The following is a 230686-nucleotide window of genomic DNA, read 5'->3' on the forward strand; positions in this document are numbered from 1 at the left end:
TCTTCTATTAATTTTTTTGGCTTTTCCATAGCATATTACGGTATTGCCATCGCCATCGGCATGGTGGTTGGTTATCTTGTGGCAGAGTGGCAGGCGAAAAGAACCGGACAAAATAAAGATTTATATCTGGATTTTGCCTTGTATGCAATTATACTGTCTGTAATAGGCGCAAGAGTCTATTATGTAATATTCAACTGGAATGAGTACAAAGATTCTCCTCTTCAGATATTTAATATACGAAATGGCGGTCTTGCAATCTATGGTGGTATCATAACGGCTGTTATTACTGCATTTGTCTATACAAAAATCAAGAAAATATCCTTTGGGCTTCTGGCTGATACAGCTGTTCTGGGACTTATAGCAGGACAGATTATAGGCAGATGGGGAAACTTTTTTAACAGGGAGGCTTTTGGCGAGTATTCGGATGGATTATTTGCTATGCAGCTTAACATAAAAGATGTCAGCAGTGACTACACTATGCCTGTTGCACAACTGGCGCAGAAATTTGCCGGTAAGGAACAGGCGTACCAAAAGATATTGGAAATCAGAAACAATGCTGTTAGTATTGAAGGAATTCCTTACATTCAGGTTCAGCCTACCTTTTTGTACGAATCTGTATGGAATTTGATTCTGCTGGTATTACTTATCCTTTACTCAAAACATAAGAAGTTTGATGGGGAAGTATTCCTGCTCTATTTGTTTGGCTACGGACTGGGTCGGTTATGGATAGAAGGTTATCGTACAGATCAGTTATTTCTTTTTAACACACCTCTGGCTGTATCGCAGTTGTTGTCCGGAATCCTGGTTATAGCTGCTGCAATTGTTATTGTGGCAATGAGACGTCGAAAAACAAAGAAAACTGTATAAAAATGCAAAATATGATTTGAGAAGAGATATAAGAGAATAGGACAATTTTCCTATTCTCTTTTTTTACCCTTTTTAAGAGCAAATCATGATACCTGCAATACTGGTTACACTAGATATTGTAGGTGAAAAATAACATTACACAAATTTTCCAAAAAAAGTAAAATATGGAAGGTAAAAATATTCAGAAATGCTTGCCATATGAAGTAAAGTGGTATAAAATAGCCTTATAAGTGGTGCAAAGTGGTGGAAAGTGGTACTAAGTGGTGGACAGGTGGTGAGATTCATGTTCATGGGAGAGTATAACCATACGATCGATACAAAAGGACGAATTATAATGCCCTCCAAATTCAGAGATGAATTAGGAGATAATTTTGTAGTTACCCAGGGATTAGATGGGTGTCTTTTTGTATATCCTAATGAAGAATGGATGAATTTCGTCAACCAGCTGAAGAATCTTCCGGGTACTAAAGATGCCAGACAATTACAGCGATATTTTATGGCTGGAGCAGCTGATTGCGAAGTGGACAAGCAGGGAAGAGTTTTGATACCTGCTAAATTAAGAGAAACAGCGGCTCTTGAAAAAGATATTGTATTTGTTGGTGTGCTAAGTAAGATTGAAATCTGGTCCAAAGAAAGATGGGATAGTAACAACAATTATGAAAATATGGATCAGGTAGCTGAGCATATGGCAGATTTCGGGCTAAGTTTTTAATATGGGAGATTTTAAAATGGATATGGAAAAAAAAGAAATTGAATTTAAGCATATATCAGTACTGCTGCAAGAGACCATTGACATGTTAAATATCCGTGGAAACGGAATATATGTAGATGGAACTTTAGGCGGGGGTGGCCACTCCTATGAAATATGCAAAAGGCTTGAGAGCGGAGGCAGACTGATTGGTATTGACCAGGATGAAGCTGCGATACAAGCTGCCAGTTTGCGCCTTGAGAATTTTAAAGACAAGGTTACTATAATAAGAAGTAATTACGTCAACATGAAGAAGGTATTGGAGGAACAGGGGATTCATAAGGTAGACGGAATTATGCTGGATTTAGGTGTGTCCTCGCATCAGCTGGATACTACCGCCAGAGGTTTCTCCTATAAGGAAGATGCACCTTTGGACATGCGTATGGATACCAGAATGGATATCTCAGCAAAAGATATTGTTAACGGCTACAGTGAATTCGATTTATATCGTATTATCAGAGACTACGGTGAGGATAAGTTTGCAAAAAATATTGCAAAACATATTGTTCGAATAAGAGAAGAGCAGCCCATTGAAACAACTGGTCAGCTGACAGAAGCCATCAAAGCTGCAATTCCTGCCAAACTCCGTATGAACGGGCATCCCGGCAAAAAGACCTTTCAGGCAATCAGGATTGAGCTGAATAAAGAGCTGGAAGTATTAAGCAGTACTCTTGAGGATATGATAAATCTGCTAAATGATAATGGAAGGCTTTGTATCATTACTTTTCACTCTCTTGAGGATAGAATCGTCAAATCATTTTTTAGGAACAAAGAAAACCCATGTACCTGCCCGCCCAGCTTTCCGGTATGTGTATGCGGTAATAAAAGCCTTGGAAAGGTAATAACACGAAAAGCATTATTACCATCAGAAGAAGAAATAGTAAATAACAAAAGATCAAAAAGCGCTAAACTCAGAGTGTTTGAGCGCCACATATAAAAGACAGAAGCGAAAGACATAAAAGGGGGAGAATATAATGGAGGAGAATAAGCGTAAGTATACCCGGCAAGACAGTTACTATGACGGCAATGCAGTCAGAAAACTGCAATACGCCACAGAGCCGGATGACGACAGAGAAGAAATAAGAAATGTTCCTAAGGTAAAGCCAAAGCCGGCTGTTAGAAGAAGAGCTAAGGGCAGACCGGTTATGAATTTGTTTTCTGTATTTTTTCTTACAGCTGCCATCGGAATAACAGTTTATACTTGTATAGGTTACCTGAATGTGCAAACACAAATAACGCAAAAGCAGAATGAAATTGCGTTACTTGAACGCGATCTGGCGAAATTAAAGAATGATAACGATGCTAATCTGGCTAAAATCGATACTTCCATTAATTTGAAGTATATATATGAATATGCTACCGGTAAATTGGGGATGGTCTATCCCGATGACAGCCAGGTAATACTGTATGAGAGCAATGTCAGTGACTATGTAAAACAATACAAAGACATACCGAAGGCAGAAGACGATTCCTTATTTGGCAAACTGAAGAAGTAAATTGAGACACAGTGTGACAGTATACATATTTCACACTTCTTATCGGAAGTATTATATACTTACGTGGTACAACAGGAGTAGATTATGGCTAATCAAGGAATGAAACAAAGAAGAACAAAAAAGATTAAGAAGTTTACAAATCGTATGAGCAGCAGATTACTTTTCGTATTTTCTGTGATACTGATATTTATGACGGTACTTATAGGACGAATCGTGTGGTTAAATCATACGGATGGGGTTCGGTACGAAAAAAAAGTCCTTTCACAGCAGACTTACACAAGTACTACGATACCTTACCAAAGAGGAAGCATACTTGACCGAAATGGTACGGTATTAGCTTATAGTGAAAAGGTATACAATGTTATCTTAGATGTTTATTACGCCTTATCTGAGAAAGAATATGCGGAGCCGACAAAAAAAGCACTTATTAATTCTTTTGAAGGTGTAACGGAAGAAAAAATCAATAAGCTTTATGAAGAGAAGAAAACCAGCAGGTACAGCATTATATTAAAGAGCATATCCTACGAGGATATGGAGAAATTCAAAGAGCTTGCAAAAGCAGATAAAAATATTCAGGGCGTATGGTTTGAAGAGGATTATAAACGCAGATACCCTTATGAAACTTTAGCATCGAGTGTCCTGGGCTTCACGACAAATGATAATAATGGAAACTGGGGTATTGAGCAATTTTATAATGATACTTTAAATGGCACAAACGGTATTGAATTCGGGTATATGGATTCAGAATTGAAATTGGAAAAAAATGTGAAGTCCTCCATTAACGGAAATACAGTAGTATCAACCATAGATGCAAATGTACAGAGAATTATACAAGATCATATAAAAGCATACATAAAAGAGTATGACCCGGATAATATGGGTGTCATTGTTATGAATCCGAACAATGGTGAGATTTTAGCAATGGCTTCTAATCAAGAATATGATTTAAACAAACCGACAGATCTTACACCTTTCTTTACAAAAGATGAAATAAAAGGTATGACAGAAGAAGAAAAAATGAATTTCTTGAATAATCTGTGGAGAAATTATACCATTAGTAATTCCATAGAGCCTGGTTCAACTTTTAAACCTTTTACTATAGCTGCTGCATTGGAAGAAAATCTGATAAAACCCAGCGATACTTTTTATTGTGATGGCGGCGAGGTTATATTGGGGACTCCTGTTGGGTGTTCTAAGAGAACAGGGCATGGTGAGATTACATTAACACAGGCACTGATGGTTTCCTGTAATGATGCATTAATGCAGATCGTAGAAAAAGAAGGCGCAAAATTATTTACAAGCTATCAGAAATATTTTGGATTTGGTGGAAAAACAGGAATTGATCTTCCGGGTGAAGAATCAGGAATTCTTTTTGCAAACGATAAATTATCCAAGCTAGACCTTGCAATCAGCAGCTTCGGACAGACTTTTAATGTAACTATGATACAGATGGCAGCAGGTTACTCCTCTTTGGTGAATGGCGGATATTACTACGAACCCCATATTGTAAAAGAAGTATTGAACTCTGGTGGAAGTGTAGTATCCACCAATGACAAGAAGCTTGTAAAGTTATCTGTTTCCAGTACTACCTCTGACTTCTTAAAAGAAGCCTTATTAAAGACAGTGGCTGAAGGAACGGCTCATGGAGCGCAGGTAACTGGTTATGAAATCGGAGGTAAAACTGGAACGGCACAGACGTATCCCAGAGCTGCCGAAGAAAAGCTTTTGTCATTTATCGGAAGTGTTCCTGCAAAGGACCCACAGTTAGTTGTTTATGTGGTCATACATAATCCTAAAAAAGTAGAAAAGAAAAAGCAGAGCAGTGCATTGGCAACAGAAGAAGCCGGTGCGATAATGGCAGAGATTCTACCCTTGTTGGAGATTTATCCAGCTGCTGATAGTGATGGAGCAGTAACGAACACTGGAAAAGGTACTGATAACGCAAACAAGGAAAGCACAGGGAATAAAGAAAACGCTGGGAATACCGAAAATTCTGAGAACAGCTCTAATCAGGAAAACGGACAGGCAACCAATACTCAGGATAATGAAACACAGAGCAGTAACCAGGATACAGAACAACAGACTGAAGATGGATTTCCTGTTGAAGGCAGTATCGATCCTCTTCCAGATGCAATAGGTGATAACGCAGGAGATAATGCAACTGCTGATGATACGGAATCACAAGATAATAATTCAGAGTACAATTCTTCTGGAGGCAATGATTAAGGAAATAAACTGAACTGTAGAATATCTTCATTATTATATACATAGACAACTTTCATCACATTGCTATTATTATACATAACCTATAAAGGTTTGTCATAAAATGAAACAATCAGATAAATGGGGCATCCTTTATGGCAAGAAATAAAACCTTTAACCGCAGGAATGTTTTTATCGTAGTTGCGGTGATTGTAATTGCTGCTACTCTCCTTACAGTCAGGCTGGCATATTTAATGATTGCCAAATCAGCGGATTATGCTGAAAGAGCTCAGAAGCTTCATGAGAGGGAAAGAGCTATCAAAGCAGAAAGAGGAATAATTTATGACAGGAACGGAATTATTTTAGCAGATAATAAGCCTGTCAGTACCATATCCGTAATACATAGCCAGATTAAAGAACCTGAAAAGGTAATCAAGTTCCTCTCTGAAACCTTAGGCCTTAGCGAAGCTTATGTTCGTAAGAGAGTGGAGAAGAATTCTTCTATTGAAAGAATAAAATCCAATGTAGATAAAACATTAGCCGATAAAATCAGAGAATTTGATTTGGATGGCGTTATGGTTGACGAAGATTACAAAAGATATTACCCTTATGGTGATTTAGCCTCCAAAGTAATAGGTTTTACAGGCGGAGATAATCAGGGTATTATTGGGCTGGAAGTTGAGTATGACGATTATTTGAAAGGTATTGATGGTACCATATTAACTCTTACTACAGCATACGGAGTTGAGATTGATAATGCAGCGGAGGACAGAATTGAACCTGTTGCTGGAAAAGATCTGTATACCAGTATTGATGTGAATATACAAAAGTACGCTGAACAGGCCGCCATGAAAGTATTGGAAGCCAAAAATGCAAACAATGTAAAGATGATTCTGATGAATCCGCAAAATGGTGAAATCTATGCATGCGTTAATGTACCGGAGTTTGATCTTAATGATCCGTACACTTTAACAGAATCTGCATTAAATGGCCTGGATGTTTCAACTTTAACAGATAAACAGAAAAATGACCTACTTAATAACATGTGGAGAAATGCAAGTATCAGTGACACCTATGAACCCGGTTCAACTTTTAAGGTTGTTACTGCAACAGCCGCTTTGGAAGAGAAGGTTGTAAAACTTACAGATAGATTTCACTGCCCGGGTTTTAAAATAGTGGAAGACCGCAGAATCCGCTGCCACAAGGCCGGCGGACATGGCAGTGAAGATTTTATAGATGGTATTAAGAACTCCTGTAACCCTGTCTTTATGGAAATTGGGGCAAGGGTGGGAGTAACTAATATGTATAAGTACTTTGACAGATTAGGACTATTTCGTAAAACAGGTGTGGACCTTCCCGGTGAAGCTAAGTCTATTATGCATAAACCGGATAACGTAGGTGCGGTTGAACTGGCTACCATTTCCTTTGGACAGTCATTTCAGATAACTCCCCTGCAGCTATTAGTAGCTGCCAGCGCTATCGTGAATGGAGGGAAAATCGTAACTCCTCATTTTGGCGTTGAAGTAAAAGGGAAAGATGGTACCATAGTAAAGACTCTGAACTATGAGGAGCAGGAAAATGCCGTCTCGAAAGAAACCTCGGATTTAATGAAACAGCTTCTTGAAACAGTTGTATCTGATGGTACTGGAAACCGTGCTTACCTGGCAGGTTATCATATTGGCGGAAAAACTGCAACTTCTGAGAAATTACCAAGAAGCAGCAACAAATACATATCCTCATTTCTTGGCTTTGCTCCTGCCGATAATCCGCAGATCATTGGCATTGTTTTGATAGATGAACCGGAAGGCATATATTACGGTGGAACGATTGCAGCTCCTGTTATTGCTGAAGTATATGAAAATGCACTTCCTTACCTTGGTATCGAACCCGTATACACTGAGGAGGAAATCAAGGAAAATAATATCGGAACAATGATAATGCCTGATTTAGCAGGATTATCAAAAGCAGAGGTGAAGAAGCTCTTAAAAGACTATACTTTTAAGGAAGTATATTATGATGGTGAGGGCGAAAAGGTAAAAAGCCAATTTCCATTAAAAGGTGAAGAGATTAATAACAACAGTAACTTGATTCTGTATATGGAATAGCTTATAATAATCCGTGGTCGTACAAAGGAAAAATTGCAGAAGTTGAATGAAAACTGCTTCGAAAGAGTTTTTATTCAATTTATGTATAGGAATAGGAGTAATAGGCCATTGTACGGAGGAAACAAGAAATGGATTCTAGGCAATTAATGCCCGTTGTAATAGCTTTTGTTATTAGCTTAACTTTATGCCCAATCATTATTCCATTTCTAAAAAGGCTTAAATGGGGGCAATATGTTAGAAACAACGGTCCCAAAAGCCATCTGCGCAAAACAGGTACACCCACAATGGGCGGTATTGTTATCTTGCTTGGGATTGTTTTAACATCAATCCTATACCTGAAGGATAATAGAGATATTATACCGGTTCTGTTTGCTACAGTGGGCTTTGGCTTAATCGGATTTCTGGATGATTATCTGAAGATTGTTATGAAAAGATCAATGGGACTTAAGGTCTGGCAGAAACTGTTAGGACAGATACTGGTAACAATAATTTTTGTGATTTATTTCACAAAACATACGGAGGTGGGAACTTCTGTATTAATGCCCTTTTCAGGAGGATTCGACGAAGGTTACTATCTTGAAATCGGTATATGGTTTATTCCAATGATGATCTTTATTATGCTTGGAACTGTTAATGGGGCTAATTTTACTGACGGACTGGATGGTCTGGCTGCCAGTGTTACTTTGCAGATAACTACTTTTTTCTCTGTTGCGGCGATTGTGGTGGGCAGCAGCATATCACCGATAACCAATGCAGCAGCAGGCAGTCTGTTAGGGTTCCTGGTATTTAACATATATCCGGCAAGGGTATTTATGGGGGATACCGGTTCATTAGCATTAGGTGGTTTTGTAGCTGCTTCAGCTTTTATGCTGAAGATGCCGTTATTTCTGATAATTGTAGGTTTAATATATCTCATTGAGGTGATTTCGGTAATATTACAAATAGCATACTTTAGGATAACAGGGGGAAAGCGAATATTTCGTATGGCCCCTATTCACCATCATTTTGAATTATGCGGTTGGTCAGAAATGAAAGTAGTATCAGTATTTTCCATAGTAACTGCCCTTTGTTGTATTATTGCATTACTTGGAATCTGATACAGCCAAAGAAAAAATAAGGTGATAACCGGATTACTACAGCAAGAAAGAAGGATTATATCAAGATGAAACTGGATAATAAAACTGTATTGGTATTTGGTACCGGATTAAGTGGTATTTCAGCCGTTCATTTCCTGGAGGATATAACAGATAAGATAATCGTATATGATACCAATGCCAGTCTGGATATAGAGGCAATCAGAGAAAAGCTTACGGATTCCTTTACGGGAGAAATAGTATTGGGCGAACTGAAGGAGGAATGTCTGGAGACTGTCAATTTAGCTGTTTTAAGCCCTGGAGTTCCAACAGATTTGCCCGTTGTAAACAGAATCAGGGAGAAAAATATACCGATTTGGGGCGAAGTAGAACTGGCTTACTATAAAGCCAGAGGTAAAATCGCTGCCATAACCGGAACAAATGGTAAAACTACTACTACCTCTTTGGTAGGTGATATTATGAGAGCGTATTTTGAAGAGGTATTTGTTGTCGGTAATATCGGCATACCATATACAGATATAGCCTGTAAGACTTCTGAGGCTTCTGTAACTGTAATTGAAATGAGCAGTTTTCAATTGGAGACGATTGTAGATTTCAGACCACAGGTAAGTGCAATCCTTAATATAACTCCGGATCATCTTAACCGTCATCATACCATGGAAAACTACATTGCTGCAAAGTTGAATATCGCGAAAAATCAAGGTGCAGATGATGTGTGCATACTAAATTATGAAGATGAAGTTTTGAGGGAAGCCGGCAAAGGAATCAAGACAAACGTATTGTATTTTAGCAGTCTTAGAAAGTTAGAGAAGGGAATATATCTGGAGGGTGACAATATAATATACAGTGATGGAAGTAACAGAGTGACTGTGGTTGATGTTACCCAGATGAATATATTCGGCAGACATAATTATGAAAATACTATGGCAGCCATAGGAATCGCACTTTCTCTGAAAGTTCCTGTAGAGGCTATCAATAAAGCAGTCAGAAACTTTATTGCTGTGGAGCACCGTATTGAATTTGTCACAACAAAAAACGGTGTAAAATATTACAACGATTCAAAAGGAACCAATCCGGATGCTTCCATAAAAGCCATTGAATCTATGCCTGCACCCACCTGCCTTATTGCCGGAGGATATGACAAGGGATCCGAATATGATGAGTGGATGGAAGCCTTTAAGGGTAAGATAAAAGCGCTGGTACTGATTGGCCAGACAAAAGATAAAATTGCAGAAACAGCCAGAAATCATGGTTTTCATGACATCTATATGACAGACAGTTTACAGGAAGCAGTGGAAATCTGTCACAGATTATCACAGGAAGGGGATTGTGTACTACTGTCTCCTGCCTGCGCAAGTTGGGATATGTTCCCTAATTATGAAGAAAGAGGCCGTCTCTTTAAGGAATACGTAAGAAATTTATAAGACAAGAATCAAAGTGAGGTCTGCATGACAAGGGAAGAAAGAGATAAAGGAAAATCCAGAAAACTTCATAGCTACTATGATTACAATCTGTTGTTTCTTACGATTTTTCTGGTGTGCTTTGGACTGGTTATGGTTTACAGCACCAGCTCCTATAATGCAGCCAGGAAATATTTAAATCCAGCGTACTATCTGGAAAAACAAGGTGCCTTTGCAATTCTTGGAATCGTTGTAATGCTGATTGTTTCAAAGATTGATTATCGAATATACAAAATAAAATTTCCGGTGATAAAGCTAAGGCCGGTTGTAGCATTGTACTTTTTATGTATCATTCTGCAAATTTGTGTTTTATTATTTGCCAAAGAGATAAACGGTTCAAAAAGGTGGCTTTCCTTAGGGCCCCTTGGAACCTTTCAGCCTTCTGAGCTTTCCAAAGTTGCCATAATCCTGTTTACAGCTTATATTGTCTGTCTTTCACCGAAACGGCTGGATAAGTTTACGGGCTTTTTGCGAATAGCGGCATATGTTGTGCCTCTCATAGGACTTGTATTGTCTCAGAATTTCAGTACTGCTCTTGTAATGGGCCTTATTATGGTGGCGATATGTTTTGTTGCCAGCAGGAAGAAACTTTACTTTATTGTTTCTGGCGGTTTAATGGCTGCCATTGGTGCCATATTCATCTTTTTTGTTAGTTATCGAAGTGAAAGAATTACAGTCTGGTTGAATGTTGAGACTCACGAGAAAGGGTACCAGATACTTCAGGGGCTCTATGCCATTGCCTCGGGCCGGATCTTCGGTAAAGGCCTGGGAGAGAGTATGCAAAAGCTTGGTTTTATTCCGGAATCTCATAACGATATGATATTTGCGGTTATTTGTGAAGAACTGGGACTCTTTGGAGCAATTGCAGTAATTCTGCTTTTTGTCCTGGTTATCTGGAGACTATTTATTATTGCGGTAAATGCACCGGATCTTTTTGGAGGGTTAATAGCCACCGGTGTATTAACACATATAGCAGCACAGGTCCTCATTAACATAGCGGTAGTTACCAATACAATTCCTTCTACCGGAATACCATTACCCTTTATATCATACGGAGGAACATCACTTCTTGTGTTGCTGACGGAAATGGGAATTGTGTTAAGTGTATCCAATCAGATTAAGTATGAAAAATAGGTATTTGCTTCCCCATTTGGCTGCAAGCACAAATATAATTAAATTACATATAGTAATACTATATTAGGTTTGAGGTGTACCATGGCATATATTGAAATTGTTGGTGGTAAACAGCTAAGTGGTGAAGTTAACATACAAGGTTCTAAAAATACCGTATTACCAATTTTAGCAGCTACATTATTAATAAACGGTGTTACAAAGCTGAATCATTGTCCGAGAATTCTGGATGTGGAGCATATGATAGAGATTCTCATTGATATCGGATGTACCGTTACCTGGGAAGGCTCCTCTATCATAGTTGATGCAAGAGGTTTATCAACAGATATCGTCCCAACGGATCTTGTCAAGAAGATGCGCTCTTCCATTATATTAATGGGAGCTCTTTTAGGAAGAACCCACAGCGCTGTCATATCTTATCCGGGTGGCTGTACCATTGGTGCAAGACCTATCAATTTTCATTTGGAGGCTTTTAAACAGATGAATGTTGTTCTGGAAGAAGAGGACGGGCTGATTAAATGCTTGACTTCTGGGATTAAGGGAGCGGATATATATTTTCCCTCACCCAGTGTGGGAGCAACAGAAAATGTTATTCTCGCGGCAGTTTTAGGCAGTGGAAAGACCAGAATCTTTAATGCGGCAAGAGAGCCGGAAATTCTTGAATTATGCAAATTCTTGATTTCAGCAGGTGCCAGGATATATGGTTCGGGTACCGGAAGAATTGAAATTGAGGGAGTTGCAGCCCTGCATCAGACGGAATATACAGCACCATCTGATCGAATTGTAGCAGGTACTTACCTGGCAGCAGCTGCCGGTGCGGGAGGAGATGTTGTATTAAGAGGGATAGGCTGCGGTAGTCTTTACGTAGTTATTCAGACCTTAAAACGGATGGGAAGCCGTATAAAATGCAAGGAGGATTCCATCTCTCTTCATTCCGATGGAACAGTAAGGGCAGTGCCAGAGATTATAACAGAACCATATCCGGGATTTCCTACGGATATGCAGTCACAGATCATGTCGGTGCTTATGAAAGCATCCGGAAACAGCAAAATAGTGGAAGAAATATTTGAAGGCAGATATCAGAATGTACCGGAACAAGCCAGATTTGGTGCGCAGATATGTTTACAGGACAGAGTGGCGCATATAACAGGTGTTCCTGCTTTAAAAGCTTCTGAAGTATCCGCAGGTGAGTTAAGGGGGGGAGCAGCACTTGTGATAGCCGGTTTAATGGCAGAGGGTAAAACAATTGTTAACAATCCATATCATATCCAGAGGGGATATGAGGATATATGCAGAGACTTAAGGGCTTTGGGGGCACAGATTGAATATAAAAATGAGTAACTGATGAGAACGTTTAAGGAGTGAATAATTGCCAGGAAGGATAAGGTGCTTTGAGAATGCGACAGGATAAAAACAGCAAAACGATAATAAGCCCTTCGGGGAAACTGTTGCTGTTTGGCCTTCTTGTTTTTCTTGCGGTAATCCTGCTTTATATGACCTGTAATCTGAGGTCGGTTACGATAATCGGCAGCACCCATTACAGTGATGATGAGTTAAAGCAGGAATTACTGACAAGTAAAAGCGATAGCAATACCATACTTTTTTACCTGAGACTGATGTATGGCAAAAAAGAATCAATTCCCTTTGTTGAAAAGATTACAGCAACGATGGTGGACAGGCATACCATTAAACTGCATGTCTATGAAAAATCAGTAATCGGCTGTATTCAGTATATGGGAAGTTATATGTATTTTGATAAAGATGGTATAGTCGTGGAAACTTCTCAGGAAAAACTTGAGGGAGTACCATTTATAACAGGGCTGAATTTTAACAGTTTTATACTGCACGATAAGATAGAGACAGAGAACCCGGAGCTTTTCCCGGTCATACTTAAGATCACTCAATTAATCCAGAAATTTGAACTGGATATCAATACGATTCAGTTTAACGAGGACTATGAGGTAACATTAAAAAACAAACAAAGTATAGTGCTTTTGGGAAAAAGAGATTCCTATGATGAACAGATTGCAAATCTGAAGGGACTATTACCGACGGTACCTCAGAAAAACGGTAAGATTCTTTCCATAGACCTGAAGAATTATATGGAAGGTCAGGAAAAAATTGTTGCGAAGCCTGTCAAATAAAACGTTAAAAAAAGGTTGATTATTTAGTGGATAAAAGATATGATATTTATTAGAATAACCAGTCTTATATTACTAGAAGCTCAATGTTGAATAAGAAAATGGAATCGTATATAATTAATATAATTTTAGGTGTATAGTGAAGGAGGAAGTACCTTGCTTGAAATAAGAACGAGTGAAACAGAATCTACTGCAAAAATACTAGTTGTCGGAGTAGGCGGAGCAGGAAATAATGCTGTAAATAGAATGGTTGAGCAGAATATCAAAGGTGTTGAATTTGTTTGTATCAATACGGACAAGCAGCATTTAAAGAATTGTAAGGCTCCTCAATGTGTACAAATTGGTGAGAAACTTACGAAAGGTCTTGGTGCAGGAGCTCAGCCGGAAATTGGAGCACAGGCGGCAGAAGAGAGCAAGGAAGAACTGCTAGAGATAATCAAAGGTTCCGATATGGTGTTTGTAACCTGCGGTATGGGCGGTGGAACCGGTACGGGAGCAGCACCAGTAGTTGCACAGTTAGCAAAGGATATGGGAATCCTTACAGTAGGCATCGTAACGAAACCCTTTAAATTTGAAGCAAAAGCGCGAATGAATAATGCTCTTGGCGGCATTGAGCGGTTAAAAGAACATGTGGACACATTGATAGTGATTCCTAATGATAAATTAATGGAAATTGTTGACAGACGAACTACCATACCTGATGCGCTTAAAAAGGCCGATGAGGTCCTTCAGCAAGGTGTTCAGGGTATCACGGATCTGATTAATGTACCTGGCCTTATTAATCTGGATTTCGCCGATGTTCAGACTGTCATGAAAGACAAAGGTGTTGCTCATATCGGTATTGGTATTGGCAAAGGAGATGATAAATGTATTAGTGCTGTTAATCAGGCTATTACCAGTCCTCTTCTTGAGACTACCATATCAGGAGCTTCCCATGTTATAATCAATATTTCCGGTGATATCAGTTTGATCGAAGTAAACGAGGCAGCAACTATGGTACAGGAGCTTGCTGGTGAAAATGCCAATATTATCTTTGGCGCCATGTATGATGATGCTACTACAGACTATGTTACCATTACTGTAATAGCTACAGGACTTGACGGAGAGGCAGGCAACAAAGGGGAAGCAAAAGGTCCCAGTTTCCTGAAACAACCAGTGGCCAGACCTGAGTATAAGTTTAATAATCAGCAGTCTCCATTTGAAAAAGCACAGTCTCAGGTGGCGGCTACACAATCTACACCCACTTCTCCTTATTCTGGAACCACTTCTCATTATCCAGGCAGAGAGGCCAATGAGGTGGGAAGTATTAAAATACCAGAGTTCTTACAGAAAAACAAAAACCATAAATAAATAACTTAAGGAAATAACAGCGTAAAATAGCCTGTATTCGAGAAATCGGATACAGGCTATTTTTAATGCAATTGAAAATTCAGGCGCATTGTCCTTCATTTCCCCAGAAGCTTTGTGGAATTAACATATATTTACAAAAGTATAAATATTGTAACAGGATTATATATTATGTCGTTGAAATGGAGGGGATATTGTAAGTGAGAGTAAATGAAAACAGGTTCAACTATTCCAGTATTTGACAAATTAAACGGGCTTTAACAGCTATAATAGGATTTATTATAAATGAAATGAGGGGGTGGCTTTGTATTTAGACGTTTATGTTGATGTTATTTTCATCATAAATTTCATCATGGATTTTATTCTGTTAACAGTAGTAAAAAAAATACTAAGGTATACAGGCTCATCCTTAAGGTGCTGCCTGGGAGCTGCAGCAGGAGCTTTGGGAGCTTGTGTGTTTGCGGTAATTCCGTATTTGAATCATTTCATTCAATTTTTAGCTGCTTACATTTTGTTAAGCTGCCTGTTGGTTAAGATATCCTATGGCAAAAGGAATCGAAAGGAATTTTTAAAAGCAGTAGGGCTCCTTTACATAACCACCTTTTTTCTGGGAGGATTATTGAACAGCCTGTATTATTATACTGGTTTTGGATATTATTTCAGAGAACTGATGCAGGGGAGATTGCTTTCAAAGCAGGGATATCAGAATTTTTATTTGGCAGTTTTGGCAGGGACTATCGGTTTGATTGTTTTTATCAGCCTTTTAAAACGGCTTCGGTATAAGGAAACAGATTATTATAAGACAGAACTTTGTTTTAATGAAAGAACTGTCAAAGCTGTAGGATTTATGGATACCGGAAATTGCTTAAAAGACCCGTATTTCGGGAAACCGGTAATTGTAGCGGAATATACGGTGATTGAACCCTTATTGACGGATTCTCAGAATAATATGCTGTGTAATCTGTTCGACGATTTTAGTAATGGTACTTCTTTACCCGGTAAGAACCAGGAGGAAGTACAACCGGACGAATATCTACCTCTTCGGATGATTCCTTTTCAATCAGTTGGTAAAAAAGGAATATTACCGGCAATTGTACTTGATAAAGTCATCCTCTGGGAAGGGAAAGAAGAGACGGTCAGGGAAAAAGTTCTAACTGCCATTAGCAGGGAGGATGTATCCGTACGTAAGGATTATCAGATCATTTTACATAGGGAGGTTATGTGATGGAAAGGGAGGAAAGAGATTAATGCTGTTAAAAATAACAATCCCGAATAAGTTTACATTTCGGTTGATACCTGATTTCAGAAGTATTCTGTTTAACGGTCGCGGTGAGATACATTATATCGGTGGGGCTGAGGTTCTTCCTGCACCCCTTGATGCGGTCAGGGAAGCAGAAGAAATTGCACGGCTTGGTACGGAAGATGATACCCAGGCTAAATCCATACTGGTAGAGCATAATCTCCGATTGGTTGTGTACATAGCTAAAAAATTTGACAATACAGGAGTAGGTGTTGAAGATTTGATTTCTATTGGGACGATAGGGCTTATCAAAGCAATTAATACCTATAATCCGGATAAGAATATTAAGCTTGCTACCTATGCCTCCAGGTGTATTGAAAATGAAATTCTCATGTATCTGAGAAGAAATAATAAGACGAAACTGGAGGTGTCCATTGACGAACCCCTTAATGTGGATTGGGATGGTAACGAACTTCTGTTATCCGATATACTTGGTACGGAAGAGGATGTTATTTATAGAAATATTGAAGAAGAAGTAGACAGAAAGCTTCTGGGGAAAGCTCTTTCCAAACTAAGTGAAAGAGAAAGGATTATAGTACAGCTGCGTTTCGGAATCAATACCGAAGACGGCAACGAAAGGACACAAAAGGAGGTTGCAGACCTTCTGGGTATATCCCAATCCTATATATCCAGATTAGAAAAAAAGATTATAAAGCGATTAAAAAAAGAAATGCTGCGTTTGGAATAAAGATATATTAAGATATAACAAAAAAGGAAATTATTACATTCTGTTTAACCGTATAAAGATGCCTTTAATAGTGAATCATTTACTTATGCAAAGAGTAGAAATGGATAGAGAAAACTTCTATAATAATTGAAGTTATCTCTATGTATTTGAAGAATTTCAACATAGCACTTTCGTGATATGGGAAATTTTTTCTGCTCTGTATACATGTACTGTACACATGGATTTGTACAGGAAGAAAAAATGATTTGGAGGTTTTCATATGGCTCTTTATAAGGTAGAAATTTGCGGTGTCAATACATCTAAGTTGCCATTACTGAACAATAGTGAAAAGGAAGAATTATTTAAACGTATCCTAGAGGGAGATAAAGAGGCAAGAGAATTGTATATCAAAGGTAATCTGCGTCTTGTACTTAGTATAATTCAAAGATTTTCTGGCAGTAATGAAAATGTTGATGATTTATTTCAGATCGGCTGCATTGGTCTTATGAAAGCAATTGATAATTTCGATATAACACAAAATGTGAAATTCTCCACCTATGCCGTTCCTATGATAATCGGTGAAATCAGAAGATATCTTAGAGATAATAACAGCATAAGGGTTAGCAGATCTTTACGTGATACTGCGTATAAAGCAATTTACACGAAGGAAGCATTACTTAAGAAAAATGACAAAGAACCCACAGTTATGGAAATTGCTTCGGAAATCGGTATTTCAAAGGAAGATGTGGTTTATGCACTGGATGCCATTCAAAGTCCGGTATCCCTTTATGAGCCTGTTTACTCAGAAGGCGGAGATACCCTGTATATTATGGACCAGGTCAGTGACAAAAAGAATAAAGAGGAAAACTGGATTGAAGAGATTGCATTAAAGGAAGCTCTCTCAAAACTTACCGACAGGGAAAGAGGAATAATAGAGCTTCGTTTTTATGAAGGCAAAACCCAGATGGAAGTGGCAAAAGAAATATGTATATCTCAAGCGCAGGTTTCCAGACTGGAAAAATCAGCACTGAAAAATATGAAAAATTATCTGAGTCAATAAATTAAGTTATGCACCTTAACAAGAGTATTGTTAGGGTGTATTTTTTATGCATCCCCATCATTTATTAATGGAACCTTTTTTCATTTGATATTGATTTTTGTGGAAACCTCTAGTAAGCTAATAGAGCATTTTACTGAGGAGGAAAAAGGAGAGTATGAAGAATAAAATATTTCAAGGCTTTGTACATATTTTAAGGATATCGCTGGTATTGTCTTTCGTTCTAATATTATCAGGCTGTGCAGTTGAGGTAAGCAAGAATGATTCCAACAATGATTTAAAGGTTATGTACCTGGATGTGGGACAGGGTGATGCCATACTGATACAGTCACAGGGAGAAGCTATGCTTATTGACGCCGGTGAGAAGGAGCAGGGAAGCACAGTAACCGGTTATCTGGAGCAGGAAAATATAAAATCTCTAAAATATATTATCTGTACACATCCTCATAGTGACCATATCGGCGGGATGGCAGAGGTTATAAAAGAGTTTAGTGCAGACGTAATATTTCTTGGTAATCAAAAGTATGATACAGAAACCTACAATAATTTAATCCATCTGGTGGACAAAAGGAAAATAACCAAGGTCTATCCCAAAGCAGGTGACTCCTATCACCTTGGTGGCTCTTTGTTTGAGTTTCTAACACCTTTCGGAAAGGATTATGGTGAAAATATCAATAATTACTCTTTGGTAATTAAACTGACCAATGGTAAGAATTCTTTTCTGTTTACCGGTGACATGGAAGAAGAAGCAGAGGAGGATCTGTTATCGAAAGGCCGCGATCTGGAGACAGATGTTTTAAAAGTCGGACATCATGGCTCTTTAACCAGCAGCAGTCTTGCATTCCTTAGAGCGGTAGATCCTGTTTATGCTGTAATTTCTGTTGGGAAAGATAATTCCTATGGTCATCCTTCCGGTATTACACTGGCCAATCTCGAGGATGAGGATGTGCAGGTGTATCGAACGGACATAATGGGTACCGTTGTAATAAATAGTGATGGTGAAAATCTTTCAGTTAAGACAGAAGGTACTAACCCAAAGCAAACCACTGAATCATCGTTTGAAGAGAGCATTGACAATTTAACAGGCAATCTGGAAAATTCATCTGATAAGAAATCTGAGAAATACGTATATGTAACGAATAAAGGAACGAAATATCATAAAAAAGGCTGCCAGTACATAAAGGATAACGGTAAAGCTATATTAATGGAAGAAGCAAAAGCGGAGGGTTATGAAGCCTGCAGTATCTGCAAGCCTTAAGAAGCCTCTAAATATAAGCTGATTTTATCAGTACTTTTTCGGCATCAATATCAACAAGAATAACATCGGTACCAATCTGCTTGATACAGTTATAATTTATTACATATTCCTGGTCTCTTCCTAAGAAACCCCAGATTTTACAGGGACCCGGTACGATAATATGCGTGATAATGCCGGTATTGACATCGAATTCCAAGTCGCAGACAAATCCCAGTCTTTCTCCGTCTCTGCAGTTGATTACTTCTTTCTGTTTTAAATCACACAGTCTCATAGGGCCTCCTTTTTCAATAGTCAGTACATTTAGGTGGAATAGTTATAGCGGGTTACAGACAGGCATCAGAAAAACTATCTATCTTAATATATGAAAAAAGTAGCATTAAAATATCTTGACCGATTGAATATCTTTCAATATAATCAACTTAAAGATGTTAGAGGGAAGGATAAGGTACAAATTATGAGATGTCCATTTTGCGGAGATGAGAATACAAGAGTTATTGACTCAAGACCGGCAGACGATGGAAGTTCCATTCGAAGAAGACGTCAATGTGATGAATGCTCAAAGCGTTTTACTACTTACGAAAAAGTAGAGACTATTCCTTTGGTAGTCATAAAGAAGGACAATAATCGTGAGCCTTATGACAGGTCGAAAATTGAAGCAGGTGTTTTTCGTTCCTGCCATAAAAGACCCATTTCTGTTGACCAGATGAAAGCACTGGTAGATGAAGTGGAGAATACCATATTTAATATGGAAGAAAAAGAAATTAAGAGCTCTGTTATCGGTGAAATTCTTATGGACAAGCTTAAGGACCTTGATGCAGTGGCTTATGTCAGATTTGCTTCCGTTTATCGTGAATTTAAGGATGTAAATACTTTTGTGGATGAACTTAAGAAGATATTAGATGCGAAACAAGGGTAAACTCCATCGAATGCACAGATTCTGATAAAGGAAGCGTATAACAGCAGATAGCGCCTGTAATATACTCATATGCTATCTGCTGTTTTTAATGTGAGGTAATGATTGCCAGAATTCTGCTTTTTTGCTATAATCATCATGGATGATGCTTCTGCCCCCGGAGAGAAAGGGAAAGGAGCAATATGTTTAGTAAAGTATACAGCGGAACGGTTTTGGGTATTGATAGCAGAAGAATTACCGTAGAAGCTGATATCAGTGATGGACTGCCGGTTTTCGACCTTGTAGGATATCTTGGTTCCGAGGTCAGAGAAGCCAGGGAAAGGGTTCGCATTTCATTAAAAAATTCAGGTTACCGTTTGCCGGCGAAACGAATAACCATTAATCTGTCACCGGCTGATATGCGCAAGGAGGGGACGGCATTTGACCTGCCCATTGCCATATCCGTTCTTGCAGCCCTTGGACTGCTTCTGGAAGAAAGTCTTAAAGATACCCTGTTTATAGGTGAACTAAGTTTGAATGGTGAAGTAAAAAAGGTAAACGGAGTCCTGCCGATAGTGTATATGGCATACGAGCAGGGTTTTAAAAGATGTATTGTACCCTCCTGTAATGTAAGAGAAGGTGCGGTAGTTAAGGGAATTGAAGTATATGGTGTGGATTCCTTGACGCAGGTTGCAGAATTCCTAAGCGGAAACCTGCATCTTGCTCCGTGTTGCTTACAGGCAGAGGATTTAAAACCTAGCAGGGAAGATACGCAAATTGACTTTTCTGATATCGTTGGACAGGAGCTGGCAAAAAGGGCAATTGAAATTGCTGCCTGTGGTATGCACAATATTCTTTTAATCGGACCACCTGGTTCCGGTAAGACAATGCTTGCCAGAAGAATTCCCTCCATTCTTCCTGAACTTTCCTTCGAAGAAAGTCTTGAAATTTCTAAAATATATAGTGTCTCAGGATTATTAGATAATAATCAGTCTTTGATTCTTAACCGCCCTTTTCGTTCTCCTCATCATACAATTACCACCACTGCATTAACCGGAGGAGGAAGATTCCCGATGCCAGGAGAGATAAGTCTGGCTCATATGGGGGTTCTGTTTTTAGATGAATTCCCTGAATTTAACCGAAAGACCATCGAAATTCTCAGACAGCCCCTGGAGGAAAATGAAATAACAATTACTCGACTAAACGGTACCTTTCGTTATCCGGCTAATCTCATGCTTTGTACAGCTATGAATCCGTGCAATTGCGGTTATTACCCTGACAGGAATAAATGCCATTGCTCCTTGTCACAGGTAAGAAATTATCTGGGCAAAATAAGCCGCCCGCTTTTGGACCGAATCGATATTAGCATAGAAGTACCCCAGTCAGATTATAAGGATTTGAATAAGAAGGGAGGAAGAGAAACCTCTGCTGCGATTAGGGAGAGAGTTATGAAAGGGAGACTGGCCCAGACGGAGCGGTACAAAAAGGATCGGATTCATTTTAATTCCCAGCTTACCACCAGAATGCTGCAGGAATACTGCGCATTGGGTAAGAAGGAAGAAAAATTGATGGAGGAAGCTTATGCCAGATTAAACCTTAGTGCCAGAACCTATCACAGGGTATTAAAGGTAGCCAGGACTATTGCGGATCTGGATGGAAGTGAAAGCATACAAGAAAAGCATTTAAGTGAAGCTATTTGTTATCGCAGCATGGATAAGAAGTATTGGGATTAAAGCTAATGGCAGACTCACTAAGAAAATGTCTTTTAGGAAATCATTTCAGGAGGTCAAATGACAAAAAAAGAATGCTGGTTCTGGTTATGCGGTATAGAAATGAGCATAAAAAAGAAGAATTTAATATTATCTTATTTTTCTTCCATTGAAGAGATATTTGAGGTAGACTTCGAGGAATTTAAGAAGATACCGGAATTAAATGAAAAAGATCTGGAACGTATCAGTGGAACCAGACAGAGGAGCAAGGTGCAGGAAAGCTATGCTAAACTAAAAGAGAAAGGCATATATTTTGTATCAATAGAGGACGAAGTGTACCCTGGAAAATTAAGAAATATCTATGAGGCACCACTGGGGTTATTCTATAAAGGAAAGCTTCCGGAGGAAGGTAAAGTCCACATTGCAGTCGTCGGTGCAAGAAACTGCTCGGATTACGGAAGGGAAACAGCCGTATCTTTTTCAAAAGCTTTCGCAAGAGCGGGAATTGGAACCATCAGCGGACTTGCAGCAGGCATTGATGGTGCTGCCCATTGGGGGAGTTTGGCGGCAGAAGGAACGACTTATGCAGTACTAGGGTGCGGAGCCGATATTTGTTATCCCAAAGAAAATTTTAACATTTATCTGAATACTGCTGCCAAGGGAGGAATTATCTCAGAGTATGTACAGGGGACAGGGCCAAGAGCATATCATTTTCCTATGAGGAATCGGATTATCAGCGGATTGGCAGACGGGATACTTGTAGTGGAAGCCAGAGACAAAAGCGGTTCCTTGATAACCGTTGATTATGGTTTGGAGCAAGGCAGGAATATCTATGCAGTACCGGGAAGACCAGGAGATATACTCAGTAATGGATGCAATAACCTGCTTAAGATGGGGGCTAAATTATGCACGGAACCAGAGGATATACTAGAGGATTACATGGATTTCTGTAAAAATATACCTAAACTCATGAAAAAAAATGATAAATTACTTGAAGACAGGGAAAAAATAGTGTATGCTTGTTTAAGCCGTATCCCAAAACACCTGAATGAAATAGCCGAAGAGACAGATATGGCTATCGGAGAATTGGCTCAAATACTTTTTCAGTTGGAATGGAAGAATTTTATTAAGCAAACAAGAGCAAATTATTATATAACAGATATCTGACGAAGGGAGCTTTACAGCCTGCTCTCCTTTGAAGAAAATAGAAATAGTTTACCAGATAGGGGAGTGCACATGAATCTAGTTATTGTTGAATCACCAGCAAAAGCTAAAACAATCAAAAAATTTTTAGGTGCTAACTACGAAGTGGTGGCTTCAAACGGACATGTTAGAGACTTACCAAAAAGTCAGCTGGGTATTGATACTACGAATGATTATGAACCGAAATATATTACCATAAGAGGCAAAGGAGATCTTCTGGCAAAGCTCAGAAAAGAAGTGAAAAAAGCAGATAAAATTTATCTTGCAACTGACCCTGACCGTGAGGGTGAGGCGATTTCCTGGCATCTTACGAAGACTTTGAAACTTGAAGATAGTACCTGCAGCAGGATTACTTTTAACGAAATAACCAAAAATGCAGTGAAAGCTTCCATAAAACAGGCCAGAGATATCGATATGAATCTTGTGGATTCTCAGCAGACCAGAAGAATACTAGACCGTATGGTAGGTTATAGTATAAGCCCGCTCCTTTGGGCAAAGGTAAAAAGAGGGCTGAGTGCCGGACGTGTTCAATCCGTCGCACTTCGTATAATCTGCGATCGGGAAGATGAAATCAATGCTTTTTTACCGGAAGAATACTGGTCACTGGAAGGCAGCTTTCAGGTTGAAGGTGAGAAAAAACCTTTAACAGCCAAGCTGATTACTTCCTCTCTGGAAAAGAAGAGTATCTCATCAGAACAGGAATTAAACGAGATATTAAAAGATCTTGACAAAGCGGATTATAAGATTTCTGAAATTAAGAGAGGCGAAAGACAGAAAAAACCGCCGTTGCCCTTTACTACCAGTACTTTGCAGCAGGAAGCCGCCAAGACCTTGAATTTCTCAACGTCAAAGACCATGCGACTGGCGCAGCAGCTTTATGAAGGTATTGATATCAAAGGCCATGGAACCATTGGTTTAATAACCTACTTAAGAACAGATTCCGTTCGTATATCCGAAGAAGCGGAGAACTTTGCCCGTGAATTCATTGAGAAGAACTATGGCAGCAGCTATAATACCGAGGCAGAAGAAAAAAAGAATACTGGAAAGAAGATACAGGATGCCCATGAGGCAATCAGACCCACCTATACAGATCTGACACCGGTAATCGTGAAGGAATCCCTAAGCAGAGATTTATTCAGGTTATACCAGCTTATATGGAAACGATTTGTAGGCAGCAGAATGGCGCCGGCCAGATATGAGACCATTAATGTTAAAATAGATGCAAAGGGATATAAATTCAGTACATCTGCATCTAAAATGATTTTTGACGGATATCTCAGCGTTTATGCGGAAGAAGAAGAAAATGAAAGCCATGCAATGTTAAAGGATATTTCGGAAGAATCCAAAGTGAAGTTTCTGGAGTTCAATCCCGCCCAGCATTTTACCCAGGCACCACCTCACTATACAGAGGCGTCTCTTGTCAAGACACTGGAGGAACTGGGTATTGGAAGACCCAGTACGTATTCCCCTACGATATCTACAATTTTAGCAAGAAGGTATATCGTGAAGGAGAATAAGAATCTCTATGTGACAGAACTTGGTGAAGTTGTTAACAATATTATGAAGGAAGCATTTTCAACAATTGTTGATGTTAACTTTACAGCAAACCTGGAATCACTTCTGGATAAAGTGGAAGACGGCAGTGTTTATTGGAAAACTGTTGTAAGAAATTTCTACCCCGATCTGGATGAAGCTGTCAATAAAGCAAAAGACAGTTTGGAAGAAGTCAAGATAGAAGATGAGAAGACTGATATTATCTGTGAGGAATGCGGAAGGAACATGGTAATCAAATATGGACCCCACGGAAAATTTTTAGCATGTCCAGGTTTTCCTGAATGCAGGAATACAAAACCTTATCTTGAAAAAATCGGTGTAGCCTGCCCGTTATGCGGGAAGGATGTGGTTATTCGTAAGACAAAGAAAGGGCGTAAGTACTACGGATGTGAGAATAATCCGGAATGTGAATTTATGTCCTGGCAGAAACCTACGGATCAAAAATGCCCTAAATGTGGAAATGTGCTTATTGAAAAAGGTAATTCTTTGGTATGCCTCGATGATAAATGTGGCGGTATTGTTGTGAATAAATAAGAAATATACGAAAAACAGATATATTATATTAAAATGTGCGTCAAAAAGAAGAAATAACTATTGTTTTTATGAAAAAGGTATGATACTATTTATCTAATGTTAATACAACTTATCAGAAATAGTTCTTCTGGTTTCTGATAAAGGCAGTTTTGTTGCTGTCGTATCCAAGATTTAAATGACCGGTATCTTATATTGCGAATTAATTACTGGTTATTTAGAAGAATCAGATAAACAAGCGGGGGTACTGGGAGGTTATTTCATGAGTGTACAGTTGCTCGATAAGACGAGAAAGATTAATAAGCTATTACACAATAACAATTCTCACAAGGTAGTTTTTAATGATATCTGTGAAGTGTTAAGCGAGATTCTGGAATCCAATATTCTGGTAATCAGCAAAAAAGGTAAGGTTCTGGGTATTAAGAACAGAGAAGATATCGTAGAAATCAAGGAATTAATCAAAGATGCCGTAGGTGGTTATATTGACCAGATGTTAAATGAGCGTCTGCTTAATATTCTTTCTACCAAAGAGAATGTTAATCTATTGACACTTGGCTTTGAGCTTGATACAGATATTAGCTATCAAGCAATTATTATTCCTATCGATATTGCAGGGGAGAGGCTTGGGACATTGTTTTTATATAAGAGCATAAAGCCTTACGACCTGGACGATATTATTCTCAGTGAATACGGTACCACAGTTGTTGGACTTGAAATGATGCGTTCTGTAAATGAAGAGAATGCGGAAGAGAGCCGGAAGGTTCAGATTGTTAAATCGGCAATCAGTACTTTGTCCTTTTCTGAATTGGAAGCAATTATTCATATCTTTGAGGAACTGGAAGGAAATGAAGGTATTCTGGTAGCCAGCAAGATTGCTGACAGGGTCGGTATAACCAGATCGGTGATTGTGAATGCTCTTCGTAAATTTGAAAGTGCCGGAGTTATTGAATCACGTTCCTCCGGTATGAAAGGTACTTATATAAAAGTACTTAATGATGTTGTTTTCGATGAGCTTAAAAAACTGAACAAGTAAATTATAGAAATATTACATTATTTTAACAAAATAGTGAGAAAGATTAAGAGAATGGATTTATAAATTGTATACAATTTATAAATCCATTTTTTATGCAATTTATTCATTATATATACGAAAATGTCGAAAATTAGGAGCACTAATTAACCGTATTCATAGGTTTTAGACAAAAAGATTTTCCGCATAAATAGTGCATTTGAGCTATATTTCGAATAATTTACAATATATGATATAATAGTACTAATTTATAAAAATTAGCTTGTTTTTTTGTCGTAATATATTTATAATTGAAGCTAGTTACGAGAGATGTGTGAGTTTGTTGAAGCTATTCCACTAAGTTTTCACACAATGCCCTTACAAATCGCAAGCTGGCTTGCGGTATTGCTTGATAAAATACGTGAAATGTACTTTTATTTCATAGGTTATCAAGTAGAAGAATTGATAAGCGGGAAAGAGGTAAGTATGATTAATTCAGATTTATTCAATTATGTAAACGTACTGAATAAGGCGGCCGATGCAATGTGGACAAGGGGTCAGTTGTTAGCCAATAATCTTGCCAATGTCAGTACACCAGGATATAAACGACAGGATATCGAATTCCAGACTTATTTAGCCAATGCACTCAAGGGACCTGGCAATCTCGACCAGAAAGTTGCTGGTATAGACTTGAAATCAATAGCATCAACTGTCTATACGGATAATTCGTCCTTAAGCTACAGGCTGGACGGTAATAATGTTGATATAGATACGGAATCTGCTAAAGTAGCAGAGAATCAAATTAACCATAGTGCTATGCTTGAAGCTATGTCACACGAATTTAGCAGAATAAGAACAGCATTGTCTAATAATTAGGAGGAAGTTAGATGTCAGTTATTGATGCAATGAATATAAGTGCCAGCGGTATGTCAGCACAAAGACTTCGTATGGATGTCATATCGCAAAATATTGCTAATGTCAATACTACAAGAGATGAAAATGGAAATGTGGTAAGGCGTAAGATCGTAGTATTTGAGGAACGTAACCAGAGTCCCTTTTCTAAAATTCTTGGGGGAAAGATAAATGAAGCTATGGGAAATGGTGTGAAGGTTACAGAGGTGAAAGAGGATACTACCACACCGATGAATGTTGTTTATGATCCATCACATCCAGATGCTGATGAAGAAGGTTATGTAACTTATCCAAACATTAATACGGTAACGGAAATGGCCAATTTAATTGATGCTTCCAGAGCATATGATGCCAATGTTACTGCATTTAATTCAATAAAAAGTATGGCGTTAAAGGGATTGGAAGTAGGAAAATAACAGGGGGATTAATTGATGGATATTACACTGCTTAATGGAATATCGGGTATAAATGCATATAGTGCTAATAATACAGGGGTGGAGAAAGCCACAAGGAATGATGCGTTTGATAGTGTATTCCAATCTGCTCTTTCTATGTTAAAAGAAACAAATGATTTATCGAATGCTGCAAAAGAAGCTGAGGTTTCCTTTGCGTTAGGGCTGTCTAATAACACTTATGACCTTCAGGTTGCTCAGGAAAAAGCTAACCTGTCACTACAGTACACTGTTCAGGTAAGAAATAAGGTAATAGAAGCTTATAAAGAGATTATGAATCTCCAATTCTAATGATGGAACTGAAGGAGCTGTAATATGATTGACAGACTAAAGCAAGTACCGGTTCAGTTGCTTAACCAATGGAATAAATACACCAGCAAACAGAAAACGATTATTATCGGAGTTGTTGCTACGATTTTTCTGGCGCTTGTCATATTGGTTACCGTATTGAACAGGACTGAATATAAAGAGTTATTTACGGGCGAGAATAAAAAAGACGTTAGCACTATCGCAGGTCTGTTAAAGGATGAAGCAATCGCCTATCAATTAAGCAGTGATGGTATGACTATCGATGTGGATAAGGACAAATTCTCTGATGCGCTATTGCTTGTTTACGGGAGTGGTGTTCCCACATCAGGATTAACCTTGGACCAGTTGGTGAAAAATGATTTAAGTACCACCAACAGTGATCGTAATTTAAAGAATCATTTATATGTGCAGACTGAAATCAGAAATTACCTGATTAAAATGAAAGGTATCAAAGAGGCTCAGGTTACTTATGTGCCATCTGAAACCACATACAGCGTTTTGACCGAAAAGAAGGATTTACCGGCCAGTGTGGCCTTGACCATAACAGATGAATTTGACGTTGCTAATGCAGCTGCTGTTGCAGAATATGTAGCTGCGGCTATTGGAAATGAATCTACTGATAAAATAAAGATTATAGATCAGAACGGAGCACTCTTGTTTGGAGGCAAAGATGACCTTTACACGGGAAGTGCGAATTCTGTACTGGAATATAAAGAAAAGCTTCAAAACACCTACAATAACAATATTTACATGTTGATGTTAAAACTTGGGTACACAGACGTACAGCCAATGTTTAATTGGAAACTAAATATGGATAAAGTTACTCAATTATATAATGAAAAGATTCCAGCTGATGGCCAGGATCAGGGGTTATATAGTGAGTATTATTCTTATGACACCAAGAACACCAACGATACCGGCGGTGGGACCCCTGGAACAGATTCCAATGACGAAACAACTTATGAAGTTGATAACGGGACAGGCAGTGATTCTTCGTCCTCCACTGTACAAATTAAGTACCTGCCCAGTGAAAGGGTAACGAATACGGAGTATGAAGTGGGTGCTGTAATACCAGAAGACTCTTCCGGAAGTATTGTTATGACAAAAGTTGTTAACGTTACCGAAGAAGAGTTAAGGCTCAGAGGTGATCTTGATAACATGACCTTTGAACAGTATGTATTGGCAAACAAGGAGCCTGTGAAAATAACGGTAGATGAAGAGGTTTATAAAGCGGTTTCACTGGCAACAGGTATATCTACTGATAAACTTTCAATTATAGCATATCAGCAGTCAGTCTTTGTTCCGACACAAACGACTCCAAGAGACTGGTCCTTCTATCTGCAGATTCTTCTTGCGGTAGGTATAGTTGGTCTGTTGATATTTGTAGTATTTAAAGGAACAGCACCTGCGGATGTTACAGAGCTTGAACCTGAACTTTCAGTAGAACAGCTGCTGGCCACAACGAAGGAAAATCAATCATTAGAAGATATCGAGTTCAGCGAAAAATCAGAAGCAAAGAAGATGATCGAGAAATTTGTGGACGAGAACCCGGATGCGGTAGCTCAGTTGCTGCGTAATTGGCTAAACGATGAATGGGGTTGATGGAGGGGAATATGTCAAAGAATTTAGAAATATCAGGCGTACAAAAAGCTGCAGTTCTCCTTATATCCTTAGGACCTGAGAAATCAGCAAGTATCTTTAAGCATTTAAAAGAAGATGAAATAGAGCAGTTAACACTGGAAATTGCAAATACCAGAAGTGTAAACCCTTCAACCAAGGAACAGGTGCTTGATGAATTTTATGAAATCTGTTTAGCACAGCAATATATTGCAGAAGGCGGTATTGCTTATGCAAAAGAACTGCTGGAAAAAGCACTTGGAGAAGACAAAGCAAAGGATGTTATTGGCAAGCTGACAGCCTCCTTGCAGGTTAGACCTTTTGAATTTGTCAGAAAAGCAGATGCAAGTCAGATGCTTAACTTTATTCAGGATGAGCATCCTCAGACCATAGCATTAATCCTTTCTTATCTATCCTCCAGTCAGGCTTCGGCTATTATTTCGGCACTTGCACCTGATAAGCAGGCCGATGTGGCAAAACGTATAGCGCAGATGGATCGTACCTCACCTGATGTAATCAAGGAAGTGGAAAGAGTACTGGAACGTAAATTATCCTCACTTGTCAATCAGGATTACACCATTGTCGGTGGTGTTGATTCTATCGTATCAATCTTAAATACTGTTGACAGAGGAACAGAGAAACACATTATGGAAACTCTGGAAATTGAAGAGCCTGAATTAGCGGATGAAATCAGAAGAAAGATGTTTGTATTTGAAGATATTCTTACGCTGGATGATCGTTCCATTCAGAGAGTTCTCCGTGAGGTTGATAATAATGAATTGGCAGTTGCCTTAAAAGCTTCCAATGAAGAAGTGCAGAATGTTGTATTTAATAACCTGTCAAAACGTCTTGCTGCAATGATCAGAGAGGATATGGAATTCATGGGTCCTGTACGTCTGAAAGATGTTGAAGAAGCGCAGCAGAAGATTGTTAATATTATTAGAAAGTTGGAGGACTCCGCTGAGATTATCATTTCCAGGGGTGGAGGTGATGAGATAGTTGTCTAATCTTATAAAATCCAGATATGTAGCATTAACCGGAGAAAATAAGTTTGTTGTGGATTCCAATGAAAGAAGTGAAGAATTCCGCATTATCAATTTTGCAAACAGACCGCAGGTACAGATTGTTAAGAAAGAAGAAACTGCTGCCACTGCTGAAGGTTTCGTACTTGGAATAGATGCACCCGTAATTGAAGAGGAAGAACCCAGGTTAAGTGAAGAAGAGCTTAGAATCCGGTTGGAGGATATGATCGCCAAGGCAGAAGAAGAAGCAGCCCTGATTCGTAGGACCGCAGAAGAAGAAAGCAGAGCCTATAGTAAAAAACTATTTGAGGAAGCTGAAAAAAACGGCTATGAAGCAGGACTTCAAAGAGGAATGCAGGAAGCTTTCATAAAGCAGAAGGAATACGAAGAGCAAAAGAGAAAACTTCTTGTTGAATATGAAGAAAAGGCTGCTTCTCTGGAGCCGGAATTTGCCGGTATTATGGCAAGGTTAATCGAAAAAGTAACCGGTGTATCTGTTGAAGATAAAACAGGAGTGATAACACATTTACTGCACCGGGCAATATTACATGGAGATAACAGTAAGTTCTATCATATAAAGGTATCAAAAGAGGATTATGAAGAGGTTTTGGCCTTTAAACCAAAATTGCTTGAAATTGTCAGCGAAAGCATTGAACTGGATATCGCGGTTGACAAGAACCTCTTAAAGAACCAGTGTATCATAGATATGGAAACCGGTATTGTGGATTGCAGTCTTGATACACAGTTAGAGAATCTGAGAAAAGATATTATATTACTTTCAAATGACAATCTATAATATTTATGAAAGCTCCACAGATTACTGGGAAGTGTGAAGGACTTCATAAGCAAAAATGATATGCGGGAAAGAGGTTATATGAGTTTAGCTGCTTTAAATAAATATGATATTTTGTTGGATAGAACTTATGAGAAGCAACTGGGTAAAGTCGTTAAAGTGGTAGGTCTTACCATTGAATCCATCGGACCGAAAGCGAATTTAAATGACCTTTGTATCATCGTTTCCTCCGATAAATCTCAGACCATTATGGCGGAGGTGGTAGGGTTTCGTGAAAACCGTATTCTGCTTATGCCTTATGACAGCATCGAAGGGGTAGGTGTCGGCAGCACGGTTGAGTCTACGGGCAGACCGTTAAATGTAGCAGTCGGCGATGACCTGCTTGGTAAGACACTGGATGGTTTGGGGAGAACCATTGATAAGTCGGAACTGAAAGCAACGGCAGAGTATTCGGTTGAAGCCCAGCCTCCGGACCCGTTAATGCGTAAGATCATAGATGAGGTATTGCCCTTAGGGGTAAAGGCAGTAGATGGTATGATAACTGTCGGAAAAGGACAAAGAATAGGAATCTTTGCCGGTAGCGGTGTTGGTAAGAGTACGCTTATGGGTATGTTTGCCAGAAATACAAAGGCGGATATTAATGTAATAGCCCTTATCGGTGAGCGAGGCAGGGAAGTAAGAGAGTTTTTGGAGAGAGATTTGGGAGAAGAAGGTATGCGGCGCTCGGTAGTTGTGGTAGCTACTTCCGATAAACCGGCTCTTATCAGAAACAAAGCAGCGAAAACAGCAACAGCTATTGCAGAATATTTCAGAGACCAGGGGAAAGATGTTCTCTTTATGATGGATAACCTTACAAGGTTTTCCATGGCTCAGCGTGAAATTGGTCTTGCCTCCGGTGAACCGCCTGTATCAAGAGGGTATCCACCAAGTGTTTACTCGGAAATGCCTAAATTATTAGAACGGGCAGGGAACTCGGACAAGGGTTCTATTACAGGCTTATATGCAGTTTTGGTAGATGGTGACGATTTCAACGAACCTATCACTGATACTGCCAGAGGTATACTTGATGGTCATATTATGCTGACCAGAAAAATGGCCAACAAGAATCATTATCCGGCCATAGATGTCCTGCAGAGTATTTCCCGTGTTATGTCAGCAGTAGCAACTTCAGAGCATAAAGAAGCGGCAGGTAAGTTGAAGAATGTTCTGGCTACCTATACAGAAGCAGAAGATCTCATAAATATAGGTGCTTATAAAAACGGCTCAAATAAAAATATAGATTATGCAATTACAAAGATAGAAGCGGTAAATAACTTTCTAAGACAGGGTGTTCATGAGAAATTTGATTTTGGCACGATAACAGAGGAGCTTCTAAGCTTATTTGAAGATTAGTGTACTCAGTGTGTCTTGCTGGGAAAGGTTGTTTAATGGCAAAGTTTATTTATAAGATGGAAAATATCCTGGGCATAAAATATAAAATGGAAGATCAGGCGAAAACAGCATATGGGCACGCCAGAAGAAAACTAATGAAAGAGGAAGAAAAGCTACTTCATTTGAGAAATTTATTAGAGGAATATATAAACAGAAATAAAGAGTCAAGAATGAAGAAGCTTGATATAAAGAAGTTAAGAGAATATACAGAGGCTGCAGAAGCCGTAAAGAAAGACATAAAGCTGCAGGAGCTGGCGGTAAAAAAAGCAGAACAGCAGGTTGAACTTGCAAGGCAAAAATTAAATCTTGCAATGCTGGAAAGAAAAACCCATGAAAAACTGAAGGAAAATGCAAAAGAAGTATTTTTTATGGAACTTGCTTCCGCTGAAAGAAAAGAAGTAGATGAGCTGGTAAGCTTTAAATATAATAATCCTACCAATTAGGAGGAATGGAAATGGCAAAGAAAAACGAAGGGGCAGAAGGCTCCGAGAAGGAAAGAAGTATCGGTAGCAGAATAATCGTTGCCTTAATAGTATTTTCTGTAATTTTAATATGGCTGGTTGTATTTGCTCTTTTGGTTAAATTAGATGTTAATGGGCTTGGTTCCTCTGTCCTCAGACCGTTAATCAAAGATATACCTGTTGTTAACAAGATTCTTCCTGAGGTTACAGAAGAGCAGATGGCATATGAAAATGATTACCCATATACCTCTTTAGAAGAGGCAATCGACAGAATCAAAGAATTAGAGGGTGAGGTCGAAGAGCTGACTGGAAGCAAAGAAGCATCTGATAAGACGATAACCGACCAGCAGGCTGAAATTGAAAAACTCAAAGTCTATGAAGCAGACCAAGAGGCCTTTGAAGCCAGGGTGAAGGAATTTGATGAAAAAGTAGTATTTGCCGATCAGGCACCCAGTATAGAAGAGTATAAAGCTTATTATGAAAGCATAGATCCCGCCAATGCGGAAGAAATCTACAGACAGGTTGTAGAGCAGCTGCAGTATTCAGAAGCGATTAAAGAAAAGGCTGAGATATACAGAAAAATGAAACCAGATGCAGCAGCGAAGATCTTAGAAACTATGACAGCAGATATTGATACAGTGGCACAAATGTTATTAAGTATGAGAGCTTCAGAAAGCTCGTCCATACTAGCTGCTATGGACACAACAGCTGCAGCAAAGATTACCAAGAAAATGATAGATATGGATGCGCAGCTGGCAGGTGATAATTAGGCTTAAGGTTTGTGCGGTCTCTTCAAGAAAAGGGCTGCACCTGCTTAAGTATAAATAATAAGAAGGAAAGGAGGAACTAAGTATGATGCAAAATGTGAAAGCAAGCCTAACACAAATATTTGCAGGTACAAGCAGCGGAAGTTCGGTTAATAATATTTCAAAAACCAGTCAGAAATCCTTTGATGATATAATTACAGGAAGCTTGAAGAACAATAAGGATAAGCTGGTGAGTAATGGACCGAATGAAAGGTCTGCTGCTGTAAAAGAATCGTCAGCTTCGTTGTCAGATAGTAAACAACCTAAAAAAGTATTGAATCAGGCGAATAAAGTATCGGGTAATGAAGCATCCAATAATACCATTACCCCAAATACGGAAGATGCAGCTCAAAGTGTAAATCAGCCTGAAGATGCTGTGGAAGCTGACAATGGAAATACAGATGCAGCAAATTTATTAAATCTTCAAAATTTAGGACTGACAAGTATTGAAGATATTTTGAATGCAATAAAAAGCAGCATCCAGAAAAAGTTGGGTATTTCAGAAGAAGATATGAACAAAGCGCTGGAAGCCCTGGGATTTACTCCGTTAAATCTGCTGGATGTAAATAATCTGAAGCAATTTCTCTTACAGGTAAGCAACAATGATGATAGTATGGCTTTTTTGACCAATGAAGATTTGGGTAATAACTTAAAAGAGCTGTTAAAGGTTTGCGATACCATCAAAGAACAATTTTCTATCTCGAAAGAGCAGATTCCCCTCTTAACACAACAAGCAGCGGAGATGAATACGGTTAATAGTACTATGAAAACGAACACTGCTGAAGTAAATTCTACAGGCCAGGAAGCGTTTGATATTACAGTCGTTAAGTCAATGAATTCAGAAGCTGCTGTGAGTTCAGAGGGCAGTAAAAAATCCGGTGATGGGAAAGCGGAGCATAATCTGTCGGCTTCAGAACTTATGATTCAAAATCTTGCTGTTAATACTGCTACACAAGATGTCGCTTTCAATGATCAGCTTGCCAGAACGCAGCAAATCAGAGAAATAACCAGTCAGATCTTAGAAGCTATCCGGATTAATATTAAACCTGAACAGACTTCTATGGAACTTCAATTAAATCCTGAAAATCTTGGACGAATCAACCTTACGGTAGTGGCAAAAGACGGAATTCTTACGGCTAAGTTTGTAACTGGAACGGAAACCGCAAAAGAAGCAATTGAGAGCCAGTTGCAGGTATTTAAAGAAAATTTAAATAACCAGGGTCTGAAAGTGGAAAATGTAGAAGTTACGGTATCTTATTCTGCCCTTGACCGTAAGAGTCAGGAATTTAGTGAGGGCGGCGGCAAAGAAGACCAGAACAAGCAAAAGAATAAGTTGTTCAAAGATATCAATCAGCTAAATGATACATTTTCTGATATTGATGAGACAGAAACCGCAGGAATTAATGATCTGGATGAAAATACAAGCAGCATTAATTATACCGTATAAGAAAAAGAAGGAGGAAGCATGAGCGTTCTCGGAGTATCAAATGGTAAAGTTGTTGATTCAAGTGCATCGACAACAACGAATACAACAGGAACTTCATCACTGGACAAAAATGCATTTTTACAGCTTTTAGTTACCCAGATGAAGTATCAGGATCCTTTGAATCCAAGTACGGATACGCAGTTTGTTCAACAGCTGGCTACTTTCTCACAGTTGGAGCAGATGCAGAATCTTAACCTTACGACTACCAACAATCAGGCTTTTGGTCTGGTGGGTATGGAAGTTGAGGTCAGTACAAAAGATTCCGCCGGAAAAGTTACCACAAAAACCGGTACAGTGGATTATGTAGTCATGAGCAATGGAACTGCAAAACTTGCGATTGATGGAAATTTATATACTCTTGATCAGGTTACAACAGTTCTTGACAGTAATTATGTGTTTGAAAAAGGGCTTCCCTATGTTACGAAAAATGTTGATACAACTTTTGATAAAGAGAAACCGGAAGATGTAACCTTTACAGTAAATTTAGGCTCCGGTAAAACTGTTGCAACAGATGTTGCGGTAATCATTAATAATACAGTTGTTGATTCTAAATATGTAAAGTTAGACGGAACGAAAGTAATAATCAGCAAGGAAGCATTAGAAAAGCTGGAAAACGGTACTTATAAACCTACCATTATGTTTAATGATGCGAACTACACAGTAGTGTCAAATCAGATTTCGATAACGGTTAAAGGAACTGTAGCAGAAGAGCCTGATAAAACCGAGGATGGAGATGGTTCCGGAGATGAAGGAGATGGCTCTGAGGATACAGGAAAGACCGGTACAGAAGATTAAAATGGATGAAGGAATGGATTCCGGAGCCAATATAACATAAGACTCAATAACTATTTACTGAATGCCCACATGGAGGTAGGCATAGAAAGAGGCTTATATGAATCAAATATCACAAACGAAATACTCTTCCATCGAGCAAATGACAGGACAACTGCTGAAAGGCAGACCGGTTAAGCAATCAAATCAACAAGATACGAAGGTTTCTTTTCAAAAGATTCTGGAAAGCCAGTATGTTGAACAAAATGCCGGTTTAAAATTTTCCAAGCATGCAAATGAAAGACTGCAGAGCAGAAATATTGATTTGTCCGAGGAGCAGCTTGAAAAACTGACAGCTGGTACAAAGAAAGCACAAGAAAAAGGAATCTCAGAATCCCTGGTAGTAGTTGATAATATCGCTTTCATTGTTAACGTAAAGAACAGTACTGTCATAACCGCACTTGATGAAGGAGAGGATAAGATATTTACTAATATAGACGGTGCCGTAATTATGTAAATGCCGGACCTTAGGGAGGCATTAAGGTCCTTGACTGACAGAGAGGACAGGCACATTAATAAGGAGGTCATTTCATTATGATGAGATCATTGTATTCCGGTATTTCCGGATTAAGTGTTCACCAGACGAAGATGGATGTTATCGGTAATAATATTGCCAACGTAAATACCGTTGGTTTTAAGGGCAGCAAAGTATCTTTTTCTGATGTATTCTATCAGACGATTCAAAGTGCTACAGGCCCTAATGAGACAACAGGTGCTGCCGGACAGAACGCCATGCAGATCGGTTTAGGCAGTACCGTTTCTTCTATTGTTTCATCGCCTAGTAAAACAGGTGGTGCACAAAGAACAGACAATCCCTTTGATATTATGATAAACGGAGATTCTTTCTTTGTTGTAAATCAAGGTGGTACAAATTATTTTACAAAAGCTGGTAACTTCAAGATTGATGGTAGTGGTACACTCGCTACCACAAGTGGTGGTACGGTAATGGGCTGGCAGGTTGATCCCAACGATCCGACAAAAACAGTAGCAGATGTAGTTTCACCTCTGAGAATTATGTCCCCTGAGAACTTGTATTCACCACCAGTTGCAACTACAGCGGTGACTATAAGCGGTAATATTGATAGTAAAGATACACAGCTTGCTATTGGTGGCAGTGGAAAGACAGTAAATATATCTTTTTACGATAGTTTGGGACAGGAATATAATGCAACAGTAAAATTGATGCACAATACTACTGGTACAGCACCAAATTTGACAGATGTTGATAATCAATATACAGTACAGCTTATGGATGTGTTGGATTCAAATGGAAAGAGTATCTACAAAACTGGATCTGGCACTGCTGCAGATCCCTATAAAGAGACATCAGTAAAACCTATAAGTTTTGGCGGTATCGATTACACACTGGATACAGCAACCGGAAAGCTTACTACAACCGGTGCCTTGCCGGTAATTACATTTAATGCCAATACCGGTAAATTTGTCAGTGCCATAGGTGCAGGAACAGATAATGGTACTGGAACTGACAGCAATAAGAGTCTGAATTTTTCTATTACTGATACATCCGCAGCAGGAAGCCCCTTCCATAATATAACGGTAGACTTGTCATCGATTACCACGTTTGGAGGAACTGGAAAGACTGCTCTTGACTTTACACCTGGTGACCTTGACAATAAAGGAGGTGGACGTAAAGCTGGTAATATGTCTGGACTCAGCGTTGACACTTCCGGTAAGATCTATGGTTCTTATGATAATGGTGATAGCAGGCTGTTAGGTCAAATAGCTGTTGCATCCTTTTCAAATCCGGCTGGTCTTGAAGCGGTTGGAGGAAATTTATTTGCACAAACACAGAACTCAGGTAAGTTTGATGGAATCGGTAAGGATGTATCAAGTGACGGCGGCAGCTTTACCACCGGTGTTCTTGAAATGTCCAATGTAGACCTGGCATCTGAGTTTACGGAAATGATAACAACTCAGAGAGGTTTCCAGGCAAATTCAAGAGTTATTACAACTTCAGATACTTTATTAGAGGAATTGATTAATCTCAAGCGTTAAAAGTAAATGAACAAATGGCAGTGGTTTGTGGCTGCTGCCATTTGTACTTAAGACATCGATGGCATACAAACTCATTGAAAATTAAGATATTTATCCCGATAATATATGCTTTACCGGAATGAAGGAGAAAAAAATATGATTAATGTTACCAAATTAAGCGGTGTCGAAATCACACTGAACTGCGACTTAATCGAGACAATTGAAGAAGTACCGGAAACGGTTATTACACTTAACAATGGGAAAAAAATACTGGTAAAAGAGAGTAGACAAGATGTGACGAATCTTATAAAATATTACAAGAAAGAACTTTTTTCCCAATATATTTCCCTGGATGAGGCGAAAAAAGACTAATAAGGTAGGTGAAAGATTTGAATTTATCATCCATTATAGGTTTGATGACAGGTATATTTTTGGTAGTTTTTGGTATTGCTTTTAATCAAACTACAATGAGTGTGCAATTTGGAACATTAGGTAATTTCTTTGATATTCCATCGATTATCATTACAATAGGTGGTACATTTACAACATTGCTGACAATGGAGAAAAGCCTGCAAAATTATTGGGGTAAATTGAAATCTATTGGTTTGATATTTAAAAACCCTTCGAATAATGTAAATGAAACAATTGCTCGTATTATTGAATTATCAAACACGGCAAGAAAAGAAGGATTATTATCACTGGAAGAATCAACTGCAAATTTAGGTGATGAATTCTTGAAAAGAGGAATCATGTTGATTGTAGATGGAACGGATCCTGAACTTGTTCGTAAAATACTAGATACTGAATTAAGCTATATAGAATCACGGCACAATGAAACAATTACCTTTTGGAAAAGAGTTGCTTCTATGGGTCCAGCTTGGGGTATGATTGGTACATTAATTGGACTCGTTAATATGTTAAAAAACATGTCAGATGCATCGAGTATAGGTGGTGATATGGCAGTGGCATTAATTACAACTTTTTATGGTTCAGTAATAGCAAATTTATTAGGTATCCCAATTGCCAATAAGTTAAAACTACTTCATGATGCTGAAATACAGGAAAAAGAGTTGATGGTAGAAGGAATACTGAGTATTCAAGCAGGAGAAAATCCATCTATTATAGAAGAAAAACTAAAATCCTTTATTAGACCCTCATTGCGTAAGGCAGGGGAAAATGATGTGAGGGGTGAAGTGATTGAGTAGAAGAAAAATGGATGATAACGAGGAAAATGATGCACCATGGTTAAATACCTTCGCTGATTTAATGAATCTATTACTTTGTTTTTTTGTATTGCTTTTTGCAGCCTCTAATGTTGACTCGGATAAGTATCAAGCTATTTCTGATTCAATGTCAAAGGGAATAGGTTTTTTTTCTGGTATTAATACGCCTATAATAAATGATGATAATGGTAATAAAATATCTCATGGAGAAAATGACGGAGGATATAATGATTCTTTGATACCTAAGAAAGAAAGCTCATCGGAAGTTGGTTCAGAATCAAAATCAAACGATCAGCAACTAACGGATGTAGAAGAAAAATTACAGCAAAGAAATAAAGAACAGACGATGGAAATGTATGAGAATATAAGCAATTTAGCGGAAGAATATGATATTGACAATGACGTTGTGATTATAACGGACTCTAATTATCGCTATGTGCAGATTTCAATAAGTGGATCGATTCTATTCGATTCAGGAAAAGCAGAAATAAAAAAAGAAGCTATTCCACTTTTTAATAAATTAGGTGATGTTTTACAAAGCTATAAAAACTATCACATAGAATTAGAAGGACATACCGATAATAGACCTATGAGAAGTAATGCATATCCGGATAATAATTGGTTGTCTTCTGCCAGAGCTTTAAATGCCGCAACTTATCTTATAAATGAAAAAGGCATGAGTCCTGATACCTTAAGCTGGTCAGGAAGAGGAGAGTATGATCCGGTTGCCAGTAATTCCTCGGAAGAAGGAAGGGCAAAAAACAGGCGTGTTGAAATAAAAATTTATAATAAATATAATTAATACGTAAGGTAAATGCCCTTAGGGCAGATGGGAGACATTATGAAAAAGAACTTCTTAACGGTCATTATCCTAAGTTTGGGAATACTTAACATGATTCTTACTGCAGTCATTGTGTTTGCTGTAGTGCCAACAACAATGAGGACCAATGAGCTGATATCAAAGGTAGCAACTACGATTGATTTGGAGATCAATGGATCACCGGATAGCAAATCAATCAGTATTGAAGATATCGAGAACTATAAATTGAGCAAAGATCTTACCATAAATCTAAAAAGGGGAACTGATAATATATCACATTATGCATTGGTCACTGCTTCCTTATCACTGAATAAAACCTCAGAAGATTATGAAAGATTGCAGCCTTTGGTTTCAACAAATGAAACAAAGATAAATGAGTTTTTTCAAAATGAATTTTCAAAGTATACAATGGATCAGGTCGGGGAGAAAAAAGAAGAAATCAAAAATAGTGTCTTGGCCGAATTACAGCAATATTTCGAGTCAGAAGATTTTATAATCGGAGTCTCGATTGAATATGTTACACAATAAACAATTTGATGATTTTAGTAGAAGTTTGTGATATTATGGTATTGAGTAATCACCCCGGGAGGTAGTGGCAATGGGCGACGTCTTGTCTCAAAATGAGATTGACAACCTGCTTAAAGCATTAAGCAGTGGGGAATTGGATGCAGAAGAGTTTAAAGGCAGTGGCGAGAAAGTAGTTAAAAATTATGATTTTGCCAGACCCTCCAAGTTTTCAAAGGAACATCTTAGGACATTGGAAATTATATTTGAACATTATGGGAGATTGCTTTCTACACATTTACCGGCCTATTTTCGTAAAAATGTCCAGATCGAAGTTGTAAGTTCAGAGGCAGTTGCTTATTCTGAATTCAGCAACGCCCTTTCAAACCCTGTATTATTGGGAATAGTGGATTTTTCACCATTAGAGGGAAATATTATTATAGAAATTGCGGACAATCTAGGTTATGCAATGGTAGATCGTATGTTGGGCGGCACAGGGGTACCACTGGAGAAAGCAAGAGATTTCACAGAGATTGAATTGATTATTATGGAAAGAATATTTAATCTGTGTACCAATCTCCTGAGTGAACCATGGGATACAGTTGTGCATCTGGAACCGAGACTGACAAGAATAGAAACAAATTCACAGTTTGCTCAGATAATCGCACCCAGTGAAATGACTTCCATCATTACTATGAACATTAAGATAGGTAATGTAGAAGGAATGATGAATGTATGCCTGCCTTATGCATGTCTGGAAAGTGTTATAGATAAATTGAATACAAAATATTGGTTCTCAACAATGCAGGTTAAAGATGATGAATCCTATAAAGATCTTATTGAGCTGGCAATTGCCAAGGCAAAAATTCCAATTAAAGCGATACTTGGAAAAAGTACAATTTCAGTAAATGATTTTCTTGGCCTGCAGGTAGGAGATATTATTAAGTTAAACACCAAAGTAGAAGATGAATTAGAAATCTATGTTGGTAATTTGGATAAATTCAAAGCATTGCCAGGTGCGTCTTCGGATGCTTATGCAGTGAGAATTTCATCAATAATCAGGGAGGAGTAATAATATGGATGGTATGTTATCTCAAGAAGAGATAAATGCACTTCTCAGTGGTATGAGTACGGACACTGGAAGCGCTGGTTCTGATGATGGTTCAAATGTGCTGTCAGACGCAGAAAAAGATGCAATTGGTGAAATTTCCAATATAAGTATGGGAACAGCAGCAACCACCCTTTCATCATTAGTTAATCAGAAGGTTGTAATAACTACTCCGGTTGTTTCTTATGCAACCTGGAATGATTTAACGGAATCCTATGACAGACCATGTGTCTTTATTCAGATTTATTATAAAGATGGGCTGGATGGAAACAATATTCTTATATTAAAAGAATCTGATGTGAAAATAATCACAGATTTGATGATGGGCGGTGACGGCACCAATATCACCGGAGAACTATCGGAATTGCATCTTAGTGCTATCAGTGAGGCAATGAATCAGATGATGGGCTCCGCGTCTACGTCAATTTCAGCAATGCTGGAGAAAAGAGTGGATATAACCCCTCCCATTTCAACATTAGTTGATCTGAATGAATCCATAGACGGATCCGATATAGCACCTTTTCTAAAAGACACCTTTGTTAAAGTATCTTTTAAAATGGAGATAGGGGATTTAGTTGACAGCGAGCTTATGCAGTTATATCCTTTTCATCTGGCAAGAGAACTTTACAGTAATTTTACAAAAGGGGAGCAGAAACCTGAGCCTGAACCGCAGCCTGTAAAACAAGCACAACCCGAAGCTATGCCGGTTAACAATCAGGCTGTACCGACACAGCAGGTACAGATACCTTATCCGCAGATGCAGACGCCGATGTACCAGGTGCCATATCCTGCACCGGATGTTAATGTAGCACCGGCTCAATTCCAGACCTTTACGGTACCTCAACAGGTTACAAATCAGCCTGAGAATATAAATTTAATTATGGATGTTCCACTGGAAGTAACAGTTGAGCTAGGAAGAACAAATAAATCAATTAAGGAAATCTTAGACTTTACACCCGGAACTATCATCGAACTTAACAGGCTGGCAGGTGAACCGATTGATGTTCTTGTAAATGGTAAATTCGTAGCAAAGGGTGAGGTTGTAGTAATAGAAGAATCCTTCGGAATTAGAGTGACAGAGATTATAAAATAATAAAAACAATTTGAAAAGCTGTTTATATCCTGTTAATATTGTATTTATTGTATGAGGGATTTTGTTATCGGGTTATTAGTGATATTATCTATTATTTAAAACACACATGATAGGAGAATAAAAATGGGCAAGAGTATTTTAATATGTGACGATGCTGCTTTTATGAGAATGATGATTAAGGATATTTTAAGCAAGAATGGTTATACAATCGTAGGTGAAGCGGAAAATGGAGCAAAAGCGGTTGAAAAATATAATGAAACGAAACCGGACCTGGTGATGATGGATATCACGATGCCTGAGATGGATGGAATCCAGGCACTCAAAAAAATCAAAGCACAAGATCCGTCTGCCAATATTATTATGTGCTCCGCAATGGGACAGCAGGCAATGGTTATTGAATCAATACAGTCAGGGGCAAAGGATTTTATCGTAAAACCTTTTCAGGCAGACAGAGTACTGGAAGCCGTTAAGAAGGCCGTGGGCTAATGAATATATTTCTGGCTAAGATGTCGGATTTAAATAACGTCTTTCAGCTTATAGGTGTTACTTTTCTTTTCCTGTTTGTCTTGGTGATTACTTATGTAACCACCAAACTTATAGGAGGAATCAAAGCGGGTACTTTAACAGAAAGCAATTTTAAAGTAATAGATACTTATAAAGTTACACAAAATAAGTATATGCAGATTATAAAGATAGGATCTAAATACTTTGTAATTGCTGTCTGTAAAGATACGATACAGATGATTACCGAACTAAAAGAAGAAGAAATTGTTCTCAAAGAGAAAAACAATAAAACCAATATTAGTTTTCAGGAAATCCTGAAAACAATTAAGAAACAAAATGAGAAAGTAGAAAATACAGGTGATACAGCAACAGACTTGTCGAAGTCCCAGGAATCTCTGGAGACATCAGATGAGAATCATCACCAATAAGGTTGGTATGCATGGAGACAAGGAATAGAAGGATATTGAAAAGACTGGTATGTATTATCTTTATTTTATTCATTACCGGTATATTAACCACTAAAATGGCTGTTCCTGTGCTTGCAGCACAGACTGATGGAACGACAGATACCAATACAACCAATAATACGGGTACCGGAACGGGAACCGATAATAATTTAAACGGCCAGATAGGGCCGTTTCAATTTAATCTGGATACAGGATCCGATAATGGAGGTCTGACCTCCACACTTCAGATTATGCTGGTGATTACACTGATTTCACTGGCACCGTCCATTTTGATTATGGTCACATCATTTACCAGAATAATTATTGTATTGCACTTCGTAAGATCTGCACTGGGTACACAGACCACTCCACCGAATCAGGTGCTTATAGGACTCGCGTTATTTCTGACCTTCTTTATCATGTCGCCAGTTTTTACAACTATCAATGACAATGCCATCAAACCGTTGACGGCAGGGGATATAACCCAGGAAGAAGCTTTTGAGGCAGGAATAAAACCTCTAAGAGATTTTATGATGGAAGAAGGCAATACCAGGCCACAGGATTTAAGACTATTTATGGATATTGCGCAAATCGGTACAGTTGATAATTTAGATGAGATTCCTATGACAGTTGTTATACCTGCTTTTATTATAAGTGAATTAAGAGCTGCATTTATTATTGGATTCTTAATCTATATACCCTTTATTATCATTGATATGGTAGTGGCCTCAACATTGATGTCTATGGGTATGATGATGCTTCCTCCCACGACCATATCTATGCCCTTTAAGATATTACTGTTTATCTTAGCAGATGGATGGAATCTGGTTATTGGAACACTTGTAAAGACCTTTTATTAGTAGAAAGCTGGTGGTTTTATGAATGAAAATATAGTAATTGATATTATCAGAGATGCGCTTTGGACCATTATAAAAGTATCTGCCCCCATGCTTTTGGTATCCCTGGTTGTAGGTCTTGTAGTAAGTATATTACAGACTATCACCTCTATACAGGAACAGACCCTCACATTTGTTCCTAAGTTTGTGGCAATTTTCCTGGTAATCATGCTTTTTGGAAGTTGGATTATGACAGAAACAAGGGACTTCTTTATAGATTTAATGAATAATATGCAGTATTTTATCAGAAGTGTATGACATTTTCGATTAATGGATTTGATGCATTTTTATTAATTCTTGTGAGGATATCGGCATTTATTATCGTTGCCCCTTTTTTCAGTGTAACTAATGTCCCTAGAAGAGTAAAAGCAGGATTTTCCTTTCTGTTGGCAATTATCATTTTCCAGGTAATTGATGTTGATATCGAATACAGTACCGTATTTGGTTTTGCGGCTTTAATAGTGAAGGAAGCTCTTACTGGTTTGATTATTGGATTTTTTGCAAACTTAAGCTATTATATTATTAACTTTGCCGGGCAGTTAATGGATATGGAAATCGGTTTTTCTATGGTAAATATATTTGATCCAATAGCAAATGTACAGACCACTATAACCAGTAATCTGTATTCCTATTCGATCATGCTCATGCTTTTTGTCACGGATATGCATCTATATATTATCAAAGCTTTTTCGGATACGTATAGTATTATTGCTGTTGGACAATCCGATATAAATCCTAATCTATATCTTTTAATGGTAGATTTTATGAAAAATTATTTTATCATAGGTTTTCGAATTGTTCTTCCTGTTTTTGCTGCGATGCTCATCGTAAACACTATCCTTGCAATTTTAGCAAAAGTTGCTCCGCAGATGAACATGTTCGTTATTGGTTTCCAATTGAAAATAATGACAGGTTTGCTGATACTTTTTCTGCTGACAAAGTTTTTACCAACAGTTTCAGGATTCATTTTTAATGAAATGATTGATATGATGAAGGCAGCAATTTATGCATTGAAATAATGATTTTTTCTGGGTTAAGGGAGGCATTGCATTGAATAGATTATTGGCCTATAATCTGCAGTTTTTTGCTGAAGGACCAGGTGAGAAAACCGAAGATCCCACCCCCAAAAAGCTAGGTGATGCCAGAGAAGAAGGTCAGGTAGCCAGAAGTACCGATCTAATAACAGCTTCTGCCTTGATTGCCTTATTTCTGACATTGAAAATTTTTGTTGGAAGAATAGGAAACCAGTTTATTGAAGCTTTTTATGAATTCTATGGTAATATTGTTAAAGTAACGGATGATGATTTCCACATAGTAACAGCGAATGCTCTATTAAGAGAAAGTATCTATCGGATATTACTCATTTTGTTACCCATTTTTGTAATCGCAGTTATGGTAGTTATTGTTGTAAATGTTTTTCAGGTTAAATGGAAAGTAACTACGAAACCTTTAAAGCCAAAACCGGATAAATTTAACCCCATCAAGGGGTTTAAGAAAATATTTTCCAAAGACAAATTAGTAGATACCTTTAAAGAAGTATTAAAAATATTAGCTATCATGTATATAGCATATAACACCCTGATAGACTACAGCGGGGATTTGCAAAAGCTTTACGACATGGAATTAATCCAGGCTGTTGAGTTTATCGGAGATATCGTAATAAAATTAGGTTTGAATATAAGTATAGTCTTTCTTATAATAGGAATGGCTGATTATATATATCAAAAGTTCAAGTTTAAAAAAGAAATGAGAATGTCCAAGCAAGAAGTGAAGGATGAGTATAAGCAATCAGAAGGTGACCCTCATATCAAAGGAAAGATCAAAAATAAAATGAGGGAGATATCACAAAGGAGAATGATGCAGATGCTTCCGGAAGCAGATGTTGTCATTACGAATCCAACGCATTTTGCAACAGCTATAAAGTATGATAAGGATACTGGCGAAGCACCGGTTCTCGTGGCAAAAGGAGCTGATTTCCTGGCACAGAAAATAAAAGAGGTCGCGAGAGAAAATCATATTGAGATTGTTGAAAACAAACCTTTGGCAAGAATGCTTTATTATAATGTTGAAATCGGTAATGAGATTCCGCCGGAATTATACCAGATGACAGCAGAAGTACTTGCTTATGTTTATAATCTTAAAAATAATAATTAATTGGATAGAAGCAAAGAACATGTTTCTATCATCGGATGTACGGCAGTACAACGCTGCCTTTTATCAGAAATGAGAAAAGTGTTTTCTGATAAGCCATACTATATAAATTCAGGGGGCAATATCCATGAGAAAGACAGACATGGCTGTAGGTATTTACTTGCTGGCAGCAATTATATTCTTGATTATACCTATTCCTCATTTATTACTGGATATATTACTGGCACTTAATATATCGGTATCAATGATTGTTCTTTTTAATGCCTTATTTTCGAAAGAGGTATTAAATATGTCTGCATTTCCGACTATTCTGTTATTCACAACTATTTTCAGGGTTTCCTTAAATGTATCCGCCATGAGATTAATACTAAAAGATGGTGAGGCCGGTGGAGTTATACAGACTTTTGGTAACTTCGTAGGTGGTGGTGACGCTATTATTGGTATTATTGTATTTGTTATACTGATTCTGGTTCAGTTTATCGTTATCAATAAAGGATCTGAACGTGTTGCCGAAGTAACGGCAAGATTTACCCTGGATGCGATGCCTGGTAAGCAGATGGCTATTGACGCAGATTTAAATACAGGTGCAATCAATGATGTACAGGCGAAAGAAAGACGTGAGAAAATACAACAGGAATCAAGCTTTTTCGGAGCAATGGATGGTGCTACCAAGTACGTTAAAGGTGATGCCATTGTTGGTCTTATCATTGTATTGATAAATTTTGTAGGCGGTTTAGCCATCGGCTCCTTTAGAGGCGGTATGGATATAGCAGAGGCCTTTGATAAATATACAATTCTTACCATTGGTGAAGGACTTGTAAGTCAGATACCTTCCCTTCTTATTTCACTTTCAACCGGTATTATTGTTACGAAAGCTACAAAAGATGCAGATATTGGAGATATCCTGGTTAAACAGTTATTCTCTATCCCCAAGGTTCTTTATATTGTAGGCGGTGCGTTAATCTTCTTAGGTATTATGACACCTTTAAATGATCTGGTTTTCTGCGCTTACGGTGTGGTGTTCATTATTTGTGGAAGGACCATGGCTGGCAGAATGGAAGTAGAGGATATTGAAAGTGCTGCTGCGATGGAAGAGGAAAGCGGAGATGAGATCAGAAGACCTGAAAATGTTGTCAACCTCTTACAGGTTGATCCCATTGAACTGGAATTTGGTTATGGTATCATTCCTTTAGCAGATGTTAACCAGGGCGGTGATCTTCTTGACAGAGTAGTTTTGATACGTAGACAGATTGCCTTAGAGTTAGGCTGTGTTGTTCCAATCATTCGTTTAAGAGATAATATTCAGTTGAATCCCAATCAATATCTTGTTAAAATTAAAGGAATCCCCCTCAGTGAAGGTGAAATACTTTTTGACCATTATATGGCAATGAATCCCGGTTATGTAGAAGAAGAGATCACAGGAATTCCTACCTTTGAGCCATCCTTCCATTTACCGGCCATCTGGATAACTGAAAATCAGAGGGAGCGTGCAGAATCTTTAGGTTATACCGTTGTAGATCCTCCGTCGATCATTGCTACTCATCTTACGGAAGTTATCAGAAGCCATATATTCGAATTACTGACCAGGCAGGATGTACAAAATCTTATCAACAATATTCAGGAAGCAAATGGTACTCTTGTTCAGGAACTTGTTCCAAAGCTTCTTAGTGTAGGTGAGATACAAAAAGTTCTGCAGAATCTGTTAAAAGAAGGCATATCTATCAGAGATCTTATAACGATTTTTGAAACCCTGGCGGATTATGCACCAACTACGAGAGATACAGATGTCCTTACGGAATATGTTCGTCAGAGTCTGAAGAGAGCAATAAGCAATAAATACTTCCCGTCCTCTGAAGTTACCAGCGTAGTTACACTGGATCCAAAGGTAGAACAGGACATTATGGGAAGTGTAAAACAAACAGAACAGGGTGCTTATCTCACCTTGGATCCCGAAAGAACAAGAGATATCATGAGTTCTGTGGAAGAGGAAATTCAAAAGCTGGAGAACATAGGAAAGAATCCGATTATTATTACTTCTCCTATTGTAAGAATGTATTTTAAAAAGCTGACACAGGATTATTTTAAAGATCTTATCGTAATATCCTATAATGAAATAGAATCAAATGTTGAATTACAATCGGTAGGGATGGTGACTGTATAGTGATTATTAAAAAATATCAGGCAGAAACAGAGACGGAAGCGATTCTTCTGGCAAAGAATGAGCTGGGTAAAGATGCCATCGTAATGAATATTAAGACCATTTCGCCCAAGGGGGTATACAGACTTTTTCGTAAACCATCTGTTGAGATAACAGCGGCAGTGGATGATACCGGTATATTATCAGGCGGAAAGAAAGAAGCTGAAAATAATCCCCCTAATATAAAGTCGTCTTTTTTTACAAATACTTCATTAGAAAGTAGCCTTGTTGACAAGAATTCAGCAATGAAAAGCAGTTCCTTTACGGAGGATGCTTCAGCCATTGAAAAAAAACTCAACAGTCTTCAGGAATTGCTGGAGAAACAATTGCTGGAACGACAGAGCGAGAAAAAAGAACCGGAAGAAAACAAGCAAAAAGATCCGGAAGAGCAAAAAAGAGAAGCTTGTATACAGCTTGTATATGACCAATTGTTAAGAAATGAAGTAGATGAAAAGTTTGTAACCCAACTGGTAGCGGAAATAGAAAATAAGATTACAAAAGATATTACAATAGATAATATTTTATCTCATGTATATCAGAAAATCATATTAAAACTTGGTCAGCCAAAAACTATTGAAGTACAAGAAAATAAGTGTAAATTCATATTTTTTATCGGACCGACTGGAGTCGGTAAAACAACGACCATTGCAAAGATAGCATCAGATCTTAAGCTAAACAGAAAGTTAAAGGTTGCTATGTTGACCTCTGATACCTATCGTATCGCAGCTGTTGATCAGTTAAGAACCTATGCGAATATCCTTGGGATACCTATGAAAGTAATCTATACGGAAGAAGAAATGATAAGTGCCAGAGAAGAGCTTCTTGATTATGATATCGTACTTGTGGATACAGCAGGACGTTCACATAAGAATAGACAACAAAGAGATGATGTCGAAAGACTGCTTGGTACGGTAACAGAGGATGAAAAAGAAATATATCTGGTATTAAGTGCTACTACGAAATACAAAGATTTGATTCGTATTACAGAGAATTACTCTGAGATTACCAACTATCGCTTAATCTTTACGAAATTGGATGAAACAATTTCAGTAGGAAATATTTTGAATATCAGGATGCTGACGAATGCTGAGCTTTCCTATGCCACTTGCGGACAGAATGTTCCCGATGACATCGGCAAGATTGACACACAAGAAACTGCGAAGAAACTTTTAGGAGGTTTTGAGTAATGGATCAGGCAGAGCAGCTTCGAAATATTGTTAAAAAACAGAGTTTGCCTGATAAACTAGCCAGGGTAATAACAGTTACAAGCGGAAAAGGCGGTGTAGGCAAATCTAATTTAGCTGTTAATTTAGGTATTCAATTAACCCGATTAGGTAAACGGGTTGTAATACTGGATGCTGATTTTGGACTTGCAAATGTTGAGGTTATGCTTGGCATAAGGCCAAAACACAGTCTTGCAGATTTAATTTACGGAAATAAGACACTTCAGGAAATCATAACAAAAGGACCGGAAGATCTGATGTTCATATCAGGGGGATCTGGAATACAGGAAATGTCTGATATTACGAAAGGCCAATTGGACTTTCTTAACCGTAAACTATATGAATTAGATGAAATCGCCGATATCATTATAATTGATACAGGTGCAGGTATAACCGGCAGTGTATTGGAATTTGTTATTGCCAGTGAAGAAGTTCTGTTGGTGATAACGCCTGAGCCTACATCAATAACAGATGCGTATGCCTTATTAAAGGTATTGAATAAGAAACCTGAATTTAATTCAGAACAGACATCCATAAAGATGATTTCAAATCGAATCAATACACTGGAAGAAGGCCGCAGTTTATATAATAAGATGAATCTGGTGGTCGAAAAATTTTTAACAGTTAAGCTGGAGTATCTGGGAGGAATACCACAGGATGCCAATGTTTCGAAAGCGGTCATGCAGCAGAAGCCTTATTCCATCTTGTATCCTAATTCACCCTCTGCCAAAGCAGTATCGGCATTGGCCGCCTCACTCTGTAATGGAGTTCCGGTTAATAAACAGGAACGGAGAGGTTTTGCCAATTTATTTACAAGTCTGATTCATCGCAGGACAAACAAATAGTGGAGGTTAAAGCTATGGTACGTGATGTTGTATCCATTGGAGATAAGGTCGAACTAAAAATATTAGACAGGGATGAAGAAAACGAAAAAGCCTGTTATAAAAGCAAGGTATTGGATTTTCCGGATTATAAATCTGCTATTATAACTATGCCCATTGTTAAAGGCAGAATAGTACCTCTATCGGTAGGTGACAGATACAGTGTACGTTTTTTTGCAAATAATGGTTTATATGAATGTAAAGGGATAGTTACGGACCGATCAAATGATGATAATGTGTACATACTAACCATAGAATTTACATCTGCGCTGGAAAAGCACCAAAGAAGAAAATATTTTCGCCTTTCTTGTGTGTTAGATACAGAGTATTATATCGTAACAGAAACCGAGCAGACTCTCCGGTATAAATTAAAGAAAGATGAGTTTAAGAGCCCGGAGGAGAAAGAAGCTTGTTTTGAAGCACTGAAGCAATGTAAGAGAGACTGGCAGAATGGTATTATCGTGGATCTAAGTGGTGGAGGAGTAAGACTGACTTCGGAGAATTTACATGAAATCGGCAGTTTTGTGCAAATGAAGATTCAATTTGGAGTACCGGTAAAACTGAAGGCTGAATATGTCTCAGGAGCCATAATTTCTTCCGAAAAAATGACGAACCGCGTTGGATTCTTCGAATATCGGCTGCAATTTAAAGAGGTTCTGAAGGAAGATAGAGAAGCAATTATAAAATATATCTTTGAAGAAGAAGTTCGGCAAAGGGCAAAAGACAAGAAACCTGGCAGGTAGCAGCAGAGTTTATATATAAATACAGATAAGCTGAATTACGTTATATAGACAAAAGATATTTAAATTTATCTTGATTTGTAAGTGCTCTAAGTGCACAGATGGGAGTTGGGTTAGAAATAACGACTATTCTTTCCACTACGGATTCAGGAATATTGAATCAAAGATTTGATGTTCACGAAAGGGGTTAATATGCAGAAAAAAGTTTTAATAGTTGATGACTCTGCACTCATGAGAAGGGTACTCTCTGATATAATAAATTCAGATCCTAGGTTTCACGTTTCAAAAGTTGCTGTTAATGGACTGGAGGCATTTATGTTATTAACACAGCATAAAGAAGTTTATGATGCTGTGATTCTGGATATTAACATGCCTCAGATGAGCGGAATCGAATTGCTAGAGCAGCTTGAGCAGAAGAAGATCAAAGCAACGATTATTATTGTCAGCACTTTGGCAAAAGAAGGTGCAAAGGAGACAATCAGAGCTTTGGAATTAGGTGCTTTTGATTTTGTTACCAAACCGGAAAGCTTCTTTGAGGTAAAAAGTGATAAGTTTAAAAATAAAATTGTAGCATGCCTCGAAGTTGCAACTAAACTGAATGGAATACGCGAAATACAAAAAGAAGACAGTTCTCCGAAGATGAACAGTCTTTACAAAACGGCTGCAAGTAACAATATTTCTGTAAAGAATGAATCAATCAGTTCTTCTTCCTCAGCAATTCTTCCTAAGGTTTCCACCTTAAACAGAACTGGCAGAAAGCTAATAGCAATTGCTTGTTCTACCGGTGGTCCAAAAGCTTTACAGCAGGTTATTCCTAAACTCAGTGCCGCATTAGGCTGCAGTGTACTTATTGTACAGCATATGCCTGAAGGCTTCACAGCTTCTTTGGCGAATAGATTAAATGAAATCAGCAATATAAGAGTGAAAGAAGCAGAACATTTGGAAGCACTTTCGGAAAATACCGCCTATATCGCAAAAGGCGGATATCAGATGAGGCTGACTCGGGCAGACCTGAACAAAGAGGTGTTAACTGTTACACAGGAACCAGCAAAGAATGGCTTAAAGCCCTGTGCGGATTATATGTATGAATCCATTGCAGATTCTGCATATACAGACATCATATGTGTGGTATTAACCGGAATGGGCAGCGACGGAACCTATGGTATAAAAAAACTAAAAGAAAAAAAGAACGTTTATGTAATTGCACAGGATGAAGCTACCAGTACTGTATATGGCATGCCAAAGGTCGTCAGAGACAATGGACTTGTCAATGAGGTAGTTCCATTGGAAAAAATAGCAGATGCAATACAAAAAAGTCTGGGGGTACAATAGTATGGATGTGAGTCAATATCTTGAGATATTTATTGATGAAACAAAAGAACATTTGCAGAGTTTAAACCAACAGTTATTAATATTAGAAACAGAACCGGAAAATAGTGAGACCATAAATGAAATATTCAGGGCGGCTCATTCTCTTAAAGGAATGGCTGGAACCATGGGCTTTAAGAGAATGCAGAGATTGACCCATGATATGGAAAATGTTTTCTCTGAGATCAGAAATGGCAAGATGGGTGTGACAGCAGAGCTGGTTGATGTATTGTTTAAGGGCCTTGATGCGTTGGAAGGATATTTAAGTAATATACAGGCAAGTGCGGATGAAGGAACAGAAGATTATGAAGAGATTATACAACAGCTTAACAGTATTTTGAATGCTGGTTTAGGCAAAGCTGCAGAAGATGTTAAGGAACAGGTACAGGTAACTCAGACTGTCAGTGCAGCAGCAGTAGATACTGTTTCAGCTTCTACCGGAAAATACAAGGAATTACCCCTTGCTGAATATGAGAAAAACGCTATTGCAAAAGCGGACAAAGTTGGAGTGCGTGCATACGGTATAACGGTTTTTGTACAGGAATACTGTATATTAAAAGCCGCAAGAGCTTTCCTTGTATTCAAAGCTTTAGAAAGTCTCGGTGATGTTATTAAATCAAAGCCCGAGGTACAGGATATTGAAGACGAGAAATTTGATCTTGATTTCAGCGTTGTTCTTTTAACGAAAGAAGATATTGAGAAAGTCAGAAAAACAGTTCTAAGTGTTTCTGAAATTAAAGAAGTTTTTATAGAGCCGATTTATGTCTCATCATCGGAAGTAGCGGAGGAAAAAGAAGCTGCACAGACGGAAGAAAAAGAATTAAGAAATAATAACCAGAATAAAACAGCAGCTCAAAGTACCGTTAAGCAGCAGAGCTCCAAACCTGTCGTTAACCGTTCGGTTCGCGTGGATATCGAAAAACTGGACGTACTTATGAATCTGGTAAGTGAGCTGATTATAGCAAAGAACGGTCTGGTTTCCATGAATACCGGAGAGAGAATCTCAAAGACGGATTCCGGTTTCAATGAACAGATTGAATACCTTGAAAGAGTTACTACAAATCTTCATGAATCTGTAATGAAGGTTCGAATGGTTCCAATTGAAAGTGTATTAAACCGTTTCCCTCGAATGATAAGAGATTTATCCAAATCCTTAAATAAGAAGATGGAACTTTACATGACAGGAGAAGAAACAGAATTAGACAGAACCGTTATAGATGAAATCGGTGATCCGCTGATGCACTTACTTCGTAATGCGGCAGACCATGGACTTGAAAGCAATGAAGAACGTGTGGCGAAAGGCAAACCTGCTGCAGGCTCTATTTATCTGGACGCTTATCAGGATGGAAATAACGTTGTAATTGAAGTCAGAGATGATGGTGCAGGCATCAATGTTGAAAAAGTCAAGAGAAAAGCAGTTGAAAAAGGGACCATTACCAACGAACAGGCTGATGTAATGTCTGATAAAGAAATTATAGATTTGCTGTTCAAACCTAGCTTCTCAACGGCAGAGGTCATTACAGATGTATCAGGCAGAGGCGTTGGTCTTGATGTTGTAAAGACAAAAATCGAAGCACTGGGAGGAGATATTGAAGCGAAAACGAAACTTGGAGCAGGAAGTAACTTCATTATCAGATTACCCCTTACTCTGGCCATTATACAGGCGTTAATGGTAGAACTTGGATCTGAGAAGTATGCAATTCCTCTTGGTAGCATTCAGACCATTGAAGACGTAGCTGCTTCTGATATAAAATATGTTCACTCCAAGGAAGTTATTAATCTTCGCGGCAATGTTATACCTTTACTTCGTCTAAATCAGATTCTGGATGTACCGGGTGACAAAGAAAACCAGGAGAACATGATTGTTGTTATTATATCAAAAGGAGACAGGCTGGCAGGTCTTGTAGTAGATAATCTAATTGGTCAGCAGGAAATTGTTATTAAGTCAATTGGAAAGTTTATTAATAATAATAAGATCATAGGCGGAGCTACCATACTTGGTGACGGTGAGGTTGCCCTGATTCTCGATGTTAATACGCTGGTCTAGAAGGAGGGGGTTTTCATATGGAAAATACAGTTAATGACGGAAAGCAGTATATCGTAGTAAAAATAGGAATTGAGCAATATGGTATTGATATTAAATATATTGATAATATAGTTCGTATGCAAAGCATAACGAGAGTACCAAAAGCACAGCATTATTTCAAAGGTGTTATCAATTTAAGGGGTGAGATCATTCCTGTAATGAGCCTTCGCTTAAAATTCGGACTGGAAGAGGATAAGATTACAGGTGCTTCCAGGATCATCATAATTAAATTTGATTCTCAATCTGCTGTGGGCATTATTGTGGATGAAGTAAAAGAAGTGGTTACATTAGATGACAGTATGGTGGAGAAGGTTACCAACAGTGCAGTGGAAGACAAGAATGGATACCTCTCAGGGATAGGTAAACATAATGACAGCCTGATTTCTTTGCTCAATATCAATGGGGTTATTGTGGAGAAAGAAACAGTATAAGGAGAGATAGCATTGCCAAATATTAATTTAGATAACATAGACAACATGCAATATGACGTTTTAAAGGAAATCGGAAATATTGGTGCAGGTAATGCTACAACTGCTTTATCCACTATGATAAACAGTAAGGTTGATATGAATGTACCAAAGGTGGATCTGCTCAATATAAAAGAGCTGCCGGATATGCTCGGAGGTGCGGAGGAAATCGTTGTAGGTATCCTCATTACCCTGGAAGGCGAAATTAATGGAATGATGATGTTCATGATGGAACAGATGTCGGCCTGCCGTATTGTAGATATTCTTATGGGTAAATCCTCAAAACTTGAGGATTTTACGGAAATGGAGTACTCAGCTCTCAGAGAAATAGGTAATATCATTGCCGGAGCATATCTCTCCTCACTGTCAACCCTCACTGGCATTAAGATTAATGCCAGTATACCCTATATGTCCATTGACATGGCCGGTGCTATTTTAAGTGTACCAGCAATTGAATTTGGTAAGGTTGGTGATAAAGCACTTATTATTGAAACACAGTTTGTCAAAGATGATTCGGATGTCAATGGTTACTTTATCTTAATACCTACTTTGGAATCATACGATGTTATATTAAAATCCTTGGGATTATAGGTGATTATATGGGCGTAATGGTTAAAGTAGGAATGGCAGATATGAATGTATGCAGCTCACCAGATGCACTGACAACCTTAGGACTAGGTTCATGTGTTGGAATTACCCTTTATGACTCTGTGAAAAAGACAGCGGGAATGGTTCATATTATGCTGCCTGATAGTACAAAGATTAAGAATAATGAAAACACAGCTAAATTCGCAGACACTGGAATAGATGTACTGATTGAGAAAATGGTTTCCATAGGAGCAAATAAGAACCGGCTGACAGCGAAAATTGCAGGCGGAGCTCAAATGTTTGCTTTTAACTCTAATAACGATATGTTACGTATCGGGGAACGAAATATTGAAGCTAGTAAACAAAAATTGGCATCCCTTGGAATCAGGATTATAGCAGAAGATACCGGGTTGAATTATGGTAGAACAATTGAATTTTATCCGGAGACCGGTGAGCTGTATGTAAAATCTGTAGGTAAACCGGTAAAGATTATCTGATTCTTTGGTACTTACAGAAAGAAGCTGGTTCTTATGTACGTGTGCTAAAGCACGCAGATGGGAGTTTATATGAAAGACAGATATATAGCACCTGCAGTGATGCTTTTAGCAGGTGCAGTTATGAGTATCGTAAACATCATAAATCATGAAACACTTTTGGTAAGTCTCTTAAGAGTGTTTCTGGTGCTGATTGGATTCTTTATTCTGGGGAAGATAGCAGCAGCAATCATCCGTAAAGCAACCAATGAAAAACAGGCAGAAGATAAGGGTATAGAGGATACAGAGGAAAATACAGCAACAATTGATTTAGCGGAAGAAGTGCTCAAAGAAGAGGTTGAACAAGTATAATTGGTGGCTTTTTTATTATACTAGATAAAAAGAGGCGAAGTATTCAGTTGTCTTTAATAATACGCAGAATTTCGAGTTAATCAGCTTTATATAAGAATAAAAATTGGCTGAGATATTCAGAATTTGGGGGATAATAGATGAACGCAGAGTACAAAATCAAGCTTTGGGAGGATTACAGTAAGAACAAGTCTTCTGAAGTGCGTGAAAGACTCATAACTGAATATGCTGGATTAGTAAAAGTTGTAGCCGGAAGGCTCAGTATGTATTTGGGTTACAATGTGGAATACGAAGATTTAGTTGGTTATGGAATATTTGGACTCATAGATGCGGTGGATAAATTTGATTACACCAAAGGTGTTAAATTTGAAACCTATGCCAGTTTCAGAATTAGGGGAGCAATACTGGATGAGATAAGGAAGATGGACTGGATACCAAGAACCTTGAGACAAAAACAGCGTAAGATGGATACAGCATATCAGAAACTGGAGAGTGTTCTTGGAAGAGCCGCTACCGATGAAGAGATGGCAAATGAATTAGAACTATCTATGAAAGATTATGAGTTGTGGCAAAACCAGACGAATATATCCAATTTATTTTCACTGGATGAGTTTCTGGAGCAGGGCAGCGAAAGTAATGTAGAGTCTAACTTAAGCTCTAATTATGAAACTCCGGAACAGATAACAGAAAGAAATGAATTAAAGACAATTCTGACCGATGCATTGGAAGTGCTGACTGAAAAAGAAAAAAAAGTAATTATTTTATATTATTACGAAGAGCTTACTTTAAAAGAAATCAGTATTGTACTTGAAGTATCGGAATCCAGAATATCACAGCTGCATACCAAAGCACTGCAAAAGATGAGGCGAAAGCTTGGTTGTAACATAGAGTTATTGTTTATGACATAGCGTAGGGAGAAGAGTATGGTTAATAGGAACGGTTACTTTCAGCTTGTTATTAAGGCGGATGGAACATACATCAGGTTAATACCGGGAAGATCTGACGGTAAGGCACTGGAATTCAATGATATAGTAAATTATTTTAGTAAAATCCAATTGTATGATTATGATGTAAGTGCTCTTGCAAGAGCAATCAATGCGTCAAAAGATAAAATGGTCGAAATTAAACTGACACCAGCCATCTTCTCGCAAGTGAATGAACTTTTGGATGTCAGTATATCACCAGACAGAATGTATGTGGAAGGATATTTTTATCCGCCTGTAGTAGGTGGGAAAATGCTGAGCAAGAATGACATACTTGATATTCTTAGACGTGCAGGTGTTAAATATGGTGTTATTGAAGAGATTATAGATGCTTATCTGATTAATCCAATATACAATGAAATGATAACACTTGCCAGAGGGTTGAAGCCAATTGAAGGTAAAGATGCAGAAATAATTTATTATTTTAACACCGATAAAACATTAAAACCAAAAGAAAAAGAAGATGGTACGGTAGATTTTCACCAGCTGGATATGATCAGCTCCATTAATAAAGGAGATTTACTCGCCGTTTTAGAACCTGAGGTTTATGGAAAACCTGGTATTGATGTTACCGGTAATGCAATTCCGCCCAGAAAAGTAATAAAAAAAGTTCTTAAACACAGCAGAGATATTCATTTATCCGAAGACGGCCTTAAAATGTATTCCGATGTAAGTGGACACGTGGATTTGGTCAATGGAAAAGTATTTGTATCAAATACTTATGAGGTATTGGCTGACGTGGATTCCTCTACAGGAGATATTGAATACGAAGGGAATGTTACGGTAAAAGGGAATGTTCGCGCTGGATATTCCATCAAAGCAAAAGGTGACATTATCGTAGATGGTGTTGTAGAAGGTGCAAGACTCTATGCTACAGGGCAGATTGTCTTGAAACGGGGAATGCAGGGCATGAACAAAGGAATCATGGAGGCGGAAGGGAATATCCTTTCTAAATTTTTTGAAAATGCTGTTGTTAAATCCGGTGGCTATGTATCAACAGAAGCAATTTTGCACAGCAAAGTATCTGCAAGAGGAGATATTATAGTTGGTGGTAAAAAAGGTTTTATCACTGGTGGAGAGATAACTTCGGGAACCTCTATTACCGTAAAAACAGCCGGTTCCACAATGGGAACCTTTACTCAATTAGAAGTTGGCATCAATCCCCAAAAAGTGGAACAATATAGGGAGGTTCAGAAAAGAATAGCTGCTATTGATGCAGATCTGGACAAGCTGCTTCCTATTATTGAAACATATAAAAGAAAAATAGGTCAAGGCGAGAAGCTATCCCCTGAAAAACTTGAATACATCAGATTAGCTACAAATAACTGTATTCAACTGCGAACGGAATACAAAGAGTGTCAGAATAAATTTGATATGCTTCGGGTAGAAATCGGAAACAGTGACGGTGGTTGGATCAAAGTTGAAAATGTTGCTTATCCAGGTGTTAAAATCGTAATATCCAATGTAAACTATCATGTAAAGACGGAAACTCATTACTCAAAATTTATCAGAGATAGAGCTGATATTAAGGTAGTTGGATTGTAAAGGAGGTTGTCTTATGCCAATAACACCAATAGAAGTAGTTACAATGGCTCCTAAATCCCAGGAGGTATCTGGTTATAAGCATCAGGAAAGTCAGAAGCCTATAAATGATCAGATCGTTATACATAATAAAATTAATAGTGAAATAAAACACAACAGCCAACAACCTGTTAAAGCATCAAAAGGTGAGAACAAAGAATACCGATATGATGCGAAAGAAAAGGGAAATAACAGTTTTTTTGGTTCCAAATCAAAAAAACAGAAAAAAGAAGAGTCAAAGGAAGAAACTAAGAAAACCAGATCCGGCTCTATCGATATCAGAATTTAATGGCTGGCAATAAACAGATATCATAATAAACCGGAGGACATAAAATGGGAATAGCAATCGTCCTTATAATCATAGGAATTGCAATAATAATTATTAGTTGTTTTATGGTGGATAAAACAGATAAGAAGAACCAGGATTTTGTACTGAATACAGTGCTTGATGAAAAAGCGATGGATATAAGCGAACTGAAACACCAAGTGGAGGAGATATGTCAGGAGACCACGGAAGGATATCTTTACAAAACAGAGAATCAGCTCAGTCAATTATCCAATGAAAAAATAATTGCCGTAAATGATTTTTCAGAACAGATTTTAGAAAAAATCAAGCTTAATCATGAAGAAGTTGTGTTTTTGTATAATATGCTTGGTGAAAAAGAAGAAGAATTGAAAACACTAATGAGAAATGCTGACAAGCAGAAAAAAGTCATGGAAGAAACCTCAGCTCGTTCTCTAACTGCAAAAGAATCGAATGCTCCCAAAAATAAAAAAAATGTTTCTCAAGTAAAAGTGGAGCAAAAACAAGCTTTCATTCCAGAAGAGTCAGAGGGAAGCAGTAATTCTAATCAGAAGATACTGGAGCTTTATTCACAGGGCTTTTCCATTGTGGATATTTCGAAAGCGCTGGAGCTAGGACAGGGTGAAGTCCGGTTGGTAGTTGATCTGTATAAAGAAAATGAAAAGCAGCAGTAAGAATTTTACAAGATAAGAGGAATGTATGAATCTAAAATATTATGTAAGAGGAATTGGTGTCGGCATACTTTTTTCAGCTGTTGTAATGTCTGTAGCATTTCATGGCTCATCCAGAAATAAACTTTCTGATGAGCAGATAATCGCAAGAGCAAAAGAACTGGGTATGGTTGAGAGCAATGCGGTAAATTCTTTCGATGATTTACTGACAACTCCGACCCCCACTGAAATACCGCAGGAAAATAGTACAGAAGAATCAGACGAAACGGAAGAAGTTCCAGTCACCGATAACAAAAAAAATGATGTAGATGAAGCACCGGAAAATTCTGATGGAAGTAAGACTGACGATAAAAATGGAACCGATGCTATAACGGGAGATAATAATAACACGACAGAGGAAACAAGTACGAAGAATACTACATCAAAGGATAATACTACGTCAGAGGAGAATACTACTTCTGAGGAGAACGAAACCTCAAAGAATGATTCTGATACGTTGGAAGAAAAGAAAGAGGATATTACAAAAGAGATTATTATTACAGAAGGTATGTCCTCTGAAAAGGTAACTCGTATATTGAAAGAAAATGGTGTTATTGAAGATGCAGGTGCTTTTAATCAGTATCTAATAATAAATAATTATTCCAGAAAGATAAGGGTTGGTACCTATCATATCAAACCTTATGCGACTTATAAAGATATAACTGATATGATAATCCATTAAGTGATAAGTTCTTGCTCATGACGCAATTCCAATGATATGCACATGAGTTTTTTTGTAAAAAATCATATTTTTAGTTTCAATGGAGACTATCTCAAACAAAATATGTCTAAGAATGACAAAATTAGCGAAAAAAGCTTGCTTATTAATCAAATTAGTATATAATAAGAGTAGGTAATTATTCCTATTATCGGTCAAAAATTAATATCATATTGTAAGATAAAGGCAAACCTGCCAAAAGGCAGAGACGCAAAGCCACGGGCCTAAGGCGAAAGCTATGGCAGCCGAGTTACCATGATTAGACTAGCCATGGCATTTTTTCGGCTAGCTTTTCTTTTTATATAACTTGATTGAGTTTTAATTTCAAATAATAAAATAAAGCTTATTTGTTTTTATATCTGAAAGCGGTTTAAAATTTATATTAATTTATATTGCCTTTACTGTTATTTTAAAATAAATATAAGATAGAGGAACACTATGGTACACATAAAAATTGCAGATATATCAGTTAGTCGAGGACAGGTAGTTTCCAGTCAAACGAAAAGTGTAATGCACACAGCAGAAAAAGAGTACAGAAGTATAAGCACGGCTCTGTCGGAGAACAAGTGTAAGAAACAGGGAAGCAAGCATAACTGGCACAATACCATTCTATTATCTCTGGACGCTATTCAGGATTTATTCCTTAAAACAGGTTTATCAGGAGCAGACATAGATATGATTGTACTTTCCAGTCAATTACCGGAGTATGTTTCACCTGCGACTTCTGCCAAAATTCATAATGTAATTGGCGGAAAGAAAGAATGCATCTGTTATGATGTGAATTCCAATGGTTGTGGTATGACCTTGGCTTTTGATCAGATTTCCAAATACATGACGATGAGTCCTCATATAAAACGTGCTCTTCTGATTGGCTGTGATTATATGAGTATCGATACCCATAATATGGGAGATGCTGCATGCGCCGTTCTGTTAGAAAAAACGGAAGAAGAAAGCGGTGTATGTGACACGCTAAGTATAGTAAGTCCAGATGATACAGATTCACCATTATTTCCACACTGTGGTTTTTCAAATATGTTTCTGATAAAAGATGGAAATGATATGGAGTTTTCCATCTACAAAAAGAAAATAATTAATGTTGAAGCGTTGGAAGAGTCTATATCAACAATACTTTTAAGAAATTCTCTCAGAATAGAAAAGATAAATATGTTTTGTTTCTCCCAAAACAGCAAAGAGGGGCTTGAAATCATAAGAGAACGGATGGTAATAGACAAATCTGCCAGCCCTTATATCGGTGATGTTTACGGAGATACAGGTACGAGCAGTCCATTTATTGCCCTATATGAAGCAATGGAAAAGCAGCTGATCAGAAGAGGGGATTATTTTATGATTTGTGCTTTTGGATGCAGTGCCCAGAATATAACTCTTCTTTGTAAATTTTAGTCTGGTATATAGAAGTAACCGCGTTAAAATGCGTCTATCCAATCCAGAGCATGGAAGGTTCTTGCGATACAGCTATAAATATAATAAAAACATAATGTGAATTATATTATAAACTATGCACCTTGTATACAGTTGGCTGCCAGCTTACTGCGATATGGAGAGTGCATTTTTTGTACTTACAATTTCTTGATTTGATCTGCAAATTGTGATACCATAAATTCGCATGATTATGTTAAAGAACACGAAGGAGATGGCAGTATGGGATTAAATGAAACACCCTCCGCAGACCGTTTGCATATAGGTTTTTTTGGGAAACGAAATGCCGGTAAATCAAGCTTGGTTAATAAAATTACAGGACAAGAGCTATCTGTGGTTTCAGAAGTAAAAGGAACAACAACAGATCCTGTTTATAAAGCAATGGAGTTACTGCCATTAGGTCCGGTGATGATTATAGACACTCCTGGAATTGATGACGAAGGAGCTTTAGGGGAATTAAGAGTAAGAAGAACAAAACAGGTACTGAATAAGACCGATATTGCTATCCTGATAATTGATGCACTGGCAGGGAAGTCGGCTACTGATATTGAATTGATTAAGCTCTTTGAAGAGAAGAAGATTCCTTACCTATTGGTATATAATAAGGCTGATTTGCTTACAAAAGCAGAGGCAGAGCAAAATGATAATGAAATTTATGTAAGTGCTGTTACCGGCATGAATATTGAAACTCTGAAAAATATTATTTCCAGGATAGTACCGGCCGAAGATAGTAAGCTTCGAATCGTTGGTGATGTTATACATCCATCGGATTTTGTTATATTAGTAGTACCTATAGACAAAGCGGCTCCTAAAGGAAGGCTTATTCTTCCTCAGCAGCAGACCATAAGGGACATCCTGGAGGCTGACGGAACGGCAATTGTAGTAAAAGAGTATGAACTGAAGGAAACTCTTGAGAGCTTAGGGAAAAAGCCCAGTCTTGTTATAACTGACAGCCAGGTGTTTGCAAAGGTATCTGCTGATACACCAAAAGATATACCACTTACCTCCTTTTCCATTTTATTTGCCAGGTATAAAGGCTTACTGCAGGAAGCCGTTAAGGGAGTGGCAATTTTGGAGCAGCTGAAAGAGGGAGATACAATACTTATCTGTGAAGGCTGTACTCATCACAGGCAATGTGATGATATTGGAACAGTGAAGCTTCCGCGTTGGATTAAGAACTATACCGGCAAAGAATTTCAGTTTGAATTTACTTCGGGAGGACAGTTTCCGGAAGACCTGAGTCCCTATCAGCTGATTGTTCATTGCGGTGGCTGCATGTTGACGGAAAGAGAAGTGAAATATCGCCAAAAATGTAGCGTTGATCAAGGGATACCCATAACCAATTATGGAATTTTGATTGCATATATGCAGGGAATCTTAAGGCGAAGTCTTGAAATATTCCCGTCAATTCTTCAGGAAATACCGGACGAGTTTTAGTTTTAACCCTATAAAGGTGGGTTCCATAGGATGAAGATCCTGAAATAGTGTGCAGAAACCTGCATTTAATAATGGAGTCCAAGAGAAGAGGAACATGAAAGAGAACATTCAAGAGAAGAAGGATATTAATACAACTGCAAATATACTCTATGGAACAGAAACAAACAAAGCCGTCGGAAACTTTGCTCTGGAGCATAAGAAAACCAGTCACAGGCTTATTCTTGCCCTGGTTAAAGTTAAGAAAGCAGCAGCAAGCAGTTACCTGAAGCTAGGAATGGGGAAGCCAGGAGTATATGAGGCAATCATAAAAGCCTGTGACAGAATCCTTTCGGGAGAATATCAGGATCAGTTTCCAGTGGAGGCTTTACAGGGGGGTGCTGGAACCTCCACAAATATGAATGTCAATGAAGTATTGGCTAATCTTGCAGAGAAGCTTGCGGGAGAGAGGGATGAAGGGGAGCTGATAACGATACACCCACTTGATGATGTAAACAGAGGTCAATCTACCAATGATGTCTATCCCACAGCACTCCGAATTGCCTCCATTGACTTGTTACGGGAACTAAGTGATGGATGTGCCAGACTACAGGAGGCTCTTCAAATGAAGGAACGAGAGCTGGAAGGAATCAAAAAGCTTGGAAGAACAGAGCTTATGGATGCGATTCCTATTACCCTGGGAGGAGAATTCGGTGCATATGCTCAGGCGATTGCCAGAGACAGGTGGAGGCTTTATAAAGTAGAAGAACGACTAAGACAGATAAATCTAGGTGGTACAGCTGTAGGGACTTCAGGAAATGCTGAAAGAAAGTATCGTTTTCTGGTTATTGAAAATCTGCGTGAATTAACTGGTATGGGACTGGCAGCAGCAGAATATCCAATGGATATTACGCAGAATAATGACGTATTTGTTGAAGTGTCAGGACTCTTAAAGGCTTTGGCCGTAAATCTGATGAAAATATCAGGGGATTTAAGGCTTATGAATTCCGGTCCATACGGAGGGATAGGAGAAATCAGGCTAAAAGCCCTTCAGGCAGGCAGCACCATTATGCCCGGTAAAGTAAATCCTGTTATACCCGAAATGGTAACGCAGATTTCTATGAAGGTAATGGCAAATGACTATGCAATCACTATGGCTGCTGCCCACGGAGAATTTGAATTAAATGCCTTCCTTCCTTTAATAGCTGACAGTTTGCTGGAAAGTCTGGAACTTCTGATAAAAGCAGTAGAAATATTTCGATGTAATTGCATAGAAACTCTTCAGGCGAACAAGGACAGATGTGAAGAACTATTGGAGAAGTCTTATGCATTTGCTACAGCCTATACAGGAATACTGGGGTATGATAAAGTAAGTGAAGTGGTGAAAGAACATGAGGGAAATTCTGAATTAATAAGAAATACCTTAGAAATGCTGTTAAAAGAAAAAAATTCTGAAGTACGATAAATATAAAAACCCACAGAGTTGAACTATGTGGGTTTTTGTAATCACATAGATGGAATCCAAGTTCCCCATTGATGCTCTGTTAAAAAAATTATATATTTCCAAACTTTATGTTAAGCTGCTAATTGAAGCAGCCAAAATCAGCTGCTTAACAGCTGTTTAAAGATGCAGTAAAAAAGCTCATTTTTTGTAATGTTTGCTTAATTTAGATACAGCCCCAAAAAAAATAACATGTCAGGTTCGAATCCTGCCATGTTATTTTTTCGCTTATACTGCCGGTGGTGGGACTCGAACCCACACGCCCTCACGGACAACGGATTTTGAGTCCGTCTCGTCTGCCAATTCCAACACACCGGCTGATTTTCTTCACTGATGTCAAAATGGTTGTCTTGAATCAGCGAAGATTATTCTACCATAATATGAAAATAAAAGCAAGACATATTTCTATAAAAAAATTGTTTCTTTTTATTTAAGTCATAATAAACACGTACCCTTATAATTTCTTTCAGTGTTTGTCCTGCTGTTTTTGAAAGTATAGTTGAAACATTATCAAAAAAAGGGTAAAATAAATAATTAAACAAATCTATTTGTAATTCAAAAAGAGTGCAACACCCGAAAGGTATGGTAGAAAATGAACTGCATTGAAGTCCAAAGGCTTATGATGCCCTTTATTGATAACAAGTTAAGTATGGAGCAATTGGAAGCGTTTATGCAGCATATCAGGTCCTGCCCGGATTGTATGGAGGAACTTGAGGTTCATTATATTTTGCTGACAGGTATGAGAAGACTGGATGCGGATAAGGAATTGTCAGATAACTTCCATGAAGACTTCATTGAGTTATTGGGCGAATATGAAGAGAAAATCGTACACTATAAATTTGCCCACATAAGAAAGCGAATCATTCTGATATTGGTAATAGCCGCTGCAGCAATTGCATCCAGCCTTCACCTTGGTGAAGTGGTGGAGGAGGTCTTAAAGGACGAACCAAAGACCAGTACCTTTTATTCAGAAGATTTGTTTTTTCCGGACTTTGAAGGTAACAGGAGCAACGAGCTGACATTTGTGCCAAGTGGTGTATTTGATGAGAAGATAATGTATAGACTGGATGATATTTATGCTTATCTTGTAATAGAAGATGAAGAAGGAGCCAAACTATTACAGGAGAAGTTCCCTGTGCATTTTCACAGTTCCAACCCTTACAGAAAGCAGTGAAGCCTCATTTAGCAGAAAACCCTTGCTGGCAAAGCTAAACAACAGGCATAATAGTATATTAGAAAGGATATCGGTATGAGATATCCGGAAATGAGGATTTTCCATGAGTAAGAAAATTGTATTAATCGATGGGCACAGTATACTAAACAGAGCCTTTTATGCACTTCCGGTGTTATCCAATTCAGAAGGGCTGTATACAAACGGAGTATTGGGATTTTTAAATATTCTTTTTAAGATTCTGGACGAGGAGAAACCAGATTATCTTACCATCGCATTTGACGTGCATCAGCCGACCTTTCGTCATGAGATGTTTGCGGAGTATAAAGGTACCAGGAAATCCATGCCCGATGAATTAAGAGCGCAGGTCCCGCTGTTAAAAGAGCTGCTTAAAGCTATGAAGATTTCTATTTTGGAAAAAGGCGGATATGAAGCGGATGACATATTAGGAACACTTGCTGTTAATGCAGAAAAGGATGGCTATCAGGTATCTCTGGTTTCTGGTGACAGGGATTTATTACAGCTGGCATCAGAAAATATTAAAATTCGTATCCCTAAGACCAAGAAGGGCGGTACAGAAATCGAAAATTATAACACGCAGGATGTAGTAGCGGCCTACGGTGTTACCCCCACAGAATTTATTGACTTAAAAGCACTGATGGGAGATGCATCGGATAATATACCCGGTGTTCCGGGAATTGGGGAAAAAACAGCCTCAAAGATTATCTCTGCTTTTGGCTCCATAGAAAATGCTTATGAGCATATAACAGAAGTAATGCCCAATAAAGCAAGAGAATCCATGATAAACAACAAGGAACAGGCTTTCTTAAGCAAAACTCTTGCAACTATAAAAACCGATTGTGAACTGGATTACCAGATTGAACAAGCGGATTACTCGGAAATTTACAATCAGGAGGCCTATAGTTATTTTAAAAGGCTGGAGTTAAAGAGTCATTTAAACCGGTTCTCTGGTATAAGCATGTCAAATACTGCAGGCTCACAAACAAAATCTGAGTCTAAGGTCGTAACAAATACAGAAGAATTAGAGATAATCATTCAAATGGCTGGCAGGATTTCAAAGGGAGCATATATCGGTTTTTATCTCATTGCGGAAGCCGGGGAAGTATTGGGACTGTCACTTAGCCTTGGAGAAAATGAGAATTACTTTATTCCAACAGGAACGGAACTTACAGCGGATAAAATATTAGCAGGTTTGAATCAGCTGCTGTTATCAGAGAAAGAAACAGCTACCTTCCATTTAAAGGAACAGCTTTTCTATCTGAATGCCGGTATCAGAACCGGAATAGCGGATTTATCAATAGCGGCATATTTGCTGAATCCGCTTCAATCCACTTATGAATATGATGATGTGGCAAGGGATTTCTTGAAACTTACCATGGCATCAAGCAGTGAAGCCATAGGAAAAAGCTCATGGAAGGATTTTATAATAAAGAAAGCAGAAGAGAGTACTGCGTATTTTTCAAATCTTGCTTATACAGCTGCCAAAGCTGCTCCGGTTATCGTAAAGGAATTGCAGAATAAAGGGATGGATAAGCTGTTTGCTACGATTGAAATGCCCCTTGTCTATGCGTTGTTTGATATGGAACAGCGGGGAGTAAAGGTTAACAGAGAGGAATTAAAGGAATACGGAGATAAGCTAACCATTGGGATAGACCGACTGGAAGCGGAGATTTACAGTTTGGCAGGAGAAGAATTTAATATCAATTCACCGAAGCAGTTAGGCGTCATTCTTTTTGATAAGCTTCATCTGCCTTTTGGGAAGAAGACAAAGACCGGATACTCCACTTCAGCTGAGGTGCTTGACAAGCTTCGAATCGAACATCCCGTAGTTGAAAAGATTCTTGAATACCGCCAGCTGACGAAATTGAAATCCACCTACGCGGACGGGCTTGCCGGTTATATCAGTGCGGATGGCAGAATACATGGAAAATTTCATCAGACAATAGCTGCAACCGGCCGACTCAGCAGTACGGAGCCAAATCTTCAGAACATTCCCATTCGAATGGAGTTAGGCAGGGAAATCAGAAAGGTATTTATACCAGAAGAAGGTTTTATATTCCTGGATGCTGATTATTCTCAGATAGAACTCAGAGTATTGGCTCATATGTCAGGAGATGAGAGACTTATTGATGCCTATAAGGAAGATCAGGATATACACCGTATTACCGCCTCTTTGGTATTCCATACCCCTTTTGAGGAGGTAAGCTCCGAACAGAGAAGAAATGCCAAAGCCGTTAATTTTGGTATTGTATATGGAATCAGCTCCTTTGGACTGGGACAGGATTTAAATATAGCAAGAAAAGAAGCAGAGGGCTATATCAACCGGTACTTTGATACCTATCCCGGGGTTAAGTCCTTCCTGGACAAGCTGGTAAGGGAGGGGAAAGACGATGGATATGTTACTACTCTTTTTGGTAGAATCAGACCAATACCAGAACTTAGTTCCTCCAATTTCATGACACGTTCTTTCGGAGAAAGGGTTGCGATGAACTCACCCATTCAGGGAACTGCTGCAGATATTATAAAAATAGCTATGTTACGGGTTAATGACAGATTAAAGGAATTAAATTTACGTTCAAGATTAATCCTGCAAATTCATGACGAGCTTCTTATTGAGACCCACAAGGATGAAATAGAGGCAGTAAGAGTCCTGTTGAAAGAAGAGATGCAGTCAGCAGCCAATTTATCCGTGCCTCTTGAGGTAGATGTTAATGAAGGAAGCAACTGGTATGAAGCAAAATAACGGTATTAAGGTAATCGGGCTTACCGGCGGTATCGGAAGCGGTAAATCCGAAGCAGCAAAGATTTTAACCGGGTCTTATGGAGCCCTTCTTTTAAATACCGACCGGATCGCTCATGATTATATGGAAGTAGGCGGGATATCCTATCAGCTGGTCAAAGAGTATTTCGGGGAAGGTATCTTAAATGAGAAGAGGCAGATAGACAGAGAGAAGCTTGGCAAAGAAGTTTACCAGAATGCAGAAAAACTTAAGATTCTTAACTCCTTCTCTCATCCCTATGTTATGGACTATGTCAGAAATCTCATAAAGGCAGAGAAGGAAAGAACGGAAAAATTATATTCTGTTATCTGTGTGGAAACGGCGTTGCCAAGAGAAGCCGGACTAAAAGATTTTTGTGATTACATTTGGTATGTTACAGCGGATAAAAGCATCAGACAGGAGCGGTTGATTCATTCCAGAAATTTTACACCGGAAAAATTTGAGAAAATATTAGCCAATCAGTTTTCTGAGGATGAATATATAGAAAACAGTACCCATGTGCTTTATAACAATGGCAGTATTGAGGAATTAAAACTTCAGATAGAGAAGTTACTGAAAGAAGAAAATTTGGCATATCTACCTTACGGAGGACACTAAGAATGGTAAACAAAAGATACCCGGAGCATTTGGTGTTTGGATTGGATATCGGAACCAGAAGTATTGTGGGAACGGTGGGCTATAAGGATGCAGAGCAATTTATAGTTGTAGCTCAGTGTGTCAAAGAGCACGAAACCAGAGCCATGCTAGATGGGCAGATTCATGATATAACGAAAGTTGCAGAAACCATCGAAGGAGTGAAACAGGAACTTGAAGGGCAGATAGGCAGACGTCTTACGGATGTCTGTATCGCTGCAGCTGGTCGTGTGCTAAAGACTCTGACTGTTTCAGCAGAATATGAATTCTCTGCGGAAACCATTGTGAAGGAAGAACACATTCACTCTCTGGATCTGATAGGTGTGGAGAAGGCTTATGATACCTTGCGCCAGGAAATGAAAGAGGAAAAAATCCATTTCTACTGTGTCGGTTATTCCGTGATTCAATATTATTTAAACGGTTATACAATTGGAAAGCTGGAGGGGCATAAAGCAAACCGTATTGGTACAAATCTGATTGCAACCTTTCTCCCCGATGAAGTAATAGACAGCTTGTATGCGGCAGTGGAAAAGGCCGGTTTATATGTTGCAAACTTAACCTTAGAGCCTATAGCTGCTATTAATGTTGCCATTCCGGAAAAATTCCGATTATTAAACATAGCAATGATAGACATTGGAGCGGGGACTTCTGATATTTCCATAACACGAGATGGAAGTATCATAGCCTATGGCATGATTCCAAGAGCAGGAGATGAGATTACGGAGGCAGTTGTCAAAGAATATCTTGTGGATTTTAAAACTGCTGAAGCCATAAAGCTTTCCTGTCTGAAGAAGAAAAAGGTTACATATAAGGATATCATGGGTATTTCCCATAAGTTAACCACCGAAGAGGTAATAGAATCTTTAAAACCGGTTATAGACAGCATGGCCGGCTGCATTGCAGAGAAGATTGTAGAACTAAATGGAGGAAAGCCGGTCAGTGCAGTCTTTGTGGTAGGCGGAGGCGGAAAAGTTCCGGGATTTACCCAGACGCTGGCAGAAAAGTTGGGGCTTAACAAGGACAGAGTGGCACTTCGAGGAGAAGAGGTACTGGGGGATGTAACGTTTCTGCAGGAAAATATCAAGAAAGACCCGCTGCTGGTTACGCCAGTGGGTATATGCCTTAATTTTTATGATCAGAGAAACAATTTTATATTTGTTCAGGTTAACGGCGACAGAGTCAAGCTCTACGATAACAGCAAACTGACCGTTGCAGATGCAGCAATACAGATAGGATTGCCAAATGAGAATCTCTTTCCCAGAAGGGGGAGAGCAGTTGGTTACACCTTAAATGGCAATAAGCGTATGGCCAGAGGAGAACTGGGGGAAGCAGCTCAGATTAAGCTTAACGGAGAAATTGCAGGTTTAAGCAATAGTATAGAACAGAATGATCTGATAGAAATCACTGAATCTACCGTTGGCGAAGATGCCAAAGTTATCGTCGGTGAATTACCTGAGTATAAAAGCAGTATTACATTTACTTTTAATGATACCAGGATTAAATGCCCGAAATTTGCAGAGGTTAATAAAGAACTTGTTACGGAGTTCTATGAGATAAAAGAAGGGGATGCGGTTGAAATCCTTAATTATTATACCTTGAATCAGGTGCTTAAGTTTATGGATATCGAGTATACCGGAACCATCTATATAAATAATATGCCTGCGGCTGAAGAGGAAAAGATATATGAGAATTTTTCTATCAGGTGTGAGATTTACGATTCCCTGGAAGCGAAAAGAGCAGCAGACAGGTTGAATGCAGAGTTTTTTAACAAAGATACCGGAAGTAGTGATATGGATGAAGAGTTTGAGGAGCCGGAGGAAAGCAGCTTAAAAACAGATGTCGGACTGGACACAGCCGCAAGCCTGATAACCGTTGCCAGACTGGAAACAGCCCCAAGCCTTGAAGGACTCGGAAGCCCTGAAGGACCCGGAAGTCTGGAAACAGCCGGAAGCCTGGAAACAGCCCCAGGCTTAAAAGCCGCCACAAACCAGGAAACCGCCGTAAGCCAAAAAACATCCGCAAGCATAGAAATATCTGACCGTAAAGTTAGTACAACTGCAGACAAAGAAGAAGAACTTTTAAAGGTTGACCCAAACAGTAAGGTCAATACTTCAGAAGAAGAGATCTATATCATTGTTAATAAAGAACCACTTAAGCTCTCCGGCAAAAAGCAATACATCTTTGTTGATATTTTAGATTTCTATGCTTTTGATTTATCAAAGGCTGGAGGCTCAGAACTGATCATTACCTTAAATGGAGAAAAAACAGAATTTACGGCACCTCTTAAAGAGAAGGATATTGTTGAACTTTACTGGATGAAATAATTTTATTGACAAACCGGTTAGAATAAGGGATACTTTTCATGAGTTAAAGTTAATAATCGTGATTATGATAGACTAATTATGCAGAAATTCCAATTATAATGAAATATTATACATTAATTAAAGAAAAAACTGTAGAAAAATGCATAAAGGGTGAACACGAAACTTATATAGAAAAAAGTTATAAAACCACAAAGCAATTCCTTCCATTTCCGAATAAAGCATGTGGGACAGAATGGAGCAAATTATGAAGTTATGCAGTTTATCAAGCGGCAGCAGCGGAAATTGTACCTACGTTGGCAGCGGTCATGCCAATATCTTAGTAGATGCAGGAATCAGCGGAAAGAGAATTGAATACGGCTTAAACTGTATAGAAATCAAACCGGCTGACTTAGAGGGAATATTAGTAACCCATGAACATTCGGATCATATTCAAGGCATCGGCGTAATGGCAAGACGTTATCACACACCGATTTATGGGACAAAAGAGACACTGCAGGCAATTCGCCGTATCAAGAGTATGGGAGAGATTCCGGAGGAACTGCTGCGTCCTGTTTTGCCGGATGAAGGGTTTTATATAAATGATATTTATGTGGAGCCTTTTGCGACTTCTCATGATGCCGTTAATCCGGTGTGCTATACCTTTACAGCAGAGGGACATAAGATAGGTATGGCCACAGACCTTGGAGTATATGATGATTATATCATCTCAAGGCTTTCCGGCTCTGAAATACTTCTTATGGAAGCCAATCATGATGAAAATATGCTGCTGACAGGTGCATATCCTTATCATTTGAAACAGAGAATCTTAGGCAACAGAGGGCATCTTTCCAACGAGAATTCAGGAAGGCTTCTGGCCAGAATATTACATGAGAAAATCAAATATATTACCCTGGCTCATTTAAGCAAAGAGAATAATTTTGAAGATCTTGCTTATGAGACCGTTAGAATTGAATTAAATAAGGCAATAGCGGATACGGCATTGACATTAAAGACAGATTCCCTATTAAGTGTAGCAAAAAGGGATATTCCCTCAGAAATGCTCTGTACCGGCTAGTGGTATCAGCACTGCCTTGCAGGCAGAATATTTGCCGCAAATTACAAGCCACTTATTAAGCAACATAAACAGCTGAAAATATGAGATTGAAAGTGCATTTGCACACAAGGTTATTCGATGTCCTGATTATATGAGGTACAATTGGCACATAAATGGGATATTTCAACATTTTGATTTTTAAGTGTGCTAAAGCACACAGATGGGAGCTAATATGAAGAAGACAATTATATCTGTTGTAGGAAAAGACCAAGTTGGAATTATTGCAAAAGTTTGTACTTATCTCGCAGGAAATAAAATCAATATAATGGATATTTCCCAGACGATCGTTCAGGGGTATTTTAATATGATGATGATTGTGGATGCCAATGAAGCAACGAAAAGCTTTGACATAATAGCCACAGAACTTGAGGAGTTGGGACAGGAAATCGGTGTTGTCATCAAAGCGCAGCATGAAGATATCTTCAACATGATGCACAGACTGTAAGTTGGATACATTTTGCAACACATGCTGTACCTGACGGGTCCAATATTTAGAAAGACCAGGCAGTACACACCTTATGGTTGAAAGAAAATAATTGCCAAGAAAGGATGCCGCAAACCAATTTTTTCAACCTCATAACAAGTGGCAATGCTGCAGACAGCCTGCGGCAGGAAAATAAAATTATGATCGATATTAACGAGGTTATTGAAACCAATAAAATGATAGAGCAGGAGAATCTGGATGTCAGAACCATAACCCTAGGTATAAGCCTGTTGGATTGCGCTGATAATAATCTGGAGGTATTAAATCAGAAAATCTATGATAAAATAACAACGGTGGCAAAGGATCTGGTAGCTACAGGGAAAGCAATAGAGAGAGAATTTGGTATCCCTATTGTAAACAAGAGAATATCAGTAACTCCCATTGCTTTGGTGGGCAGCAGTGCCTGCAGGAATCCCGGGGATTATGTAACCATTGCAAAAACCTTGGATCGTGCTGCTACTGCAGTCGGCGTTAATTTTATTGGCGGCTATTCCGCACTGGTGTCGAAAGGAATGTCCACAGGTGACCGAAATCTCATAGAATCCATTCCACAGGCCCTGGCTGAAACAGAGAGGGTTTGCTCCTCTGTCAATGTAGGCTCCACCAAAACCGGAATTGATATGGACGCAGTGAAGCTTCTGGGTGAAATCATCTTAAAAACGGCTGAATATACCAAAGAAAGAGATTCTATCGGTTGTGCAAAGTTGGTAATATTCTGTAATGCACCGGATGATAATCCTTTTATGGCAGGTGCTTTTCATGGTGTAACAGAAGGGGATGCCATTATAAATGTAGGTGTAAGCGGACCGGGTGTTGTTAAGAATGCATTGAGTCGTGTCCGAGGCGCTGATTTTGGCACACTGTGTGAAACTGTTAAGACCACAGCCTTTAAAATAACCAGGGTAGGTCAACTGGTAGCGCAGGAAGCCTCCAAAAGATTAAATATTCCTTTTGGAATAATCGACTTATCCCTGGCGCCCACACCAGCTGTTGGTGACAGTATTGCTGAGATCTTTCAGGAAATGGGACTTGAACAGGCAGGAGCACCAGGCACTACTGCAGCTCTTGCTTTGTTAAACGACCAGGTTAAAAAGGGCGGTGTAATGGCTTCCTCTTATGTAGGTGGGTTAAGCGGTGCCTTTATTCCTGTAAGTGAAGACAGAGGAATGATTGAGGCAGTAGAATTAGGTGCATTAACCCTTGAGAAATTGGAAGCTATGACTTGTGTCTGCTCCGTTGGACTGGATATGGTAGCAATACCTGGTGATACGAAAGCAACAACAATATCTGGTATCATAGCAGATGAAATGGCAATTGGAATGATTAATCAGAAGACCACTGCAGTTAGACTTATACCGGTTATTGGAAAAGGTGTGGGCGAAATGGTGGAATTCGGAGGGTTATTAGGTTATGCGCCTGTCATGCCGGTTAACAACTTCAGTTGTGCTGATTTTATTAACAGAGGCGGAAGAATACCAGCCCCTATTCATAGCTTTAAGAATTAATACGTAAGGAAAAGGAATAGATTTTATATAGGAATAAAAGGAATCGAAAGCCGCCCAAAAGGCGGAGGAAAGAGAGGCAGAAATGAACGAAACATTACAAAAGCTTGATTATAAAAAAGTATTTCATTACTTCAGTGAGATTTCAGCAGTGCCAAGAGGATCTAAGTACAATACAGCTATCAGTAATTATCTGGTAGAGCATGCGAAAGCAAAAGGCTATACTTATCGCCAGGATGAGTATGAAAATGTAGTACTGATCAAAGAGGCTACTCCCGGTTATGAGAATGCACCTGCCCTTATACTACAGGGACATATGGATATGGTATGTGAGAAGACCAATGACTGTACCCATGATTTCTTAAAAGAAGGAATTGAACTTTTTGTAGATGGAGATTTCATTCATGCAGACAGAACCACTTTAGGCGGTGATGATGGTATAGCGGTTGCTTATATTCTTGCGTTGTTTGATGATGAGACCTTACAGCATCCAAGACTGGAAGCAATTATAACAACAGATGAAGAAGTAGGCATGGAGGGAGCTATCGGTCTTGATGTTTCTGACTTACAAGGGAAATTACTATTAAACATTGATTCGGAAGAAGAGGGATATCTCCTTACAAGTTCTGCAGGAGGACTTACAGCTACCTGTGAGCTGCCTCTTAAAAGAACGTCTGAAAAAGGGCTCAAAGTAATCCTTACCATATCAGAGTTAAAAGGCGGACATTCGGGAGCAGAGATTCATAAGAATCGTGTAAATGCAACAAAATTAATGGCAAGACTGTTATTTGAACTAAAAGAAGCTATGGGCTTCTATCTGTATGATTTGAACGGCGGCTTGAAAGACAATGCCATTCCAAGAGATGCAAAAGCAGAGATCATTATAGAGGATGATGAATATGATCGATTTACGGATATTATCAATGGGCTGGCAAGTAAATACAAACATGAATATGTGACCAATGAACCGGATTTAACAGTAGGCTATATGAGAGGGGAGGAAGATAAGTATAAAGTTCTTCATCCTACCTCCTTTGAAAAGCTGTTATTCCTGTTGATAAATACGCCCAATGGTGTACAGACAATGAGCAGTGATATACCTGGCCTTGTAGAAAGCTCACTTAACCTTGGTATTTTTCATCTGGAAGAAGAGAAAGCAATCATCTGCTTTTCTGTCCGCAGTTCTGTAAACAGTTATAAGGAATTTCTGAATAAGAAACTTAATTATATCTGTGATTTCCTGGGCGGTGAATATAATGTCAGAAGCCAGTATCCTGCATGGGAATATAAGAAAGATTCTGCTTTAAGAGAATATCTTGCAAAAGTCTATGAGGAAGAATATAAAACAGCACCTAAGTTTGAGGCAATCCATGCTGGTCTTGAATGCAGCTTCTTTGCTGAGAAGATTCCCGGCATAGATATGGTATCCTTAGGGCCTGATATGTGGGATATCCATACACCGAAAGAAAGATTAAGCTTATCCTCTACTATCAGAGTATACAAATATGTTGAAAAAGTAATCGAGGGAATGAAGAATCTATGAGTAAACGCAGAATGTACGGCCTCCTGGCCTTTATCATTTTTACCTTTAGCCTTCTGGCAGTGGTAATTATCTATGAAGTAGGTGATTTTTCATGGAGTAAGGAAGGGAATAATAATTCCATAGTGGGAGACCGGAATTCTGGCAGTGTGGAGAATACAACACCAGTACCAAATCCCTCTGAGCCAGAGGATTCTCAGGTATCAGAGGGTTCTGTTACGGAAGTGCCCAAACCCACAGTCACCGAAGAACCCTGGAAGGATATCACAATGCTGTTTACTGGTGATATCTATTTATCCGATGTTGTAGCTAATACATACAAAGGAAAGGGAATTGAGGCTATAGTGGAAAAAGAGCTTCTTGCCGAGATGCAGAATGCAGATATTACCATGTCAAATCAGGAGTTTGCTTTTAGTACCGGAGGGACGGCAGCAGAGGATAAACAGTATACTTTTCGGGTAAATCCGGATTACATAACTGCTTTTCAGGATATGGGAATTGATATTGTTACTCTTGCCAATAACCATACCATGGATTTTGGACTGACAGCATTAGAAGATTCCTTTGATACCCTTAAAGGTGCAGGAATAGATTATGTTGGTGCAGGAAGCAATCTGTCTGATGCAAGAAAGATCCATTACACCGAAAACCAGGGAAAGACAATAGCTTTTCTGGCTGCGTCAAGAGTGATACCGGTATATGAATGGAATGCAGCTGAAAACAAAGCCGGTTTATTTACCACCTATGATCCGACATTTTTATTGGAGGACATTAAAACTGCCAGCGAAAACAGTGATTATGTGGTTGTTTACCTTCATTGGGGAATTGAGAGAGCCGAATTACCAAAAGATTATCAGCACTCCCTGGCAAAACAATACATAGATGCCGGAGCAGATCTTGTTATCGGCAGCCACCCTCATGTACTTCAGGGAGTGGAATATTATAAGGGAAAACCTATTATATATAGTCTTGGCAACTATATTTTTTACAGCAATATTCAAAGAACGGCAGTGTTAAAAATAACCCTGGATCAAGATATGAATACGAAGGTTCAGCTGCTTCCGGCTAAAGCGGAAAATGCTAGGACGAAATTTTTAAGTGATAAAGAAGAGATTTCGAAATTTTATCAGTACATGGAAAGTATTTCTTTCGGAGTTGGTTTTGATGAGGCTGGTTATGCTTCAGAGTTACAATAACTTAACATTATTTACAAAAGATTTTACAATCAAGGCACCTCATGTTATAATACTCTGTGCCAGTATATGGAAATAAGTAATATAGGAGCCGCATATGCAAAGACCGGGATCAGAAACCGATATTCATGAGGAATCTAAAACAGAAGAGAGAACCAAGGCATCCCAAGAGGAGCACCTTGGAACTAAAATACTTATCAGAAGCCAGGAAGATGAACTGTTAATGGATATCACTGACAGTCTTAAGGAACAGGTAAATGCTGAATTAGACCAGAAAGAAGAGCCTCAGGAAAAGTATAAGAAGAGAAAAGTACTTCGTGTTTTTCTCAGTACTGCCTGTCTGCTGATTGCAGCTATCTTAGTTCTTGTGCTGACACCTTTCGGGCAAGGACTTCTATATAAAGCGGTATCGGTATATGCTTATGGCAAGATGAATCATGCTGATGGCAGCTTGCCGGCAGAGGTGGCAGAGACACCTGCTGCAGAAGTTACTGTTACGCCGACCCTAACGCTGACCCCGGAGCCTGCAAAGCCGGAAGTAAAGCAGATAACCTATAATATACTCCTGTTGGGGGAAGAGGCAATAGATTCCGGAACAGCAAAAGGCAGAACGGATATTATGATGATAGCAACTCTGGATACAGAGGATAAGTGCATCAGACTTACCTCCCTCATGAGGGACATGTTGGTTGACATTCCGGGTTATAAAGAAAATAAACTGAACACGGCATATGAATATGGTGGTGTTCCCCTCTTATACGATACTATCTATCAGAATTTTGGTGTTAAACTGGATGGTTATATGCTGGTTGGATTTGATGCATTTGAAGCAATCATCAATAAATTAGGGGGAGTAACGATTACCCTAACGGATAAAGAAGCGGAATATCTTAATACCACCAATTATATTTCGAAAGAGCAGTATCGAAATGTCTCAGCAGGCAATCAATTACTGAATGGTAATCAGGCGTTAGGTTATTGCAGAGTGCGTTATGTGGCGACCGGTGAGCATGAGCTGAATGATTTTGGCAGGACCTCCAGACAGAGAGTTGTTTTAAACGCCATCTTTGATAAATATAAAACCAAAAGTCTGCCAGAACTGGCTTTAATAGCAAATTCCCTGCTTTCTTATATTACGACTGATCTTACCCAGGAGGAATTTACAGCTTATCTACAGCTACTGGCAGAAGCAAAGAATGGGGAGCTTCAGACTTTGAGAATACCGGCTGACAATACCTTCGAAGAAGGAACAGTTCGTGGTATGTCTGTGCTGATACCTGATAAATATGAAAATAGAAAATTGCTGCAAGGTTTTATAAAGCAAGAATCGAGACAGTAAATTACTGATAATAATATAAGATGTCAAAATTCTGGGTTTGGAATATACTCAGGTTTTGGCATTTTTTATGGAATAGTTTTCTTAGACAGGCATATACTGTTAAGGATGTTTAACGAATCCGGTGATTTTATGAGAGACTATTTCACAAAAAGCAGACTTCATAAGATAAGCGTGGAAAATAAGAGACGTATTAATAAACGTACAAGAAACAGACAATCCTCTACGAAAGTAACAGCCAATGAAATTACGAAAACAAGAGCATTTCCGGCAATCCCTGTTCGAAAGAAATCCAACGGAAATGGAGTTCTTGTAAAGCGGGATGGAACAGTCCTAAGCATTAACAAGATTTGGACCGTGACAATACTTATTATTGTGATTATTCTTTTGTCCAGGATGGTAAGCTTTCTTAATTCCTATTCCTTACAGAAGTCTTATCGGACCATTGTAAGGAATGGATTGGATTACGACTATTTTCGGGATATGCTGCTGCCGGAAGAAATCATAGGTAATATTAATACCGGCTCTTTAAAAAATGATGAACAACAGATTGAGAGATGCTCCGGTTATGCTGCCATTCTGACTCTGTTAAAACAGAATGGTTTAATAAGGGGAGATGAGGTATCTGTTAATAAGGTAAGTTTTTTCAGGGATAAACTAAAGGACTATACTGCTTTTGGGGAATTAACGGATTACTATAAGAGTCTCTTTGCGGATATCAAGTTATTTCCTTTGGATAGAGGAGAAGACAATTCAATAAAATTTACCTTCGGAGATACCTGGAGTGAATTAAGGAATTATGGTGGGAATAGAAGACATGAAGGTACTGATATATTTCCGGAGGAGAATGTCGTTGGTAAATACAGGGTAATCAGCGCGTCTGATGGCGTAGTTGAGAGAATCGGGTGGCTTGAAAAAGGAGGATACCGTGTGGGAATCAGAGCACCTCACGGAGCATATCTGTATTATGCCCATTTAGATTCTTATGCGGAAGGCCTGGAATTGGGTGATAGTGTCAAAGCCGGTGATTTTCTTGGGTTTATGGGAGACAGCGGGTATGGTACAGAAGGCACAAAAGGAATGTTTCCAGTGCATTTACACTTTGGAATGTACATAGATGCGGTACCGGGAGAAATCAGTGTGAATCCTTACAGTACCATTTGCTACCTGGAAGCAAAGCAATAGAGCAGATTGACTGGTCTATTTTATTTCCACAAAGAGGTAGTTTATGATATAATAAAGCGTAGAGAGGAATTTGGAGCTTGCTCCAAAATTCTGACCGGAGCACCAAGACCATGAACAAGCATTACGTTCATGGTATAATAAAGCGTAGAGAGGAATTACTATTTTACAGAGTAATTCTGAAGGCCGTTATAATAATATGTTTTAGTAATCTGAAAGCGTTAAGATGAAAGGTTTTGGGGTTGTTATAACAGGAGGGATAAGGAAGAATCTGAAAGAAGAGGATAACTTATCCGGAAAGAGGTTTTCATGGAAATACAGTTATGGAGAGAAATACTTGATCCTTATGCACTTGCCGTGGAGGAGCTTGTAGTAAAATTCAATCATATAATTGAAGAATACAAGAAGAAGGGGGAATATTCTCCTATTGAGCAGGTCAATGGCAGAGTAAAGACGATTTCCAGTATCTTGGAGAAAGCACAGAAGAAGAGTATTCCGTTGCCGGATATCGAAGAAATGATGGAAGACATTGCAGGTATCCGTATCATTTGCCAGTTTGTGGAGGATATCGAAAAAGTAGTAGAAATCATAAAAAAGCGTACGGATCTTGAGATAAAGAGTGAGAAGGATTATATTAACAATACAAAATCCAGTGGATACAGAAGTTATCATATGATAATTTATTATAAAGTGGAGACATTAAAGGGAACCAAGCAGGTACAGGCAGAGATACAGATCAGAACACTGGCTATGAATTTCTGGGCAACTATTGAGCATTCCCTTCAATATAAGTATAAAGAAAACATGCCGGAACAGATCAGGGCAAGATTAAGCAAAGCAGCTGATGCCATTATATCTCTGGACCAGGAGATGTCCTCTGTTCGGGATGAAATCATGGATGCGCAGAATTCGTTTAAGGTAAAAGCTAACATGGTAGCTGATATCCTGACGAATATACAAAATTTATATAAAGTTGCCAACAAACGTGAAGTTGTTAAGATACAGGATGAATTCTTTCATATTTATGAAACGGGAGATTTGGAGCAATTAGAGCGTTTTAACAGAGAACTGGACAAAATATCAGAGGGTTATCGTGCCCAAAGTTTACGTTAAGTGAAGAGGATTATAAAGAATATACTGAAAAGTAGGACGACCAGAATAACACGATAAATTTTTTAACACGCTTGACATACAGAGAATATAATTCGTTTAAAAGCAATAGATTTACAAGATTGGATATGAAGGAAGAGGTTAACATGAAATTACCACAGACATTTGAAGAACGCATGAGAAGCTTACTGGGAGAGGAGTACGGTGAGTATGAGAAAAGCCTGGAGCAAAAGCATTATAGTGGGCTCAGAGTAAATACTCTTAAAATAACACCGGAGGAATTTGAGAAAATTTCTCCCTTTAAGATAACAAGAATACCCTGGATTAGGAATGGGTATTACTACGATGCAGAGGAGCAACCGGCTAGGCATCCCTACTACTTTGCGGGTCTTTATTATATCCAGGAACCCAGTGCCATGACTCCGGCGAGTCTTTTACCGGTTACCCCGGGAGATAGGGTATTAGACCTTTGTGCTGCCCCGGGAGGGAAAAGTACAGAATTAGGAGCCAGATTACAGGGAAAGGGTCTGTTGGTATCAAATGATATCTCAAATTCCAGGGCGAAAGCTCTGCTAAAGAATATTGAACTTTTTGGAATCCGAAACCCGGTTATCATCAGTGAAGCACCTGGAAAATTAACGGATTATTTTACGGAATATTTTGATAAGATTCTGGTAGATGCGCCATGTTCAGGAGAAGGAATGTTTCGTAAATCTCCGGCAATTATGAAGAATTGGGAACAATATGGGGTTGAGTATTATAACAAACTGCAGAAGGAAATTATCCTGCAGGCAGCCAGAATGTTAAGACCCGGTGGTTATATGCTTTATTCTACTTGTACCTTTTCACCGGAAGAAAATGAAGGAACCATCTCTTATCTGCTGGATCAATATCCGGAATTTCAAGTTGTTGATCCCCTTGTCATGAATACAGGCGCGACTGATGAGAACAGCATGCAGAACTCTTCTGCAGGTCAGGTTTCTTATGAAGGATTTTCACATGGAAGACCTGACTGGGCCGATGGAAGAGAAGAACTTAAAAACTGCATTAGACTTTGGCCCCATAAGATAAAAGGAGAAGGACATTTCATTGCTCTTTTGCGTAAAGGAGAGTCCGAACCGGGACAAGATATGAATAGAGCGGGTAACTCCGTTAAAATAACCAGTGAGACGGAAGAATTTCTTAAGCATGTCCATATTCCCATTCCTACTGAGAATTTGATGACAAAAGAGGACAGGTTATACCTGTTACCGGAAGGTTTACCGGACTTAAAAGGACTTCGACTGCTGCGCCAGGGACTGCTCCTTGGTGAGATGAAGAAAGGGCGTTTTGAGCCAAGTCAGGCTCTGGCAAGTGCTTTGACACCGGGTGACTTTAAAAAAGTAATAGACCTGCCGGGAAATAGTTCAGAAGCTATAAAATACCTAAAATGTGAAACCATTACTGCTGAAACACCTTTTGGGGACGGTTATCACCTGGTTACTGCTGATTCCTATTCTCTTGGTTGGGGAAAGTTATCGGGAAATTCACTTAAGAATAAATATCTGCCTGGCTGGAGATGGATGTAAAGATAAAATTTAGATATAAATGTTGGCACGAGGATAGTATAGGAAAAGGATATAAAAGATTTATATTGTCTTTTAATAAGAAAGTTGTAATTTGAAAGGAAAAATAAATGGGAGAATACCTTCGATTGGATAAATACCTGGCTGATATGGGAATCGGAACCAGAAGTGAGGTAAAGGGCTATATCAGAAAAGGAAGAGTGAAAGTAAATAAAGAGGTGGCGAAAGCTCCTGACTTAAAAATAACAGGTGAGGATTATGTTACCTTTGATGAACAGGTAATTTCCTATGTAAATACAGAGTATTATATGTTAAATAAACCAGGCGGAGTAGTATCAGCCACCAGGGACAAATTTGCCTCTACGGTTGTAGACCTTATAGAAGAAGGAAAACGAAAGGATTTATTTCCCGTTGGAAGGCTTGATAAGGATACCGAAGGACTGTTATTAATTACCAATGACGGTGATCTGGCTCATCGGCTGCTATCACCGAAGAAACATGTAAGTAAGTGCTATTATGCAAGAGTGACAGGCAGAGTAGATGCGGAGGATATAAAAAGTTTTCAGGATGGTATGAGGTTAGACGAGGAACTTACAACTTTACCGGCAGAACTTAAACTTATAAAAGCGGAAGCCGGAGAATCAGAAGTACTGGTTACCATTTTTGAAGGTAAATTTCATCAGATTAAAAGGATGTTCGAAGCAGTAGGAAAGGAAGTTCTCTATCTGAAAAGGCTCAGTATGGGGGAGCTAACCCTGGATGAATCTTTGGAGCCGGGGGAATACCGGGAACTTACAAAAGCAGAAATTACGCTTTTATATAACCAGACAATGTAGGCGTTACGTAACAAATGAAAGTTGCAGAGGAAGGTAAATGATAATAAACAAAGATATATTTCAAAATATAAAAGCAGTTTTATTTGATCTGGACGGGACATTAGTAGATTCCATGTGGTTGTGGGAGGACATAGACAAAGAGTACTTAAGCCGGTTTGATATTACCTTACCGGATGATTTACAGGATATGATACAGGGTATGAGTTTCTCTGAAACTGCGGTTTATTTTAAGGAACGTTTCTTGATTCCTCATTCTCTGGAGGATATAAAAGCAGATTGGAATAAAATGGCCTGGAAGAAATACGCAGAAGAAGTTCCTCTGAAAGAAGGCGTACTATCGGTTCTGAAGGAATTGAGGAACAGAGGAATATCTATGGGGATAGCAACCAGCAACTCCAAAGAACTTGTGGAACTTGTAATCGGTAAGTTAGGGGTAGCAAAATATTTCAGCTCCATTCGAACTTCCTGTGAGGTGGCAAAGGGTAAACCTTCTCCGGATATCTACCAACTGGTGGCGAAAGATCTGGGAGCAGAACCAGCAGAATGTCTGGTATTTGAAGATATTATTGCTGGAATATTGGCGGGAAAAAGTGCCGGTATGAAAGTTTGCAGTGTTTATGATAAAAAGTCTGAGGGAGATACAAAAAAGAAACAAGAACTCTCTGATTATTATATTCATACCTTTTCGGAGCTGTTGAACATATAAGTTAAAGGAAAGTTTGTATACCCGTTAAGGTATTGTATATAGAGGCCTGAGGTTATATACTGATATAATACTTTAACTTAGATCTAATACTTTAGCTTATTTAGAAAGAGGAAAGAATGAAAACCATAGTAGCAGGAAAGAATGAAGCAGGGCAAAGACTGGACAAGCTGCTGCAAAAAACTCTGAACAAAGCACCAAAGAGTTTTATCTATAAGATGCTCCGAAAAAAGAACATTACCCTAAATGGAAAAAAAGCAGAAGGCTCTGAAATGGTACAGTTTTCTGATGAAATAAAGCTGTTTTTAGCCGATGAGACCATAGATAAATTTACAGAAAGTTATGCTGCTGTCTTTAACAATAGTGAGGAAACAACCGGGAAAAAGGATACCGGTGGAGGTAAAAGCATTCAACGTGTAAAGTTACAGATTGTTTACGAGGATTCCGATATTGTTTTAATAAACAAACCGGCTGGGATGCTTTCTCAGAAGGCTAAGGATACGGACGTTTCATTGGTGGAATACCTGATACAATACCTGTTAAAGAGCAACAGTCTTACATTGACGGAACTTAATACCTTTAAACCAGGTATCTGCAACCGGCTGGATAGAAATACCAGTGGACTGGTGGCAGCAGGCAAGACCCTTCCGGGGCTTCAGATGCTTTCAGAAGTTTTCAGGGAACGGACCCTTGACAAATATTATTTATGTCTTGTGAAGGGAGCGGTAAAGGAACAGAAAAGAATAACCGGTTATCTGACAAAGAATGAGAAAACCAATCAAGTTACCATTCTGCCAAAGGAGACGGAGGATTCTGATTATATCGAAACGGAATACACACCCGTAATCAATAACAATGAATATACTTTATTGAAGGTAAAGCTGATTACCGGTAAGACTCATCAGATTCGTGCTCATTTAAGCAGCATCGGTCATCCTATCATTGGTGATGCAAAGTATGGTAATAAGACCATGAATGACCGGTTCAGGAAGGAATTTAAGTTAAACCATCAGCTTCTGCATTCCTATGAAATGAAATTTTCAAAAGATATGACTGGAGAGTTTGCTTATCTGTCCGGACATAAAGTAAATGCAGAACTGCCTGAATATTTTGAAAATATCTTAAAGGTCTGTCTGGATTATAAAGGGAGGATATAATATGCCCTCATGGAATTCAAGAGGTCTTAGGGGGTCTGCACTGGAGGAACTCATAAATCTTACAAATACCAGATATCGCGAGAAAAATCTGGCATTGATACAAAAAATCCCGACCCCAATAACCCCAATAACCATTGATAAAGAAAACAGACATATAACCCTTGCGTACTTCGGTGAGAAAAGTACAGTGGATTATATTGGAACAGTACAGGGAATCCCTATATGCTTTGATGCGAAAGAGTGTGCAAGCGATACCTTTGCACTGCAGAACATTCATGAGCATCAGGTTGAGTTTATGAAGGATTTTGAGAAGCAGGGAGGGATTGCTTTTCTGCTTTTGTATTATTCAAAGAAAAACCATTATCATTATCTTCCTTTGAAGGATTTACTGTTTTTCTGGAACCGTGCAAAAGAGGGCGGACGAAAGAGCTTTCGTTTTGAAGAGCTGGAGGCGGAGAATGCCATAGATTGCATTAACAGTATTTACATACATTATTTGGTGAATGTATCCAAGGATGCAGAAGGAAGAGATAATTCATAGTAGAGTTAAGATGCCTGAATCTACATTACTAATTGTTACTGGTATAAGATAGAGATAATACTTAGTAGAATTAAGATGTGATGCCTTATCTCTTATAAGAATACATAGGAGTAGGTGAAGTTTAAGTCCCCGCAAATATTGTGTAAGAAAAGGTATCGGGTGAAATAACTATTGACCCCAAAACTGGAATAGAAACATTTGCTTAATACCTTTAGTAAGAAGATATGATGCTGAGATATTTATTTGCTTTGAAGGTGGTAAAAAAGTAGAACTCAAATTATATATGATTTTATCAGCCAGAGTAGGAACAAGATTACAGTAAGAGTGTTTTGGGATTGGTTAAGGATGCGATGGAAGAAATGGTAAAGAAGGATAATAAATTCGGAATCTAAATGTGAGATTATTATTAAATAAATAATTTGCATATATATGGACCTGTGTCTAAGTTATTGACACAAGTCCATATTTTTTTGGTATAGCGATTTTTAATAAACCAACTGTTATAGGTGGGTCCACAGCTGCTTTAGTTTCAAGTAAAATATCTCGAGTGATTTAAAAAGTTCGGTTTCAGTAAATTAAGTTTTTAAAGAATGTCTGTATATTATTAAAAAACACCCTAAAAAGATACTACAAACAAAAATAAATGTCATATTGTTTCTGTAAGTAAAAAACATAAATTAAATAACATAAATTAAATAAAAGCTTAAACAAAGTTATGGTATCTAAAACACAGAGCAAAAATATCGTGACTTAAATGAATGTGAATGAGATATTAATTCTCCTATAAATAAAGGAGCATTAACATAAAATCATACGAATTGAAAGGGGATAAAAAAATGGCAGGAACCATTAGAATTACACCGGAAGAACTAAGAGATGCAGCGAGTTTTATCAAGCAGAAACAGGAGGCAATGACAGCAGATGCCAATGCCTTGAATGCAAAAATCAATGAAATTGCAACGAATTGGGAAGGTGCTGCTCAATCTGCATTTATCAGCGGCTTTACGAACGACTTATGGCCGGTTCTGGACAAGACAATGCCTCAGATTCTTACTGGAATTCAAACGCAGTTAACGCAAACTGCAACTACCCTGGAGGAGACAGATAAGGCAATCGCTGACAGGCTAAAATTATAAGAATGAAGTCGTAAAGAGGCTGCAGCAGGAAGGGGATGGTAACAGAGAATCCTTTCCTACTGCAGCTTTTTTCAGAATTCACAATAAGACTGTATATGCTTGGAATAAGCAAAATAAAATAGAGCGGATAAAAACAGAGATAGGAATGAAGGAGGAATAAGATGTATTTCTGGGATTCGGTTGGTGATTTTTTTCATACCTCGGACAATGAACGAAAAAGAGATGAATACAGTAAATTAGTCAAATATTTAAATAAGAAGATTCCCAAAGCGGAAGAGCTATATAGCAATTTGAAAACAGGCACTGACATGGAGTTTAAGATAATGAAAGGGACCAAAGATAAGAACTTAGTTGGAGAGTTGGTTAAGATGTATGATCTTAAATTTGAAGTCTACCAGACGGATACTACAAATTTATTGGATTATTATAAAAATATGATAGCTGCTTTTCGCAATAAATTAGCCTCTGCTCAAAGCCTGTATGAATATTATGCCGAACAGAGCAGGCTTGAGGATGAGAGGAGAAGACAGCGTATCCGGGAAGAACAGGAAAGAGAAGAAAGAGAAAGAGCAGCAGCGCAAAGTGCGAAAGCAAAGAAATAAAGGAGCTTTATCGTAAGTCAGGAGGCAGTAACGATGGAAAAATTAGTATTAGACAGGGATAGATTTGTAGAGCTTAAGAACAATACATCCCAAATGAACGACAAATTAGAGAAGGCATTTCAATTAGGCAAGGAATTTCTTGCTATGCTGCAGACAACAGATCAGTGGGAAGGTAAGAGCAAAGAGGAATTTCAAAGCTACCTGCATCTGGTGCTGCAATATCATGGACAATTGATCGGTGAGAAAATGCCTGCCATAGGAAAAGTAAAAACGGCGAAAGTCAATGGAAACACCTGTGAGACAGCCCTGGAAACCTTGCAGGAACACAATCGAAATATGGATCAGTTTACCGGTAACTGCAAATCATACCAGGAATTGGAGAGGATATAGGATGCTGTTCAAGGAAGAGGAACTTATCTGTTTTAACAGTGTATTAGATGGAAAGCGAATATTTGGCACAAATTTCAGTGCACCTAAAGAAATATCAAAGGAATACATAGAGAAGACCCTGTCACAGCTGGCAGAGAACAAGTTTTTAGATGAGAATAAGAAACCGACCGAAAGCTTTTGCCTTGCAGTAAAGGTATTGGAAGAATACAAGGAATCACAGCGGTATCTGATAATGAATCAGATGAATATCGCTTTTGCAAAAGATAAAAAAAACATTATATGTCTCGGTAAGACCGATAAGGGTTATGAAATGACGGTCTTAAAAAAGGAATTGTTCTTATATGAATATATGAGGAATATCCCTTTTCTGGCAGAAGAGGATTCCAAGGAGAGAATAGCAGCAAAGACGGAATTTGAAGAATGGTACCAGGATTTAGAGAGTCCGGAATTAAGGAATATCACTTTCCTGCAGGAATTTGAGCAGAATAAATCCGGTGGTACCTATATCCTATACCAGAAAGAGAACCAGGGCTATCTCTATGAGCCTGCTTCCAAGCAGATGAAGCGGGGTGGCTCACTGCAATTCAGACAGCTGCTGCTGAAGTTATTTCAGATAAACAGTAAGGAGGGAGTATATAATGGCTGCTAACATTAAGATTTCCTTTGAGATGATGCAGGAGTTTGACAAGCTTCTGTTGATGATCTCTGAATTGGAGGAGGCTATGCTGCAAATAGTAAATTCCGCAAATCTGCTTGACGAAGAGGTTACAGTAGAGTTTGCATATGAAGGAAAAGCAAAAGATGAAATGCAGAATTTTTATAAAGGCTGTTTCAATCACACCCAAACGCTTATTAATCTTTATGGTAAAGCGTATCAGTTTGCAGTAAATGCTATCATAGACATGATAGAACAGGATATGATACTGGCAAGAGCATTGCAGCGGGGGGATGCGAAATGGTAAGACAGCTGGGAAGAGAAATAATTGACAAATACACCTGGCTGGAGAGAGCGAATATTACCATGGGTTATTCCACGAACCTCCTCTTTGATTTCGCTGATCTGGATGAGCTTTGCAAGGATATCGAAGGCGAACTGGACGCCCAATCCCTGGGGGCAGGCTTCACTTCCCAAGGACAGCGGATCGATGAATTCGTAGAACATAGAAGTGCGTTGTTAAGCTATACCAGCGATATCTTATATGATATAGATGAATATCTGGAAAATCCACTTTATAAAGGGTTTAATAATGCCATGGATATGATGGCAGCCATTGATATGAGAGATGCAAAGACGGATAATACCATTGGGTTACAGGAACATACAAGTATGTATGTGGGTGCTGGAATGTATGATGAGGTTGGGGGAGATATGACCTCCCTTAACCTGGAGGATTTTATAGGTAATAAGAATAAAAGTCTCACTAATTATCAGAAAGTAGATGACTTTGCGGATTTATTTGCAAAAGACTATGAAAATCTGGTAAATAATGATAAAATAGACCCAAATGAGGAGACTTTGCAGGAGTATCTGGACAGCCTGGTATTAAAAGAATTTGCTCATAAAAAGGACTCCCCTTTCTGGAAGGAACTATTAGAATCGTTAAGCGAAATGACGGTCGTAATTCCCATGATTGAGGCAGCAACGGGTAAAACCCTTATAACAGGAGATTATCTGACGGGTGATGAACAAGCTTTTAAGGTAGTATCAGGGGTAGTAAGCCTGGCGACCTTAGGATATGGCGCTGCAATCGCGAAAGGCGGTGGGGCTTTAGCCAAAATGTTTGCCGCAGATATCCTGGCGGAAGTGGTGTCAGGGTCAACTGTAATCGTTTGTGATAAGGCAGGTGTGCCTTCTACGGTGACGGTTGCTTTGGCGATTCTGTTAGGGTCCACAACGGGAATGATTGCGGATAAAGCATTGCTTAAAAATACACCGTTGCTTAAGAACGGAATTGAGATTGATGATACTGTAAAATACAAAAAGTATTGGGATGATGTTGCTAATGGGAAGTATGATATACCTTACGGTATGACCTCTGAGGAATATGCTCAGTATTTGAAAGGTTTGGATAAGGTTGATAAAGCTATTAAAGGGTCAGAAGATGTAATTAAGGGTGGCTCTGGGTCAGGAAAATTAACTATTATTGATGGTGGTACATATTCACAGAGTGAGATTAATGCAGCACAGTATGTAGCTGATTTAGGTAATGATGTTACATTAAGACCTCCAGTTGGAACAAGAGCAGGTGGTGAAACTTCAGACTTAATTGTTAATGGTGTCAATTATGATGTTTATACACCAGAAACTAGTAATCCATCGGCTATTATCAGAGCAATGACAAAGAAAAACACTCAGACAACAGGAATTGTATTAGATTTATCTAAAACAACAGTAACAGCAGAAGATTTGGGAAATTGCCTTTCAAGAATAAAGGGAGCAATAGAGAAAAATGGGGGAACGTGTAACATTCAAGATATAATAATTATGCCAAAGTGAGGTAAAAATAATGAGTAAAAGTTTTGAAATCTTTCCTACAAATCAATATATACCAACTTATAATGAAGTAATAAATTTATCAAAAAGAATGTTTCAGGAATATATGATGACTCTAAATATAAAAAAGGATTTAGATGTAGTTCTTGAAACATTTAGAATACACGATAATTCTATTATTAATAAAATATATGATAAGGAAAAAATTAATATATCCAAAGAAGAGTATGCAGCATTTTGCGTAAATGAAGAAGGATTCGTTAATCTTTTTTATCATACTTTTAGTGAACTAGATGAACAATTTTGGAATGATGAGATTCAGTATAATGAAAGAGCTAAGAATTATATTAAGGATATTGAATTGTATAAAAAATTAGGGTATTCGTGGCTAATAAAAAAGAATGCAGGTCAACCACCTGTAGTAAATTTATATTTTGGTTATATAGGAATTGCTATTGCTAACTTAACAGAAGGTGTAATTTACTCAGATGATGGAGGATGGGAGTATCAATGTTTTCCAGTAAAGGCAAAAGAATTTAAAGAAAAATATTTAAATATTAGCACTTTGCAAGATAATGAATTGATAGAATATATAAAAAATAATGTTGAGAAATTAAGGAAATAATCTAAAATTAGTCAAAAGAACAGTTAGTAGATGCAAAAATCCACTGACTGTTTTTTCGGCTCTAAATTAAATGTAACCAAATCTGAAAAGAGTTAATTAATTTAATTATGGTTATACTTTAGGACTTTCAACTACCTAAATCCCAGTCTCTTAATTCAATATCATGGCTCTCAAGAAGTGATGTAATCCATGATATGAATTAAGAGACTTTAGCAAAAAAATTGCCATGGGTATACAATCGGATTTCAAAGTGTAAAAGTGAAATTGTTTTAAGAAATCTTTATAATGGATAAAGATAAACTGATTTGCAAAATATCTTACAAAAGAAATTTTGCGGTGTTTCCAGATTTTTTAAATATTGGAAATACCGCCGATTCTTGTGAGTTATTTCAAATCTGCCAGTTGCATCAGCAAGGAAAAGCAGCATTGCATCCCCATACGAAATAGTACTGCCGAGTAGATGGAATTAGTAGTTGTTACTGCATCTACCCATCTTTCTATGATCTTGCACTGTTCTTTTGATAAATTAAGAGTTTCATATTTCTGGTAGAGTTCCGATTCTTCTGCCAAGGCATTCTGATACTCGGGGTCTGCATTTAACTGACTGCGGACATTGTTATCAGACCGTTCTTCCAGATAGGAATATAGCATGTCAAAAATTTTGGTATCTATCATATGGAAGGCCTCCTTTCTGACCACACATGATACTACAAAAGATAAGGGATATCCATTCACAGATAGTACCAAATTTAAGCGGGAAAAACAGGAAATTTAAACAAATCGGTATTCTTATGATATTTATTATGGTTATACTTTAGGATGTCATCAAAATAAAATCTAATAAACCCAACTGCACATATAACCTTTGCCGAAGGCATTCGTGATAAGTGACCGATTACTATGAATCGAGTCAGAATTCTGTAAAGGAATTGATTAGTTAAGGCAAAATTTTGCCTTGGATATACGAAAGAACAAAACTTGATATTAAGTTCCAAAAGTCTAATATAAACGTACTTTTTGTAGCAAAAAAATTTGTTGCGAAAGGTGCGTTTTATTATGCGAATTAAAAAAGTGGATTCAAAATCAATTATTCTCCATGAGGAGACCGAAGTAAAATTCAAAACAGCGGGAAATACGAGAGAAGTTCAGTTTTCTGCAGGAGTTAACAGAAGGTGTCCGATACAGAACATTTCTAAGGACAAATACCTTGATAGAGAAACTGGAGAAATCAAAGAGAGAAAGAAATCGGAGAACCGTTATCAGTCTCCTAAAAGTGTCAGAAAGAGTATCAATAAACTGATGGATTTGATTCGATGTAATGCAACAGACACAAGCTATTGTAAATGGCTTACGCTGACCTATGCTGATGCAATGACAGACCATGAAAAAGTCTATGAAGATGGAAAAATGTTTCTCAGGAGAGGACTTAAGAGAAGAATTAGTTCCTGTGAGCCACAACCGCTGTTCCACCAAGACCTGTGAAAAGATAATAGATACCATCAGAAATGACAAAGTGAAAGAAAATGAACATCAAGAATCCAGAGATGTGGTAACAAAAGGGATTGTTAGTGATTTGCAGCATTATGAAAAGCAGTTACAGGAAGTGGATGCAGAGTTAGAAAAGCTGTATCATTTCCTTGGTTGTACCTTAACCACAATTCCTGGTGTAAATATCACGACAGCAGTGAAAATGCTCGCAGAGATTGGCGATATCAACCGCTTTTCCAATGCATCGAAACTGGCACAGTTTGCAGGTATCGCACCGTTGAAACTGTCGTCGGCAGGAAAAGGTACGGATAAGGCATCCAAACAGGGTAACCGAAGATTACAGGCTACCATGTACTTTTTAGCGGTACAGATGATACAGGTATCGTCTAAGGGAACAGCTAGAAATCCAGCATTTCGAGCATATTATGATGGAAGAATAGCAGAAGGGAAGAATGGTCAGAAGGTCTTGATATGCATATCGAGACGACTGATAAATATCATCTATGGAATGTTAAAAAGTGGTACAGAATATCGAATGCCTGAGGTAAAAGAAAGCAATACTGATTCCGATAAAATGTAAGTAGGAAAAATATAGAATATGTGATAAAATTTTAAGCAGATGTGATACTGCTTGGAAAAGGCGAGTTTTTCAAAGGAGTAGACAATCGGCTTAGATATTTATAAGGATAAAGATTCAAAGTCAAGGGTGGCAGTAAAACTATTAGTGAAATTGATAGGGTTAAAATTAACAATTGGGATTTTACTCCTAGCGATGAACAATATCTCAAATACAAAAAGGTATATGATAATCCACTATATTATGACCAATCAACAGGAGCAATTCATTGGCCTATAAATGATGGATTTAAAGCCGGAACAAAACTTGATGACCAAATGATATCAGAAGGAAAAATTTTCAAAAGATATGGCTCGAATAGTGGAGAATTTCTTGGAAATGCAACTGATTCTTTTGAATCTAGAGCACTTGCACCACATAGTGAAGGAGCTGAAGTGCATTATTATCAGTTGACAGAAGACTATAAAATGACAATGGGAGAGGCTGCTGAATGGTTTGGAAGTGATGGTGGCGCTGAACAATTTGTTAAGTATAAAGCCGATGGAACTAAATATACAATAAAAGAATTAGAAGACATGGGGATATTAGATGACGTTACAGATTTGGTAAATAAAGGAGAGATTAATATTGAATGATATAAATGAATTATTAATAGATAATGGTATAAGTATTCATCATAAAAATAATCAAGATTATTTTTGTAGCATATATAATATTATTCCGCAAGATGATTATGTATTATTAGAATTGGAAAATGAAAGCTATTCGTTATATGAGATTCATAGAGGCCAAAAGATATACAAGATTAAAGATAATGATAAAGAAAAGGCGATTATATTGGGCATAGTACTATATAAAAAAATGAATGACAGTGTGACGGACCGTGAGAAAGTAAGAATAATTAAAAATTTAGTAAGTAAAGGTGATGAAAAATTGGCAATTACTTATTTCGGCGAATTTGATGATAATATTTATTCAATAGGAACTGAAGAAAGAATGAAAATTTCTCTAATAAAAGGACTAAATGGTACAAGTGTTGTTTATGATAAAAAGTATATAGTCGAAGATGTAACATTATGTAGAGCATATGTAGTACTTTACAATTATTGCAAAAATCTTAAGGAGATTTTATCATTTTATCATACTAATAAAGATTTTATTAATGGTAAAAATATAGATGTACAAGAAATGATAAAACTTTATATTTTTTGATTAGTAACATACTAAACAAATATGTTTCTAACAAACACATGTATTACTTTCGGTTGGACAAAAAGTTTTTAAGAGATTCACACAGAAGTAAAGCCTTATGGCGAGGCATTAATGTTAGTTGCGAAGAATATATAGAACTGTATGGGAGTTACAAAGAATAATATAGTTTATAAACAGAGGTTTGATAATATATTAGAAATTGCGGTAGTGGATTTCATATGTTTCATTGGTCCTATGTCAAGATTTAGTACAAATTAAAATGAGAAGTTCTGCATGTTAAGCAGCAGGCAGAGACTTAGCCCTCTCATACAGTTTTTCATATTCGTCTGGAGACAAATAATCACAATGGCTGTGTATTCTGACGGTGTTATAAAAGGCTTCAATATATTCAAAAACAAGCTTATATGCATGGTTGTAGTTATGAATACTAAACCGGTTCAACCATTCTCGTTTGATGAGAGAATGGAAAGATTCAATACAGGCATTGTCGTAAGGATAGCCAGTATGAGAATAACTTCGTTGCATATTTACAGTGGCTTCTCGCCAGGCATTAGAAACATACTGGCTACCACGGTCTGAGTGTATAATCAAAGGAAAATCGGTGTCTCGACAAGCTTTTGCTTTATTGATTGTTTCGATAACGGAACACACTTCCATAGTATCAGAAAGAGTCCAGGCAATAATCTTTCTGGAAAATAAGTCCATAACGCAGTGAGATAGACAAATCCGTCCTGTGTCCAAATATAATTGATATCGGTACACCAGACAGCATTAGGGCGTTCTGGATTAAACTGTTCATCAAGAATGTTGTGAAGTTCATCACTGAAATCAGAGTCTCTGGTTGTAGTGGTCCAAGGTTTAATCCACTGAGCTTTGATACCCATTTCACGCATGTATTTACCTACTGTGCGCTGGGCAATGGTTTCCCCAGATTTGCGAAGTTCCTTGGTGACTTTAGGAGCGCCGTAATTCTGTTTTGAACTATCATAAATCTTCTGGATTTCCTTTTTGACAGCCTCTTTACGTTGCTTGGTGGAAGAGACTTTTCGGTTCAGAAAAGCATGATATCCAGAGCGAGACACGCCTAAAAATTTCAGCATTCCGGAAGTAGAGACTCGGCGTTTTGTAACTTTAGATGCCTCTACCTTGGCAGAAACTTCGGTATAGATAGCTTCTGTCAATCTTTCCCCAGAATGTCGATGACTTTTTTTAACACATCAAGTGCATCCTGAGCGTCACGGAGCTCACGTTTGAGACGAGCGATTTCCTTTTGTTCATCTGATTCGTAGTTACCGGAACCTCTAACGGGAATGTCACCATCATGGTCACGGAACTGAGCCTCCCATTTGGCTAAGGTACTTATACCAATTCCGAGATTCTTGGCACATTCAACCTGTGTAAGATCAGGATGTTCCTTGCGATAGTTGATAGAATCTAACTGAACTGCTTAGTGTGTTGTTTTGATTTTCTTGGCATAATGAGTTCCTCCTCTTGTTATTATACATTATTTCAAGGAATTGTCTCATTTTGTTTTGTACTAATTAGATGCTAACATCAGTTGGAAAACCAGATACATCGTATGGAAAGATCACATATATATTAGACGATACTGATAGCATTAAGATACCATCGGATATCCCTACACCAAATAATGCACCTTATACTGGGCGAGGTTTTACCGGTAGTAAAAATAATATATTACCAGAACTTACACAGAATCAGAGAACTTTTGGAGATGGTGATATTTTAGGAATATATGATAGTAGCACTGGTACACTAACGCAACAGTTTGTTTATGATTCTGATTTAGGCTGGCTATTAAAATGATTTGGAGGAAAAATATGAGTAATATATATTGCGACTATAAAAACAATAGGTATAAAGCAAAGTTACGTAACGAAAATATTTTGATTACTGCCAAAGAAAAGCAAGATGGATTTAGAAATTATGTTGATGTATTGGGAAATGAACATGCTAATTTGTTCATGAAAGAAGTAAATTTGGATGAGGTTGATTTTCTATATGAAGAATGCATATCAATAAATTATAAAGGTAATTTCTTTCAGTTATTTGCAGGGGAAATAAACAAAAGTTTTATACTAAACAATTTGTTTGTGATTTGGACTTCTTCAGAAGAAATTGCTCAACAATTTGGATTTGAAAAAAAAGAGCAATTAGTATTTACAAAAAATATTACTAGAGAAGAAATTGAATCAGTTAAGATTGAAAAAAAGCCAATTGCTATTTTTAAGGGGGAGCCAAAAAAAGAAGTGATTTTGGAACATGATTATTTGGAAAAATGGTTTGCTACTTTAGCTTAGTTATGGCTATACTTTAGTACATAACTCAGGGTCAACTGTAATCGTTTGTGATAAGGCAGGAGTGCCTTCAACGGTTACGGTTGCTTTGGCGATTCTGTTAGGGTCCACAACGGGAATGATTGCGGATAAAGCATTGCTTAAGAATGGAATTAAGGTTACAGGGCTAGATGAGGTTGATAATGCAATTAAGGGTGGCTTAAAATCTGGATTAACGCAGTCTCAAATTGATGATATTGTAAATATTCCAAAGGGTAGTAGACCAGAACCATCAACATATTTGAGCCAAAATTATATTGATACTCATTTAGCACAATTCTATGATGGAGTATCTGTTATTCAAACAGATTGGGCATATAGTCGATACTCTGAAACTAATGGATTTGTGGGAGTTCCAGATGATAATACATTATTTGTTATGCCAAAGAATTATTGTGATGATGTGATTTCAAGAGCTAATGGAAATATTTCTATAATAGAAAAAGAATTAGGATTTCCAGATGGGTATTTCAGTGATGGCGGAGGTCTTATAAGAATTGATGCAGATAATGTTTCTGGGTTAAATATTCGCATTCCTAGTGGAAATGAAACAGGTGCTAACAAATTGTGGATACCTGGGGGAATACATCTGGTGGAGTACCAGAAGCAATTACAGATACTATACCACTTATAGATAAGACAGTTACAAGAATAGAAGTTAAATAAAGGAGAATAAGAATGGATTATAATTTGCTAATACATAGTGCGATAGAAAAGAATGAAGTGATAAAATTAATTCGTGGAGAACAAGAATATGAAATTGTAGTTTCAGAGTTTACATCAGATATTTTTCCAACAGATATAAATTCAGTACTTATGAATTGTTTTTATAAGCAAAAAGAATATATTGATAATATAGAAATAATATTTAAGAATACTTTGGACAAATTACTTAGTGGTAATGCCAGTGATGTTTATATTGCAATATTGTATTTTGATGCGTGTATTTATCAGGAAGAAAGAGGCAAAGCAACTTTTTGGATAAATAAAGAAGAAGTTGGGGAAAAAATTAAAAAGTCAATTAGTGTAAATCAGAAGGAACTAGAAAATAGCATTGAGTTTTGTAATGGAATGAAAAAAAATAATCCATGGAAAAATATTGAAAATTTTAATCAATATTATCAAAAAAAATATAAGATTAGTATAATATAAATTATGGATATATGGATATACTTTAGGACTTACAACTACCTAGATCCCTGTCTTTCGTCTCTTAATTCGGTATCATGGCTCTCACAAAATAATATAACATGATAGGAATTAAGAGACTTTAGCGAAAAAATCACTGGGTATACTAAACCCTTATAACAGGAGATTATCTGACGGGTGATGAACAAGCTTTTAAGGTAGTGTCAGGGGTAGTAAGCCTGGCGACCTTAGGATATGGCGCTACGATCGCAAAAGGCGGTGGGGATTTAGCCAAGATGTTTGCCGCAGATATCCTGGCGGAAGTGGTGTCAGGGTCAACTGTAATCGTTTGTGATAAGGCAGGAGTGCCTTCTACGGTTACGGTTGCTTTGGCGATTTTGTTAGGATCCACGACGGGAATGATTGCGGATAAAGCATTGCTTAAAAATACACCGTTGCTGAAGAACGGAATTGAGATTGATGATACTGCATTCTTTTGGTCAGGTAGAACAGAAGGAGTGGGTGGCTCTGAAGTTGCGGCAAATATTGCAAAAGAAAAAGGTGGAGTAACATTAGAGTCAACAATTGAAGCAAAAAATATTTCTATGCCAGAATGGGATTTTAGTAATCCAAGTACCACGGAAGCGTGGGATTTGGCTTCTGGTGCATATGCAGAACAGGTATCTGGTGAAATAAGAGCAGTAATTGGATCACAGTTAAGAGAAGGTAATATATGGGAAAATGTTGAATTGCCAAGACTCATAAATAATCCGAATATTACAAAAATAACAACTATTGACCCTAAAACTGGAATAGAAACAATTATTTTTGAGAGGTAAATAGATGAAGATAACAGGAAGTATGAATTATATTAAATTTGATTTAGAAAATGGATATGTAATGAAAGCAGAGGGAGAAATGCTAGTAGGTAAAAAATTTGTGGTATATAGAGATACAATGAAAGTTTGGGAAGCTCCACATGAGAAAGAAGAAGTTTTGGATACTCAAATAGAAAATATTATTCAGGAAGTAAAGAGAAATACTAATGAAAATACGGTTCAAATAATATTTAATTAAAATTTATTATGGTTATACTTTAGGACTTCCAACTTAAACCCCAGTCTCTTAATTCAATATCATGGCTCGTACGAAGTGACGCAATCCATGATATGCGAAAAAATTTGTTGCGAAAGGTGCGTTTTATTACGAAATATAGTTATAAGACTATTCCAGAATTACTGAAAGAAACAACATGTAACAATGATGAATTGTATAAATATTTGTCAAAGAATGTTGGTACAGAAGCAGCAGATAATTTTGTGAAGAATGGGAAATGGCCAGATGGTATACAAATACCTAAGAACCCTTCAGTATTAAAAGCAGATGGGGCAATTAATTGGTCAGCAGCTGCAAAAGGTGGATACAAATTAGATTCAGACGGTAATGCAATAAAAACCGTATTAACTGATGCACATAAAGTGAATGAATATTTACCTCAGGGAAAAATACTTGATAGATATGGTGACTCGAGTGGTCGTTATGTATCGCCAGTTAATAATGGAGTGCCTTATTCTTATGAGCAACGTTCTTTACCATATATTGAAGATGCTTCAAATTATCATCAATATGAAGTAAAAGGGGATTTTTCAAGGCTGAAAGATTATATTAATAATTGTTCAGATACAACTTTGAAAAATGAAATAATGGATGATATTGATTACTACTATAATGGAGATTTTAGTAAAGTAGTAGTAAATGTGGGAGAAATAGCAAAAGTTGACGGATGGGGAATCGGTGAAGGCATTCAATATGAGTTTCCAATCAAAGTTGAGTATTTAGTGAAACTAGGATTACTTAAAGAAATAAAATAGGAGAACAATATGAATCAACATGAAATAAAAAAAATAATCGAAGAAGAAAAATTAACAAGAATTAACTGGTTTAATGAAAGTCAATTAAGTGAAAATCAAGTTGGTATCAAGAAGGATAGTGATAGGTGGACTGTATATATCACAGATGAAAGAGCAAATGTTGTAGATGGTTCAATAATACAATTGGAAAAGGAAGAGGAGGCATATGATATGCTGTTGAGGAAAGGAAGATTTGCTAAAAGAAAATTTGGATAAATTACATATTACAATTACTGGTATGCGAATATAAAATCCTTGATTAGAATTACAATTTAATATTAGGTGAATGTAGTTATGCTCTTATAAACAACTTAGTTTTGTGAAAGGCGCGGTTTGCATTATGCAATTATAAAGTGGAGAATTCAAGATTGTTATTAAAGGTGTATAATTGAGTTTTTAGGTGTAGTTTCAATACTCTCATATAAACGTACTTTTTGTAACAATAAAATTTATTGCGAAAGGTACGTTTTATTAATTCAGACAGCTGCTGCTGAAGTTATTTCAGATTAACAGTAAGGAGGGAGCATATAATGGCTGCTAACATTAAGATTTCTTTTGAGATGATGCAGGAGTTTGACAAGCTTCTGTTAATGATCTCTGAATTGGAGGAGGCTATGCTGCAAATAGTAAATTCCGCAAATCTGCTTGACGAAGAGGTTACAGTAGAGTTTGCATATGAAGGAAAAGCAAAAGATGAAATGCAGAATTTTTATAAAGGCTGTTTCAATCACCCAAACGCTTATTAATCTGTATGGTAAAGCGTATCAGTTTGCAGTAAATGCAATCATAGACATGATAGAACAGGATATGATACTGGCAAGAGCATTGCAGCGGGGGGATGCGAAATGGTAAGACAGCTGGGAAGAGAAATAATTGACAAATACACTTGGCTGGAGAGAGCGAATATTACCATGGGTTATTCCGCTAACCTCCTCTTTGATTTCTAAATGTAATTTGAAGGATAAGAAACTCCTTGAACCAGAGAAGAGGCAATTTTTTGTTGACAGTTAGCAGGTATTGTATTATAATTGCCTCACATCTATCTGCTAATGAATTATCACGTTACCATAATAAAGTATTTGGAAAATTATAATAAAATACAGTGATTTGTTTATATTAAAGAGTAGAATTTTGGTTGATAAGAGTTTTATAAATTGGTAGAATTTATTCACAAAGTTATTAATGATGGATGTAAAATTTGAGTAGAAAGAACAGGTATGTCAATGAAAGAGAAGTTATTGCATACACCGGAAGGTGTCAGGGATATTTATAACCATGAATGTGAAAGAAAGCTGATTTTACAGGATAAGCTGCATCACGTTATGGGGCTGCACGGCTTTCGTGATATTCAGACACCTACCTTTGAGTTTTTTGATATTTTCAGTCAGGAACGAGGGACTGTACCTCCAAAGGATATGTATAAATTTGTAGACAGAGACGGAAATACGCTGGTCTTAAGACCGGATATTACTCCTTCCATAGCCAGGTGTGCTGCTAAATATTACAAAGATGAGTCCCTTCCCATTCGTTTATGCTATATGGGAAGTGTTTTTATAAATAACACAAGTTATCAAGGAAAACTAAAAGAATTTACACAGCTGGGAGCAGAGCTGATTAACGACCCGTCTGTCAATGCAGATGCGGAAATGCTGGCCCTCACTATTGAGTGTTTATTGGAGACCGGGCTTAAGGAGTTTCAGGTTGAAATCGGTGAAGCAGGCTTTTTCTATGGGCTGACGGAGGAAGCAGGTTTCAGTGAAGAGGAGGAAGCAGTACTTCGAAGTCTTATCGAAGAAAAAAATATGTTTGGTGTCGAGGAGCTTCTTTCAGGAAAAGTAATCAGCAAGGAACTTAAGAAAGCTTTCCTTACATTACCGGAGCTGTTTGGTTCTCTGGACAGACTTTCTGAAGCGAAAACACTGACAAAAAATGAAAAGGCTCTGAAAGCGATTCAAAGATTGGAAGAATTATATGATATTCTTACAATCTATGGATTGGAGAAATATATTACCTTTGACCTTGGTATGTTAAGCCAGTACAATTATTATACCGGAATCATATTCAGGGCATATACCTATGGTACCGGTGACATTATTGCCAGCGGCGGCCGTTATGACAATCTGGTAGGACAGTTTGGAAAGGATGCTTCGGCAATCGGTATTGCCATTCTGGTGGATCAGTTAATGACAGCATTAATGAGGCAGAAAATTACCATAAGGACGAAAACTGAAAACACACTTATCTTGTATCAAAAGGAATTTATGAAGACTGCAATATTACTAGCCAATCAGTTTCGCAGCCAGGATATGAATATTGAACTGCTTCAGGTTGAGAAAGAGCATACTCTTTCTGCATATGTAGATTATTGCAGACGTAGCAGTATTGGCGGTATTTTATTTTTTGATAAGGAAAATAAGGTTGAAGTTATAAATTGTCTTACCGGAGAAAGAAATACTGCTAATCTCAAGGAGTTTTTAAACAGTGAAAATATATCGCTGTAAAATGAATTTCAACATGCCTCTATTAATCGATACGGGTTTAACAGATGTTGTATTACTAAGCGGTGCTACCAAAAAAACAAGTAAAATTTGTATTTACAGAAATATAAAATAGCTAGCGATGATTTGATTGTGATAATAGAAAGGATGCTGCAAGGAAAGGATGTCTTTCTGCGGATATTGAAAAGAACATAATGTCTATCTGTCCGGGATGCAGTACGTGAAATGATGAGATACTTAACATTTGCTTTGGCCAAAGGAAGACTGGCGAAAAAGACAATGGCAATCTTGGAACAGGTTGGGTATACCTGTGAGGAAATGAAAGAGCCGGATTCCAGAAAGCTGATTTTTGTAAACGAAGAACAGAAAATAAAAATATTTCTGGCAAAAGCCAATGATGTACCAACCTATGTGGAATATGGTGCAGCTGATATCGGTGTTGTAGGAAAAGATACCATACTGGAGGAAGGACGAAAGCTGTATGAAGTCATTGACCTTGGAATTGGTAAATGCCGGATGTGTGTGGCAGGCCCGGCTTCAGCAAGAGAACTGCTGCAGCATGGGGAATTGATTCGTGTCGCAACGAAATACCCAGGCATCGCCAAAGATTACTTTTATAACAAAAAACATCAGACCGTTGAAATTATCAAATTAAACGGTTCCATTGAACTGGCACCCATTGTTGGATTATCGGAAGTAATCGTAGATATAGTAGAAACCGGATCAACTTTAAAGGAAAATGGCTTGGAAGTACTGGAGGAAATCTGCACACTCTCAGCCCGAATGGTAGTTAATCAGGTCAGTATGAAAATGGAACAGGAAAGAATCAATAAACTGATTACGGATTTAAGGGAAGTGCTGGCTAGTCAAAAATAAAAAACGAGGTGGAAAGTATGAGAATAGCCAAATTAAACAAAGATATAAAAGAAGATATTCTTAACAACCTGCTGAAAAGAAGCCCTAATCAGTATGAAACCTATGAAAAGGCAGTTGCTGAGATTATAGAAGCAGTAAAAGCACAGGGAGATAAAGCAGTATTTGATTATACCAAACGCTTTGATAAAGCGGATCTGGATACAGCGGGTATCCGTGTTTCAGAGAAAGAAATAGAGGAGGCTTATAGCCTGGTAGACCCTGAGATCATTCGGGTTATCAAAAGATCAGCTGAGAATATCAGGGCCTATCACAATAAGCAGAAACAATACAGCTGGTTTGACAGTGAACCCAATGGTATTATCTTAGGGCAGAAGGTAACACCTCTTGCATCCGTAGGAGTATATGTTCCGGGAGGAAAAGCAGCCTATCCCTCCTCGGTATTAATGAATGTGATACCGGCAAAGGTAGCTGGGGTCGAGAAAATAGTCATGACAACTCCTCCGGATAAAAACGGAAAAATATATGCAGGTACGCTGGTAGCTGCAAAAGAAGCCGGGGTCACGGAAATCTATAAAGTAGGGGGAGCGCAGGCTATTGCAGCCCTTGCACACGGAACAGAATCGATCCCTAAGGTTGATAAAATCGTTGGACCTGGAAATATTTATGTTGCATTGGCCAAGAAAGCAGTTTACGGTCATGTAAGCATTGACTCCATTGCCGGACCAAGTGAAATCCTCGTTCTTGCCGATGAAACGGCGAACCCCAGATATGTGGCTGCTGACTTACTATCTCAGGCAGAGCATGATGAGCTGGCAAGTGCCATTCTGATTACCACCAGCGAAGAGCTTGCGAATAAAGTGGCAGAAGAAGTAGATAAGTTTACCAAAGTCCTGTCAAGAAAAGAAATTATAGAGAAATCCCTTGATAATTATGGCTATATACTAATTGCAGAAGATCTTGATGAAGCAGTGGACACGGCAAATGAAATCGCTTCAGAACACCTGGAGATTCTTACAAAGGACCCGTTTACCCTGATGACTAAGATTAAGAATGCGGGAGCCATCTTCCTGGGAGAATACAGCAGTGAGCCCCTTGGGGATTATTTTGCAGGACCTAATCATGTACTGCCGACCAACGGAACAGCGAAATTCTTTTCACCCTTAAGTGTGGATGACTATATTAAGAAATCCAGTATTATTTCCTATTCAAAAGAGGCCCTTCAACCGGTATACGAAGATATCGTACGTTTTGCCAATGCAGAGGGGCTTACGGCCCATGCTAATTCTATCGCAGTACGTTTTGAAAAGGAGAAAAAGTAGCCGAAGACTATCTAAAACATAAGTTTCAATGGCAGGAAAGCATTCTAAGGTTATATGAAAGTTATTTAAACAGAGAGGTGCAGGCAAGGATAAGCTGTAACAGGCAGCAGATTGAGAGGGTGTTATGGAGAGAACAGTAAATATCAGCAGAAAAACGAAAGAAACGGATATAAATCTTACATTAAGTCTCGATGGAAGCGGTAATTCAGAGATAAAGACCGGAATCGGTTTCTTTGACCATATGCTGGAGGGGTTCGCCAGACACGGTTTTTTTGACGTGAGACTAAGTACCATAGGTGACCTGTTTGTAGACGGACACCATACAGTGGAAGATACAGGAATAGTACTTGGGCAGGCAATCAGGCAGGCTCTGGGGGAAAAACAAGGGATTAAGCGATTTGGCAGCTGTATGCTTCCTATGGATGAAACATTGGTGCTTTGCGCTATTGATTTATCCGGCAGACCCTATCTGGTCTGTGAGTTGGGAGAATTGGCACCTGCAGCCGGAGAACTGGACACGGAACTTATTCAGGAATTTTTTTATGCCATTTCCTACAGTGCAGGAATGAATCTTCATATTAAAAAAATACATGGTGGCAATACACATCATATTATTGAAGCAGCTTTTAAAGCCTTTGCCAAAGCTCTTGATGAAGCTTCGGCTTATGATTCCAGAATTACCGGAGTATTGTCTACAAAGGGAATGGTGGAATAACCTCTTAACAGGCGATGTTGAATATGTGCCCTGTACTACTTCTCGCTCTGGCAGTGCTGTTGGCTGGGTATTGAAGTGTACAAGGTTAATGTGATTTATATAGATATGTGATTTATATAGATATTATGTGAATTATTATAGATCAAATACACATCTTGATTTGTATGTGTGCCCGAGCACACAGATGGGAGTTAGTATGTATAAGAAGATTGTACCTTGGCTGGTTTATGAAAAAGACAAAGCAGAGGATTTTATAGAAGCAGGAATTCAATATGAAGCTGCAGGAGCAGATGAACTTTATATTAGTGCCGAAACACAGGATCATAACCTTAGTGAGGAATTTTTAAAAGCAGTGTTGGAATTGACGAAGCAAATTGATATTCCCATTCTTATAAATATTTTCGCTGAGCGTTTTGAAGATGTTAAAAAAGCACTCTACACCGGGGCATATGCGGTAACCGTTAAATTAACCGATATTTATGAAGTTAATACCAGAGCAGGTGCTGAAGCCGGAAATAAAGCGATAAAAGAAGCTGTAGCCAGATTTGGTCGTGAAAAGCTGTATCTTGAAGTGGGAGACAAGGAAGATGCTCTGACGGTAAAAGCACTGGCATCTGAATTGGGTGTTGATAGGCTGTTGCTTGTAAAAACGGGTTCTGGTAATGACTTTAATGCGTTTAGTAAGCAATTCTTGGGGGGATATAAGAAACATTTCATAAAAAATGAGTCCTTCGCAGGAGTTGATAATACGGATTTGAATGCTTTTCTGTCAGAAGATAAAATTGAAGGCCTTGTATCAGTAAATTTTGGGTACAGGGATTTGCAGAGATACAAAAATGATTTGAAAAAAAGAGGTATTTCTGTTAATACTTATGAAAGCAATATATCCTTTGCTGATATGAAATTAAATAGTGAAGGACTGCTGCCGGTTGTTGTACAGGATTATAAGACAAAGGATGTACTGATGGTAGCCTATATGAATGAGGAAGCCTTTTCACTTACCGTATCAACAGGAAGAATGACTTATTACAGCAGAAGCCGTAAAAAGCTATGGATCAAAGGCGAGACTTCAGGCCATTTTCAATATATCAAAGTTCTGACATTGGATTGTGATAAAGATACCCTTTTGGCGAAAGTCAGACAGGTGGGTCCTGCCTGCCATACAGGAAGCCAGAGCTGTTTCTTTGAAGAAGTTATTACAAGACCTTACAATGACACAAATCCTTTGACGGTACTACAGGATGTATTTGGGATTATCCGAGATCGTAAGGAACACCCCAAAGAAGGTTCTTATACCAATTATCTTTTTACAAAAGGTATTGACAAAATACTAAAAAAATGCGGGGAAGAAGCGGCAGAAATAATTATTGCAGCCAAAAACCCTGATACCTCTGAACTCAAATATGAGATTTCAGACTTTTTATATCATATGATGGTTCTTATGGCTCAGTGCGGACTGAGCTGGGAAGAGGTTACTAAAGAACTTGTGCATCGAAAATAATATATACTTAAGATACTGCACTTTAGCTTATAAAATCAGCTAAAGTGCTTTTTAAATTATTCAAATGGCAATATATGACAAGTCTAAAGCAAGATGTGATTGGTAAATATAGTAATTATATAGTAATATAATTTTGAGACTAGCCTAGTAGTTAATTGCGGGAGTCTGGTTGAAGGGATCATATTATTGGATAAAGCATTCTTCTAGGGATGGTCTAAAATCGATAACTGTACAGTTAACATAAATCTATTATTTCAGAAAGGAGGAGTTTTAGATTTGAAGAAAAAGTTTATGGTAATTTTAGTGGCTGTGCTTTTAGTATTTTCGAATTTCAATATTAGTACAGTAAGTGCTGCCACTTGTTCCGCTCATTCGAATTATAAGGATCAGGTTTCTGGCATCAGTAATTGGAGCACTACTCATCAGGTTTTTACTGGATTGTATGTGGATGGTAAACCAATCTATTCCATATGCAATATAACCAATGTTGCCATCAGCCATTCTGTAAGATGCGGTGTTTGCAATACGGAAGTAGGAAACTATACGGAATACCAGTATTATCATTCATCCTGCGGCAAATAAAAATATTTAAGTATTGGATGTAGGGACGTCCTAAAATCTAATTGGTTTGTTATAGGCACCGGATACAGAGCTTCTCCGATTTTAGTATTCGGTGTATAACCAAATGAGCACATTTAAGGTTCATGTAAAACATTTATTCAACATTATTTAACAATAGGTTTATCTGGGGAAGGAAATTATGGGAAGGAAACAAACTATAAAACTACTGGGGATTTTAGTGGTGTGTCTTTTTATCTCAGCCTGTGAAAAAAACGTTACAGATAATTCACAAAATGTCAATAACAGAACCAATTCAACTGCTGAAACCTCAAAAGAGATTACCGGTGTGAGCAAGCCGATGGATGTTGGTGATAATGAAAAAAATATTGCATTTGTCAACGGTTTAAAAGATGAGAGCCTGAAAGTCAAGATTGAAGATAAGGATAACGGAGTTCTCAGTCTGAATGTCAAAGAAGAAAGCAATCTTGTGCTCATGTGCAAGGATTCCGTTAACGATATTATTTATTATGTGAATTATGGAAGAGATTATTTTATATATCGTATAAAAGAGGGTAAAGTTGAACCGGCGGTAAAAATGCCTGCGAAACGTCTTTTTTTTATGGGGGATAAAGTCTATTTCATGCTGGAAACCTATGACATTTACAATCTTATAGATATGCAGGAAGGAAATATATTCTGTTATGATCCGGGAACAGGCGATATTAAAAAAATATTTGACGGGTCAGCAGCTGTCATGTCTGTATATAAGGATGGTATTTATTATAAGGTAGAAAATAATGCAGAGATGTCTCTTTATTGTTATTCTTTCGCCGAGGGGAAAAGTAGAAAAATAGAGGAAGACTTTCTCTCTACGTTTAGATGGAGAGATTACTATATTGCCCATAAAGTGGAAGAAGTGAGTAAAGACGATGAATTGTATAAGACATATGGAACAGACAGGAAATTAAACCGGGCAGTCGCATTGGTGCTAAAGGAACTCGGACAAAACGAAATAGAGATATTATCTGAAGATCCCCTTATAAAGAATTATGCCATAGCAGATGATAAATTTTATTATATGTCGGATGCAAGAACCTTTATTATATATGACCTGATAACAAAAGAACAAAAAGAATATTCTTTATTAATGGAGTGTGACGGTGATTTTATTATTTTAGATGGTTATCTTTATTTAGATAGTCTGCTAAAATTAGATTTAAATACTGGAAAGCAAAGTGTAATATCACCCGTAAACGAAAATGAAAAAATATATGAGCTTTACACAGACGGAAAGCATCTGTTCGGTTTATGTGGACAAAGGGGAGGCATAGGAAACGGTGTTCTTCAATTGATAAAAATAGTAGAGGAGTCGGAGAAGGCTTTTGAAATTGAAAAAGAGAATGGGGCAAGCCTGGAGATGAACCGATTTCAGTTTCAAACTGTGCCTATGGGAAAGGAGTAAAACACATGAGGCAGTTTTGGGGAAAGGGCAGTTTAATTCTTCTAATTGCTCTGGTAATTGTTTCGGGGTGCAGCAGGAAAGAAGAGAAAGAAATGAAGCTTCCCATAAAAACAGATTTTCTAAGCTACTCCGAAGGAATGCCCAGTGCTTATACAGTAGATCAAAATGGACTGGTGTACACTGCCAGGGATACTTATAAGGAGAAAAACGAAGAATTTTCAGTAATCATTGAACGTTATGATCTGGAAGGAGATATTACAGCGTCATTTTCCCTGATCAATTCCCTCGGCAGCAGTGTAGAAGCCATGGCAGCAGTAGATAACAGCCTTTATCTGACGGCCCAGGAAAGCAGTACAGAAGGCAGTTTTTCTGTATTATATTCTTTGGATATGCTGACGGGGAAATTGGAAAAGTTGTGTGAACTACCTTTTCTGCAAGAAATTAAACAATTAATATATCTTGAACAGAGAGTTTATATTCTAAGCAATCGGTTGATCTACCTTTCTCTGTCAGATTTTAAGACCTATGAACTGGGAGTTGAACTTCCGGTCAGTATAGCTTTAAAAGAAGATAATTCTCTTATGATTCAGAACAGTACAAATAGCGGAGGTTATAGTCTGCTTAGCTATAATCCGAAAAAAGATTCATTGACAACTGTGGCAGAATATAAAACTGGAAAGTTTGTGAACTTTGCGGTGTGCGGTAAAGGGGAACAGATCATTTATGCCTATGATAAGAATCCAAGGGGACTGGTTCTGTCACCAGTAAATTCCCTTGAGGAGGAAGCGGAGCTTTATCCTGAGGCAGCAGTTTACAACAGCAATTTTGGAATTTATTATGTGAAAGGGCAGGTCTATTGTATTACAAAAAAACTAACTTTGGTCCGTTTTTCACTGGATGCATATCTACAAGGAGACCGGGTTCTTCGCTATATATCTGCCGGTTATCAGTCCGATGAGCCTTTTGGATGCGGTTACACCATGAAGCGTACAGAGCTAGAGGATGATAAATTTGCTTTGAAAGTACTGGCCCAGGACAAGGATTATGATCTGTGTCTGATGAATTCAGATAGTTACTTCAGTTATAACATTAGAGAAAATGGTATCTTCTATCCCCTCAATGAAGTTAAAGGAATCAATGAATATCTGAATGCTTGTTACCCCTATGTGAAGGAAGCTGCCACTGATGAAGACGGAAACATCTGGATGCTTCCTATTGGGGTGGATATTCCCGGATGGCTGGTTAATAAAAATAATCTTGAACAGGAAGATCTTGGATTAAAAAACAACATGACCTATGAGGAGTTTTACTGGGTCGTAAACAGTATGACAGGAGAACAGAAAAATAGGAGTTCTTATAATGCAATGGTAGTCTATATGAATTTCATTTCACAGAACTATCGCCAGTCAGCAGATCTGAACAGACCGGATTTTGCACGTACCATAAAACTGTTTCAGCAATATGATTCCACAATGCCGCAGACCATAAATGTCTTTGATATCAATGTACTTCAGGATAAAGTTTTATTTGCTTACATTAGACAGTCTGCCGACTATGAGAATTATTTACAGCAGTTTAAAAAGACGAAAGAACTGGCAGTATATAGTATGCCAAAGCAGCAAGCTGGGGATCCCAATACCGGCTCTTGTACTTTTCTTGCCGTAAATGCTGGCACCAGATATCCCAAGGAAGTACTATCTTATTTGGAAGAGCTGATAGCCTATATAAGTAGCAGAGAAACATCGCCTTTATATTTTAAAGGTCAGGAGAAGGAGACAAATGGACTTCGCAGTTCTCTTGAACAGCTGTATGAAAATGGTGAGATCGTATTTAATATTGATAGGGAGGTATATTCTGAGGGATTGTTCAAGACTATAGAACAAGGAGGCAGTCTAACAGATTATATATATGAAACTCAGAGAAAACTGGAGGTTTATTTTAAAGAATAAAGGGGTGAAATGATGAACAGCAGGAAAAAAATACTTGTAGTTACTGGAGTATTTTATCTTATAATGCTGGTTCTTACTCTAAGTGGAAGATCTGTGCATAATGCATTGCTACCTAAAGTTACCGTAACCAGCCTAGAATATGAAAAATTTCCTGTTTCTAATGATATTAAGAATGGGAAAAAACTGTCGGAGGAACAACAGAAGGGGAAGAAGAGCTTCGACCAGCCCCAGGAATTTGATTTGAAAATTGGAATACCTAAGAACATATATAAAAATAAGAAAGTCTATATTATAACCATAATGACTGTCAATGGAGAGGAGAGGACCCTGGCCAGAGAAGTACAGGAACTGATAACTGGGCGAGTTGGCGAGACCTGTTATGAAGTAGTGTCAGGGTTATCAGCCCTTGACCAGATTGTTGTGACAGGCCAGGAAGACTTGTTCGACGGAAGGGAAGTATATGTGGTGGAATAAGAAAAAGCAGAGAGATATTCTCCTGTCCCATGAACTTGGCAGATTGGACAAAGGGTTAGCGCCAGGCAGGAAAAAAAACAAAATCAGTTGGAATTTCCGCTGTATTCTGTGTCTGGTACCGAGTATATCTGGCAGCCTTTTATTTTTCTTTTGGCCTTACCTGCAGGTGCTTTATTATTCTGTAATAAGTGATCAGTTTCATAAACGACCGGTGGGGCTGAAGAATTATATAGATACTCTGGAAAATCCATATTTTCGGCTGGCCTTCTGGAACAGCTTGAAGTTGATAGGCTTTGGAGTGCCGGTCTTAATGTCTCTATCCATTGTTATAGCCATCCTGCTGGTATACCATTTGGAGAAAAAGAAAGTCGTAAGGGATGCCTTTATTTTTCCGATGCTGATTCCTACTGCAAGTATTGTATTGGTCTGGCAGGAGCTGTTTTCGTTCTCTGTTTCAGCATTGCCGGTCTACTTGCTTTTTGTATGGAAAAATATAGGAATCTGTGTTGTGTTGTTAACTGCCGCGCTGACTACGATTGAGAACAGTATATACGAAGCTGCCAGATTAGATGGTGCCGCAGGTGTGATGCTCTACCGTAAGATTACCATTCCTATAATAATGCCTGCTTTATTCTTTACTTCCCTGTTGGCTATTGTAAACACCTTTAAAATATTTAAAGAGAGTTACCTGTATTATGGGAATAAATATCCGCCAGACCATAGTTATACCCTGCAGTATTTTATGAACAACAACTTTCTGAAATTTGATTATCAGGCATTGGCGACCGGCTCTATACTAACTTCTCTGCTGGTGCTTGTTATTGTGGTAGCAGGATTGCAGCTGCAAAGGAGATTTCAATCATGAAGCACAGAGCAATTAATATCAGGAAAGGTATAATAATAGGTGCCTTATATCTCATCGCAGTACTCTTCATGCTGCCTGTTTTATTAACGGTTCTGAAATCTGTCCGTTATAAGGATGGATTTTCCTTACAGGGATACTACGAGCTATTTTTTAACTGCTTTCCCTTTTATCGCATGTTCTGGAATTCAGTATTCTACTCTGCACTTATTACAGCTGGAACACTCCTAATCAGCCTTCCTGCTGCATTTGCCTTTAAATTTGCACGATTCAGAGGTAAGAATTTGATTTTTGTTATTTATATACTTCTTATGATGATGCCACTACAAGTCATGATACTTCCTAATTATATCGGACTTCGTGATATAGGAATTTTGAATACCCCTATGGCTATTGTATTGCCTATGTGGTTTTCTCCTTTGGGTGTGGTTGTCCTTCACCAGTATATGAGGGAGATTGATTGTACTGTAATTGAAGCTGCCAGGTTAGAAACCAACTCCGTTCTGCGGGTAATAATTTTCTGTATCCTGCCACAAATCAAAACTTGTCTTGCTGCTGTGACCCTACTAGTGTTTACTGAAATGTGGAATATGGTCGAACAGCCATTACTCTATGTTAATGAAGACAAGTACAGGAATCTATCCGCTTTTATAGCACGTCCGGAGCTCTATGAGCCGGGGGTAATGCTACCGGCTTCTGTTGTGTTCCTGGTACCGTCATTTTTGTGCTACATGTTATTCCATGAAGAACTTAAGAAAGGTCTGAAGTATTAAGAACTTTATAAAAGCAGGAAAGAGAGTCGGAAGCAGTTTTCAGAAAATAGGAGTCTATTAATACTGTGTATATAAGCAATAGAATAAAATAGAGAGTATAAAAGAATTGGGAAATAATACTTGCTTTCTTGATGACATAGTGATATAATGTGAAATTGAGAGTGTAAAAGTTTTGGAAAGAGTGGACGAAAGTCCACTCTTTGTATTTATAGAAAGGTTCAGGTGGGAAATGGCTAAGAAAGAAGATTACGAACAGAAGACCGAGAAATTATTGGAGCCGATTATTGCAGAGCATCAATTTGAACTGGTGGATGTGGAGTATGTAAAAGAAGGCAGCAACTGGTATTTAAGAGCTTATATAGACAAAGAAGGCGGAATAACTGTGGATGACTGTGAGATCGTCAGCAGAATCTTAAGTGACCTGCTGGATAAACATGATTTCATACCAGATGCCTATATCTTAGAGGTCAGCTCACCGGGCCTTGGCAGACAGCTGAAAAAAGAGAAAGATTTTAAGAGAAGCCTTGGTCAAGAAGTTGAAGTGAAGCTTTATAAGGCGATTGAGAAGCAAAAGCAGTTTACTGGTATCTTAAAAGACTATAACGATGAAACAATAACTCTTGAGTTTGAAGAGGAAGAAACGCTTGCGATCCCAAGGCAGAATATATCCTTAATCCGCCTTGCGTTTGATTTTTGACAATGGACTATAAAGCAGGAGAAAAGAGGAGGATTCACAGAAAATGAACAATAACAAAGAGTTAATTGACGCATTAAATCAGATTGAAAGAGAAAAGGATATCAGTAAGGAAATTCTGCTGGAAGCCATGGAGAATTCACTAGTTGCGGCCTGTAAAAACCATTTCGGAAAAGCAGATAATATCAGGGTCAACATCAATCGTGATACCGGTGCGGTAAATGTCTATGCGGAGCGAGAAATCGTAGAGACTGTAACCGACCCCGTTACACAGATCAGTGTAGTCGAAGCCAGACTGAAATTCCCCAGAAATGATATCGGAGATGTTGTTAATGTGGAAGTAACTCCCAAGAATTTCGGACGTATTGCTGCTCAGAAAGCAAAACAGGTAGTAGTACAAAAAATAAGGGAAGAAGAGAGGAAAGTACTATTCAATCAATATTACAGTAAAGAAAAAGATTTAGTAACTGGTATTGTACAACGCTATGTAGGAAATAATGTAAGTATTAACCTTGGTAAGGTAGACGCAGTTCTTACAGAGAATGAGCAGGTAAGAGGTGAGCATTTCAGACCCACTGACCGCATAAAGTTATATGTACTGGAAGTAAAGGATACTACAAAGGGACCTAAGATTACCGTGTCCAGAACTCATCCTGAATTGGTTAAAAGACTGTTTGAGTCAGAAGTAGCCGAAGTAAAGGACGGAACGGTAGAGATAAAGAGTATCTCAAGAGAAGCTGGTTCCAGAACTAAAATTGCAGTATATTCCAACAATGCGGATGTGGATCCGGTTGGTGCCTGTGTAGGTATCAACGGAGCAAGAGTAAATGCCATTGTCAGTGAGCTTAAGGGTGAGAAAATCGACATCATTAACTGGAGCGAAGATCCTGCTATTCTTATAGAGAATGCATTAAGTCCTGCAAAGGTCGTTGCGGTATCTGTAGACGAAGGAGAAAAAAGTGCCCGTGTTATCGTGCCTGATTATCAGCTTTCTCTTGCAATCGGAAAAGAAGGTCAGAATGCACGTCTTGCAGCAAGATTGACCGGCTTTAAGATTGATATCAAGAGTGAAACACAGGCAGACGAAATCGGCTGGTAAACAGTTGGCATAAATACTGCCATGAAATTTTACCTCCGTAAACAGTTGAATGAAAGGAAAATATGGCAACAGTAAAAAAAATTCCCCAAAGGCAATGTATCGGCTGTGGTGAGATGAAGAATAAAAAAGAAATGATCCGTGTTATTAAAACACCGGAGGATATGATCATGCTCGATGTCACAGGCAAAAAGAACGGCAGAGGCGCATATATGTGCAAGTCTTTAGATTGTTTTGCCAAGGCAGCAAAGAGCAAAGGCCTTGAAAGGTCCCTAAAAGTGAATATTCCGGTAGAGGTGTATGAGGAATTGAAAAAGGAGCTGAACGGACTTGGCATATGAAAAAAATAGAACAAAAGTATTATCTTATATCGGTTTGGCAACAAAAGCAGGTAAACTTTTAAGCGGCGAATTTCTTACGGAAAAAACCGTGAAAGAAGGAAAAGCAAAGCTTGTGATTGTGGCTGAAGACTCATCAGATAACACAAAAAAAATGTTTACCAATATGTGTACTTACTATAAAGTGCCGATTTACTTTTTTGGTGAAAAGACAGAACTTGGTCATGCTATTGGTAAAGAATTCAGGGCTTCCCTGGTTCTAACGGACAAAGGCCTGGCTGACATGGTAGAAAAGCAACTGAACATAAACAACGATGACACATGTGAGAAACTGCAAACAAACAGTGATGACATGAGTCATAATTAGTGGAGGTAGTAAGTATGGCTAAAATTAAAATATATGAACTTGCAAAAGAAATCAATGCACACAGTAAAGACATCGTAGGCTTTCTTAATGAGAAAGGTGTGGACGTCAAAAGCCACATGAGCAGCATCGAGGATAAGGAGATTGGCATGGTAAAAGGGCATTTTGCTCCGAAAGCAAATCAAGCTGAAAAACCTGCTTCAGTAGAAGCAGCAGCAATTAAGGAGGATAAGACGGAGACTGTCGCTTTTAACCAGAGTAACAAACCTCAGGATGGTTATACACCAAACGGTTCTAACAGTCAAAGAACCGGTTCTTCAGAACACGGAAATAGTAATCAGTACAACAACCGCTCCTCCTATCAGGGACAGCGAAATGATAGGGATGGCAACAGCAGGCCTTATCAGGGACAGAGAACAGGGGATAATGCAGGAAGACCTCAGCAGCAGGGACAAAGACCTGACAGAGAAGGTTTTACAAGATCCCAAGGTTCCAGATATGACAATAACCAGAATGGAAACAGACCTTACCAGGGGAACAGACCTGACAATAACCAGGGACAAAGACCTGATAGAGAAGGCTTTACAAGAGCACAAGGTCAGAATTCCGGATATCGTCAAGGCGGTCAGAATAACCAAAATCGTCCTTACAATAACAATCGTCCTCAAGGTCAGCCTTATCAGCAGGGTCAGAGTACTGGTGAGAGCACCGGACAGAATGAAAGAACCGGATACAATCAGGGTTATAACAATAACGGTGGAAACAGACCTTATAATAATAACGGTGGAAACAGTTCATACAATAATAATGGTGGAAACAGACCCTATAACAACAATGGAACAGGTGGAAACAGGCCTTATAACAATAACGGTGGAAACAGTTCTTATAACAACAATGGAACAGGTGGAAACAGACCCTATAACAACAATGGAACAGGTGGGAACAGACCTTATAACAACAATGGAACAGGTGGAAACAGTTCTTATAACAACAACGGAACAGGTGGAAACAGACCTTATAATAACAACGGAACAGGCGGAAACAGACCTTATAATAACAACGGCGGAAGCGGTTCCTATAATAACGGAAGCGGACAGGGGCAATACCGTAGCAATGACGGACAGAGCCGCCCTTACAATAATAACCGACCGAACAATGGTGGCGGACAAAGACCTGCAGGCAACGGTAATGGCTTCAGACCCGGTGGAAATTATCAGGGTAGACCCGGCGGAAATCAATCCTATGACAGATTTGGCGGCATGAATAAGGATAAAGATGAAGTAAGTGGTGACAACAGAAAGAGAAGCACCAGCAGCAGAACAGATACCACAAAGAAATTTGATGGACCTATCGGTATGTCAAGAAGTGATTCTGCTGGAACCAGAAATAGCAGGGCAAATAAAAATACTAAAAATACAAAAAGTAATTATGATAGAAATTTCGAAGATAACAGCAACGAAATTAAATTACCGAAAAAGGGACAGTTTATTAAACCTAAGGCAGTACAGCAGAATGCGAAAGAGGATGAAATCAAGACAATCGTAATTCCTGAAATTCTTACAATCAAAGAACTGGCTGACAAGATGAAGATGCCGGCAGCTACCCTTGTAAAGAAATTATTCCTAGCAGGAAAGATGGTTTCCATTAACCAGGAAATTACTTTTGAAGAAGCAGAAGAGATTGCCATTGAATATGAAATCATTGCTGAACATGAAGTTTTGGTGGATGTTATTGAAGAACTCTTAAAAGAAGAAGAAGAGGATACGGATAAATTAGAGAAGAGACCTCCTGTAGTGTGTGTTATGGGTCATGTTGACCACGGTAAGACTTCACTCCTTGATGCGATCAGAGAAACCCATGTAACCTCTCATGAAGCAGGCGGTATCACACAGCATATCGGTGCTTATGTGGTAGAAGTAAACGGTGAGAAAATAACCTTCCTTGATACTCCGGGCCATGAAGCTTTTACTTCTATGAGAATGCGTGGTGCACAGTCTACAGATATAGCAATTCTTGTAGTTGCGGCCGATGACGGTGTAATGCCCCAGACCATAGAGGCTATCAGCCATGCGAAAGCAGCAGGAATACAGATTATCGTTGCTATTAATAAGATAGATAAACCCAGTGCAAACATTGAACGTGTAAAACAGGAATTAACGGAGTATGAACTGGTTGCAGAAGATTGGGGTGGTGATACTGTATTTGTACCTGTATCTGCCCATACAAGAGAAGGTATTGAACAGCTGCTTGAGATGATTGTATTAACCTCCGATTTGGTAGAGTTAAAAGCAAATCCTAACAGAAATGCCAGAGGTATTGTTATAGAGGCAGAGCTCGATAAGGGAAGAGGACCTGTTGCAACGGTTCTTATACAAAAGGGTACCCTTCATGTTGGTGATTCCATAGCGATAGGTTCGGCTTATGGTAAAGTTAGAGCAATGATGGATGATAAGGGTAGAAGAGTAACAGAAGCTACTCCTTCAACGCCTGTAGAGATTCTTGGTTTAAATGAAGTACCTGCTGCCGGAGAGATTTTCATGGCAACAGATACAGAAAAAGAAGCAAGAGCTATCTCTGAAACTTATATTTCACAGGGCAGAGAGAAACTCCTTGCGGATACCAAAGCAAAACTTTCCCTTGATGGCTTATTCTCACAGATCAAAGCCGGAAATGTAAAAGAACTGAATCTGATTATCAAAGCAGATGTTCAGGGGTCTGTTGAAGCTATGAAACAGAGCCTTGTAAAACTCAGCAATGATGAAGTTGCAGTTAGAGTAATCCACGGTGGTGTTGGTGCTATCAACGAATCCGATGTAAATCTCGCAAGTGCCTCCAATGCAATCATCATCGGATTTAACGTTCGTCCTGATAATGTTGCGAAAGAAAAAGCAGACAGCGAGAAAGTAGATTTAAGACTTTACAGAGTTATTTATAATGCCATTGAGGATGTAGAGTCAGCTATGAAGGGTATGTTAGAACCGATCTATGAAGAAAAAGTTATCGGTCATGCCGAAGTACGTCAGGTGTTTAAAGCTTCCGGTCTTGGTATCATTGCTGGTTCTTATGTTCTTGATGGTAAGATTCAAAGAGGCAGCTTTGCCAGAATAACCAGAGAAGGTGAGAAGATATATGAAGGTTCCTTAGCGTCCTTGAAACGTTTCAAAGATGACGTGAAGGAAGTTGCTACCGGTTATGAATGTGGTCTGGTATTTGAGAAATTCAATGATATCAAAGAATTTGACCAGGTAGAGCTGTATATCATGGAAGAAGTTCCGAGAAAATAATTATAATCGAAGTGATACTTCGAAATTAACTTTGCGCCATGGGGAGAGAAGAACGGCTTAATCCTTATGGCGCAAAGTATAGGTTACATCTGTGTATAAGAATACAGATGGGTTGTGGTATGCCTAGGTGCCAGGTTGAAATGACTATAGATAGTTTTTTATTAACGAATTCAGGAATATCAAAATAAAAACTCTGGTATTCACGAAAGGGGTTTAAAATGAGAAAGAACAGTATTAAGAATACACGTATAAACGGCGAAGTTCAAAGGGAACTGAGTCAGTTAATAAACAGGGAAATTAAAGATCCAAGAATACATCCCATGACAACTGTAGTGGCAGTTGATGTAGCCCCAGATTTAAAACATGCAAAGGTTTATATCAGTGTTCTGGGGAATGAAGAGGAGCAAAAAAGCACACTTGCAGGTCTTAGAAGCGCAGCACCTTATATGAGAGGACAGCTGGCAAAAACGGTAAACTTAAGAAATACGCCGGAGTTAACCTTTGTTATTGATCAGTCAATTGAGTATGGTGTGAATATGTCCCATCTGATCAATGAGGTTACAAAAGATTTAAAAGAAGAAGTAAAAGAAGTGGAAGAAGAAAACTAGATTGTATAGGTAAATGACAACTGGTATTGTATAATCATCTTAGAATACAGAAATAGGACAGGGAGGTAAGATGGATGGATTTGCTGAAAGAAGTGGGGAATGCAAGATCAATCGGAATAGCCGGGCATATGAGGCCGGACGGGGACTGTGCCGGTTCCTGTCTGGCCCTATACCGTTATTTAAGCCAGATAAAAAAAGAGGCACAAATCGACCTTTATCTGGAACCTATAGCAGATAAATTACAAATTACAGAAGACTCTCTCAGAGTAAAACAAGAAAATGTAGAGGGAAGAATTTATGATGTCTTTATTTCACTGGACAGTGGAAGTATAGACAGACTTGGATTTGCAGAAGAATATTTTAAGAATTCCATCAAAACAATTAACATTGATCACCATATCAGCAATACGAACTTCGGACAGGTTAACTATGTAGCTCATGATGCCAGCTCTACCTGTGAAGTATTATATGAGCTGATGGAGAAAGAATATATTGATCTTACCATAGCAAAAGCATTATATATGGGAATTATACATGATACCGGAGTCTTTAAACACAGCAATACTACCAGGAGGACTATGGAAATAGCTGGTGCTTTGATAGAAAAAGGTGTTCCCTTTTCTGATATGATAGATAATACCTTTTACCGAAAGGATTATCACCAGAACCAGGTACTTGGCAGATGTCTTTTGGAAAGTATCCTGTTGTTGAAGGGAAAATGCATCGTGTCCTGTGTAAGCAGGAAGATGATGGAGTTTTATGAAGTTCAGTCTGCAGATTTGGACGGCATTGTTGACCAGCTTCGTATAACCAAAGGTGTAGAAGTGGCAATCCTTATTTATGAGGCAGATATTCATGAGTATAAGGTCAGCTTAAGGTCTAATGGCATAGTGGATGTGCGTAAGATTGCCGTATACTTTGGAGGCGGCGGTCATATAATGGCAGCCGGCTGTACAATGAGGGGAACCCTTCATGATGTATTCAATAATCTGACACCTCACATTGAGTATCAGCTGGAAAATAAGGAAGGAACAGGAGCAGGTCTTTGATTAACGGAATTATCAATGTTTATAAAGAAAAAGGATATACCTCCCATGATGTTGTTGCTAAACTGAGAGGAATATTAAAGCAAAAGAAAATCGGACATACTGGCACCTTAGATCCAGATGCAGAAGGAGTTCTGCCGGTCTGCCTTGGAAATGCTACCAAACTGTGTGATATTCTGACAGATCGCAGTAAGACCTATCAGGCGGTACTGCTCCTGGGTACCACGACGGATACTCAGGATATAACAGGGACAGTTTTATCGGAGAGAACGGTAACGGCTGAGAAAGAAGAAATCAGAAAAGCGATTCTCTCCTTTCAGGGTTCCTATGATCAGATTCCACCTATGTATTCAGCGTTAAAGATTGGGGGCAAACGTCTCTATGAGCTGGCAAGAGAAGGGAAAGAGGTTCCCAGAGAAGCCCGTAAGGTTGAGATACATAGTATTGAAATTGAAGAGCTTGATATCTTAACAGGACAGGTAACAGTAACAGTGGATTGTTCCAAAGGCACCTATATAAGAACCCTGTGCCATGATATAGGAGAAAAACTTGGCTGTGGAGGCTGTATGAAAAGCCTGCTCCGTACCAGAGCCGGAGAGTTTCATATAAGTAAAAGCTTGAAAATAAATGAAATAGCAGATAAAATAAATGAAGGGAATCTGGACGAACATATTAAAAAAGCAGATGAGATGTTTGCCGGTTATCCCAGTGTCAATGTAAAGCAGGAATTTGAGAAGCAGCTATATAACGGCAATTTCTTGTCTGCGGATCAAATTATGCAGGAGGATATCAATATTTTTGCTGAAAGAATCAGAGTATATGACTGGCAGGGTAATTTTGTCGGACTATATGAAGGACGTCCGGAGGAAAGAATAATGAAACCTTATAAAATGTTTCTATAGCCAATACAGAAAAGACTTTGTATGCACAGTAAGCAGGCAGCAGGAAGTAAGTGTGAAGAGGTATCTTTGTACAAAAAGAACGCCAAAGTGAGTGCAGAGAGTAATCATGTCATCATATTTTAAGAAATTGTCTTAAGGTTATAAAAACAAATAGACGTCATATCAGAAAGAGTGGAAGAAAATTTATTATTGAAAGGGTGCCACATTGAGCTTCTCTCACTCTGTTTTATTTGTGGCAGTATCGCAGGCCTGCCTGCGGTATGCAATAGGTAGAAATCATGGAATATATAGCAGGCAGAACGGATTTTGAAATAAAGAATAGTGCGGTTACTTTGGGTAAATTTGATGGATTGCATTCTGGTCATCAGCTGCTCCTCCAAAAAATCACTGAGCAGAAGAAAAACGGTTTAAATGCAGTGGTATTCACTTTTCTCTATCATCCCGGCAACCTGCTTTCAGATAGAGAAATGGAATTAATCTATACAGAAGATGAGAAACAATGTATTATCGACCAGTATGGAGTCGATGTAATGATATCCTATCCGTTTACGGAAGAAACCAGGGCTATGGAACCGGAGCACTTTATAGAAGAGGTACTGGTAAAGAAGCTGGATGCAAAATATATTGTGGTAGGCTCTGACTTCTGTTTTGGAAAAAATAGAAGAGGAAATACGGAAATGTTAGTAGAGTATGCCTCTAAATATAACTATAAACTCGAAGTTATCACCAAGAAAAAAAATGCTGATGAAGAGATTAGCAGCTCCTGTATCCGTAAGCAGATCAGTGAAGGAAACATGGAGAATGTAGTAAAATTGCTTGGAAGACCTTTTTCTGTAATGGGAGAGGTAATGCATGGGCGTAAAATCGGCCGTACGATTGGTTTTCCTACGACGAATCTTATGCCTGACAAATCAAAGCTGCTGCCTCCGGATGGGGTATATGTATCTCTTACTACAATAGATGGGAAAGATTACCCCGGGATTACCAACATCGGACATAATCCTACTGTAGGTACAACACCTGAGAAAAGGGTAGAGACTTTCCTTTTTGACTACGACCAGGATTTATATGGTAAATTTATTCAGGTTTCTTTGCTCAGCCGAACAAGAAAAGAGGAAACCTTCGGTTCTCTGGAAGAATTGAAAGCACAGATGGATATTGATCTGGCAGACGGAAGAAAATATTTTTCGGATTTAGGGCTGCTTTAAAGAGTATTTGATGGACAGGATGAAAGCTGCAGATGGTTTTCATCCTTATTCTTTTTCAGCCGTTATTACCCACAAAAATCAGTACCTATTCATGAAAGGAGTTAATATGAAACCGATTCGTAACAGTGTGAAAGCAATTATTATTGAAAATGGAAAAGTATTATTGAATAAATGCGACTTTAATGATGGTAAAACGTCATATCTTTTTAGCGGAGGTGGACAAGAAATCGGTGAAACCTTCGTTGAGGCATTAAAACGTGAATGTCTGGAGGAGTTGGGAGCAAAGGTAAGCGTTGGAGAACTGGTTTGGGTTCGAGAATACATAGGGAAAAACCATCAGTTTGCGGATACGGATTCAGATATGCATCAAATAGAATATTATTTTACCTGTAAACTTGAAACACCAGTAGACCTCTCAAAAGCAACAAATCTCGATACCGTGCAGGTGGGAGTTGAGTGGCTGGACTTATCAAAGCTAAAAGAGTATACCATATATCCTGCTGCAATAGCAGAATGTATGGATGAAAACGGCAGGATAATATCTCCAATATATGTAGGAGATGTTAATTAGACTGTCCCTTATTATCCCATGGAAGTGATTAAGCAGACCGTAATCTGTTAGATATACCTTTATGGAAAACTCCCAGATTATAAAACTGATTCAATATCCTTTTCTAGATATAACACCAGCTTTCCCAGGTTCTATATTTAGAAAAGGCAGATCAGATTGAAAATTCTAAATGTAGTCTATTCGTTGAGGAGTGCTGTGTATTCCAGATACACTTTAGGTAAGTAAGGAGTCTTTTAATGCTTCATATAAAGCCTTAGATCCGTCAAGGATATCTTTCTCTGTCAGATTGGCGTAACCTAAGAGTATACCCGGCATTGAATTTTTCTTCGGATAAATATAATGAACATCCAGTCCATATAATTTGATACTATGTGAGGCGGCATGACTTATAAGTTCCTGTTCAGTCAAATTGGTCTTAAAATAAACCACCAGATGAAGTCCGGCATGCTCCCCTTCAACAACAATGGAATCGCGAAAGATTTTTAAAGCTTGTAGCAGCAGGTCATGTTTGCTCTTATAAAGGGTTCTGATCTTATTTAGATGACGCTCAAAATAACCATCTGCTAAAAAATGTGTTATGATATATTGATCTACACGGGAAACTGTAGAAGAAAATATTTTTAGATGGTTCTTATATAATTGGAGGAGTTGCTCCGGCAGTACCATATAGCCTACGCGGATAGCAGGTGCAATAGCTCTTGAAAAGGTTCCAAGATAGATCACTTTCTCGAATGAATCCATTCCTTTTAATGCAGGAATGGGTTTTCCTTTGTAACGAAATTCACTGTCATGGTCATCCTCAATAATATAGCGCTCTTGGTTAGAGGCAGCCCAGGAAAGCAATTCCTGGCGTCGTTTTACCGGCATGACTAAACCCAAAGGGTACTGATGTGATGGGGTTACATATACTATGTTGGCAGTAGTTTTTTGAAGCTTTTCTACCTGTATGCCGTTCTGATCCAGTTCAATCGGAAGGACTGGGTAATGCATATCTGTAAATATTTCATAAGCTCGTTTATAGGTTGGATTTTCCATGGCAATGACAGCAGAGCCATCAACCTCCGCTTTATCCCTGTATAACCAATAAAAGAGACGGCAAAGAAGGAGAAGGAGATAATCTGTTCCAGCACCTACAATGATCTGTTCAGGTGTGCAGATAACTCCCCTGGAACTATACAAATATCCGGCAATAGCGGCTCTTAAAGTCTCATCACCCTGACTATCCCCTAAGAGAAAAAGCTCGTTATTATATTCGTTCATACAATCTTTGGAAAGTTTTCGCCAGACATTGTAGGGGAAACTTTTAATATCAATGGCGAAAGGAGAAAAATTGTACTGATAGATTTCCTTTACCTTTGGCTTAATTGTTTTTACTGAAACAGGAGCAGTTTGAATCGATGTAAGAGTAGAGATGGATGAAACATAAAACCCGCTTTTGGGGACCGCCTCTATATAACCTTCCGAAACTAGCTGAGAATACGCCATGTCCACAGTATTACGGCTGATGTTAAGATGAGAGGCAAGATTCCTGGCAGAAGGGAGCTTATCGTGTTCCTTTAATCTGCTGTCCTTTATTTCGTTTTTGATATAAGAATAAATCTGTTCATACATAGGAACCTGGGCTTCCGTATCCAGAGGTATTGAAAACATGTTAAAGTCTCCTTAAGATATGTAATATAGCCTGGGAGAAATATAGATTATACCTCGTTCCCAGTATTTCGTAACTTTGCATGCAGCTACTTATACCGCATTCTGTTTATCTCCGTCTATATGAAATATTCCTATCTCTTTGTAATGGTCTATCTTATAATTCACTGTATCCAGACTGTTTTGCAGTTCCTTCATCTGCTCCAGTATGTGCTGTTTATGAAGAAGCAGAATATCCTTACGGGGCTCAACGGTTTCTTCGCCTTTCAGACATAGAATCATGAATTCTTTTATTTTTTCTATTGACATACCAGAGTTCTTGAGACAACAGATTAAACCAATCCAGGCAATATCATCATCAGAAAATTTGCGGATACCGGTAGGGGTTCGTTTCACCAGGGGAAGAAGCCCTTCTTTGTCATAATATCTCAGAGTGTATATCGTTAGACCGGTTTTGGCTGAAACTTGCTTAATTGTATACATAACGGATGCCTCCCGTGTTTTTATAATCTGACTTAACCTTATCACAATCAAAATATACTGTCAACTACACCTCAGGTACTTCCATAAGTGAAAATAAATGCTGACGCACCAATGGTTCTTCATCTGCATCTGTTAATAAAACCAAAAGATCTCCTGGGGTAAGAAGTGTATCTCCTTTTGGGATAAATTCACGATTATCCCTATTTACGGCTATGAGCAAGCAGTTGTCAGGCAGGTCTAGCTCTTTTATCTGTTTCCCTTCTGCATAAGAACCATGATGAATAACTACTTCAAAAGTGACCTTACGGTTATTATCTTCGGTTAAGACATCAGAGTCAGTATTATGTATCAGAATACGAAGTAGTGAATCATAAATGGGTTCACCTCTTAATAAATCTGCTGTGAAATAAGAGATGATTGAAATCATGGTAAGAGGCAGCAAAGTAGTAAAAGAGCCAGTCATTTCAGAAAGAAGTATGATGCCGGTAAAAGGTGCGCGAACTATGGCACTAAAGAATCCACACATCGATAAAATTACGATTGTATAAAAGCAATCAGAAGGCAGACCGATTTGAATGAATAACTTACCGGCAATGGCTCCTGCCAGAGCACCAATAATTAAGAATGGGAAAAATATACCACCAGGAGCACCGGATCCAAAAGAAATAATTGAAAATAGTAGTTTAATCAAAAATGCGGCAAGAAGCGCTACAATACCAGTTCTGATATCAATCTTCTCCAGCAAAATGTGACCTCCGCCCAATGCAAAGGGATAATAAATTCCAAGCAGACCCGCAAGAGCAAAAGGAATCATAATCTTAAAGCTTCCCATGAACTGAAAGTATTTTTTAAAAACCTTCTGTGTAAACAAAAGAGATCTATTGTAAATAACACCTAATACTCCAAGTAATATTCCGAGTAAAAGAATATACCAGTAATACGTTAATGGAATTTTTGAGATTGCACCAAACTGAAATATAGGGTTAGTACCAAAAAGCAATCCGGCTGTATAATCTCCAGCAACTGCCGCAGCCATTGCTGAGATACAGACAAGTGGAGAGAAATACTTGTAAATTTCTTCAAGGGTAAAAAGGGCACCTGCCAAAGGTGCGTTAAAAGCAGCAGACAACCCCGCACCAGCACCGCTTGCGATAAGAACTTTCTTCTCAAACCTGGTACGTGCAAACTTATCGGCTATTCCTTCGGCTATGGAAGCTCCTAATTGGATAGACGGACCTTCTCTCCCAAGAGATAAACCGGCGGCAATCGAAAGCACACCTCCTGCAAATTTGCCTAATATGGTGTGGAACCAATTATGTTTAATATTTCCAGAAATAATACCTTTTACCTGGGGAATACCGCTTCCATTGATATAGGGAACATATTTTATAAGTAGAGATGTGATGTATCCCATTGTTAATAGAATTACCAGAAGTACGGGAATAAGTTTGGGATGAACTCTGAAATAGCTATACATTTCAAAAGAAAAAGTTTCTGCCTTACTGAGCAGATAGCGGTAAGCATTGGATACCAATCCAGCCAAAAGACCCGTTACGATACTTATCAGAATAATATGTGATTTTTGATACTTAGATGTTACTGCATGTTTGTAATTATTAACTTTTTTCATTATAATACCTATTGTTTGCCACAATTACTTATGACATGCCACGAATTAGCAAGGTGAAAGAGTTTTATTGTGGCTGCCTTTCAAGTACAATTATTTTCTTTCATCTTTAAATATAAATGAATATAAATCATTTTATATTTCAAATTAAAATTATAGAACAAACCGATGGAAGGTACAAGGATTATATTAACTAAAAAAATAATTATTCATTATCGTTAAAATGTATATGTTTGCCTACACCCCTCACAATACACCCCTCACAAAAATCACAGGTATAATAAAAACCATTGACCTAGAGTGGGCTCTATGGGATATACTAATAAATATAAATGATAAAATTTATTCTTAAGGGGGTTCACAATGAATTACAGGAAGTTTGGAAACACAGATGTTATGATTTCTGCTTTAGGGTTTGGATGTATGAGGCTGCCCGAATACGAAAAAGATGAAAAATGGTATATTGATGAGGACAAAGCGATACCGATGCTTCACAAGGCATATGAAAATGGTGTAAATTATTTTGATACAGCTCCGTATTATTGCCATCATAATAGTGAAATAACAGTTGGTAAGGCATTAAAACCAATGAGAGAAAAGGTTATAGTATCCACGAAGATGCCTGCTGATACCTGTAAAGTAACTGCTGATTACAGAAAACAACTGGAACAGAGTCTTCGTAAGCTGGATACGGACTATATTGATTTCTATCACTTCTGGGGGCTAAACAGAGAGGAATATGACAACGTCGTATTGAAATTAAATTTATTAGAGGAAGCGAAGCGTGCGAAAGAAGAAGGATTGATTAAGCATATTTCCTTTAGTTTCCATGATAAACCGGAACAGATCAAATATATTATCGATACAGCAGAGGAAAGAGGCGTTCCCATGGAAACCATGCTGGTGCAGTATAATCTTTTGGACAGGAGCAATGAAGAAATGATTCAGTATGCTGCTTCAAAAGGTCTGGGTGTTGTAGCGATGGGTCCTGTGGGAGGCGGAAGATTGGCTGCGCCAACAGATTTATATACGAAACTGACAGGCAAACCCTCCATTTCCACCTATGAACTTGCCTTTAAATTTGTCCTTGGCAATCCTTATTTAAGCTGTGCCTTATCCGGTATGGGAACCATGGATATGGTGGAGAAGAACCTGGTCATTGGAAGCAGCAAAGAAAGCCTGACAGAAGAGGAGTGGGCTAAACTCGGTGAATCTGTTGAGAATTTGAAGAAATTCAGTGAGCTCTATTGCACCGGATGTGCTTATTGCCAGCCCTGTCCTGCAGGTATTGATATACCTAAGATATTTAATTATTATACATATCATAATGTTTATGGATTAACAGAATATGCAAGGAACGAAATGGCAAACTATATAAAGAAAGACGGTAAGACCATAAGCAATTGCAAGGACTGCGGACTTTGTGAAAATAAATGTCCCCAGAGCTTAAAGATCAGAGAGGAACTTCGTAGAGTAGAAGGAATTCTTTCAGGGGTTTAAAGCTATTTTAGCTATAGTTCTATAGTCTCAGATTAGTTAGCATTTATATGAAATAACAAGCTGCCAGGTATGAAAGCAGCAGACTTATCAGGTTTCCCGGTATGGCTTGAGTATTTAGCAAGGTAGTAGAGAGAGAAAGAAAATCTAATATCGAAAGGTTGCCACACAAAACTTCTTTCACTCTTTTTAACAAGTGGCAGTATTGCAGGTTAGCCTGTGATAGGTGATGGTATAATTATGAAGATTCTTTTTATTGGTGGAACAGGTATTATCAGTGCTGCGATTTCTAGAGCATTGGTTAATGAAGGCCATGAATTATATCTGATAAACAGAGGAAGCAAAAATGCAGAGTTGGAAGGAAAGGCGAAGGTATTAATCGCTGATATCAAGGAGGAAGAAAAGGTTGCTGATCTAATAAAAGAGCATAACTTTGATGTAGTGGCAGATTTTATTGCTTTTGTACCTGCACAGCTTGAGCGGGATTACAGATTGTTTAAAGGAAAGACAAAGCAGTTTATATTTATCAGTTCAGCATCAGCCTATCAAAAGCCCCTCTCTGATTACCGGATTAATGAAGGAACCCCATTGTCAAACCCCTACTGGGATTATTCCAGAAACAAGATTGCCTGTGAAGACTACCTGATGAAATTGTACCGGGAAGAAGGCTTCCCGGTAACGATTGTCAGACCAAGCCATACCTATGATGAAAGAAGTGTACCTCTTGGTGTCCATGGAGCAAAGGGTAGTTATCAAGTCATTAAGCGGATGCTGGAAGGAAAAAAGGTTATTATACACGGTGATGGAACTTCCTTATGGACCATGACCCATAACAGTGATTTTGCCAAAGGATTTGTTGGTTTATTGGGTAACATACACGCTATTGGTGAGGCAGTGCAGATTACCTCAGATGAATCACTTACCTGGAACCAGATTTATAAGGCTATAGCAGACGCACTGGGAGTGGAACTGAAAGCCTGCTATGTATCCTCAGAATTTCTGGACGCAGCCAGTACAGAGGATTTCAGAGGTTCCTTAATAGGGGATAAAGCTAATACAGTTGTGTTTGATAATACAAAGATCAAACGCCTGGTTCCTGGGTTCACTTGTACCAAGAGATTTGATCAGGGGGTAAAAGAGGTTATAGAGTACGTCTTAAGTCACCCGGATTATCAGAAAGAAGATCCTGAATTCGATGTTTGGTGTGATAAAGTAATCGCTGCATTGGATAATGCGGTAAAGGAAATAAAAAATAATTGAGTGCTACATTGAAAGAAATATATTGAAAGAAATATATTGAAAGAAACTATACAGGAAGAAAGAGGCAGAAGTAAGAAATATGGAATTTATTAAGGGTATAACCTTTGGGTCCTTTGCATTAAAGGGAAGTTTTGAAAAAGCAGCAGCGAAGGAAAGCTTGGCTAAGATGAAAGAAAGAACAGGTGCGGATTTTGTTATCCTTGTACCTGCCGGAATGCAGGAAAAGGCATACTCAGAAGAGATAGACTATACCTCCCATCATACTCTTTCAGGGGAAGAAATAAAAGAAATGATTTATTATGCGAAAGCCTTAGGACTTCGCGTTGCTTTGAAACCTACGGTTAATTGCCTGGATGGAACCTGGAGAGCTCATATAAACTTTTTTGATAATGAGGTGCACTGCGAGCCCAAGTGGAGCAAGTGGTTTAAATCTTACACAGATTTTCAGCTGCATTTTGCACGTATTGCACAGGAAACCGGTTGTGAAATGTTTATTGCCGGCTGTGAAATGGTTATGTCCCAGAGAAGGGAAGCAGAATGGCGTAAATTAATCGGGGATATCAAAGGGGTATTTCAGGGGCTGGTATCCTATAATACCGATAAATACCAGGAGGAACATGTAAGCTGGTGGGACTGCGTTGATATCATATCCTCCAGTGGATATTATCCCAAAGGACATTGGGAGCAGGAGCTTGATCGTATCGAGAAAGTCGTAAAGAAGTTTGGTAAGCCTTTTTTCTTTGCAGAAGCTGGTTGTATGTCTACCGCAGGGTCCTTGCATGTTCCAAATGACTGGAATGTAAAAGGAGAAGTCGATTTACAAGAGCAGGCAGATTGGTATCAGGAGATGTTTGAGACTGCATCCAAAAGAGACTGGGTATCCGGCTTCGGTTTATGGGACTGGGCATGGCGGCAGTATCACATCGAGGATGCAGATAAAGATGGCGGTTACGATATCTATGGTAAACCGGCTGAAAAGGTAGTGAAGGATTTTTATACTGGGAAGTAAGCTGGATTTATAGAAAATTATAAATAGGAAAGAGTATCTGATAGATGTCTCAGTATAAATAAAGGCTGTGACAAGGGATAGAGGATCAACAAATGAGACTGTTTGAGGAGAAAGTATCAATTAGTGAAAGTGAAATTGACCAGGCAATAGATTTTTGCATAACACAGGATAAAAAAATACTCCCGGGTTTTACACACAAGTTCAAAAAGGCATACAGCGTCGATAATTTTTATGAAGGTACAGAGAACAGAGATTGGACAACAGGCTTTTGGACAGGAGAGCTTTGGCTGGATTATGAAAATTCCGGAGATGAGGCGTTTAAAGAAGCTGCCAATATACAGATAGATTCCTTTCTAGACCGTATTCAGCAATTGGAGGACGTGGATCATCATGACATGGGCTTTCTATTTTCACCTTCCTGTGTTGCCGGTTATAAGTTAACCGGGAATGAAAACGGTAAGAAAGCTGCTTTGTTGGCAGCAGACCACCTAATCAGCCGCTACCACCCCGTTGGTGAATATATTCAAGCCTGGGGAAGTATGGATAGCCCGGATAACTGCCGTTTGATCATAGATTGCTTATTAAATCTGCCGCTGCTTTACTGGGCAAGTGAGATAACCGCAGATGTAAAATACCGGGACATAGCAGAAAAGTATATTCATACAGCCTTAAAAAATGTTATAAGAGAAGATTATTCCACCTGGCATACCTTTTACTTTGATCTGAATACTGGAGAACCTTCCCATGGTGCCACCTGTCAGGGATACCGGGATGGATCAGCCTGGGCTAGGGGACAGGCCTGGGGAATCTATGGAATTGCACTAAGTTATGGTTATACCAGAAAGGAAGAATATCTTGACCTGTTTCGGAAGGTAACAGACTTTTTCTTACTAGCTCTGCCGGAGGATATGGTTCCATACTGGGATCTTGAGTTCAAAGAAGGCACTGAACAGCCAAGAGATTCCTCCTCAGCATCAATAGCAGCCTGTGGAATGCTGGAAATGGCTAAGTTTTTAGAGGAAGAAGAAAAAGCCTATTATAACGGATTGGCTGGGAAAATTCTGAAATCCCTGTATGATAATTACGCTGTGAAAGATCATAAAACCTCTAATGGACTGGTACTTCACAGCACCTATTCGAACCGTTCGCCTTATAATACCTGTAATCATTACGGTGTAGACGAGTGCAATACCTGGGGAGATTATTTTTATCTGGAAGCACTGACCCGGTTAAAAAAGGACTGGAAATTATATTGGTAGCTGGATGCATGTTGGTGAAATTAATAAACGAAAACTGTATTGATAAGAAATTTATATTAAGATATATTCATTTAAAAGTAAAATTTGAAAATTAGTAAAAAACTTAAATTAATGAGGAAGAGATATTATCGTAAGCAAAGAATAGAAATAGGTAAGTATGAGAAACAAAATAGGAAAAGTCTGTGAAATAAAACGGAAAAAGTGGTAGAAAAAAAGAGAAATAAATAATACAAAAATTAGAAGCATAGAAAGAAGCTGCCGATTCCTGTGTAGATTTGAAGGAATAAGGGCAGCTTCTTTCATTAAGTTATCGACAGACTGTAATTATTAGAACGGACTTATAACAACAGGCTGCAGCTGTTTACCTTCCAGTGCACTTTCGATGGTGAGGGTAAGCAGATGAGTGTGTGCTATCATAGATTTTGGCTTACCGTTTGGACTATCCTGGCCGAAGGGGACGAAATAGATATTTTTCTGATTCAGAAGATTTCCGATGTTTTGCAGATTATTTCCAAGCGCATCATTGGTTGCAATAGAGATAACAAGTGGTTTATTATTTCGAATATGGGCTTTTGCAGCCATGAGAACAGGCGTATCGGTAATGCCGTTTGCCATTTTAGCCAGGGTGTTTCCGGTACAAGGGATAACAGCCATAATATCAAACATATCTTTTGGCCCGATAGGTTCTGCATCCTCTATGGTTGTTATAGGAGTATGGCCGGTAAGGTCCACAAGTCTTTTATAGAAATCCTCTGCCTTTCCAAAACGTGAGTCTATTTTCTGAGAGTTAAAGGAAAGGATAGGATATACATTTGCATCTTCTCTTAATAGTTTCTCGATTTCTTCAAAGGTTTTATCAAAGGTACAAAAAGAACCGGTTAATGCAATACCGATATTTTTATTATGCAAAGACATATAAATACCTCACTTTCAGAAACAAAAGCTTCAGGTTACAATTGAACGAGCTTAAGTTCACTTAAATCACTTAATAGATATTGGGTTAAATAAGCCGCACTGGCTTTGGGAGCATATTTACCCGGCAATCCAAGGGACAATCTGGCATTACGGGTTAATTCTTTAGCGACAGCAAAATCAACACCACCAGGTGCTGAAGCGATATCAATTATTACGACCTCATTTTTGGTTTGTTCCAGCAATTCTCTGTCCAGTACCATTGCCGGTATGGTATTAAAGATATAATCGTATTGGGAAATATAATCAGAAATATCAGAAAGTGCTATTGCGCCAAAGGAAGAGGTCCTAGCCTGAGAAAGTGCAAGAGGAGATCTGGCTGCTATATCAATGTGATCGCATAGACCCTTTAATTTTTCACCAAGAGTTTTTGCACATCTGCCATATCCTAGAATTAAGCAATTGCTGCCATGAAGGTTTCCGCCACTGTGAATGATTGCTTCTGCTATTGTGCCTTCTGCAGTTGCAATGGTGTTAAACAGTGTTACTTCCTCCTTCTCCATATAATCATTGTAATAAATCTGGTTAAGGTCACAAAATTCCTTAATACTGTCTGTAAAACAACCACCATAGAGTTTATGGTCTTTTTTTAAGTGACTGCACAGAATTTCAGGGGTTAAATCTGGTTTGGAATCCAAAGACAAAATATGGATACCATTTTTTGTGAATGGAATGGGTGTAAGGATAACTTTACTGGAATCTATTGCTTGGGCTAAAGATTTCGCATGTTCTATACCAGCTGTTGTGCTAAGGTTCTCCAAACCATATAAGAGTACAGAAAAACCTCTGGATACCAAGTCCTCAGCCATAAAAACCTGCCTTAAATCCCCGCCGATAACGGCAAAATCGTAAGTCATAGGATTCATAAAGAGCCTCCCCAGGGATGTAATAATGTTTTAGATGTTTCAATATATGGTATTTTCGGAAAAAAGTTCGTTTATCTGGAGAAGGTCTTTCGGTCAAATTGGAGGATAAATCGACAGAAGAAATGAAGTACTGAAAGAAAAAAGAAGAAAGAAACAAATTGAATGTCCGGCAAAGATAGAATTAATAAAAAACACAGAATCAATTGAATTAGACCTTGACAATAATAATTATTATGCATATACTAAATTTAAATTGAAAAGGCTAGGAAGAGGGAAGTACTTTTTTGAAAGCTTACAGAGAGCTCCAGTTGGTGGGAAGGAGCAGTGGCAGAAAGACGAAACAAGCCTCGGAGCTGCATACGGATCGGGCTTTTCTATGCTGTGATGCTATGACGTGGGTTCACGTTACAGAACCGGAGTATGTTTGTACTTAAGGAGGTTAATATGGCGACATATTAACAAAATAGGGTGGTACCGCGATAATTCGCCCCTGTAATATTAATTGCAGGAGGTGTTTTTTTATACTCTTTTTTAAGCTGCAGGAGATATAATAAATTAGAGATTATTAAAATAGTTTCGTAGATTATTGGTATTTTGAGGCTGAAGTTTATTAGTAGTTATTTTATTATTATCATATTATGAAAGAAAGGACGCCTGGATGATACTTTAAAAGGTATTAAGCGTATTAACCGACTTATTTAAGCGAATAGGTTTTCAAAGGTTAATAAGGTATTGTTATGAAAAATTATGAAAACAGACCCGAATTCCCTAAACGGGCAGTAATAACGGCAGGAATGCCATATGGAAATAAGGAGCTGCATTTCGGACACATAGGCGGTGTATTTGTTCATGCGGATACTTTTGCTAGATTTTTAAGAGACAGGATTGGTGCGGAAAATGTTATTTTTGTATCCGGTACAGATTGTTATGGTTCGCCTATCCTGGAAAGCTTCCGAAAACGAAAAGAAGAAAAAGGAGAAACCTACAAGGAGACCATTGAAGATTATGTAAGAAAGAATCATAATCATCAGAAAGAAACCCTGAATGCCTATGAAATCAGCTTAAATTTATATGCTGCATCGAGTCTTGACAGAGCCGGAGAGGTACACAAAGAGGTATCAGAAGAAATTTTCGAAACTCTGTATAAGAATGGTTATCTGGAAAAGCTGGCAACTCCTCAATTTTTTGATCCTGATTTTGGCGTATTCCTTAACGGCAGACAGGTTGTGGGAAATTGTCCCATTGAAGGATGCGCCTCTGAAAAAGCTTATGCGGATGAATGCTCCTTAGGACATCAGTATATGCCAAGTGAACTTATTAATCCCAAAAGCACTTTGTCTGGGAAAACTCCTGAGGTAAAAGAAGTAGGTAACTGGTACTTTAAACTGGACGAATGTACCGAATGGTTAACTGAATATGTAGCAAAAGAAAGAAAAGGAAACACCCGAAAATACATTCTAAAAACCATTGAAGAGTTCTTAAAACCACCTTGTATCTATGTGAAAAAAAGTGAGTTTGATAGAACAGGAACGAAAGAAGAAGAAGTAACCAGATTGTTACCTTCTCATGAAGTATCAAAAGAAGATAATAAAGCGTCAATAACTTATATATTCAAAGATTTGCAGGATAGAGATGAGGCAAGAGCAGTATTGAATACAAAAGGAATACGTTTTCGAACGGGTAAGACTTTAGTACCCTTTCGATTATCCGGAAACATCAGCTGGGGTGTTCCAGTACCGGATAGAGAAGATATGCAGGGGCTGACTTTCTGGGTATGGCCGGAATCTCTTTGGGCACCAATTTCTTTTACCAGAACCTATCTGGAACAACAGGGGAAGGAACAGGAGGAATGGAGAGACTGGTGGGAAAATAAAGATGCAACAGTATATCAATTTATAGGTGAAGATAATATTTATTTTTACGGAAATGCTGAAATGGCTTTATTTTCTGCTTTACAGACTACCTATGGAGAAAAAGCAGATATTGATCAATTTGTTGCACCTCATCTGATTGCCAACAGGCATATTTTATTCATGGATAAGAAAGCGGGAAGCAGTAGTGAAATTAAACCTCCAATGGCTAGAGAACTACTGGATTTCTATACTCCAGAACAGTTGAGAATTCATTTCTTAAGCCTTGGGTTGGCCTCTAAGAGCGTAAGCTTTAAACCTCAGGTGTATCTGCCTGAAAATGAGAGAGAAGGTGTGGACCCGGTATTGAAGGAAGGAAATCTGCTAACCAATGTATTCAACAGACTCGTACGGTCCTGCTTCTACACAGCTCAAAAATATTATGATTCAAAAATACCGGATATCGCAATCAGCGAAGAGGTGCGAAAGGAATCAGAAGAAGCTGTTTTAACCTATGAGCGGCATATGTATAATCATGAATTTCATAGTCTGACTTACGTTCTGGACTCTTATATAAGATTCATGAATAAATACTGGGTAAATAATATGAGAACAGCAGAAACGACGGATAATGATACATTGCGTAAACAGGTCCTGGCAGATTCACTTTATGGCGTACGTATTGGTGTACTGCTGCTGCACCCCATAGCTCCCACCGGCTGCGAAAGGATTCGTGAATATCTGTCCATAGATGAAAAACTGTGGGATTGGAAATATGCATTTTCTGTTTTAAATGATCTGATAGCAGATAAGGAAAATCACAAATTAAAGTTCTTAGAGCCAAGAGAGGATTTCTTTGAAAAACATGAGAAACAGTTAGAGGCTTAAATTATTTCATAAAAAGGACTGCATAGGATGTAATTTAGCAATGGGGCAGGAATCCGATGCCTTTTGATAAGGAACACATTTATTCTACATCTGGCAGTCCTTTAATAGGTTTCATTTTAACTCTTTTTAAGGAATGGATGTAATATTCGTGATACTAGCGTCACCTTGAATAGGCTTATAAATTTCAACCAGAGCAAAATAAGCTGTACCATTCCCGTTTTTTGGTTCTGCAATGGTTAAGAAACGGTAGTTGGTACCGTTAACTATCTGGGTAGCAACTGCTACGGGAATATAAAAGTAATCATCCTCCATGTCCATGGTACGATAGAAGATATAAGAGTCGTAAGGACTAATGTAAGCCTGATAATTCCAGCCTCCGGGCATTATAATAACCTCAAATGTTTTATTATAATATATGCAGTTGTAAATGGAATGATTAAGTTATGGCTTCCATTCTGTAAATGATGATTACAATGACATCAGGGGATACAAGATGCATAAGAATATTCAAAGACACTATAAAACGTATGTTGTGGTGATAGCATAAATGTATTGAGAATATATTTGTACTGATACATTTGTACTGAAAATACATTTTTATTGTAAGTGGCGTTTAGTCAGCATGAATTACTTGTAGATTTAAGTATTCTTAAGAATCGTACAGATAGTGATTTTTTGTTATACGGACCAGTCATAGAAATCAATATTATGCCAATAAACAGGATATGCATTACCGTCATAAGTGAGGAGATGATAATCGATTATCATATCTTTTCTGTCATTACGCTTACTTTCTTTAATATTATGGCCAAAGTAAGTTTTAGGACCTGAAAAACGGCTGTCCAGGGTATAGATGAACATATTGCCATCATATTCAAGGATACTTTTGGTGGATAACTCAGGAGAATCAAAGCTATAGATAATTATTCTGATTTTGTCAGGGATTCTATTGGAAGCATTGTCAATAAAAAGAAAGAAGCGTTCCATATTAAAAGGAAGAACGATACTTAATACAACATCATTATTCTGTATAGCAGTTTCTATTGGGTATACCCTGGGTAATGAAATAATTTCTTCCTTGTGCCTGGTATGATAATCCATAAGATACCTTATGTGCTTTTTTACATTCTATGGACTGGGACAAGATAATATGTGACTTTCTTTCAGAGGACTAATGTGATTATAGTTTTTTGTTTAAGAGATATGCTTCGTTGATTTTTTGTATAATTTCGGTGTTAAAATCATACGCAAATTCATATAGTTATTTAAACAAAAAAATACCCCCGGAGGGATGATCCGGGGGTATTTCAATCCGATTTGCTATTACTTCTTTTACTCTAGACAATTGCATTATATTACAAGTTAGGACAAAATAAAACAGTATTTTTGTCCTAGTATAAAATCAACAATCCTTTATCAGTGGTGATTATACTATAAGGTTTATGGTTTAATATACATTGAAAATAACACTAAAGTTTTGGAAATAGGATAATACAAATCTATTAATTACTGAAGAAGTTCTTCTAAATAATTCTTAAAGATAATATACAGAAGGTTTAGAAGCTGAGGCTATATATAAGTTTATAGGATTTAACGAATTTATTATGAGTAAGATTAAAAGAAATAAGTCCCGACTTGCCAATTATAGTATTAATTAAAACTATTAATTGGATAAAATGGTAACTATAACCAATGTAATTTTTGCTTTTAAATGTTAAAATAAGATTGCATTGTAGGAGATGCATATAAATACTAAGCCTGTATGGATTTATGTATAGGTTTAGTGAAGCTTTAATAACCCGGAGATAACCTCCGGGTTATCCATCAATGCAGCTTGTGCGTAATTTTAGAGCAATTAATGTTTAATATGAAGTAAATGATCTATAAAGAAATGCTATTTTTCTATTGCAAAGACGTACATGTATAATCAATTTTCCAGGAAGTTGATTATTACAGATAATCTCTGTTCTGCTGGATAAATATATGGGATATAGTGAAAAAGCCCGAAGGGATAACCCTTCGGGCATATATGGTACTAATTGGTATCGTTAGTATAAAAACTTAAAGATGTATCTTCAAGATATACAGAGGGAGCTTTAAGCCGTATTGCTATCGTACAGAAGTCCGATGCTGTATTGGTATAATAAACCATCCCGTATTTTCCTTTCGTAATCATACCAGGTAGTCTGTTGTATGATAAATCGGTAGTTGCAAGGGTATAGGAAGGATTTACAGCTGCTATAAATGATGGCTTCTGATAATCAGGGATACCATGATGCGGTGCCTTTAAGATACTGCAGGTACTTATTTGAGAATAACAATTATCTACAAGATCCTGTTGTGGAGTCCAGGAAATATCACCTGTAAATAACATGGCTTCTCCATTTTCATATGTCAATTTAAAGGTTAGAGAGTCATTGTTAAAATTAGCAGGTACATCAGCAGGATCCATACCGGGAACAATATAGGAATCCCATTTATTTAACCAAGTTACAGTAGTGTTACCATCTAATGTAAAGTTGGCGATGGGATTTGTCCTGGTAGGGAATATCCATAATCCATCCCCGGAACCAAACAGTTCATTTGCCTTTGTTGCAACAGCTACTGTATCATAGCTCGATAAGTTGAATTCTTCAGAACTACGATTTAAGTATCTTAAGATTCCATTAATAAACATAACATAATTTGTACGCCGTTGAGGTGTCAATGTATTTAATTGAGCAGAAGTGTATTTCCGACCATATATATGATCAATTGTGCCATTGTGGTTTTTGATATAATCAATTACATCTAAAAAGGAACCGACGTGATCAACATCATAATGAGTAATGACCAGAGCTTTTAAATTGGTTACATTACGTGATGATAACATGTTAATTACTTTTGTGCTATCGGTCGACAGGCCGGTATCAACAAGCATGAACTTACCGTTCTTACTAATTAAAAATGAATCAGCTTCACCAATCCGTGCAGCATCAACATATAATGTAGTTGTTACAGTTATTGGAAGACTGGCAGATACTGTGATAGGCGCAACAAATAAAGAGGTCACGATAAATAAGCAGATGAATATTTTGAATTTTTTCATATGTACCACCTTTCCTTAAAAAAGTTGACCAATTTGACTGTAAATTACATATTAAATACTTCTCCGGATCAATCTTTAATATATTACATAGTTTAACATTAATAACACTGGTGGTAAATGGGCAATTATGTCTAATTATGTAAGGATAGCATGAATTATCTTGAGTGCAATATTAGTTATTCATTCATAGATGGTTGCTGATAAATGAAATCTTAAAAAATAATTTTAAGCTGTTATAAAAGATGTGACTTAACGGTTAAAAAATATCTTGAAAAATGAATTAAATCATGGTATATTAATATTTGTCTGGGGCATTAGCGCAGTTGGGAGCGCACCACACTGGCAGTGTGGGGGTCAGGGGTTCAAGTCCCCTATGCTCCATCTTTAAAAGTCAGTAATATTAAGGGTTATAGAGTTTGAAGTTATGAAAAAGCACTCAGAGATGGGTGCTTTTTTCATGGCATGTGGTTTGTTTGGGCTTTATTCTAGCAAAATATAGAACGCAGGCGCTGGAACTACAACCGTTCGAATTGAAGTCTTGTGCATAAGACCCTTTGTTATCTGCACTTTATTTACAAGGCTGGTAGACTTATTAATATCTACAGAGCAATCACTAAAGTTTAAGTCATTCCAAGTTAAGGCTATCATTTCTCCTCTTCGCAGACCAGCGAATAAAGCTAAGCTAAAATAGACTTTGAGTTGAAGCGGAATTTCTCTTGTTTCTATATACTATGGGACGTGGTATTTTGTACCTGTATCGTCTATACTCCACTTAAACAATAAGCCGCAGGCATGAAAGCTTGTGGCTTAGATTATAACTTATAGGGACAGGACGCTTGATAAATCAAGGACAAAAAAGGCACATTTTCAGTTATGAAAATGTGCCTTTTTTGTCCTTGAACTAATGGCCAACCCCGTACATAACGTAAGGAATAGCCAATTTTATATATTCCTCTGGTGGCACACTGTTATTGTGTTGCCAATCAACCGAAGCCCCGAAAATTCCCCAGCTCAACATGACTGCAGCAATTCTTATAGATTCATCGCTGACAGTAGAGTTTTGCTTTAATAACATTTGGTAAAAAATATTTTCCAGTTCTTTTTGAATAAATTCTTCAATTGTTGTTTTAAAAGTCTCGAAGCCGCTTCGGCATTGTTTGGATAAAGTCGATTGGAAATTTGTGATAGACAGGAAAATATTAATGATCGATGTTGGGTTCAGTTCTTTATACTCAGCGATTTCGCTAAACACGTTGGTCATAAATTCTTCTTTCATTACTTTATCCAATAAATCATATTTATCAATGAAGTGATAATAAAAAGTGGCACGATTTACTGTAGCTTCTGCCGTAATATCATTGATGGTGATATCCTTAAATTCTTTTTTCTTTAAAACGTGAATAAATGCATCCATGATTAATTTACGTGTACGTATAATGCGTGGATCTATTTTTGTTTCAGCCATAAGAAAACCCCATTTCTATCATTTTTCTATACATCATTAACGCAATGTTGGATATACAACAATTTCTTAAAATTGTTGGTTGAACTATCTTTGAAATATAATATAATTCAACTATACAACATATGTAGTATAAACGAAAGCTGATAAAAAAACAAGAGATATATAACTGATTCGAAAGCGAACAAAAGACTCGGAAAAGAAAGCGACTTAATTTATCAAATATTACAATTATAGGAGGTCATTTTTATGGCAAATGTATTATTCGTCAAAGCTAACGACAGGTCCGCAGAACAAGCGGTCAGCGTCAAAATGTACAATACTTTTTTGAAAACGTATAAGGAGTTACATCCGGAGGATACCATCAGGGAGCTCGACCTTTTTAGCGCAGAGCTGCCATATTTCGGTGATACAGCCATCTCAGGACTTTTCAAAGCAGCAAAAGGATTGGAAGCCACTTCTGAAGAACGGCAGGCTGCGGACATTGTGAACCAATATTTGAACGAGTTTCTGGCCATGGATAAAGTCGTTTTCACATTCCCTTTATGGAACTTAACGGTTCCCGCCCCTCTCATCACTTATATCTCATATTTGTTGCAAGTAGGGAAAACGTTCAGATACACAGCAGAAGGCCTACCAGAGGGACTCGTTGGCGACAAAAAAGTTGCTCTTCTATGTGCACGCGGTGGAGACTTTTCAACGGAATTTGCAGCCCCGTTGGAGATGGGTTTAAACTACGTCAAGAACATACTCGGTGTATTGTTGGGTATCAAAGATCCTGGGATTGTCGTAATAGAAGGACACGCCAAATATCGGGATCGCGCTGCGGAAATTATCGAATCCGGATTGAGCAGAACGGCTGAACTGGCAGCAAACTTTTAAAAAAGTCCAACATTAAGGGGGGGAAGAGGATTATGAACATTACCATTTTTGGAGCGAGCGGTGCAATCGGTCAACATCTTATGCGATTAGCATTAGACAAAGGAGATTTTGTTACGGCATATGTTAGAAAACCCGAAAAAATCAAGCTGAATCACTCCAACCTGAGGCTTATAACGGGGGAACTCTCGAACGCATCAGCTATTGAAATGGCAGTTTCGGAAGCGGATGCTGTGATCAGCACATTAGGACCTCCGTCTGATATGTCACGAAAGCTTAGAGGCACGCCCGTCGCTGATGGACATGAGCTGATTATCAAGGCGATGAAGAAGTTCAACAAAAAAAGGTTGATTACGCTTGCGACGCCGGCCTTACAATCTGAAGACGATAGGAAAAACTTATCGACGGTGGTACCAAGAATATTGGCTAAAACCTTTTTGCCAAACGGTTATGCCGAAATGAAGAAGCTGGAAGGAATTATTAAGTATTCGAACGTGGATTGGACAGTCGTTCGAATTATTAATCCTAATGTTAAATACAAAGGGCAATCTTATGATTATTCATTCGGGGATCGGCCAGGTAAATTGTCCGTATCCAGGGAAAATGTGGCCAAATTAATGTATGACGCCGCTCGACAAAACCAATTGATTGGGAAAATGCCCATTGTTTATAATAATTAAATCTGCTCTGCTTTAAAACGAAAAAAAAATTGGATATATTATGGTTGACATAGTAGCACACACTTAAGTTGTAACAGATTAAAGAAGGAGTATATAACTATGAAAATAGAAATATGGTTTGATTTTGTTTGCCCGTTTTGTTATATTGGCAAACGTTACTTTGAAATAGCGTTAGATCAGTTTGAACACAAAGAAGATGTAGAAGTCGTATTTCATGGTTTTCAATTAGATCCATATGCGAAAAAAAATACGGGGATGAACATCCATCAAGTATCATCTTCCAAGCATGGTATTTCATATGAAAAAGCAAAAGCAAGGAACGATCAATTTAAACAGAAAGCAAAAACGGTTGGTCTAGATTATCAATTTGATACAATGATTCCTACGAATTCATATGATGCGCTTCGCCTTTCGTATTATGCAAAAGAGAAGGGGAAGATGCAGGAGTTTATCGCGCTTATTATGAAAGCTCACTTTACGGATTCACTAGATATCGGTGACCATGCAACCCTTGCCAGGCTTGCAAGTGATATAGGTCTTGATGCCGGCGAAGCTTTAGATGTTTTAGAAAATAATAAATATAGCGAGAATCTTGCAGCTGATAGAGCAGAGGGATTAAAAATCGGCATTCAGGGTGTCCCATTCTTCATTGTGAATAACAAATATACCATTTCAGGAGCCCAGCCCAGTGAAGTTTTTTTAGAGCTATTACAACAGGCATGGAAAGAAGATTATCACAGTACTAAGGCTAAAGAGCATAAATCCGAACCGTTATCCGATGAATATTGTTCCGATGGAACATGTAAATTATCTTAATGTTTGGCATCAGTTCGCAGAAAACTTGATGAAGCAGGTATGAACCAAAGGTATCTATGTGGGGCATGTATCAATTGGAATCTGGATGCACCTGAACTATGGGGAACAGGATAAAAATGCAAATATATGGTGTGATATGTATACAAAAAAAGATCGCGTCGAAGAATATGTTACAGAAGATAAAATCGATCAATTAAAATAGAAATTTATTATCTCATATATTCATCCGACGTCGATTGCAAAATGAATCCGTTTATGATATGAGAAAAGGCATCATAAAACGTTGCCCCAGTTTCGTGATGTTTTTCGGTGATTAAGGAAGTCTATAATAGCTCATAGAATTTTTATTAAGGAGATTTTTAGATGAGTAAAACACTTATTGTTTTCTATTCAAGGACAGGTAATGTCAAACTACTTGCGCAAAAGGCAGCACAGCTCTTAAGCGCAGATGTAGAAGAATTAAAAGACCACTCAAAATGGTCTGGGATAGTGGGGGGTGCTAGACGTTTTCAACGTGCGCTCACCAAAGGAGATACAACTCTTTCCGCTACCAAGTATGACCCAAAAAGATATAATAAAATTCTTGTATTCACACCTAATTGGGGGCCTGCCCTTGCGCCAGCGGTCAGAACTTACTTGAAACAAAATAAAGATGCAATATCAGAGCTTAGCTTGGTTGTGCTTGGCGCGTTTTCAGATGCCAGCGGGGCGAAAGAAGAAGTGGCGGCTATGGGCTTTAAGCTAAACAATGTTTTAGGACTTCTTGATAAAGGGCAGACAGGGAAAGAAACAGGAGAGCTTCAAGGAGAAAATCTTACAAAACTACAAGAGTTTATTAAAAATATTTGAACGAAGTTTAGAAGAAGGATTTTATTTATAAAAGTATTTGTAACAGGTGCACAAGGTTTTACAACCGACTCTAAAAGAATAAACAGTTGGTGGTAAGAGCTAAGAAAGGAGTTTTATGAATATGAAAATAGAAATTTGGTCTGACATTGCGTGTCCGTTTTGTTATATCGGTAAACGCCGCCTGGAAATAGCATTGGAGCAGTTTGAGCATAAGGAAGATGTCAAAATCGTATTCCGTAGTTTTCAGTTAGACCCTTATGCGAAAAAGAATACCGGCATGGATATTCATCAGGTTTTATCTACCAAGCATGGTATGCCATATGAAAAAGCAAAGCAACTGAATAATCAGCTTGCACAGCAAGCGAAAGAAATTGGACTGGATTATCATTTTGATACATTAATCCCCACCAATTCCTACGATGCGCTCCGCCTTTCATATTATGCAGAAGAAAAAGGCAAAATGAAAGAAATGATGGAACGCCTTATGAAGGCATACCTGGTAGATTCGCTGGATATTGGCGATCATGCCACGCTTGCTGGACTGGCAGGTGAAATAGGACTTAACGAGAAAGAGGCTTTAGACGCTTTAGTAGGAGATTGGTATAGCGAAAATATCGCAAGAGATAGGGCAGATGGATCAAAAATAGGTATTCAGGGTGTTCCCTTTTTCATTGTAAATGACAAATATACCATTACTGGAGCACAATCTAGCGAAACTTTTTTAGAAATACTGCAAAAGGTATGGAAAGAAGATTATGACAATGCTAAGACCAAAGAGAATAAAACTGGATCATCCTCCGATGAGTATTGCTCTGATGGAACATGCAAATTAGATTAATGCAGCGTATCATATTTTGTCTGGGCATTTCATAGAGGAAAAATCCAAGGCATCGGAATGTGAAATTTCGGTGCCTTTGTTTTTACATACAGAGTTAAGCTGAAAGTTATCACTCAGCTGTGATGAAAAACTAACGGGAGTGCACCCAACTAAAAAGAAACAAAATAAAACAGCTACCAACAGTAAGGGTAGCTGTTTTTGCGTTTCACTGGTTTATATCTTTATAACACCAGAACCAGTCAATACAATTCAAATCTGATTTTTGAGGATTATTTATTCGCTCCACTAATTCATCATAGCTGCGAGGCGGAGGGACCATTACAGGTTTATCAGGCTCCCAGTTAGCAGGGGTTACTACCTTACAGCTGTCTGTTGTTTGCAGTGCAGTGAGGAGTCTCAAGATTTCATATATATTTCTCCCATTTGTCAGAGGGTAAATAAGAATAGCACGAATCGTCTGATCGGGGTCAATAAAGTATACATTACGGACAGTTTCTTGTTTGCTGGCATCCGGTGCAATCATTCCATAGAGAGCTGCTACTTCAGCCATTCGGTCTGCGATTATTGGAAAAGGAATCTGAACACCGGTTAACAAATAGATCTGATTAACCCAGGCAAGATGTGAGGGATTACTGTCGATACTTAATCCAATTAGTTTAGTGTTCAACTCTTCAAATTGGTTATTCATTTGAGCGAATGCTAAAAATTCAGTCGTACAAACTGGTGTAAAGTCGCCGGGGTGGGAGAAAAGTACAACCCAATGTCCAGTGTAATCAGAGAGCTTTAGTGTACCATGTGTTGATGTTGCAGTGAAATCGGGAGCTTTCATGCCTATGCTTATATTCATAATCTACCTGATCAATAGTTTCCTTGATCTATTATATGCTATAACAAATGATATATTAACATGATTCTTTCTTGAACGAGCTATTACTTAATCGAACGAGATTTTTGAAGAGCATTTTATTCCGTGTATTATACAAGTTACGGTGTATTTGAAATATATTAAATATTTCATTGATTTAGTCATATACTGATAAAAAATGGTTCGGGATTAACCTATGAATATATATGCTGTTCAAGAAGGAGACAGTATCTTAGCCGATAGCTGAAAAAATATGGTGTTATTCCCCTGCTGATGCTTACAACACTGACCAGGCAAGGGGAGCCTGACATTGAAGCCGCCTATGAAGTGGTTAAATGAGGAATATCAAAAAAGCAATATCAAAAAAGCAATATCAAAAAAGCAATATAGAGCAATACCTTCATATTGTGAAAAGTAAAGGTTATGGAGAAGTTAACATTGTCTTTAATAACCTGAATGAAAGCAATCAATCGTTGTATACTAACTTTATACGTAGAATATCTGTCTCAGTTTGATATTGTAAAACGGCTAAAAAAGAAGAAACTTGCTTGAGCTTGCCATGGAGGTGAATTTATGATTATTACATTTAAAAAATATTATCAGTTACGAGGATGGAATATTGTGTTTAAAAAAAATTAATAAATCTCACTTATTAAGTTTGCTATTCAGATAGGGAGATTACTAAATTTAACAATTGAAAATAGTGCTGTTAGAAATACTACAGCGCTATTCTCCTGGACTCATAAATATTATATTAAGCAAGCGTGTTTATAAATCTTATATTAAGTGGTAGTTGAATATTGTTATATAATGGGCTAGAATTATAGTTATATAACTAAACGCAATTCAATGGAATTTTTTTAAGTATTTTTGGAAACGCATAAATCCAAGCTAAGAAATATCTAAAAAAATAAATAACACAACATCAGGAGAAGATTATGAATAGCAAACAGAATTTTTATTGGGATAAATTAGAGCTGGGAGTGTGCTATTATCCGGAACACTGGGATAGCAGGCTTTGGCAGGAAGACCTGAGTCGTATGCTTGAGGTTGGTATACATACCATTCGGATTGGTGAATTTGCCTGGAGTAAATTTGAACCGACGGAAGACTGTTTTACCTTTGATTTCTTTGACAGTTTTTTTAAGGTCGCAGAACAGACCGGAATGAAAGTAATCTTAGGGACTCCAACGGCAACACCGCCTGCCTGGCTCACCAATAAGTATCCGGAGGTTCTGAATCGAACCAGGGATGGAGTAGTAATACAACACGGTCAAAGAAGACATTATAATTATAATTCCCCAAAATACCGGGAGCTCTGTACCAGGATAGTTGAAAAGCTGGCAGCTCATTATGGGAAACATCCATCTATTGTTGGGTGGCAGATTGATAATGAGCTTAATTGTGAAGTGGATGAGTTCTACTCGGACAGTGACACAATTGCTTTTCGCCTGTTTCTAAAGGCGAAATATGGAAGCCTCACAGAACTGAACGATGCCTGGGGAACGGTATTCTGGAATCAGACTTATACAAAATGGGATGAGATCTATGTACCCAGACACACCGCAAGTGATTCTACTAATCCTCATGAAGTTTTGGATTATATCCGTTTTATTTCAGAAAGTGCGATTGATTTCTGCAAAATGCAAAGTGATATATTAAGAAAGTATATAAAACCTGGAGTCTTCATTACCACGAATGGTATGTTCGGAAACCTGGATAACCATCGTCTTGAGAAAGAATGCCTGGACGTCTATACTTATGATTCCTACCCGAATTTTGCTTACTGTTTAGAGGAAGATCCTAAAAATGATAGAAAATTAAATGATCGCAAATGGAGTAATAATCTAACGGAAGTACGCTCAGTCTGCCCTCATTTTGGTATTATGGAGCAGCAGTCAGGAGCAAATGGCTGGAATACCAGAATGGAAGCTCCGGCTCCAAAACCAGGGCAATTGACCCTTTGGACTCTTCAAAGTATAGCGCATGGAGCTGATTACGTAAGTTATTTCAGATGGAGAACCTGTACTATGGGGACAGAGATTTACTGGCATGGTATTCTGGATTATGATAATTGCGACAATAGAAAGCTGGCAGAGATAAAACAAGTTAGTGACTGGGTCGGAAAGCTTGCAGACGTGACAGGAGCAGCCTATGAAGCAAAAATCGGTGTTATTAAAGATTACAGCAATACTTTTGATGCACGTCTTGATCACTGGCATCAACGGCTTGACAGAAGCAGTAATATAGAAATCTTTATTGCATCCCAGTTAAATCATACCCCGATGGATTATATTTATCTTCAGGAGGACAGTGAGTCGGAGGACTTGCTGAAATATCCAGTATTATTTTATCCCCATCCCCTCATCTTGTCAGATAAGAAGATGGCATTATTGCAAACATATGTGGAGCAGGGAGGTACTTTGATATTTGGCTGCCGTACAGGACAAAAAGATGAAACCGGTAAATGCCCCATGACCAGAATGCCTGGTCTTGCCGCGGAGCTGGTTGGTGCGCAGGTAGAAGATTTTACTTTTGTTGGTCCAAATGATGAGGACATGTACATAGATTTTCTTGGTACCAGAATAGAAGCACCTGTATTTAATGATATTTTGACCCTCACGGATGAAAATACCAAACTGCTTGGAACATATTCCGGTAATTACTACGACGGAAAAGCTGCTTTTGTAGAACGTCCCTTTGGTAAAGGACGAACTTTATATTTTGGAGCTACTTTTAGCAGAGATAATGTAAAAGCTATTTTATCCTATACCAAAACACTTGCACCCTACAAAGATATTCTGGAGCTTTCGGAAGATTGTGAATTATGTGTTCGGAAAAAAGATGGACGCACATTTTATTTCGTATTGAACTATGCTCATAAAGAGACTGAAATTATGCTGAAAAAACCTATGAGAGAGCTTAAATCTGGTGTTGCAGCAGCTGGAAAGACTCTGCTGCAGGCATATGAAGTTAAAGTATTCGAAGAGAGATAGTACCCGTAACAGTATGTATTTACTGGAATGAAAAGTGGAAATAAACAGTACGAAGAAATAATCAAGCAATTGACTTAGAAAGAAGGAAGAAGATTTGCCGGATAGTTATTATAGCGAAGGGGATATTAAAAGGAAAATAAGAAATCTTAAAAAAATGGAAATGAAATTAAGATTCCAGCAATTTGAGTCCAATGGAGTTTACAAAGGTTGGGAAACCTGTAAATGTACCCCTAAAAAGCTGGTCTGGGATGAGTTTTTCTGCCTCCAGGACAACTGTAAAAGTGTTAGATATAATATGATAGACTTAATTAACTTAGATAGAGACGGACTTAAAAATGTAATCGGTCAGTTCTATTATGCAGTTTTCTATAAAAAATTCCAGGAGACGGGAATGTTGGATAATAGTCTCTATGATCCGGATATACTGATGAAGATGGGACTTCCAATTGATGCGGATGCCGGAACTATCAAGAAAAGATTTCGTGAGCTTGCAAAAGAATATCATCCCGATGCAGGGGGAACCGAAGAAAAGTTCGTTGAGCTGTTGGAGCAGATGAATTCCCTTCGTTTAAGAGATTAATTACAGATATATATCTGTTTGCTGTAATTCTTTCATCTTAAGGATTATACAACTGTTATTCAGCTACATAGACCGTGCAGCGCATTTTAATGCCGTCTTCTGCGGCATATATGTAAGCACGGCCTTTTTGTATTCCAGTAACATTTCCTTTTGCGTCAACGGTAGCAATATTGGGGTTACTGGTGGTCCAGACCGGTAGATTGCCGGAGGTTACTTTGGCATTTATTTTATTACAGTTACCTTTTTTTATTGTGATTTCATAAGCATCCAGAGTTATTTCCGGCTGCTTTACAGTTACAGTACAGCTTTTGCTGATTCCGCTAACAGTAGCAGTAACGACTGCAACACCATGTTTAAGAGCAGTTATATTACCGTTTTCATCTACGGTTACGACGCTTTTCTTATTTGATTTCCAGGTTGGTGTAAGCTTAGAGGATATATCTGCCGTAAGGCAGAAGGTCTGGTTCCGATACAACGATAGACTGGTTCGGTTAAGAGTAACTTTAGGTGATTTTACTGTAAGAGAGAAGGAAGAACTGGTTTTGTCAACAGTGGCTGTGATGACGGCCTTTCCTGGTTTTATACCGGTTACGGTACCATTTTCATCAATAACAGCCACACTTTTGGGAGTACACTTCCAGGTTACAGTGTTACCGGTAGAGGTTTTTGCAGATAATGCAAGGGATTCACTTGCCTCAATAGTGTTCTTTGATGCAAGGATATCAATAGTTGTTTTACGGACTATAATCTTGCAAGATGCTTCTGCTTTGTTGATTTTAGCTGTTATCTTAGCAGTGCCGGCACTTTTGGCAGTTATTTCACCATAGGTATTGACAGAAGCTATTTTTGAATCACTGCTTTTAAAGGTTGGCATACTTCCATCATGAGTAATGGCAAAGATTTGAAATTCATTCCCCACGTTAAGGGTCATTTCATATTGAGTTAATAAAACAAATGGGACTGAGCTGAAGGCATTTGCCTGAAGCGGCATAACTGGCAGAAAAAATAAAGAAATACACAATAGAACTGATAGTATGATTTTTTTCATTGGCTTAACATTCCCTTTCCATATCCGGATGGAAGGAATTACAGCAAACTAATAGTAGTTTAGCATTAATTACATCATTTGTAAATGAAAATCGCTTATGTTAATACTATATTTTTATCGACTATTATTTTCAAGGAAGATTTTTTGATATCTGGAACAAGTGAATTTTAGAAGGAGACCCTATGAACACAAAGGATAAAATAGCACAAAATGAGAATTATGCCATGGGATTATGAAGCAAAAATCCGTTAAATGATTTTTTTCAATCATTTAACGGATTAGATAAGAATGCTTTAAGCTTTTACAAGCTTTTGTTGGTTAAAGTAGTTAAATAACGCCTTTGTTATCTTATGCGGTTACTTCTTTGTAATTCGCAGCAACTTTATTCCAGTCAGTTACATCGAAGAAAGCTTTTACATAGTCTACACGCAAATTTTTATATTTCAGATAATATGCATGTTCCCAAACATCAATACCAAGAATGGGGGTCCATTCACCCTTCGTCTCCATTATAGGATTATCCTGATTAGGAGAAGAAGTGACCTTGAGATCACCTGCTTTGTTAGCGGAAAGCCAAGCCCAGCCGGAACCGAAACGGGTAGTGGCAGCAGCAGTAAGTTTTTCTTTTAATACATCAAAGCTGCCGAAGTCTTTTGTAATCTGTTCAGCCAGTTTGCCTTCTGGATGACCGCCGCCTTTCGGAGACATGGTATCGAAGTAGAGATTGTGATTATAGAAACCACCTCCGTTATTACGGATAGCATTTTTTTGTGCTTCATCTGTTAGGCTGTCTAAGGAAGTGAATATCTCTTCGATGGTCTTACCGGACAATTCTGGAGCTTTTTCTAAGGCCGCATTTAAATTATTGGTGTAAGTTGCATGATGTTTGCTATAATGCGTATGCATTGTCAATTCGTCGATATGAGGTTCAAGGTCTTTAAAGTCATAGGATAATTCAATTTGTTTAAACATAAAGGTTACACTCCTTTTTTTTATTTATATTGTTTTTGATCTTAGTTTGATAATGAATATTATTATTATTTATCATAGTTCTATTATGCCACATTATATGATTGAATGCAATACAATTTTATAAAATTAATGATTAATTATTATCATTCAAAGTTAGTTTTTACACTTTTGATGTTTTTTATAACTTTTTTGGACATTTTGCTACAAGAATAGGACAGAATACACTTAAATATGACATTATAGTTCTTGACATAGAAATTTTGATTTATTAATATTTTATTAATACTATTTAAAGTGATATAAATAAATTAACTACTGCGGCAGTTAATAAATAATGTGCATAGGAGGAGTATATATAGGATGCCGCTTTCTATATATACATTTTGCGAATGAGGCTGTTAAAGAATCTATCAATTCGTGTGAAATTGGTTGCAAGTTTTTCGATTTTTTTGTTTTTTATAATTTTATTAGGTTTTATGGCCTCCGGAAGCGTTCGTAAGATTGCTGAAAACGGGTCCCAGATGTACAGCTATAATTTAAAGAGCATTGATGTACTTCATCAAATCAAAGAAAATAACTTAGAAATCAAATCAAATCTGTTGAATGCCTTGTATGCGCAGAGTATGCAGACATCAAATGAGATACTTCCTGTTATTGAACAGTTAAAGGCTGATAATGATCAGTTAATGGAGTCTTATGAAAAGAATTTATTAAAGGAGGATAATAAAAAACTCTGGGATACTTATAAAGAGGAATTGGAGAACTACAGAGAATCCAGAAACCAAATTATCAAATACATCTCACAAGGCAATACAGCAATGGCAAAAGGACTTATGGAAGAGAATGAAGTGAGCCGTGTTACAATGCAGGATCAGCTTAATCAATTCGTAAAAAGCAATCAGGACATAGCAGAGAGCAAAAATGCTGAAAATAAAGCATATGTTGCTGTACTTACTATCATAACACTGGTGATTTCTGTTTTAGGTATTGTACTTGCCGCTTTGCTTGGATTTGTTCTTTCCACATACATAACGAAGTACCTTAAGCTGGGACTTACCTTTGCGCAGGCTTTGGAAAATGGGGACCTGACAACGGAGATTAGTTCTGTAAGCAATGATGAGCTGGGTAAATTAATCAACTCTTTAGGGAAAGCACAGGACAGAATGAGAAACACCATGTCCAATATTATGGACAGAACCATGGAGGTCGCAGCTTCCAGCCAGCAGTTATCAGCTGCAATAGAAGAAGTATCAGCTACTTTTACAATTATCAATAATAATACTGAAAACATTGTTAATGGCATTGTAGATGTTAATACAGCCACTGAGGAATTAACAGCTACCATTGATCAGGTTAATTCAGGGGTTACCCAGCTGGCAACCAGTTCGTCAGACGGTAATATGCAGTCAGTCACCATTAAGAACCGTGCAGTTAAGATTAAAGAAAACGGAATCAAATCCAAGGAACTTGCTGATAAACTATACGATCAGGCGGAAGCGAAGATTCAAAAATCCATTGTGAATGCCAAAGTTGTAGAAGAAATCTCTGTAATCGCAAGTTCAATTGCATCCATTGCCGAGCAGACGAATTTACTTTCACTGAATGCAGCCATCGAAGCTGCCAGAGCAGGTGAGCATGGCAGGGGATTTGCTGTTGTGGCAGATGAAATCAGAAGCCTTGCGGAACAATCCACCGGTTATGTTAAGGATATTGCAGAATTGGTTGAGAAAGTTATTAACTCTGTAAATGATCTGGCAGACAACTCCAGAGAAATCCTTGAATTTGTTGATAACAGAGTACGAGTGGATTATGATCTTCTAATTCAGACCGGTATAAACTATGAAAAAGATGCTATATATGTAAATGGCTTATCACAGGATACGGCATCAATGTCAGAAGAGCTCAATGCCTCTACGGAAGAAATAAGTAGTGTAGTGCAAAGCATCGCAGCAAATATGGAAGGCACTGCACAGAGCTCGGAGGAAATCCTTAGCAGTATGGATACGACCTCAAGATCCATTGATGACATGGCAAAAATGGCTCAGAGTCAGGCGAAAGTGGCCGACAGCCTTAATCAGGCAGTAGCTTTATTCAAACTTAATGCGTAATAATAAAGGATATTAAAATAAAGAGAGAAAAAGGGTAAAATTATAGTAAATAGGACCCTTTTTCTCTCTTTTTCTACATAACATGCTTGTATTATAATACAAGCATGTTATACTGAAGTCAGATTGAATAATAAAGTATAAAGGGGAATGTATGAGATATCATAATCTGATGGAAAAAATAGTAGTTGTAAAATTAGATGAAATATGGAATAAGTTCGAAGGGTGTAAGTGTGACAGATGCCGTGATGATATTATTGCATGTGCGCTGAATAATACAACTCCTAAATATGTTGTTTCTGAAGAAGGAGAGCTGTATGCAAAAGCAGAAAGCCTCAATGCAGATTACGAACTGGAATTGGTGAAGATAGTCTCTAAGGCCATAAAAGCAGTTAGCGCCAACCCCAGCCATTTATTGAAAGTATAAAACAACACAGGTATAAAAGTATGTATTTATTTGCAAACTATATAACCATACAAATAAACAAAAGAAATAGAGCCGTTACCAGAAGCAACGGCTCTATTTCTTTCTATTGTAAATCTGAATGGGTTAATTCAAATTTGGTTCTTAAGCAAGGGTATTAACAGCTTTGCTTAAACGGGAAACTTTTCTTGAAGCAGTATTCTTATGATAAACGCCTTTGGATGTAGCTTTATTAATTTCAGAAATAGCAACAAGTAAGCTTGTCTTAGCAAGGTCTTTGTCACCGGCAGCCACGGCAGCATCAACTTTCTTTATAGTAGTCTTAACTTTAGACTTGATAGCTTTGTTTCTTAACGCTTTTGTTTCATTAACTAAAATACGCTTTTTAGCAGATTTAATATTAGCCAAATCGTACACCTCCACAACTATGTTAAATTTTGAGTAATTTTTCAATCACTTGTTTTCATTAAATCCGGACACGGACGTTCTAATGTAAACATACTATTATATAGTATTATAAAGCATATGTTATGTCAATACATAATTCCAAAAAAAATGCAAAAAATAAGTTTAAAACATAGAAGGAGAAATCATATCCGATGGATAAATTAAGCCTGCCAAGAACCGACCTTGCACTGGAAGTCCGTGAAACTTTTCCCGAGGACGATGTAGAGATACAAGGTGTGATACTAAAAGAAGAGTACAATAAGAAAAGGGACATAAAAGTTACCACTGTAACTATTAAGGAAGAAAGAGGTGCCAAAGCAATGGGAAAACCCATTGGCAATTATATAACCATTGAAGCGGCTAATCTGGGAGATTCTGATGAAAGCTACCATGAACCCATCTCAAAAGAGATTGTAAAGTATGTCCGTCAGTTAGCCGGAAATGTAGCCGGAAAGGAAATATTGGTTGCAGGACTTGGGAATAGAGATGTAACACCTGACGCTTTAGGACCGCAAGTTGTTGAGAATTTATTCGTTACAAGACATTTAAAAGAGGAATATGGAAGTGAATTTCTTACAAAGAATAAAATGGGAAATATCAGTGCTATAGCACCTGGCGTAATGGCACAGACCGGTATGGAAACCAGTGAAATATTAAAGGGTATCATCAAAGAGACCATGCCAAAACTAATCGTTGTAATCGATGCTTTGGCGGCAAGAAGTGTAGATCGTGTAAATAAGACCATACAAATAACAGATACTGGAATCAGCCCCGGGTCCGGTGTTGGTAATAACAGAAAAGCCCTGAATAAGGAAAGTCTTGGTGTTGATGTTATTGCCATCGGTATTCCTACAGTAGTAGATGCCGCAACCATAGTCAGGGATACGATGGAACGGTTTATGCAAGGACAAGGCTTTAAAGAACAGGAAATCAATCAATTCACCAGTGAGCTTGGTAGCCAGAGCATGAAAACAATGTTCGTAACACCAAAAAATATAGATGAAGCTGTAAAGCAAATGAGTTATACCATATCTGAAGCTTTGAATGAGTGTTTCGTATAAGATTCTATTTAGAAGTGTTCTTTTGTTGGAGGATCGAGGTAAACCTGAAATCAGAACAACAGAGGAGCACTTCATTTATAAAAAGGTCGACAAACAGGGCATGTCTTAAAAATTTCTTAAATATGGATGGATAAGTTATCAGAATCTCTCTTACGGCATAAGATAAATAAGGTGTTATTATACAATGCTGTAAATGAAATGAGGAGTAAGGAATGAGAAGATATCGCTACAAGGCTGAACGAATGTTTTTTATGACTCTCTGGTCAATTATACTTATATTAAGTTTTACAGTACTTATAAAAGGAATAAATGTACTTGGTAACAACGGTCTGGCGAAATCAAGTATATCACTGAAAGAAAAAGTAATAACCGTTATAAGCAATTATGTTCTGGAGAATCATAATTCCATATTTCAATATGTCAGAGATACCAGTGAAAACAGTAACAGCAGTTATGCCTTAAGCGGAATGATACACAGTTTCCCAATCAATGAATATGTTGCAAACTCCAATGAGACAGAAAGTGAAAAAAGCAATCAATACATAAATAATAATCCTATGATCTATTCCGCCAAAGACAATACGCTTTTAAGATATGACGATTACTTAAAGCTCATTAAACAAGGAATACATACCACGCAACAGACCTCAGGGAGTGCAGTTGCTGAAATAACAGAAGAAGCGGAAGAGGCAGTGGCAGCAGACTCCAAAGGTATCAACAGCACCATGCTGCCCATAGATATAATAAACGGTGAGTTTTATCTGGAAGATGAAGGCACCAGTCACATAGATGATAGTCATAAACAGGCTATCAGCCTGGGTAATGGAGAACATTATACTTTGGAACAACTGGAAAATAAACATTTTTTATATAATAATTTTTACATAGTGGATGGTACCACATCGGTCAAGGACTCAATATTTGATGCAAAAGCAATGTTGGGAATGGATATGACATTAAAAACGAAAGAAGACAAGCCGCAAATACTGATATACCATACTCATTCCCAGGAAGCTTTTGCAGACAGCGAGAGCGGAAAAGTAACAGATACGGTAGTAGGCGTCGGCGAAGTACTGGCAGACATCTTAGAAACAGAATACGGTTACAATGTAATTCATGACAAAACGAAGTATGATATGATGGGAGGTTATCTGGACCGTAACCTTGCCTATAATTATGCAAAAGACGGTGTCACAAAGCTCTTAAAGAAAAATCCCACTGTGGAAGTAGTAATAGATCTCCATCGAGATGAAGGGAATAAAAGAGTGGTAGAACTAAACGGTGAAAAGGTAGCAAATATCATGCTCTTTAACGGACTCAGCCGCAACTCCAAAGGAGAAGACATCGCAAGTCTTTATAATCCCAATCTACAGGCAAATCTGGCCTTCAGCCTGCAGCTCCAGCTAAAGGGAAGAGAACTGTTTCCGGGGCTAATGTATAAGAATTATCTAAAAGGCTACCGCTTCAACCTGCATCTTAAGGAAAAGTCAATTCTGGCTGAAGTAGGTACAGCCAAAAATACTGTACAGGAAGAGAAGAACTCCATGAAATATCTGGCAGAAGTACTTTACCAGGTACTGCAAGGTGAAGAGTAAGTTAATAAAAGTGAAATTATGAAAATAAAAATACAATAGAGAGTCAAGTGTAGTGTTCTGTTTTGCTGTCGTACGGACAGAAAATGTATAATATCATTTGTAATCGGGTAACCTTAATGCCGATAAAACAGAGGAGCATGGCTTATAGGAAGGAATTTTCTATTGAAGGATACCTTACACTTAAATGGCAGCAGTTGTCCCTAGGAAAAATTATACCACTGTTTGAGCACACAGCCCTACACTCATAAGACGTTCCAGCGAGTTTGGTATAATTTATCCTGCAAGGGACAGCTGCTGCCATTTTTGTGGAATTTGGTACCCTGAACAAGAAAATGGCTTCCTATAAGCCATGCGCCTCGTCCGTTACCAAAGACCCAATATTCAAGTCCACTTACCCTCTCTGGTAATCTAATCTGCTTGTCACTGACCTTTTCATATGCTATAATACCCATATTGACCGAAATTAGGAAAAAGGATCAACTCATTTTTGCAGGAGGAACTTAATAAATGATTGAACAAAGCAATATTCGCAATTTCTGCATCATTGCTCATATAGATCACGGCAAATCAACCCTTGCGGATCGTATTATAGAAAAGACAGGCCTGCTGACCAGCAGGGAAATGCAGGCACAGGTACTTGATAACATGGAACTTGAGAGGGAAAGAGGAATAACCATAAAAGCTCAGGCCGTCAGAACCGTATACAAGGCAAAGAACGGCGAAGAGTATATCTTCAACCTTATCGATACGCCGGGACATGTGGATTTCAACTATGAGGTATCCAGAAGCCTTGCAGCCTGTGAAGGTGCGATTCTGGTAGTGGATGCAGCGCAGGGAATTGAAGCTCAGACCCTTGCCAATGTGTATTTGGCGCTGGACCACAACCTGGACATTATGCCGGTTATTAATAAAATAGACTTACCCAGTGCGGAGCCTGAAAGGGTGAAAGCTGAGATTGAGGATGTAATCGGCCTGGAAGCACAGGATGCGCCGCTGATTTCTGCAAAAATAGGACTTAACATTGAAGAAGTATTAGAACAGATCGTAACCAAAATAGCGCCTCCCAAAGGAGATGTAACAGCTCCTTTGCAAGCATTGATTTTTGATTCAAAATATGATTCCTATAAGGGTGTTATTATTTTCTGCCGTGTCATGGAAGGAAAGATAACCAGGGATACCACTATAAAAATGATGGCAACCGGTGCAACAGCTGAGGTTGTTGAACTTGGAACCTTTGGCGCCGGACAATTTATACCCTGTGAAGAACTGACAGCAGGTATGGTAGGCTATGTAACAGCCAGCCTTAAGAATGTACGTGATACCAGAGTAGGTGATACCGTAACCGATGCAACAAATCCCTGTAAGCAGGCACTGCCAGGTTATAAAAAGGTAAACTCCATGGTTTATTGCGGTATGTATCCCGCAGATGGTGCTAAGTATCCAGATTTAAGAGATGCGCTTGAGAAACTCCAATTAAATGATGCCGCCCTTCAATTTGAACCGGAGACCTCTGCAGCATTAGGATTTGGATTCCGATGCGGTTTCTTAGGTTTATTGCATCTTGAAATCATTCAGGAACGATTAGAGAGGGAATATAATCTGGATATCGTAACAACAGCTCCGGGCGTTGTGTATAAGGTTCATAAGACAGACGGTCAGATTCTTGAAATAACGAATCCCTCCAATTTACCTGACCCTTCGGAGATAGAGATGATGGAGGAACCTATGGTAAGCGCAGAAATCATGGTTACCACGGAGTTTGTCGGTGCGATAATGAACTTATGCCAGGAGAGAAGAGGTATATACCTTGGTATGGAGTACATGGAAACTACAAGAGCGTTGCTGAAATATGACCTTCCATTGAATGAAATTATCTATGATTTTTTTGATGCCTTAAAGTCCAGATCAAAAGGTTATGCCTCCTTTGATTACGAAATGAAGGGATATGTACAGTCTGAGCTTGTGAAGCTGGATATTCTGATAAACAAAGAAGAAGTGGATGCTCTTTCCTTTATCGTACATGGAGAGTCAGCTTATGAACGCGGCAGAAAAATGTGCGGTAAGCTGAAGGAAGAGATTCCAAGACAGCTCTTTGAAATTCCCATTCAGGCAGCTATCGGCAGCAAGGTAATTGCCAGAGAAACCGTTAAAGCAATGAGAAAAGATGTACTTGCCAAATGTTACGGCGGCGATATATCACGTAAAAGAAAGCTGTTAGAGAAGCAAAAGGAAGGCAAGAAACGTATGCGCCAGGTGGGTAATGTAGAGATACCGCAGAAAGCCTTTATGAGTGTATTGAAACTGGATGAAGATTAGTAAGATTGTTGTAATTAATAAAATATTTCATTAAGTGAATTCTTCTGTTATAGTGATATTATTTGGTTTTCTTTTTTGAATGGTTAGATATGAGTACGAGTTACTCTCAAAAAAGGATTATTAAGAACCAGCTTAGATCACATAATCAGAAGAATTTTTGACTAAATTGTTAAAATGAATATTTATTGAGCTCAATAAGCACACAAACCGCGGAGGCTTACAGTTAAGTGGAAAAGAAAAAAGAGTTAGGCTTATATATACACATACCTTTCTGCGAAAGAAAATGCTACTACTGTGATTTTCTCTCAGCAGCAGCTGACAGGGGAACGAAAGCTGCTTATGTCGATGCTTTGATAAAGGAGATTAACAGCTACCGATATCTAAAGGAGGATTACAGGATCAGCACAATTTTTATAGGAGGGGGAACACCTTCTACTTTAATGGATGGAGAGCTGGTCCGTATCATGGAAGCGGTAAAGGACGTTTTTCAAATAGAAGACCGTTTTCTTTCCGATGAGAAAACGGTTAATGGACTGCCAAAAGAGGATTTTATTGAAGCTACCATAGAGGTAAATCCGGGAACGGTGAGCAGAGAAAAGCTCCTTCGATTAAAGGCAGCAGGCTTAAACCGTATCAGCATGGGACTTCAATCGGCTGATAACAAGGACTTAAAACTTCTTGGAAGAATCCATACCTATGAAACCTTTTTAGATACCTATAAGGCTGCCCGAGAGGCAGGCTTTCAGAATATTAACATTGACCTTATGTCTGCACTCCCCTGGCAGTCCTTACAGGACTGGATGGAAGTATTAGAGAAGGTTATAAGCTTAAGACCAGAGCATATATCTGCTTATAGTCTTATAATAGAAGAAGGGACCCCTTTTTATGAAAAATATTCGGAAGTTTCCTTTGATGATGAGCTGGACAGGGCGATGTACTGGAGTACCGCAGAGCGGCTTAAGGCTGCAGGATATGGACATTATGAGATTTCTAATTATGCGTTTGAGAACAGGGAATGCAGACACAATATAGCCTATTGGATCAGAAAGAATTACCTGGGAGTGGGGTTGGGGGCTGCTTCGTTAATTGAAAATAAAAGATTTCATAAGGAAGAGGATCTTAAAAAGTATCTACAGCAGGCAGGAAGTACGGACAGCCTGTCAATAGATACTGAACTGCTTGACAGGAAACAGCAGATGGAAGAGTTTATGTTCCTTGGCTTAAGGCTGATGAGAGGAATCAGCACAAAGGAATTTCAGGAGCTATTTGGGTCAAACATTGAAAGTGTTTATCGCATACCCATTGAACAGTCTGTAAGAGAAGGACTTCTTTCGGAAGAAAACGGGCAGCTTTTTCTGACTGCTAAAGGCATTGATTTAAGTAACACAGTTATGGCAAGATTTTTACTTTAGGGAAGTATTTTTCTGATTGATAAAGAGAAAACTACCTTGGTGAACACCATACAGGTTGAAGTAAGAATTATGCATAAAATATTGGATTTTTTTGAAAATAGCACTTGACAAAGTAAAGCTTAAGTGCTATTTTATGTATAAAGATATTAGCACTCTATTGAAGTGAGTGCTAACAATCGAAGAGTAGGAGGGATTCGATGGAACTGGATGAAAGAAAATTGAAGATATTACAGGCTATTATCCGAAATTATCTGGAAACCGGTGAGCCGGTAGGGTCAAGAACCATATCGAAATACACCGACCTGAATCTCAGCTCTGCCACTATTAGAAATGAAATGGCAGATTTGGAGGAGTTGGGATATATCATTCAACCCCACACCTCGGCCGGCAGAATACCTTCGGATAAAGGATACCGCTTATATGTGGATACCTTATTAGAAGATAAAACCCATGAAGTGGAAGAAATGAAGGAATTGATTCTTGAGAAAGCGGGTAAACTTGACCAGTTGCTGAAACAAGTGGCGAGGCTTTTGGCGGACAATACCAACTATACTACTCTGGTGACGAAGCCGCAATACCGAAGCAAGAAGGTAAAATTTATTCAGCTGACGGAAGTAGATGCAACACATATCCTTGCTGTTATACTCGTGGAGGGTAATGTAGTTAAGAATAAAATCATTGAAGTAACCGAATGCCTGAATAAAGAAATCATATTAAAGCTTAATATTGTATTTAACACTTTCCTTCAGGGATTAGATCTTACAGAGATCAACATGTCCCTTATACAAAAGATGAAGGAACAGGCAGGGAACTACAATATGCTTGTCAGCCATATATTGGATGCCGTAGCAGAAGCAATCAGTGAAGAAGATGATGTGGAAATCTTCACAAGCGGTGCCACCAATATATTGAAATACCCGGAATTAAGTGATGTTGATAAAGTGATGGAGTTAATAGACACCCTGGAAGAGAAGGAACAGCTATCCGATATCATCATCAATAAACTGGAAGCACCGGAATCAGGAGGAATACAGGTCTATATAGGCAGTGAGACACCAGTAAAGTCCATGAAGGACTGTTCGGTTGTTACTGCTACCTATCAGATAGAAGAAGGTGTATATGGCAAGATTGGTATCATAGGACCCAAGCGTATGGATTATGAGAGAGTAGTAAATATATTGCATACCCTTATGGCGCAATTAGATGATATATTTAAGAAGAAGACTTAGCATAGTCTTAAAACCTAACAGAAGGAAAGGCGGTTTGTATAAGTGGAAGATAAAACAAATTCTATGGATGAAACCTTAAAAGACCAGGATATCAATCCTGATGTTTCAGAAGATACCTTAGAAAAAAAAGAACAGGAATCTGATGTGGCAGCAGAAGATACAGACACTGCAGAAACAGTTGAGGAGTCCGACGCAGAAGATACAGAAGAAGATGGAAAAGACGGACAGAAATCCGGAAAATCCTTCTTTCGAAAAGACAAAAAAGAGAAAAAAGATAAGAAAGATTTAAAGATTGATGAATTAAACGACAGGCTGATTCGTAATATGGCTGAGTTCGATAATTTCAGAAAACGTTCCGAGAAAGAAAAATCTCAGATGTTTGAAATTGGAGCAAGAGATATCATTGAGAAAATACTTCCTGTCATCGATAACTTTGAACGCGGTTTAGGTGCCATTTCGGAAGAAGAGAGAGAAAGTGCTTTTGCACAAGGTTTTGAGAAGATTTATAAGCAGATGTTCACAGCTCTTTCAGATGCAGGCTTAAAGCCCATAGAGGCAGTTGGTAAACCCTTTGACCCCAATTTCCATAATGCAGTGATGCATGCGGAAGATCCGGAACAGGGCGAGAACCTTGTTGCTGAAGAATTCCAAAAAGGTTATATTTACAGGGATGTTGTAATTCGTCACAGTATGGTTAAAGTAGTAAACTAATACAGAGGCAGCTAGTGAGCTTATATGGTTCACTTTCATAAATAGTAATATATCAAGAAAAATAAAACACTTATAATAGAAGGAGGAAATTTATCATGGGTAAAATAATTGGAATCGATTTAGGTACCACAAACTCATGTGTAGCAGTAATGGAAGGCGGAAAGCCCGTAGTTATTGCAAATACCGAAGGAGCAAGAACAACTCCCTCCGTAGTAGCTTTTACAAAGACAGGAGAAAGATTAGCAGGTGAAGCCGCTAAACGTCAGGCAGTAACAAATTCCGATAAGACAATCTCTTCCATTAAGAGACATATGGGAACTGATTATAAAGTTACAATCGACGATAAAAAATATACTCCTCAGGAAATTTCCGCAATGGTACTTCAGAAATTAAAAGCGGATGCTGAAAGCTACCTGGGTGAGAAAGTAACAGAAGCTGTTATTACGGTTCCTGCTTACTTTAACGATGCTCAAAGACAGGCAACGAAAGATGCGGGTAAGATTGCAGGACTTGATGTTAAGAGAATTATCAACGAGCCTACAGCTGCTGCTTTGGCATATGGCCTTGACAACGAACATGAGCAGAAAATCATGGTTTACGATTTAGGTGGTGGTACCTTCGACGTTTCCATCATTGAAATTGGAGATGGTGTTATTGAAGTATTAGCTACTTCCGGTGATAACCGTCTAGGTGGTGATGACTTTGACGATAAGATTACCAGATATATGATCGAAGAATTTAAAAAGACAGAAGGTGTTGACTTAAGTCTTGATAAAATGGCACTTCAGAGATTAAAAGAAGCAGCTGAGAAGGCTAAGAAAGAGTTATCTTCTGCGACTACAACAAACATAAATCTTCCTTTCATCACTGCAACAGCAGAAGGTCCCAAGCACTTCGATATGAACTTGACAAGAGCTAAATTTGATGAGCTTACACATGACCTGGTGGAGAGAACAACAGTACCTGTTCAGAACGCATTAAGAGACGCCGGACTTACAGCTTCTGACCTTAAGAAAGTACTATTAGTAGGTGGTTCTACACGTATACCTGCTGTACAGGATAAAGTTAGACAGTTAACTGGCCAGGAAGCTTCCAAGACCTTAAATCCCGATGAATGTGTTGCTATTGGTGCTTCCATTCAGGGTGGTAAATTAGCAGGTGATGCCGGTGCAGGAGATATCCTTCTTCTTGATGTTACTCCACTGTCCTTAAGCATTGAGACTATGGGTGGTGTGGCTACCAGATTAATTGAAAGAAATACAACTATTCCTACTAAGAAGAGTCAGGTATTCTCAACAGCCGCAGATAATCAGAGCGCAGTTGATATTAACGTTGTACAGGGTGAAAGACAGTTTGCCAAAGACAACAAGAGCCTTGGACAATTCCGTCTGGATGGAATTCCACCAGCAAGAAGAGGTGTTCCTCAGATCGAAGTTACCTTTGATATTGATGCCAATGGTATCTTAAATGTATCAGCTAAAGATTTAGGAACAGGAAGAGAACAGCATATCACAATTACCGGAGGTTCTAACCTTTCTGATGCAGATATCGACAAGGCAGTAAAAGAAGCTGCTGAATATGAAGCACAGGATAAGAAACGTAAAGAAGCAGTAGAAGTTAGAAATGATGCAGATTCTATGATATTCCAGACGGAAAAGGCTTTAACTGAAGTTGGTGATAAGATTAATCCTGATGATAAGACAAAGGTTGAGGCTGACTTAAATCACTTAAAAGATTTACTTCAGAAATCCAATCCGGAAGTTATGTCCGACGGCGAAGTAGAAGATATCAAAGCTGCGAAAGAGAAATTAATGGAAAGTGCTCAGGCTTTATTTGCTAAGCTTTATGAGCAGTCACAGGGCGGTCCTGCACCTGATATGTCAGGCGCACAGGGCGGTGCAGATGCTTCTTACGGAGATGATGTAGTAGACGGTGACTACAGAGAAGTTTAAATTTAATTGTTAGTTACAAAACGTCCTTAAAGTTTTTGCTTGACGATTGTATCATAATTCATTAAAATATGATTTGACTTGTCGAATCGGAGAAAATGCAAAAGTATTACAATAGGCAGTCGAAGGACTGCCTATTTCTCAATATAGAGAATAGAGGTTGTTTTATTTAGGAGGATGGATTAGAGCATGGCAGATAAACGTGATTATTATGAGGTCCTTGGAGTATCCAAGACTGCAACAGAGGATGAAATAAAGAAAGCATACAGACAGCTTGCCAAGAAGTATCATCCCGATGCGAATCCGGGGGATAAGGAAGCAGAAGTAAAATTTAAAGAAGCTTCAGAGGCGTATGCAGTATTAAGTGATGGAGATAAGAGAAGGCAATACGACCAGTTCGGTCACTCTGCTTTTGACGGCGGAGCCGGTGGCGCTGGTGGATTTGATTTTACCAACATGGATATGGGGGATATCTTTGGAGATATTTTCGGAGATCTGTTTGGCGGCGGAAGAACCAGAAGAGCCAGTAATGGCCCCATGAAGGGACCTAATGTCCGTGCCGGTGTAAGAATAACCTTTGAAGAAGCAGTAACTGGCGTTGATAAAGAATTAGATATTAACTTAAAAGAAGAGTGTACTACTTGTAGCGGCTCTGGTGCAAAACCGGGTACCGGAACAGAGACCTGCAAAAAGTGCGGTGGAAAAGGCCAGGTAGTATATACCCAGCAATCCTTATTCGGTATGGTTAGAAATGTTCAGAGCTGTCCTGATTGTAATGGAACGGGTAAGGTAATAAAAGATAAATGTACCGTTTGTTATGGCAGCGGTTATGTGAACAGAAAGAAGAAAATCCAGGTATCCATTCCGGCAGGTATTGATAATGGGCAAAGCATCCGTATCAGGGATAAGGGAGAACCAGGAGTTAATGGTGGCGAAAGAGGAGATCTGCTGGTTGAAGTTACTGTGACACGTCACCCTATATTCCAGAGACAGGAATACGATATTTTCTCAACTGCTCCTATCTCTTATGCAAAAGCTGCCCTTGGTGGTGATGTTAAGATCAGCACAGTAGACGGTGATGTACTCTATACTGTAAAACCTGGTACGCAGACCGATACCAAAGTAAGGCTCAGAGGAAAGGGAATACCTACACTTCGTAACAAACAGGTCAGAGGTGATCACTATGTAACGCTGGTAGTTCAGGTACCTACAAAACTCACAGCTGATCAGAAAGAACTGCTCCAGAAATTTGAGGAAGCAATGGAAGGCAAGAGCGAGACGGAGTCCCACGAAGGTGATAAGGAAAAAGAAAAAGGTAAAAAAAAGTTTTTCGGAAAAGATAAATAAAATCATACAATAGCAGCATTTATCAGTATATCTAACAGCAATCTGCAAAGGAGCAAGGCTGTGAGAGGATATTGGAGAGATGCTGCTTAAGTCAGGAGAAAACAAGAAATGAAATGGGTAAAACTCACTCTTAAGACTCTCACAGAAGCAGTAGAGCTTGTAAGTGACATGCTGATGGAAATGGGTATAGAAGGAATAGAGATTCAGGATAATGTTCCCATAACCGAAAGAGAGCGTAAAGAGTTGTTTATAGACATTCTTCCAGAACTTGATGTATCCAATCATGAGGCATTTATCAGCTTCTATCTGGAGGAAGAAGCCGATGTTGATGCAACTGTGAATGCTGTAAAGGAAGGACTTGCAGAGATATCACAATTTGTTGACACCGGCGCTGGTGAAATCGAGATCTCTGTGACAGAGGACCTTGACTGGATTAATAATTGGAAAGCTTTCTTTAAGCCTTTTCGTTTAGAGGATAATATTGTTATTAAACCAACCTGGGAAGTCCTGACGGATAAAAGAGAGGGAGATATTGTCATCGAACTGGATCCGGGAACTTCTTTTGGAACCGGTTCTCATGAGACTACCAAGCTGTGTATTCTGGCCTTGAGGAAGTATTTAAAAGCCGGCATGCAGGTACTTGATGTAGGTTGTGGCAGCGGAATCCTTTCAATTATTGCATCCAGACTTGGAGCTGAAACCGTCCTTGGAACGGACATAGACCCTCGTGCTGTGGAAGCCTCTGCAGAAAACACAGAAGTGAATGGGCTTACAAGGGAAAAAGTATCCTTTATAAGCGGTGATATTATATCCGATGAGGAAATTAAGAAAATTGCAGGATTCGAAAAATATGATATAGTAGTAGCAAATATTCTTGCAGATATCATTATTCCCTTATCGGGAAAAATTGGTGAACATCTAAAAAAAGGCGGACTTTTTATTAGTTCTGGAATTATCAATACAAAAAAGGAACAAGTGCTCAGCGCCATAAAGAGCAATGGTTTTGAGGTACTCGGCGTGGAAGAGATGGGAGACTGGGTATCTGTAATTGCAATAAAATAAGAGCTTTGATAACGGAAGGGTTAAAGACATGCACCGTTTTTATGTACAGGAGAATCAAATAAATAATGGGGCCGTAACCCTGACCGGAGAAGATGTTAATCATATAAAGAATGTCCTCCGAATGAAAGCCGGGGATGAAGTGGTTCTCTGCAATGGCAAAGGCAGGGATTACCATTGTGTCATAACGGAATTACAAAAAGATGAAGTATTGTTGAAGGTCATCAAAGAGTGGGAGGCAGACACAGAATTAAGAGGTAAGATTTACCTCTTTCAAGGCCTGCCGAAAAAGGATAAAATGGAATTGATTATTCAAAAATCCGTAGAACTTGGAGTTTTTGAGATTGTACCGGTTATGACCCGCAGAACTGTAGTTAAATTAGAAGATGAGAAGAAAGAGCGTAAAAAGCTTGAAAGATGGCAGGCGATTGCAGAAAGTGCAGCCAAACAGTCCCGCAGGGGGATTATACCTCGTGTAACGGAAGTATACTCCTTTAAAAAAGCTTTGGAGTATGCTGCTAAAGTAAATATAAAGCTGATGCCCTATGAAAATGAAAAGGGTATATCCTACACAAAAGAAATCCTTAATCGTATCAGCAGCAATGAGAGTGTAGGAGTATTTATCGGTCCGGAAGGCGGATTTGAAGAGAGTGAAGTGGAGACAGCCAAAAAAAATGGATTTATTCCTGTCAGCCTTGGAAAAAGAATTCTTAGAACTGAGACGGCAGGGTTAACAGCACTCTCTCTTTTGATGATGCAGATGGAAGGTGAAGATTCAATTGGATTAAGGAATGAGGTTTAAGATGGAGATATATTTGGATAACGCCGCAACTACCAGACCCTATGATTCCGTCCGAAGCATTATGCTGGAGACCCTGGATACAGCTTTTGGTAATCCCTCTTCTATGCACGGAAAGGGTTTTGAAGCGGAGAGATATGTAAAAGAAGCAACGGATATTATTGCAAAGAGTTTGAAAGCTGATCCCAAAGAAATTATATTTACTTCCGGAGGGACGGAAAGCAATAATCTTGCCTTAATAGGAGCTGCTTCAGCTCTTAAGAGAAGAGGAAATCATATCATTACTACAATGATAGAGCATCCTTCGGTACATAACCCAGTCCTTTTTCTGGAAGAAAACGGATACCGGGTAACTTATGTACCCGTTGATTCCATGGGAAGAATGAAAGAAGAAGAATTACTGGAAGCCGTAGGGGAAGACACCATACTGGTTTCCTTTATGTATGTTAACAACGAAGTTGGTTCTATTCAGCCCATAAGTGAAATGAGCCGTAAAATTAAAGAAAAGAATCCTAATGTTTGTATACATGTTGATGCTATCCAGGCCTATGGAAAATTTCGTATTTATCCTGCCAGAGAAGGTATTGACTTACTCTCAGCCAGCGGACATAAAATCCATGGTCCAAAGGGAGTGGGCTTTTTGTATGTAAACAGTAAGGTTAAGATAAAACCCGTGTTATTTGGCGGGGGACAGCAAAGAGGAATACGCTCTGGAACAGAAAATGTGCCGGGAATTGCAGGCTTAGGCCAGGCAGTAAAGGAAGGCTTAAGTCATCAGGATGAAATTGTTACGAAATTATACGAAATCAAAGCGTATTTTATTGAAAGACTGAAAGAAATAGAAGGAACTTTTGTAAATTGTACAGAGGAGAATATCAAAAAAACAGCTCCGCATATTTTAAGTGTCAGCTTCGAAGGAATAAAGAGTGAAGTTCTTTTGCATGCTCTGGAGGATAAGGGAATTTATGTTTCAGCAGGCTCTGCCTGTGCCTCCAATCATCCGGGACTAAGCGGCACGTTAAAAGCTGTAGGGTTAAGGAATGATTTACTGGATTCCACAATAAGATTCAGCTTCTCAGGATTTACAACGATAGAGGAGGCCGGACAAGCTATCGAGGCTTTGAAAGAATTGGTGCCGGTATTACGGAAATACAGCCGCCGTTAACAACTGGCCGCGAAAAGTATCACAAAAGTAGAAAAGAAGGCTGTGATATTTGGAAGTGGAAACTTTACGGTTAAGAAATTCTGAGGGAATACCGCCGTAAGGTGCTTTCAACTGATATAGTGCCGTTAAACGGCAGAATGCGAGGATAATAATGTATAAAGCATTTTTGATAAAATATGCGGAAATCGGAATCAAAGGTAAAAACAGATATATTTTTGAGAATGCCTTAAAGGATCAGATAAAGAATGCCTTAAAGGATCTCGGAAATTTTCTGGTGTCAAAAGAACAGGGAAGAATCTATGTTGAATGCCCTGATGAATTTGATTACGAGGAATCTGTTGAGGCCTTAAAAACAGTATTCGGAATTGCCTGGATCTGTCCTGTCATGATAGTGGATACCATTGAATGGGAAGATTTAAAAACTGCTGTAGGTGACTATGTTGACGAAAGATACCCTGACAGGAATTTTACCTTTAAGATGGAAGCAAAGAGAGCAGATAAGAATTATCCTCTGACGACACCTGAGATGTGTATGAAAATGGGTGGTTACCTGCTGGACAGATTTCCGGAATTAAAGGTGGATGTTCACAATCCTCAGGTACGTATCATGGTTGAGGTCAGAACCCGTTCCTATGTGTATTCCGAAGTAATTCCAGGTCCCGGCGGTATGCCAGTTGGAACCAGCGGTAAAGCCATGCTGCTTCTTTCTGGTGGTATCGACAGTCCTGTAGCCGGCTATATGATAGCAAAAAGAGGCGTTGCAATTGATGCAGTCTATTTCCACGCGCCCCCGTATACCAGTGAAAGAGCGAAACAGAAGGTAGTAGATCTTGCGAAGCTTATTTCTCGTTATACCGGCCCTATTAAGCTGCATGTAGTTAATTTTACAGATATTCAGCTCTATATCTATGAGAAATGCCCTCATGAAGAGCTTACCATTATTATGAGACGTTATATGATGCGTATAGCTGAAACGATTGCAGAAGAATCCGGCTGTCTCGGACTCATAACCGGTGAGAGCATCGGCCAGGTGGCAAGCCAGACTCTTCAGAGCCTTATGTCCACCAACGAAGTCTGCAATATGCCGGTATACCGTCCATTAATTGCTTTTGACAAGCAGGATATCGTGACTATTTCGGAGAAGATAAACACCTATGAGACATCAATATTGCCTTATGAGGACTGCTGTACTATATTTGTGGCCAAGCATCCGGTAACAAAACCCAGCGCAAAGGTTATCCGTCATTCAGAGAAGCTGCTGGAGGAAAATATTGAAGCAATGACCAAAACGGCTCTGGAAACAAAAGAAATTATTATGATCAAGTAATATAAGCTTATATCAAATGGAATCTGATTTCAGATGAAAGGCAGTTCTTTTGCTCACATATATCCATTGAAGGAACCTGTTCTATGATTCAATGAACCTATGAGATAGCTTATAGAGAGTTCGTATTTGAATTCATAGGAACAGAATATAGCCGTACAAATAACACTGCCGTATAAATCATACTGCCGTATAAATCATACTGCTGTATAAATCATATTGCTGTATAAATCATACTACCGTATAAATCATACTGCTGTATGATAATACCTTTTAAAAATAAAACTGCTGCAGCCGGATTGACTGCAGCAGGTGTACTAAGGTATCTGAATAAGTATATATACCATTAGGAAGCTTCAACTCTGTGAGTTATGATATCACAAAGTTGAGTAGATAGTTTGGAGGAATAAAAAGAGGATACCTAAGTATCCCCATTAAGTAACCCCTGACCTTTAATTATTCAACAATGTAAGGACTTAAAACGCTAAGAATCTTTTCTACGCTTTCTTCGTTATGAATATTTAAATCAATGGGTTTAGATAAATCCAAACTGAAAATACCCATGATTGATTTTGCGTCGATTACGTATCTTCCAGAAACTAAATCAAAGTCAGTATCAAATTTAGTAACATCGTTTACGAAAGATTTAACCTTATCAATTGAATTAAGAGAGATTTTGACTGTTTTCATATAAACTCCTCCTTTATAATGGATTTAACAGGAATATATCAATTCATACTAATTGTGGTATAATACAAAAAGATATTTATCCTGAAAGATATGCTTTACCTGAATTGGTAACTTATCTTTATACAACTATATACTACAAAATCGTTATTTAAAAGTCAATATACAAAGTAAATAAAAAAATCCGCGGACAAGGACACTTTGCACTAAGAGGCAGCGGCATTTGTAAAACCTTATGCATATCATATAGAAAGACAGGGAATGGATATAGATGGATATTAGTAATTACGAGAAAAATAACCGAAAGACAGTTGCATTTCTTACTCTCGGCTGTAAAGTTAATTCCTACGAAACCCAGGGTATCAAAAAGCTTTTTGAGGAAGAGGATTACCGTGTAGTTGAATTTCATGAAAAAGCAGATGTTTATGTAATCAATACCTGTACAGTAACTAATATAGCAGACAGAAAATCACGTCAGATGCTTCATAAAGCCCGTAAAATGAACGAAGATGCCATTGTTATGGCAGTAGGTTGTTATGCTCAGGCTGCTGGTGAGCAGCTTAAGGAAGATGAAGCTATTGATATAGTGGTAGGAAATAACAGAAAAAAAGATATCATTCATATATTAAAAGCGTATATTGATGATAATACTATAGATAGTGTGATTGATATTTCCGGGAACATTGAGTATGAGGATCTGGAAATACTGGATGTATCAGAGAAGACCAGAGCGTATATAAAGATACAGGATGGCTGCAATCAATTCTGCTCCTATTGTATCATACCATATGCCAGAGGCAGAGTACGAAGCAGATTCAGCAAATCTATTTTAAGAGAAGCCAGGAACCTGGTGGAAAAAGGATACCAGGAAGTTGTCCTGACAGGAATTCACCTGTCCTCCTATGGAATTGATTTTAAGAAGGAAGGGACCTTGGAGACTGCTGCTGTCAAAGCGGCAGATATTCGTGTGCCAGAAGAAGAGCTCGACGGACTGGAGGCTTTTATCAGGGAACCTGGCGATTATGAACCGGGAACTAATTACTATCTTCTGGAGCTGATAAAACAGCTGAATCAGATTGAAGGGCTGAAAAGAATCCGATTGGGTTCATTAGAGCCGAGAATCGTAACAGAAAGCTTTGTGAAAGGTTTGTCTGAACTGGAAACGATCTGCCCTCATTTCCACTTATCTCTTCAGAGTGGCTGTAACAGCACCTTAAAAAGGATGAATAGAAAGTATACCACAGAAGTATACTTAGAAAAGTGCCTGCTGCTAAGAAAATATTTTGCGAATCCAGCTATAACAACGGATATTATTGTTGGGTTTCCGGGTGAAACTGCAGAGGAATTTGAACAGACCAAGGAGTATCTGCGAAAAATACAATTCGCCCAGATGCATGTCTTTAAATTCTCACCCAGAAAAGGTACCAGAGCTGCGGATATGGCAGATCCGGTAAAAGAAGAAACAAAAGCAGAAAGAAGCAATCAGCTGCTGCACCTTGCAGAAGAGATGTCAGAGGACTATAAGAGAAGCTTTATAGGTAAGGCAGAGAAGCTTCTGGTAGAAGAAGAAACCATAATTGAGGGTGAAACCTATCAGATTGGCCATAACGAAAGATACCTGAAATTGGCTGTAAAATCCGAAAAAAGCCTTACAAATCAGATACTTACCGTTAAGGTACAGGAATTTCTTAACAAAGAAATGATGTTTTGTGAAAGTATGGATTGAAATTTGCGAAGTTTTATATTAATATATAAGTAAATACATTGTGCGAAACAGTATCAGCAAAGGACGTGAAGTTATGCAGGAGATTAACAATACACAGTTTTTTAAGGTTCAAAAGGAAAATGAGATATCTGTAAGAGAGATTATTTCTGCCGTATATACAGCCATGACGGAGAAAGGCTATAATCCGGTAAATCAGATTGTTGGCTACATTATGTCCGGGGACCCTACCTACATAACCAATCATAATGGTGCCAGAAGTTTGATTATGAAAGTAGAACGTGATGAAATTCTGGAACAATTACTGAATGATTACATTGACCGTAACCTTAAATAATATGTCAGAAGCCAGAAAGTCCCTTTCTTATGAGGGATTAAGGGGCGTATTCGAACAGGAAGGATTATTATACCGTTTTGTATAATAAAATTTATACAGTATGAGAATTATGGGATTGGATTACGGCTCTGTAACAGTTGGAGTCGCAATTAGTGATGAGCTGCTGATAACGGCACAAGGTATTGAGACCATTAATCGTAAGCAGGAAAATAAATTAAGGCAAACCTTAGCCAGAATTGAAGAATTGATTAAGGAATACAATGTTGATCGTATTGTTTTGGGCTACCCAAAGAATATGAATAATACCATTGGAGAGCGTGCATTAAAATCAGAAGAATTTTCAGAGATGTTAAAGCGAAGAACCGGACTGCCGGTAATACTCTGGGATGAAAGACTGACTACAGCAGCAGCCAATCAGACTTTAATACTTGGTGATGTCAGAAGAGAAGACAGAAAGGCAGTAATTGATAAACTGGCAGCTGTACTGATACTTCAGGGATATCTGGACTATTTAAGCAATAAGCTTAAGTTTGACCTGCCTGACTAAACCTAATACAGGTACAACAGGAGTTGTAACATGGAAGAACAGAAAAATCAAGTGACCTTTATTACAGAAGATAATGAAGAAGTCCAGTTTAATGTGATGGAGCAGACAAAATTAAATGGTTACACCTATTTACTGGTAACAGACTCTCAGAGTGAGGGAGAGGACGGTGTAGCTTATATCTTAAAGGATCTGTCTGCCGAAGGGGATGAAGCATCCCTATATACAATTGTAGAAGATGAAGAGGAAATGAATCTGATAGCGGATATTTTTGAAGAGCTGTTAGAGGATGTTGAATTTGAATCATAGATAATTTATCAGTTAACACGGGGATTATAAAGAAATATTAATAATAAAATGTAATGAAAACGATATAAAGGTGCAATATTTAGTTAGATGAAAGATTTCAGCGATAGTATTACTTATCTATGGAAGCGGAAAGGTGATTGAAAATGCCTGATAAAAAAGATCGGTTTAAAATGCTGTTAAAAGAGAAAGGCCTTAAGGTTACCACCCAGCGAGTTGATATATTGGAGGCCTTAGAGATGAGACCGGATAAGCATTTAACAGCTGAAGAAATTTACGAGATTGTTAAAGAGAAGAATCCGGATATCGGATTAGCTACAGTATACAGGACAATTCAGTTATTGGCTGAATTGAACCTTATTGATAAACTGAATTTAGGTGACGGGTTCATACGTTATGAAATTGGTAATAGGGATGAGGACAGAAAAGGTCATCATCACCATCATCTGATATGTTTAAGTTGTGGAAATGTATTGACCTTCGAAGGGGATCTTTTGGATACCCTGGAAAATCAGATACAAAAATCCATGAGCTTTGAAGTGGTAGATCATGAGGTGAAGCTGTTCGGTTATTGCAAGGAATGCTCAGCTGAAAGAAAAAAAGAATAATCCTGTAAAATCAAATCTAATTAAATATTCCATGCACTTTAAATATAATGGACTTTATTACATAAACTAACCATTGGAGGTGCATTGTTTGAAAGAAGAAAACACAAATAAAAAGGGAGTCAAAGTCATCCCTTTAGGCGGATTAGAACAAATTGGTATGAATATCACTGCTTTTGAATATGAAGACAGTATAATCGTAGTAGATTGCGGTTTGTCCTTTCCGGAAGATGATATGCTGGGAATTGATTTGGTAATACCGGATGTTACTTATTTGAAAGAAAACATAAGCAAAGTAAAGGGTTTTGTTATTACTCACGGACATGAAGATCATATTGGATCTTTGCCATATATCTTAAGAGATATTAACGTACCTATTTATGCTACAAAGCTTACCATCGGCATTATTGAAAATAAATTAAAAGAGCATAACTTATTAAAATCCACCAAAAGAAAAGTGATAAAATACGGACAGTCCATAAATCTTGGCGTATTTCGTATTGAATTTATCAGAACCAATCACAGTATAGCAGATGCTGCTGCACTTGCTATCTTTACCCCCGCAGGACTTATTATCCACACGGGAGATTTTAAGGTTGATTATACGCCGGTATTTGGAAGCACAATTGATTTGCCCCGTTTTGCAGAGCTTGGAAAAAAAGGTGTACTTGCTCTTATGTGCGACAGTACCAATGTTGAAAGACCGGGATATACCATGTCTGAGAGGACAGTTGGAAAAACCTTTGACAATATTTTTGCAGAAAATAATAAAAACAGAATCATTGTCGCCACCTTCGCTTCCAATGTAGACCGTATCCAGCAGATTATTAATTCAGCTGACAAGTACGGAAGAAAAGTAGTAGTTGAAGGGCGAAGTATGGTAAATATCATAGCAACAGCCTCAGAGCTTGGTTATATTACCATGCCAAATAATATCATGATAGATATTGAGCAGATGAAAAACTATCCAGATGAGAAGCTTGTATTAATTACCACAGGCAGCCAGGGAGAGGCTATGGCTGCACTTCCCAGAATGGCAGCTTCAATTCACAAGAAGATCTCCATTAAACCTGGCGATACAGTTATTTTCAGCTCTACTCCTATACCGGGAAATGAGAAATCAGTATTTAAGGTAATCAATGATCTCTCCATGAAGGGAGCAAAGGTTATTTTTCAGGATACTCACGTATCTGGTCATGCCTGCCAGGAAGAAATTAAGCTGATTTATGCATTGACAAAACCCAAATACGCTATTCCTGTTCATGGTGAGTACAGACATCTCATTAAACACAAGGAAGTTGCTCAGGCAATGGGTGTTCCCAAGGATAATGTATTTGTTATTTCCTCCGGTGATGTATTAGAGCTTTCAGATGAGCGTGCCGGAGTAGTGGGCAAAGTTCCTGCTCAGGGTATTTTTGTTGATGGTCTTGGAGTTGGTGATGTAGGTAACATTGTATTACGTGACAGACAGCATCTTTCTGAGAATGGTCTGCTCATAGTAGTAGTGACCCTGGAGAAATATACAAATCAGGTGTTATCAGGTCCAGATATCGTATCCAGAGGTTTTGTATATGTTAGAGAATCTGAGAATCTGATGGACGAAGCCAAAAATGTGGTGAGCGATGCTTTGGATAAATGCTTAAGCAAAAACACCACTGACTGGGGTAAGATGAAGAACGAAATAAAAGACTCCTTAAGTGATTATTTATGGAAGAAAACAAAACGTAATCCTATGATACTTCCTATTATCATGGAAGTGAACTAGGAAAGCTTTTAGGAGATAAAAAGGAGACAGTTTGAATGGCAGCTAAATCGACTACTTCCCGTGTTGCTTTGAAAGTAATCAGCACCATATTGAAGATTTTATTAAATGTATTATTTTATTCGATAGTAATTATTCTGTTGATTAAAGTAAGCGGTATGGCACATGATTTCGGATATCAGGTATTCGGAAAGGTAACAGCCTCAGAGTCCCCCGGACGTGATACGACGATACAGATCAAAAAAGGGGAATCGACCATGAACATCGCCGGCAAACTGGAGTTATACGGTGTTATCGTTAATAAATATTCCTTTTTCTTAAAAGCAAAATTAAAAAAATACAATCTTATGCCAGGTACCTATGAGCTGAATACTTCTATGACTTATGATGAAATCTTCGATATACTGACCACACCGCATACGGAGGAAGAATCAGAGGGCACAGGTGGGTGAAGCAGGAGGAACCGGAAAGTAATAATTACTGGGCCACTGACGGTGCATAAGATAGGTTATAATCTGTACCACACAGGCAAGGAATTTGCATTAGAAAAAAATGCAAGTTGAAATTAAGCCTGATAAAATATATAATGATAATAAGAGGCTGTCTTTCCTGATGATTTTTATGTCATTCAAGAAGAACAGCCTTTTAACAGGTAAAGGATTGGAGTACTTATGATAGTAGATGAACGTATTACAGCATATATAAATTCCTTAAGCAATGAATTACCGCCTTATCTTGGAAAGTTAGAAAAAGAGGCATTAAAAGAGGAAGTACCCATAATCAGAAAAGAGACCCAATCCCTCCTGCAATTTCTTATAGCCATGAAAAGACCTGCACACATCCTGGAGGTGGGAACTGCCGTGGGTTTTTCTGCGCTTTTGATGAGTGAATGTATGCCGGATAATTGTGATCTCACTACCATAGAAAAAGTTGAAATCAGACTGATAAAAGCCAGAGAGAATCTAAAATCCAATGACAAGGCTTCAAGAATTCGACTATTGGAAGGTGATGCATTGGTAGTTTTGAAAGATTTGGCAAAGGCTGAGGCTGGTTATTACGACTTTATTTTTATGGATGCTGCCAAGGCTCAGTATATGAATTATCTGCCGGAGGTCTTGAGATTAATGGGACCTGGCTGCCTCCTGGTAACGGACAATGTATTGCAGGATGGAACAGTAGCTCAGTCAAGATATGGTATAACAAGGAGAGACAGAACCATACACACCAGAATGAGGGAATATCTGTATACTCTGACCCATTCGGAGGAATTGGATACTACCATCTTATCCGTAGGTGATGGAGTTACCTTAAGTATAAAGAAATAAGAACTATAAAACTATAAATGAGGATATCTCAACAAGTATTAGCTTGAAAAATAAGCCTTGAAATAAAGGCTTTGCAGAATAAGAACATTGTTGGGTAATACAAAGTAAAGCAATATTGCTTTAGTTATAGCTTTCTTAACATGAAGAGATTGGCCTTCATAGAATCAAGTAAGGTGATGGGATAGAAAGCGCAGGACACGAAAGGAAATAAAGAATCATGATAATGGAAGATTTAGGATATAAAAAACCGGAACTCTTAATACCTGCCAGTAATTTAGAGGTACTTAAGATTGCTGTATTATATGGAGCAGATGCAATTTATATAGGTGGTGAAATGTATGGTCTTCGTGCGAAAGCGAAGAACTTTTCCGCAGAGGATATGAAAGCAGGCATTGAGTTTGCTCATGCGCATGGAAAAAAAGTATATGTTACTGCAAATATAACAGCACATAATGAAGATCTCTCAGGCATTCGAAAATATTTTGAAGAGCTGAAGGAAATAAAACCCGATGCAGTGATTATCTCAGATCCTGGTGTATTTGAAATAGCACAGGAAGTTGCACCGGATATGGAACTGCACATAAGTACACAGGCTAATAATGTCAATTATGCAACCTATCGTTTCTGGCACCGCCTGGGAGCAAAAAGAGTCGTGTCAGCCAGAGAGCTTTCTCTGGATGAAATTAAGCAAATCAGGGATAATATACCGGAAGACCTGGAGATTGAGACGTTTGTACATGGAGCTATGTGTATGGCACATTCCGGAAGGTGCCTCCTCAGTAATTATTTTACGGGCAGAGACGCCAACCGTGGAGCTTGTACCCATCCCTGCCGTTGGAAATACTATCTGGTGGAAGAAACAAGACCTGGTGAATACCTTCCGGTTGAGGAAAATGAGAGAGGAACATATATCTTTAACTCTAAAGATCTTTGCATGATAGAATACATTCCCCATTTAGTGGATGCAGGTATAAACAGTCTTAAAGTAGAGGGAAGAATGAAAACTGCTCTTTACGTGGCTTCTGTTGCCAGAACATATCGTAAAGCAATTGATGACTTTTTTGAGAATCCCGCTGTTTATGAAAAAAATATTCCGTATTATAAAGAAGAGATATCCAAATGTACTTACAGACAGTTTACTACAGGATTCTTTTTTGGAAAACCGGATTCAGATGCGCAGATTTATGATAACAATACCTATGTGAAAGAATATACCTATCTTGGAATTATCGGAGAGAAGAAGGAAGAAGGATATTATCGCCTGGAGCAAAGAAATAAATTCTCTGTAGGTGATGAAATAGAAGTTATGAAACCGGACGGAAGAAATCTCTTGCTGACAGTTAAGGGAATTTGTGATGAAAACGGTACAGAGATGGAAAGCTGTCCCCACCCTAAACAGGTCATCTACGTGAATCTTGGAGAAGGACTAGAGGAGAATGACATTCTTCGTAGAAAAGAAGAAGAAACCAATAAATAAGTTCAGGTTCAATTTACTGATTGCTATAACAGTCGTGAAATAATGAAAAGACAAGTGTCGTTTCGTTTGGAAAGGAGTACAAAGATTGTACGCTTTCTATGCGAATCGGCAGCTTGTCTTTTCTTTTCGTGTAATACAAAGCCTCGGAGAAGCTTCTTAAGATATCGGTTTGCTAATACACTCTGACTTCAAAGATTCTGGCATGGCTGTCACCTTGGGTCCCGGTAACTTTAATTCGGATTTTATCACATATAACTGGCGTGTTAAACGAATGCTTCCGAAATCTTTGATAGTTATTTTCCACATATTCGGAATATACTTGTCTGTCTTCCTTATAACATTCCAATTGATAGTTTCTCACCAGCGTAAGCGGAGGTCCTGGTAGCTGATGCTTTTGAACACGTTCTGACATGGAAATTGATATTTCGCGGCTCAGATCGGAGTCAAATTTTAAGTGGAGGACGGATAGTTCAATAGGTGATGGAAAGGTAAGACTTAGCCATTCCCCTTCTTTCCCCAGTTCTTTTGAGATCCAACAGTTGGATTGGGTTCCGGTTTTTCTGGATATCCCGTTTGTAATATTACAACAACTGCCATTATCCAAAGCGGAGGAACAATGTAGCTGGGCATTCTTTGCCATATCCTGTTTGTCTTCATTTTTAACTCCTGGAATATAACAATCATCCTTTAGGAGTAATTGCTGTAATTCTCTGATGTGAGAGGATACGGCAGCCGGACGTATTCCTTTTTCAGTGGCCAGCGCGCCGGCTGTACCCACTGCCTGGCCAATTACCGCACAGGTTCCCATAACACGAGTAGAACCAAAAGCCATATGGGAAGTGCTGATAATTCTTCCTGCCAGCATAAGATTTTGAATATCTTTCGCATAAAGACTTCTGTAAGGAATGGTATAAAGCTTGTCAAGATGAATATAATCCGTAGGCTCCAATTTGGCCTTGAGTCCGCCTGCTACATGCATATCCATAGGCCATCCACCGAAAGCTACAGCATCCTCAAAAATACGTCCAGCTCTTAAATCCTGTTCTTTGAGTATATAATCACCTATAATCCGGCGGCTTTCACGTTTTCCGGGAAGAAAGCCTACCCAATCAAGTACATAATTATCTGCCTTATGATCTCCCTTATTTTTAATATGGTCCCATACTCCATAGAGTGCTTTTAGAAGCTCATCACGGATTTCTTCTCCATCTGACACCGTATCAAGGTCCTCTCCCCCAAGCTCAATCCACCAGTAACCATAAGTAATCTCACTATGGTCACGAAGCGTAAGTTCCTCCTCTGTATAGCTGTTTGCCCAAAAAGGCTTTTGAAAAGGAACCGGTTTTCCTGCATCGATTGCTCGAAACAACAGGGTATTACCCATAGTTACCTGATCGGAGTTCTCCGGTGCATGCTCTTCCTCAAACACAGCTCTCCCTTCACGGCCACTCATATAACCGGCTCCGGCCAGACTGGCTAAAGTTCCGTCTCCCGTAGCATCAATGAAAAGCGGAGCTTCAAATTCCAACAACTTTTCAGTTGTAAGCTGTACGGCTCTTATTTTTTTAATTTCGCATTCTTTGACATTAACCTCAGTCATGTGGGTATTCAGGTAGAGAGTGAGATTGTTCTCAAAATTGCATTTTTCCCAAAGGATGGTATCGAAGATAGAAAAAGACCACTGGGGATTTCGATTTTTATTTTCCAGGAGTATTTCCTCCAGTATGCCGGTCTCCCTGGCATCAGGTCTTTTACTATGGCAATCGGCACCGCATATATGCATCCGTATTTCTGAGCTGGCATTCCCGCCTAATACCGGCCGGTTATGGACCAATGCGGTAGAAGCTCCATGCCTTGCTGCTGCGATAGCGGCACACACACCGGAGATTCCGCCTCCTACTATTACAATATCGTATTTCTTAACAATTGGCTGTTTGACCATACTGTACCTCCAGATAATGATAACACTGTAATTATAGCGAAACTGCCTGGAGTTTACCTTGAAAACACTGTAAGTCATCTTAAAAATTCTGCAAGGTATTGCCTTGAAAACAGAAATCGATTAGAATAAAATAAACAGGGAGGGAGAAAATGGCCAAACAATCCTACATAGTATTAGCAGAATATTTAAAACAGATTGCAGCAGATTATGGGATACACATCTGCATCAATGATTTTTCCGGTTTTGTCTTTCTTGATGAGGAATTGACAGAGCTTCTCCATCCTTATATGATTCACAGCAATCCCTATTGCATGATGGTGAAATCGGATAAAGGCCTTTGGGACAAATGCCAGGAAATGAAGAAGCCTATTGCAGAAAAATGCAGAAGACTTAGAAGTTCCTTTTATGGAAGGTGTCATGGTGGTGTGGAAGAATATATTCTTCCCATATTTTCCAATGTTCAGTTGATTGGGACAGTTCATGCAGGGATTTTTTCTTCCAGCGACAAAGACAGTGAAAGGACTGTGAAGGAGCTTGCCAGAAGTGCTGGATTAGAGGAACAGCAGCTTTTAGAGGTGTACCTGGAATCTGTAAGCGGGCAGGTACCGGAAGCTGATAAGATCAATAGCCTTTTAGGTATTGCAGCAGAATATATCGGAAGGATTTATAATGACTTTACCATAACGAATCCGAAGCTTCTCAGCCAGATACGGTTCAACTCTGGTGAAGATAATATCCTGGGGCATACTTTGGATTATATTAAAAGAAATTACAAAGAACAAGTATCCGTATCTGAAGTGGCAAAATTCTGCCATTGCAGTGTTTCCTACATCAACCATACCTTTAAGAAAAGAATGAACGTGAATATAAGAGAATATATCAACCGATTACGAGTGAATACGGCAAAATCATATCTTACCGGCACCAGCCTGTCTATTAAGGAAGTGGCTTCTTTTGTTGGCTTTCATGATCCAAATTATTTTTGTAAGGTATTTACGGAAATGTGTGGAATTCCGCCTTCTGCGTACAGAAAAGGGAAGGAATAAACCCGATGTAATATTAGCTGGCAAATAATAAATGAAACAGGTTTGATTCTAAAGGACAGAGAAGGATGATAATAAGATGGATAACAGAAAAGACCGGATTCATTTGAAATTATATTTAACCATGATTTTTTGTGTCGTAATTGCAGTTTTGCTGACTTCGACAATTCTTTATGTGAATTTTCAGTCCATTCTTATGAAACACGAATACAAAGCAAGGCTCCAGAACATGGAGACAGAGAAAACGAGGATTGCAAAATTATCCAATCTTGCTTTAAGCACGGCATATCAGATAATGAACGACGTATCGGTAATGAAACTATTTGTATATGATGATATCTCTTCGATTGATGAGAGTGCAGCTTTTCTTCAACTGCGCTATTACCTCACTTCCGTACCGGATATTGATTCCATCTATGTGTATAATAAAAACAACAATCGAATTTATAACGTGACAAACGAGTCGGCGCTGATGAAAGCCTGGAATCCGGATTACGATAAAAAAGACGATAAATTCTATGACAGATCAGCAGTGGAAATACTGAATAACAGTGATAAGTATCTGCCATTTCTCCCGATTCCAAGATTTTATCCTTTGAATGGGGATAGCTTCAAATGCGTATACAGCTATGTCATGTATAAAACTTCGGTCAAAAACAAGGATAGAGATGCAGTTCTTTTAAATCTGAATAAAGAATATCTATTCCAGGGATTTGATGACCAATCAGATAACATAAAACTGGTAATAGATCAAAACCATAAGGTAGTATATTCAAATTCCGAACAATTTATGGTGACAGAGGAATTGCAGAATAGCTTTGATTCGGGGGGAGTTATGAAGGAAAGGAACTCTGGTTATTATATAACAGATATTGGCGGGGTAAGATCCGTGGTGATGTTTACCAGTACAGATAAACATAATTGGCGATATATCAGTATCATATCATATGGAATGTTATTGGCTCAGGTTAACAGAATGCAGGCAATCAGTATATTAATAACAGTAATGATTGCGGCAATGGGTATGCTTACTGCACATATCTTTTCCAGACGGCTGAGCATCCCGATAAAGAGTATGTCCATAGATGTGAAAACATTGCGGCGGGAGAACCTAAGGCTTCATAAGGCTGCAAAAAGCAGAAAAATAGCAGAACTCTTGGAAAACGGGGGCTGGGACAGTAGAGGCAATAAGATAACCGGACAGGAATTCCTATCCCTCCTGGAGATGGAATGCTCAGCAGCAAAAGAAATAGTAATTTTATATATGTGTCCGGATAATTATCAGATGCATCTGGAAACCCAGGGAGTGGAAGGGATAAAGACCTATTTGTTTGCAGCCTCCAATATATTAAGTGAGCTGTTGGGAGAAAGTACAAAAGTATTTCACCTGGATATCTGGAATGATAAAAACTTGTTATTCTTACAATGGGAGGACAAGCTGACCGCAGAAAACTTAAAGGAATATATCCGAAAGATGCAAGCCTGTGTCAGAAATTATTATGATATCAGCATCTCTGTTTTAGTCAGCAGACCGGAAGCAGATTCAGAGAGCTTGTATGAGCTTTTTGAACAGGTAGAGGAGACTTTGACCAGAAGTATATTTTTCGGTCCTGAATATGTTGTATTTGCGGCAGATATGGAAGTGAAAAGTGATGCTCATTATGAGTATCCGGAACAGAAAGAAAAACAGCTGTTGGAAAATCTTATGTCTGGCAAAGCAGCAGAAGCGAAGAAAAATTATGAAGAGATAATAGAAGACACCTATCAATATCCAATCATTATCTACAATATGGTAATCAGTCGGTTGGTATTTGCCATAGACAAAGTCATTTCCAACCTTAAGAAAAATGGAAACGCTTCTTCCTTCTCAGGATATTTTGTGTTATCCAATCTAATACAGGAAACAGATACCATAACAGTACGGAATAAGAAATTCTCTGATTTATTCGACCGCATACAAAGTGAGCTGGAGAAAAGAAAAAGTGATAAACAGGAGCTTCTGGTGATAAAAATAAAGGAGAGGCTTGAGCAGGAATATATGGAAGCCTCTTTTTCTCTTGATTATTTGGCAGATTCCATTGGAATATCCACAGCTTATATGTGCAGACTTTATAAACTGTATACAGGGACGACCATTACAGACAGACTTGGTTTCCTTCGCATGAAAAAGGCCAGAGAGCTGTTGCTTGAAACACAGCTTTCCGTAAATGAGGTCGCCGGGCGGGTCGGATACTCAAATTCTACCTATTTTTATCGGGTATTTAAAAAAGAAAATGGTGTGACACCAAAGGAATATAGAAAAAATTAGTAGTTTTAGAGGTTGCTGCCTTAGGTCAGCAGCCTCTTTTTATGTAACGGAACTTGTGCAATTTGTCTTTGTTCGGCTTTTATGGGAGGGGACTTACAACGGTATTGCAATGACAAAGCAAAGAATTTTTTACCAGTATCCGCCTTCTGCTCATAAGGATACCAACAAATTTGCTAAAAATCGCAAAATAATATAGTTATATCAAAATTGTTCATATGCAAAAGCGATAAAAAGAGATGAAAAACAAGATTTGAAAGTATACAGGATTTTGAAATTAGACTATTATGAGGCTAGTTCTACCTTGCGTAAATTTCACTTAACGCTGCACCAATATTTACACTAAAATTTCCTGTAGGCCATAGGCGTTCGGATCGCTTCTCCTTCTTTCTTCGCTTTGCCTCAGTGTAAATATCAGGTAATGACAGGAAGCGGTATTTACGAAAGGCAGTACCAGCTTGATAGGCCTGGAGGGGGTGTGAGAGAGAAGAATGCAGGAAAGTAAAGTTTATTTGAAAGTATCGGTTTCCGTTATTGTAAGTGTTGTAATTGCTATTTTTATAACATCATCGATTCTCTATGTGAATTTCCAGTCCATATTAATGAAGCATGAATATGAGATCAATCTTGAAAAAATGGAGAGTGAGGAAGAACAGAGATTACAGCTTGCGAATATCGCTTTGAATACCTTGTATCAGATATACAACGATATTTCTGTTACGAAGCTGCTAACCTATGAAGCGGTCAGTTCCATCGATGAGAGTGCTGCTTTTTTGCAGCTGAGGCATTTTCTTGTGACAATACCAAATGTAGATTCTATCTATGTCTATAATGGAAAGAATGACAGAATCTATAATGTATCGAATGAAAATGAGCTTATCAGACCTTGGAAAGCAGATTATTACACCAATGCGGATTTTTATGATATCACTGCGGCTGCCATGATAGAAAACTGTACGGATTATATCCCTTTTATCATGGTACCAAGATATTATCAGGTCAATCAGCAGACCATGAAATGCGTTTATACGTATATTATGTACGATATCTTTCAGAAAAGTAAGAAGAGAAATGTTATTATGCTGAATCTGGAATCAGAGTATTTATTTCCGGTAAATCAAACGGACTATCCAGGAACCGTATCTTTAGTAGTGGATGGCAGCGGTAAAGTAATCTATTCGAATTCGGATAATTTCAGGGTTCTTGATAATGTAGAGGAGCAGCTGGATTATAATAATGTTCTTTCAAAAAAGAAATCCGGGTATTATCTTACAGAAATAAATAACACCAGATCGGTGGTAATATTTACAGATAAGGATAAATTTGGATGGAGAAATATCAGTATCATTAATTATAATGATCTGTTATCCCAGGTAAAGAAGCTTCAATCGGTAATCATAATCATAACACTTATGATAGCTGGTGTTGGGTTGCTTGCTGCGTTTGTCTGGTCCTGGAGGTTAGCAAATCCCATTCGCGTCATGTCAAAAGACATGAATACCCTCCTTCGGGAAAAACGCCAGGCAGAATCTTTGACAAAAAGCATGAGGCTGAAGGAGCTGCTGGAAAATAACGGTCTGGAAGACGGAGGTCTGCGTAAGAACGGAACAGACCTGTTATCTCTATTAGGGTTGTCCATGGCAAAGGAGCAAAGGCTGGTACTTATCTGTATAAAGGTGGATGATTATCAATATTTACTGGAAACCGCTAATTCTCAGCTGATAAATGCCTATAAATTTGCAGCTGTAAACATTCTGAACGAGTTAATGCAAAACGGTACCAATACCTATTGCCTTAATATGAGCCTGGATAAAAATCTTCTGTTTACCGTCTGGGAGGGAGAAGATACGACGGGCAAACTGGAGGAATACCTGCAGCATACCCAAAGACTGGTCCAGGAATACTTTCAGATTACAATCTCTGTTGCGGTCAGTGAGGTTACGGAAGACCCGGATAAACTTTTTTATCAGTACGAGCAGATTGAAGAAGCATTGTCCAGAAGCATCTTCTGGGATAAGGGCAGTATTGTGCACTACAATCATATAAAGATCAAAGATGTCCAGAATTATGAATTTCCGGAAAGTAAAGAAAAACAACTGATGGAATGTCTGACCCATGGTAAAGCCAAGGAAGCGGAGGAAATTTATCTCTCAATTGTCACGGAGACATATTCTTATCCCATTGTTATTTATAACATGGTCATAAGCCGTTTGATATTTATGATTACAAGTGCGGTGAATCTAATTCAGAAGAACAGCTCTATGCATTCGCTTTCCAGTTCTGTTCTCCTGATGAATCTTCTGCAGGAATGTGACACCATAAAAGAAAGAAATGAGAAATTCAAAGAACTTTTTTGGCAGATTCAAAAGGATATGGAGAACAAAAGAAAGGATAAGCTGAGCCAGACGATTACAGAGATTCATCTGCTGATTGAGAAAGAGTACAGGAATCCTCTTTTGTCCATTGAAATGCTGGCTGAAGAAATCGGAATGTCTACTGCTTATATGTGCAGAATCTATAAACAGTATACGGGTAATACCATTAACGATACTCTTCTGGAGAAACGAATGGAACATGCCAGAATTTTGCTTGCGGAAAGTACCTTTTCGGTTGGTGAGATTGCAGAAAAAGTGGGATTTAACGGCTCTACTTACTTTTACCGGGTATTTAAAAAGTTAAACGGAGTAACACCAAATGAATTCCGAAGAAAATAAGGACAGTTCCTTAAGTTTCGCAGGGAAAGGATAGAAATCAGCTCTGTGGTTTAAGGATAGAGAGTTTATACAGATAAGACAGAGGGATAAGGTTGATCGAAAAATGATTACAGAAAGGAAGCCACAATTGTTTCTTTCAACCTGTATTTTTTGTGGCTGTACCACAGATAATCTGTGGTATGCAATGGATATAAAAATGAAAAAAATAATGAAAGAAAGTGCTGTTTCAAGAGGCGGAAACAGGGAAAGATCATACGACGGAAAGCAGTTTGGAATTTGGAGCACAGCAGCAATATCTCTGGTTACAGTACTTTTGCTTGTATTGGTAAGAACCATAGTGATCCGGGATCAGGGGCAGCTTCTTACCGTACAGAAGCTTGATCTGACTGAGAAGGGGATGAGTTCAAGCTATAGCACGCTGACAATGCTTTCTTTTGTGCATAAAAGCGGAATTGGTACACAGGGAGCTTTTGCCATGGCTTTATTTGTTGTGACAGTGGCAATGATCTTACTAAATGGTATATTCATCTTAAAAGCACAAAGGTACAGCAGCGAAGCGAATAATATTAAAATCTACGAAGCCGGACAGTACGCCATGGCTTTCAATATTCTTTTATGTTTGGGCGTGATTTCTTTTGCTATCTACTCCAATAAGGCCCTGGGACTTGCAAATGTATTTACACCATCGATTTTGATATACCTGCTTCTGATACTTTCAATCACAGGATTTGTGGTAATTAAACAGTTGGAGGCACCTGAGCGTGCCAGATACAAAGAACCGGGATTTTTAAAGGAAGTAAGAAAGAATTGGGTTCTGTTCGTCCTGCTTTTGCCGGCAATTGTATATTTTGTGGTAAACAGCTATATTCCAATGGCCGGTGTCTACTTTGCTTTTGAAAAATTTAATTTCCGGGATGGCTTATGGACCAGTCCCTTTGTCATGTTCAATAACTTTGAATATATCTGGAAAGCAGACCTGCCAAAGCTGGTGAAAAACACGGTTCTTTACAATCTGGTATTTATTGTATTGGGACACATATTTAAAATATTTACGGCGATCTTGATCAGCCAGGTTACCAACAAATTGTTTAAGAGACTGAATCAGACCCTTATCTTCATGCCTCATTTTGTATCCTATGTTCTCTTGAACGTTATTGTATATAATTTATTGACCTACGAAACCGGAGCAATTAATACCTTTCTGACTTCTATTGGATTAGAGCGAATCGACTTCTATAATACTCCCGGTTACTGGCCCTTTATCATTGTATTCTTTGAAATGTGGAAAGGGGTAGGATATGGCTCCGTTGTCTACCTGGCTGCCATTTTAGGAATCGATCGTACATATTACGAAGCAGCAGAGGTGGATGGAGCGAATGTATTTCAGCAAATCAGATTTATTACATTGCCGTTAATAAAGACTACCTTTATTATACTGGTGTTATTCTCCCTTGGAAATATCATGCGCGGCCATTTCGACTTATTCTATCAGACAGTAGGAAATAATGGGCTCTTATACAATTACACAGACATATTTGACACCTATGTGTATCGTTTAACAATGAGTAATCCTTTAAACAACGGTTTGGGAACGGCAGCAGGTCTTTTCCAGTCTCTCTTTGGTTTTATCACCATTGTTGTTACCAATTTTATCGTTAAGCGTAAAAATGAAGATTATGCCTTGTTCTAAGAACCGCTATAAAAACATGGGACAGAAAGAACAAGAGTGAAAGAGAATGAACAGGAAAGGAAAATCACAGTGGATATAAGATTAAACAGGAGAAAAAAGACAGGAAGGATAAAGAAGTCAGGATATACCATTGCCTTTGATGTGATTGCTTATATATTTCTGACATTACTGGCAGTCGTATGCGTACTGCCGTTTATATTGATTGTGTCGGGGTCACTTACGGCGAACAGCACTATAATTCATGAGGGCTACAGCCTGCTGCCAAAGAAGTTTTCTTTGGATGCGTATAAACTGATTTTGGAAAATCCGAAAGATATTCTAAATGCATATAAGGTAACCATATTTGTGACAGTTGTTGGTACAGGGGTAGGCTTATTGATAACAACAGTAACAGCATATGTCTTATCCAGAAAGGAATTCAAATATAGAAACAGAATTTCCTTTATGATTTATTTTACCACCATCTTTGGAGGGGGTTTAATCCCCTGGTACATAACAATATCCAAAATACTTCATTTACACGGTACTTTAACGGCCCTTTGGCTGCCGGGGATCCTTTCCTCCTATAACATTATTCTAATGAGGACCTTTATCAAGAGCTCCGTTCCCGATGAAATGACCGAGGCGGCTAAAATTGACGGAGCAGGGCATGTAACCATATTTGCCAGGATTGTTATGCCGGTCCTTGGCCCTGCCCTTGCAACCATCGGCCTGTTTCTGGCCCTTGGTTATTGGAACAATTGGCTGAGCTCCTCGTTATTTATTAACGATACCGCAAAATATATGTTGCAGTTCTATCTGTATAATCTGTTAAACCGGGCTCAGGCAATCAGAGATCTGGCATTAACTTCCGGTGTAGTACTGGAAATTCCCACAGAGTCAACGAAATTGGCCATGACCGTAATCGTGACCGGACCGATTATTCTGCTGTATCCGTTCCTGCAGAAATATTTTGTATCCGGGATTACCGTTGGTGCAGTTAAGGGTTGATATTATGCACAGAAAGTGCTTAATATAAAATATAATATATTGGAGGAAAAGCAATGAAAAAAGTCATTAGTATTGTATTAATCTTTTGCATGATTCTGTCCTTTACCGGCTGCAAGGGAAATAATACGGCAAACGTAGCAGAGAAGGAAACTGCTGCAGGGGAAAACAACAGTCAGGTAAAGCAAGAAGAAAACAACACAGAGCCGGACAAAGAAACATCCAAGGATCCTAAAGTAAGGTATGACCTCTCACAGCCGGCTAATCTGGTGTTTTATCTGGTAGGTGATCCAGGGAAGGATTATCAGACCGTAGTAGACGAATTGAATAAATATTTATCCGAGAAAATAAATACTACCATTGAATTTCGTTTCACAACCTGGACGGACTGGTCCCAGAAGTATAATCTGGTACTTTCCTCCGGTGAACAATGCGATTTAATGTATGCTGCCGATTGGACCAGCTATAGTACTCTGGCAAAAACCGGTGCTTTTTATGAACTTGATGAACTGCTGCCGGAATATGCGCCAAATATCACCAGTCTTATAGATCCGAGTATCCTTGATATGTGTAAAGTAGATGGTGCTCTTTACAGTGTACCGGCAGATCAGAAGACCTATGCAGCCACCGGTATCAGATACCGTGAGGATTTAAGAAAAAAATATGACCTGCCTGTTCCGGATACGCTGGAGAATTTTGAAGCCTACATCAGTGGAATACAGCAGAATGAGCCAGAGCAGGGACTTCTATCCCCAATAACGGTAGCGAACAATTATAATGATGCTTTCTATATGAATTCCATCTTCGATCTAAAGTATAGTAAAGCCATTGCCAATTACGGTTTGAGGGCAGAAAATGATTCACCTACAGAAGTAATTGACTACTGGAGATCACCGGACTTTACAGAAGATATGAAATTACTGAAAAAATGGGCGGATATGGGCTTTTGGTCAAAGAGTTCCCTGTCTAAAACAGAGGAGGACAGCTTTGATGAAGGACTGATTGTAGCTTCTGTAGGTGGCATGAATCAGGATAAATGGATAGGCTCCTATAATGCTGCCAAGGAAAATCATCCGGATTGGGAAGTGGGTTATGTTTCCTACGGATTGGTGAACAACACCATTTCACCCGCATCTCCTCTGCAGAATGCAACAGTTGTTCCCCATAACTCAAAAGATCCGGCCAGAGCCTTGATTGCACTTGATTATTTAATGACTGACGAAACGGCAAATGATTTGATTCAGTATGGAATACAGGGAAAACACTGGAATCTGGTGGAAGGAGAGTATTATGAGGAAATCAAGGATTCTGGTTTTAGCTATGAAAATATGAATACCTGGAATCTGAGAAACCATCTGTTTAAAAAAGAGATGAAACCTACAGAGGATACGGCTTACAAAGATATGATAACCTCATACGATGAAGCGGCAGCAAAAACAAAATGGCAGGGAAAGAGCCTCAGGGTAGGTTTTATTGAAGATTACTCCTCCTATGAAATTGAAAGAGCCAATTTAAATTCTGTTATCGCCCAATACCTGACACCGATCCAGGCAGGTCTGGTGGAAGATGTGGAGGCATCCATCAGTGAGTTCTTAAAACAGGCAGACGCAGCCGGACTAAAGAAAATACAGGATAGTTATAAAGAACAATGGCTTGCTCATTGTGAAGAGTTCGGTTACAAATAAGTAAAATAAGACTCCTGCTTTTCTTAATCCCAATGGAAGGAAGATAGTGTTAGTCTTAAACAAAACTGATGAGGCTGCGATTTCAGACTCTATGATAAGGATCAGCTTTGTAAGCTTAACATTTCTTCCTTGCTATCATGACGATAGTTTATGAAAAGTATTAAAAAGACAGATTAGAAGACGGAGGCAGGCGCTATGAACATAAGATTTTCACAGGAAATACCCATAAACGATCAATATGAAGTAATTGTAGCAGGCGGAGGGCCCTCTGGTTGTGCGGCTGCCATAGCAGCTGCCAGGGAAGGAGCCCGTGTATTGCTGCTGGAAGCTGCCACTGCTTTAGGCGGGATGGGTACCAATGGACTGGTACCTGCCTGGTGCCCCTTTTCCGACAGGACAAAGGTTGTATACCGGGGGATTGCCCTGGAGGTATTCGAGAAAGCAAAGGCGGGTATGAGGCATGTTGGAGCAGGAGACTTGGATTGGGTGCCGATTGATCCGGAAGTCCTGAAAAGAGTCTATGATGAAATGGTTGTGGATGCCGGTGTGACGGTTCTATTTTCCTCACAGGTGATTGCAGCTCCTAAGGCTCAGGGAAGGATAGAGTATCTGGTAACAGCCAACAAAGCAGGAATTACGGCGTATAAAGGGAAGGTGTACATTGATTGCACCGGGGATGCCGATATTGCTGCTATGGCAGGTTTGGATTTTGAGTTTGGTGAGGAGGGCAGTCATAAAGTACAGCCGTCCACCCATTGCTTTATGATTACGAATGTAGATGATTATTATTATCGCAACTCACCTTTTCTGCATATGCAGAACCCGGATTGTGCAGCCTATGAGATTGCAAGAGCAGAAAAATATCCGCTGGTAACGGATCCCCACTGCTGCAATTCCGTCATCGGACCAGGTGCCATAGGTTTTAATGCCGGACATATATGGGAGGTCGATGCAACAGAGCCATTCAGCGTTTCAAAAGCACTGATAAAAGGCAGGCAGCTGGCGTACCAATATCATCAAGGGTTAAAAGAATATCTTCCGGAAGTTTTTGGAGGCTCTTTTCTGGCTGCCACAGCTTTCTCAATGGGAATCAGGGAATCCAGGCGAATAATTGGGGAATATAAGCTCACCTTAGCGGACTATAAGGAACGCCGCTCGTTTCCGGATGAAATTGGACGCAATTGTTATTTCCTGGATGTTCATCACGGTCCTGAAGAGCGAGAGAGCATTCTTAAAGGGGAGAAAAATGGGGAGGAAGGCTGGGAGGCATATGGTGACGGTGAATCCCATGGCATTCCTTACAGAAGCCTGATTCCCCAAAACCTTGGAAATCTTCTCGTGGCAGGCAGGACGATAGCCTGCGAGCATATCATACAGGGCAGTATAAGAGTAATGCCCGTATGTATGGTGACAGGACAGGCAGCTGGAACAGCTGCAAGGCTGGCAGCCAGGAAAGAAAACATGGATGTAAGAGAGGTTGATATCAGCGAATTAAGAGAAATCCTTCAAAGAAATGGAGCTTTCCTTCAGTAATGGAAGCAGCATAACTATTTTCTCCTGGGATTTTTGGGAAACCAGCCCTTCTCCACTCGCTTCTCCTGCTCGAACAGCTCTTTGATGCTCCAAAAGCAGGAAAAGCCGGTTACGCCGAAAATAGCAGAGAAAAAAGTATGAGCAGTAAAATAGGAAGCAGCCAGGAACAAAAGGCCTGCCAGGATAAATACAGGATAGATTCTCCTGGAAAAATAATATTCTGCCTTAATTACAATGGGATGAAACAGCCCGATCAGTAAAAAGGAGCATAAACCGATTAGTATTCCAAGCACTGAGTATCACCTCGCTTTCTTTTTTTGTTGGATATGGGATAATTTTATGAATCATATTAATTAAATTAGCTCTTAAAAAGAAAATATCAGGTTATTCTATGAAAATCAAGAGATAATAAGAACAGATAAGAGTTTTACCAGGTATACAGTAAATGCAGGAAGGTATTAAAAAAGTATAACGTTAGTCATTTTTTAAGTATTACTTTCTTGTGTTTGCTGTGTTATCTGCTATTTTTATAACAGACAGAGGGATTCTAAATGTACTGGATAAAGCCTGCTTATGCATCGGCTTTTTTTATTTTCCGTAGTTTGTTCGATGACAATACCTGTGTACAACTCTGTAAGGAAGCTGCTGAGGCTGAACACAAGTGCTTCTTTTCAAGATCCGTACAGGTGTAGTTTCTGTTCTGAAAAAGTCAGTTATAGGTGGAGGGGATACGAGATTCTACTTTACGTGTATTCTATAAAACCTTATCGAAAATCACATTGATTTTTGCTTTCAAACATGCTACAATGTAAACCGATTATGTAAGAGAAAGGTTGTGATGTTAGGGTTGGAGAAAAAGCTGGCTTTGTATGGCTTTAACAACCTCACAAAAACACTTAGCTTCAACATCTATGATGTTTGCTATGCAAAAAGTGAGAGAGAGCAAAAGGATTATATTGCATACATTGATGAACAATATAATTCCGAAAGATTAACAAAAATCTTATGTGATGTAACAGAGATGATTGGGGCACATATACTTAATATCTCGAAACAGGATTACGATCCTCAGGGTGCATCCGTAAATATTTTGATTGCAGAGGGAGATTTATCTTCAGAGCATATCGATGAATCATGCAACCAGGGTAAATACACGGATCATTTAAGAGATACGGTACATGCACACCTGGATAAAAGTCATGTTACAGTCCACACGTTTCCGGAGTATCATCCTGATAACTCCATATCCACTTTTCGTGTAGATATTGACGTATCTACCTGCGGCGAAATATCACCGCTTAATGCGCTGGATTATCTGATTGGTAGTTTTGACTCGGATATCATTACCATTGATTATAGAGTCAGGGGCTTTACCAGGGATGTTGAGGGCAAAAAATACTACATCGATCATGATATCACTTCGATTCAGGATTATATTGACGATGTAACACTGACCAAATACGACGCAATTGATGTGAATGTATATCAATCCAATATTTTTCACACAAAGATGCTCATTAAAGAAATTGAACTGCAGAATTATCTTTTCAATCTGGATGTGTATGAGTTGACGCCCAAGCACAGGCTTGAGATTACCAGCAACCTTCGCAAAGAGATGATAGAGATATTCAGCGGTATGAATATATATTAGTGAAGGAGGGAATGACATGAATTTACTCCTTCAGCAAAAAGCGCCTATTTTTGAAGCTTTGAAAAAGCATAAAGGGAACAGGGTAGTACCCTTTGATGTTCCCGGTCATAAAGGCGGAAGAGGAAACAAGGAGCTGACAGAATTTTTAGGTGAGAGCTGTATGAAGGTGGATGTGAACTCCATGAAACCTTTGGACAACCTTTGCCATCCTACTTCTGTAATTCGTGAAGCAGAGCAGATAGCAGCCGATGCTTTTGGAGCAGAGGCCGCCTTTTTTATTGTAAACGGTACGACTGCAGCGGTACAGGGAATGATTATGTCTGTGTGTAAAGCAGGTGATAAGATAATTATGCCCCGTAACGTTCATCGCAGTGCCATAAATGCACTGGTTGTATGTGGTGCAATACCGGTTTACGTAAACCCTGGTGTAAATAAAGAACTTGGAATACCACTTGGAATGTCCTTAGAGGATGTGAAGCAGGCAATTTCTGAGAATCCTGATGCCAAGGCAATTCTTGTGAATAATCCAACTTATTACGGTGTCTGCTCCGACCTTAGAGGAATCGTTTCCTTTGCTCATGAGCAGGGGGTCAAAGTATTGGTGGATGAGGCACATGGAACCCACTTTTATTTTGGTGATAATATGCCGGTTTCTGCTATGGCAGCAGGTGCTGATATGGCGGCAGTCAGTATGCACAAAACTGGAGGGTCTTTGACACAGAGCTCTTTTCTCTTATGTGGGGAAAGTATGAATCCACACTATGTAAGACAGGTGCTTAATCTGACCCAGACCACCAGCGGTTCTTATCTTTTATTGGTATCACTGGATATTGCAAGAAAAAATCTAAGTCTGAATGGCAGGGAACTTTTTGCAAAAACCGTAAAATATGCAGAATATGCAAGAACTGAGATCAATAAGCTGGAAGGTTATTATGCTTTTGGCAATGAATTGATTGATTACAATTATATTTTTGATTTTGATCCCACTAAGCTGTCTGTTCACACCAGAAATGTGGGATTGGCCGGTATTGAGGTCTATGACCTCTTAAGAGATGAATATGGTATCCAGATTGAATTCGGTGATATCAGCAATTTCCTGGCCATTATTTCTGCCGGCGATCGTGCCATGGAAATAGAGCGGCTGATTGCTTCTCTTTCTGAGATTAAGAGACTTTATGGCAAAGAAGATCAATCCGGAATGTTCGATCATGAATACATTAATCCGGATGTGGTAATTGCGCCTCAGCAGGCATTTTACAGTGAAAAGACACCTCTTCCCATTAAGAAAACGGTAGGTAAGATCTGCGGAGAATTTGTAATGTGTTATCCGCCTGGCATTCCTATCCTGGCACCCGGTGAAAGAATTACGGGGGATATCGTTGATTATATTCTTTATGCCAAAGAGAAGGGCTGCCTTCTAACCGGTACAGAGGATATGGCAGTTAACAATATCAATGTAGTGGACGCACAATATGCAGGTGCAGGAATGGAGTAAAAATGGAACTTTGGTATACGGAAAATCATACAGAGGAAGCACGTTTCTCAATTAAAATCGATAAACAGCTGGTAAGCTTACAAAGCGATTTTCAACGAATTGATATTTTTGAGTCCAAAGAGTTTGGAAGGATTCTTACCCTGGATGGTTATCTTATGGTGACAGAAAAGGATGAGTTTATTTACCATGATATGATAACACACGTACCTATGGCGGTTAACCCGGATATTAAGAAGGTTCTGGTAATCGGTGCGGGAGACGGAGGAACGATAAGAGAGCTTCTTCGTTATAAAGGAATTCAGCACATTGATATGGTGGAGATTGATGAAGAGGTTGTTAAGCTGTGTAAAGAATATCTTCCACGTACAGCCTGTGGACTGACAGACCCTAAGGTACATTTATTTTTTGAAGATGGACTTAAATTTGTCAGGGGAAAAGAAGGTGAGTATGACCTTATCATTGTTGATTCAACGGATCCCTTCGGACCTGGTGAAGGTTTATTTACCAAAGAATTCTACGGGAACTGTTACAGAGCCCTGAAGGAGGACGGAATCCTTGTTAACCAGCATGAGAGTATGTATTACTCTTCATATGCAGCGTCCATGATAAGAGCTCATCAGAGAATTCATGATACCTTTCCTGTGGCCAGGATTTACCAGGCTCATATACCAACCTATCCGTCAGGTCATTGGCTTTTTGGTTTTGCTTCCAAGAAATATGACCCGGTGAAGGATTTAAAAGCGGAAGAATGGAATAAATTAGGGTTAAAAACCAGATATTATAATACAGAACTCCATTTGGGTTCCTTTGCAATTCCGAATTATATTAAAGAGCAATTGAATGAGTCTGACCAATAACTTAAAAATGAATGATACAAAGAGCATTAGACGAAAAGCAGTTAAGCTCATATAATCCATACTAATATAAATAAAATCAGTTGATTTAGCCAATATATTTTACCTACACAAAGGAGGGCCTATTATGTCAAAAGCATTAATTATCGGTGCCGGTGGAGTAGCCGGAGTAGTAATCCACAAATGCTGCCAGAACCCCGATGTATTTACAGAAATCCTTCTTGCAAGCAGAACTGTTTCCAAATGTGATGCCTACAAGGAAAAAATTGAGAAGGAACAGGGAAGCAATCCCCTTTACGGAAAAGACCAGTTTACAAAAATTACGACGGCTCAGATAGATGCTGATAATACACAGGAACTGATTGCGCTGATTGAAGGCTATAAGCCGGATATTGTAATTAACGTAGCATTACCTTATCAAGATCTCACTATTATGGATGCCTGCCTGGCAACAAAGACTGATTATCTGGATACAGCGAATTATGAGCCTCTGGATACCGCAAAATTCGAATATAAATGGCAGTGGGATTACAGGGAAAGATTTGAGAAAGCCGGTATTACAGCTGTACTTGGCTGCGGCTTTGACCCTGGTGTTACGGGAGTATTCTCCGCTTATGCCATGAAGCATGAGTTTGATGAAATACATCAGATAGATATTTTGGATGCTAACGCAGGCGACCACGGATATCCTTTTGCTACTAATTTTAATCCCGAAATCAATATTCGTGAAGTTACTGCAAACGGCAGCTATTTCGAAAACGGAGAATTTATTGAAACAGAGCCTATGTCCATTAAGCGTGTTTATGATTTCCCTGAAATCGGCGAAAAGGATATGTATTTGTTACATCATGAAGAAATGGAATCCCTTGCGCTTAATATAAAAGGAATTAAGAAAATCCGTTTCTGGATGACCTTCTCTGAAAGATACCTGACTCATTTAAGAGTACTGGAAAACGTAGGTATGACTTCAATCGAGCCGATTGAGTTCGAAGGAAAACAGATTGTACCCCTGCAGTTCTTAAAAGCAGTGCTTCCTGATCCTGCATCCTTAGGACCCAGAACGAAAGGAAAGACCAATATCGGCTGCATTTACCAGGGTGTAAAAGACGGCAAAGAAAAGAAGTATTATGTATATAATGTGTGTGACCATGAGGAATGCTACAAAGAAGTCGGTTCTCAGGCAATTTCTTATACAACCGGTGTACCTGCAATGATAGGAGCCATGATGGTCTTAAAGGGACTCTGGAAGAAACCTGGTGTATACAATGTTGAGGAGTTCAATCCCGATCCTTTCATGGAGGAGTTAAATCGCTGCGGACTGCCCTGGAAAGAAACACATACACCTGATTTGGTGGATTAATACACAGTAACCTTTACAATCAGTTGGCGATAAAAGGTTCAGCACACGAGGTATGAACAGTATTTTCAAAGAAGTTCAAGATGTATTCCCAGGAATTCATTTTGAACTTCTTCGTACATTGTTAAGTCATGTAGCTTTGACTGAAAACTCATTTAACGGTTGTAAGGTTCCGCTTCGTGCGTATTGTACGCAATATTGGATACTAATTTGGACTGGCATTAAAGACTGGCTGAACGCCTGCAATAGTGAAATAACAGCTTGTGTTAAACTCTGCAATGATGTAAGCCTGCTACCTGGCGGAGAACCTCTGTGGCTTGAGCCTTTGCAGTGCTAAAAGCATATATCCGGCACTGATATTAACAAATTTATCCAAAACACAGTGCCAGTCGTAATGAATATTTAAGAAAGGATGCCATGCAGGCGACTCTTCGTCTGTTTCGATATGGCAATACTGCTTTGGCAGTATAAAGGGGTAGAATAATGTCCGATGTATTAAACTTTGATCCGAAGAGCTTAAAAACACCGGTTTATATAATGGATGAAACTCTTCTGAAGAAAAATCTTGAAACTTTGAAGTATGTAATTGATAAAACCGGCTGTAAGATACTTCTCGCTCAAAAAGCCTTCTCCATGTTTTCTGTCTATCCCCTGATCGGAAATTATCTGCAGGGAACCACTGCCAGCTCGCTCTATGAGGCGAAGCTTGGAAGAGAAGAGATGGAGGGTGAAGTGCATATTTTTTCACCCGCTTACAGAGAAGATGAAATGGAGGAGATTATTTCACTCAGTGACCATATTGTATTTAATTCTTTTACTCAATGGAAAAAGTACAGAGCTTTGGTTGAAGGCAGTGACAGGCATATCTCCTGCGGAATCCGCATCAATCCGGAATATTCTGAAATTGAGACAGATATGTATAATCCTTGCTTTACCGGTTCCAGAATGGGTGTAACCTTAGAGCAGTTTGAACCTGAGGAGCTAAAAGGAATAGAAGGGTTGCATTTTCATACAATGTGTGAGCAGAATTCCGATGTGCTGAAACGAACCTTGCAGGTAGTAGATGAGAAGTTCGGCTCTTATATAGCAGGAATGAAGTGGATTAATTTCGGAGGCGGACACCACATAACCAGAAAAGATTATGATCTGGATATACTGATTGAGAGCATTCTTTTTATTAAGAATAAATACAACGTGGAAGTTTATTTAGAGCCTGGTGAAGCAGTGGCTTTAAATACCGGTTTTCTGGTTGCCAGAGTCCTGGATACTTTAAAGAATGGAATGGACCTGGCTATTCTGGATACTTCTGCAGCCTGCCATATGCCCGATGTACTGGAAATGCCCTACAGACCGGAGGTAATAGGTGCCGGAAAACCCGGAGAATATGCTTATACATACCGTCTTGGGGGCCCAACCTGCCTTTCCGGCGATGTGATTGGTGAATATTCCTTTAAGGAACCGCTGCAAGTAGGGGATACATTGGTTTTTTGTGATATGGGGCATTATACTATGGTTAAAAATAATACCTTTAACGGAATGGGACTTCCCTCCATTGCATTGTGGAGCCCGGATAAAGGCACTCAGCTCATTAAGGAGTTTGGTTATGAGGATTTCAAGATGAGGTTATCCTAGAAATTATCTTTTTTAGATATAATTCTATATTTTGCAGGCAGAGAATGAGTACAAATTTTCTGCCTGTTTTTGTTTGCAATTAATTTGTCCTATTGACATGAGGTCTCATGTCGTAATATGCTGAAATAAGTAAGGTGTGTTACTGGAATAATGATATAGCATAAATTGGGGATTCTAATAGCAGAAAGTATTATGAATGCAGAAAGTATTATGAATGCAGAAAGTATTATGAAACGCTTACGTTTTATGTAATGCAATGATATGAAAGAAGGAGAATAACATGAGTGATAATATTATGAAATCGTATTTTGATGTACTGCCGTTATTAAAGGATCTGGTACAAGAAGATATAGCAGTTTCTATAACAGATAATGAGAAATTTCTGGCATATTGGCCCAATCCCATATTACCCTTACAATTACAGGTTGGAGATGTAATTCAACAAGAGGATCCTTTACGTCTGGCAATGAGAAACAAAAATGTGATCTCCCAGATAGTTCCAAAAGAAGCCTTGGGAATAGTGTTTCAGGCAATCTGCTATCCCATTCTTGATGAAGCTGGTAAAGTGCTTGGTGCTGTAGGGATAGCTAAGAGCCTGGAGAAACGTTCTGAATTGCAGAATTCAACAGAGATAATATTTAATTCTTTACAGCAGATTAATTCTAGTATCGAAGAAATTGCTTCTGGTTCCGTGCAGCTTAAAGGAACCATTTCAGAGGTAGTTGATACGACGAAAGCAGCAAAACAAAAAATTAATGATACCGATATGATCCTGTCTACAATTCAAAATATTGCTTCTCAGTCTAATCTCCTGGCATTAAATGCCGCTATTGAAGCAGCAAGAGCCGGAGAAGCCGGCAGAGGATTCAGTGTAGTAGCAGATGAAGTCAGAAAGCTGGCACAATCAAGCTCTGATTCTGCCAAGAAAGTATCTGCTACTTTAAGTGAAATTAAGAACTATATTGAAAAAATCGAACAGCAGATCCATAACTCCAATATTATAGCTGAATCCCAGGCAGCCTCCACAGAAGAAATCACTTCCGTAACAGATGAAGTAACCAATTCCTCAAGAACATTACGTGAGCTTGCTAAAATTGTTTAAAGACTTAGTTGCAGATCAAAAAGAATATTACTGATGATTTCTTGTCAGGCTTTCAAGGTTAATGTCCATAAGATGAACGGTGCTCCAGAAGAGATAAGAGATTTATGGCAGCAGACAGATAGTTTATCTTAAAGCATTGTACGAAAGAAAGCCTGACAATCTCAGTTAGACTAATTATTGTTATACTAATTTATTATGACAAATAGCACCCTGATAATCATCTTGTTTCACCAGGATATCCTGTAACAGAAGTGCAGCTTCTGTCTTATTACCAAGTCCTAAATTACCTAAAGCACGCAGATAATTACAGTACTGGATGTTTCGTAACTGTATATTATCCTGGAACACTTCGATTTCCGGCAGTGACACGGCAAAGAAATCATAGGACACTTTATCAAATAAGTGTTTCTCGCCGTAAATTATCAACTGGTGATATGCTTTTAAGGCAGCATTTTCCCTTTGGAGGGCTTTATTTGCCAGTCCCTGGTAGAAAATAAAATCAGATGGCTGATCGTTATAGTACAGCACACTTCCCGGTTCTGTTGGTCCTGTTGCTGCAAGCTCGAAATATTTCTTTGCCTCTTCCTCCCTTCCCAGTTTACGATAGGACACACCTAAATAATAATGAGCTTCATTGTCCGCTACATTGGGCAATTTACCTTCTCCCAAATTCTCAGGATAATTAAGAGAAGCAGTTAATAAAGGCAAGGCGTCCTCCGGTTTATTTGAATTTATTAAACTGACAGCAGATTGAATCAAAGCATACCGGTACTGGGAGCTGACCTTTCCTTCTCCACCTTCCCAGGGATGGAAACGATGGGAAGTCAATGCTTTAATAGCCTCCTCGTATTGTCCGGTACAATTAAGCAGTGTGATATAGCGCAGATATAGATCATCACGGGATTTGGTCACGGAAAGATCTGATTCCAGCATTTTCAGACGTTCCTTTACCGGTATATTTGCTTTTGCTGCCAATTGGTCATATTCCAGGAGAAATCTCGGATATTTACGATCAAGACTAAGAGCTTTATTCATGGCTTTCAATGCCTTTTGATTATCTTTTTCTTTGTTAAAGTAAGCAATAGCCAGGTTTCGGTATGCCATGGACAGAGAGTCTTTTTGAGTAACAGCGGTTTCCCAGTGATAAACAGCCTGTTCATACTGTTTTTTATCATAAAGGAGATTTCCCAGGTAAAAATGTGCCATTGGAGCAGTTTTTAGTAATTGGATTCCATGTTCTAAAATTTTAATTTCTTCAATCCGGTTAGGGAAGCAGTAGTCTCCGGGGCAGCCCTCCGCTCTTTCATAGAAGGCAGCAGCTTCTTTTGTTAAGCCCAGTTTATATTTGGCATAACCTTGATAGCTGAATAAAAGAGGATTATTGTCCTGGCATAAGGATAATAGTATTACCGCATCTTCATATAAGCCCGCATTGATGTAATCAAGAGAAAGGGTTAGGTAATTGTGCGCTTCCTGACGCATTCTCTCTATAAAGAAAGCGAGAGAGTTATCCTGCAGGGCTTTCTCAAAAATACAACCCATATATAAGGGATCTATCACAAGACTTTCTTCCAGGAATATTTTATTCTCTCTGGAGAGTTTACGAAGCAGTGCTGCTTTCAGATTTCTACTTTTCATATTATGCCAGTTATGAAGCATGGATTTTTCTGCAAATTCCAGAGCTTCTTCGTAACAGGCTTTTCTGGCAGAAAGGCAGGAAAGCCAGTAGAAACCTGCACTCATGGTTTCAGCGCTCCAGGTGGATTTATAAAAGGCATCATATGCCAGATCTTCTTTGTCTACTGCTGCGAGGGCAAGACCCAGGTTGAAATAGCACTCCCCGGAATAAGGGTTAGGATTCTTCCAGGTCTGTTTCTTGATGGCTGCTTCGAAGTAAGGGATACTTTCTTTTAGAAAACCCCGTTTATATAAGAGAAGGCCATATCCGTTATTTATTCTGATATCCGTAGTATCGCGTCTTAAACCTTCCAGATAGTAATCGGCAGGATCATAAGTGGCATGACGGTATTGTTCCAGATGAGAAGCGGCCAGATATAACTCTTCAAGAGATTTCATATCAGCAGGCGCTTTCATGGGTTCAGCTGCTTCCGGAATGGGTTTTAATTCTTTTTCATACAACTTATAACTTACCAGGGTTTTATTATCGCAGTTGACAGTGATACTACAGTCTGATAGCTTTTGGGGTGCTGTAAACACTACTGTAAGACATTTCTCCGGTGTGAGATTGGCCGTGGTCTCTGATAATATCTGGTCGCCGACCGTCACTTTAACAGAGGATTGATTGTAAATACCGCTGACATATACTTTTAAGATTGCCGTACCCTCCTGGCCTTGTTCCAGGCTTACTGCAGCATCTTTGGTTGCATTGCCAACCCTGCCTACACCTTTATAAGGCATAAAATACTGGACAAAGGTTTTTTCCTCGTGAGGTTTCAGCCAGGTAAAATCAGGCTGGTTGTCTGTAAATACACCAGTCATTAATTCAATATAAGGTCCGTCACTGTCGGTGAGATTATTATCCCAGGTTCTTCCAAAATCACCATTTCCCCAAGTCCACTGCTTCTTGCCGGGAGAAAAATGATGATCAGCTACATGAAGCAGACCAGCTTCTCTTTTCTCGTCATAATTACCGATAAAGTCGTAGTCAGAATGGGCAGCCATATAGGAAGTAGGTACTTTGACATTTTTGTAACGTGATATATCCACGCCGGCAGAATAGTCACATTTATAATATTCACCTGTTGCTATAGGGAAGGTTGATACAGCACGTTTTCCATGATCCATTACTGCATTCACATCGGGAGGGAATACGGAGTAAGTATCATCGTTAACAGGCACGGCAGGATTAGCCCACCAAAGAAAGGTTTGCGGCAGATCAGTAGGATTGTAGAGCTGTCCTTTTATTTCGATGTATGCTTTTTCGGGATAGAGTGTAATAGCGGCCATTCCCTTGGTACCATACATTTTATCAATTTCGCTGATAAAAACCGTAGAAGAGCCGTCCTGGTTCTCACAAAGAGAATAGTCTACCGGTGAATAAGTAGAGGGCCTGTGGTGCTGCGGCCAGTTAAACTCGATACCGCCGGAGATCCAAGGACCGGTAAGACCGACCAGTGCCGGCTTGATCACGTGATTGTAATAGACAAAATCATATCCGTTGGTTTTATCATAAGCACGCTGTATTCTGCCTCCGAGCTCCGGCAGAATCATAATTTTTAAGTACTCATTTTCAAGAAATACAGCTTTATAACTAACTTCTTCTTTCACATCTGAGATTTTTTCTGTTACTGGCAGAGGATATACCTTACCGGTACTTCCCTGATAGGCTCTTCTTTCAAGGAATAGAGGACTTTTCTCTGGGGGATGTACTTTGTAAGTAGGTATGATTAGGATCTCTTCCCAGAGCTTAACTTTATTTATTGAATTCATGTAATACTCCTTCCTATTATTATAAGGGTTTGATGATAATATCATGTTTTGATTCTACCTCAAAATTGAGACTCTATAAATGGCATATCGTAATAAAAGATGGACAATATTCCACCAATATGCTATGTTTACGATATGAGCATATTTGATGATAAAAAGAAAGACGGCTTCAAAGGAGAGCGAATGATCGTGATTCCGACAGAAGCCTTTAAGGATTATACGGAGCATCCTCAGATTAGAAGACTATACCTAACGGATGTAGGTTATTTCCCCCAGGCAGAACATCATTACAGGGAAAGGAAGGATGGAATAGAAGAGTACATTTTTATGTACTGTATGGAAGGCAGCGGAATAATAGAAATAGAGGGAAAAGAATATAGTCTTAAAGATAATGAGGCATTTTGTATTCCAAGGCTCAAAGGACATAAATATTATGCTTGTCCGGACAGGCCCTGGAGTATTCTTTGGGTGCATTTTAAAGGGGAGGATATCACCTATTACCCTCTGGAGGAATGTATTACAATAAAGTTTGGCTCCAATCATGCCGGTAATCGTATGCTGTTTCTGTTTGAACTATTGTTCCGTGTATTGGAGGGAAATTATACACTTGGTAACTTTATATATATTTCACAAGTGCTATCCTTAATACTGGCTGAGGCATATAACCGGGAAAAACAGCATACGGCCCTGGACCAGAACAGACATGTAACTGACGTCATTAAATATATGTACCAGCATATGAATGAAGAATTATCCCTGGAGCAGATTGTGGAAGCGTTTAATCTTTCAAAGAGCTATCTGAATGCGGTATTTAAGAAACATACCAGCCATTCGCCAATGGACTTTTATATTCAGCTTAAGATGAAGGAGGCTTGCAAACTCCTTCGTGCCACAGATTCGTATATCTATGAAGTGGCTCTTAAATTAGGCTACAAGGACCAGTATTATTTCTCAAGAATCTTTAAAAAGGTTGTAGGTATTTCACCCAAAGAATATAAGAATAGTGAATATTTTCATTTTGAGAAGGATGGCAGGCTGAATGGTAACAGAAGATAAAAAGTACAGGCAAATGATAAATTTCTATAAATTATAATTTAATTCTTTTTTAGGAAAGGCACTTAATAACAGTAAGAGGCATAGATTAATTATAAACCCCTATTATTGAGGTGCTTTTGCAGTGAAATCTTTTCCAAAGCCACTGAGCGCCAAGGAAGAAACGGAAATCCTTTGCCGTTGTATGGAAGGAAGCAAAGAAGCAAGGGATATCCTGATTGAACGTAATCTCCGTCTGGTAGCACATATTGTAAAAAAATACAATTCGGCGGATAGAGAAATAGATGACTTAATATCCATTGGCACAATTGGTTTAATAAAAGCAATCGATACCTTTGACCCGGATAAAGGAATACGGCTAGCCACCTATGCTTCTAGGTGTATAGATAATGAGCTTCTGATGATGTTAAGGAGCGGTAAACGACAGGCGAAAGAAGTTTATCTGTATGAACCTATAGGTTCCGATAAGGAAGGGCATGAAATCAATCTTCTGGATATTATTGAGAGCTCTGAATCAGACATTATCGAAGAAATAGAATTGCAAGGTAATGTTAAGCGTCTGTATGAGTTGGTAAATAAGGTTCTGAATAAAAGAGAGCGGCAGATTATTGAGATGCGGTACGGATTGAATTCACAGGAAGAGATTACACAAAGGGAGATAGCCAGTAAAATAGGTATTTCCAGATCTTATGTTTCTAGAATTGAGAAGAAGGCATTAAAGAAATTAAGAGAATATTTTGATAAAGAATACCGGGATCCATATTAATGATATAAAGTAAAAAAGAAAGGTGCTGTTTCCAAACGTATATAATAGTCTGGAAACAGCACTTTTATCTATTTTATAGCTTATGATGAGTAGTTCGAAGTCAAGTGAAAGGCCATGCTGCAATCACCAGGAATTTATGGATTTACTCTGCGAATTTCTTTAAAGACAAAAGGTTTTACCTCTTTATTGTTTAAAAGAGTTACTTCAGCAGCAGTTGCAGGCTGATCAGGAAGTTCTGCCTCTGCTTCCTTCCCATAAGCACCGGACCCCTCCACAAATTGATTCATGATCACGTTCATACTATTGGAGAGCTTATCAAGGTTAAAGTCATATTCGGTCATTTTGCTGTAGATATCGTCATTATCCGATAGATTTGCATGGAATTCAGTTGCATTCTTAAAGAATTCACGGACCATTTTGCTGTACTCATTCTGGCGCTGTTCCATAAGCTCATTCATTCTGACACTGTTTTCATTTACCAGCTTATAAAATTCTCTCATCTGATGGTGCATATAATCCATAACTTCTTTTCGCATTCTCGTCATATCCTTATAAGCCTGTAAGGTAACAGCAGAAGAGTGCTTCAGATTCTGCTCCCTGGATTCTGTGATATTCGCTGCGGCCTGTTCCTCAAGGGAGGCAGTTGATATTACAAGCTCCTCCTTTAGCTGCTCGATTTCAGTCCTTGCTTTATCCAGCTCTTCGGATGCAGCAATCAATTCATAAGACTTATCAGCAAGAGCTCTTTCCAGTAAAGCTTTGTTTTCTTTCTCTTTCTCTAGCTGCGACTGTAAACTTTCCATAAAGGAATAATCCACTAGACTGCTTGCATCAGCATTTTGCAGCTGTAGTTCAGAGATATGTGCATTTAAGGTATCATTCTGCTGCTGTAAAAGAGTAAGCTGCTCTTTTAATTCAGAATATTTCTGGGTATAGTCCGTTACTTCCTGTGAGAGTGAAGCTGTCTGGGATAAAAGCTCGTCCTTTTCATCGTTTAGCTGTTTGAGTTCTTCTTCAAGTTTCTTTACATCAGCTTCTAAGAGATTGGCTTTCGCACCATTGGTCTCGTTATTCTTAACCTGTGTTTTTAATGTTGTGATAGTACCGTTCAAGCTCTCGTTTTCTTCACGAAGAGTATTTAACATTACATCAACCTCAGATACGCTATAACCAAATAAGCCTTTTTTCATAACAATTATCCCTCCGCTAAATTAGATTGGTTTAATTGGGTTACAATTATAACATCTACAATTAAAACATCTATCAGTTATATTGATATATTTATAAACAAACTATTTTTTCGCTTCATCGATTACGTTTATAATCTTATCGTAAGTTATAATATTTGTCAACCAAAGACAAAAAATTCCATAAACTACATTGGAAGATAAAAGTTAACATATCATTCTGTAAATCCAGAAAATAATATTCCGTAAAGAACGTATGTCCGGTTCATGCGACATAATATGATAAGTAAAGACTTTTTACTTAAAAAATCATGAAAAATTGTATTTGTAAATAGTCAATTAGGCTTGAAATCAGAGAATATTTATATTATAGTTAGGTTCAGGATGAAATTGAAGTATTCTTTTACAGGAGTGAAAATATTAATATGAGCAGCATCCTAATTGTAGGAAGTTACGGTTCGTTTACCAACGAACTGATAAATAAGTTTTATAAAGAAAATTGGCGTATTTATACATTAATCTGTAATAAAAAGCTTATTAAGCCTGCTCATGTGTTCGAACAATATGTGTTTAAATACGATAGCGACAGCGTAAGAACGCTTATTAACAGCAGCCGCCCGGATGTTATCCTTTTTACAGGTGCCTATGACCCTTATTATAAATGGGAAGACGAGAGTGCGGTGGAGGACTCCTTAAACTATGTGACAGGTCTCAGCAATCTCTTGATGAGCGCGGCAATGCTTGGTACAAGACATTTCATTTATATATCCTCCGAAAAAGTTTTTGAGGATGAATATATCATTGATATCAAGGAGGATTTACAAACCTCACCCAACAGTGTGAAAGGGATGACAATATCACAGGGTGAGAATCTGGCAATGCATTTTAAACAGACCACGCAAATGGAAGTAAGTGTAATTAGATTAGCCGGTATGTATGGTATACCTGCAGATCGTAAAGCCTGCAGAGATATTTATTCGGGGATGTGCCTAAAAGCTCTGGTTTCAGGGCGTTTACAGGTTAATGCCAAGAAAGGGCTGTCGGCTTTGTTTGTAAAGGATGCAGTAGAAGGCTTATTTCTTCTAGTAAACGCACCAGAGAGAAAGCATGTTATTTATCATATCTCGTCTCTGGAAGAAGTGACAGAGGATATCATAGCCAGACTGATACAGGAAAAGCTATCGAACCAGATTGATATTGTAGATCAGACAGTTGGCCTTAAGAGCAGGCTTATTCTGTCAAACAGCAGATTTCTTGAAGAGTTTCCGCTGGAAATCAGAAACAGCTATAAGGACATAATTCCACAGATTATTATGTACATGAACAGACATAAGAATTTGTTTTTGCATAGTGATGAGAAATATCAGGGCAAGGGGTTAGGGCATCGTGTACTCAGGGTACTAAAAAAAGCTTTTCCTTTCTTAGAAAGCCTGGTATTTTTTATACCTTTTTTTATTCTGAACAATCAAACGGTAGGAAATGATTATTTCGGCGGGATTAATTTCTATTTACTTTATGTACTTTTATTTGCAGTGATTCACGGCAGGCAGCAGGCTATTTTAGCATCGCTGCTCAGTGTTATAGGTTATTGTTACCGGCAGTTATATTCAACTTCCGGCTTTTCCTTATTAATAGATATCAATACTTACATCTGGATCGCGCAAATTTTTGTTGTAGGGCTTACAGTGGGACATTTAAAGGATAAGTTTCGGGATATGGAAGCTGATAAAAACGAGCAGATAGATTTTATGTCAGAGCGGCTGAATGATATAACCATAATCAATTCCAGTAATATAAAGATCAAGAACTATTATGCTGAAAAAATCATCAGCAGCACGGAAAGTATCGGCCGTATCTATGATATAACCTCAAGACTCGATAAGGCTGCTACAGGTGAAGTACTGTTTGCCGCTTTGGATACACTGTCAGAAATCATGAATACACCCAATGTATCAATATATCTGGTATCAAATACTTCTTATTGCCGCCTTGCTACTGCCTCCAGTGAGAAAGCACGTTCTCTTGGAAAATCAGTTTCTATGGGAACATACCATGTGATCTTTGATGTATTGAAAGAAAAGCAGGTATATATAAATCGCACATTAGACAGTAATCTGCCAATGATGGCCAGTGCGTTATTTGATGAAAAGGAGAATATGAGAATTGTTATATTCCTGTGGGAGATACCTTATGAACAGATGACCTTATATCAGGCAAATCTTCTTACGATTGTCGGAGCATTGGTTTATTCGGTAGTCGTTCGGGACGCCGACTATCTGGATGCTCTGGCTTACCGCCGTTATATTTCGGATACGGCTATTCTGCAGGAATCCGCTTACCACGAAATGCTGGAGATTTATAAGCAGGCCGCCAGGAAGGGTTATGCGGATCTATGTGAGTTCTATGTTCATGCGGGAAGTAAGCCTCTGAAAGAGCTTAGCGATACGATCAAACCTCTGCTTAGAGAAACGGATTATATTGGCGCAATGGCAGACGGAAGTCTGGCAATCCTTCTTACAAATACCAATGAGACAGAATCGGTCTATGTAAGAAAACGTCTGGAAGAGAAGAATATTAAAACCTATTTGGAAAAGGAGCTATGAGAACAGTATGAATACAGCAGGACTTTGGCCTGTTCTGATAATTTTAACAGGGAACTCTATCCTGGCATTTATCATCTTTATCGCAGCCTTCTTTCAAAAAAAGGGACAGAAAAGCACTGCGTTCATGTTATCCTGGTTTCTGTTCATTGTACCGCTTTTTGGCCTTATCTATATATTGCTTGGCCAATTCTTTAAATACTTAAACAGAAAGAAAAATGTTGATATGAGCGATATAAGCTTCAACCAGAACAGAGAGAAACTTATATTGCCGCCAGACAGTGAAACGGAGATGAATTACGTACCGATACAGGATGCTATGGCAGTCTCTGATACGGCAAGCCTTCGAAGACTCCTTCTTGATACTCTGAGAAACAACGCAAAGAAAACCGTATCCAGCATAGCAGTTGCAATGAACAGCAGTGATACCGAAACTTCCCACTATGCGGCTTCTATTATACTGGATGCCCTGTCGGAATGCCGTACCACGGCTCAGAATATGATTGATCAAATGCAGAAGCATCCGGAGGATGTTGAAATGAATCTGCTTACACTTGACTATATACATGAAATTCTTAATATGAAAATTATGAATGATATAGAGCAGAAATCTTATATCTATATTATGGACAATGTTGCAGAGAATCTATTTACACATAACCTCTGGTATATGACTGCCGCTCATTATTTGTGGATGACTGATTTTTTTATTTCTGTCAAAGACTATAATATGGCAGATAAATGGGTTACCAGAGCCGGTAAATACAGACCGGGGATGCTTGAGACTTATAAGGCTTATCTGCATCTGTATTTTGAACAGCAAAACAGAGCCGCTTTCTTAACTTGCCTGAATGAATTAAGAGAGACGAGCATCATAGCAGATGAAGAAATTATGAACCTGTTCCGCTTATATGGCGGAAAGAACGGATAAGGTAGAAAGAAAAGGGACAATGGTTTCTAGGCGAAATTACTTCACAATTCTTATATTAATGTTAATGGTATTTGGAATGTTCATGTTTGCCGGGGTATCTTCTAATATTCTATCAGATACCTCCACCAACCCTCAGGCAGAAGAGAGGGTTGCTATTAATGCTGTAGATACGGTAACCGCTGATTCCCTTAACCTGGATTCTATCAATACAGGACTGTCAGGAGAAGGCAGAACAGTACTTAATCCGGATAAGAAACTGCAAGTCTCTATTCTGTCAGGAGGGATAGAGGATACCACATCAAAGATGCTTATCCAGTGGTGCGTATATAACAAATATCTGTATAAGGTCTTTTATACCTTACCGAATACCACTGAATTAGCAGAGTTTGAAGTGGTACTGTTTGGCGACTATGAGATAACAGCCAGTGATACCAATACTCTGTATTCTTATGCAGAGTTGGGTAACACCATGATCTTTACAAGACTGCCTGATTACCAGCTTTTAAATTCTAACAGAAGACTGGCGGCTTTTTATGGTATCAGGGATAGTATTTCAGAAACGGTTACTGCAGATGGGATAAAGATATTTCCTGATTTTATGATCAATAAAGAAAGGATCTACCGAAAAGATGATTATTTTGGCCAACTGGATGATACAGAGGTAAGTATCCCCTATTATTCTCTGGCAGCAGGTTATGAGGTTTATTCTGTAGGGCTTTTAGAGAATCAGGAAGAACTTGGTATTGAAGATAAGGATTTACCACCGCTGCTATGGCGGACCACAACCAGCAAATCTTTTGTATGTGCAGTAAATTCTGAAATTTTTGATGGAATGACAATGCTTGGCGTACTGACCGGTTTTATGGCACATCTGGGGGAGTATTATGTTTATCCGGTGGTGAATGCCCAGACCATTTCCTTGATCAGCTATCCGTACTTTTCCAATGAGAACCAGGAGGCGATGCAGCAGCTCTACAGCAGAGATTCCGAAGGAGTAGCCAGAGATCTTCTATGGCCGAATGTGGTACAGATATTAAAGAACTATGGTGGTTCCTATAGTTTTTTCGCTGCGACTCAATTGGATTATCTGGATCAGACTGGACCAAAGAACGACTATATTGACTTTTATCTTCGGGAAATCGGCAAGCTTCCTGGTAATATGGGACTTTCCTTAGGACAGGTATCAGAAAAGGATAGTAAGGATATAATGGCAGAAAATGAGGATTTCTTTAAGAACAATCTTCCGGATTATATCTTTACTGCACTATTTTCTGCAGACATTAGCAGTGAAGAACTAAAAGATAGCCTCAATAGTGATTTTTATAAGGATATAAGCCTTGTGATGTCTGATTATGGAGAGGGTGAAAATATCTTGGAATTCTTAAAAGATAAGGTACTCTCCGTAAAATTCAATTTAAACGGGTATGAGCATGAAACCATGGATGACCTGCGGATGAGCAGTATAGAAAATATACTTGGCATGTGTAATATGAAAGTAGATATGACACGGGTCTTTTATCCGGAGGACAGCTCAGATGAATGGAATAATCTGAGTTTAAAATGGTCAAAAGGCAATACTTATTTTAGCGATTACAAAGCTTTTGATATGGTAACGGTAGGTGAGATGGAAAACCGTGCAAGACGCTTTCTGGCGTTGGATTATACACTGGAATACAATATCAATGATATTGCCATACAAATCGATCATTTCCAGGAAGAAGCTTATTTTATCCTCCGAACAAATAACAGACGCATAGATCATGTTGATAACGCAACTGCTCTGGCGATTTCCGATACAGCATACCTTATCAAAGCGGAGGCGGCTGATGTAACGATTCATATGTTTGAAGAAAATGTACTGAAAAAACCCCGGAATAATAAAACACTTCCAAGTAATCCGAAGTAGAAAGCATTTGGATGTGTCGAATAATACGTGGAAATTCATAAAGTGTTCAGTGAAGCGAATTATAATAAAATGAAATGATTTACTCTTTATAACGGTTAAAGGCAATGTGATTATAACTGTTAAACACCGACAGGTAAGTATGGTATAGCAAAAATCATAGCGGCTTTAGCGGTGCAAAACAGTGAAGGAAAAAATGTCAGGAAGGAGGTGCAGGCTTAAATGAAGGTATGTTTGATAGCAGAAGGCTGTTATCCTTATCTTGTTGGTGGTGTATCCAGCTGGATTCACAGCATAATTAAATTGTTTCCCAATATAGAATTCAATCTGATAACAATTATAGCAGACCGGAGTATCAGCGGTAAATTCGCATATCAGCTGCCGGACAATTTAACAGAGGTCCATGAAGTTTATTTGCAGGATGTGGACTGGATAGGAAAATATAATTATGGTAAGAAACCGGTAAAGCTTAAGAAAAAGGAAGAAGAAGCACTAAAGAGCCTGATTATTGGAAAAAACATTGACTGGATGACAGTATTTCATATGTTCAACCGGAAGAATATTTCCATTAACCATCTGCTAATGAGCCCGCAGTTCCTTGATATAACCAAGGAATATTATACACTTCGGTTTTCTGATATTACTTTTTCTGACTTTTTATGGACCATGAGGTCTATCTATCTTCCGTTGTTTTTTGCACTGAAATGCATGCCTCCCAAGGCAGATATCTATCATTGCGTATCTACCGGATATGCAGGAATTATTGGCAGTAAGGCCTTGTCTCTTTATTCGGGTGCTAAACTGCTCATCAGTGAACATGGGATTTACACCAGAGAACGGGAGGAAGAGATAATAAAGGCCAAATGGGTGCAGGGAATCTATAAAACTATCTGGATAGAACAGTTTCGCAAGATGTCAAAGTGCGCTTATTATTTTGCAGATTTGGTCACTTCACTTTTTGAACAGGCACATTCCCTGCAGATACAGCTGGGCTGTCCGGAAGATAAGGCGCTTATAACACCAAATGGAATAGAAGTAAAAAATTTTGAAAATATACCAATAAAAGAGCCTGATGATCCGTATATAAATGTAGGAGCCATTCTTCGTGTAACTCCGATAAAGGATGTCAAGACAATGATTAATGCTTTCTATTATGCCCATGAAAAGCAGCCAAGATTAAAATTGTGGATTATGGGTCCAGATGACGAAGATGCAGAATATGCAGCTGATTGTCATGAGCTGGTGAGAGCTTTGAATGCAGAAAATATAGTATTCACCGGTAGTATTAAAACAACCGATTATATCGGTAAAATGGATATGACAATTCTGACCAGTATCAGTGAGGGACAACCCCTAACCATTTTGGAGGGATTTGCTGCTAAAAAGCCCTGTATTGCTACCAATGTTGGTAACTGCCATGGCCTGATATATGGGGAGAAGGATTCTTTTGGTGATGCAGGAATCGTTGTATCCATTATGAATATTTCCGAAATAACCGCTGCTATTTTAAAGCTTGCCGAGAATCCTTCGTTGGCGAAAAAGATGGGACAGAATGGATATAACCGTCTTATGGCGAAATATAGAAGCGTATACATGGAAGAAAACTACAAAAGAATATATAAGACTCTGGCTGAAATGAGTGGTGTCACTTATACGGAAAAGGCCTTTGTTCTTGAAAGATAAAATGATTACTAGATAAAATGATTACTATAAAAATGAATGGTTTGGATAAAGAGGTAATTCAAATATGGCAGGTATTGGTGTTCAGCTAAATAAAATATTTGATAAACATACACTGACGTCATCCCTTTATGGCATTGGTTTTAGTTTTGTCTATACGATTGCTCCTATGCTGGTGGTCATTGGATGCCTGTTTGCCATGTACAGGGTATTGGGCTTTGATGAGGTGGGATATCTGGAAAGGGAGACCTTTTCAACCAGTATCCTTTATATATTTATCTTCTCCCTGTTAACCTCCGCTCCCTTTAATTCGGTATTATCAAAATATCAGACAGACAGGATCTATGAACAGCGGTATGAGGATATAAGACCATGTATCTATGTTGGAATTCTTTCTAATCTGACGCTCTCATCTCTGCTGGCAATACCCTTTTATATCTATGAAGCAATTGTGGGACAGGTAGAGATTTATTATGTATTTACCACTTATATGGCATATTTGGGCTTAACTCTGACGTTCTCCACCATGGTATATAATTCAATCCTAAAGCAGTATAAGAAGATTACACTTTATTTCGTCTGCTGTATGGTTCTTACGTTTCTGCTGTCTGTGCTATTCAGATTTCTGCTTCAGTTTTCTGTTACTTACAGTATGTTACTGGCGATAGCTATCGGTTTCCTGCTGATTGCTGCCCTGGAGCTTTCCAATGTCTTGAGGTATTTTCCGACTAACAGCTATAATTACAAAGGCGTATTGCAGTACTATAGAAAGTTCTGGCAGCTTATTGCTTCTAACTTCTTGTATACCCTGGGACTTTTTGTTCACAATTTCGTATTTTGGACAACACCTTCTAACCTGGTGGTACGCAACACCTATATCTGTAATCAGTCCTACGATATGGCTTCCTGCCTTGCCATGTTTACGAATATATCTGCCAGTGTATTGTTCATTTCCAGAGTAGAGATGCACTTTCATGACAGATATAAGGAATACACCGAAGCGGTTATCGGCGGTAAATTAGACAGCATTGAAAAAGCGAAAAAGAGGATGTTCAGAGGGCTTTCCTCACAGTTATTGTCACTTGCCCATATTCAGTTTATTGTATCTGTTATTGTTTATTTGATTGCGATTGTCATACTTCCGATTATGGGGTTTGCGGGAATGATTATGGAAATATATCCCCAGCTGGCGGTTGGTTATTTCATATCCTTTCTCATGTATTCAGAGTTGTTGTTCCTTTATTATTTTGATGATTTAAAAGGTGCTGTTCTTAATGGCGTTATTTTTGCCGGGGTTACACTGGCAGGGTCTATTATAGCTGCGAATTTATCGGCTCTCTGGTATGGGGTCGGATTCACTACTGCTGCCTTCCTGGCTTTTACCTTTTCTTATTTTAGACTGCGCTGGATTGAGAAGAATCTGGATAGTCATGTCTTCTGCCGGGGTACGGTCTTACGACAGGTATATGATGATATGCCCGATGCAGTCGTATATAATGCTTATAAAAAGTAAGGTAAGTGATACCATAAAACAGGTTTGCTGCACTCGCAGAAATAATGCATTATTATACGACTGTAAAAGTTATAACAAGGAACTTTGTAATAATTAACCGTTAAATTGTCAAAGGTAATGATAGAAAGCAAGAGTTAGAAAGAGGTATTAATATACAAAAGCATAATTAAGACAACGGAGGAATCATATGTCAGTTTTATTACGGATTTTAATTTGTTTTTCAGGTTTAGCGCTGATCTATATGGCAAGAAAAGCCAATATAGTCCGCAAGATGACGGAACGTCAAAGTCTATTCTGGATAATGGGAGGGCTAATCATTATTTTGTTCGGCGTATTCCCACAGCTGGTTTATTTCATATCTGACAGCTTTTCAGTAGAATACCCGCCTTCCATCATATTTGCTATTGCTATCATTCTAGCAACCTATGGAATCTTCAGTTGTTACAGAACCAATGCGGAATTATCCGCCAGAGTTCAGGAACTTGCCATGCAGGTCTCACTGCTGAATGAGGAAAATAGTCATTTGAAAGATATTCTAATGAAAGAGATACCTGGGAACAATGAAAAATCCACTGGGGAGAATGATTTGACATGAAGAAAAAACTCTTGTTTGTCATTAATACCATGGGACGGGCCGGAGCTGAAACAGCTTTGATTGAGCTGTTAAAAAAACTGGACGCCTTAAAAGCGTATGAATTATCTCTTTATGCTATCATTCCCTGCGGAGAACTGTTTACGAGAGTACCTGAAAATGTGAGAATTATTAATAAAGGTGTTAATAACGGCTCTTTGAATTCCTTTAGGGGCCGGATTACAATAGCCAGAGAGATACTATTTTCTTTTTTCTATAGACTCACAGGCTTGAAAGCAATCGGATATATGATAAAAAATATAAGAGAACAGAAAGCTTCCGGGAGAAAACTTCAGTATGACAAGCTGTTATGGAGGCTTCTGGCAGACGGAAGGCCAGTCTCAGAAGAAGAATACGATCTGGCAGTGGCTTATATCGAAGGTGCTGCGGTATATTACCTGGCCGATAAGGTCAATGCGAAACATAAAGCAGCCTTTATTCATATCGATTACCAGAAAGCTGGTTATACACCTCTCATGGATAAAGATTGCTATAGCGGGATGGATAATATATTTGTTGTATCCAAGGAAGTGGGAGAAAAATTCTGCTGTGTTTATCCTCAATACAGAGAGAAAGTCAGGTTATTTCGAAATCTTTTAGATCAGCAGAATATCCGGGAAAAGGCAGTTGACGGGACTGGTTTTACAGATGGCTTTCCGGGAATACGTTTCGTGACCGTTGGCCGGCTCCATTATCAGAAGGGTTATGATATTGCCATTGAAGTATTGGCAAAACTTAGGGAAGAGGGGCATAATGTACGCTGGTATATAATCGGAGAAGGAGCGGAAAGAAGAAATCTTGAGATGCTGACTAAGAAGTATGGTGTAGAGGAATACTTTATCCTGATGGGAGCAAAAGACAATCCTTACCCATATATAAACCAGGCGGATATTTATGTTCACGCGACCCGCTTTGAAGGAAAGAGTATTGCCATTGAAGAAGCGCAGATACTTGGTAAGACAATTGTAGCCTCTGATTGTACCGGTAACAGGGAACAAATTGAATCAGGCTATGATGGTATTCTGGTAGAGCTGAGTGTAGAAAAGCTGGTATATGAACTTAAGAGAATCCTAAAGGAACCTGAATTACAGAAAGAATATGCAAAGCATGTATTGGAGAAACAGCTTGATTATCCTGAGGATCTGGAATTCATGCTTGCGATAATGAACGAGGAGAAGAGAAGATGAATAAAGTATTGATCGTTGTTCCTGCATTTAACGAAGAAGCTAATATGGCAGCTTTATTTAATAATCTTTGTAAACCGGAGATAAGGAGCTTTGCGGATATCCTGGTAGTCAACGATGCTTCCAAAGACCAGACCGGATTTATTGCCAAGACCTACAGTGTTTCTGTGGTTACCCATGTATTTAATCTGGGTTATGGTTCTGCCCTGCAGGTGGGTTATAAATACGCCGTTCGCCGCGGCTATGAATATGTCATACAGATAGATGCAGATGGCCAGCATAACATCTCGAATATTTCCCACATTTATCAATGCCTGACGACCCCGGATGCTGAAGGCAGCCTGCCGGATATCGTGATTGGTTCCCGTTTTGTGGAAGGCAGCCAATCCTTTAAGATATCGGGTATCAAGAAAATATCCCTCGGTATGTTTTCCTGGCTCATCAAAACAATAACCGGTAAAACGATTACTGACCCCACCTCAGGATTGCAGGGTTTAAATAAGAGAACATTTACATATTATTCGAAATATGGAAATTTTGATTATTTCTATCCCGATGCCAATATGATAATTCAGATGCTCTTATTGGGCTTTAAGGTTGAGGAGACAGCATCTGTAATGCATGAAAGAACAGCAGGCGTAAGTATGCATACAGGCCTGTTCAAACAAATGATATACATGCTGATAATGCCGCTTAGTATCTGGACCGTTGTAAAAAGGGTCAAAAGTGGATTACAGAAATTGTCATGAGAGGTCTTCTTATGCTGAGAAAAGGTATTGATAAAAAATTTAAGTTTCTGCCTCTACCTGGAACGGAAAAGGCAGAAACTCTGAACAATCCCTATTGCGGAATGTACAGAATATATCGGTTCATAGCTGATTGTGATCAGCTCCAGCCTGATGGAATTCCTATAGAAAAGGTTCTTCCAGATACAAACCAACAGCTGTGTCTTGTGGAAATAAATCTGCTTCCTTATAATGAAGAATTCTTATCAGAGGAGGCATTAAACATAATAAAGAGAATTTTTGAGCACTTCAGTAAACATAAAAAGCAGATGATTGTACGTTTTGTTTACGACCTTGAGGGAAAAGGTGTATTAAATGAACCCAAAGACATCGCTGTAATTTTGGAGCATATGCATCAGCTTTCACCTATTCTTATAAGTTTTACAGATTTCATCTATATTTTGCAGGGGCTTTTTATAGGTAGCTGGGGGGAGATGCACAGTTCCCGTTATCTTAGCGAGAGGAATATGACACGTCTGGCAAAGCAGCTCTATGAATGTTCCGGTGAAAAAACCTACATTGCATTGCGGTGCCCCAGCTTCTGGCGTATGATATTTCAGACATACCAGCCACTTGACAGCGATACAGCCTTTAGCGGTATCCAAAAGGCCAGATTCTCTCTCTATAATGATGGAATGATGGCATCAGAGGCAGACTTTGGAACTTACGGAAGCATTCGTGCTTTGGATTCCAAAGCTTATGGTGATAAATGGGTAAGAGAGGATGAGCTTGAATTCCAATACAAACTAAACAGATATGTTCCTAATGGCGGTGAAGTTATCAATGAGTGTCCTTATAATGATGTGCTGCCGGCAATAGAGACTCTCAAAAAGATGAGAGTTTCTTATCTGCATAGTGAATATGATGAGAAAGTGCTTGATAAATGGAAAAGAAGTCTCTCAGTATCTGAGGGCACCTTATGGAAGAAAAAGTCGGCTTATGAATTTATTGAAGCTCATATTGGGTACAGATTCCGCATAGAGGAAGTAAATGTTTCCCTGGCAGGCGATAAGACCGGATGTCTGAAGACAATTTTAAAAATTCGCAATGTGGGATTTGCTCCATGTTATCACCGATTTGAGGTGAAGCTTATTGTTCGAACTGCCTCCTATACGACGGTCTATGAGTATCCGGTTGATACAGATACCAGCAGATGGATACCCGGTGAAAAAGTAGAACTTACAGGTATATTATCTACGGAGGAATGGAACCAGAATACCTATGTTCTGGGATTAAGCGTATATGACCCTCGTTCCGAACAGGCCATAAAGCTGGCCAATACCTTTTCGGCACCGGATCATAGAGGTATATACAGCTTAGGAAATCTGTGTTTTGGAAAAGGAAACCGGTCATGAGAAAGGTATGGTCTTAAAGTTGGAAAATGCAGTATTGAATGTTGTGATCATAGCCAGAAGGAATACTTCCCTCAGTATCTTGCATGCATTAAATAGTATTCTGAATCAGATATATTCACCCATTAAAATTCAGGTGGTGGATGCCAATGAACCCAATAGTATATACAGCCTTGGTCTACAGGAAGATCTGGCAGCGTATGCCGGTGTAGAATATCTGCAAATGGATCAGTTCCTTTCCTTGGCAGAAATAAGAAATTATATCCTTTATAAAGCAGAGGGAGAATATATTGCATTTCTAAGAAGTAACGATGCCTGGGATTCTAACAAAGCCTTTCTGCAAATAGAGCAGCTTAAAAGTAATGCCAATGTAGCCGCTTCCTGTAGCGATGGTGTACTTATTGATAAAAGAAAGCAGCACATAGTAGTGGAACCACTGCTTGGAAATACAGCCTTTAACTCCGATAAATGGGTACTTGACAATCCTGCCAAAATGTCAGCCCAGGTAATTTACCGGACGCAGGCAGTAAGGGAGGCAGGAGGTTTTGATGGAGAATTTGAGAATTTTTGCGACGGTGATATGCTTCTTCGGCTTACAAAGAATTATAAGGTAATGGTTACGCCGGTACCCCTTTGTGAGTGCGCCATAACGCCGGAGGAAGAATTGTATGACTTAAATAACTTCAGGGACGGTCAGAAGATTCTGTATAAATATATGGATTTTTTTCTGGTAAATAAACAAATGACACAGATTTTCTACTTACGAATGATCCATCTGGCAAAAACAAATTTCCTTTGGCTGAATTATTTCGGTTATATTATCATGTATTGCTTAAAGACACCTGGCAGTATGTTCTATTTACTGTTTCAGGCCCTTGGCAAACTCTTGAAATATGTACTTAAGTGGTTAAGGAGGACTGGCTCTCTATTTTTTAGTGAGAGGTTCCTTACAAGGGATATTAACCTTATTCGAAAAGGTAAGCTTGGGAAAATAAAAGCCTTAAAAGTGGTTGAAGCAATAGGAAAAAAAGAAGAAGAGGAAGAGATACCGATTCAATTTACCTCTGCCAGGCGTTATAATGAGAAGAAGTCTCTTGATTTTGTATTTGATCGTAAACTTACGAGTATCGTAATTCCGGAATATGTAACAGTTATTAAGAAAAGCATGTTTTATGGCTGCCATCAGCTGGTTTCGGTTGAGATTCCCAATACTGTATTGGAAATACAGGCACATGCCTTTCAGAATTGCAAGAAGCTGCGTCATGTTACATTAAAAGAAGGAAGCAGGCTTGGTAAAATCGGTGCATACGCCTTTGCCGGCTGCAGTTCCCTGGAAACCATAAGTCTGACCGCTGGTCTTGTAAGTATTGGGCAAGGAGCTTTCGCTGAATGCAGTGCCTTAAGGCAATTACAGTTTACTTATATGCATGGCGGCACTGAGAAATCAACAAAAATATTTCCTTCGGCAATTGTAAAGCTTCACAGGTATACCTTTGCTGGCTGTTCCAGTCTCCTGGCAGTGGAGTTTGGAGCTGACAGTATGCTGGAAATTGTGGAGACCGGTGCATTTATGGGATGTGTCAAGCTTCAGAAAATCCTGCTGACAGGAAAAGTAGTAACAGTAGACAGCTATGCTTTTGCATATTGTAAACGTCTGGAAACAGCCGCCTTTCCCCATATTGATACTCTGAAATATATGGGAAGCGGAGTGTTCACAGGCTGCGAAGCCTTAGCATATTTTCAATTGCCAAATCAGATTGAACGTATATATGAACGTACCTTCTATGGCTGTGCCAGTCTTAAGCTGGTTAAAATACCCAAAAAAGTAATTTCCATAAATCATCAGGCATTTGCTAAATGCAATGCTCTTGAAAGAGCAATAATATTAACAGGAGATATAGCCATTTCACCTACAGCCTTTGATAAACACACAGAGGTTCGGATACAAGAGAATGAAGACAGAGAGTCCGCTTCCGAGTGGCAGTGAGAATTATAGAAAATATAATTCACAGGCTGTCACAGTGCCATATCTGGAGCAGATGCGGTGTACATGGGAGTTGAGGGATAAAAGCATGGGTTCTGATATTAAAAAAAATTATGTATACAATGTTATATACCGTCTGTCCATCTGCATACTTCCCCTGGTAGTTACGCCATATGTAGCCCGGGTATTGGGAGCGGAACAGGTAGGTATTTACACCTTTTCAAGTACAATTGCCTGTTATTTCATTATGTTTGGCAAGCTTGGGCTTGATAATTACGGCAACCGGAGTATTGCTGCCTGCAGAGATAATATAGAGGAGAGAAGCCGGGTATTCTGGGGGATTTATATCCTGCAATTGTTTACCTCCGTAGTTTCAATTCTTATATTTATACTTCTGGTATTTACGGTTTTTGAAGAAGACCGCAGGGTATACTTTATGCAGCTAATCTATGTAGCGTCCATATTGTTTGACGTCAGCTGGTTCTTCTACGGTATGGAAAAATTCCGTATAACAACAATCAGGAGTCTGGTGTCCAGAACACTGATCATAGTTGGTGTTTATGCTTTTGTTCATTCAGAAAAGGATTTGTGGATTTATACGGGTGTTATGTCCGCCTGCTTTCTATTTGAGCAGGTTCAGCTGCTGCCTTTTATGTTTCGGCAGGTTAAAGTGGTTCCCCTTAGGCGGGAAGATATCACCTGTCATATCGTACCCAATGTTAAGCTGTTTATTCCGCTTTTTGCATTGAGTATTTATAACTGGCTGGACAAGATAATGCTTGGAATTATAGTTAAGAGCACTACGGTGGTGGCTTTCTATGCCTTTGCGGAGAATATCATCAATCTTCCAAAAGGTATCTTATCTGCACTGGACACGGTTATGCTTCCCAGAATATCTAATCTGGTAGCGAACAACCGGAGAGAAGAAGGGGTGCAGAAGATGCGTAATTCCATCCGATTCAACAGTTTTATATGCTGTGCTCTTTGCTTTGGGATAGCAGGTGTCGCCCCCAGTTTCGTACCATGGTTTTTTGGTGAGGAGTATACACCGACTATCCTGCTAACCATGGAGCTGGCTATGGTCATGATTCCAATGAGTGTGGTGAATGTAGTACAGACCCAGTATCTGATCCCATTTCGCAGAGAGCATGTCTATATATGGTCAGTATCCCTGGGAGCAGTTACAAATATTGTTCTGAATTTGATTTTAATACCTTTCTATGGTGCTTCCGGTGCTGTTATAGGTACCTTTGGGGCTGAGCTTATGGTATGTGCCTATCAGCTAATCCATATAAGGGATGTATATAAATTCCGCCAGCTGTTTCAAGCACTGCTGCCCTTTATGCTTTGTGGTTTGCTGGAGTTTGCAGCCATTTATCCGCTAACCGCTCTGTCAATAGAGCCTTTTCCTAAGCTGCTGCTGCAAGTATTCGTTGGTGGGGCAGTTTACCTTGTTAGCTCTGGAATATATTTAATCGGACTAAAAAAAGAGTACCAAAGTGTCGGAGACCTTATAAAGAGTTTTAAGCAGTAGCTTGCATATTCAGATTATTTTTAGCGTTAAGAGGATAAAACTAAAATATGAGTATATAGTATACAGACGGGAAAAGAGGTGAAGCTTGAAAAATGATAGTTGATACGAGTGCCTATGTATTATCTATGCTGCTGGTATTATTCAGCTGTATCATAAGGGATTTTCTGATACCGCTCTTTGTCTGGAGGAAATATCTTAGAAATAAAAGTTATGGCTACCGGTTTTGGTTCTGCGTGCTGACTCAAGCTGCCTTACAGATTAATCTGGTATTGCTCCTTGGTTTTTTAGATATCTGTAACCGCTATACCATAATTGCTGGTAATCTGCTGGTTTATCTCCTGATTATATGGAATTATTCCGATAAGAGATTCTTTCAACATTGTAAGGAAGGAACGGATGCTCTCTGGAATGCCTACAAAGAGGAAAGGCTTATCCGGTTTATGGTACAGGAGTTTAAAGCACTGTTAAAAGCCTTAAAAAGAACGATCCTTCAGATGCAGCTCTTTAGAACCTTAAGAAAGAACTGGCTGGAAGCAGGACTATTAATATCCCTGGTAATATATAATATCTGGTTTCTGACATATAACGTCTTACGTTATCATTGCTATCAGTTTTCAGATATCCCCATACATCAATCCTGGATATATGACTTGGAGCATGGAACTTTATTTTCTGATGGTATCTATCCCTTTGGTATGCATGCCATGGTGTATATCATCCGAATAATCTTTGATTTGAATCTGAGAGAAATTCTGTTATATGCCGGGGCTTATCAGACCGTGCTGATGATGATCGGTTTATATTTATTGGCAAAGGAGATCTTTTATGGTAAATATACTCCCGTAACAGTGGTTCTCTTTATCAGTTTTATGCTGAATCAGGGCCGTTATGCTGCCTCTCTGCCTCAGGAGGCAGGAATGTACACGGTAATCGGTGTGGCTTATTTTATGATACGCTATCTGCGCAAGGACAGACAGAAGCTCATACTGGAAAAAGACTCACGGATACGCAGGTTCTTTCGCATAAACGCATATATCAACAGACGGTATATCGATTCCGATGCCTGCCTTTTGATTTTATGCGTAGCACTTGTTATTGCATATCATTTTTATACTGCCATCGCAGCTGTTTTTCTGGTATTAGCAACGGGAATTGCCTTTCTTCCAAGGGTATTAAAAAAACAGTATTTTATACCGCTTTTATTCAGTGGAATTATGGGAGCTGTCATCGCAGTAATGCCCTTTGCTGCTTGTCTGGCGAAAGGGATACCTTTTCAGGAATCCATGGCATGGGCAACAAGTGTTATTGCTGATGAGGAATGGAATGGGAAAGGTTCGGATTATCAGCAGAGGTTAGAAGAAGCACAGGGTAAGGGAAATAATACAACAGGAGAAAACGGTTCAGATACTGCTGCGGAAGAAATCGATGGTAAGGATAAAAAACCCCATGTGAATTATTCCGCTATGACGTTTGTTGAGATCGTGCGGTATTTCTATCAGGCAATGTTCAACTTCGGACTCCTTGCAATGTTTGGAGCCAGTGCTACACAGTTCATGTTTTTTTGCATATTCAGCGGTTTTCTCTGTGCGGTTATTATGCTATTCAGAAAAAAGACCAGAAACGTGGGGCATGTGTACATAGCAATCATACTTAATATGATAGTGTTATGTATTGTCGGAGCAGCAGAAGAGTTGGGATTTATTGAACTAATTGCCGCAGCCAGAGCCTCAACCTTTGCGGAACCCTTTATCGGTCTTATTTTTATGCTGCCGGTTGACTTTGCTTTCCGAATTCTTGGTTTTTGGAAAAACCGGCATTATCAATTTACCTTAAAGGGGATTTCTGCTGTTTTTTGCGGAGTTGCAGCCATCATGATTGTAGAGATGGGCTGGTATCATTCCTTTTTTGATGTGAACCAGGCATATTATAACGAATCAGAGTATCTGCTGCGTCATATTAAGAAATCTTACGAAAGAAATACCTATACAATTGTTTCGCCTACAGATGAATACTATGATATTCTGGATTATGGCTACCATACGGAGTTATCGGAATTTATTGATATGGTCAATGGGAATAGTGAGGAATTTACCTTTCCCACTGAATATGTATTCTTTTTCATTGAAAAAAAGGTATTACAGGATTATACCTACGGACCGGTTAATGTGAATATAAAATATGCGGCAATGGATTTTACGTTTTTTGGAGATGCTCAGGATTATTATTTTCAACGTGCGGTTATAGAGTCACAGGCATTTTACTGGGCACAGAAAATATCGCAGATATATCCCAGGAATTTTAAGATTTACTATGAAGATGATATTTATGTAGCTTATATTCTGGAACAGAATACTTATAGCCCCTATAATCTGAAGGTCGATTATCTGGCTGATTATGTTGATGAGATAAAGGCAAATGGGTGGAACGCTGAGTAGTATACAATTGGTTACAGGGAGGATAGAACGATGGAACTTAATCAAAAATTATGTGTTGCTTATGCAGCCGATGATCACTATGCGAAATTTCTGGGCATTTCCATGCTGTCAATGTTTCAATCCAATAAAGACTTTAAAGAAATCGTAGTATTTATATTAGACTGTGGGATGAAAGATCCAAATAAAGAAAAGCTTCGGTCTATTGCGAAGGAATTTAAAAGAGAAATTCATTTTATGTCCATGGCAGCAGCAGTTGCCGGACTAGAGCTTAATATGGGACCCAGAAAGATATCCATTGCCTCCTATGCAAGACTGTTTCTTTCTTCTATAATTCCTGATAGCTATGACAGAATTCTTTATCTGGATTGTGATACCATAATTCGAGATAAGCTGATGGATTTCTGGACTGTGGATCTGGAAGGTTATCTGGTTGCCGGTGTTCGTGATACCGTGGACAGCTTCTTTTTAAAAAAGATTGGTATGAGACCTGATGAATATTACGTGAATGCAGGAACTATTCTGATTAATCTGAACAGCTGGCGTAAGGAAGGTCTGGAAAAAAAGTTTATTGATTTCATTAGAAAACATAATGGGAATGTTCCCCATCATGATCAGGGAACGATTAATGGAGTCTGCAGGAATAGGAAACGTATTGTCTCACCACGATTTAATGCTACCGCAAATATTTACTCCTTTACAGCAAAGACTATAAAACGTATCTATTTTTTAGACAGCTTTTATACGCAGGAAGAACTTGACGAGGCTAAGAGAAATCCTGCTATAATTCACTTTACTACCGGTTTGGTGGGAAGACCCTGGGAAGAAAACTGTACCCATCCAATGCAGGCAGAATATTTAAAGGCAGCCAAAGTATCACCTTGGAAAGAGGAGCCGCTTCAACGGGACACCAGGAAGTTTTCTGTAAAGCTGTTTTCAAGCTTTTATCGGCATGTGCCGCTTTTTGTCTCTGAAAATGTTTACAGATTTCTAAGTTTGTTGACACATGTTGGAGAATGACAGATATGGCAGATAATTATTTATGTACATTAAAGGTATTATAAGGTATACTGAAATGGACAAGCTAGTAATTGAACCTGTTTAATGTATTGAAATAAGAGCTATATTTTAAGATAAAGGAGTTCTCCAGAATGAAGAACAACGTAGAGAAGTTGATAAAAAAATTGCTGAACCGTGAAATGGTTGTATATGCGATCGCCGGTGTTATGACCACCGCAGTTAATATGGTGACATACTATCTTTTATGTTATGGTGCAGTAATAAATCATCTGATTGCTAATATAATTGCCTGGATTATTGCTGTAACCTTTGCTTACTATGTAAATGCCGGATGGGTATTTCGTGATAAACGAAGCAGTATAAGGGATGAGTCTGTTAAGATGGTGAAATTTTTTCTGGCCAGACTATTCTCATTGGGAGTAGAGGAGGGAGGTCTGCTGCTTTTTGTCAGTCTGCTTCATTTTAACAACATGGCAGTAAAAGCAGGACTGGCTGTTGTTGTGATTATTCTAAATTATATTTGCAGTAAATTTTATGTTTTTAATGGTGACAAGAAGACAAATATACTGGATTCAAGTAGAGAAACGACGAAGTCCGCTATGAGCTTGAAATAATATCCAGACAGATAAGATGATAGGATAAACAGTTTAGTCTTTTTAAGAAGCTTAAATTTGATAAGTTTTTTAAGGATTTTTAATGTAAACAGATTTTAGTAGGTTAACAAAGTTATAAAGGATATGTATTCATATTTTATAGGCTTTCTATGATTGCTTTAGATTATCATAGAAAGCCCTTTTTTATTTTGAACCGTATTGAATTATTAGGTTCAGAAAAATATCCATCCTATTTAAAAATAAGGCTATGTTTCAGAACCATGTTGATAATATGCAATTTTTAAGGGACTTTGTTAATAATTTTATTAATTCACATCTTAAGAACATTATGTATTAAGTTTACTCTAGATTAGGTTTATTTTGAACGCAAAAAATAGTGCTCTCCTTCATATGAATTGCCTTCACAAAAGTCAATTTTTAATAATGTATTCCGCCTTTCAACAGCTTGAGGTATTGCCTTAGTTGCAATCGTATCAACCTCAAACAAATCAAAAAAGTTCTCGTTACAAACGCTAAATATTTCGTTTAAGTAATCCGTTTTTTCGTATTCAGAAGAAACATCAACTCGGAGTATTCCCGTTTTAATTTTATATTTTCCCGCATAACCAAACATTTCTACTGTTCCAATAGCTTTAGATAATGATTTATCTATAATTGCAAAGCGTATAAATTCTTGCTGGGAATATGCCCAAAGCCAAGCTTTAGTGCATTGTAACATATCCTCAATTGTGTAAATACAAAAATCACCTGTACATCTGTCAGAGTTAAAAAATTTTTGTGCCTTACTATCAGAATAACATTTAAGTAGATCTTCGGAATCTTCTTCTGAAACGAGTCTTAAAATAAAACTTTCTGTTTCAAAAGTAGGGCATATTTCATAGGGGTTCTTCATAAAAATCCTCCTCATCATGTATAGTATAGAACTTTCTTTGTGTCACAGAACTTACCATTGTGCCACAAAAATTTACAATTCTCTATTTGCTTTATTATATAACAGGGAGAGGTATTATTTCAAATATTTTGTTATTTCTGGTTGTCAGGCTTTGGTAATGACATTCTTCCTTAAGCATTAATGATGTTTAACAGGCCGCTTATTATGAAATGAAACAGGCTGCATTGATAGAAAGAAACCGGATTATATGGATAATACTCCATACAACCCGGTTTTCATTTATTTAAATTTTGGTAGACCAGTTGGAGCAATCCCATACCTTCGTAGCAAAATCTTCATAGAATTCTGGCTCATGGCATATAAGCAAGATACTGCCGCCATATTCCTTCAACGCTCGTTTCAGTTCCTCTTTGGCTTCTACATCCAAATGGTTTGTAGGCTCATCCAATAGCAGAAGATTGGTCTCCTGATTGATCAGTTTGCATAATCTAACCTTGGCTTGCTCGCCGCCGCTAAGAACGCGAACCATACTCTCGATGTGTTTTGTTGTTAAGCCGCATTTTGCCAATGCTGAACGTACTTCATACTGAGAATAGGAAGGAAATTCCTTCCATAACTCTTCGATACAGGTATTATTCTTAGCACCTGTCATTTCCTGCTCAAAATAACCTTTGTAAAGATAATCACCTAAGGATACCTTTCCTTCAAGAGGAGGTATCAGTCCAATGATACTTTTTAATAAAGTAGTTTTACCGATACCGTTAGCGCCCTTTAAGACTACTTTATCACCGCGTTCCATGGTCAGGGTCAGAGGTTTGGATAAGGGCTCATCGTACCCGATTACAAGATGCTCTGTCTGGAAAATGAATCTTCCCGCCGCTCTGGCTTCCCTAAAATAAAATTCAGGCTTGGGCTTCTCTTTTGCGAGTTCGATAACATCCATCTTATCCAGCTTTTTCTGCCTGGACATGGCCATGTTCCTGGTAGAGACCCTGGCTTTATTTCTTGCAACAAAGTCCTGCAGTTCGTTGATTTCCTGCTGCTGTCTTTTATAGGCGCTTTCAAGCTGGGCTTTTTTGACTTCATATACTTCCAGGAATTTATCATAGTCTCCCACATAACGGTTCAGCTCGGCATTTTCCATATGATAAATTATATTAATAACACTGTTTAAGAATGGTATA

209 protein-coding genes, 2 tRNA genes, 1 pseudogene, 1 riboswitch and 1 other annotated feature (2 of these 214 only partly in view) are annotated in these 230686 nt (G+C 38.5%); of the genes and pseudogenes, 187 read left to right on the forward strand and 25 right to left on the reverse strand.

Translation table 11 applies throughout. From position 1 onward, the window contains the following. The 16 genes from lgt to R2R35_RS22440 form a co-directional block, all read left to right on the forward strand. A protein-coding gene (lgt, locus tag R2R35_RS22365) for a prolipoprotein diacylglyceryl transferase (RefSeq protein WP_317732073.1) crosses the window boundary here: on the forward strand, positions 1-867 show its 3' portion. It extends 69 nt beyond the left edge of the window; 867 of the gene's 936 nt are visible here — the last part of the coding sequence; its start codon lies off the left edge, out of view; the stop codon is at positions 865-867. A 283-nt stretch (positions 868-1150) separates the two neighbouring features. Beyond that, complete coding sequence (gene mraZ, locus R2R35_RS22370) at positions 1151-1579, forward strand: division/cell wall cluster transcriptional repressor MraZ (protein ID WP_033166732.1); 429 nt, start codon at positions 1151-1153, stop codon at positions 1577-1579. A 37-nt stretch (positions 1580-1616) separates the two neighbouring features. Further along, a complete protein-coding gene (gene rsmH / locus R2R35_RS22375) occupies positions 1617-2552 on the forward strand; it encodes a 16S rRNA (cytosine(1402)-N(4))-methyltransferase RsmH (protein WP_317734846.1) in 936 nt (311 codons plus the stop codon). Positions 2553-2589: 37 nt separating this feature from the next. Then, positions 2590-3111: a septum formation initiator family protein gene (locus R2R35_RS22380; protein WP_317732074.1), complete on the forward strand. Its 522-nt coding sequence runs from the start codon at positions 2590-2592 to the stop codon at positions 3109-3111. Positions 3112-3195: 84 nt separating this feature from the next. Beyond that, positions 3196-5337 carry a peptidoglycan D,D-transpeptidase FtsI family protein gene (locus tag R2R35_RS22385; RefSeq protein WP_317732075.1) on the forward strand — a complete coding sequence of 714 codons (2142 nt, stop codon included), beginning with the start codon at positions 3196-3198 and terminating at the stop codon, positions 5335-5337. A gap of 131 nt (positions 5338-5468) precedes the next feature. Further along, positions 5469-7418 (forward strand): penicillin-binding transpeptidase domain-containing protein, encoded by a 1950-nt coding sequence (locus R2R35_RS22390; protein ID WP_317732076.1) that lies wholly within the window; start codon positions 5469-5471, stop codon positions 7416-7418. Positions 7419-7546: 128 nt separating this feature from the next. Beyond that, entirely contained in the window at positions 7547-8515 is a 969-nt protein-coding gene (gene mraY / locus R2R35_RS22395; RefSeq protein ID WP_317732077.1) for a phospho-N-acetylmuramoyl-pentapeptide-transferase, read from the forward strand. Positions 8516-8580: 65 nt separating this feature from the next. Beyond that, positions 8581-9936 carry a UDP-N-acetylmuramoyl-L-alanine--D-glutamate ligase gene (gene murD, locus R2R35_RS22400; RefSeq protein ID WP_317732078.1) on the forward strand — a complete coding sequence of 452 codons (1356 nt, stop codon included), beginning with the start codon at positions 8581-8583 and terminating at the stop codon, positions 9934-9936. Positions 9937-9960: 24 nt separating this feature from the next. Further along, entirely contained in the window at positions 9961-11106 is a 1146-nt protein-coding gene (locus R2R35_RS22405; RefSeq protein ID WP_317732079.1) for an FtsW/RodA/SpoVE family cell cycle protein, read from the forward strand. Positions 11107-11187: 81 nt separating this feature from the next. Continuing rightward, the gene (gene murA, locus R2R35_RS22410) at positions 11188-12444 is read left to right on the forward strand and encodes a UDP-N-acetylglucosamine 1-carboxyvinyltransferase (RefSeq protein WP_317732080.1); all 1257 of its coding nucleotides are present in this window, start codon (positions 11188-11190) and stop codon (positions 12442-12444) included. A gap of 56 nt (positions 12445-12500) precedes the next feature. Then, positions 12501-13247: a cell division protein FtsQ/DivIB gene (locus R2R35_RS22415; protein ID WP_317732081.1), complete on the forward strand. Its 747-nt coding sequence runs from the start codon at positions 12501-12503 to the stop codon at positions 13245-13247. Between the two features lie 153 nt (positions 13248-13400). Further along, entirely contained in the window at positions 13401-14594 is a 1194-nt protein-coding gene (ftsZ, locus tag R2R35_RS22420) for a cell division protein FtsZ (protein ID WP_317732082.1), read from the forward strand. 301 nt (positions 14595-14895) lie between these two features. Continuing rightward, positions 14896-15816, forward strand: a complete 921-nt coding sequence (locus R2R35_RS22425; RefSeq protein WP_317732083.1) for a sigma-E processing peptidase SpoIIGA — start codon at positions 14896-14898, stop codon at positions 15814-15816. 22 nt (positions 15817-15838) lie between these two features. Then, a complete protein-coding gene (gene sigE, locus R2R35_RS22430) occupies positions 15839-16579 on the forward strand; it encodes an RNA polymerase sporulation sigma factor SigE (RefSeq protein WP_033166723.1) in 741 nt (246 codons plus the stop codon). A gap of 259 nt (positions 16580-16838) precedes the next feature. Continuing rightward, the gene (sigG, locus tag R2R35_RS22435) at positions 16839-17618 is read left to right on the forward strand and encodes an RNA polymerase sporulation sigma factor SigG (RefSeq protein WP_033166722.1); all 780 of its coding nucleotides are present in this window, start codon (positions 16839-16841) and stop codon (positions 17616-17618) included. 154 nt (positions 17619-17772) lie between these two features. Next, the gene (locus tag R2R35_RS22440; RefSeq protein ID WP_317732084.1) at positions 17773-18873 is read left to right on the forward strand and encodes a ComEC/Rec2 family competence protein; all 1101 of its coding nucleotides are present in this window, start codon (positions 17773-17775) and stop codon (positions 18871-18873) included. Positions 18874-18880: 7 nt separating this feature from the next. Here the strand turns inward: R2R35_RS22440 and R2R35_RS22445 are convergent, their stop codons facing one another. Continuing rightward, a complete protein-coding gene (locus R2R35_RS22445; RefSeq protein WP_033166720.1) occupies positions 18881-19144 on the reverse strand; it encodes a YlmC/YmxH family sporulation protein in 264 nt (87 codons plus the stop codon). A gap of 183 nt (positions 19145-19327) precedes the next feature. Here R2R35_RS22445 and nrdR point away from each other — a divergent pair, with 183 nt between their 5' ends. The 48 genes from nrdR to R2R35_RS22685 all read left to right on the forward strand — a co-directional run bounded on the left by nrdR (position 19328) and on the right by R2R35_RS22685 (position 65634). Next, positions 19328-19789, forward strand: coding sequence for a transcriptional regulator NrdR (nrdR, locus tag R2R35_RS22450; protein ID WP_033167600.1), 462 nt, complete (start codon positions 19328-19330; stop codon positions 19787-19789). Positions 19790-19968: 179 nt separating this feature from the next. Then, positions 19969-21498: a YifB family Mg chelatase-like AAA ATPase gene (locus R2R35_RS22455; RefSeq protein ID WP_317732085.1), complete on the forward strand. Its 1530-nt coding sequence runs from the start codon at positions 19969-19971 to the stop codon at positions 21496-21498. Positions 21499-21555: 57 nt separating this feature from the next. Further along, entirely contained in the window at positions 21556-22641 is a 1086-nt protein-coding gene (dprA, locus tag R2R35_RS22460; RefSeq protein ID WP_317732086.1) for a DNA-processing protein DprA, read from the forward strand. Positions 22642-22710: 69 nt separating this feature from the next. Beyond that, on the forward strand, positions 22711-24765 hold the full coding sequence (topA, locus tag R2R35_RS22465; protein WP_331670182.1) for a type I DNA topoisomerase: 2055 nt from the start codon (positions 22711-22713) through the stop codon (positions 24763-24765). A 259-nt stretch (positions 24766-25024) separates the two neighbouring features. Then, positions 25025-25795, forward strand: a complete 771-nt coding sequence (codY, locus tag R2R35_RS22470; RefSeq protein WP_033166716.1) for a GTP-sensing pleiotropic transcriptional regulator CodY — start codon at positions 25025-25027, stop codon at positions 25793-25795. Positions 25796-26257: 462 nt separating this feature from the next. Further along, positions 26258-26647, forward strand: coding sequence for a flagellar basal body rod protein FlgB (gene flgB, locus R2R35_RS22475; RefSeq protein WP_317732088.1), 390 nt, complete (start codon positions 26258-26260; stop codon positions 26645-26647). An 11-nt stretch (positions 26648-26658) separates the two neighbouring features. Then, the gene (gene flgC, locus R2R35_RS22480) at positions 26659-27099 is read left to right on the forward strand and encodes a flagellar basal body rod protein FlgC (RefSeq protein WP_317732089.1); all 441 of its coding nucleotides are present in this window, start codon (positions 26659-26661) and stop codon (positions 27097-27099) included. A 15-nt stretch (positions 27100-27114) separates the two neighbouring features. Then, a complete protein-coding gene (fliE, locus tag R2R35_RS22485; protein ID WP_317732090.1) occupies positions 27115-27426 on the forward strand; it encodes a flagellar hook-basal body complex protein FliE in 312 nt (103 codons plus the stop codon). 24 nt (positions 27427-27450) lie between these two features. Continuing rightward, positions 27451-29046, forward strand: coding sequence for a flagellar M-ring protein FliF C-terminal domain-containing protein (locus R2R35_RS22490; protein ID WP_317732091.1), 1596 nt, complete (start codon positions 27451-27453; stop codon positions 29044-29046). 11 nt (positions 29047-29057) lie between these two features. Further along, positions 29058-30068, forward strand: coding sequence for a flagellar motor switch protein FliG (gene fliG, locus R2R35_RS22495; RefSeq protein WP_317732092.1), 1011 nt, complete (start codon positions 29058-29060; stop codon positions 30066-30068). After that, positions 30061-30879 (forward strand): FliH/SctL family protein, encoded by an 819-nt coding sequence (locus R2R35_RS22500; protein ID WP_317732093.1) that lies wholly within the window; start codon positions 30061-30063, stop codon positions 30877-30879. The genes fliG and R2R35_RS22500 overlap by 8 nt, the downstream gene beginning before the upstream one ends. 78 nt (positions 30880-30957) lie before the next feature. Next, entirely contained in the window at positions 30958-32268 is a 1311-nt protein-coding gene (gene fliI / locus R2R35_RS22505) for a flagellar protein export ATPase FliI (protein ID WP_317732094.1), read from the forward strand. Positions 32269-32303: 35 nt separating this feature from the next. After that, on the forward strand, positions 32304-32750 hold the full coding sequence (fliJ, locus tag R2R35_RS22510; RefSeq protein WP_317732095.1) for a flagellar export protein FliJ: 447 nt from the start codon (positions 32304-32306) through the stop codon (positions 32748-32750). A gap of 11 nt (positions 32751-32761) precedes the next feature. Further along, complete coding sequence (locus R2R35_RS22515) at positions 32762-33538, forward strand: MotE family protein (protein WP_317732096.1); 777 nt, start codon at positions 32762-32764, stop codon at positions 33536-33538. Between the two features lie 82 nt (positions 33539-33620). Beyond that, the gene (locus R2R35_RS22520; protein ID WP_317732097.1) at positions 33621-35021 is read left to right on the forward strand and encodes a flagellar hook-length control protein FliK; all 1401 of its coding nucleotides are present in this window, start codon (positions 33621-33623) and stop codon (positions 35019-35021) included. A gap of 18 nt (positions 35022-35039) precedes the next feature. After that, complete coding sequence (locus tag R2R35_RS22525; RefSeq protein ID WP_317732098.1) at positions 35040-35855, forward strand: flagellar hook capping FlgD N-terminal domain-containing protein; 816 nt, start codon at positions 35040-35042, stop codon at positions 35853-35855. Positions 35856-35952: 97 nt separating this feature from the next. Further along, positions 35953-36348, forward strand: a complete 396-nt coding sequence (locus R2R35_RS22530) for a TIGR02530 family flagellar biosynthesis protein (protein WP_033166706.1) — start codon at positions 35953-35955, stop codon at positions 36346-36348. Positions 36349-36425: 77 nt separating this feature from the next. After that, positions 36426-37907, forward strand: coding sequence for a flagellar hook protein FlgE (locus R2R35_RS22535; protein ID WP_317732099.1), 1482 nt, complete (start codon positions 36426-36428; stop codon positions 37905-37907). Between the two features lie 135 nt (positions 37908-38042). Then, a complete protein-coding gene (locus R2R35_RS22540; RefSeq protein WP_317732100.1) occupies positions 38043-38258 on the forward strand; it encodes a flagellar FlbD family protein in 216 nt (71 codons plus the stop codon). 17 nt (positions 38259-38275) lie between these two features. After that, complete coding sequence (locus R2R35_RS22545) at positions 38276-39091, forward strand: motility protein A (RefSeq protein ID WP_317732101.1); 816 nt, start codon at positions 38276-38278, stop codon at positions 39089-39091. Then, positions 39084-39911 carry a flagellar motor protein MotB gene (locus R2R35_RS22550; protein WP_317732102.1) on the forward strand — a complete coding sequence of 276 codons (828 nt, stop codon included), beginning with the start codon at positions 39084-39086 and terminating at the stop codon, positions 39909-39911. The genes R2R35_RS22545 and R2R35_RS22550 overlap by 8 nt, the downstream gene beginning before the upstream one ends. A 39-nt stretch (positions 39912-39950) precedes the next feature. Beyond that, complete coding sequence (locus tag R2R35_RS22555) at positions 39951-40457, forward strand: flagellar basal body-associated FliL family protein (protein ID WP_317732103.1); 507 nt, start codon at positions 39951-39953, stop codon at positions 40455-40457. Positions 40458-40527: 70 nt separating this feature from the next. Then, positions 40528-41505: a flagellar motor switch protein FliM gene (fliM, locus tag R2R35_RS22560; protein ID WP_317732104.1), complete on the forward strand. Its 978-nt coding sequence runs from the start codon at positions 40528-40530 to the stop codon at positions 41503-41505. A 4-nt stretch (positions 41506-41509) separates the two neighbouring features. After that, complete coding sequence (gene fliY / locus R2R35_RS22565; RefSeq protein WP_317732105.1) at positions 41510-42634, forward strand: flagellar motor switch phosphatase FliY; 1125 nt, start codon at positions 41510-41512, stop codon at positions 42632-42634. 123 nt (positions 42635-42757) lie between these two features. Then, positions 42758-43120, forward strand: a complete 363-nt coding sequence (locus R2R35_RS22570; RefSeq protein WP_033166700.1) for a response regulator — start codon at positions 42758-42760, stop codon at positions 43118-43120. Further along, positions 43120-43566, forward strand: a complete 447-nt coding sequence (locus tag R2R35_RS22575; RefSeq protein ID WP_317732106.1) for a flagellar biosynthetic protein FliO — start codon at positions 43120-43122, stop codon at positions 43564-43566. The genes R2R35_RS22570 and R2R35_RS22575 overlap by 1 nt, the downstream gene beginning before the upstream one ends. An 11-nt stretch (positions 43567-43577) precedes the next feature. After that, on the forward strand, positions 43578-44444 hold the full coding sequence (fliP, locus tag R2R35_RS22580) for a flagellar type III secretion system pore protein FliP (protein ID WP_317732107.1): 867 nt from the start codon (positions 43578-43580) through the stop codon (positions 44442-44444). A gap of 18 nt (positions 44445-44462) precedes the next feature. Continuing rightward, entirely contained in the window at positions 44463-44738 is a 276-nt protein-coding gene (gene fliQ / locus R2R35_RS22585) for a flagellar biosynthesis protein FliQ (protein ID WP_317732108.1), read from the forward strand. Further along, positions 44735-45499, forward strand: coding sequence for a flagellar biosynthetic protein FliR (gene fliR / locus R2R35_RS22590; RefSeq protein ID WP_317732109.1), 765 nt, complete (start codon positions 44735-44737; stop codon positions 45497-45499). Before fliQ ends, fliR begins: the two co-directional genes overlap by 4 nt. Before the next feature lie 31 nt (positions 45500-45530). Continuing rightward, positions 45531-46634: a flagellar biosynthesis protein FlhB gene (gene flhB, locus R2R35_RS22595; RefSeq protein ID WP_317732110.1), complete on the forward strand. Its 1104-nt coding sequence runs from the start codon at positions 45531-45533 to the stop codon at positions 46632-46634. Between the two features lie 124 nt (positions 46635-46758). Further along, positions 46759-48792, forward strand: a complete 2034-nt coding sequence (gene flhA, locus R2R35_RS22600; protein WP_317732111.1) for a flagellar biosynthesis protein FlhA — start codon at positions 46759-46761, stop codon at positions 48790-48792. After that, positions 48792-50015 (forward strand): flagellar biosynthesis protein FlhF, encoded by a 1224-nt coding sequence (flhF, locus tag R2R35_RS22605; RefSeq protein WP_317732112.1) that lies wholly within the window; start codon positions 48792-48794, stop codon positions 50013-50015. The genes flhA and flhF overlap by 1 nt, the downstream gene beginning before the upstream one ends. Next, positions 50015-50896, forward strand: a complete 882-nt coding sequence (locus R2R35_RS22610) for a MinD/ParA family protein (RefSeq protein ID WP_317732113.1) — start codon at positions 50015-50017, stop codon at positions 50894-50896. The genes flhF and R2R35_RS22610 overlap by 1 nt, the downstream gene beginning before the upstream one ends. Before the next feature lie 14 nt (positions 50897-50910). After that, positions 50911-51675, forward strand: coding sequence for a flagellar brake protein (locus R2R35_RS22615; protein WP_317732114.1), 765 nt, complete (start codon positions 50911-50913; stop codon positions 51673-51675). Positions 51676-51903: 228 nt separating this feature from the next. Continuing rightward, entirely contained in the window at positions 51904-53004 is a 1101-nt protein-coding gene (gene cheB / locus R2R35_RS22620) for a chemotaxis-specific protein-glutamate methyltransferase CheB (protein ID WP_442872305.1), read from the forward strand. Position 53005: 1 nt separating this feature from the next. Then, on the forward strand, positions 53006-55087 hold the full coding sequence (locus R2R35_RS22625) for a chemotaxis protein CheA (RefSeq protein ID WP_317732116.1): 2082 nt from the start codon (positions 53006-53008) through the stop codon (positions 55085-55087). 17 nt (positions 55088-55104) lie between these two features. Next, entirely contained in the window at positions 55105-55557 is a 453-nt protein-coding gene (locus tag R2R35_RS22630; RefSeq protein WP_033166690.1) for a chemotaxis protein CheW, read from the forward strand. 12 nt (positions 55558-55569) lie between these two features. After that, a complete protein-coding gene (locus R2R35_RS22635) occupies positions 55570-56184 on the forward strand; it encodes a chemotaxis protein CheC (protein ID WP_317732117.1) in 615 nt (204 codons plus the stop codon). Between the two features lie 8 nt (positions 56185-56192). Next, the gene (locus tag R2R35_RS22640; protein WP_317732118.1) at positions 56193-56678 is read left to right on the forward strand and encodes a chemotaxis protein CheD; all 486 of its coding nucleotides are present in this window, start codon (positions 56193-56195) and stop codon (positions 56676-56678) included. 69 nt (positions 56679-56747) lie between these two features. Then, positions 56748-57026 carry a hypothetical protein gene (locus R2R35_RS22645; protein WP_317732119.1) on the forward strand — a complete coding sequence of 93 codons (279 nt, stop codon included), beginning with the start codon at positions 56748-56750 and terminating at the stop codon, positions 57024-57026. Between the two features lie 137 nt (positions 57027-57163). After that, positions 57164-57931, forward strand: a complete 768-nt coding sequence (locus R2R35_RS22650) for a FliA/WhiG family RNA polymerase sigma factor (RefSeq protein ID WP_317732120.1) — start codon at positions 57164-57166, stop codon at positions 57929-57931. Between the two features lie 15 nt (positions 57932-57946). Next, positions 57947-59551, forward strand: a complete 1605-nt coding sequence (locus R2R35_RS22655) for a DUF342 domain-containing protein (RefSeq protein ID WP_317732121.1) — start codon at positions 57947-57949, stop codon at positions 59549-59551. Positions 59552-59564: 13 nt separating this feature from the next. Further along, the gene (locus tag R2R35_RS22660; protein WP_317732122.1) at positions 59565-59876 is read left to right on the forward strand and encodes a hypothetical protein; all 312 of its coding nucleotides are present in this window, start codon (positions 59565-59567) and stop codon (positions 59874-59876) included. A 44-nt stretch (positions 59877-59920) separates the two neighbouring features. Next, the gene (locus R2R35_RS22665) at positions 59921-60565 is read left to right on the forward strand and encodes a DUF6115 domain-containing protein (RefSeq protein ID WP_317732123.1); all 645 of its coding nucleotides are present in this window, start codon (positions 59921-59923) and stop codon (positions 60563-60565) included. A gap of 25 nt (positions 60566-60590) precedes the next feature. Continuing rightward, positions 60591-61283, forward strand: a complete 693-nt coding sequence (locus R2R35_RS22670; protein WP_317732124.1) for a hypothetical protein — start codon at positions 60591-60593, stop codon at positions 61281-61283. A gap of 211 nt (positions 61284-61494) precedes the next feature. Then, a riboswitch (cyclic di-GMP riboswitch) is annotated at positions 61495-61577 on the forward strand. A gap of 180 nt (positions 61578-61757) precedes the next feature. Beyond that, positions 61758-62720, forward strand: a complete 963-nt coding sequence (locus tag R2R35_RS22675; RefSeq protein WP_317732125.1) for a 3-oxoacyl-[acyl-carrier-protein] synthase III C-terminal domain-containing protein — start codon at positions 61758-61760, stop codon at positions 62718-62720. Positions 62721-62978: 258 nt separating this feature from the next. Then, positions 62979-64193 (forward strand): [FeFe] hydrogenase H-cluster maturation GTPase HydF, encoded by a 1215-nt coding sequence (gene hydF, locus R2R35_RS22680; protein WP_317732126.1) that lies wholly within the window; start codon positions 62979-62981, stop codon positions 64191-64193. A gap of 94 nt (positions 64194-64287) precedes the next feature. Continuing rightward, a complete protein-coding gene (locus R2R35_RS22685) occupies positions 64288-65634 on the forward strand; it encodes an aspartate ammonia-lyase (protein ID WP_317732127.1) in 1347 nt (448 codons plus the stop codon). 270 nt (positions 65635-65904) lie between these two features. Here the strand turns inward: R2R35_RS22685 and R2R35_RS22690 are convergent. Beyond that, positions 65905-65988: transfer RNA gene (locus R2R35_RS22690), tRNA-Leu, on the reverse strand. Positions 65989-66262: 274 nt separating this feature from the next. Here R2R35_RS22690 and R2R35_RS22695 point away from each other — a divergent pair. From R2R35_RS22695 to R2R35_RS22810, 24 genes are all read left to right on the forward strand, one after another. Continuing rightward, positions 66263-66844, forward strand: a complete 582-nt coding sequence (locus tag R2R35_RS22695; protein WP_317732128.1) for an anti-sigma factor family protein — start codon at positions 66263-66265, stop codon at positions 66842-66844. A 103-nt stretch (positions 66845-66947) separates the two neighbouring features. Beyond that, positions 66948-69605, forward strand: a complete 2658-nt coding sequence (gene polA / locus R2R35_RS22700) for a DNA polymerase I (protein ID WP_317732129.1) — start codon at positions 66948-66950, stop codon at positions 69603-69605. Continuing rightward, entirely contained in the window at positions 69574-70239 is a 666-nt protein-coding gene (gene coaE / locus R2R35_RS22705; RefSeq protein ID WP_317732130.1) for a dephospho-CoA kinase, read from the forward strand. Before polA ends, coaE begins: the two co-directional genes overlap by 32 nt. 2 nt (positions 70240-70241) lie before the next feature. Further along, on the forward strand, positions 70242-72599 hold the full coding sequence (locus R2R35_RS22710) for a cell division FtsA domain-containing protein (RefSeq protein WP_317732131.1): 2358 nt from the start codon (positions 70242-70244) through the stop codon (positions 72597-72599). 244 nt (positions 72600-72843) lie between these two features. Beyond that, entirely contained in the window at positions 72844-73653 is an 810-nt protein-coding gene (locus tag R2R35_RS22715) for an MBL fold metallo-hydrolase (RefSeq protein ID WP_317732132.1), read from the forward strand. A gap of 211 nt (positions 73654-73864) precedes the next feature. Further along, positions 73865-74137: an ACT domain-containing protein gene (locus tag R2R35_RS22720; protein ID WP_033166676.1), complete on the forward strand. Its 273-nt coding sequence runs from the start codon at positions 73865-73867 to the stop codon at positions 74135-74137. A gap of 179 nt (positions 74138-74316) precedes the next feature. Then, on the forward strand, positions 74317-75681 hold the full coding sequence (locus tag R2R35_RS22725) for a PFL family protein (RefSeq protein ID WP_317732133.1): 1365 nt from the start codon (positions 74317-74319) through the stop codon (positions 75679-75681). A gap of 82 nt (positions 75682-75763) precedes the next feature. Further along, on the forward strand, positions 75764-77221 hold the full coding sequence (locus R2R35_RS22730; RefSeq protein ID WP_317732134.1) for an aminoacyl-histidine dipeptidase: 1458 nt from the start codon (positions 75764-75766) through the stop codon (positions 77219-77221). Further along, positions 77218-78414 (forward strand): CapA family protein, encoded by a 1197-nt coding sequence (locus tag R2R35_RS22735; RefSeq protein ID WP_317732135.1) that lies wholly within the window; start codon positions 77218-77220, stop codon positions 78412-78414. Before R2R35_RS22730 ends, R2R35_RS22735 begins: the two co-directional genes overlap by 4 nt. Before the next feature lie 94 nt (positions 78415-78508). Then, positions 78509-79750 (forward strand): LCP family protein, encoded by a 1242-nt coding sequence (locus R2R35_RS22740; protein WP_317732136.1) that lies wholly within the window; start codon positions 78509-78511, stop codon positions 79748-79750. A gap of 129 nt (positions 79751-79879) precedes the next feature. Continuing rightward, on the forward strand, positions 79880-80932 hold the full coding sequence (locus tag R2R35_RS22745) for a M23 family metallopeptidase (protein WP_317732137.1): 1053 nt from the start codon (positions 79880-79882) through the stop codon (positions 80930-80932). Between the two features lie 306 nt (positions 80933-81238). Then, positions 81239-82042 carry a GTP pyrophosphokinase gene (locus tag R2R35_RS22750; RefSeq protein ID WP_033166672.1) on the forward strand — a complete coding sequence of 268 codons (804 nt, stop codon included), beginning with the start codon at positions 81239-81241 and terminating at the stop codon, positions 82040-82042. 143 nt (positions 82043-82185) lie between these two features. Then, entirely contained in the window at positions 82186-83607 is a 1422-nt protein-coding gene (locus R2R35_RS22755) for an RsmB/NOP family class I SAM-dependent RNA methyltransferase (protein WP_317732138.1), read from the forward strand. 107 nt (positions 83608-83714) lie between these two features. After that, positions 83715-84440 (forward strand): pseudouridine synthase, encoded by a 726-nt coding sequence (locus R2R35_RS22760; RefSeq protein ID WP_317732139.1) that lies wholly within the window; start codon positions 83715-83717, stop codon positions 84438-84440. 55 nt (positions 84441-84495) lie between these two features. After that, positions 84496-85146, forward strand: a complete 651-nt coding sequence (locus R2R35_RS22765; protein ID WP_334309133.1) for an HAD family hydrolase — start codon at positions 84496-84498, stop codon at positions 85144-85146. Between the two features lie 116 nt (positions 85147-85262). Further along, positions 85263-86300, forward strand: coding sequence for an RluA family pseudouridine synthase (locus R2R35_RS22770; RefSeq protein WP_317732141.1), 1038 nt, complete (start codon positions 85263-85265; stop codon positions 86298-86300). Position 86301: 1 nt separating this feature from the next. Next, a complete protein-coding gene (locus tag R2R35_RS22775) occupies positions 86302-86841 on the forward strand; it encodes a Holliday junction resolvase RecU (protein ID WP_317732142.1) in 540 nt (179 codons plus the stop codon). 836 nt (positions 86842-87677) lie between these two features. Then, a complete protein-coding gene (locus R2R35_RS22780; RefSeq protein WP_317732143.1) occupies positions 87678-87977 on the forward strand; it encodes a WXG100 family type VII secretion target in 300 nt (99 codons plus the stop codon). Between the two features lie 161 nt (positions 87978-88138). Beyond that, complete coding sequence (locus R2R35_RS22785; RefSeq protein ID WP_317732144.1) at positions 88139-88579, forward strand: hypothetical protein; 441 nt, start codon at positions 88139-88141, stop codon at positions 88577-88579. A 33-nt stretch (positions 88580-88612) separates the two neighbouring features. After that, positions 88613-88969, forward strand: a complete 357-nt coding sequence (locus R2R35_RS22790; RefSeq protein ID WP_317732145.1) for a hypothetical protein — start codon at positions 88613-88615, stop codon at positions 88967-88969. A gap of 1 nt (position 88970) precedes the next feature. Beyond that, complete coding sequence (locus tag R2R35_RS22795) at positions 88971-89618, forward strand: DUF5081 family protein (protein ID WP_317732146.1); 648 nt, start codon at positions 88971-88973, stop codon at positions 89616-89618. Next, positions 89608-89931, forward strand: coding sequence for a hypothetical protein (locus R2R35_RS22800; RefSeq protein ID WP_317732147.1), 324 nt, complete (start codon positions 89608-89610; stop codon positions 89929-89931). Before R2R35_RS22795 ends, R2R35_RS22800 begins: the two co-directional genes overlap by 11 nt. Beyond that, positions 89925-91466, forward strand: coding sequence for a hypothetical protein (locus R2R35_RS22805; RefSeq protein WP_317732148.1), 1542 nt, complete (start codon positions 89925-89927; stop codon positions 91464-91466). The genes R2R35_RS22800 and R2R35_RS22805 overlap by 7 nt, the downstream gene beginning before the upstream one ends. Positions 91467-91476: 10 nt before the next feature. After that, a complete protein-coding gene (locus tag R2R35_RS22810) occupies positions 91477-92088 on the forward strand; it encodes a hypothetical protein (RefSeq protein WP_317732149.1) in 612 nt (203 codons plus the stop codon). A gap of 384 nt (positions 92089-92472) precedes the next feature. Here the strand turns inward: R2R35_RS22810 and R2R35_RS22815 are convergent, their stop codons facing one another. After that, on the reverse strand, positions 92473-92763 hold the full coding sequence (locus R2R35_RS22815; RefSeq protein ID WP_317732150.1) for a hypothetical protein: 291 nt from the start codon (positions 92761-92763) through the stop codon (positions 92473-92475). Positions 92764-93144: 381 nt separating this feature from the next. Between R2R35_RS22815 and R2R35_RS22820 the strand changes: the two genes are divergently transcribed. The 4 genes from R2R35_RS22820 to R2R35_RS22835 all read left to right on the forward strand — a co-directional run bounded on the left by R2R35_RS22820 (position 93145) and on the right by R2R35_RS22835 (position 95365). Then, complete coding sequence (locus R2R35_RS22820) at positions 93145-93570, forward strand: hypothetical protein (protein WP_317732151.1); 426 nt, start codon at positions 93145-93147, stop codon at positions 93568-93570. Beyond that, the gene (locus R2R35_RS22825) at positions 93488-94156 is read left to right on the forward strand and encodes a transposase (protein ID WP_317732152.1); all 669 of its coding nucleotides are present in this window, start codon (positions 93488-93490) and stop codon (positions 94154-94156) included. The genes R2R35_RS22820 and R2R35_RS22825 overlap by 83 nt, the downstream gene beginning before the upstream one ends. Positions 94157-94470: 314 nt before the next feature. Continuing rightward, positions 94471-94788 (forward strand): TNT domain-containing protein, encoded by a 318-nt coding sequence (locus tag R2R35_RS22830; RefSeq protein ID WP_317732153.1) that lies wholly within the window; start codon positions 94471-94473, stop codon positions 94786-94788. After that, positions 94781-95365: a hypothetical protein gene (locus R2R35_RS22835; RefSeq protein ID WP_317732154.1), complete on the forward strand. Its 585-nt coding sequence runs from the start codon at positions 94781-94783 to the stop codon at positions 95363-95365. Before R2R35_RS22830 ends, R2R35_RS22835 begins: the two co-directional genes overlap by 8 nt. A gap of 276 nt (positions 95366-95641) precedes the next feature. On the opposite strand, the gene R2R35_RS24610 is transcribed toward R2R35_RS22835, so the two are convergent. Beyond that, entirely contained in the window at positions 95642-96070 is a 429-nt protein-coding gene (locus R2R35_RS24610; RefSeq protein ID WP_317732155.1) for a DDE-type integrase/transposase/recombinase, read from the reverse strand. After that, entirely contained in the window at positions 95953-96546 is a 594-nt protein-coding gene (locus R2R35_RS22845) for an IS3 family transposase (RefSeq protein WP_317732156.1), read from the reverse strand. The genes R2R35_RS24610 and R2R35_RS22845 overlap by 118 nt, the downstream gene beginning before the upstream one ends. A 660-nt stretch (positions 96547-97206) precedes the next feature. Between R2R35_RS22845 and R2R35_RS22850 the strand changes: the two genes are divergently transcribed. From R2R35_RS22850 to R2R35_RS22990, 29 genes are all read left to right on the forward strand, one after another. Next, positions 97207-97686 carry a hypothetical protein gene (locus tag R2R35_RS22850; protein WP_317732157.1) on the forward strand — a complete coding sequence of 160 codons (480 nt, stop codon included), beginning with the start codon at positions 97207-97209 and terminating at the stop codon, positions 97684-97686. A gap of 61 nt (positions 97687-97747) precedes the next feature. Beyond that, positions 97748-98356 carry a hypothetical protein gene (locus R2R35_RS22855; RefSeq protein ID WP_317732158.1) on the forward strand — a complete coding sequence of 203 codons (609 nt, stop codon included), beginning with the start codon at positions 97748-97750 and terminating at the stop codon, positions 98354-98356. Between the two features lie 44 nt (positions 98357-98400). Further along, a complete protein-coding gene (locus R2R35_RS22860) occupies positions 98401-98874 on the forward strand; it encodes a hypothetical protein (protein WP_317732159.1) in 474 nt (157 codons plus the stop codon). A 197-nt stretch (positions 98875-99071) separates the two neighbouring features. Next, on the forward strand, positions 99072-99689 hold the full coding sequence (locus R2R35_RS22865) for a hypothetical protein (protein WP_317732160.1): 618 nt from the start codon (positions 99072-99074) through the stop codon (positions 99687-99689). 4 nt (positions 99690-99693) lie between these two features. After that, entirely contained in the window at positions 99694-99927 is a 234-nt protein-coding gene (locus tag R2R35_RS22870; protein ID WP_317732161.1) for an Imm74 family immunity protein, read from the forward strand. Between the two features lie 92 nt (positions 99928-100019). Continuing rightward, positions 100020-100721, forward strand: coding sequence for a TNT domain-containing protein (locus tag R2R35_RS22875; RefSeq protein ID WP_317732162.1), 702 nt, complete (start codon positions 100020-100022; stop codon positions 100719-100721). Between the two features lie 9 nt (positions 100722-100730). Then, on the forward strand, positions 100731-100976 hold the full coding sequence (locus R2R35_RS22880; protein WP_317732163.1) for a hypothetical protein: 246 nt from the start codon (positions 100731-100733) through the stop codon (positions 100974-100976). 314 nt (positions 100977-101290) lie between these two features. Beyond that, positions 101291-101506: a hypothetical protein gene (locus tag R2R35_RS22885; protein WP_317732164.1), complete on the forward strand. Its 216-nt coding sequence runs from the start codon at positions 101291-101293 to the stop codon at positions 101504-101506. 477 nt (positions 101507-101983) lie between these two features. Next, positions 101984-103261, forward strand: coding sequence for an ATP phosphoribosyltransferase regulatory subunit (hisZ, locus tag R2R35_RS22890; protein ID WP_317732165.1), 1278 nt, complete (start codon positions 101984-101986; stop codon positions 103259-103261). Between the two features lie 225 nt (positions 103262-103486). Continuing rightward, positions 103487-104134, forward strand: a complete 648-nt coding sequence (gene hisG, locus R2R35_RS22895) for an ATP phosphoribosyltransferase (RefSeq protein ID WP_317734848.1) — start codon at positions 103487-103489, stop codon at positions 104132-104134. Between the two features lie 17 nt (positions 104135-104151). Next, complete coding sequence (hisD, locus tag R2R35_RS22900; protein ID WP_317732166.1) at positions 104152-105453, forward strand: histidinol dehydrogenase; 1302 nt, start codon at positions 104152-104154, stop codon at positions 105451-105453. A 124-nt stretch (positions 105454-105577) separates the two neighbouring features. Continuing rightward, entirely contained in the window at positions 105578-106168 is a 591-nt protein-coding gene (gene hisB, locus R2R35_RS22905) for an imidazoleglycerol-phosphate dehydratase HisB (protein ID WP_317732167.1), read from the forward strand. A gap of 196 nt (positions 106169-106364) precedes the next feature. Further along, entirely contained in the window at positions 106365-107669 is a 1305-nt protein-coding gene (gene hisIE / locus R2R35_RS22910; RefSeq protein WP_317732168.1) for a bifunctional phosphoribosyl-AMP cyclohydrolase/phosphoribosyl-ATP diphosphatase HisIE, read from the forward strand. A gap of 276 nt (positions 107670-107945) precedes the next feature. Further along, the gene (locus R2R35_RS22915) at positions 107946-108251 is read left to right on the forward strand and encodes a hypothetical protein (protein WP_317732169.1); all 306 of its coding nucleotides are present in this window, start codon (positions 107946-107948) and stop codon (positions 108249-108251) included. Positions 108252-108429: 178 nt separating this feature from the next. Further along, complete coding sequence (locus tag R2R35_RS22920; protein WP_317732170.1) at positions 108430-109692, forward strand: hypothetical protein; 1263 nt, start codon at positions 108430-108432, stop codon at positions 109690-109692. A 5-nt stretch (positions 109693-109697) separates the two neighbouring features. Further along, a complete protein-coding gene (locus R2R35_RS22925) occupies positions 109698-111641 on the forward strand; it encodes a hypothetical protein (protein WP_317732171.1) in 1944 nt (647 codons plus the stop codon). Positions 111642-111653: 12 nt separating this feature from the next. Beyond that, entirely contained in the window at positions 111654-112115 is a 462-nt protein-coding gene (locus R2R35_RS22930; protein WP_317732172.1) for a hypothetical protein, read from the forward strand. Then, positions 112102-112980, forward strand: coding sequence for a carbohydrate ABC transporter permease (locus tag R2R35_RS22935; RefSeq protein WP_317732173.1), 879 nt, complete (start codon positions 112102-112104; stop codon positions 112978-112980). The genes R2R35_RS22930 and R2R35_RS22935 overlap by 14 nt, the downstream gene beginning before the upstream one ends. Then, complete coding sequence (locus R2R35_RS22940; protein ID WP_317732174.1) at positions 112977-113750, forward strand: carbohydrate ABC transporter permease; 774 nt, start codon at positions 112977-112979, stop codon at positions 113748-113750. The genes R2R35_RS22935 and R2R35_RS22940 overlap by 4 nt, the downstream gene beginning before the upstream one ends. 229 nt (positions 113751-113979) lie before the next feature. Further along, a complete protein-coding gene (gene rimP, locus R2R35_RS22945; protein ID WP_317732175.1) occupies positions 113980-114447 on the forward strand; it encodes a ribosome maturation factor RimP in 468 nt (155 codons plus the stop codon). A 43-nt stretch (positions 114448-114490) separates the two neighbouring features. Continuing rightward, entirely contained in the window at positions 114491-115543 is a 1053-nt protein-coding gene (gene nusA / locus R2R35_RS22950) for a transcription termination factor NusA (protein ID WP_317732176.1), read from the forward strand. A gap of 62 nt (positions 115544-115605) precedes the next feature. After that, positions 115606-115881: an RNase P modulator RnpM gene (rnpM, locus tag R2R35_RS22955; RefSeq protein ID WP_317732177.1), complete on the forward strand. Its 276-nt coding sequence runs from the start codon at positions 115606-115608 to the stop codon at positions 115879-115881. Next, a complete protein-coding gene (locus R2R35_RS22960) occupies positions 115871-116245 on the forward strand; it encodes a L7Ae/L30e/S12e/Gadd45 family ribosomal protein (RefSeq protein ID WP_317732178.1) in 375 nt (124 codons plus the stop codon). The genes rnpM and R2R35_RS22960 overlap by 11 nt, the downstream gene beginning before the upstream one ends. 14 nt (positions 116246-116259) lie before the next feature. Further along, a complete protein-coding gene (infB, locus tag R2R35_RS22965; RefSeq protein ID WP_317732179.1) occupies positions 116260-119526 on the forward strand; it encodes a translation initiation factor IF-2 in 3267 nt (1088 codons plus the stop codon). A 218-nt stretch (positions 119527-119744) separates the two neighbouring features. After that, the gene (gene rbfA / locus R2R35_RS22970; protein WP_317732180.1) at positions 119745-120134 is read left to right on the forward strand and encodes a 30S ribosome-binding factor RbfA; all 390 of its coding nucleotides are present in this window, start codon (positions 119745-119747) and stop codon (positions 120132-120134) included. Positions 120135-120208: 74 nt separating this feature from the next. Further along, on the forward strand, positions 120209-121183 hold the full coding sequence (locus R2R35_RS22975) for a DHH family phosphoesterase (protein ID WP_317732181.1): 975 nt from the start codon (positions 120209-120211) through the stop codon (positions 121181-121183). Continuing rightward, positions 121180-122082 (forward strand): tRNA pseudouridine(55) synthase TruB, encoded by a 903-nt coding sequence (truB, locus tag R2R35_RS22980; protein ID WP_317732182.1) that lies wholly within the window; start codon positions 121180-121182, stop codon positions 122080-122082. The genes R2R35_RS22975 and truB overlap by 4 nt, the downstream gene beginning before the upstream one ends. A 278-nt stretch (positions 122083-122360) precedes the next feature. Continuing rightward, entirely contained in the window at positions 122361-123290 is a 930-nt protein-coding gene (locus R2R35_RS22985; RefSeq protein ID WP_317732183.1) for a bifunctional riboflavin kinase/FAD synthetase, read from the forward strand. Positions 123291-123300: 10 nt separating this feature from the next. Next, on the forward strand, positions 123301-123861 hold the full coding sequence (locus tag R2R35_RS22990) for an NUDIX domain-containing protein (RefSeq protein ID WP_317732184.1): 561 nt from the start codon (positions 123301-123303) through the stop codon (positions 123859-123861). Between the two features lie 213 nt (positions 123862-124074). On the opposite strand, the gene pdxR is transcribed toward R2R35_RS22990, so the two are convergent. The 3 genes from pdxR to R2R35_RS23005 all read right to left on the reverse strand — a co-directional run bounded on the left by pdxR (position 124075) and on the right by R2R35_RS23005 (position 127621). Beyond that, the gene (gene pdxR, locus R2R35_RS22995) at positions 124075-125511 is read right to left on the reverse strand and encodes a MocR-like pyridoxine biosynthesis transcription factor PdxR (RefSeq protein WP_317732185.1); all 1437 of its coding nucleotides are present in this window, start codon (positions 125509-125511) and stop codon (positions 124075-124077) included. Between the two features lie 90 nt (positions 125512-125601). After that, positions 125602-125991, reverse strand: a complete 390-nt coding sequence (locus tag R2R35_RS23000; protein ID WP_317732186.1) for a MerR family transcriptional regulator — start codon at positions 125989-125991, stop codon at positions 125602-125604. Between the two features lie 64 nt (positions 125992-126055). Then, positions 126056-127621: a ClC family H(+)/Cl(-) exchange transporter gene (locus tag R2R35_RS23005; RefSeq protein ID WP_317732187.1), complete on the reverse strand. Its 1566-nt coding sequence runs from the start codon at positions 127619-127621 to the stop codon at positions 126056-126058. A 360-nt stretch (positions 127622-127981) separates the two neighbouring features. On the opposite strand from R2R35_RS23005, the gene R2R35_RS23010 reads away from it, so the two are divergent. The 4 genes from R2R35_RS23010 to R2R35_RS23025 all read left to right on the forward strand — a co-directional run bounded on the left by R2R35_RS23010 (position 127982) and on the right by R2R35_RS23025 (position 132643). After that, a complete protein-coding gene (locus tag R2R35_RS23010) occupies positions 127982-129118 on the forward strand; it encodes an aldo/keto reductase (RefSeq protein ID WP_317732188.1) in 1137 nt (378 codons plus the stop codon). 237 nt (positions 129119-129355) lie between these two features. Then, positions 129356-130375, forward strand: a complete 1020-nt coding sequence (locus R2R35_RS23015) for an SDR family oxidoreductase (protein ID WP_317732189.1) — start codon at positions 129356-129358, stop codon at positions 130373-130375. A gap of 79 nt (positions 130376-130454) precedes the next feature. Beyond that, positions 130455-131384, forward strand: a complete 930-nt coding sequence (locus R2R35_RS23020; protein WP_317732190.1) for a glycoside hydrolase family 113 — start codon at positions 130455-130457, stop codon at positions 131382-131384. Positions 131385-131476: 92 nt separating this feature from the next. Continuing rightward, positions 131477-132643, forward strand: a complete 1167-nt coding sequence (locus R2R35_RS23025; protein ID WP_317732191.1) for a glycoside hydrolase family 88 protein — start codon at positions 131477-131479, stop codon at positions 132641-132643. 327 nt (positions 132644-132970) lie between these two features. Here R2R35_RS23025 and R2R35_RS23030 read toward each other — a convergent pair whose 3' ends face one another. Both R2R35_RS23030 and dpsA read right to left on the reverse strand, forming a co-directional pair. Next, entirely contained in the window at positions 132971-133558 is a 588-nt protein-coding gene (locus R2R35_RS23030; protein WP_317732192.1) for a dipicolinate synthase subunit B, read from the reverse strand. Positions 133559-133593: 35 nt separating this feature from the next. After that, on the reverse strand, positions 133594-134481 hold the full coding sequence (gene dpsA, locus R2R35_RS23035) for a dipicolinate synthase subunit DpsA (protein ID WP_317732193.1): 888 nt from the start codon (positions 134479-134481) through the stop codon (positions 133594-133596). 255 nt (positions 134482-134736) lie between these two features. Then, positions 134737-134976: a binding site (T-box leader), on the forward strand. A gap of 242 nt (positions 134977-135218) precedes the next feature. Here dpsA and R2R35_RS23040 point away from each other — a divergent pair. Further along, entirely contained in the window at positions 135219-137219 is a 2001-nt protein-coding gene (locus R2R35_RS23040; protein WP_317732194.1) for a class I tRNA ligase family protein, read from the forward strand. A 126-nt stretch (positions 137220-137345) separates the two neighbouring features. Here the strand turns inward: R2R35_RS23040 and R2R35_RS23045 are convergent, their stop codons facing one another. From R2R35_RS23045 to R2R35_RS23055, 3 genes are all read right to left on the reverse strand, one after another. Further along, a complete protein-coding gene (locus R2R35_RS23045; RefSeq protein ID WP_317732195.1) occupies positions 137346-137603 on the reverse strand; it encodes a hypothetical protein in 258 nt (85 codons plus the stop codon). 294 nt (positions 137604-137897) lie between these two features. Next, a complete protein-coding gene (locus R2R35_RS23050; protein ID WP_317732196.1) occupies positions 137898-138320 on the reverse strand; it encodes a hypothetical protein in 423 nt (140 codons plus the stop codon). A 934-nt stretch (positions 138321-139254) separates the two neighbouring features. Continuing rightward, a complete protein-coding gene (locus R2R35_RS23055; protein ID WP_317732197.1) occupies positions 139255-140307 on the reverse strand; it encodes an MBL fold metallo-hydrolase in 1053 nt (350 codons plus the stop codon). A gap of 308 nt (positions 140308-140615) precedes the next feature. Here R2R35_RS23055 and R2R35_RS23060 point away from each other — a divergent pair. Continuing rightward, positions 140616-140688, forward strand: a tRNA-Ala gene (locus tag R2R35_RS23060). Between the two features lie 520 nt (positions 140689-141208). On the opposite strand, the gene R2R35_RS23065 is transcribed toward R2R35_RS23060, so the two are convergent. After that, positions 141209-141772 (reverse strand): TetR/AcrR family transcriptional regulator, encoded by a 564-nt coding sequence (locus R2R35_RS23065; protein ID WP_317732198.1) that lies wholly within the window; start codon positions 141770-141772, stop codon positions 141209-141211. Between the two features lie 246 nt (positions 141773-142018). Between R2R35_RS23065 and R2R35_RS23070 the strand changes: the two genes are divergently transcribed. The 5 genes from R2R35_RS23070 (at position 142019) to R2R35_RS23090 (ending at position 145831) form a co-directional block, all read left to right on the forward strand. Further along, on the forward strand, positions 142019-142651 hold the full coding sequence (locus R2R35_RS23070; protein ID WP_317732199.1) for an FMN-dependent NADH-azoreductase: 633 nt from the start codon (positions 142019-142021) through the stop codon (positions 142649-142651). Between the two features lie 32 nt (positions 142652-142683). Then, positions 142684-143328 carry an NAD(P)-dependent oxidoreductase gene (locus R2R35_RS23075; RefSeq protein WP_317732200.1) on the forward strand — a complete coding sequence of 215 codons (645 nt, stop codon included), beginning with the start codon at positions 142684-142686 and terminating at the stop codon, positions 143326-143328. Between the two features lie 99 nt (positions 143329-143427). Then, positions 143428-144144, forward strand: a complete 717-nt coding sequence (locus R2R35_RS23080; RefSeq protein ID WP_317732201.1) for a DsbA family oxidoreductase — start codon at positions 143428-143430, stop codon at positions 144142-144144. A gap of 363 nt (positions 144145-144507) precedes the next feature. Beyond that, complete coding sequence (locus tag R2R35_RS23085) at positions 144508-144993, forward strand: flavodoxin family protein (RefSeq protein ID WP_317732202.1); 486 nt, start codon at positions 144508-144510, stop codon at positions 144991-144993. A gap of 121 nt (positions 144994-145114) precedes the next feature. Continuing rightward, entirely contained in the window at positions 145115-145831 is a 717-nt protein-coding gene (locus R2R35_RS23090; RefSeq protein WP_317732203.1) for a DsbA family oxidoreductase, read from the forward strand. 205 nt (positions 145832-146036) lie between these two features. Here R2R35_RS23090 and R2R35_RS23095 read toward each other — a convergent pair whose 3' ends face one another. Continuing rightward, on the reverse strand, positions 146037-146678 hold the full coding sequence (locus R2R35_RS23095; RefSeq protein ID WP_317732204.1) for a peroxiredoxin: 642 nt from the start codon (positions 146676-146678) through the stop codon (positions 146037-146039). Between the two features lie 956 nt (positions 146679-147634). Between R2R35_RS23095 and R2R35_RS23100 the strand changes: the two genes are divergently transcribed. Beyond that, the gene (locus tag R2R35_RS23100; RefSeq protein WP_317732205.1) at positions 147635-149692 is read left to right on the forward strand and encodes a beta-galactosidase; all 2058 of its coding nucleotides are present in this window, start codon (positions 147635-147637) and stop codon (positions 149690-149692) included. A gap of 94 nt (positions 149693-149786) precedes the next feature. Then, positions 149787-150272, forward strand: a complete 486-nt coding sequence (locus R2R35_RS23105; RefSeq protein ID WP_317732206.1) for a J domain-containing protein — start codon at positions 149787-149789, stop codon at positions 150270-150272. A gap of 55 nt (positions 150273-150327) precedes the next feature. Here R2R35_RS23105 and R2R35_RS23110 read toward each other — a convergent pair whose 3' ends face one another. Together R2R35_RS23110 and R2R35_RS23115 are read right to left on the reverse strand one after the other, a co-directional pair. Continuing rightward, the gene (locus R2R35_RS23110) at positions 150328-151320 is read right to left on the reverse strand and encodes an Ig-like domain-containing protein (protein ID WP_317732207.1); all 993 of its coding nucleotides are present in this window, start codon (positions 151318-151320) and stop codon (positions 150328-150330) included. Positions 151321-151668: 348 nt separating this feature from the next. Next, a complete protein-coding gene (locus R2R35_RS23115) occupies positions 151669-152292 on the reverse strand; it encodes a superoxide dismutase (protein ID WP_317732208.1) in 624 nt (207 codons plus the stop codon). Positions 152293-152681: 389 nt separating this feature from the next. On the opposite strand from R2R35_RS23115, the gene R2R35_RS23120 reads away from it, so the two are divergent. Together R2R35_RS23120 and R2R35_RS23125 are read left to right on the forward strand one after the other, a co-directional pair. Next, the gene (locus tag R2R35_RS23120; RefSeq protein ID WP_317732209.1) at positions 152682-154400 is read left to right on the forward strand and encodes a methyl-accepting chemotaxis protein; all 1719 of its coding nucleotides are present in this window, start codon (positions 152682-152684) and stop codon (positions 154398-154400) included. Positions 154401-154551: 151 nt separating this feature from the next. Beyond that, on the forward strand, positions 154552-154824 hold the full coding sequence (locus R2R35_RS23125; protein ID WP_317732210.1) for a late competence development ComFB family protein: 273 nt from the start codon (positions 154552-154554) through the stop codon (positions 154822-154824). A gap of 141 nt (positions 154825-154965) precedes the next feature. Here R2R35_RS23125 and rpsT read toward each other — a convergent pair whose 3' ends face one another. Next, a complete protein-coding gene (gene rpsT, locus R2R35_RS23130) occupies positions 154966-155229 on the reverse strand; it encodes a 30S ribosomal protein S20 (protein ID WP_317732211.1) in 264 nt (87 codons plus the stop codon). A 191-nt stretch (positions 155230-155420) separates the two neighbouring features. Here rpsT and gpr point away from each other — a divergent pair, with 191 nt between their 5' ends. From gpr to thiI, 12 genes are all read left to right on the forward strand, one after another. Beyond that, positions 155421-156329: a GPR endopeptidase gene (gene gpr / locus R2R35_RS23135; RefSeq protein WP_317732212.1), complete on the forward strand. Its 909-nt coding sequence runs from the start codon at positions 155421-155423 to the stop codon at positions 156327-156329. 212 nt (positions 156330-156541) lie between these two features. Further along, positions 156542-157924, forward strand: coding sequence for a stage II sporulation protein P (locus tag R2R35_RS23140; RefSeq protein WP_317732213.1), 1383 nt, complete (start codon positions 156542-156544; stop codon positions 157922-157924). Between the two features lie 507 nt (positions 157925-158431). Continuing rightward, on the forward strand, positions 158432-160240 hold the full coding sequence (lepA, locus tag R2R35_RS23145; protein ID WP_033166623.1) for a translation elongation factor 4: 1809 nt from the start codon (positions 158432-158434) through the stop codon (positions 160238-160240). A gap of 227 nt (positions 160241-160467) precedes the next feature. Continuing rightward, positions 160468-161652, forward strand: coding sequence for a radical SAM family heme chaperone HemW (gene hemW, locus R2R35_RS23150; protein WP_317732214.1), 1185 nt, complete (start codon positions 160468-160470; stop codon positions 161650-161652). 197 nt (positions 161653-161849) lie between these two features. Then, positions 161850-162881: a heat-inducible transcriptional repressor HrcA gene (hrcA, locus tag R2R35_RS23155; RefSeq protein WP_317732215.1), complete on the forward strand. Its 1032-nt coding sequence runs from the start codon at positions 161850-161852 to the stop codon at positions 162879-162881. A gap of 63 nt (positions 162882-162944) precedes the next feature. Then, on the forward strand, positions 162945-163592 hold the full coding sequence (gene grpE / locus R2R35_RS23160; RefSeq protein ID WP_317734849.1) for a nucleotide exchange factor GrpE: 648 nt from the start codon (positions 162945-162947) through the stop codon (positions 163590-163592). 95 nt (positions 163593-163687) lie between these two features. Further along, a complete protein-coding gene (gene dnaK / locus R2R35_RS23165; protein WP_033166620.1) occupies positions 163688-165544 on the forward strand; it encodes a molecular chaperone DnaK in 1857 nt (618 codons plus the stop codon). Between the two features lie 186 nt (positions 165545-165730). Further along, a complete protein-coding gene (gene dnaJ / locus R2R35_RS23170; protein ID WP_317732216.1) occupies positions 165731-166888 on the forward strand; it encodes a molecular chaperone DnaJ in 1158 nt (385 codons plus the stop codon). 108 nt (positions 166889-166996) lie between these two features. Beyond that, positions 166997-167950: a 50S ribosomal protein L11 methyltransferase gene (gene prmA, locus R2R35_RS23175; protein ID WP_317732217.1), complete on the forward strand. Its 954-nt coding sequence runs from the start codon at positions 166997-166999 to the stop codon at positions 167948-167950. A gap of 28 nt (positions 167951-167978) precedes the next feature. Continuing rightward, complete coding sequence (locus R2R35_RS23180; protein WP_317732218.1) at positions 167979-168749, forward strand: 16S rRNA (uracil(1498)-N(3))-methyltransferase; 771 nt, start codon at positions 167979-167981, stop codon at positions 168747-168749. A gap of 1 nt (position 168750) precedes the next feature. Further along, positions 168751-169911 (forward strand): cysteine desulfurase family protein, encoded by a 1161-nt coding sequence (locus R2R35_RS23185; RefSeq protein ID WP_317732219.1) that lies wholly within the window; start codon positions 168751-168753, stop codon positions 169909-169911. Positions 169912-170062: 151 nt separating this feature from the next. Continuing rightward, positions 170063-171238: a tRNA uracil 4-sulfurtransferase ThiI gene (gene thiI / locus R2R35_RS23190; protein WP_317732220.1), complete on the forward strand. Its 1176-nt coding sequence runs from the start codon at positions 170063-170065 to the stop codon at positions 171236-171238. Positions 171239-171691: 453 nt separating this feature from the next. Here thiI and R2R35_RS23195 read toward each other — a convergent pair whose 3' ends face one another. Continuing rightward, positions 171692-171925 (reverse strand): HPr family phosphocarrier protein, encoded by a 234-nt coding sequence (locus R2R35_RS23195; protein WP_033166614.1) that lies wholly within the window; start codon positions 171923-171925, stop codon positions 171692-171694. A 268-nt stretch (positions 171926-172193) separates the two neighbouring features. Here R2R35_RS23195 and R2R35_RS23200 point away from each other — a divergent pair, with 268 nt between their 5' ends. The 9 genes from R2R35_RS23200 (at position 172194) to R2R35_RS23240 (ending at position 180001) form a co-directional block, all read left to right on the forward strand. Next, positions 172194-173648 carry a MiaB/RimO family radical SAM methylthiotransferase gene (locus tag R2R35_RS23200; protein ID WP_317732221.1) on the forward strand — a complete coding sequence of 485 codons (1455 nt, stop codon included), beginning with the start codon at positions 172194-172196 and terminating at the stop codon, positions 173646-173648. 73 nt (positions 173649-173721) lie between these two features. Further along, the gene (locus R2R35_RS23205) at positions 173722-173982 is read left to right on the forward strand and encodes an IreB family regulatory phosphoprotein (RefSeq protein ID WP_033166612.1); all 261 of its coding nucleotides are present in this window, start codon (positions 173722-173724) and stop codon (positions 173980-173982) included. A gap of 100 nt (positions 173983-174082) precedes the next feature. Continuing rightward, a complete protein-coding gene (gene ruvX / locus R2R35_RS23210; protein WP_317732222.1) occupies positions 174083-174529 on the forward strand; it encodes a Holliday junction resolvase RuvX in 447 nt (148 codons plus the stop codon). Positions 174530-174559: 30 nt separating this feature from the next. Next, positions 174560-174835: a DUF1292 domain-containing protein gene (locus R2R35_RS23215; RefSeq protein WP_317732223.1), complete on the forward strand. Its 276-nt coding sequence runs from the start codon at positions 174560-174562 to the stop codon at positions 174833-174835. A gap of 143 nt (positions 174836-174978) precedes the next feature. Beyond that, positions 174979-175440, forward strand: a complete 462-nt coding sequence (locus R2R35_RS23220) for a Fur family transcriptional regulator (RefSeq protein WP_033166609.1) — start codon at positions 174979-174981, stop codon at positions 175438-175440. Between the two features lie 88 nt (positions 175441-175528). Continuing rightward, positions 175529-177202 (forward strand): ribonuclease J, encoded by a 1674-nt coding sequence (locus R2R35_RS23225; protein WP_317732224.1) that lies wholly within the window; start codon positions 175529-175531, stop codon positions 177200-177202. A gap of 35 nt (positions 177203-177237) precedes the next feature. Beyond that, a complete protein-coding gene (locus R2R35_RS23230; protein WP_317732225.1) occupies positions 177238-177651 on the forward strand; it encodes an endolytic transglycosylase MltG in 414 nt (137 codons plus the stop codon). A gap of 219 nt (positions 177652-177870) precedes the next feature. Next, positions 177871-178524, forward strand: a complete 654-nt coding sequence (locus R2R35_RS23235; RefSeq protein WP_317732226.1) for an O-methyltransferase — start codon at positions 177871-177873, stop codon at positions 178522-178524. Positions 178525-178741: 217 nt separating this feature from the next. Continuing rightward, complete coding sequence (locus R2R35_RS23240; RefSeq protein WP_331670187.1) at positions 178742-180001, forward strand: U32 family peptidase; 1260 nt, start codon at positions 178742-178744, stop codon at positions 179999-180001. Positions 180002-180173: 172 nt separating this feature from the next. Here R2R35_RS23240 and R2R35_RS23245 read toward each other — a convergent pair whose 3' ends face one another. Further along, on the reverse strand, positions 180174-181943 hold the full coding sequence (locus R2R35_RS23245) for an FAD-dependent oxidoreductase (protein ID WP_317732227.1): 1770 nt from the start codon (positions 181941-181943) through the stop codon (positions 180174-180176). A 149-nt stretch (positions 181944-182092) separates the two neighbouring features. On the opposite strand from R2R35_RS23245, the gene R2R35_RS23250 reads away from it, so the two are divergent. The 8 genes and pseudogenes from R2R35_RS23250 (at position 182093) to R2R35_RS23280 (ending at position 193900) form a co-directional block, all read left to right on the forward strand. After that, positions 182093-182989 carry a helix-turn-helix domain-containing protein gene (locus R2R35_RS23250; protein WP_317732228.1) on the forward strand — a complete coding sequence of 299 codons (897 nt, stop codon included), beginning with the start codon at positions 182093-182095 and terminating at the stop codon, positions 182987-182989. A 76-nt stretch (positions 182990-183065) separates the two neighbouring features. Next, complete coding sequence (locus tag R2R35_RS23255) at positions 183066-185294, forward strand: AraC family transcriptional regulator (RefSeq protein ID WP_317732229.1); 2229 nt, start codon at positions 183066-183068, stop codon at positions 185292-185294. A 488-nt stretch (positions 185295-185782) separates the two neighbouring features. Beyond that, the gene (locus tag R2R35_RS23260; protein WP_317732230.1) at positions 185783-188005 is read left to right on the forward strand and encodes a helix-turn-helix domain-containing protein; all 2223 of its coding nucleotides are present in this window, start codon (positions 185783-185785) and stop codon (positions 188003-188005) included. A 196-nt stretch (positions 188006-188201) separates the two neighbouring features. After that, positions 188202-189695, forward strand: a complete 1494-nt coding sequence (locus tag R2R35_RS23265) for an ABC transporter permease (protein WP_317732231.1) — start codon at positions 188202-188204, stop codon at positions 189693-189695. A 36-nt stretch (positions 189696-189731) separates the two neighbouring features. Then, a complete protein-coding gene (locus R2R35_RS23270; RefSeq protein WP_317732232.1) occupies positions 189732-190685 on the forward strand; it encodes a carbohydrate ABC transporter permease in 954 nt (317 codons plus the stop codon). 53 nt (positions 190686-190738) lie between these two features. Continuing rightward, a complete protein-coding gene (locus tag R2R35_RS23275) occupies positions 190739-192367 on the forward strand; it encodes an extracellular solute-binding protein (protein ID WP_317732233.1) in 1629 nt (542 codons plus the stop codon). A gap of 40 nt (positions 192368-192407) precedes the next feature. Further along, a pseudogene (locus R2R35_RS24785) lies at positions 192408-192521 on the forward strand (hypothetical protein); the annotation flags it as partial. 41 nt (positions 192522-192562) lie between these two features. Further along, positions 192563-193900, forward strand: a complete 1338-nt coding sequence (locus R2R35_RS23280) for an FAD-dependent oxidoreductase (protein ID WP_317732234.1) — start codon at positions 192563-192565, stop codon at positions 193898-193900. Positions 193901-193914: 14 nt separating this feature from the next. Here the strand turns inward: R2R35_RS23280 and R2R35_RS23285 are convergent, their stop codons facing one another. Next, on the reverse strand, positions 193915-194193 hold the full coding sequence (locus R2R35_RS23285; protein WP_317732235.1) for a DUF4491 family protein: 279 nt from the start codon (positions 194191-194193) through the stop codon (positions 193915-193917). Positions 194194-194747: 554 nt separating this feature from the next. Between R2R35_RS23285 and speD the strand changes: the two genes are divergently transcribed. The 6 genes from speD (at position 194748) to R2R35_RS23315 (ending at position 201991) form a co-directional block, all read left to right on the forward strand. Further along, positions 194748-195551 carry an adenosylmethionine decarboxylase gene (speD, locus tag R2R35_RS23290; protein ID WP_334309134.1) on the forward strand — a complete coding sequence of 268 codons (804 nt, stop codon included), beginning with the start codon at positions 194748-194750 and terminating at the stop codon, positions 195549-195551. A gap of 16 nt (positions 195552-195567) precedes the next feature. Then, complete coding sequence (locus R2R35_RS23295; protein ID WP_317732236.1) at positions 195568-197046, forward strand: aminotransferase class I/II-fold pyridoxal phosphate-dependent enzyme; 1479 nt, start codon at positions 195568-195570, stop codon at positions 197044-197046. A 2-nt stretch (positions 197047-197048) separates the two neighbouring features. After that, positions 197049-197903, forward strand: a complete 855-nt coding sequence (gene speE, locus R2R35_RS23300; RefSeq protein ID WP_317732237.1) for a polyamine aminopropyltransferase — start codon at positions 197049-197051, stop codon at positions 197901-197903. Between the two features lie 124 nt (positions 197904-198027). Then, positions 198028-199260 carry a saccharopine dehydrogenase family protein gene (locus tag R2R35_RS23305; RefSeq protein WP_317732238.1) on the forward strand — a complete coding sequence of 411 codons (1233 nt, stop codon included), beginning with the start codon at positions 198028-198030 and terminating at the stop codon, positions 199258-199260. Between the two features lie 480 nt (positions 199261-199740). After that, on the forward strand, positions 199741-200889 hold the full coding sequence (gene nspC, locus R2R35_RS23310) for a carboxynorspermidine decarboxylase (protein WP_317732239.1): 1149 nt from the start codon (positions 199741-199743) through the stop codon (positions 200887-200889). 280 nt (positions 200890-201169) lie between these two features. Continuing rightward, positions 201170-201991, forward strand: a complete 822-nt coding sequence (locus R2R35_RS23315) for a methyl-accepting chemotaxis protein (protein ID WP_317732240.1) — start codon at positions 201170-201172, stop codon at positions 201989-201991. 180 nt (positions 201992-202171) lie between these two features. Here the strand turns inward: R2R35_RS23315 and R2R35_RS23320 are convergent, their stop codons facing one another. Beyond that, entirely contained in the window at positions 202172-205441 is a 3270-nt protein-coding gene (locus tag R2R35_RS23320) for a DUF5107 domain-containing protein (RefSeq protein WP_317732241.1), read from the reverse strand. A 135-nt stretch (positions 205442-205576) separates the two neighbouring features. Here R2R35_RS23320 and R2R35_RS23325 point away from each other — a divergent pair, with 135 nt between their 5' ends. After that, entirely contained in the window at positions 205577-206497 is a 921-nt protein-coding gene (locus R2R35_RS23325) for a helix-turn-helix transcriptional regulator (RefSeq protein WP_317732242.1), read from the forward strand. A 121-nt stretch (positions 206498-206618) separates the two neighbouring features. Further along, positions 206619-207260 carry an RNA polymerase sporulation sigma factor SigK gene (gene sigK, locus R2R35_RS23330; RefSeq protein WP_317732243.1) on the forward strand — a complete coding sequence of 214 codons (642 nt, stop codon included), beginning with the start codon at positions 206619-206621 and terminating at the stop codon, positions 207258-207260. A gap of 134 nt (positions 207261-207394) precedes the next feature. On the opposite strand, the gene R2R35_RS23335 is transcribed toward sigK, so the two are convergent. Further along, the gene (locus R2R35_RS23335) at positions 207395-208450 is read right to left on the reverse strand and encodes a hypothetical protein (RefSeq protein ID WP_317732244.1); all 1056 of its coding nucleotides are present in this window, start codon (positions 208448-208450) and stop codon (positions 207395-207397) included. Between the two features lie 422 nt (positions 208451-208872). Here R2R35_RS23335 and R2R35_RS23340 point away from each other — a divergent pair, with 422 nt between their 5' ends. The 14 genes from R2R35_RS23340 to R2R35_RS23405 all read left to right on the forward strand — a co-directional run bounded on the left by R2R35_RS23340 (position 208873) and on the right by R2R35_RS23405 (position 228610). After that, entirely contained in the window at positions 208873-211050 is a 2178-nt protein-coding gene (locus R2R35_RS23340) for a sugar nucleotide-binding protein (RefSeq protein WP_317732245.1), read from the forward strand. Positions 211051-211057: 7 nt separating this feature from the next. Further along, positions 211058-211978, forward strand: coding sequence for a hypothetical protein (locus tag R2R35_RS23345; RefSeq protein WP_317732246.1), 921 nt, complete (start codon positions 211058-211060; stop codon positions 211976-211978). A 19-nt stretch (positions 211979-211997) separates the two neighbouring features. Then, positions 211998-213884, forward strand: coding sequence for a DUF2194 domain-containing protein (locus R2R35_RS23350; RefSeq protein ID WP_317732247.1), 1887 nt, complete (start codon positions 211998-212000; stop codon positions 213882-213884). 219 nt (positions 213885-214103) lie between these two features. After that, positions 214104-215564: a GT4 family glycosyltransferase PelF gene (gene pelF / locus R2R35_RS23355; RefSeq protein ID WP_317732248.1), complete on the forward strand. Its 1461-nt coding sequence runs from the start codon at positions 214104-214106 to the stop codon at positions 215562-215564. A 64-nt stretch (positions 215565-215628) separates the two neighbouring features. After that, positions 215629-217074 carry an exopolysaccharide Pel transporter PelG gene (gene pelG, locus R2R35_RS23360; RefSeq protein WP_317732249.1) on the forward strand — a complete coding sequence of 482 codons (1446 nt, stop codon included), beginning with the start codon at positions 215629-215631 and terminating at the stop codon, positions 217072-217074. 187 nt (positions 217075-217261) lie between these two features. After that, positions 217262-217669 carry a DUF2304 domain-containing protein gene (locus R2R35_RS23365; protein WP_317732250.1) on the forward strand — a complete coding sequence of 136 codons (408 nt, stop codon included), beginning with the start codon at positions 217262-217264 and terminating at the stop codon, positions 217667-217669. Then, the gene (locus tag R2R35_RS23370) at positions 217666-218892 is read left to right on the forward strand and encodes a glycosyltransferase (protein ID WP_317732251.1); all 1227 of its coding nucleotides are present in this window, start codon (positions 217666-217668) and stop codon (positions 218890-218892) included. The genes R2R35_RS23365 and R2R35_RS23370 overlap by 4 nt, the downstream gene beginning before the upstream one ends. Beyond that, a complete protein-coding gene (locus R2R35_RS23375) occupies positions 218889-219638 on the forward strand; it encodes a glycosyltransferase family 2 protein (RefSeq protein ID WP_317732252.1) in 750 nt (249 codons plus the stop codon). The genes R2R35_RS23370 and R2R35_RS23375 overlap by 4 nt, the downstream gene beginning before the upstream one ends. A gap of 11 nt (positions 219639-219649) precedes the next feature. Next, positions 219650-221029 (forward strand): DUF4832 domain-containing protein, encoded by a 1380-nt coding sequence (locus R2R35_RS23380; protein WP_317732253.1) that lies wholly within the window; start codon positions 219650-219652, stop codon positions 221027-221029. Then, the gene (locus R2R35_RS23385) at positions 221007-223013 is read left to right on the forward strand and encodes a leucine-rich repeat protein (RefSeq protein ID WP_317732254.1); all 2007 of its coding nucleotides are present in this window, start codon (positions 221007-221009) and stop codon (positions 223011-223013) included. Before R2R35_RS23380 ends, R2R35_RS23385 begins: the two co-directional genes overlap by 23 nt. Further along, positions 222979-224544 carry a flippase gene (locus R2R35_RS23390; protein ID WP_317732255.1) on the forward strand — a complete coding sequence of 522 codons (1566 nt, stop codon included), beginning with the start codon at positions 222979-222981 and terminating at the stop codon, positions 224542-224544. The genes R2R35_RS23385 and R2R35_RS23390 overlap by 35 nt, the downstream gene beginning before the upstream one ends. A gap of 92 nt (positions 224545-224636) precedes the next feature. Continuing rightward, a complete protein-coding gene (locus R2R35_RS23395) occupies positions 224637-226979 on the forward strand; it encodes a hypothetical protein (protein ID WP_317732256.1) in 2343 nt (780 codons plus the stop codon). A 30-nt stretch (positions 226980-227009) separates the two neighbouring features. Then, positions 227010-227996, forward strand: coding sequence for a glycosyltransferase family 8 protein (locus tag R2R35_RS23400; protein WP_317732257.1), 987 nt, complete (start codon positions 227010-227012; stop codon positions 227994-227996). Between the two features lie 131 nt (positions 227997-228127). Further along, positions 228128-228610, forward strand: coding sequence for a GtrA family protein (locus tag R2R35_RS23405; protein WP_317732258.1), 483 nt, complete (start codon positions 228128-228130; stop codon positions 228608-228610). Between the two features lie 355 nt (positions 228611-228965). On the opposite strand, the gene R2R35_RS23410 is transcribed toward R2R35_RS23405, so the two are convergent. Both R2R35_RS23410 and R2R35_RS23415 read right to left on the reverse strand, forming a co-directional pair. Continuing rightward, positions 228966-229502 carry a GNAT family N-acetyltransferase gene (locus R2R35_RS23410; protein ID WP_317732259.1) on the reverse strand — a complete coding sequence of 179 codons (537 nt, stop codon included), beginning with the start codon at positions 229500-229502 and terminating at the stop codon, positions 228966-228968. Between the two features lie 283 nt (positions 229503-229785). Beyond that, positions 229786-230686, reverse strand: the 3' portion of a protein-coding gene (locus R2R35_RS23415) for an ABC-F family ATP-binding cassette domain-containing protein (RefSeq protein WP_317732260.1). The gene runs 653 nt beyond the window's last position; 901 of the gene's 1554 nt are visible here — the last part of the coding sequence; its start codon lies beyond the right edge, outside the window; the stop codon is at positions 229786-229788.

Source organism: Anaerocolumna sp. AGMB13020 (assembly GCF_033100115.1).
GTDB lineage: Bacteria > Bacillota > Clostridia > Lachnospirales > Lachnospiraceae > Anaerocolumna.

What these genes read in the sequence shown, in the direction of transcription:
- mraZ (WP_033166732.1), top strand. Translation starts at nt 1,151, where the DNA reads ATGTTCATGGGAGAGTATAACCATACGATCGATACAAAAGGACGAATT.
- R2R35_RS22380 (WP_317732074.1), top strand. Translation starts at nt 2,590, where the DNA reads ATGGAGGAGAATAAGCGTAAGTATACCCGGCAAGACAGTTACTATGAC.
- R2R35_RS22385 (WP_317732075.1), top strand. Translation starts at nt 3,196, where the DNA reads ATGGCTAATCAAGGAATGAAACAAAGAAGAACAAAAAAGATTAAGAAG.
- R2R35_RS22390 (WP_317732076.1), top strand. Translation starts at nt 5,469, where the DNA reads ATGGCAAGAAATAAAACCTTTAACCGCAGGAATGTTTTTATCGTAGTT.
- mraY (WP_317732077.1), top strand. Translation starts at nt 7,547, where the DNA reads ATGGATTCTAGGCAATTAATGCCCGTTGTAATAGCTTTTGTTATTAGC.
- murD (WP_317732078.1), top strand. Translation starts at nt 8,581, where the DNA reads ATGAAACTGGATAATAAAACTGTATTGGTATTTGGTACCGGATTAAGT.
- R2R35_RS22405 (WP_317732079.1), top strand. Translation starts at nt 9,961, where the DNA reads ATGACAAGGGAAGAAAGAGATAAAGGAAAATCCAGAAAACTTCATAGC.
- murA (WP_317732080.1), top strand. Translation starts at nt 11,188, where the DNA reads ATGGCATATATTGAAATTGTTGGTGGTAAACAGCTAAGTGGTGAAGTT.
- R2R35_RS22415 (WP_317732081.1), top strand. Translation starts at nt 12,501, where the DNA reads ATGCGACAGGATAAAAACAGCAAAACGATAATAAGCCCTTCGGGGAAA.
- sigE (WP_033166723.1), top strand. Translation starts at nt 15,839, where the DNA reads ATGCTGTTAAAAATAACAATCCCGAATAAGTTTACATTTCGGTTGATA.
- sigG (WP_033166722.1), top strand. Translation starts at nt 16,839, where the DNA reads ATGGCTCTTTATAAGGTAGAAATTTGCGGTGTCAATACATCTAAGTTG.
- R2R35_RS22440 (WP_317732084.1), top strand. Translation starts at nt 17,773, where the DNA reads ATGAAGAATAAAATATTTCAAGGCTTTGTACATATTTTAAGGATATCG.
- R2R35_RS22445 (WP_033166720.1), bottom strand. Translation starts at nt 19,144, where the DNA reads ATGAGACTGTGTGATTTAAAACAGAAAGAAGTAATCAACTGCAGAGAC.
- nrdR (WP_033167600.1), top strand. Translation starts at nt 19,328, where the DNA reads ATGAGATGTCCATTTTGCGGAGATGAGAATACAAGAGTTATTGACTCA.
- R2R35_RS22455 (WP_317732085.1), top strand. Translation starts at nt 19,969, where the DNA reads ATGTTTAGTAAAGTATACAGCGGAACGGTTTTGGGTATTGATAGCAGA.
- dprA (WP_317732086.1), top strand. Translation starts at nt 21,556, where the DNA reads ATGACAAAAAAAGAATGCTGGTTCTGGTTATGCGGTATAGAAATGAGC.
- topA (WP_331670182.1), top strand. Translation starts at nt 22,711, where the DNA reads ATGAATCTAGTTATTGTTGAATCACCAGCAAAAGCTAAAACAATCAAA.
- codY (WP_033166716.1), top strand. Translation starts at nt 25,025, where the DNA reads ATGAGTGTACAGTTGCTCGATAAGACGAGAAAGATTAATAAGCTATTA.
- flgB (WP_317732088.1), top strand. Translation starts at nt 26,258, where the DNA reads ATGATTAATTCAGATTTATTCAATTATGTAAACGTACTGAATAAGGCG.
- flgC (WP_317732089.1), top strand. Translation starts at nt 26,659, where the DNA reads ATGTCAGTTATTGATGCAATGAATATAAGTGCCAGCGGTATGTCAGCA.
- fliE (WP_317732090.1), top strand. Translation starts at nt 27,115, where the DNA reads ATGGATATTACACTGCTTAATGGAATATCGGGTATAAATGCATATAGT.
- R2R35_RS22490 (WP_317732091.1), top strand. Translation starts at nt 27,451, where the DNA reads ATGATTGACAGACTAAAGCAAGTACCGGTTCAGTTGCTTAACCAATGG.
- fliG (WP_317732092.1), top strand. Translation starts at nt 29,058, where the DNA reads ATGTCAAAGAATTTAGAAATATCAGGCGTACAAAAAGCTGCAGTTCTC.
- fliI (WP_317732094.1), top strand. Translation starts at nt 30,958, where the DNA reads ATGAGTTTAGCTGCTTTAAATAAATATGATATTTTGTTGGATAGAACT.
- fliJ (WP_317732095.1), top strand. Translation starts at nt 32,304, where the DNA reads ATGGCAAAGTTTATTTATAAGATGGAAAATATCCTGGGCATAAAATAT.
- R2R35_RS22515 (WP_317732096.1), top strand. Translation starts at nt 32,762, where the DNA reads ATGGCAAAGAAAAACGAAGGGGCAGAAGGCTCCGAGAAGGAAAGAAGT.
- R2R35_RS22520 (WP_317732097.1), top strand. Translation starts at nt 33,621, where the DNA reads ATGATGCAAAATGTGAAAGCAAGCCTAACACAAATATTTGCAGGTACA.
- R2R35_RS22525 (WP_317732098.1), top strand. Translation starts at nt 35,040, where the DNA reads ATGAGCGTTCTCGGAGTATCAAATGGTAAAGTTGTTGATTCAAGTGCA.
- R2R35_RS22530 (WP_033166706.1), top strand. Translation starts at nt 35,953, where the DNA reads ATGAATCAAATATCACAAACGAAATACTCTTCCATCGAGCAAATGACA.
- R2R35_RS22535 (WP_317732099.1), top strand. Translation starts at nt 36,426, where the DNA reads ATGATGAGATCATTGTATTCCGGTATTTCCGGATTAAGTGTTCACCAG.
- R2R35_RS22540 (WP_317732100.1), top strand. Translation starts at nt 38,043, where the DNA reads ATGATTAATGTTACCAAATTAAGCGGTGTCGAAATCACACTGAACTGC.
- R2R35_RS22555 (WP_317732103.1), top strand. Translation starts at nt 39,951, where the DNA reads ATGAAAAAGAACTTCTTAACGGTCATTATCCTAAGTTTGGGAATACTT.
- fliM (WP_317732104.1), top strand. Translation starts at nt 40,528, where the DNA reads ATGGGCGACGTCTTGTCTCAAAATGAGATTGACAACCTGCTTAAAGCA.
- fliY (WP_317732105.1), top strand. Translation starts at nt 41,510, where the DNA reads ATGGATGGTATGTTATCTCAAGAAGAGATAAATGCACTTCTCAGTGGT.
- R2R35_RS22570 (WP_033166700.1), top strand. Translation starts at nt 42,758, where the DNA reads ATGGGCAAGAGTATTTTAATATGTGACGATGCTGCTTTTATGAGAATG.
- R2R35_RS22575 (WP_317732106.1), top strand. Translation starts at nt 43,120, where the DNA reads ATGAATATATTTCTGGCTAAGATGTCGGATTTAAATAACGTCTTTCAG.
- fliP (WP_317732107.1), top strand. Translation starts at nt 43,578, where the DNA reads ATGGAGACAAGGAATAGAAGGATATTGAAAAGACTGGTATGTATTATC.
- fliQ (WP_317732108.1), top strand. Translation starts at nt 44,463, where the DNA reads ATGAATGAAAATATAGTAATTGATATTATCAGAGATGCGCTTTGGACC.
- fliR (WP_317732109.1), top strand. Translation starts at nt 44,735, where the DNA reads ATGACATTTTCGATTAATGGATTTGATGCATTTTTATTAATTCTTGTG.
- flhA (WP_317732111.1), top strand. Translation starts at nt 46,759, where the DNA reads ATGAGAAAGACAGACATGGCTGTAGGTATTTACTTGCTGGCAGCAATT.
- R2R35_RS22610 (WP_317732113.1), top strand. Translation starts at nt 50,015, where the DNA reads ATGGATCAGGCAGAGCAGCTTCGAAATATTGTTAAAAAACAGAGTTTG.
- R2R35_RS22615 (WP_317732114.1), top strand. Translation starts at nt 50,911, where the DNA reads ATGGTACGTGATGTTGTATCCATTGGAGATAAGGTCGAACTAAAAATA.
- cheB (WP_442872305.1), top strand. Translation starts at nt 51,904, where the DNA reads ATGAGAAGGGTACTCTCTGATATAATAAATTCAGATCCTAGGTTTCAC.
- R2R35_RS22625 (WP_317732116.1), top strand. Translation starts at nt 53,006, where the DNA reads ATGGATGTGAGTCAATATCTTGAGATATTTATTGATGAAACAAAAGAA.
- R2R35_RS22630 (WP_033166690.1), top strand. Translation starts at nt 55,105, where the DNA reads ATGGAAAATACAGTTAATGACGGAAAGCAGTATATCGTAGTAAAAATA.
- R2R35_RS22640 (WP_317732118.1), top strand. Translation starts at nt 56,193, where the DNA reads ATGGGCGTAATGGTTAAAGTAGGAATGGCAGATATGAATGTATGCAGC.
- R2R35_RS22645 (WP_317732119.1), top strand. Translation starts at nt 56,748, where the DNA reads ATGAAAGACAGATATATAGCACCTGCAGTGATGCTTTTAGCAGGTGCA.
- R2R35_RS22650 (WP_317732120.1), top strand. Translation starts at nt 57,164, where the DNA reads ATGAACGCAGAGTACAAAATCAAGCTTTGGGAGGATTACAGTAAGAAC.
- R2R35_RS22655 (WP_317732121.1), top strand. Translation starts at nt 57,947, where the DNA reads ATGGTTAATAGGAACGGTTACTTTCAGCTTGTTATTAAGGCGGATGGA.
- R2R35_RS22660 (WP_317732122.1), top strand. Translation starts at nt 59,565, where the DNA reads ATGCCAATAACACCAATAGAAGTAGTTACAATGGCTCCTAAATCCCAG.
- R2R35_RS22665 (WP_317732123.1), top strand. Translation starts at nt 59,921, where the DNA reads ATGGGAATAGCAATCGTCCTTATAATCATAGGAATTGCAATAATAATT.
- R2R35_RS22670 (WP_317732124.1), top strand. Translation starts at nt 60,591, where the DNA reads ATGAATCTAAAATATTATGTAAGAGGAATTGGTGTCGGCATACTTTTT.
- R2R35_RS22675 (WP_317732125.1), top strand. Translation starts at nt 61,758, where the DNA reads ATGGTACACATAAAAATTGCAGATATATCAGTTAGTCGAGGACAGGTA.
- hydF (WP_317732126.1), top strand. Translation starts at nt 62,979, where the DNA reads ATGGGATTAAATGAAACACCCTCCGCAGACCGTTTGCATATAGGTTTT.
- R2R35_RS22685 (WP_317732127.1), top strand. Translation starts at nt 64,288, where the DNA reads ATGAAAGAGAACATTCAAGAGAAGAAGGATATTAATACAACTGCAAAT.
- R2R35_RS22695 (WP_317732128.1), top strand. Translation starts at nt 66,263, where the DNA reads ATGAACTGCATTGAAGTCCAAAGGCTTATGATGCCCTTTATTGATAAC.
- polA (WP_317732129.1), top strand. Translation starts at nt 66,948, where the DNA reads ATGAGTAAGAAAATTGTATTAATCGATGGGCACAGTATACTAAACAGA.
- coaE (WP_317732130.1), top strand. Translation starts at nt 69,574, where the DNA reads ATGAAGGAAGCAACTGGTATGAAGCAAAATAACGGTATTAAGGTAATC.
- R2R35_RS22710 (WP_317732131.1), top strand. Translation starts at nt 70,242, where the DNA reads ATGGTAAACAAAAGATACCCGGAGCATTTGGTGTTTGGATTGGATATC.
- R2R35_RS22715 (WP_317732132.1), top strand. Translation starts at nt 72,844, where the DNA reads ATGAAGTTATGCAGTTTATCAAGCGGCAGCAGCGGAAATTGTACCTAC.
- R2R35_RS22720 (WP_033166676.1), top strand. Translation starts at nt 73,865, where the DNA reads ATGAAGAAGACAATTATATCTGTTGTAGGAAAAGACCAAGTTGGAATT.
- R2R35_RS22725 (WP_317732133.1), top strand. Translation starts at nt 74,317, where the DNA reads ATGATCGATATTAACGAGGTTATTGAAACCAATAAAATGATAGAGCAG.
- R2R35_RS22730 (WP_317732134.1), top strand. Translation starts at nt 75,764, where the DNA reads ATGAACGAAACATTACAAAAGCTTGATTATAAAAAAGTATTTCATTAC.
- R2R35_RS22735 (WP_317732135.1), top strand. Translation starts at nt 77,218, where the DNA reads ATGAGTAAACGCAGAATGTACGGCCTCCTGGCCTTTATCATTTTTACC.
- R2R35_RS22740 (WP_317732136.1), top strand. Translation starts at nt 78,509, where the DNA reads ATGCAAAGACCGGGATCAGAAACCGATATTCATGAGGAATCTAAAACA.
- R2R35_RS22745 (WP_317732137.1), top strand. Translation starts at nt 79,880, where the DNA reads ATGAGAGACTATTTCACAAAAAGCAGACTTCATAAGATAAGCGTGGAA.
- R2R35_RS22750 (WP_033166672.1), top strand. Translation starts at nt 81,239, where the DNA reads ATGGAAATACAGTTATGGAGAGAAATACTTGATCCTTATGCACTTGCC.
- R2R35_RS22755 (WP_317732138.1), top strand. Translation starts at nt 82,186, where the DNA reads ATGAAATTACCACAGACATTTGAAGAACGCATGAGAAGCTTACTGGGA.
- R2R35_RS22760 (WP_317732139.1), top strand. Translation starts at nt 83,715, where the DNA reads ATGGGAGAATACCTTCGATTGGATAAATACCTGGCTGATATGGGAATC.
- R2R35_RS22770 (WP_317732141.1), top strand. Translation starts at nt 85,263, where the DNA reads ATGAAAACCATAGTAGCAGGAAAGAATGAAGCAGGGCAAAGACTGGAC.
- R2R35_RS22775 (WP_317732142.1), top strand. Translation starts at nt 86,302, where the DNA reads ATGCCCTCATGGAATTCAAGAGGTCTTAGGGGGTCTGCACTGGAGGAA.
- R2R35_RS22780 (WP_317732143.1), top strand. Translation starts at nt 87,678, where the DNA reads ATGGCAGGAACCATTAGAATTACACCGGAAGAACTAAGAGATGCAGCG.
- R2R35_RS22785 (WP_317732144.1), top strand. Translation starts at nt 88,139, where the DNA reads ATGTATTTCTGGGATTCGGTTGGTGATTTTTTTCATACCTCGGACAAT.
- R2R35_RS22790 (WP_317732145.1), top strand. Translation starts at nt 88,613, where the DNA reads ATGGAAAAATTAGTATTAGACAGGGATAGATTTGTAGAGCTTAAGAAC.
- R2R35_RS22795 (WP_317732146.1), top strand. Translation starts at nt 88,971, where the DNA reads ATGCTGTTCAAGGAAGAGGAACTTATCTGTTTTAACAGTGTATTAGAT.
- R2R35_RS22800 (WP_317732147.1), top strand. Translation starts at nt 89,608, where the DNA reads ATGGCTGCTAACATTAAGATTTCCTTTGAGATGATGCAGGAGTTTGAC.
- R2R35_RS22805 (WP_317732148.1), top strand. Translation starts at nt 89,925, where the DNA reads ATGGTAAGACAGCTGGGAAGAGAAATAATTGACAAATACACCTGGCTG.
- R2R35_RS22810 (WP_317732149.1), top strand. Translation starts at nt 91,477, where the DNA reads ATGAGTAAAAGTTTTGAAATCTTTCCTACAAATCAATATATACCAACT.
- R2R35_RS22815 (WP_317732150.1), bottom strand. Translation starts at nt 92,763, where the DNA reads ATGATAGATACCAAAATTTTTGACATGCTATATTCCTATCTGGAAGAA.
- R2R35_RS22820 (WP_317732151.1), top strand. Translation starts at nt 93,145, where the DNA reads ATGCGAATTAAAAAAGTGGATTCAAAATCAATTATTCTCCATGAGGAG.
- R2R35_RS22825 (WP_317732152.1), top strand. Translation starts at nt 93,488, where the DNA reads ATGGAAAAATGTTTCTCAGGAGAGGACTTAAGAGAAGAATTAGTTCCT.
- R2R35_RS22830 (WP_317732153.1), top strand. Translation starts at nt 94,471, where the DNA reads ATGATATCAGAAGGAAAAATTTTCAAAAGATATGGCTCGAATAGTGGA.
- R2R35_RS24610 (WP_317732155.1), bottom strand. Translation starts at nt 96,070, where the DNA reads ATGGACTTATTTTCCAGAAAGATTATTGCCTGGACTCTTTCTGATACT.
- R2R35_RS22850 (WP_317732157.1), top strand. Translation starts at nt 97,207, where the DNA reads ATGAGTAATATATATTGCGACTATAAAAACAATAGGTATAAAGCAAAG.
- R2R35_RS22860 (WP_317732159.1), top strand. Translation starts at nt 98,401, where the DNA reads ATGGATTATAATTTGCTAATACATAGTGCGATAGAAAAGAATGAAGTG.
- R2R35_RS22870 (WP_317732161.1), top strand. Translation starts at nt 99,694, where the DNA reads ATGAAGATAACAGGAAGTATGAATTATATTAAATTTGATTTAGAAAAT.
- R2R35_RS22875 (WP_317732162.1), top strand. Translation starts at nt 100,020, where the DNA reads ATGCGAAAAAATTTGTTGCGAAAGGTGCGTTTTATTACGAAATATAGT.
- R2R35_RS22880 (WP_317732163.1), top strand. Translation starts at nt 100,731, where the DNA reads ATGAATCAACATGAAATAAAAAAAATAATCGAAGAAGAAAAATTAACA.
- R2R35_RS22885 (WP_317732164.1), top strand. Translation starts at nt 101,291, where the DNA reads ATGGCTGCTAACATTAAGATTTCTTTTGAGATGATGCAGGAGTTTGAC.
- hisZ (WP_317732165.1), top strand. Translation starts at nt 101,984, where the DNA reads ATGAAAGAGAAGTTATTGCATACACCGGAAGGTGTCAGGGATATTTAT.
- hisG (WP_317734848.1), top strand. Translation starts at nt 103,487, where the DNA reads ATGAGATACTTAACATTTGCTTTGGCCAAAGGAAGACTGGCGAAAAAG.
- hisD (WP_317732166.1), top strand. Translation starts at nt 104,152, where the DNA reads ATGAGAATAGCCAAATTAAACAAAGATATAAAAGAAGATATTCTTAAC.
- hisB (WP_317732167.1), top strand. Translation starts at nt 105,578, where the DNA reads ATGGAGAGAACAGTAAATATCAGCAGAAAAACGAAAGAAACGGATATA.
- hisIE (WP_317732168.1), top strand. Translation starts at nt 106,365, where the DNA reads ATGTATAAGAAGATTGTACCTTGGCTGGTTTATGAAAAAGACAAAGCA.
- R2R35_RS22920 (WP_317732170.1), top strand. Translation starts at nt 108,430, where the DNA reads ATGGGAAGGAAACAAACTATAAAACTACTGGGGATTTTAGTGGTGTGT.
- R2R35_RS22925 (WP_317732171.1), top strand. Translation starts at nt 109,698, where the DNA reads ATGAGGCAGTTTTGGGGAAAGGGCAGTTTAATTCTTCTAATTGCTCTG.
- R2R35_RS22930 (WP_317732172.1), top strand. Translation starts at nt 111,654, where the DNA reads ATGAACAGCAGGAAAAAAATACTTGTAGTTACTGGAGTATTTTATCTT.
- R2R35_RS22935 (WP_317732173.1), top strand. Translation starts at nt 112,102, where the DNA reads ATGTGGTGGAATAAGAAAAAGCAGAGAGATATTCTCCTGTCCCATGAA.
- R2R35_RS22940 (WP_317732174.1), top strand. Translation starts at nt 112,977, where the DNA reads ATGAAGCACAGAGCAATTAATATCAGGAAAGGTATAATAATAGGTGCC.
- rimP (WP_317732175.1), top strand. Translation starts at nt 113,980, where the DNA reads ATGGCTAAGAAAGAAGATTACGAACAGAAGACCGAGAAATTATTGGAG.
- nusA (WP_317732176.1), top strand. Translation starts at nt 114,491, where the DNA reads ATGAACAATAACAAAGAGTTAATTGACGCATTAAATCAGATTGAAAGA.
- rnpM (WP_317732177.1), top strand. Translation starts at nt 115,606, where the DNA reads ATGGCAACAGTAAAAAAAATTCCCCAAAGGCAATGTATCGGCTGTGGT.
- infB (WP_317732179.1), top strand. Translation starts at nt 116,260, where the DNA reads ATGGCTAAAATTAAAATATATGAACTTGCAAAAGAAATCAATGCACAC.
- rbfA (WP_317732180.1), top strand. Translation starts at nt 119,745, where the DNA reads ATGAGAAAGAACAGTATTAAGAATACACGTATAAACGGCGAAGTTCAA.
- R2R35_RS22975 (WP_317732181.1), top strand. Translation starts at nt 120,209, where the DNA reads ATGGATTTGCTGAAAGAAGTGGGGAATGCAAGATCAATCGGAATAGCC.
- R2R35_RS22985 (WP_317732183.1), top strand. Translation starts at nt 122,361, where the DNA reads ATGGAATATATAGCAGGCAGAACGGATTTTGAAATAAAGAATAGTGCG.
- R2R35_RS22990 (WP_317732184.1), top strand. Translation starts at nt 123,301, where the DNA reads ATGGACAGGATGAAAGCTGCAGATGGTTTTCATCCTTATTCTTTTTCA.
- pdxR (WP_317732185.1), bottom strand. Translation starts at nt 125,511, where the DNA reads ATGTTTTCAATACCTCTGGATACGGAAGCCCAGGTTCCTATGTATGAA.
- R2R35_RS23000 (WP_317732186.1), bottom strand. Translation starts at nt 125,991, where the DNA reads ATGTATACAATTAAGCAAGTTTCAGCCAAAACCGGTCTAACGATATAC.
- R2R35_RS23005 (WP_317732187.1), bottom strand. Translation starts at nt 127,621, where the DNA reads ATGAAAAAAGTTAATAATTACAAACATGCAGTAACATCTAAGTATCAA.
- R2R35_RS23010 (WP_317732188.1), top strand. Translation starts at nt 127,982, where the DNA reads ATGAATTACAGGAAGTTTGGAAACACAGATGTTATGATTTCTGCTTTA.
- R2R35_RS23015 (WP_317732189.1), top strand. Translation starts at nt 129,356, where the DNA reads ATGAAGATTCTTTTTATTGGTGGAACAGGTATTATCAGTGCTGCGATT.
- R2R35_RS23020 (WP_317732190.1), top strand. Translation starts at nt 130,455, where the DNA reads ATGGAATTTATTAAGGGTATAACCTTTGGGTCCTTTGCATTAAAGGGA.
- R2R35_RS23025 (WP_317732191.1), top strand. Translation starts at nt 131,477, where the DNA reads ATGAGACTGTTTGAGGAGAAAGTATCAATTAGTGAAAGTGAAATTGAC.
- R2R35_RS23030 (WP_317732192.1), bottom strand. Translation starts at nt 133,558, where the DNA reads ATGTCTTTGCATAATAAAAATATCGGTATTGCATTAACCGGTTCTTTT.
- dpsA (WP_317732193.1), bottom strand. Translation starts at nt 134,481, where the DNA reads ATGAATCCTATGACTTACGATTTTGCCGTTATCGGCGGGGATTTAAGG.
- R2R35_RS23040 (WP_317732194.1), top strand. Translation starts at nt 135,219, where the DNA reads ATGAAAAATTATGAAAACAGACCCGAATTCCCTAAACGGGCAGTAATA.
- R2R35_RS23045 (WP_317732195.1), bottom strand. Translation starts at nt 137,603, where the DNA reads ATGCCCGGAGGCTGGAATTATCAGGCTTACATTAGTCCTTACGACTCT.
- R2R35_RS23050 (WP_317732196.1), bottom strand. Translation starts at nt 138,320, where the DNA reads ATGGATTATCATACCAGGCACAAGGAAGAAATTATTTCATTACCCAGG.
- R2R35_RS23055 (WP_317732197.1), bottom strand. Translation starts at nt 140,307, where the DNA reads ATGAAAAAATTCAAAATATTCATCTGCTTATTTATCGTGACCTCTTTA.
- R2R35_RS23065 (WP_317732198.1), bottom strand. Translation starts at nt 141,772, where the DNA reads ATGGCTGAAACAAAAATAGATCCACGCATTATACGTACACGTAAATTA.
- R2R35_RS23070 (WP_317732199.1), top strand. Translation starts at nt 142,019, where the DNA reads ATGGCAAATGTATTATTCGTCAAAGCTAACGACAGGTCCGCAGAACAA.
- R2R35_RS23075 (WP_317732200.1), top strand. Translation starts at nt 142,684, where the DNA reads ATGAACATTACCATTTTTGGAGCGAGCGGTGCAATCGGTCAACATCTT.
- R2R35_RS23080 (WP_317732201.1), top strand. Translation starts at nt 143,428, where the DNA reads ATGAAAATAGAAATATGGTTTGATTTTGTTTGCCCGTTTTGTTATATT.
- R2R35_RS23085 (WP_317732202.1), top strand. Translation starts at nt 144,508, where the DNA reads ATGAGTAAAACACTTATTGTTTTCTATTCAAGGACAGGTAATGTCAAA.
- R2R35_RS23090 (WP_317732203.1), top strand. Translation starts at nt 145,115, where the DNA reads ATGAAAATAGAAATTTGGTCTGACATTGCGTGTCCGTTTTGTTATATC.
- R2R35_RS23095 (WP_317732204.1), bottom strand. Translation starts at nt 146,678, where the DNA reads ATGAATATAAGCATAGGCATGAAAGCTCCCGATTTCACTGCAACATCA.
- R2R35_RS23100 (WP_317732205.1), top strand. Translation starts at nt 147,635, where the DNA reads ATGAATAGCAAACAGAATTTTTATTGGGATAAATTAGAGCTGGGAGTG.
- R2R35_RS23110 (WP_317732207.1), bottom strand. Translation starts at nt 151,320, where the DNA reads ATGAAAAAAATCATACTATCAGTTCTATTGTGTATTTCTTTATTTTTT.
- R2R35_RS23115 (WP_317732208.1), bottom strand. Translation starts at nt 152,292, where the DNA reads ATGTTTAAACAAATTGAATTATCCTATGACTTTAAAGACCTTGAACCT.
- R2R35_RS23120 (WP_317732209.1), top strand. Translation starts at nt 152,682, where the DNA reads ATGAGGCTGTTAAAGAATCTATCAATTCGTGTGAAATTGGTTGCAAGT.
- R2R35_RS23125 (WP_317732210.1), top strand. Translation starts at nt 154,552, where the DNA reads ATGAGATATCATAATCTGATGGAAAAAATAGTAGTTGTAAAATTAGAT.
- gpr (WP_317732212.1), top strand. Translation starts at nt 155,421, where the DNA reads ATGGATAAATTAAGCCTGCCAAGAACCGACCTTGCACTGGAAGTCCGT.
- R2R35_RS23140 (WP_317732213.1), top strand. Translation starts at nt 156,542, where the DNA reads ATGAGAAGATATCGCTACAAGGCTGAACGAATGTTTTTTATGACTCTC.
- lepA (WP_033166623.1), top strand. Translation starts at nt 158,432, where the DNA reads ATGATTGAACAAAGCAATATTCGCAATTTCTGCATCATTGCTCATATA.
- hrcA (WP_317732215.1), top strand. Translation starts at nt 161,850, where the DNA reads ATGGAACTGGATGAAAGAAAATTGAAGATATTACAGGCTATTATCCGA.
- grpE (WP_317734849.1), top strand. Translation starts at nt 162,945, where the DNA reads ATGGATGAAACCTTAAAAGACCAGGATATCAATCCTGATGTTTCAGAA.
- dnaK (WP_033166620.1), top strand. Translation starts at nt 163,688, where the DNA reads ATGGGTAAAATAATTGGAATCGATTTAGGTACCACAAACTCATGTGTA.
- dnaJ (WP_317732216.1), top strand. Translation starts at nt 165,731, where the DNA reads ATGGCAGATAAACGTGATTATTATGAGGTCCTTGGAGTATCCAAGACT.
- prmA (WP_317732217.1), top strand. Translation starts at nt 166,997, where the DNA reads ATGAAATGGGTAAAACTCACTCTTAAGACTCTCACAGAAGCAGTAGAG.
- R2R35_RS23180 (WP_317732218.1), top strand. Translation starts at nt 167,979, where the DNA reads ATGCACCGTTTTTATGTACAGGAGAATCAAATAAATAATGGGGCCGTA.
- R2R35_RS23185 (WP_317732219.1), top strand. Translation starts at nt 168,751, where the DNA reads ATGGAGATATATTTGGATAACGCCGCAACTACCAGACCCTATGATTCC.
- thiI (WP_317732220.1), top strand. Translation starts at nt 170,063, where the DNA reads ATGTATAAAGCATTTTTGATAAAATATGCGGAAATCGGAATCAAAGGT.
- R2R35_RS23195 (WP_033166614.1), bottom strand. Translation starts at nt 171,925, where the DNA reads ATGAAAACAGTCAAAATCTCTCTTAATTCAATTGATAAGGTTAAATCT.
- R2R35_RS23200 (WP_317732221.1), top strand. Translation starts at nt 172,194, where the DNA reads ATGGATATTAGTAATTACGAGAAAAATAACCGAAAGACAGTTGCATTT.
- R2R35_RS23205 (WP_033166612.1), top strand. Translation starts at nt 173,722, where the DNA reads ATGCAGGAGATTAACAATACACAGTTTTTTAAGGTTCAAAAGGAAAAT.
- ruvX (WP_317732222.1), top strand. Translation starts at nt 174,083, where the DNA reads ATGAGAATTATGGGATTGGATTACGGCTCTGTAACAGTTGGAGTCGCA.
- R2R35_RS23215 (WP_317732223.1), top strand. Translation starts at nt 174,560, where the DNA reads ATGGAAGAACAGAAAAATCAAGTGACCTTTATTACAGAAGATAATGAA.
- R2R35_RS23220 (WP_033166609.1), top strand. Translation starts at nt 174,979, where the DNA reads ATGCCTGATAAAAAAGATCGGTTTAAAATGCTGTTAAAAGAGAAAGGC.
- R2R35_RS23230 (WP_317732225.1), top strand. Translation starts at nt 177,238, where the DNA reads ATGGCAGCTAAATCGACTACTTCCCGTGTTGCTTTGAAAGTAATCAGC.
- R2R35_RS23235 (WP_317732226.1), top strand. Translation starts at nt 177,871, where the DNA reads ATGATAGTAGATGAACGTATTACAGCATATATAAATTCCTTAAGCAAT.
- R2R35_RS23240 (WP_331670187.1), top strand. Translation starts at nt 178,742, where the DNA reads ATGATAATGGAAGATTTAGGATATAAAAAACCGGAACTCTTAATACCT.
- R2R35_RS23245 (WP_317732227.1), bottom strand. Translation starts at nt 181,943, where the DNA reads ATGGTCAAACAGCCAATTGTTAAGAAATACGATATTGTAATAGTAGGA.
- R2R35_RS23250 (WP_317732228.1), top strand. Translation starts at nt 182,093, where the DNA reads ATGGCCAAACAATCCTACATAGTATTAGCAGAATATTTAAAACAGATT.
- R2R35_RS23255 (WP_317732229.1), top strand. Translation starts at nt 183,066, where the DNA reads ATGGATAACAGAAAAGACCGGATTCATTTGAAATTATATTTAACCATG.
- R2R35_RS23260 (WP_317732230.1), top strand. Translation starts at nt 185,783, where the DNA reads ATGCAGGAAAGTAAAGTTTATTTGAAAGTATCGGTTTCCGTTATTGTA.
- R2R35_RS23265 (WP_317732231.1), top strand. Translation starts at nt 188,202, where the DNA reads ATGAAAAAAATAATGAAAGAAAGTGCTGTTTCAAGAGGCGGAAACAGG.
- R2R35_RS23275 (WP_317732233.1), top strand. Translation starts at nt 190,739, where the DNA reads ATGAAAAAAGTCATTAGTATTGTATTAATCTTTTGCATGATTCTGTCC.
- R2R35_RS23280 (WP_317732234.1), top strand. Translation starts at nt 192,563, where the DNA reads ATGAACATAAGATTTTCACAGGAAATACCCATAAACGATCAATATGAA.
- R2R35_RS23295 (WP_317732236.1), top strand. Translation starts at nt 195,568, where the DNA reads ATGAATTTACTCCTTCAGCAAAAAGCGCCTATTTTTGAAGCTTTGAAA.
- speE (WP_317732237.1), top strand. Translation starts at nt 197,049, where the DNA reads ATGGAACTTTGGTATACGGAAAATCATACAGAGGAAGCACGTTTCTCA.
- R2R35_RS23305 (WP_317732238.1), top strand. Translation starts at nt 198,028, where the DNA reads ATGTCAAAAGCATTAATTATCGGTGCCGGTGGAGTAGCCGGAGTAGTA.
- nspC (WP_317732239.1), top strand. Translation starts at nt 199,741, where the DNA reads ATGTCCGATGTATTAAACTTTGATCCGAAGAGCTTAAAAACACCGGTT.
- R2R35_RS23315 (WP_317732240.1), top strand. Translation starts at nt 201,170, where the DNA reads ATGAGTGATAATATTATGAAATCGTATTTTGATGTACTGCCGTTATTA.
- R2R35_RS23320 (WP_317732241.1), bottom strand. Translation starts at nt 205,441, where the DNA reads ATGAATTCAATAAATAAAGTTAAGCTCTGGGAAGAGATCCTAATCATA.
- R2R35_RS23325 (WP_317732242.1), top strand. Translation starts at nt 205,577, where the DNA reads ATGAGCATATTTGATGATAAAAAGAAAGACGGCTTCAAAGGAGAGCGA.
- R2R35_RS23335 (WP_317732244.1), bottom strand. Translation starts at nt 208,450, where the DNA reads ATGAAAAAAGGCTTATTTGGTTATAGCGTATCTGAGGTTGATGTAATG.
- R2R35_RS23340 (WP_317732245.1), top strand. Translation starts at nt 208,873, where the DNA reads ATGAGCAGCATCCTAATTGTAGGAAGTTACGGTTCGTTTACCAACGAA.
- R2R35_RS23345 (WP_317732246.1), top strand. Translation starts at nt 211,058, where the DNA reads ATGAATACAGCAGGACTTTGGCCTGTTCTGATAATTTTAACAGGGAAC.
- R2R35_RS23350 (WP_317732247.1), top strand. Translation starts at nt 211,998, where the DNA reads ATGGTTTCTAGGCGAAATTACTTCACAATTCTTATATTAATGTTAATG.
- pelF (WP_317732248.1), top strand. Translation starts at nt 214,104, where the DNA reads ATGAAGGTATGTTTGATAGCAGAAGGCTGTTATCCTTATCTTGTTGGT.
- pelG (WP_317732249.1), top strand. Translation starts at nt 215,629, where the DNA reads ATGGCAGGTATTGGTGTTCAGCTAAATAAAATATTTGATAAACATACA.
- R2R35_RS23365 (WP_317732250.1), top strand. Translation starts at nt 217,262, where the DNA reads ATGTCAGTTTTATTACGGATTTTAATTTGTTTTTCAGGTTTAGCGCTG.
- R2R35_RS23370 (WP_317732251.1), top strand. Translation starts at nt 217,666, where the DNA reads ATGAAGAAAAAACTCTTGTTTGTCATTAATACCATGGGACGGGCCGGA.
- R2R35_RS23375 (WP_317732252.1), top strand. Translation starts at nt 218,889, where the DNA reads ATGAATAAAGTATTGATCGTTGTTCCTGCATTTAACGAAGAAGCTAAT.
- R2R35_RS23380 (WP_317732253.1), top strand. Translation starts at nt 219,650, where the DNA reads ATGCTGAGAAAAGGTATTGATAAAAAATTTAAGTTTCTGCCTCTACCT.
- R2R35_RS23390 (WP_317732255.1), top strand. Translation starts at nt 222,979, where the DNA reads ATGAAGACAGAGAGTCCGCTTCCGAGTGGCAGTGAGAATTATAGAAAA.
- R2R35_RS23395 (WP_317732256.1), top strand. Translation starts at nt 224,637, where the DNA reads ATGATAGTTGATACGAGTGCCTATGTATTATCTATGCTGCTGGTATTA.
- R2R35_RS23400 (WP_317732257.1), top strand. Translation starts at nt 227,010, where the DNA reads ATGGAACTTAATCAAAAATTATGTGTTGCTTATGCAGCCGATGATCAC.
- R2R35_RS23405 (WP_317732258.1), top strand. Translation starts at nt 228,128, where the DNA reads ATGAAGAACAACGTAGAGAAGTTGATAAAAAAATTGCTGAACCGTGAA.
- R2R35_RS23410 (WP_317732259.1), bottom strand. Translation starts at nt 229,502, where the DNA reads ATGAAGAACCCCTATGAAATATGCCCTACTTTTGAAACAGAAAGTTTT.